At 60.9% G+C, this 230,686-nt stretch carries 160 protein-coding genes, 3 tRNA genes and 2 pseudogenes (2 of these 165 only partly in view); 76 read left to right on the forward strand and 89 right to left on the reverse strand.

Annotated features, from left to right (window positions below):
* The 6 genes from acpP to J3R75_RS11360 form a co-directional block, all read right to left on the reverse strand.
* A protein-coding gene (gene acpP, locus J3R75_RS11335) for an acyl carrier protein (RefSeq protein WP_307261638.1) crosses the window boundary here: on the reverse strand, positions 1-92 show its 5' portion. The gene continues 154 nt to the left of window position 1, outside the view; 92 of the gene's 246 nt are visible here — the first part of the coding sequence; the start codon lies at positions 90-92; the stop codon falls past the left edge of the window.
* A 169-nt stretch (positions 93-261) separates the two neighbouring features.
* Positions 262-1,008 carry a 3-oxoacyl-ACP reductase FabG gene (fabG, locus tag J3R75_RS11340; protein WP_307261639.1) on the reverse strand — a complete coding sequence of 249 codons (747 nt, stop codon included), beginning with the start codon at positions 1,006-1,008 and terminating at the stop codon, positions 262-264.
* Between the two features lie 34 nt (positions 1,009-1,042).
* Positions 1,043-1,969 (reverse strand): ACP S-malonyltransferase, encoded by a 927-nt coding sequence (locus tag J3R75_RS11345; RefSeq protein ID WP_307261640.1) that lies wholly within the window; start codon positions 1,967-1,969, stop codon positions 1,043-1,045.
* A gap of 118 nt (positions 1,970-2,087) precedes the next feature.
* Positions 2,088-3,110 carry a phosphate acyltransferase PlsX gene (gene plsX, locus J3R75_RS11350; RefSeq protein WP_307261641.1) on the reverse strand — a complete coding sequence of 341 codons (1,023 nt, stop codon included), beginning with the start codon at positions 3,108-3,110 and terminating at the stop codon, positions 2,088-2,090.
* A 129-nt stretch (positions 3,111-3,239) separates the two neighbouring features.
* The gene (rpmF, locus tag J3R75_RS11355) at positions 3,240-3,428 is read right to left on the reverse strand and encodes a 50S ribosomal protein L32 (RefSeq protein ID WP_307261642.1); all 189 of its coding nucleotides are present in this window, start codon (positions 3,426-3,428) and stop codon (positions 3,240-3,242) included.
* Positions 3,429-3,484: 56 nt separating this feature from the next.
* On the reverse strand, positions 3,485-3,976 hold the full coding sequence (locus tag J3R75_RS11360) for a YceD family protein (RefSeq protein ID WP_307261643.1): 492 nt from the start codon (positions 3,974-3,976) through the stop codon (positions 3,485-3,487).
* A gap of 625 nt (positions 3,977-4,601) precedes the next feature.
* On the opposite strand from J3R75_RS11360, the gene J3R75_RS11365 reads away from it, so the two are divergent.
* The 8 genes from J3R75_RS11365 (at position 4,602) to J3R75_RS11400 (ending at position 13,771) form a co-directional block, all read left to right on the forward strand.
* Positions 4,602-6,392, forward strand: coding sequence for a phosphoenolpyruvate carboxykinase (GTP) (locus tag J3R75_RS11365; RefSeq protein ID WP_307261644.1), 1,791 nt, complete (start codon positions 4,602-4,604; stop codon positions 6,390-6,392).
* A gap of 274 nt (positions 6,393-6,666) precedes the next feature.
* Positions 6,667-7,872, forward strand: a complete 1,206-nt coding sequence (locus J3R75_RS11370; RefSeq protein WP_307261645.1) for an NYN domain-containing protein — start codon at positions 6,667-6,669, stop codon at positions 7,870-7,872.
* 21 nt (positions 7,873-7,893) lie between these two features.
* Positions 7,894-8,412: a M15 family metallopeptidase domain-containing protein gene (locus J3R75_RS11375; RefSeq protein ID WP_307261646.1), complete on the forward strand. Its 519-nt coding sequence runs from the start codon at positions 7,894-7,896 to the stop codon at positions 8,410-8,412.
* A gap of 78 nt (positions 8,413-8,490) precedes the next feature.
* Positions 8,491-9,117, forward strand: coding sequence for a BamJ family beta-barrel-assembly machinery protein (gene bamJ, locus J3R75_RS11380; RefSeq protein ID WP_307261647.1), 627 nt, complete (start codon positions 8,491-8,493; stop codon positions 9,115-9,117).
* A gap of 113 nt (positions 9,118-9,230) precedes the next feature.
* Positions 9,231-10,112, forward strand: coding sequence for a bifunctional methylenetetrahydrofolate dehydrogenase/methenyltetrahydrofolate cyclohydrolase FolD (folD, locus tag J3R75_RS11385; protein WP_307261648.1), 882 nt, complete (start codon positions 9,231-9,233; stop codon positions 10,110-10,112).
* Positions 10,113-10,207: 95 nt separating this feature from the next.
* Positions 10,208-11,569 carry an RsmB/NOP family class I SAM-dependent RNA methyltransferase gene (locus J3R75_RS11390; protein WP_307261649.1) on the forward strand — a complete coding sequence of 454 codons (1,362 nt, stop codon included), beginning with the start codon at positions 10,208-10,210 and terminating at the stop codon, positions 11,567-11,569.
* Between the two features lie 493 nt (positions 11,570-12,062).
* Entirely contained in the window at positions 12,063-12,410 is a 348-nt protein-coding gene (locus J3R75_RS11395; protein ID WP_307261650.1) for an HTH domain-containing protein, read from the forward strand.
* Between the two features lie 2 nt (positions 12,411-12,412).
* Positions 12,413-13,771: a transposase gene (locus J3R75_RS11400; RefSeq protein WP_307261651.1), complete on the forward strand. Its 1,359-nt coding sequence runs from the start codon at positions 12,413-12,415 to the stop codon at positions 13,769-13,771.
* Positions 13,772-14,015: 244 nt separating this feature from the next.
* Here J3R75_RS11400 and J3R75_RS11405 read toward each other — a convergent pair whose 3' ends face one another.
* Entirely contained in the window at positions 14,016-15,161 is a 1,146-nt protein-coding gene (locus J3R75_RS11405; protein WP_307261652.1) for a KamA family radical SAM protein, read from the reverse strand.
* A gap of 177 nt (positions 15,162-15,338) precedes the next feature.
* On the opposite strand from J3R75_RS11405, the gene tig reads away from it, so the two are divergent.
* The 8 genes from tig to ylqF all read left to right on the forward strand — a co-directional run bounded on the left by tig (position 15,339) and on the right by ylqF (position 23,312).
* Positions 15,339-16,691, forward strand: coding sequence for a trigger factor (gene tig, locus J3R75_RS11410; RefSeq protein ID WP_307261653.1), 1,353 nt, complete (start codon positions 15,339-15,341; stop codon positions 16,689-16,691).
* Between the two features lie 150 nt (positions 16,692-16,841).
* Positions 16,842-17,456, forward strand: a complete 615-nt coding sequence (locus J3R75_RS11415; RefSeq protein WP_307261654.1) for an ATP-dependent Clp protease proteolytic subunit — start codon at positions 16,842-16,844, stop codon at positions 17,454-17,456.
* Positions 17,457-17,530: 74 nt separating this feature from the next.
* On the forward strand, positions 17,531-18,778 hold the full coding sequence (clpX, locus tag J3R75_RS11420; RefSeq protein ID WP_307261655.1) for an ATP-dependent Clp protease ATP-binding subunit ClpX: 1,248 nt from the start codon (positions 17,531-17,533) through the stop codon (positions 18,776-18,778).
* Positions 18,779-18,804: 26 nt separating this feature from the next.
* On the forward strand, positions 18,805-19,794 hold the full coding sequence (locus J3R75_RS11425) for an N-acetylmuramoyl-L-alanine amidase family protein (RefSeq protein ID WP_307261656.1): 990 nt from the start codon (positions 18,805-18,807) through the stop codon (positions 19,792-19,794).
* 79 nt (positions 19,795-19,873) lie between these two features.
* Positions 19,874-20,302: an HIT family protein gene (locus J3R75_RS11430; protein ID WP_307261657.1), complete on the forward strand. Its 429-nt coding sequence runs from the start codon at positions 19,874-19,876 to the stop codon at positions 20,300-20,302.
* A complete protein-coding gene (locus tag J3R75_RS11435) occupies positions 20,302-20,724 on the forward strand; it encodes a Minf_1886 family protein (protein WP_307261658.1) in 423 nt (140 codons plus the stop codon). The genes J3R75_RS11430 and J3R75_RS11435 overlap by 1 nt, the downstream gene beginning before the upstream one ends.
* 495 nt (positions 20,725-21,219) lie before the next feature.
* Positions 21,220-22,428 (forward strand): hypothetical protein, encoded by a 1,209-nt coding sequence (locus tag J3R75_RS11440; protein ID WP_307261659.1) that lies wholly within the window; start codon positions 21,220-21,222, stop codon positions 22,426-22,428.
* Complete coding sequence (ylqF, locus tag J3R75_RS11445) at positions 22,428-23,312, forward strand: ribosome biogenesis GTPase YlqF (protein ID WP_307261660.1); 885 nt, start codon at positions 22,428-22,430, stop codon at positions 23,310-23,312. The genes J3R75_RS11440 and ylqF overlap by 1 nt, the downstream gene beginning before the upstream one ends.
* Positions 23,313-23,611: 299 nt before the next feature.
* Here the strand turns inward: ylqF and J3R75_RS11450 are convergent, their stop codons facing one another.
* Entirely contained in the window at positions 23,612-25,375 is a 1,764-nt protein-coding gene (locus tag J3R75_RS11450; RefSeq protein WP_307261661.1) for an amino acid--tRNA ligase-related protein, read from the reverse strand.
* Between the two features lie 59 nt (positions 25,376-25,434).
* On the reverse strand, positions 25,435-27,273 hold the full coding sequence (locus tag J3R75_RS11455; protein WP_307261663.1) for a bifunctional homocysteine S-methyltransferase/methylenetetrahydrofolate reductase: 1,839 nt from the start codon (positions 27,271-27,273) through the stop codon (positions 25,435-25,437).
* A gap of 297 nt (positions 27,274-27,570) precedes the next feature.
* On the opposite strand from J3R75_RS11455, the gene J3R75_RS11460 reads away from it, so the two are divergent.
* From J3R75_RS11460 to J3R75_RS11490, 7 genes are all read left to right on the forward strand, one after another.
* Positions 27,571-27,696, forward strand: a complete 126-nt coding sequence (locus J3R75_RS11460; protein ID WP_307261665.1) for a hypothetical protein — start codon at positions 27,571-27,573, stop codon at positions 27,694-27,696.
* Between the two features lie 473 nt (positions 27,697-28,169).
* Positions 28,170-31,844 (forward strand): alpha-amylase family glycosyl hydrolase, encoded by a 3,675-nt coding sequence (locus J3R75_RS11465; protein WP_307261666.1) that lies wholly within the window; start codon positions 28,170-28,172, stop codon positions 31,842-31,844.
* 819 nt (positions 31,845-32,663) lie between these two features.
* Complete coding sequence (locus J3R75_RS11470; protein ID WP_307261668.1) at positions 32,664-34,532, forward strand: hypothetical protein; 1,869 nt, start codon at positions 32,664-32,666, stop codon at positions 34,530-34,532.
* A gap of 518 nt (positions 34,533-35,050) precedes the next feature.
* Positions 35,051-36,253 (forward strand): aldose 1-epimerase family protein, encoded by a 1,203-nt coding sequence (locus tag J3R75_RS11475; protein WP_307261669.1) that lies wholly within the window; start codon positions 35,051-35,053, stop codon positions 36,251-36,253.
* A gap of 559 nt (positions 36,254-36,812) precedes the next feature.
* Positions 36,813-38,072 carry an MFS transporter gene (locus J3R75_RS11480; RefSeq protein ID WP_307261670.1) on the forward strand — a complete coding sequence of 420 codons (1,260 nt, stop codon included), beginning with the start codon at positions 36,813-36,815 and terminating at the stop codon, positions 38,070-38,072.
* A complete protein-coding gene (locus tag J3R75_RS11485; RefSeq protein ID WP_307261672.1) occupies positions 38,069-38,875 on the forward strand; it encodes an inositol monophosphatase family protein in 807 nt (268 codons plus the stop codon). The genes J3R75_RS11480 and J3R75_RS11485 overlap by 4 nt, the downstream gene beginning before the upstream one ends.
* 21 nt (positions 38,876-38,896) lie before the next feature.
* On the forward strand, positions 38,897-40,585 hold the full coding sequence (locus J3R75_RS11490) for a DUF8769 domain-containing protein (RefSeq protein WP_307261674.1): 1,689 nt from the start codon (positions 38,897-38,899) through the stop codon (positions 40,583-40,585).
* Between the two features lie 69 nt (positions 40,586-40,654).
* Here the strand turns inward: J3R75_RS11490 and J3R75_RS11495 are convergent, their stop codons facing one another.
* The 19 genes from J3R75_RS11495 to J3R75_RS11585 all read right to left on the reverse strand — a co-directional run bounded on the left by J3R75_RS11495 (position 40,655) and on the right by J3R75_RS11585 (position 73,249).
* Positions 40,655-43,447, reverse strand: a complete 2,793-nt coding sequence (locus J3R75_RS11495; RefSeq protein ID WP_307261675.1) for a hypothetical protein — start codon at positions 43,445-43,447, stop codon at positions 40,655-40,657.
* 70 nt (positions 43,448-43,517) lie between these two features.
* Positions 43,518-45,557 carry an alpha-galactosidase gene (locus J3R75_RS11500; protein ID WP_307261677.1) on the reverse strand — a complete coding sequence of 680 codons (2,040 nt, stop codon included), beginning with the start codon at positions 45,555-45,557 and terminating at the stop codon, positions 43,518-43,520.
* A gap of 903 nt (positions 45,558-46,460) precedes the next feature.
* Positions 46,461-47,207: an ABC transporter ATP-binding protein gene (locus J3R75_RS11505; protein ID WP_307261679.1), complete on the reverse strand. Its 747-nt coding sequence runs from the start codon at positions 47,205-47,207 to the stop codon at positions 46,461-46,463.
* Positions 47,204-47,878 carry an ABC transporter permease gene (locus tag J3R75_RS11510; RefSeq protein WP_307261681.1) on the reverse strand — a complete coding sequence of 225 codons (675 nt, stop codon included), beginning with the start codon at positions 47,876-47,878 and terminating at the stop codon, positions 47,204-47,206. Before J3R75_RS11510 ends, J3R75_RS11505 begins: the two co-directional genes overlap by 4 nt.
* Before the next feature lie 41 nt (positions 47,879-47,919).
* Positions 47,920-50,670 carry a DUF6785 family protein gene (locus tag J3R75_RS11515; RefSeq protein ID WP_307261684.1) on the reverse strand — a complete coding sequence of 917 codons (2,751 nt, stop codon included), beginning with the start codon at positions 50,668-50,670 and terminating at the stop codon, positions 47,920-47,922.
* Between the two features lie 16 nt (positions 50,671-50,686).
* A complete protein-coding gene (locus tag J3R75_RS11520; RefSeq protein WP_307261686.1) occupies positions 50,687-52,693 on the reverse strand; it encodes an OPT/YSL family transporter in 2,007 nt (668 codons plus the stop codon).
* Positions 52,694-52,698: 5 nt separating this feature from the next.
* The gene (locus J3R75_RS11525; protein ID WP_307261688.1) at positions 52,699-57,726 is read right to left on the reverse strand and encodes an ABC transporter permease; all 5,028 of its coding nucleotides are present in this window, start codon (positions 57,724-57,726) and stop codon (positions 52,699-52,701) included.
* 46 nt (positions 57,727-57,772) lie between these two features.
* Positions 57,773-58,153 (reverse strand): PqqD family protein, encoded by a 381-nt coding sequence (locus J3R75_RS11530; protein WP_307261689.1) that lies wholly within the window; start codon positions 58,151-58,153, stop codon positions 57,773-57,775.
* Positions 58,154-58,172: 19 nt separating this feature from the next.
* Entirely contained in the window at positions 58,173-58,928 is a 756-nt protein-coding gene (locus tag J3R75_RS11535) for an ABC transporter ATP-binding protein (protein WP_307261691.1), read from the reverse strand.
* 488 nt (positions 58,929-59,416) lie between these two features.
* Positions 59,417-60,277 carry a nucleotidyl transferase AbiEii/AbiGii toxin family protein gene (locus J3R75_RS11540; RefSeq protein ID WP_307261692.1) on the reverse strand — a complete coding sequence of 287 codons (861 nt, stop codon included), beginning with the start codon at positions 60,275-60,277 and terminating at the stop codon, positions 59,417-59,419.
* Positions 60,274-60,909: a type IV toxin-antitoxin system AbiEi family antitoxin domain-containing protein gene (locus J3R75_RS11545; RefSeq protein ID WP_307261694.1), complete on the reverse strand. Its 636-nt coding sequence runs from the start codon at positions 60,907-60,909 to the stop codon at positions 60,274-60,276. The genes J3R75_RS11540 and J3R75_RS11545 overlap by 4 nt, the downstream gene beginning before the upstream one ends.
* Positions 60,910-61,305: 396 nt before the next feature.
* Positions 61,306-62,958, reverse strand: coding sequence for a sialidase family protein (locus J3R75_RS11550; protein ID WP_307261696.1), 1,653 nt, complete (start codon positions 62,956-62,958; stop codon positions 61,306-61,308).
* 122 nt (positions 62,959-63,080) lie between these two features.
* The gene (locus J3R75_RS11555) at positions 63,081-64,388 is read right to left on the reverse strand and encodes a hypothetical protein (protein WP_307261698.1); all 1,308 of its coding nucleotides are present in this window, start codon (positions 64,386-64,388) and stop codon (positions 63,081-63,083) included.
* Positions 64,389-64,474: 86 nt separating this feature from the next.
* Positions 64,475-65,326, reverse strand: a complete 852-nt coding sequence (locus J3R75_RS11560; RefSeq protein WP_307261700.1) for a sugar phosphate isomerase/epimerase family protein — start codon at positions 65,324-65,326, stop codon at positions 64,475-64,477.
* Positions 65,327-65,413: 87 nt separating this feature from the next.
* Positions 65,414-66,733 carry an ATP-binding protein gene (locus J3R75_RS11565; RefSeq protein WP_307261702.1) on the reverse strand — a complete coding sequence of 440 codons (1,320 nt, stop codon included), beginning with the start codon at positions 66,731-66,733 and terminating at the stop codon, positions 65,414-65,416.
* A 206-nt stretch (positions 66,734-66,939) separates the two neighbouring features.
* On the reverse strand, positions 66,940-68,391 hold the full coding sequence (locus J3R75_RS11570; protein WP_307261704.1) for a DUF6785 family protein: 1,452 nt from the start codon (positions 68,389-68,391) through the stop codon (positions 66,940-66,942).
* A gap of 31 nt (positions 68,392-68,422) precedes the next feature.
* The gene (locus tag J3R75_RS11575; protein WP_307261706.1) at positions 68,423-71,368 is read right to left on the reverse strand and encodes a CIA30 family protein; all 2,946 of its coding nucleotides are present in this window, start codon (positions 71,366-71,368) and stop codon (positions 68,423-68,425) included.
* A gap of 161 nt (positions 71,369-71,529) precedes the next feature.
* A complete protein-coding gene (locus J3R75_RS11580) occupies positions 71,530-72,216 on the reverse strand; it encodes a type II secretion system protein (protein WP_307261708.1) in 687 nt (228 codons plus the stop codon).
* A 4-nt stretch (positions 72,217-72,220) separates the two neighbouring features.
* Positions 72,221-73,249: a LacI family DNA-binding transcriptional regulator gene (locus J3R75_RS11585; protein WP_307261709.1), complete on the reverse strand. Its 1,029-nt coding sequence runs from the start codon at positions 73,247-73,249 to the stop codon at positions 72,221-72,223.
* A 306-nt stretch (positions 73,250-73,555) separates the two neighbouring features.
* Here J3R75_RS11585 and J3R75_RS11590 point away from each other — a divergent pair, with 306 nt between their 5' ends.
* Together J3R75_RS11590 and J3R75_RS11595 are read left to right on the forward strand one after the other, a co-directional pair.
* A complete protein-coding gene (locus tag J3R75_RS11590; RefSeq protein ID WP_307261711.1) occupies positions 73,556-73,867 on the forward strand; it encodes a helix-turn-helix transcriptional regulator in 312 nt (103 codons plus the stop codon).
* Positions 73,864-75,015: a type II toxin-antitoxin system HipA family toxin gene (locus tag J3R75_RS11595; RefSeq protein ID WP_307261713.1), complete on the forward strand. Its 1,152-nt coding sequence runs from the start codon at positions 73,864-73,866 to the stop codon at positions 75,013-75,015. The genes J3R75_RS11590 and J3R75_RS11595 overlap by 4 nt, the downstream gene beginning before the upstream one ends.
* Positions 75,016-75,295: 280 nt before the next feature.
* Here J3R75_RS11595 and J3R75_RS11600 read toward each other — a convergent pair.
* From J3R75_RS11600 to J3R75_RS11610, 3 genes are all read right to left on the reverse strand, one after another.
* Positions 75,296-75,372, reverse strand: a tRNA-Met gene (locus J3R75_RS11600).
* 155 nt (positions 75,373-75,527) lie between these two features.
* Complete coding sequence (locus J3R75_RS11605; RefSeq protein ID WP_307261715.1) at positions 75,528-76,817, reverse strand: nickel-dependent putative hexonate epimerase; 1,290 nt, start codon at positions 76,815-76,817, stop codon at positions 75,528-75,530.
* 298 nt (positions 76,818-77,115) lie between these two features.
* Entirely contained in the window at positions 77,116-78,306 is a 1,191-nt protein-coding gene (locus J3R75_RS11610) for a glycosyltransferase family 4 protein (protein WP_307261716.1), read from the reverse strand.
* Positions 78,307-78,481: 175 nt separating this feature from the next.
* Here J3R75_RS11610 and uvrB point away from each other — a divergent pair, with 175 nt between their 5' ends.
* The 3 genes from uvrB to J3R75_RS11625 are packed head-to-tail and all read left to right on the forward strand — an operon-like array spanning position 78,482 to position 82,183.
* Positions 78,482-80,446 (forward strand): excinuclease ABC subunit UvrB, encoded by a 1,965-nt coding sequence (gene uvrB / locus J3R75_RS11615; RefSeq protein WP_307261718.1) that lies wholly within the window; start codon positions 78,482-78,484, stop codon positions 80,444-80,446.
* A 32-nt stretch (positions 80,447-80,478) separates the two neighbouring features.
* A complete protein-coding gene (locus J3R75_RS11620) occupies positions 80,479-81,162 on the forward strand; it encodes an HD domain-containing protein (RefSeq protein WP_307261720.1) in 684 nt (227 codons plus the stop codon).
* A 52-nt stretch (positions 81,163-81,214) separates the two neighbouring features.
* Positions 81,215-82,183 (forward strand): 2-thiouracil desulfurase family protein, encoded by a 969-nt coding sequence (locus J3R75_RS11625; protein ID WP_307261722.1) that lies wholly within the window; start codon positions 81,215-81,217, stop codon positions 82,181-82,183.
* Between the two features lie 19 nt (positions 82,184-82,202).
* On the opposite strand, the gene J3R75_RS11630 is transcribed toward J3R75_RS11625, so the two are convergent.
* Positions 82,203-82,379, reverse strand: coding sequence for a hypothetical protein (locus J3R75_RS11630; RefSeq protein ID WP_307261724.1), 177 nt, complete (start codon positions 82,377-82,379; stop codon positions 82,203-82,205).
* Between the two features lie 1,113 nt (positions 82,380-83,492).
* Here J3R75_RS11630 and J3R75_RS11635 point away from each other — a divergent pair.
* Complete coding sequence (locus tag J3R75_RS11635; protein ID WP_307261725.1) at positions 83,493-84,239, forward strand: DUF1559 family PulG-like putative transporter; 747 nt, start codon at positions 83,493-83,495, stop codon at positions 84,237-84,239.
* 77 nt (positions 84,240-84,316) lie between these two features.
* Here the strand turns inward: J3R75_RS11635 and queA are convergent, their stop codons facing one another.
* Complete coding sequence (gene queA, locus J3R75_RS11640; protein WP_307261727.1) at positions 84,317-85,354, reverse strand: tRNA preQ1(34) S-adenosylmethionine ribosyltransferase-isomerase QueA; 1,038 nt, start codon at positions 85,352-85,354, stop codon at positions 84,317-84,319.
* A 48-nt stretch (positions 85,355-85,402) separates the two neighbouring features.
* On the reverse strand, positions 85,403-85,852 hold the full coding sequence (gene smpB, locus J3R75_RS11645) for an SsrA-binding protein SmpB (protein WP_307261729.1): 450 nt from the start codon (positions 85,850-85,852) through the stop codon (positions 85,403-85,405).
* A 987-nt stretch (positions 85,853-86,839) separates the two neighbouring features.
* Here smpB and J3R75_RS11650 point away from each other — a divergent pair.
* From J3R75_RS11650 to J3R75_RS11665, 4 genes are all read left to right on the forward strand, one after another.
* Entirely contained in the window at positions 86,840-88,951 is a 2,112-nt protein-coding gene (locus tag J3R75_RS11650; protein ID WP_307261730.1) for an AMP-binding protein, read from the forward strand.
* Positions 88,952-88,967: 16 nt separating this feature from the next.
* Positions 88,968-90,500 carry a S8 family peptidase gene (locus J3R75_RS11655; RefSeq protein WP_307261731.1) on the forward strand — a complete coding sequence of 511 codons (1,533 nt, stop codon included), beginning with the start codon at positions 88,968-88,970 and terminating at the stop codon, positions 90,498-90,500.
* Between the two features lie 82 nt (positions 90,501-90,582).
* Positions 90,583-92,238, forward strand: coding sequence for an IS1634 family transposase (locus J3R75_RS11660; protein ID WP_307259061.1), 1,656 nt, complete (start codon positions 90,583-90,585; stop codon positions 92,236-92,238).
* Positions 92,239-92,348: 110 nt separating this feature from the next.
* The gene (locus J3R75_RS11665; RefSeq protein ID WP_307261732.1) at positions 92,349-92,501 is read left to right on the forward strand and encodes a hypothetical protein; all 153 of its coding nucleotides are present in this window, start codon (positions 92,349-92,351) and stop codon (positions 92,499-92,501) included.
* On the opposite strand, the gene J3R75_RS11670 is transcribed toward J3R75_RS11665, so the two are convergent.
* Positions 92,498-94,972, reverse strand: a complete 2,475-nt coding sequence (locus J3R75_RS11670; RefSeq protein ID WP_307261733.1) for a glycoside hydrolase family 10-like protein — start codon at positions 94,970-94,972, stop codon at positions 92,498-92,500. The two genes, J3R75_RS11665 and J3R75_RS11670, sit on opposite strands and share 4 nt — an antisense overlap.
* Before the next feature lie 137 nt (positions 94,973-95,109).
* Entirely contained in the window at positions 95,110-96,540 is a 1,431-nt protein-coding gene (locus J3R75_RS11675; RefSeq protein WP_307261734.1) for a sigma-54 interaction domain-containing protein, read from the reverse strand.
* Positions 96,541-96,772: 232 nt separating this feature from the next.
* On the opposite strand from J3R75_RS11675, the gene trxA reads away from it, so the two are divergent.
* The 4 genes from trxA (at position 96,773) to J3R75_RS11695 (ending at position 103,690) form a co-directional block, all read left to right on the forward strand.
* Complete coding sequence (gene trxA / locus J3R75_RS11680; RefSeq protein ID WP_307261735.1) at positions 96,773-97,102, forward strand: thioredoxin; 330 nt, start codon at positions 96,773-96,775, stop codon at positions 97,100-97,102.
* 80 nt (positions 97,103-97,182) lie between these two features.
* A complete protein-coding gene (locus tag J3R75_RS11685; RefSeq protein ID WP_307261736.1) occupies positions 97,183-99,177 on the forward strand; it encodes a TolC family protein in 1,995 nt (664 codons plus the stop codon).
* Between the two features lie 98 nt (positions 99,178-99,275).
* Positions 99,276-100,598 (forward strand): efflux RND transporter periplasmic adaptor subunit, encoded by a 1,323-nt coding sequence (locus J3R75_RS11690; protein WP_307261737.1) that lies wholly within the window; start codon positions 99,276-99,278, stop codon positions 100,596-100,598.
* Positions 100,599-100,600: 2 nt separating this feature from the next.
* The gene (locus J3R75_RS11695; RefSeq protein WP_307261739.1) at positions 100,601-103,690 is read left to right on the forward strand and encodes an efflux RND transporter permease subunit; all 3,090 of its coding nucleotides are present in this window, start codon (positions 100,601-100,603) and stop codon (positions 103,688-103,690) included.
* A gap of 239 nt (positions 103,691-103,929) precedes the next feature.
* Here the strand turns inward: J3R75_RS11695 and J3R75_RS11700 are convergent, their stop codons facing one another.
* Both J3R75_RS11700 and J3R75_RS11705 read right to left on the reverse strand, forming a co-directional pair.
* On the reverse strand, positions 103,930-105,465 hold the full coding sequence (locus J3R75_RS11700; protein ID WP_307261742.1) for a DUF4159 domain-containing protein: 1,536 nt from the start codon (positions 105,463-105,465) through the stop codon (positions 103,930-103,932).
* Between the two features lie 887 nt (positions 105,466-106,352).
* Entirely contained in the window at positions 106,353-107,300 is a 948-nt protein-coding gene (locus J3R75_RS11705; protein ID WP_307261743.1) for a radical SAM protein, read from the reverse strand.
* A gap of 714 nt (positions 107,301-108,014) precedes the next feature.
* Between J3R75_RS11705 and J3R75_RS11710 the strand changes: the two genes are divergently transcribed.
* The 11 genes and pseudogenes from J3R75_RS11710 to J3R75_RS11755 all read left to right on the forward strand — a co-directional run bounded on the left by J3R75_RS11710 (position 108,015) and on the right by J3R75_RS11755 (position 123,620).
* Positions 108,015-108,872 (forward strand): Mrp/NBP35 family ATP-binding protein, encoded by an 858-nt coding sequence (locus J3R75_RS11710; RefSeq protein WP_307261745.1) that lies wholly within the window; start codon positions 108,015-108,017, stop codon positions 108,870-108,872.
* A gap of 44 nt (positions 108,873-108,916) precedes the next feature.
* On the forward strand, positions 108,917-109,330 hold the full coding sequence (locus J3R75_RS11715; protein WP_307261746.1) for a PaaI family thioesterase: 414 nt from the start codon (positions 108,917-108,919) through the stop codon (positions 109,328-109,330).
* Between the two features lie 198 nt (positions 109,331-109,528).
* A complete protein-coding gene (locus J3R75_RS11720; RefSeq protein ID WP_307261747.1) occupies positions 109,529-109,933 on the forward strand; it encodes a rhodanese-like domain-containing protein in 405 nt (134 codons plus the stop codon).
* Entirely contained in the window at positions 109,930-110,721 is a 792-nt protein-coding gene (locus tag J3R75_RS11725; RefSeq protein WP_307261749.1) for a sulfite exporter TauE/SafE family protein, read from the forward strand. Before J3R75_RS11720 ends, J3R75_RS11725 begins: the two co-directional genes overlap by 4 nt.
* A gap of 181 nt (positions 110,722-110,902) precedes the next feature.
* Positions 110,903-115,432 (forward strand): LamG-like jellyroll fold domain-containing protein, encoded by a 4,530-nt coding sequence (locus J3R75_RS11730; RefSeq protein ID WP_307261751.1) that lies wholly within the window; start codon positions 110,903-110,905, stop codon positions 115,430-115,432.
* A gap of 99 nt (positions 115,433-115,531) precedes the next feature.
* Positions 115,532-115,789: pseudogene (locus tag J3R75_RS19875) on the forward strand (FHA domain-containing protein); the annotation flags it as partial.
* A gap of 171 nt (positions 115,790-115,960) precedes the next feature.
* Positions 115,961-116,965 (forward strand): AAA family ATPase, encoded by a 1,005-nt coding sequence (locus J3R75_RS11735; RefSeq protein WP_370882397.1) that lies wholly within the window; start codon positions 115,961-115,963, stop codon positions 116,963-116,965.
* A 1,264-nt stretch (positions 116,966-118,229) separates the two neighbouring features.
* Positions 118,230-122,192 (forward strand): anti-phage defense-associated sirtuin Dsr2, encoded by a 3,963-nt coding sequence (gene dsr2, locus J3R75_RS11740; RefSeq protein ID WP_307261754.1) that lies wholly within the window; start codon positions 118,230-118,232, stop codon positions 122,190-122,192.
* 190 nt (positions 122,193-122,382) lie between these two features.
* Entirely contained in the window at positions 122,383-122,622 is a 240-nt protein-coding gene (locus J3R75_RS11745; RefSeq protein ID WP_307261756.1) for a hypothetical protein, read from the forward strand.
* 24 nt (positions 122,623-122,646) lie between these two features.
* Positions 122,647-123,000 carry an STAS-like domain-containing protein gene (locus J3R75_RS11750; RefSeq protein WP_307261758.1) on the forward strand — a complete coding sequence of 118 codons (354 nt, stop codon included), beginning with the start codon at positions 122,647-122,649 and terminating at the stop codon, positions 122,998-123,000.
* Positions 122,997-123,620, forward strand: coding sequence for a PIN domain-containing protein (locus J3R75_RS11755; RefSeq protein WP_307261760.1), 624 nt, complete (start codon positions 122,997-122,999; stop codon positions 123,618-123,620). Before J3R75_RS11750 ends, J3R75_RS11755 begins: the two co-directional genes overlap by 4 nt.
* Positions 123,621-124,416: 796 nt before the next feature.
* Here the strand turns inward: J3R75_RS11755 and J3R75_RS11760 are convergent.
* The 8 genes from J3R75_RS11760 to lgt form a co-directional block, all read right to left on the reverse strand.
* Complete coding sequence (locus tag J3R75_RS11760) at positions 124,417-127,728, reverse strand: DUF6259 domain-containing protein (protein WP_307261762.1); 3,312 nt, start codon at positions 127,726-127,728, stop codon at positions 124,417-124,419.
* Between the two features lie 404 nt (positions 127,729-128,132).
* On the reverse strand, positions 128,133-129,443 hold the full coding sequence (locus J3R75_RS11765; RefSeq protein ID WP_307261764.1) for an FAD-dependent oxidoreductase: 1,311 nt from the start codon (positions 129,441-129,443) through the stop codon (positions 128,133-128,135).
* Positions 129,444-129,609: 166 nt separating this feature from the next.
* Positions 129,610-129,686 (reverse strand) — tRNA-Asp (locus J3R75_RS11770).
* Between the two features lie 36 nt (positions 129,687-129,722).
* A tRNA-Asp gene (locus tag J3R75_RS11775) sits at positions 129,723-129,799 on the reverse strand.
* 161 nt (positions 129,800-129,960) lie between these two features.
* Positions 129,961-130,650 (reverse strand): DUF1559 family PulG-like putative transporter, encoded by a 690-nt coding sequence (locus tag J3R75_RS11780; protein WP_307261766.1) that lies wholly within the window; start codon positions 130,648-130,650, stop codon positions 129,961-129,963.
* Positions 130,651-131,208: 558 nt separating this feature from the next.
* On the reverse strand, positions 131,209-132,312 hold the full coding sequence (ispH, locus tag J3R75_RS11785; RefSeq protein WP_307261768.1) for a 4-hydroxy-3-methylbut-2-enyl diphosphate reductase: 1,104 nt from the start codon (positions 132,310-132,312) through the stop codon (positions 131,209-131,211).
* Positions 132,309-133,439, reverse strand: a complete 1,131-nt coding sequence (locus J3R75_RS11790) for an RluA family pseudouridine synthase (RefSeq protein ID WP_307261770.1) — start codon at positions 133,437-133,439, stop codon at positions 132,309-132,311. The genes ispH and J3R75_RS11790 overlap by 4 nt, the downstream gene beginning before the upstream one ends.
* Positions 133,426-134,268 carry a prolipoprotein diacylglyceryl transferase gene (gene lgt, locus J3R75_RS11795; RefSeq protein WP_307261772.1) on the reverse strand — a complete coding sequence of 281 codons (843 nt, stop codon included), beginning with the start codon at positions 134,266-134,268 and terminating at the stop codon, positions 133,426-133,428. Before lgt ends, J3R75_RS11790 begins: the two co-directional genes overlap by 14 nt.
* Before the next feature lie 356 nt (positions 134,269-134,624).
* Between lgt and J3R75_RS11800 the strand changes: the two genes are divergently transcribed.
* The 9 genes from J3R75_RS11800 (at position 134,625) to J3R75_RS11840 (ending at position 145,439) form a co-directional block, all read left to right on the forward strand.
* Positions 134,625-135,617 carry an AAA family ATPase gene (locus tag J3R75_RS11800; RefSeq protein ID WP_307261774.1) on the forward strand — a complete coding sequence of 331 codons (993 nt, stop codon included), beginning with the start codon at positions 134,625-134,627 and terminating at the stop codon, positions 135,615-135,617.
* A 72-nt stretch (positions 135,618-135,689) separates the two neighbouring features.
* Positions 135,690-136,565, forward strand: a complete 876-nt coding sequence (locus J3R75_RS11805) for a DUF58 domain-containing protein (RefSeq protein ID WP_307261776.1) — start codon at positions 135,690-135,692, stop codon at positions 136,563-136,565.
* A 51-nt stretch (positions 136,566-136,616) separates the two neighbouring features.
* Positions 136,617-138,086, forward strand: coding sequence for a peptidylprolyl isomerase (locus J3R75_RS11810; RefSeq protein ID WP_307261778.1), 1,470 nt, complete (start codon positions 136,617-136,619; stop codon positions 138,084-138,086).
* Positions 138,087-138,137: 51 nt separating this feature from the next.
* Positions 138,138-139,229, forward strand: a complete 1,092-nt coding sequence (locus tag J3R75_RS11815) for a DUF4381 family protein (protein ID WP_307261779.1) — start codon at positions 138,138-138,140, stop codon at positions 139,227-139,229.
* Between the two features lie 30 nt (positions 139,230-139,259).
* A complete protein-coding gene (locus tag J3R75_RS11820; RefSeq protein WP_307261781.1) occupies positions 139,260-140,327 on the forward strand; it encodes a VWA domain-containing protein in 1,068 nt (355 codons plus the stop codon).
* A complete protein-coding gene (locus tag J3R75_RS11825; protein ID WP_307261782.1) occupies positions 140,324-141,340 on the forward strand; it encodes a VWA domain-containing protein in 1,017 nt (338 codons plus the stop codon). The genes J3R75_RS11820 and J3R75_RS11825 overlap by 4 nt, the downstream gene beginning before the upstream one ends.
* Positions 141,337-142,623 carry a tetratricopeptide repeat protein gene (locus tag J3R75_RS11830; RefSeq protein WP_307261784.1) on the forward strand — a complete coding sequence of 429 codons (1,287 nt, stop codon included), beginning with the start codon at positions 141,337-141,339 and terminating at the stop codon, positions 142,621-142,623. The genes J3R75_RS11825 and J3R75_RS11830 overlap by 4 nt, the downstream gene beginning before the upstream one ends.
* Positions 142,624-142,685: 62 nt before the next feature.
* On the forward strand, positions 142,686-144,560 hold the full coding sequence (locus tag J3R75_RS11835; RefSeq protein ID WP_307261786.1) for a BatD family protein: 1,875 nt from the start codon (positions 142,686-142,688) through the stop codon (positions 144,558-144,560).
* Positions 144,561-144,626: 66 nt separating this feature from the next.
* Entirely contained in the window at positions 144,627-145,439 is an 813-nt protein-coding gene (locus J3R75_RS11840; protein WP_307261788.1) for a tetratricopeptide repeat protein, read from the forward strand.
* A gap of 348 nt (positions 145,440-145,787) precedes the next feature.
* Here J3R75_RS11840 and J3R75_RS11845 read toward each other — a convergent pair whose 3' ends face one another.
* Complete coding sequence (locus tag J3R75_RS11845) at positions 145,788-146,195, reverse strand: PIN domain-containing protein (protein ID WP_307261790.1); 408 nt, start codon at positions 146,193-146,195, stop codon at positions 145,788-145,790.
* Complete coding sequence (locus J3R75_RS11850) at positions 146,192-146,452, reverse strand: DUF6364 family protein (protein WP_307261792.1); 261 nt, start codon at positions 146,450-146,452, stop codon at positions 146,192-146,194. Before J3R75_RS11850 ends, J3R75_RS11845 begins: the two co-directional genes overlap by 4 nt.
* A 310-nt stretch (positions 146,453-146,762) precedes the next feature.
* Here J3R75_RS11850 and J3R75_RS11855 point away from each other — a divergent pair, with 310 nt between their 5' ends.
* From J3R75_RS11855 to J3R75_RS11865, 3 genes are all read left to right on the forward strand, one after another.
* Entirely contained in the window at positions 146,763-148,061 is a 1,299-nt protein-coding gene (locus J3R75_RS11855) for a MiaB/RimO family radical SAM methylthiotransferase (protein WP_307261793.1), read from the forward strand.
* Positions 148,062-148,124: 63 nt separating this feature from the next.
* The gene (locus J3R75_RS11860; RefSeq protein WP_307261794.1) at positions 148,125-150,302 is read left to right on the forward strand and encodes a hypothetical protein; all 2,178 of its coding nucleotides are present in this window, start codon (positions 148,125-148,127) and stop codon (positions 150,300-150,302) included.
* Between the two features lie 72 nt (positions 150,303-150,374).
* Positions 150,375-150,947, forward strand: coding sequence for a hypothetical protein (locus J3R75_RS11865; protein WP_307261796.1), 573 nt, complete (start codon positions 150,375-150,377; stop codon positions 150,945-150,947).
* 282 nt (positions 150,948-151,229) lie between these two features.
* Here J3R75_RS11865 and J3R75_RS11870 read toward each other — a convergent pair whose 3' ends face one another.
* The 16 genes from J3R75_RS11870 to J3R75_RS11945 form a co-directional block, all read right to left on the reverse strand.
* The gene (locus J3R75_RS11870) at positions 151,230-152,588 is read right to left on the reverse strand and encodes a PHP-associated domain-containing protein (protein ID WP_307261798.1); all 1,359 of its coding nucleotides are present in this window, start codon (positions 152,586-152,588) and stop codon (positions 151,230-151,232) included.
* Between the two features lie 287 nt (positions 152,589-152,875).
* The gene (locus J3R75_RS11875) at positions 152,876-153,670 is read right to left on the reverse strand and encodes an MBL fold metallo-hydrolase (protein ID WP_307261799.1); all 795 of its coding nucleotides are present in this window, start codon (positions 153,668-153,670) and stop codon (positions 152,876-152,878) included.
* A gap of 129 nt (positions 153,671-153,799) precedes the next feature.
* Entirely contained in the window at positions 153,800-154,816 is a 1,017-nt protein-coding gene (locus tag J3R75_RS11880) for a class I SAM-dependent methyltransferase (protein ID WP_307261800.1), read from the reverse strand.
* Positions 154,817-155,115: 299 nt separating this feature from the next.
* The gene (locus J3R75_RS11885; protein WP_307261802.1) at positions 155,116-158,052 is read right to left on the reverse strand and encodes an FAD-dependent oxidoreductase; all 2,937 of its coding nucleotides are present in this window, start codon (positions 158,050-158,052) and stop codon (positions 155,116-155,118) included.
* 81 nt (positions 158,053-158,133) lie between these two features.
* Positions 158,134-159,336, reverse strand: a complete 1,203-nt coding sequence (locus tag J3R75_RS11890; protein ID WP_307261804.1) for a pyridoxal phosphate-dependent aminotransferase — start codon at positions 159,334-159,336, stop codon at positions 158,134-158,136.
* Between the two features lie 137 nt (positions 159,337-159,473).
* On the reverse strand, positions 159,474-160,778 hold the full coding sequence (locus J3R75_RS11895; RefSeq protein ID WP_307261806.1) for an enolase C-terminal domain-like protein: 1,305 nt from the start codon (positions 160,776-160,778) through the stop codon (positions 159,474-159,476).
* Between the two features lie 58 nt (positions 160,779-160,836).
* The gene (locus J3R75_RS11900; RefSeq protein WP_307261808.1) at positions 160,837-161,289 is read right to left on the reverse strand and encodes an arsenate-mycothiol transferase ArsC; all 453 of its coding nucleotides are present in this window, start codon (positions 161,287-161,289) and stop codon (positions 160,837-160,839) included.
* Positions 161,290-161,439: 150 nt separating this feature from the next.
* The gene (locus tag J3R75_RS11905) at positions 161,440-162,216 is read right to left on the reverse strand and encodes a DUF1559 family PulG-like putative transporter (RefSeq protein ID WP_307261810.1); all 777 of its coding nucleotides are present in this window, start codon (positions 162,214-162,216) and stop codon (positions 161,440-161,442) included.
* A 15-nt stretch (positions 162,217-162,231) separates the two neighbouring features.
* On the reverse strand, positions 162,232-166,347 hold the full coding sequence (locus J3R75_RS11910; RefSeq protein WP_307261811.1) for an alpha-amylase family glycosyl hydrolase: 4,116 nt from the start codon (positions 166,345-166,347) through the stop codon (positions 162,232-162,234).
* 208 nt (positions 166,348-166,555) lie between these two features.
* Positions 166,556-168,223, reverse strand: coding sequence for an L-lactate permease (locus J3R75_RS11915; protein WP_307261813.1), 1,668 nt, complete (start codon positions 168,221-168,223; stop codon positions 166,556-166,558).
* A 22-nt stretch (positions 168,224-168,245) separates the two neighbouring features.
* On the reverse strand, positions 168,246-169,328 hold the full coding sequence (tsaD, locus tag J3R75_RS11920; protein WP_307261815.1) for a tRNA (adenosine(37)-N6)-threonylcarbamoyltransferase complex transferase subunit TsaD: 1,083 nt from the start codon (positions 169,326-169,328) through the stop codon (positions 168,246-168,248).
* 98 nt (positions 169,329-169,426) lie between these two features.
* Positions 169,427-170,716, reverse strand: coding sequence for an alkaline phosphatase family protein (locus J3R75_RS11925; RefSeq protein ID WP_307261817.1), 1,290 nt, complete (start codon positions 170,714-170,716; stop codon positions 169,427-169,429).
* A gap of 63 nt (positions 170,717-170,779) precedes the next feature.
* Complete coding sequence (locus J3R75_RS11930; protein ID WP_307261819.1) at positions 170,780-171,754, reverse strand: UbiA family prenyltransferase; 975 nt, start codon at positions 171,752-171,754, stop codon at positions 170,780-170,782.
* Positions 171,751-172,248, reverse strand: a complete 498-nt coding sequence (locus tag J3R75_RS11935; protein ID WP_307261821.1) for a hypothetical protein — start codon at positions 172,246-172,248, stop codon at positions 171,751-171,753. Before J3R75_RS11935 ends, J3R75_RS11930 begins: the two co-directional genes overlap by 4 nt.
* Before the next feature lie 81 nt (positions 172,249-172,329).
* A complete protein-coding gene (locus J3R75_RS11940) occupies positions 172,330-172,686 on the reverse strand; it encodes a hypothetical protein (protein ID WP_307261823.1) in 357 nt (118 codons plus the stop codon).
* Positions 172,687-172,757: 71 nt separating this feature from the next.
* Complete coding sequence (locus J3R75_RS11945) at positions 172,758-174,263, reverse strand: hypothetical protein (protein WP_307261824.1); 1,506 nt, start codon at positions 174,261-174,263, stop codon at positions 172,758-172,760.
* Positions 174,264-174,447: 184 nt separating this feature from the next.
* Here J3R75_RS11945 and J3R75_RS11950 point away from each other — a divergent pair, with 184 nt between their 5' ends.
* The 7 genes from J3R75_RS11950 (at position 174,448) to J3R75_RS11980 (ending at position 183,103) form a co-directional block, all read left to right on the forward strand.
* Positions 174,448-174,654 carry a hypothetical protein gene (locus J3R75_RS11950; protein ID WP_307261826.1) on the forward strand — a complete coding sequence of 69 codons (207 nt, stop codon included), beginning with the start codon at positions 174,448-174,450 and terminating at the stop codon, positions 174,652-174,654.
* Between the two features lie 508 nt (positions 174,655-175,162).
* A complete protein-coding gene (locus J3R75_RS11955) occupies positions 175,163-176,896 on the forward strand; it encodes a DNA translocase FtsK (protein ID WP_307261827.1) in 1,734 nt (577 codons plus the stop codon).
* Positions 176,897-177,218: 322 nt separating this feature from the next.
* Positions 177,219-177,722: an NfeD family protein gene (locus J3R75_RS11960; RefSeq protein WP_307261829.1), complete on the forward strand. Its 504-nt coding sequence runs from the start codon at positions 177,219-177,221 to the stop codon at positions 177,720-177,722.
* Positions 177,723-177,768: 46 nt separating this feature from the next.
* The gene (gene floA, locus J3R75_RS11965) at positions 177,769-178,770 is read left to right on the forward strand and encodes a flotillin-like protein FloA (RefSeq protein ID WP_307261831.1); all 1,002 of its coding nucleotides are present in this window, start codon (positions 177,769-177,771) and stop codon (positions 178,768-178,770) included.
* A gap of 66 nt (positions 178,771-178,836) precedes the next feature.
* Positions 178,837-179,448 carry a hypothetical protein gene (locus J3R75_RS11970; RefSeq protein ID WP_307261833.1) on the forward strand — a complete coding sequence of 204 codons (612 nt, stop codon included), beginning with the start codon at positions 178,837-178,839 and terminating at the stop codon, positions 179,446-179,448.
* An 80-nt stretch (positions 179,449-179,528) separates the two neighbouring features.
* Positions 179,529-180,971: an adenylosuccinate lyase gene (gene purB / locus J3R75_RS11975; RefSeq protein ID WP_307261834.1), complete on the forward strand. Its 1,443-nt coding sequence runs from the start codon at positions 179,529-179,531 to the stop codon at positions 180,969-180,971.
* Between the two features lie 1,082 nt (positions 180,972-182,053).
* On the forward strand, positions 182,054-183,103 hold the full coding sequence (locus J3R75_RS11980; RefSeq protein WP_307261836.1) for a hypothetical protein: 1,050 nt from the start codon (positions 182,054-182,056) through the stop codon (positions 183,101-183,103).
* Between the two features lie 362 nt (positions 183,104-183,465).
* On the opposite strand, the pseudogene J3R75_RS11985 reads toward J3R75_RS11980, so the two are convergent.
* Positions 183,466-184,812 (reverse strand): annotated as a pseudogene (locus J3R75_RS11985) (ISH6 family transposase).
* Between the two features lie 167 nt (positions 184,813-184,979).
* Complete coding sequence (locus J3R75_RS11990) at positions 184,980-186,326, reverse strand: IS4 family transposase (RefSeq protein WP_307261840.1); 1,347 nt, start codon at positions 186,324-186,326, stop codon at positions 184,980-184,982.
* A gap of 362 nt (positions 186,327-186,688) precedes the next feature.
* On the opposite strand from J3R75_RS11990, the gene J3R75_RS11995 reads away from it, so the two are divergent.
* Positions 186,689-187,924, forward strand: a complete 1,236-nt coding sequence (locus J3R75_RS11995) for a formylglycine-generating enzyme family protein (protein ID WP_307261841.1) — start codon at positions 186,689-186,691, stop codon at positions 187,922-187,924.
* Positions 187,925-188,207: 283 nt separating this feature from the next.
* Here the strand turns inward: J3R75_RS11995 and J3R75_RS12000 are convergent, their stop codons facing one another.
* Entirely contained in the window at positions 188,208-190,073 is a 1,866-nt protein-coding gene (locus J3R75_RS12000) for an IS1634 family transposase (RefSeq protein WP_442418872.1), read from the reverse strand.
* A gap of 203 nt (positions 190,074-190,276) precedes the next feature.
* Between J3R75_RS12000 and J3R75_RS12010 the strand changes: the two genes are divergently transcribed.
* The 4 genes from J3R75_RS12010 (at position 190,277) to J3R75_RS12025 (ending at position 201,445) form a co-directional block, all read left to right on the forward strand.
* Positions 190,277-197,758 (forward strand): PKD domain-containing protein, encoded by a 7,482-nt coding sequence (locus J3R75_RS12010; RefSeq protein ID WP_307261842.1) that lies wholly within the window; start codon positions 190,277-190,279, stop codon positions 197,756-197,758.
* A 392-nt stretch (positions 197,759-198,150) separates the two neighbouring features.
* Entirely contained in the window at positions 198,151-199,602 is a 1,452-nt protein-coding gene (locus tag J3R75_RS12015; RefSeq protein WP_307261844.1) for an NAD(P)/FAD-dependent oxidoreductase, read from the forward strand.
* Positions 199,599-200,930 carry an NAD(P)/FAD-dependent oxidoreductase gene (locus tag J3R75_RS12020; RefSeq protein ID WP_307261845.1) on the forward strand — a complete coding sequence of 444 codons (1,332 nt, stop codon included), beginning with the start codon at positions 199,599-199,601 and terminating at the stop codon, positions 200,928-200,930. The genes J3R75_RS12015 and J3R75_RS12020 overlap by 4 nt, the downstream gene beginning before the upstream one ends.
* Positions 200,927-201,445, forward strand: coding sequence for a DUF1667 domain-containing protein (locus J3R75_RS12025; protein ID WP_307261848.1), 519 nt, complete (start codon positions 200,927-200,929; stop codon positions 201,443-201,445). The genes J3R75_RS12020 and J3R75_RS12025 overlap by 4 nt, the downstream gene beginning before the upstream one ends.
* Positions 201,446-201,478: 33 nt before the next feature.
* Here J3R75_RS12025 and J3R75_RS12030 read toward each other — a convergent pair whose 3' ends face one another.
* Both J3R75_RS12030 and J3R75_RS12035 read right to left on the reverse strand, forming a co-directional pair.
* Complete coding sequence (locus J3R75_RS12030; RefSeq protein WP_307261850.1) at positions 201,479-201,703, reverse strand: hypothetical protein; 225 nt, start codon at positions 201,701-201,703, stop codon at positions 201,479-201,481.
* A gap of 305 nt (positions 201,704-202,008) precedes the next feature.
* Positions 202,009-203,325, reverse strand: coding sequence for an ATP-binding protein (locus J3R75_RS12035; RefSeq protein WP_307261852.1), 1,317 nt, complete (start codon positions 203,323-203,325; stop codon positions 202,009-202,011).
* Between the two features lie 455 nt (positions 203,326-203,780).
* On the opposite strand from J3R75_RS12035, the gene J3R75_RS12040 reads away from it, so the two are divergent.
* Positions 203,781-204,401, forward strand: coding sequence for an MT-A70 family methyltransferase (locus tag J3R75_RS12040; RefSeq protein WP_307261855.1), 621 nt, complete (start codon positions 203,781-203,783; stop codon positions 204,399-204,401).
* A 1,188-nt stretch (positions 204,402-205,589) separates the two neighbouring features.
* Here the strand turns inward: J3R75_RS12040 and J3R75_RS12045 are convergent.
* The 6 genes from J3R75_RS12045 to lysS form a co-directional block, all read right to left on the reverse strand.
* Positions 205,590-207,602 carry a DUF6785 family protein gene (locus J3R75_RS12045; protein WP_307261857.1) on the reverse strand — a complete coding sequence of 671 codons (2,013 nt, stop codon included), beginning with the start codon at positions 207,600-207,602 and terminating at the stop codon, positions 205,590-205,592.
* 115 nt (positions 207,603-207,717) lie between these two features.
* Positions 207,718-208,974, reverse strand: a complete 1,257-nt coding sequence (locus J3R75_RS12050) for a hypothetical protein (protein ID WP_307261859.1) — start codon at positions 208,972-208,974, stop codon at positions 207,718-207,720.
* Entirely contained in the window at positions 208,962-211,505 is a 2,544-nt protein-coding gene (locus J3R75_RS12055) for a transglutaminase-like domain-containing protein (RefSeq protein ID WP_307261861.1), read from the reverse strand. Before J3R75_RS12055 ends, J3R75_RS12050 begins: the two co-directional genes overlap by 13 nt.
* A gap of 18 nt (positions 211,506-211,523) precedes the next feature.
* Positions 211,524-212,759 (reverse strand): DUF58 domain-containing protein, encoded by a 1,236-nt coding sequence (locus tag J3R75_RS12060; RefSeq protein WP_307265528.1) that lies wholly within the window; start codon positions 212,757-212,759, stop codon positions 211,524-211,526.
* 108 nt (positions 212,760-212,867) lie between these two features.
* The gene (locus J3R75_RS12065) at positions 212,868-214,190 is read right to left on the reverse strand and encodes an AAA family ATPase (protein WP_307261863.1); all 1,323 of its coding nucleotides are present in this window, start codon (positions 214,188-214,190) and stop codon (positions 212,868-212,870) included.
* A gap of 72 nt (positions 214,191-214,262) precedes the next feature.
* Positions 214,263-215,771 carry a lysine--tRNA ligase gene (gene lysS / locus J3R75_RS12070; protein ID WP_307261865.1) on the reverse strand — a complete coding sequence of 503 codons (1,509 nt, stop codon included), beginning with the start codon at positions 215,769-215,771 and terminating at the stop codon, positions 214,263-214,265.
* 391 nt (positions 215,772-216,162) lie between these two features.
* Here lysS and J3R75_RS12075 point away from each other — a divergent pair, with 391 nt between their 5' ends.
* Entirely contained in the window at positions 216,163-217,479 is a 1,317-nt protein-coding gene (locus J3R75_RS12075) for an aminotransferase class I/II-fold pyridoxal phosphate-dependent enzyme (protein WP_307261866.1), read from the forward strand.
* Positions 217,480-217,505: 26 nt separating this feature from the next.
* Positions 217,506-218,186 (forward strand): uracil-DNA glycosylase, encoded by a 681-nt coding sequence (locus J3R75_RS12080; RefSeq protein WP_307261867.1) that lies wholly within the window; start codon positions 217,506-217,508, stop codon positions 218,184-218,186.
* 9 nt (positions 218,187-218,195) lie between these two features.
* Here J3R75_RS12080 and J3R75_RS12085 read toward each other — a convergent pair whose 3' ends face one another.
* Entirely contained in the window at positions 218,196-218,972 is a 777-nt protein-coding gene (locus tag J3R75_RS12085) for a CPBP family intramembrane glutamic endopeptidase (protein ID WP_307261869.1), read from the reverse strand.
* 135 nt (positions 218,973-219,107) lie between these two features.
* On the opposite strand from J3R75_RS12085, the gene J3R75_RS12090 reads away from it, so the two are divergent.
* Entirely contained in the window at positions 219,108-219,884 is a 777-nt protein-coding gene (locus J3R75_RS12090) for a M55 family metallopeptidase (protein WP_307261871.1), read from the forward strand.
* 91 nt (positions 219,885-219,975) lie between these two features.
* Here the strand turns inward: J3R75_RS12090 and J3R75_RS12095 are convergent, their stop codons facing one another.
* The 13 genes from J3R75_RS12095 to glmS form a co-directional block, all read right to left on the reverse strand.
* On the reverse strand, positions 219,976-220,662 hold the full coding sequence (locus J3R75_RS12095) for a prepilin-type N-terminal cleavage/methylation domain-containing protein (protein ID WP_307261873.1): 687 nt from the start codon (positions 220,660-220,662) through the stop codon (positions 219,976-219,978).
* A gap of 77 nt (positions 220,663-220,739) precedes the next feature.
* A complete protein-coding gene (locus tag J3R75_RS12100; RefSeq protein WP_307261875.1) occupies positions 220,740-221,495 on the reverse strand; it encodes a DUF1559 family PulG-like putative transporter in 756 nt (251 codons plus the stop codon).
* Between the two features lie 413 nt (positions 221,496-221,908).
* Positions 221,909-222,628, reverse strand: coding sequence for a DUF1559 family PulG-like putative transporter (locus J3R75_RS12105; RefSeq protein ID WP_307261877.1), 720 nt, complete (start codon positions 222,626-222,628; stop codon positions 221,909-221,911).
* A gap of 90 nt (positions 222,629-222,718) precedes the next feature.
* Positions 222,719-223,411, reverse strand: coding sequence for a DUF1559 family PulG-like putative transporter (locus J3R75_RS12110; protein ID WP_307261878.1), 693 nt, complete (start codon positions 223,409-223,411; stop codon positions 222,719-222,721).
* 71 nt (positions 223,412-223,482) lie between these two features.
* Positions 223,483-224,151, reverse strand: coding sequence for a DUF1559 family PulG-like putative transporter (locus J3R75_RS12115; protein ID WP_307261880.1), 669 nt, complete (start codon positions 224,149-224,151; stop codon positions 223,483-223,485).
* Positions 224,152-224,358: 207 nt separating this feature from the next.
* A complete protein-coding gene (dnaB, locus tag J3R75_RS12120; protein ID WP_307261882.1) occupies positions 224,359-225,777 on the reverse strand; it encodes a replicative DNA helicase in 1,419 nt (472 codons plus the stop codon).
* A 161-nt stretch (positions 225,778-225,938) separates the two neighbouring features.
* Positions 225,939-226,409 carry a 50S ribosomal protein L9 gene (rplI, locus tag J3R75_RS12125; protein WP_307261883.1) on the reverse strand — a complete coding sequence of 157 codons (471 nt, stop codon included), beginning with the start codon at positions 226,407-226,409 and terminating at the stop codon, positions 225,939-225,941.
* 25 nt (positions 226,410-226,434) lie between these two features.
* Positions 226,435-226,665 carry a 30S ribosomal protein S18 gene (gene rpsR, locus J3R75_RS12130; RefSeq protein WP_307261885.1) on the reverse strand — a complete coding sequence of 77 codons (231 nt, stop codon included), beginning with the start codon at positions 226,663-226,665 and terminating at the stop codon, positions 226,435-226,437.
* 73 nt (positions 226,666-226,738) lie between these two features.
* A complete protein-coding gene (ssb, locus tag J3R75_RS12135; RefSeq protein ID WP_307261886.1) occupies positions 226,739-227,263 on the reverse strand; it encodes a single-stranded DNA-binding protein in 525 nt (174 codons plus the stop codon).
* Positions 227,264-227,306: 43 nt separating this feature from the next.
* The gene (locus J3R75_RS12140) at positions 227,307-227,702 is read right to left on the reverse strand and encodes a 30S ribosomal protein S6 (RefSeq protein WP_307261888.1); all 396 of its coding nucleotides are present in this window, start codon (positions 227,700-227,702) and stop codon (positions 227,307-227,309) included.
* Complete coding sequence (pth, locus tag J3R75_RS12145; RefSeq protein ID WP_307261890.1) at positions 227,689-228,399, reverse strand: aminoacyl-tRNA hydrolase; 711 nt, start codon at positions 228,397-228,399, stop codon at positions 227,689-227,691. Before pth ends, J3R75_RS12140 begins: the two co-directional genes overlap by 14 nt.
* Before the next feature lie 52 nt (positions 228,400-228,451).
* Complete coding sequence (locus tag J3R75_RS12150; RefSeq protein ID WP_307261891.1) at positions 228,452-229,084, reverse strand: 50S ribosomal protein L25; 633 nt, start codon at positions 229,082-229,084, stop codon at positions 228,452-228,454.
* Between the two features lie 191 nt (positions 229,085-229,275).
* Positions 229,276-230,686 carry the 3' portion of a glutamine--fructose-6-phosphate transaminase (isomerizing) gene (gene glmS, locus J3R75_RS12155; protein WP_307261892.1) on the reverse strand. It continues 416 nt past the right edge of the window, so the window shows 1,411 of its 1,827 coding nt (coding positions 417-1,827); its start codon lies off the right edge, out of view; it ends in the stop codon at positions 229,276-229,278.

The following is a 230,686-nucleotide window of genomic DNA, read 5'->3' on the forward strand; positions in this document are numbered from 1 at the left end:
TCAATGAATTTGGCTTCGGGCTTGACATCTTCTTCACGGACGTTCAGTTGGTCGACGATGATTTTGATGACGCGTTCGCTGTTTGTTGCCATGTTGTTTTCTCCAAGACGTTATGAAGTAGTAGAAACAAGATTTTTTGACACGTTTACGCGGTAGTTTTGACGCGTGGGGTTGCCTAAAAGGGGCCTTGGCGACGGCTCATTTTGGGCAGAAAAAACGAAGCAATACTATAGCATGGAAGCGGAGAATAGCAAGGTTATTTCACATAACCAAGCCACCATCAACGCATAAGACCTGGCCGGTGATATAGTCCGCGCCCTTGCTGGCGAAGAAGGTGACGGCGGCCGCGATGTCTTCGGCTTTGCCGGTGCGGCCAAGGGGGATCTGCTTGAGCAGCGCCTCGCGCTGTTCGGGGGGCAGTTCGGCGGTCATAGCGGTATCGATGAAACCCGGGGCGATGACATTGACGGTGATGGAGCGGGAGGCGAGTTCCTTGGCCATGCTTTTGCTGAAGCCGATAATGCCGGCCTTGGCGGCGGCGTAGTTGGCCTGGCCGGCGTTGCCAGTGATGCCGATGACGGATGAGATGTTGACGATGCGCCCGTAGTGGGCCTTCATCATGGGGCGGACAACGGCTTTCACGCAGTTGTAGACGCCCTTGAGGTTTACGGCGAGGACTTGGTCCCAGTCCTCTTCACGCATGCGCAGCAGCAGGTTGTCGCGGGTGATGCCGGCGTTATTGACCAGGATGTCGACGCGGCCAAAGTCGCTGACGATCTGCTTGCAGCAGTCTTCGACGGCCTGGTAGTCGGCGACGTTGAGGGCGTAGGGTCTGGCGCAGCCGGGGCGCAGCTGGCAGAGTTCGGCGGCGACGCTTTCGGAGCCAGTGCTGGTCGTGCTGATGACGGCGATGCTGGCGCCCTTGGCGGCGAGTTGTTCGGCGACGGCCTTGCCGATGCCGCGGCTGGCGCCGGTGACGATGGCGACTTGTCCTTGCAATTCGTTCATGGGGTATCTCCGCTGCTAGAGGTTGAACTGGCGTTTAGGGTGCGAGCAGGGCGCAGGCGGCGTCGAGGCTCTTGTCACTGTTGACGCTGGCGACGGGGTAGGCGCGGTTGCTGCGGCGCAGGAAGCCGCTGAGCACGGCGCCGGGCCCGAATTCGAGTGCGAGGTCGGCGTGCTGTTGGATGAGTTGGGAGCATTCATCCCAGCGGACGCTGCCGCTGATCTGGCGGCAGAGATTGGTGCGGATAGCGTCTGGAGCGCTGACCAGGGCGCCACAGACATTTTGTGCGACCAGGCAGGACGGGGCCTGCAAGACCGTGTTGGCTAAGACCTTGGCGAAGGGCTCGCAGGCTGGTGCCATGAGGCGCGAGTGGTAGGCGCCGGCGACCTGCAGGGCGACCACGCGGTAGCCCGCCGCGGCGAGCTTTGCCATCGCCTGTTGCAGGGGGGCGACCGCGCCGCTGATGACGATCTGTCCCGGGCAGTTGTAATTGGCGACGTCGACGTCGCAGTCGGCGCAGGTCTTTTCGATGACGTCGCGTTCGCCGCCGATAATGGCGGCCATGCCGCCCTGGCTTTGCTGGCAGGCCAGGTCCATGAGGCGGCCGCGTTCGGCGACAACCTTAAGCACATCGGCGAAGGCGAAGACGCCGGCGGCGTAGAGCGCGGCGAATTCGCCGAGACTGAGGCCGGCGCAGATATCCGCCTTGACGGCGACGCGTTCCTGCAGGGCTGCGAGCGCGGCGAGAGACATGGTGAGAATGGCCGGCTGGCAGTTGGCGCAGGCAGTGAGATCGTCTGTGCTGCCCTGGAAGCAGAGTGTCGAGATGGCGCGGCCGAGGGCCTCGTCGGCCTGGTCGAAGATCGCGCGGGCGGCTTTTGACGCGTCATAGAGATCGCGGCCCATGCCTGGGGTTTGGGCGCCCTGGCCGGCGAACATGAAGGCGATGCGTTTTGGGGGCATGGGATATGCTCCTTGTGCTGGTGCCGGCGAGGTTAGCGCTGCTGCGCGAGCCGGGCGGTGGCGTGTCGCGAGCCCCTTGCCGCGTGTAGGCGTGCTTCTGGAACGATGCGGGGGGGGCTCAGGAGTTGTTGGGCATCGCTTTGATACGTTCAGCGATGGTCTCGTTGACGCGCAGGCGCACGAAATCGCCGGCGGAACGAATGCCGTTGCGGACGGCTTTGGCGTTGGAGATGCCATGGCCGATGATGCAGACACCGGCGACACCGAGCAGCGGTGCGCCGCCGACCTCGGCGTAGTCCGTCCGTTTTTTCAATTCCATGAAAGCGCCTTTGGCCATGAGGGCGCCGATTTTCCAGCGCAGTTTTTGCATGATCTGTTGTTTGACCATGTGGCCGAGGGCGACTGCGATTTGTTCGCAGCTTTTGAGCACGACGTTGCCGACGAAGCCATCGCAGATGACGACGTCGACGGCGCCGGAAAAGAGGTCATGGCCTTCGACGTTGCCGACGAAGTTGAGGTTTTTGGCCTCGCTGAGGAGCTGGAAGGCCGCCTGGGTGAGCTTGTTGCCTTTGCCTTCCTCGGTGCCATTGCAGAGCAGGCCGACGCGGGGATTCTTGTGGTGCAGAATAGTCTGGGAGTAGATGCTGCCCATGACTGCGTAGTGAAGGAGATTGAGGGGCGTGCAGTCGACGGTGGCACCGGCGTCCAGGAGCAGGAAGTGTCCTTTTTCGGTGGGGAACACCGTGGCGATGCCTGGGCGTTCGATGCCGGGTATCATGGACCACTTGAAGTAGGCTGCGGCCACGGCCGCGCCGGTGTTGCCCGCGCTGAAGACTGCCGCCGCTTTTTTCTGGCGGACGAGGTTCATGGCCACGTTGATGGACGCGTCACGCTTGCGGCGCACGGCCGACACGGGGTGTTCGCCCATATCGACGACCTGGCTAGCCGGGACGAGTTCCAGGCGTTTGTCGCCCCACTTGCCGATGCGACGCAGTTCCGTTTCGATTGGTTTGGGGTCGCCGACCAGGTGCAGGTGGTATTTGTCCCCAAAGAGATCCAGGGCTTCGCCGACGCCTTCGACGATGGCCGCCGGGGCGAAGTCCCCGCCCATAATATCCACGGCGATATGTATGGTGTTCATGTGTGGACTTGCCCCTATACGAAGCGGTCATCCCGAAGGATGACCGTTGGCGATGTGATGCTACTGATTGTGCCGCAGTGGTACGTCATGACGGTGCACAGTTGCTGTGACGTCGGCGTTGGGCGACAATCAAGCCTGTTTGTTGGCGACGGTGATGACCTGCTTGCCGTCGTAGCTGCCGCATTTTTTGCAGACGCGGTGGGGGAGGCATGCTTTGCCGCAGACGGTGCAGAGGGTCACTTGCACGCCTTCATATCTGTTTGCCGCTTTGCGGATACGAACAACGCGTTTGCTGACTTTGCTTTGTTGAACAGCCATGGTCCTTACACTCCAACTGAAAAGATGAAACGAATACAAACTATGCGAAAGAAAACTTACAGTTTCAGGTTGTCCAGCGCGCTCCAGGGGTTTGGGCCCTTGGCGGCGTTCGCCTTTTTATCCCCGCAGCGGCAGGGGGCCTGGTTGAGGTTCTGGCCGCAGCCGGGGCAGATGCCCTGGCAGGATTCGCTGCAGAGATAACGATGCGGAAAAACGACTAATATATCCTCGCGGATATCCGCAGTCAAATCCAGCACTTGGCCGATGACGTTCTTGTAGCGGTGGCAGACGTCGTCCGTGGCGACGGCGAGGTCGCCGATGCCGTCGCAGCGATCGCAGACGCAGCCAATGACGGCGTGTAGTTTGCCGGTGACGAGGACGTCCGGGCCCAGTGGCGTGAGTTTGAGCTCATAGAAGAGCGGCTGGGGGTAGGAGAAGCGCTCGTCGGCGTCAATATCGACGGCGGCAAAAGGCACGCTGCCCTTGAGGGTGACGCCTTCGCTGGGCAGATTGGTAACCTGGTATGTCAGAACGGCTGTCTCGCCCATGGCGCGGGTGCTCCGTTGGCAGAAAACTGATTGGGGCGCGGAAAAAACGCCGGGGTGCTGGCTCGCGGCAAGTGAGAAAGTGCTGCTCAGCGGGCGTTGTCCAAAACATCAATATAATTCTAAGGTGTGGAAAGGGCAATTTTCTTTGTTGCTGCAACCGGCGGGGGGGTAATCGGTCAGCCATTGATAATGGCGGCCAGGCATGCCGCCGATGTCAATCCCAGGTAAGCAAGTGAGTTCCATTGCCTCTTTGGCCCCAGTCAGCTTCGCCGACTGGGGCCAAAGAGGCCGAGGAACACGAACATGGTCGCCGTTGTACCCAGGGCGGCGCACGCTTTCAGCGTGCTTGCCCTGGGCTGGTATGTTTCGCGCTTTCAGCGCTTCTGCCGCTTCGCGGCCAGGGAAACGGGCGCGTTTGACTCAGCCAGAAGCTCTATGGCTCAATTCTCAATGGGTGACCGATTACGTGAAAATGCGGTGAATCGTTCCGGCGGAACTGGAATTTTCCTATACAAGAGATTATATTTAAGACTTCCTTGAAGGCCACATGGTAGTCCAGTGTCCGCGAGTGAATGATACTCTGCCAGGCCAATCACCCGAACCACAAAGAAGGAATAGACGTAACATGCAAATGACTGACATCAAGAATGTCGAACTGAAGTCGTGGCTGCAGAAGTGGGTGGATCTGACCACACCGGACGCCGTGGTGATTTGCGATGGTTCGCAGAAGCAGAATGACGAGCTTTGCAACCAGATGGTCAAATCTGGCACCTTCATCAAACTGAACAATCCGCCGAATTCCTATCTTTGCCGTTCGGATCCAGACGATGTGGCCCGTGTTGAAGAGCGCACCTACATCTGTTCCGAGAAGCAGGAAGATGCGGGTCCGACGAATCACTGGCGTGCTCCTGCCGACATGCGGGCTGAGTTTGACGTTCTCTTCAAGGGCTGCATGAAGGGCCGGACCTTGTATGTCATTCCCTTCAGCATGGGCCCGGTGGAGTCCCCGATCGCGAAGTTTGGCGTGGAATTGACGGACAGTGCCTACGTCGTGGTGAACATGAGCATCATGACCCGCGTGAGCGACACGATTATCGGCAAGATTGACGCCGGCGCGCCGTTTGTGAAGTGCGTGCATTCGGTGGGCATGCCGCTTGAGGACGCCAAAGCCGACCTGCCGTGGCCGAGTGCCCCGATGGAGAAGAAGTACATCACGCACTTCCCGGAGACTCGCGAGATCATTTCCTTTGGTTCTGGTTACGGCGGCAACGCGTTGCTGGGCAAGAAGTGCTTTGCGCTGCGTATCGCCTCGGTGCAGGCTCATGACGAAGGCTGGATGGCCGAGCACATGCTGATTCTGAAGTTGACCAACCCGGCTGGCAAAGTCAAGTTTGTCGGCGCGGCGTTCCCGAGTGCCTGTGGTAAGACCAACCTGGCTATGATGGAACCGACGATTCCCGGCTGGAAGGTCGAGACCATCGGTGACGACATTGCCTGGATGAAGTTTGGTGAAGACGGCCAGCTCTATGCGATCAACCCGGAAGCGGGCTTCTTTGGTGTGGCGCCTGGCACCTCGATGCACTCCAATCCCAATGCGATGCGCACCATCAACGCCGGCAATTCGATTTTCACCAACTGCGCCATCACCCTGGACGGCAAAGTCTGGTGGGAAGATCACGACGACAGTCCCAGCGAGCTGGTTGACTGGGTTCGCCGTCCCTGGACGCCTGCTTGTGGCCGCAAGGGCGCTCACCCCAACGCGCGTTTCACGTCGCCTGCTCGTCAGTGCCCGGTGATTGCGTCGGAATGGGAAGATCCCAAGGGCGTGCCGATCAGCGCGTTCCTGTTTGGTGGTCGCCGCAAGACGGTTGTGCCGCTGGTGAACGAAGCCAAGAGCTGGGAACACGGCGTGTTCATGGGCGCGACCATGGCCTCCGAGATGACCGCCGCCGCCCGTGGTGGTGCTGGCCAGCTGCGTTTCGATCCCTTCGCCATGCTGCCCTTCTGCGGCTACCACATGGGCGACTACTTCAAGCACTGGCTGAACATCGGCAACAAGCCTGGTGCGAAGCTCCCGAAGATCTTCTATGTGAACTGGTTCCGCCGCGGTGCTGACGGCCATTTCATGTGGCCGGGCTTTGGCGACAACAGCCGCGTTCTGGAGTGGATCTTCAACCGCTGCGACAACGCTGTCAGCGCGAAAGAGACCGCCATTGGCCTGCTGCCCGACCCGAAGACCTTCGACCTGAAGGGCCTCAATATGCCACAGGCTGACATTGACGAGCTTTTCGGCGTCGACGTCGAAGGCTGGAAGGCCGTTCTGCCCCAGATGGAAGAGCATTTCGCCAAGTTCGGCGATCGTCTTCCCGCGGAACTGCCCAAGCAGCTCAACGAGCTGAAGAAGCGCCTTGGCTAATCGTCTTTGGACGACGCTGAGAGTATTCCAGGCGGCTGGTCGGTTTTTGGCTGACCAGCCGCCGTCGCTTTTCCGACGGGCGGCGGCGAAACCTGACCTGCTACCGCTGACTCTGCAAAAAATAACTTGCGCTGGCGGCCACGGCACTGACCCGATAGAGCGGCGGTGACCGGCACAAAGCCCCAACGCATAACTACAGCCTACAAAAAAAACACCTCGGAACGGCAGTGGCGGCAATGCCTCCGGCGCACGGACCGGGCCTGGACAGCAAACAATGGAAAAACGAGAACAACAGATTGCCTTATTGATGGATTTTGAGAATTTGGTGATCGGGCTTGAGAACAACGAGCCGGATGTCGAACGGCCTTTTGCGATGGATGACATCATTCGTTTTCTGGAGCAGCACTACGGTCGGGTGGTGTATCGGAAGGCCTTTGCGGATTGGAGCAACTCGAAGTTTCGCAAGTACGGGCAGGATTTGATGCGGTCGGGCGTGGAGATGCAGCACGTCGTCCGCGTCGGCTACAACGCCAAGAGCACCGCGGATACTTTTCTGGTCTTGCAAGCGATGGACTGCGTCCTGCACTATCCGGCCATTGACATGTATGTGCTGGTGACGGGCGATGCGGACTTTCTGCCCTTGATCAGCCGCTTGAAGGCCACCGGCCGCAAGGTCGTCGGGCTGGGCACGGAAGGGACCATCGCCAATACCCTCATCCAAAATTGCGACGAATACATCTACTACGGCAGCGATGGCCTGCGCCTGCAGGCGAAGACCCTGTTGGACAAGACGCCCGTGATCAACGCCTTACGCAAGATCCTCGGTAGCCGCGATTGCTCACTGCCGGCCTTGACCGAGCAGCTGACGCGGCAGTTGCCGGACTTTTCGCCGGCCGCCTACGGCAATCACGACATGGAGGATTTTCTGCGCAGTATTGCGCCTTTTGTCAAGCTTGTCCCGATGGGCGATGGCCTGCGGGTGCAGTGGGTCGCCAGCCGCAAAGCGGTCGGTCGGCAGCCATCGGCGCAGGCGTTGGAGGACTATTTGCGGGCGACGCGCTGGTTTATTCTCGACAGCGCCACCCGCGACCGCGTGCTGCATGACATCTACACCGCCTTGGCGGATAAGAACGCCGTGTTTCTTGGCGAGGAACTGCGCAACGGCATGGATCCCGGACATGATATCGACGACCGGACCTGGTACGGGACGATTTTGTCCTTGCTCTACGGGTCCTGCCTTTGGGAGAATCCCGATACGGCTGACGAGGCCATGCAGCAACGGCAGCTGTGCCTGCATCGCAGCGTCCGCAATGAGGAGGACTTTCTCCTGCGCTATTATGCTAGTTTGTTCCACAAGGCCTTCACCGAGCGCCCAGAGCTCACGGCGCAGGCCATGGCCGAGTTGATGCATCCCGACGATGTCGCCGGCCATCTGGACTTTTATGAGCAGGTCCTGCAGGCGTTGAAGAGCCGCCGCTGAAACGCGCAGGAGGACTGGACCATGACCGAGCAACTCACGAGACCATGGCGGCATCTGCGCTGCAGCTGCGATCTGGACAATGTTGCGCGGCTGCATGAGCGTCTGCGGGAGGCCTTGCAGGCCGTGGCGACGGCCTATTGGGACGCCACCGGCGAAGAGCTGGTGGTGACCTCGGCCTGGCGTAGCCTGCGCCATTGTGCGGCGCTGATGGCTGGATTTAGCCGCGAGCAGCTCGAAGGCATGTACTGCCGTAATGGCTATCCGGATTACATTCGCGAGCTGGTCGCCACCCGTGAACGCCAAGGCGGCGCGCTGAGTGAAGAAGATGCCTATCGGATTTTGTGTCAGCGGCAGGAGGGTTATATTTCCCGCCACTTGACGGGCGGCGCGGTGGATATCGCCCGTCCCGGCCGCGATTTGCCTTTTTTACTGGCGCTTTTGGCGCAGCATGGTTTTCAGACGCTGGACGAAGAGGTGTTTGGGCTGTCCTGCATTCATGCGTCACATCACGATGTCCCGACTGCGATAGTGCGGGAGTAGCCCCGGAGCCATTGGCTGCCGGTTGCCTGAAGCGGCATGAACGCCGCCGGCGCAACCGGCAAAATCAGAAAGAAGATCATGAGCACAGAATTGACGACCAGCGTCCAGAAGACCAGCTACTGCCTCGGCTTGGATGTCGGCATGTCCATGAAACGCCTGCCGATCGAACTCGATACCGATGCGTTGCTGGCCGGCATGCTCGACATGCTCAAGGACACGCCGCCAAAAGTGAGCCGCGAGGAATTCAGCCAGCTGATGGAAGAGCTGCAGAAGACTCTCAAGAGCAAGCAGGAGTCCGCAGCCAAGGACGCCGGCGCCGGCAATGTCGCCGCTGGCGCTGCCTACATGGCCGAGAATGCCAAGAAGGACGGCGTGACCGTGACGGCCAGCGGCCTGCAGGTCGAGATCATCGAAGCGGGCGCTGGCGCGCAGCCGCAGGCGACGGACACTGTCCGCGTCCATTACAGTGGCAAGCTGCTCAACGGGCAGGAATTTGATTCGTCCTACAGCCGTGGCGAGCCGGCGGAGTTTCCGTTGAACCAGGTGATTGCCGGCTGGACGGAAGGCCTGCAGCTGCTGAAGGTCGGCGGTAAGGCGCGTCTGACGATTCCGCCAGAACTGGCTTATGGCGCGCAAGGCGCGGGCAATGTCATTGGCCCGAATTCGACGCTGGTGTTCGAGGTCGAACTGCTGGCGGTAGTCTAAGCGTAGCGACGGCGACTGTTTTGTGAGCGCGGGCCGGCCGGGGCATTCCGGCCGGTCCCTTTGGTGCGCCGGGTGATCTCCAACAAGAACAAGCAACGAACGAGGAATGGTGTATGACTGCAAGAATCATCGACGGCAAGCAGGTCTCGGCGGCTATCCGGGCGGAATTGCAGGCCGAGGTTGCGGCCTTGAAGGCCGCCACGGGCGTGGTGCCCGGACTCGCCGTGGTGCTGGTGGGCAGTGACCCGGCGTCGACGTCTTATGTTACCGCGAAGGAAAAGGCTTGTCACGAGGTCGGTATTTTTTCAGACGACAATCGACTGCCGGCGGAAACCAGCGAGGCGGAACTGCTCGCGCTGATTGCGCGCTTGAATAAGGACGACCGCATCCACGGCATTCTGGTGCAGTTGCCTTTGCCGAAGCACATTTCCGAGGCGAAGGTGATTATGGCGATTGACCCGGACAAGGACGTCGACGGCTTCCATCCGGTCAATGTCGGCCGGATGGTGATTGGCGAGGACGGATTTTTGCCCTGTACGCCCCACGGTGTGCTGGTGCTGCTGGAACGTTGTGGTGTGGAGCTTGACGGCGCGGAAGTCGTGGTGGTCGGTCGCAGCAACATTGTCGGCAAGCCGTTGGCGAACATGCTGATTCAGAAGGGCCGGCGTGGCAATGCGACGGTGACGGTCTGCCATACTCGCACGAGGAATTTGGCCGAGCACACCCGCCGGGCCGACGTGGTCATCGCGGCGGCCGGCCGGCCGGGGACGATCACGGCCGACATGGTGCGCGACGGCGCGGTGGTCATCGACGTCGGCGTCAACCGCGTGACGGACCCGAGCGCGGCGCGCGGCTACCGGCTGGTCGGCGATGTGGATTTCGCGGCGGTGAAGGAAAAGGCGTCGTTGATCACGCCGGTGCCCGGTGGCGTGGGGCCCATGACCATCACCATGTTGTTGCATAATACGGTCGCAGCCGCCAAACGCCGGCGCTGAGGACGAACGCGGCGCGTCGCGGTGGCGCGGCCTGACGAGAATGCTTTTTTCAGGGCGTCATATCAGCCTGTTTTTTCAAGACAGCGAGGAATTTTGTGAGTTCAGAAATACCGTCGAAACGCATTGAGGGCCATTCGCGTGCCTGTGCGACCGTGGTTGCCGAGGTCCTCGGCAAGACCCTGCTTGAGAAACGCCCTGCGGACCGCAGCCTGGCGGCGGTCATTTATCAGAACCGGCAGCTGGGTGCTCGTGACCGGCGCATCATCAGCGAGACGCTCTTTTCGGTGCTGCGTTGGTGGGGCTGGCTGCGCCATTTGGCGCCACCGGAGTTTGTGGACGCCTTGGCCGCTGGCGCGCCCGAGGTGCTGCCGCTGTCCCTGCATCGTTGGTACGGCTGCTTTGCGGCGGCGTGGTTTCTGGATGGCCGCGGTGAGTTGCCGCCTTCGGCGAGCTGGTGGCTGTACCAGGCCGGGATTCCCCGCCAGCGGATCAAGGACGCCGTCGCCGGCTCACCGGTGCGCGAGCGCCGGCGTTGCTTGAAAGGCTTTTTTGCCGATGGCGCGACCTTGCCGCCGTTTGCGGAAGAGGATCTGCTGCCGGCATGGAGCCAGGACGAGATGGCTTGCCCGCGGCCCTTGTCGGAGCTGATCGAATGGCTGCAGAAACGGCCGCCGGTATGGCTCCGGGCGCAGACGCGCGATGTGGACCGCCTCTGTGGCGAGCTCGCCAAGGCGGATATCAAGGTCGAGCGGCATGCGCTGATGAAGTCCTCGTTGTGCATCCATTTCAGCGGCGTGAATCTGCGGACCCTGCCGGCCTTTAGCGAAGGCCGTTTTGAAGTCCAGGATCTGGCGTCGCAGACGGTGGCGCAGGTCTGTGCACCGCAACCCGGCGAACAGTGGTGGGACGCCTGTGCCGGCGGCGGTGGCAAGACGTTGCATCTGGCCTGGCTGATGGGCGGCAAGGGCAGCGTCATGGCCACCGACATCCGCCTGCACAAGCTTCAGGACTTGAAGCTGCGCGCCCGCCGGGCGCAATTCCCCAATATTCGCTACAAAGAGTGGCAGGGCGTCCATGTGCCGCGCTACAGCAAGCTGTTTCATGGCGTGCTGGTGGACACTGCCTGCTCCTGCTCCGGGACCTGGCGGCGCAATCCCGATGGCCGTTGGACGACCACGGCGGCCGATGTGGCTGAACTCAACGCCCTGCAGGCGAAGCTGCTGGCCAATGCCGCCGACGCTGTGATGCCTGGCGGCACCCTGGTCTACGCGACCTGCTCCATGTTCAAACGGGAAAACCAGGACCTCGTCGGGCTATTTTTGGAGCAGCACCCGGATTTCGAACTGGTGCCTTACAGCTGCCCGCTTACCGGCGTGGCCTGCGATGGCATGCAGCAGCTATGGCCATGGGATGGCGACTGCGACGCGATGTTCATGGCGAAAATGCGCCGGAAATAGGACGCAGCTGAAGAGCTTCCTCTGTCAGCTGAAGAAGCGCAATACAGTTCCATTGCCTCTTTGCCCCCAGTCAGCTTCGCCGACTGGGGGCAAAGAGGCCGAGGAACACGGTCTTATGTGGCGCGTTACCCAGGGCGGCGCACGCCTTCAGCGTGCTTGCCCTGGGCTGGTATGTTTCGCGCTTTCAGCGCTCAAATACCACCGGGATGGTTACTTACCGATTACGTCTCGCGGCCGTGGAGTGGGCGTCTCGCCCACTCCGACAAGACGGCTCATTGTACCGTCCTCGTCATCCACGCCGACCGTACCCGGCCCGTCTCCCCCGCCGCACGAGCCGTGCGCACAGCGGCTGGAAGCCGCTGCCTGGACTTTGGACAATTTTTTTTGTTTAAAAATAAATCTAAAAATGAATTTGCATTCTACCTACTCCGTATTATGCTACCCGTAGCTTGAATGCTGGCGTGTCTGGTCACAACAAGGAAAGGCTACGGGTATGGCAAAAGAAATCAGCAGCAACGATCTCTGTAATGTCTTGGAAACAATGCTCGAATCCGGTCTTAAGGCCCTGCGCTCGGCCAAAGGTTTGGACGGTCGCCTGGAAGCAAACCGAAAGGCAGCCGGAAAAATATCTAACATGTTACTAGTTAGCGATATACTCCGAGAAGCTGGGGAGCCTCTTCACATCAACGAGATCCTTGACCGCGTGCAGAAGCGCCATGGCGTGAAGCTGCGTCGCGAGTCCATCGTGTCGGCGATGACCAAGAAGGTTCTCGACGGACACACGTTCCGGCGTACAGGACGCAACGAATTTGCACTGCTGGATCAAGAGGAGGACGAGTAACCATGGAAAACAAATCGCTGCTTGTGTGGTTGCGTGCCTTTTTGGCGACACTGAGCGTGAGCATCAAGGATGTTCGGTCACGAAAGCGATTTGTCACGATAGGCATCGGCCTTTTGGGCGCCAGTCATCCAAAAACCATAACCAGCGCCATTAACTTTCTAGATATGGTGTTCCACTGGAGCGCGTTCTATAAACTTTTCTCCCGGAGTAAATGGGACTGTGAAGGCATATTCGTGCCCATTATCCAGGAGGCCATCAGTCTCTGTCCAGTCTATAACCCCATCATTTCCGCCATCGACGATACGCTCGTGCGCAAGACCGGCAAGAAAATCCCCGGTACTGCTTACGCCCGGGACCCTATCAGCCCCCCGTTTCATGTCAATCTGGTCATTGGCCAGCGCTATCTGGAAACGACCATCATGTGCCACGGCTCTGATCCCAACTCCAGTCGAGCCGTACCCGTGGCGTTCAGACACACCCCACCGGTCAAGGCTGGAAAAGTGACAAGTCAGGAGGAGGAACAGATACTGAAGGAAGAGAAGAAAAAGCACAACATGAGTGTGCGCGGTCGCCAGCAGCTTGTTGCCCTTCGTGCGGCAATCGACGCAATACCTGGCGGTTACGACCGTGTCCTTATCCAAAGCGCCGACGGCAGTTTTGCCAACAGCTGTTTCCTGACTGATCCTCCTCACGACACCGTGATCGTCGCGCGAGCGAGGAAGGACACGGTCCTTGTCGAGCCTCTTTGCCCCGAACAACGCAAAGGCAATCGCAAGTACGGCCAACGTCTGCCTTCACCCAAGGATATTCTTGCCAGCGACAACTACGGAACGCGGACCATGGAGGTATTCAAGCACGGACGTAAACTTGCCGTGCATTACAAGTGCGTCCAAAACGTCAGGTGGCCGGGTGCGACCCACGATCAGCCCTGTAACCTCATAGTCATTAAGCCTTTCCCCTATCGTTTGACCAAGAAGGGGCGCACTCTCTATCGGCAGCCTGCCTTCCTGGTCGTAACCGGTGCCATAAACAAGATCACGATCGAACAGGCCATAAGGGCTTACTTGCTTCGCTGGGAGATCGAAGTCAGCTTTCGAGACCAGAAAGCAATACTTGGCATTGGCAAAGCCCAGGTGTGGAACAAAGATTCAGTAGCAAAAGTGCCCGCTTTCATGTCGGCTTGCTATGCCGCTTTGCTTCTGGCAAGCATACGACTCTACGATGACAAGCGAAACGAGGCATTCCCAACGCGAGAACGGTGGCGAAACGACCCGGTCACCCGTCCATCCCTGCGCGATCTGGTGCGTTTGATGCAAAGCGAGCTGGCGGAGGAAAAAAAATCAGCACCGGACGTTGCGTAGGAGTCCGTGCAAGATTGTCCAAAGTCCAGACAGCGGCTGGAAGCCGCTGCTACTCTGGGCCCGCTATGACTCCGCTGCCACAAAGGTCGGCGGAAATCAAGGTCGAATGGCTGGGCGGCGGCGGGCCGTGGGTTTCCTGCAAATTGTCCCCGGGGTTTTCCCCACCGGGGTGGTCACTGACCGATTACGTTTTGTTGAAGCACAAAACGCCAGGCAAATCGATTTGCGATGAAAATGGCATTTATCAGTTGGGGTATGGCACGATGTTGCCGTTGTAGCTGCGGAACAGGGGCGCGCCCTCGCTGTCGCAACCGGCGGCGCAGTCGGGTTCGAGGCGGATTTTGCCGCCGGCGTCGGGCAGGTCGATAGCGAAGGCGGGGAGGGCGAGGCCGCTGGTATTGCCGCGGAGCTGGTCCATGATTTCCAGGCCCTTGCGGATGCCAGTGCGGAAATGAGTCGTGCCGGCGACGGGATCGCCATGGAAGAGATAGTAGGGCTTAATCTTGATTTTCAGCAGGCCGGTGAAGAGCAGGCGGAGGGTCTCGGCGTCGTCGTTGATGCCACGGAGGAGCACGCTTTGGTTGACCAGCGGCACGCCGGCCTTGAGCAGGCGGTCTGCAGCGGTGGCGGCTTCGTTGCTCAGTTCCCATGGGTGGTTGAAGTGCGTGGCGATCCACAAGGTCTTTGGACTTTGCGCCAGCATGGCGCAGAGATCGGCGGTGATGCGTTGTGGCAGCGTTACCGGCACGCGCGTGCCGATGCGCAGGACCTCCAGCTGCGGCACGGCCGCAAAGGCGTCGAGGATGCCGCCGAGGGCGTCGTCTGACAGTGTCAGCGGGTCGCCGCCGGAGAGCAGCACTTCGCGGACTTCGCGGTGTTCGCGCAGGTAAGCGACGGCAGCGGCCAGCTCGGCGGCGCTTGGCGGCGGCAGGGCGTCATGCCAATGGCGTTTGCGCATGCAGTGCCGGCAGCGCACGGCGCAGGAGCTGCAGCAGAGGAAGAGTGCGCGGTCGCGATAGCGGTGCACGAGGCGGGGCACGGGCGAGCTTTGTTCTTCAGCCAGCGGGTCGGGGCGGGCGTCGGGAGCGTCGTGGAGTTCATCGGGATGGGGCAGGCATTGCCGCAGAATCGGATCGTCAGGCGAGGCGCTGTGCGCGAGGCTAAGATAGTAGGGCGTCGCCATGGGTGGGTAGCGGCGCAGCGCCTCAGCGCAGGAGCGTTGCCAGTGGACGGACAGGCCCAGCTGCTGGGCAAGGTCGGCGCCGGCCGCGACGGCGTGGCGCAGCTGCCACTGCCAGTCGGCCCAGTCGGTTGCCGGAACCTCGGAATAAAGGCGGGATGGATGTGTCATGAGGGCGTATTCGGGGAGGGCGGGCGGGTGCGTGGACATGGCCACGCCGCAAGCGGAGTTTTTTCGTGCAGTTCTGGATTTATGGTCATGGCGTAATATAGTATTTTTTCTTTTTTTCCGACACCCCCTAGCAGGAAATTGCCTGTTTGGCAGGGAATATGGAAGAGCCTTTAGTGGTTTACACCATCAAATGAGTGAGTTTGCCGAGGAGTAACTGTGGATAATTCTACCCTTACCTTGAATGTCACGCGTACGGAAACTGCGCCTTGCTGCTGCGAAGTCAGCGTTGAGATGCCACCGGAGCGGGTTCAGAAAATCTACGACAGTGTCGTGGCGAAATTGGGTCAACAGGTGAAACTGCCGGGCTTTCGCGCGGGGAAGATCCCGCGGACGCTGCTGCTGAACCGTTATGAGAAAGAGATCAAGGCGGAGGCTCTTGAGCAGCTGGTGAGCGCGGGTTACCGCGGCATGGCCGAGCAAGAGAAACTCGATCTGGCTTCCAGCCCCGAAGTGGTGGACATGGAAAAGTTGAGTTTTGAGCTTGGCCAGCCTTTCGCCTTCACGGTCAAGTGCGAGTACATCCCCGAGATTGCGTTGCCGGAGTACAAGGGCCTGCATTTGAGCCGCGAAGCCGTGGTGATTGGCGACGAGCAGGTCGATGAGTTCATCAGCAACTGGCTGCAGTCACGCCAATCTTTTGCGAAGGTTGAGCGCCCGGCAGAGCAGCAGGACATGCTGCAGGTCAGCTACCAGGCACAGCTGCCAGAAGGCCTGGAAGTACCTGAGAAAGCCAAGTACGTCGTTGCCGCCGAGAATACCTGGCTGGTCCTGCGCGAACCGGAGATGCTGCCGGGCGTGATGACCGCGCTGGTCGGCGTCAGCGCCGGCGACGAAAAGGACGTCACTTTGACTTTTCCGGCGGACTACCGCGAGGAATGCCTGGCCGGCAAGAGCCTGCCCTATCATTTCAGCGTCAAAGAAGTGCATGGCCGGCAGGTGCCGGAGCTGACCGACGAGCTGGCAAAGGAAGCCGGTACCGAGGGCGTCGCCGATCTGCGCGACAAGGTCAAGACCAATCTGCAGAGTCAGGAGACGCGCAACCGCGACCAGCAGCTGCGCGAGCAGCTGGTGCAAGCCCTCCTCAGCGGTCTTGATTTTCCCCTGCCGCCGACCACGCTCAAGCAGGAGAAAGAAGGCCTGCTGAAAGAGTACTACGACGAGGCCGTACGTGCTGGCAAGAAGCCCGAAGAGCTGCGCGAGATGAGCCAGGAAATGGCCACGCGGGCCGAGGGCGAAGCCGCCGCGAAGCTCCGCCGTCACTACGTTCTCGAAGCCATTGCCAAGGCTGAAAATATCACCGTTGACAACCGCGAGATCAGCTCGATGGTGAGCTACTTTGCGCGCTATGAGCAGGTCAGCCCGAAGGTCATGATCAAGCGCATGCAGGAGAACGGCCAGATTCCCGGGTTGATCGCCAGCCTGACCGAAACCAAGACCGTTGACCAGCTCGTGCAGTGGGCCGACGTCGCCGAAGTGCCCGCCGCTGACGCCGCCAAAGAGCAGGCGTGAGCACGTCGCTGCGGCGAGAGACGGACACTCTAGAGTTGGCATGAGTTGGCCCGACGCCACCGCGGCGCGGGCGACTCGGGCTTTTCGGCAGCCAGGCGCTGATCAACGCTGGCTGCCGTTGGCTGTAAGGATATGACAGGAGAAACAGGAATGACTAAGATAAGCGAATCGCCACGAAACAACCTCTACATGCCTTTCGTGCTGGAACAGACGGGGCATGGCGAGCGGCAGTACGACATCTATTCGCGGCTGCTCAAGGACCGCATTGTGCTGCTGGGCACGCCAGTGGACGACACGGTCGCCAACCTGCTGGTCGCGCAGTTCCTGTTTTTGCAGAACGAGGATCCGAAAAAAGACATTGAGCTGTACATCAACAGCCCCGGCGGCAGCGTGTCGGCCGGTCTGGCCATCTACGATACCATGCAGATGCTCAGCTGCGACGTGCGGACCTACTGCGTTGGCCAGGCCGCGAGCATGGCCGCCATTCTGCTGGCGGCCGGCGCGCCCGGCAAGCGTTTTGCGTTGCCGAACGCGCGGATCCTGGTCCACCAGCCGTCCGGCGGCTACGAAGGCACGGCGGCGGATATTGACATCCACGCGCAGGAAATCCTGCGCATTCGCACGGTCCTTTATGACATTTTGGCCAAGCACACCGGTAAGACTGCCGAACAACTGCGCAAAGACAGCGAGCGGGATTTCTTCCTCTCGGCCAACGAAGCCAAGGACTACGGCTTGGTTGATCAGGTCATGCCGTCACGCCGCTGAGCAAGCCCTGATGGGGCGACTCTTGCCGGCAACACCGGCGTAGTACTGACGAATTATGGGAAAATTTAGATTCTATGGCTAGGTCAAAAAAAACAGAACCACAGGCCTTTTGCTCATTCTGCGGCCGTGAGCGTGCTGAAGTCAAACAGTTGATCAGTGCGCCGTCGGGCGACGCCTTCATCTGCAACGACTGCGTCGAGGTGTGTCACGACGTGTTTATGGAAGCGCCCCGCGAAAAGCGCCAGCCGACCAAGTATTATGTGCCGGAGGTGATCAAGCCCAGCGAGATGAAGAAGCATCTGGACGACTACGTAGTTGGTCAGGACGCCGTCAAGCGAGTGTTGTCGGTGGCGGTTTACAATCACTACAAGCGCCTGCGTTATTTGCGTGATCACGCGGCGATGTCGCAGGATGTGGAGCTTGAGAAGAGCAACATTCTGCTGATTGGGCCGACGGGTTCGGGCAAGACCTTGATGGCGCGGACCCTGGCCAAGAAGCTCAATGTGCCATTTGCGATTGCCGATGCGACGACCCTGACCGAGGCCGGCTACGTGGGCGACGATGTCGAGAACATTCTGCTGCGGCTGATCCAGGCGGCGAACTACGAGCTGCCGAAGGCGCAGGTGGGCATCATTTACATTGACGAGATCGACAAGATTGCGAAGCGTTCCGAGAATGTGTCGATCACGCGCGACGTGTCTGGCGAAGGGGTGCAGCAGGCCCTGCTGAAGATACTAGAGGGTACGGTGTCCAATGTCCCACCCAAGGGTGGCCGCAAGCACCCGCAGGAAGAGTACATCCAGGTTGACACGACGAACATCCTGTTCATCTGCGCCGGCGCCTTTGTCGGCCTTGATCAGATTATTCAGCGGCGCATCGGCAAGCGCATGCTGGGCTTTGCCCGGAATCTGGAAAAGAATGACGTGGAGCCTAGTAGTGAGAGCAAGCAGGACATGATGAGCCGGGTTGAGCCCGAGGATCTGCTCCGCTTCGGGCTGATTCCCGAGTTTGTCGGCCGCCTGCCGGTGGTTACGGCCCTGCGCGAATTGAGCCGCGAAGATCTGATAACCATCCTGACCGAGCCTAAGAACGCCTTGGTCAAGCAGTACCAGGCGTTGTTTGCGATGGAAGATGTCGAACTGCAGATTACCACGGGTGCCATTGGCCGCATTGCCGACCTGGCAGTGCTCAAAGGCACGGGTGCGCGGGGCTTGCGGACCATCTTGGAGGGCATCATGCTCGACGTGATGTACAATCTGCCCGAAGTGCCCAAGCAGCCCAAGCTAGTCGTGGACGAGACGATGATTGACCGCCTGACTTGAGGGCAATTCCCGTTATGGAGGCGAAGATGAGGACATGTTGTCGTGGCATGCTCATCTTCGTGCTGTCAATTTTCATCCTGCCCCTGTCCGACGCCGCGACGGCGAAGAAGCCCAATATCCGCTTTGTGGAGCAGGGCGGGGTAAAATATCTTTATCTGCGGGACATTGCGGCATTTTATGGCATGCGTTACAGTCCCGGCGCTAAAGAGGCGGTGTTGAGTTCGCAGTACTCGACCATCGCCTTCACCTTTCAAAGCCGCGAGTTCACGCTCAATGGCGTGAAGGTGTACGCGGGCTTTCCCTTGCGCAAGAGCGGCGACGAGTATCTCCTGGCGTCGTTGGACCTCTCGAAGATCCTTGACCCAGTCATGCGCATTGGCACGCTGCCGCGACGACAGGTCCGGCATGTTGTCATCGACCCCGGGCACGGCGGCAAGGATGTCGGCGCCATCTGTGGTGAGCATCGCGAGAAGGACATCAATCTGCAGGTCGCGCTGCGGCTAGGGCGGAAGCTGCAGCAGCAGGGCTATAAGGTCAGCTACACGCGCAGCAAAGACGAGTTCATCACACTCGCCGAGCGGCCACAGCTGGCGGCGCGGGTCAAGGCCGACCTCTTTATCAGCCTGCATTGCAACTCGGCGGCGGCGAGCGTGTCGGGCATCGAAGTCTTTGCCGCCACGCCGCAGCAGACGCCGGCGACCGGCGCCAGCAAAGTCGAAAAAACGGCCTGTCCCGCAGATAAATACTGCAAGGAAAACGCCTATTTCAGTTTTTATACGCAAAAGAAGCTGTTGGAGAAGACCCGCGCGACGGATCGCGGCGTGCGTCGGAAACGCTTTTATGTGATTCGTGAGCTGAGTTGTCCGGGAGTGCTCGTTGAGATGGGCTTCATCAGCAACGCCGGCGAGCGGACGCGGCTGCTGCAGGTCAGTCGTCAGGAGCAGATCGCCGACGCTATAGTGGAGGCGGTGAATCTCTACCGCAATTCATCGGCGCCGCTGGTGCCGGGCAAGTAACGGCGTACGGCGGCGGCACAGGTGCGACGTCCGCAAACTGAGTCGTCTTTCTCGCGGGACAACGAAAGGAGAGCTGATCATGTCACTGGTAGACGATTGCGTATTCTGCAAGATCATCAAAGGCGAGATACCCTCCGCAAAGGTCTATGAAGACGATCTCGTGCTGGTGTTTCTGGACATCGCGCCGTTCAATTTCGGGCATAGCGTGGTTGTGCCGAAGGACCACCATCACAGCGTCACGACGCTGCCGGCGGAGTACCTGGCGCACATGATGAGCGTGGCCGCGCGGGTCGCGCCGGCGATCATGCGGGCGACCGGCGCCGAGGGCTTCAATCTCTTCCTCAACAACGGCGCGGTGGCCGGCCAGGTCGTGCCCCACGCCCATTTGCACATCCTGCCGCGTTTTGTCAACGACGGCGTCATCATTCAGGCCGCCGCCAAGAAATACGACGGCCCGGCCGCGATGCAGGCGCTGGCGACGGAAATTTCAGCCAAGGTGAAAGCGTAATGGAGAGCGACGAACATCGGGCGCGGCTGCAGCAGGTTTTGGCCAAGGACCGGCGCTTTCCGGTCGAGGCGTACCTCTTCATCGAGGAGGTGGTGAGCCGGGCGACCCAGGAACTGCGCAGCAAGGGCGAGACAGGCATCGCCAAGCATATCAGCGGCCAGGAATTGCTCATGATCGCGAAAAAGCTGCTGCTGCAGAAATACGGGCCGCTGGCCATTGACGTGCTGGAGTCGTGGAATGTCACCCGCAGTGACGATTTTGGCGATATCGTTTTCAACCTCGCCGACGTGGGCCTCCTGGGCACCAGCCCCAATGACGCCAAGAGCGATTTTGCGGACGTTTTTGATTTTACGGCGGCCTTTGTGGAGCCTTTTGTCGCCCGCGGCCCCAAGCCGCAACTGCCCCTGCTTGATGTTAATTAATGGTAATGTGCACAATCTCGTGATAGAAAGTGAAATTTGCCGCAGTGGTTTTGCATCCTTAACCTGCGCCGTAGGCGCTTAACTATGCTTAACCCCAGGCTTTAGCCTGGGGAAAAGAGCTCTCCCGCCAATTGTGCCCTGTAGGGGCACTACTGACTGCCTGACAAACACAATCTGAAGACGATTACAGATAATTATCAACCAAGACTTAGGAACTGTAGTGCCTCTACGAGGCACTGATTTCGATAGGCCACCTGACCCCAGGCTGAAGCCTGGGGTTAAGCATGGTGGTGCCCCTACGGGGCAAATTCATGCGCAAGCGATTAATAAGAAGCAAGTTGCGAGTAATTCTTTATGCACAAGAAGAGTATCGGTCACATTGTCACAAGGAATTACCGATTGGCCACAACAAGTTTCATCACAAAACTTCGCACATTAACTTATTAATTTGAATAGCCCGGGCGTAATGCCGTCGGGTTGGAAGGACATGAACTGATGACAGAAAGTACGCCAAGTACGGATTTCACCATCGAGTACCCCAGTGCGGGCTGGTCATTGCGCCATCCGGTGGATGCCGCCAATGGCCCGCGGCATCTTTGCGTGGATGGCCACGAGCTGCTCCACAGCTTTCTGGCGGCCACGGATGCGACCGCCGTTGATACGCTGGTGTTGGAAAAAAGCCGGGCCTTCCACAAAAGCGGCAGCGCGGTATTTGAGAGCGCGGGGCATTATGGTCAGCAGGTCCAGCATTCGGTCCGGCAGATCATCCGTTATGCGGGCAACTGCGGTCGGATCACGGTGGATTTGCACTGGGGACGCGGCGACAGCAAGCTCGGCGCGGCCATCTCGGTGTTGCGGCTGCCTGGCGAATGGCGGCGCATGCTGCTGTTGTTGCCCGCCGACGGCGATGCGCCGCCGGTCTGGCGCGAGCTGCAGTCCGGCAAAAGTATCACCTGGCGCGAGGTGCCGCTGTCAATGATTTTCGAAGACCGCGCTGGTCGGCGGGTGGAATACTCCACCGGCTTTGATTTGTGGCGCTGGCATTACGGGCTGGGCGTGGCGCCGACGCAGATGCAGTACTCACTGCGCGTCAGCGACGACGAGCTGCTCTGCTACCGGCAGGTCATGCCCGCCGGCGCCGGCGTGGAACCGCAGGTGCGCTATTACCGTTTTTGCTCCATGCTGGCTTGGTCGGCACCGGCATTGACGACGAGCGCGGCGGTGGCCGCTGCTGCGCCGCCCTTGCAGCCGCTGGCTTTCCTGCCGAATGGCGGCGGCGTCGACCTCCGCGGGGCGTCTGGCGAGCGCGGCGCCTATAGCATTGATTTCGGCACGGCGGCGATGGTGCCGACGGCCTACCGCCTGAGCGCGTCGGGCGAGCGCCTACCGCAGCTTTGCTGGAGCAGCAAAGCCACGGTGGCGATGGCGAAACGGGTGATCCGTCAGCTTGCCGCCGCCCACAACGGCGGCACCTTGCGGCTGCTGGGCATGACCCCCGGCCTGTGCCACGACGGCTCCCATTGCGAACGCCGGCAGCCCACCATGCACTGGGACCTCCAGGACCTGCTGAACTTTTCCGCCTGGGCTCGCCAGACCCTCGGCGACGACTGGACTTTGCAGATTCCCCAACCTTCGCCATGGAATGAACTGCCCTCGCTGGCCGCGATGGGCGCCATCTCTGGTTTCCGACAGGATCGAGGCTGATGCTAAATCAGGTTGACTTTTCGCAGTATCCACTGACGGGCTGGTATCCTGGCCACATGCTCAAGGCTGGCCGGCAGATGCAGGACGCCCTGAAGCTGGTGGACCTGGTGGTGGAGTTGATTGACGCGCGGGCGCCCCTGTCGTCGCGCAATCCCGATCTGCGGTCCATCCTCACCAACCGGCCGTTTTTGCTGCTGGCGAACAAGGCGGATTTGGCCAGTCCGGCGGCGTCGCGGGCCTGGTCGGCGTATTTTGCCCGCCAGAGCGAGCGCATACAGTTTTTTGATGCGCGCAAAACTGCGAGCGTGCGTCAGCTGACGGAGCTCTGGCGTCAGCTCGTGCAGCAGATGCGCGCGGAGCGCGGCGCGACCCGCGCCTTGACGCGGCCGGCGCGCATCATGATCAGCGGCATTCCCAATATCGGCAAGTCGACGTTGGTTAACCACCTCCTGGCCCGCAACAAGGCACAGGTCGGCCCGAAGCCCGGCGTTACCCGCCAGAACCAGTGGATCAGCATCAATAACGACGTCGAACTGCTGGACACCCCGGGCATTCTCTGGCCGCGCATCGAAAACAAACGCCACGAGCTCATGCTGGCGCTGATTGGCTCGCTCAAGGAAGAACTGATCCCGCCAACCCTGCTAGCGGAATTCCTTTGGTCGGAGCTGCGCCGTATCGCCGCCGTGGTCAAGTGGGAGCCGCTGGGGCTGACGGCCTTCCCGGAGAGCATCACCGTGTTGCTGGACGCCATCGCCGCCCGCCGCGGGCTGCTTCTTACCGGTGGCGTCCCGGACCATGATCGCGCCGCCGTGGCCTTCATTAAAGACTACCGGCAGGGCCGCCTGGGCCGCTTCACCTTCGAAATGCCCGCCGACACGGAGTAGGGCGCCAAGCGCGCAGGCTCCTTTGCGGGCTCATTTACCTAGAGGTCGTCCGAAAACGATATTTTCCTGTCGTAAGCGTGCTTGGGCCTTTCTTTAGCCATACAATTGCCGTGTCTTCAGCGAAAGCAGCAGTGAAAAGTCCGGCCCGAGCCCTCTGCCGCAAGGCGCTGAGCCGAAAAGGGATAGGTGGGGGAGCGCGAGGGGGAGGAAAGGGCCAATGGCCCTTTCCTCCCCCTCGCAAAACCCAACTATGCTTGTCGGACAGGCTCTACCTATGCTTTGTGGGCTCGCGGCGGTGTTCAGAAGGCGTTGACCTGGTCGATGTCGCTGGCGTTGGTGAGGAGCATGACGAGGCGGTCGACGCCGATGGCGACGCCGGCGCTGGGTGGCATGCCACTGCGCAGCGCATCGAGGAAGGGCTGGTCCATGGGATAGACCTCGCGGCCTTCGCGCGCGCGGAGCTTCGCACAGGCGAGGAAGCGTCGGAGCTGCTCAGCGGGATCAATCAGCTCGCTGCAGGCATTGCCCAGTTCCAGGCCGGCGGCGTACACTTCCCAGCGTTCGACGCGGTTGGGCCGACCCGGTATGGGCTGGCTCAGGCCGCTGCAGGCCAACGGGTACTCGCTCAGCACAGTCGGCCGGCCAATGCCTAACTGCGGCTCGACTTTTTCCACTAGCACGTTCTCAAAACGCCCCTCGGCGATGGTCTGATCGAGATCGACGCCGGCGTAACGCCGGAAGGCCTCGTCGACGCTGATTTCCTCCCAAGGCGCGGCCAGGTCGATGATCTGTCCGCGGAAAGGACATTGCTGAGTGCCGATGGCCGCTTGGGCGACCTGCCGGAAGAGCCTGACGCAGTCGTCCAGGACCTGCCGCCAGCCGGCGTTGGCGCGGTACCATTCGAGCATGGTGAATTCGCCGCGATGCCGCTGGCCGGATTCACCGGCGCGAAAGCAGGCACCGAGCTGGTAGATGCGCTCGTAGCCAGCGGCGAGCAGGCGTTTCATGTGCAGCTCGGGCGAGGTCCGTAGCCAGTGATTGCCCGCCGCCTCGGCGTCGATGTAGTCCTCCAGGGCCGGCGTGGGAATGCGAATCGGCGTGTGGACTTCGAGGAAGTCCGCCTGCGCAAAGAAGTCGCGGATGGACCGGAAGGCCCGCGCGCGGACCGCCAGGGAGTCGCGCCGCGCCGCCAATGCGCGCCGTTCGCTCGCCGCGGCGGCGGGATCGGGACGGTCCAGACAGCGGTCCGCGTTGGCGCGTGCGGTGGGCGCGAACGCGAACGCTGCTGCGGTGGCCTCGGGCCTTTTAGCGCGGAAGATGACCGTGTAAGGCACCTTCGCCAGTTCGGCAGCGTGCTCTTCCCAGGCCGCGCTCCAGTATGGTACGCTGTCCCGCAGGCTTTGGCCGGCGGCTGCGGGCGGCGTCGGTTCGAGAACGCGGTCGATGATCAAACCGCAGTCAACCAGGTACTGGACGATGGCGCTGATGGGCTCGGCGCGACTGCTGCCACTGCTGCCCCGGTCGCTTTCACTGACCTCGGCGGCGGGATGGAAGTAGTCTTTGACGAAGATACCGCTGTCGTCATCGATGTCCAGCCATTCACTGCCGGCAAGGGGATGGACGGTGCTGATGAGGAGGACGCCGCCGGGCTTCACCCGTGCGGCCCACGCCCGGATCGCTCGTTGCTGATCGCCGGCGAAGGCCAGGGCGTGCGTGCTGTGCACAAGATCGAAAAGTCGTGCCGGCGGCAGGGGCAGTTCTTCCAGGTCGCAGCAATGCAGCTCAAGGTGGCAGCCGAGTTTCTTGGCTAGGCCACGCGCGTGCTTGAGCTGCTGCTCGGAGCCGTCGCAGGCGACGCAGCGCGCGCCGCGTTGCGCCAGATAAAGCGAGTTCTGCGCCGCCCCGCAGCCGATTTCCAGGCAGTCCAGGCCGGCGACGCTGTCGGGAAGCACCCCGAGGGCCTTGTCGCCCGGCAGCAAAGGCCCGAAGTGAAAATCGTCGGTGGTGATGTGGGTTTCGCGCTGGTAGTGATCGGCCAGCTCATTCCAGTAAGTGATGTTCATGGGGCCTGTCTCGCGGGGGCTACGGCACGTGGGGCGCTGCCGGCAATGGCGGCGGCGTTTTATGGCGCCAGGACGGCCAGCGCGGCGCGGACATTGCCCAGGGGCGCGCTGACCTGCACGCCGGCTACGTAGGGCCTGACGGCCGCCACGGCTTCGCGGGCGATGGCGATGCCTGTGGCGAGCTGCTCTTCGCGGGTGTTGGCGGCTTCCATGCGCGTGATGATCGCGTCCGGCACGACCACGCCGGGCACTTCGTTCTTCATGAACAGCGCGTTTCGCAGGCTGGCCAGCGGCCAGATGCCCGCGATCACGGGCAGATGCAGGTCGGCAATGGCCTCCACAAAGCGCTTGAGGGCATCGGGATCAAAGACGGGCTGCGTGGTGACGAAGTCCGCGCCAGCGGCGGCCTTCTGCCTCAGTCGGTCGATCTCGCGTTGGAAATCAATGGCGTTGGGGTCGGCGCCGACGCCGATGACGGCGGCCGTTGGCGGGTCAATCTTCTGACCGCCGAAATCAAAACCGCGATTGAGGTCCTTTTGGAGCTTGGCGAGCCCGATGGAGTCGGTGTCGAAGACGCCCGAGGCGAAGCCGTAGTTGCCCAGCTTGGGCGGATCGCCGGTGATGAACAGGAAGTTGTGGATGCCGCAGCCCGCGCAGCCAAGCAGGTCGGCCTGCAAGCCGATGAAATTGCGGTCGCGGCCGCAGACATGTAGCACGGCTTCAATGCCGGCCTGCTGCTGGATGTGCAAGGCGGTGATGATGGATGACATGCGCGGCGCGGCGCGGGGGCCGTCGGGGATGTTGATGACGTCAACCCCGGCCTCTTGGCAGAGCTTGGCCTTGGCAACGATGTCGGCGGTCTGCCAGCCACGCGGCGGCGAAATTTCGACGGTGGTGACCCACTCGCCGGCGGCGAGCTTGCGACCGAAGCGCGAGCGTTCGGCTAGGGGGACTTCTTCTGCCTGGGGCGTTTCGGTGGGCGCGGCTTTGGCGATGACCTGCGCGATCTGCTGGCTCTTGCCCAGGGGTTTGACGGAGCGCGCCAGGTCGGCTATATGCTCGGGCGTCGTGCCGCAGCAGCCGCCGACGGCGCGGGCGCCGAGGGCGATGTAGCGCAATGCGTAGGTAGTCAGGTATTCCGGCGAGCACAGATAGAGCTGGCGGAAGTCCACGTGCTGCGGGGCGCCGGCATTCGGCTGGACCAGCAACGGCCGATCGCAGTACTTCACCGCGATTTCAAGGATGCTGAGCATCTTGTCCGGCCCCATGCCGCAGTTGAAGCCAATGACGGCGGGCAGCGGCCGGCCGTCGTCGGGCATGAGTAGGCGCTGCTGGACGGCCTGGTCGAGATCGCCGTCGTCTGCGACCGCATGCGACAGTATGTATGCCTGGTCGCCACCAATCAGCTGCATGACGCTGCGCGCTTCGTCGGCGGCCTCGCGATTGGGCAGGGTCTCAAAAAGCAGCAGGTCGGCGCCGCCGGCAAGCAGCCCCCGGGCCTGTTCGAGCCACATGTCGATGCGCTCGGCGCTGCTGGTGCCCGTGGTCGCAATGGGACCCAGCGAGCCGGCGACCAACGCCGTCCCCACGCGGTGCTGGTCCTCAACCGCCTGCCGCGCCAAACGCGCGGCGGCCTCGTTGATCGCCGAGCATTTGTCAGCCAAGCCAAATTTTTTCAAGGCGAGGCGCTGGGCGCCGAATGAGTTGGTGGTGAGCACGTCGGCGCCGGCGCGCAGGTAATCGCGGTAGATATCGCTGACCAACTTGGGTTCGGACAGACAGAGCTCGTCGTAACAGCGGTTGGTGAAGACATGCCGGCGATAGAGCTCGGTGCCGGTGGCGCCGTCGAAGATGACGAGCTGGTTGGTGAAAAAGCGTACTAAGTCATCTGATGTCATGACGGGTCCTCCGGAGCGTGGTGAAAAAGGCAAACGAGTAATATAAGGTGCAACGGCCCCGGAGCAAGACCGCAACCCAGGGGAAAGGAACCCAAAAGGTAATCGGTCACCCATTGATATTTGGCTTTCCTGCGGCCTTATGTTTTCAGCGCCAGAGGCGCGGCCTATGAAAGCCCAGGGCGACCTATATGACCTTTGGCAAGGCGCAACATAGGTGCGGGAATAAGTTCCATTGCCTCTTTGGCTCCAGTCAGCTTCGCCGACTGAAGCCAAAGAGGCCGAGGAACACGGACCAATATGGCGCGCTACCCAGGGCGGCGCGCGCCTTCGGCGCTGCTTGCCCTGGGCTCGTATGTTTCGCGCTTTCAGCGCTTCTGCCGCTTCGCGGCGGAAATGCACGACGAGAAAGGGCTGCTTGGTTGAAACAACAAGTGCCATGGATACCGCTAAATGAAGAGCATTGGTTTCATAGGAGAACGATTGTGTCAAGTCTCTCTTTATATCACTAAATTTCGCGCATTACCCAAGATTTCGCACCTTACCAAGGTTTTTCCCAGTTATGGGAAAAACACAAATCTTTTGTTATTGGCTCAGGAGATGATCATGGAAACGATATTTGGGCAGTCGGTGCAGGGCTGTTATCTGTTGCAGCGGCGGTGGAATTAACGCGAACGGCAGGAGCGCTTGCGGGCCGTGTGGAGTGCGGCTGACGCTTTGGCCTAGGTGCGGCAGGTACGGGAAAGGTATCCTCCAATACTTCCGTCTGCTGCTCGCAAGGTCATCGCAAATGCAATATGGTTAGAAGGTATCTTCAGTGTCCCCCAATACTTCCGTCTGGTGGTTGCAAGGTCATCCCAATTGCCCCTTACTCTCATTTACGTACAAGAGCGCTTATCATGCAAAAACAACTTCTGAAACGGACCTTGCTGGTCATTTTTGTACTGTTCGGATTGTCGGGCAAGGGGGCTACCATGCAACTGCAAAACGAGCATCTGACACTGCATTTCGACGCTCAGACGGGCATCTTGGCCGACATTACCACGGCAGCGGGAACGCGCATCACGCCCCGCCCGTCGTGCCAGTACAACATCCAGGCCAAAGACAACAGCTGGCTTTTTTCGCCCGTTGAGCTGCCGTTCAAGGTGGAAAAACACAGCCTCACGACCTTCGCCGGCGGCCAGGAGCTCACGATGGTGATGAGTTGCCCGGGGTGGCAGCTGGAGGTCTTTTGCCGGCTTTTTGCTGGCGAGAAAATCTTCTCCCGCAGGGTCGCCTGGACGCGCTTGGACGACGTCCCCGTGGACATTACAATCTTCCGTTTTGCGCTTGAGGGCCTCGTTGTTGGCCAGGCCGCCGAGTGCAGCGTCATCTATCCCAGTTACTGGCCGCCGCAGGACTTTCCGCTCGTGGGCAGTCAAACCCGCCGCTATACTACCCCCGGTCGTAATCACATCCCCGGCGCCATCCTCTACAATAGCGCCCTGCGTTGCGGCATTGGCGTGAGCATGCAGACAACGAAATCGGACTATGCCATATATACCGACACGGGCGATGGCGTGGCCAATGTCCAAACCGATTTCAATATCCGCGCCTGCATGCAAAAGGGCGATCGCCTCGACTCTGGTGAAGAGCTCGTCACACTTGTCGAAGACAGCCCATTGAATGACGCTTTGGCGTCTCTCGGCCGCGCGTGGACACTCAACGGCTTCACCTGCAGAACGCGTCCGCAGTGGACAGGCGGCGCGGTCTTGTACTCCGCATTTGTGCAGGGCACCACCGCTTCCCGCTGGGTCGACATTGGCGGCTTTGACAACTTCCGCCAGGTCGTGCTGCCGCATCTCAAGAGCATCGGCGTTGACATCCTCTGGTTCAATCCCTTCAACACCGGCCGTTATGGCGTGTACTCCTACTACGATTTTGAAGACGGCATTGGCAGCGAGGACGACTTGGCGGCCCTCTGTGCCGACGCACAAAAACTCGGTATCCGCGTCTTGATGGACCTCATTCCGCACGGTCCCAAGCCGAAACATCCCTACGGCGAAAAACTTCTCGCGGAACACCCGGAATGGTTCTCCCGGGACGCCGACGGCGCTCCAAAAATCTGGTGGGGCAGTTACGCCCTGGACTACGCATCGCCGGGCTGGCAAAACGAAATGATGACGTTGGCGACACACTTCATCAGTCGTTGCGGAATCGACGGTTGGCGCGTGGACTGCGCCCGCTACTCGCCGGACAACGAACGGCCGACTGACGGCCGCATTCCCTCCCAGTCTGGGACGGAGGGAGCCATCACCCTCATGAAACGTGTCCACCAGGCCATGGAGCAGACCAAGCCGGAAAGCATACTTCTTGGCGAGACCAGCACGGTGTCGCACTTGTCACAGATGGAATACATTTACGACACGATCATCGGCGGCTACGTCTTTCCGCAACTTTCTCGCAGCACGCCCGAAGAGTGGGTGCCGCAGCTGAAACTCTATCTCGACCGTGACGAGGCAGCCTTGCCCGTTGACTACGCGCTGGGACTCATGCGCTACTGCGAAAATCACGACAACGCCCCCGCAATCCGCCGCTATGGCAGCGGCCACCGCGATGCGCTGTTGGCGACCTGCTTCCTGCTCCCGGGCCTGCCGCTGATCAGCCAGGACGGCGATGTTGGCGCCGGCACACTCATCCGCACGCTCTCGGCTATCCGCAAACGACCCGAATTCGCTCGCGGCAAGGCCGTGTATTTGCCGACGGGCAGTTCCGATCCCGCCGTGCTTACCTTCACGCGCATAGTGCCCGAACAATTCTCCGCCGTCGCCATCAATTTCAGCGGCCAGGTCAAACAGCTTGAGCTGCAGCTCCCGCCGGAATGCCAGGACAGAACGCTGCATATGCGCGAAATTGGCAGCGACGCATTGGCAATCTGCAACGGTAAGACGATTCGCAGTGAACTGCCGCCCTACGCAACTCAGGTCTTCGCTTTTGCGGTGCCCCAACCCGCGTTGCCGCCGGCACCCGACAACAAAAAGCCCGCCGATATCCCCACGGTGGACCCGGACCTCGTCGGCCAAATCATCAGGACCGACTTTTGGACGGCACAATCCGTTGATGGCTTTCTCGTCTCCCTGGTCGACGCCACTGGTCGCAATGTGCTGCATAAGATGCACATGGTTTCGCCGGCGGAAACAGTCCGTGATGGCAAGCACGTCGATTATACGCAAAATATCACGCTGCAAAGGGTTGGCAGGGCCTCAGACGAAGTCAGCGAATACATCTTTGAGGGGGCTTGGCCCAACGGCGCCCGCCTGCGAAGCGTTTACACCACCGGGGACGGCTCGCCGGACATCAGGGTCCGTCTGGAAGTCACTCCCGCCGCCAATGGCGAACAACCGGCATTGGAACTGACCTTCGGCGATGACACCGACGAATGGTACGTCGCCGCTCTTGAAGGCGCTCTGCGCGATAGCCACTCCGTGCGTCATCCCCGTGGCGATGAAATGGCCCTCATCGAAAAAGACCTTTGGCTTCGCGTTGTCCGCATCACGCACCTGGTGCAGAAAAGCGGCATGCTCTGGCAAGCCGACGCGCAGCCACTGGACCCTCGGCACGGCCAGATCAGCGTCCGCAAAGGCGACCGCTGGACGGGCATCCGCTTCTCCCAGGAAGACCAGGCCCTGCTAGGGGATATTTTCCTGCGGGAAAATGGCTCACTAGCCCAGGGGCTGACCCTGCGGCTGCATCCCAAAGGGCACGTAATCGAATTCACCATCCGCGCCGACGATCCTCCGCAAGTCGTACCCGGTATCACCGCCGGTTTTGGCTGGGACCTGAAAAGCGACGGCTCCAGTCATCGCTTTAGCAACGACCATTTCCAGCTGCGCGTGAACCGCCACGCCGGCGGTGGCGTGGCCGCCCTCCTCGGCAAATCTGGTTCGCCGCTGCTCTTGAACGCCAGCATCTATTCCAATGACGGCTTTTTCACCCCTAGCTACGATCCGGAACACTCGCGTGAACTGCAGTGCTTCGGAACCTCAAAAAACAATATCGAAGCTGGTATGGCACTCACCAATAACGTCGAGGAGCTGGCACTGCGCTTCTCGGGCGAACTGAAACGAAACGACAGCAAGCAGGGTTTCTCGGCACTGCCAAAAGTCGCCTACGCAGTGGAGTACCGCCTGGACGACTCACCCCGAATCCGCTTCAATGCGTCGGTGACTCCCCAGCCGCGACCAGAACGCCGCGGATCGCTCGTCTGGGAATGCCCACTGGCACGCGACATTACCGACATCGACATACAAACAACCTCCGGCAGCCAGCGCTTCACTATCGCCACCCAAAAGGACGACGAGCAATTCTGGACCACCACCCGCGATGCCCTGGCCGACGTCAGGTCACTCACTTTCATCCACCGCGATGGCCAGCAACGCTGGACCATCACCAATATCGACCACCGCCAAATCGCCTCACTGAGTCTGTTCCGCGACCAACGCGGTAACACGGCCTTCCGAGTCGCATTTTTCGCCGCCGAAGTCTGCGACCAACTGACTACTCGCAGCTTCGCCTGCGACCTCGTCGTGGAATAATCATAGGAGTTTTTTATCCGCGATAGTGGACGTACGTTGGGCCTCTTTCTGGTGCAGTGGGACGCGATGTGCCCGGCCAATGCGGCGCCCTCCGGGCGCAATTTTAAGTTGCTGTCACAACCCTGGTTGCGGCGCCCTTCGGGCGCCTCACCAGGGGTTATGCATGGTCCGGCCCTCCGGGCTGAACTTGGCCGATCTGTCTGATCGACTGTTTTTTATCGCGGACGGATCGGACGGATCGGACGGATCGGACGGATCGGACGGATCCGGTTGATTGATCGGTCTGATCTGTCTGATCGGTCGGATCCGGCTGCAAAAACCTGCCGCAAAACGTGGTTCCCTGGAGTCCCAGGCGTCGGCCATCAGTCCCCTGAGTCCAATGTGTCATTCCCCATGGTCCCTAGCGTCCCCACAGTCCAATCCATGGGATCATGCCGTATGAGTCGTGAGTCCTCGCCCCAGCGCTGCCACTAATCAGTCCCACCGGTCCCGGGCGTCCCTGCGGTCCCGGCCATGGGTCGTGAGACGTGAGTCGTGAGTCCTCGCCCCAGCGCTGCCACTAATCAGTCCCGCCGGTCCCGGGCGTCCCTGCGGTCAGTCATTGTTACCAGCCATTCCTGCGGCCTTTGGCTTTCAGCGCTTCTGCCGCTTCGCGGCTAGGGATACCGGTGGCGCGGGAGTGGCTTGCTGGCAGACATTGACGGGGTAAAGTGACACAGCGAAACGACTGTGGCGATCGCCGACAGACGTGGCCCGTAACGGGAATGGTCTTGGTGCCCAAAGCCTGGTAGAGCATGGATTGTACGGAGAGTGGACAGTATGCAAAAAACTCAGCGCCGTTATTTTGGCTATCGGTCTTTTGAGCCGGAATATGAGACGATGCGGCAAATGCGTTCGATCGGCATCAAGACCTTTACCTTCATGGTGTCGAACAACACCAACTTCATGGGGGCGCCATACACAAAATATCAGCCCACGTGGATATGGGAGCGCGAATATGACTTTTCGTTGTTCGATAAGAACATCGCAGACCTCATCCATGCCGTTGGCAGCGATGCCAATCTGATTTGCTTCGTGGATCTGAACCCTCCGGCATGGTGGCTGCGGAGAGGGCCGAACAGGTTCGATACGTTTACCGAGTTCGGGAGAGTGATGTCGCTGCAAGCCTGGCGTGAAGACGTCGCGCATTATCTGCAGGCGCTACTGGGGCACGCGGTGGAACAATATCCGAATGTGATCAAGGCGTTCTGCCTTGGTGGCGGCAAGACGACCGAATGGTTCGATGATTCCAAGGGAACTGAAAGCGTATCGCGACTTGAGGCATTCAAGAAGTACATGACAAGACAGAATCTTCCCGTCCCTGATGACATCCCCGGATATTCGTTGCGGTATTCAGGTATTGATGAAAGCAATCGTCTTCTGCGTACTCCCGAAAAGAATGCCTCGGCGTTGAATTACTGGAAATTCACCTCTGCTGAGTCTGCTGATACCCTTGAGTTTCTGATTAAAAAGGCTCGGGAAGTGCTGCCGGCAGAAATCGCGTTGAGTCTCTGTTATGGCTACATTTTTGAGCTGTGGCCCAATTGTCAGGCATCATGGTCGCAACTGGAATATGAACGGCTTTTCAGCCTGCCAGAAATTGACTTTGGTCTTGAGCCCATATCCTACAGTGCTGAAGAGCGTGGCATGGGTGGTTCGCCGTTGAGCATGATACCCATGCAGACGCTGAAAGTGCGCGGGAAATATATACTCAATTCGATTGACACCACGACGTACACCAGTCGCTTCCCGGCAGCGCCCAGCAAGAAAGGCGGGAGCGTGGCAATATGCGGGCGTAAAGTCGAATGGAACAACGCGCAGGAAGTCGCCGCCGGAATAAAGCGTGAAATGGCCTACAATCTCATCAACGGCTGCTCCACTTGGTATTTCGATATGTGGGGCGGCTGGTGGAATTCTGAAACCGCAATGGACACGCTGGGAAAAGCGGCGAGGATATGGGACAGCGAAAGCCCGGTAGTCGCCGATGATGTGTTCGAGACGCTTTTGATCGTTGATCCGCAGAATATGTACTACATCAATGATGCGCACCCGAGCGCTACCATGTTCGTCAATCCAATCAGGAAGGCCCTTGCCCAGGCTGGTGCGCCATTTACTACCGCATCATGCAACGATCTGTCCCGTATGGCGCTGGACAAGTACAAGCTTTTGATATTCTGCCATCCCTTTGACTTGGATGGTGATAAGATGGCACTGCTCAAACGCGCTATATCTGGTAAAACGGTCATGTGGATTTATGGACCAGGGATCATAAAAGATGGCACGTGGTCGCCGGATAATGTCAAGACCATCTGCGGCGTGGACTTCAAAACTCCCGGTGTAACAACTGTGCGTATGAGCGACTATCATTCGATCTATGTGTATGAAAGCGACAAGCTCACGGAAAAGGATATGCGCGCAGCAATGAAAACGGCGGGTGTCCACTGTTGGTGTGAAAAATCCGTTCCAGTCTATGCGAACAGCCGGCTGCTTGCTGTTCATACCGGGGTAGCGCAGGAACTGACTATCAGGCTGCCGAAAACGTACCGCAAAATCACCGAGCTCTATTCGTTGCGAGAATTTACCAACAGTGACAGCATACACATAACAAGCGACATCTGCGATACCTTCCTGTTCCGACTGGAAGATTGATCTGAAGTGCCGCCGGGGCGGGGGATCCCGAAGGCGTGCGATGCTGTCGAGAGCAGGCGGGGGCAGTGGCGGGCAGTGGAATTTTGTCGGTGCGACTGGCGGTCGCCCCTTGCGGCGATGGTAGTTTTTTGTGGTTCGGTCAGTTTGATCGCCTATCTTTTTCGCGGACGGATCGGACGGATCGGACGGTCTGATTGCCTGTCTTTTTCGCGGACGGATCGGACGGATCGGACGGATCGGACGGATCCGTCTGTTTGATCAGTCTGATCAGTCTGATCAGTCTGATCCGTCTGATTCGTCCAATCAGTCAGTCGCTAGCCGTCGAATGCCGTTGGGTGGGGTATCTGTCTTGCAGACATTTGGGTGTGGTGCGGTGTAAAAACGTTGGTGGAGCGGGGCGCTTGAGCTGGGGTGGGTTATAGTTTGGGTTTGTCGTGGTGGCGACGCGATGGGTGTGTCTGTCGGGCAGTCGTCATATTCTGGCGTGGGTATCGGTGCGAATGGCGAAAGGACTGGCGATGAGCAAGAAACTGTCGTGGGTGCTGACGGATACGGCCAAGAGGGTCTATGTGGAAAATTGCACGCTTGGCGCGACGGCGCTGGGCATGGACAAAGACGGCGCCTGGACTATCACCAAGAGCCGCTTGCGTGGCGGGCTGTCGGATGGTGTGGACATCATCGAGGTCAACAATGGCCAGCTGAGTTTTACGATAGTGCCGACGCGGGGCATGGGCCTGTGGCGCGGCAGTTGCGGTGGTCATGCCATCGGCTGGAATTCGCCGGCGCGGGACCTGGTCAATCCGGGCTTCATCAACACGCTGGAGCAGGGCGGCCTGGGCTGGCTGAAGGGCTTCAATGAGTGCATTGTGCGCTGTGGCCTCAACTCCAATGGCGCGCCCGGCATGGACACCGTGCTGGACAACAACGGCAATCCCTCCGAGGTGATGCTGACCCTGCATGGCAATATCGCGAATATCCCGGCGAAATACGTCGAGGTGGAGGTGATACCGGGCACGCCCACCGAGCTGGTCATTACTGGCGTGGTTGAGGAGTCGCGCTGTTTCTGTCCGCAGTACCGCATGGTCTGCCGTTACTCGACCTTCGTGGGCAGCAACAAAGTCAGCATTCGCGACGAAGTCAGCAATTTTGCCGACTGCCCGACGGAATTCCAGATGCTCTACCACTGCAATTTCGGCGAGCCGTTTTTGGAGGAAGGCGCGAAGATCGTCCTGCCGGCGGCCGAAGTCGCGCCGCGTGATCCGCGTGCTCAGGAGGACATTGATACGTGGGACAGCTATCGCGGTTATGAACCCGGTTATGTGGAGCAGGGCTACTATCTCGATGTCGCCGCGGATGCCCAGGGGCGGACGCTGTCCATGCTGAAGAATCGCGCGAGCACGCTTGGCGTAGTCATTCGCTGGGACAAGTCGCAGCTGCCGAGCTTCTGCCAGTGGAAGCACACCACCGGGGCCAGCGAGGGCTATGTCACCGGCATGGAGCCGTCCATAAACATGCCCAATCTGAAGAGTTTTGAGCGCCAGAAGGGCCGCGTGCTGACGCTGCAGCCCGGCCAGACCTACGCGATCGACCTGGCGATGGAAATCGCTGGCGATGCCAAGGCCGTGGCCGCTGTCGAAGCTGAAGTCGCCGCCATCATGGCCGGTCGCAAGACCACGGTGCAGCAGCAGCCCGTGGCCAAGTGGTCGCCCTGCGCGAACTGAGGTGCGCTGCAAAAGAGTGATAGTCATTGGCACTCGGCGGTGGCGACCGTCAGGCCGCTGCCGCCGCTCTGCCATGGAGCCATTCGTGTCTTTATTTGATAATGTGCGAAATCTGGTGATAGAAAGAGAGACTTGACACAGTGTCTCTGAATCCTTTGCCTGCGCCATAGGCTACTGGGGGCCTTCCGTAATCAGTGCCTCATAGAGGCGCCACAGTTCCGATGTCTTGGATGCAAATTTTCTGTAATCGTTTTCGGGTTGAGTTTGTCAGGTATCCGGTAGTGCCCCTACGGGGCACGATTGGCAGGAGAGCATTTTTCCCCAGGCTGAAGCCTGGGGTTAAGCATGGTTGAGCGCCTACGGCGCAAATTCATGCGCAACTGTTTGATAATCGGCCTATTGTAAAAATCCTTTTCGCAAAAGAAGAGTTTCGGTTACCTTGGTACCAGGAATCACCGATTGGCAACTACCCGTTTCATCAGAAGATTTCGCATAGTACCTTTTATTCGTGTTTCTTCGTGTTCATTCGTGGTTTTTCTCTTTAATTTTGGACGCTGCCATGCCTGATGCCGAGCGCGCCGCTGCGATACGACGCAGCGAGCGGCGATTTTTTTTCGTGTACATGTCGTTGTTTGCGCCCTTTGCGGTATTGACGCCGTACATGCAGCAGCTGCTGCATTTTTATGGCTATCGCAAGGACCAGATTGGCTACATACTTGGCGCGGTGGAGCTCATGGCGGTTTTGGCGCCGCCGGTGTGGGGGCTGTTGAGCGATCGCATCAAGCGGCCGCGGGCGGTGTTGGCTTTTACAGTGCTGATGTCCTTTCCGACCTTCTGCCTGCTCAGCGGCACCAATACGACGCTTGCGGCGATCGCCGTGGCGTTGCTCTTCGGTTTTTTCAATCGCCCGTCCATACCGCTGACGGACGGCCTGACCTTTAGTCGTTTCCGCCTGAGCGGTGCTGATTATGGCCATGTGCGCATTGGCGGCACCGTTGGTTTTGTGCTCTTCAGCCTGTTTTTTGAACGCGTGCTGCGCATCAGCCGGGACCAGGACGGCAGTCGCATCATCGCCATCCTGGGTGGCGCGCTGCTGCTGCAGTTTCTGATGGTCTTCGTGGTGCCGGCGCTGCCGAAGGCCAAGGCGGCCAAGGCGGACGGTGCGCCGCCGGCGACTGGCGAGGGCGAGGACAAGGTGTCGCCGGCGCCATCGGCGCCATTTGGCGAGCTCTTGCGGCTATGTTTGAAGCGCGGTTTTATTGCCTTTGTGTTCGCGGCTTTTTTGGCGCGCTTTGCGATGATGAGCTACTACAGTTTTTTTACGCGCTATTTGAATGACGTGTACGACTTCAAGGCCGTCGGTTACATCTGGCTGCTCGGGTCGCTGTGTGAGATGCCGTTGATCTTTTGGAGTCGCCAGATCATGGCGCGTATTGGCGTGCGCAATCTTTTTGCGCTGGCGTTGCTGGGGACCGTTGTTCGCCTGCTGGGCTTCAGCTATGAAAGCAGCCTGTGGGTGGTGATTGTCATGCAGCCATTGCACGCACTGACTTTCGGCGCCTACCACTGCGCGACCGTCACCTATGTGAGCAGCATCTTCCCTGCGCACTTCCAAGGCAGCGCGCAGACCATCTATTCCGCGCTCACAGTGGGTCTTGGCGGGCTGCTCGGTAGCGCAGTGGGGGGTGTAATCCTCGAGCATCACGGCTACCAGGCCATGTACAGCTTTGCGGCCGCCGTGGCGCTTATCGGCCTGATGGTCTGCATTCTTTTGGTACCCAAACTGGACGACATGCGGCGAAAGGCCGGATCGCTATGACTACGCAACGCCAAACTAAGCACGAAACACTGGTGAAACTAGGCCGCATCGCCCGCGATGCCGGCGCCATTGTCCGGCGCTATTTCGAGCATTTGCGCGGTGACGAGGTCAGCCACAAGGGCGCGACCGACATTGTCACCGTCGCTGATCGCGAGGTCGAGCGTTATCTGCAGCAGCGCCTGCACGAGGCCTTTCCGGATGTCGCTTTTTACGGCGAAGAGGGGCATTACGCGCCGCTGGCGACCTATGAGCGCGTCTTCATTGTCGATCCCATTGACGGCACCACGAGTTTCGTGCATGGCCATCCTTTTCACGCGGTGTCGCTGGGCCTGCGTGAAGAGGGCCAGACCAGCGCGGGCGTGGTCTATCTGCCTTATTTCGACCAGCTGTATTGGGCTGGGCGCGGGCAGGGCGCCTGGAAGGACGGCCGGCGCATACGCGTGTCGGCAAATGCCGAGATGCTGCAGGCGCTGGGCGGCACTGGCTTCGGCTGCGTCCGGGCGCATGCTCAGCCTGACAACGTGCCCATGCTCCGCGAGATGATTTACCGCCTGCGGGGCTTCCGGACCTGCGGCTCGGCGGCCATCGATCTATGTTATGTGGCAGAGGGGCACTACGACGTCTATTGGGAGTACTTGCTCCAGCCCTACGATTGGGAGGCCGGCGCGCTGATCGTCGAAGAGGCGGGCGGGTGGGTGACGGGCTTTGACGGGCAGCCGCCGCGGGACGACGTCGGTCGCATCCTGGCGACCAATGGCTTATTGCATCACGAGATGATGGACATAGTGGCAAAACACAGCTAAGCAGCAAAGGACACGGCGACCATGAACAACGCACTCAAACAACGACTACAGGAACTCGACAGCATCTACGACAGCGTCGTGTGTATGCCCAAACAGCCGTGTCAGAGCCCCGGCTACCATACGAAGATTGCCGACGGCACGCCTATTCACAGCACTGTCCGCGCGCTGGATTACGCGCTGTTGCTGCTCAAGTCCGGCGATGCCGCCGCGGCCACACGCGCGGCCGACGTGATTCGCGCCGTGCTGGTGCTGCAGGAATGCGATCCCTGCCAGGCGCCATACGGCATCTGGCCGTGGTTTTATGAAGAGCCCCTGCCCAAGATGTCGCCGCCGGATTACAACTGGGCGGATTTCTGCGGCGCGCGTATCGCGGAGATGTTGATCAACCACGCGGCGGCGTTGCCGGCGGAGCTGGTCACGGCCATGCGGGCGGCGTTGTTGCGCGCGGGCATGGCGATCTTCCGTCGCAATGTCGGGCCGGGCTACACGAATATTGCCGTGATGGGCGGCGGCGTCTGCGCCATTGCCGGCGAGATACTGCAGGAGCCCTTCCTGCTGGATTATGGCTGCCGTCGCCTGGAGCATTTCATTGCGTACACCCGCGAGCAGGGCGGTTTCAATGAGTACAACAGCCCGACCTACACCATTGTGGTCGTCGATGAGGCCGAACGCATACTGCGCCTGGCGAAGACGGACGTCGTCCGCGCGCTGGCGCGTGGCATCCACGACATCGCCTGGGAGGCCATCGCGACGCATTTCCATCCGGCGACTGGCCAGTGGGCCGGTCCGCACAGCCGGGCTTACTCCGACACCATCAAGCCCGAGACGGCCTGGCGCATCGCCGCCGCCACCGGCGTTGCCGTCGGCGCGGTCACGCCGGCAGAGGCCGCCGCGCAGCTGGTCGAGATGCCGCTGCCCTGCCCGGAGAAATACCGTGGGTACTTCCAGGATGAAGATCGCCACGACTGCGTGGTGCAGCAGTACTGCCGTCGCGAGCCGGTGTCGCGTTCAACCACGGGCACGACGTGGTTTAACGGCGATGTCTGCCTCGGCAGCGTCAATCACGACAGCATGTGGGTGCAGCGTCGGCCTGTCGTCGCCTATTGGAAGAATGGCTCGGCGACTGCCGTGCTGCGCCTGCGCTTCCTCCATGACGGCAAGGACTTCGCGTCGGCTTTTGTGCGCACTGCCCAGGCCGAGGGGCGACTGCTCAGCGGCGTGACCATGCTCACCGACCAGGGCGATTACCACTGCCATCTTGATCGGCCCGCCAATGGCGTCTTCAGCGCCAGCGATTTTCGCCTGCGCTATGAGCTGCAGGCCGACGGCGCGGCTGTCGAGGAACTCCACGACGAGCGTTTCATCCTCAAGGCCGGGCCGTGGATGGCTGGCGTGCATTGCCACGCCGGGCGCTTCGATGGGCAGGACGTCGTCTGGGAAGCCGGGTGCGAAAATGGCCGCGCCTATGTCGATGCCGTGTGCTATCACGGTCCACAACGGGAGTTCAATTTCCGGCAGCTCGGCGATACGTGGCTGTTTGTCGCCATGGAGCTGCTCCACGCCGGCGAATTTCCGTCGGATCTCGGATTTGACGCACATCCGGAAGAGGCGTCGGCCGTTGCCTGGAGCGCCTGGCAGAACTACGGCCTGAATGTCGCCGTCAGTCGCCAGCCGCTGCCTCTCGGCCAGGCCATCAACACCGGTATTTAGCCCCGCATCTTCAGTAGCCCCACGGCATGCCGTGGGGTTACGAGTCGTGGAGCTGCGAGTTGTGGGTTGTCACGGGTTGATGACTTTGACTTCGAAGCGTTTGAAGGCCATGGTTGCGGGTTCTTGACCGGGAATGGGGATGACGGCTTCGAGGTCGTCTTCGCTGGTATTGACGGCGATGACGGTTTGTTTGCCATTGACGGTTTTTGCCCACCATTCGACGCGGGCGGCTTTTTTGACCTCGACGGTGCCGGCGTGGGTGGTGCCGGGGGCGAGGATCAGCGGTCGAAGATCACGGATGTCCTTGACGACAGCGCAGAGAGCGTCCCATGCGTGGGGCACGTGGGCGACGGTGTAGAACTGCTTTTGGTGTGACGCGTACCACCACCACCACAGGCCATTGACGGACTTGACCACGCCGACGAAGGCGGCGGCGCGCATCCAATCGGCGTCCGGCGCGAATTGCGCGGGATCGACGGGCTGTTTGGCCCGGAAGGCCTTGGTCTGATTCCTGTCGTAGCAATGGATGAGGAGGGTGATGGGCGAGTCGTGGAGGAGGAGTTCGCGGTGGCTGGCGATGGTGTTGACGATTTCCGCGGGTTTGGCGTAGCTCTGGGTCCAGTGGGTGTCCCAGGTGCGCCGGTACTTGTTCATGCCGTTGCCCCAGGTGGTCATCACCACGGGATGATAGGGGTCCAGCTCGCGGACCAAGTCGGCCAGACTGGTCAGCAGCGCCGGCGAGACGTACTGCTTGGCAATTTCCGGCTCGTCGTACAGGTACCAGCAGAACAGGCCGGGATGGTCGGCCAGAGCGCCGACGCGTTTGGCGAGGTGCTCGAAGTTGCCCTGGACCATGCCGTTGCCGCTGCCTACGCCGCGGTCAAAGCCGATGAAAGCCCGCAGGCCATTGGCGGCGCAGGCGTCGAGGTACTCCCGGCAGGCGACGTCGTCTTGGCTGCCCTCCCAGCGGTAGGTGTGGACGACTTCGAAGCCGGCGCCCTTGATCAGCGGCATGTCGTCCGGTAGCACCTCGTAGATGCCCAGGGGGAAGATTTTCTGGCCGTTCTGGTTGTAGTTGCCATCGGCGTCGATGACGACGGCGTCGGGCGGTTTTGGTGCGTGGAGCAGCCAGAGGACTTGGTTGGCGCGGTTACCGCTGGGGTCGGTCGCGGTGGCCTGCATGGTATTCAAGCCGCGCGGCCAGCCGGCGGGCAAGGTCAGGTTGTATTCGAAGCGGTTGTCGCCCAGGGAGCGCGGAGCGCTGACGGTGACGGCTTGGCCGTCGCCGACGGTGGCAGTGAGCTTCGGCGCCTGCGCGCTTTCGTCGCTGACGACGATGGCGACGCTGCTATCCGGTGCGATGACGCGCCAGGCGCGGCCGGTGATGATGGGCGGCAGGCAGTCTTGGCCCACTGGCACGGCGTGGGTGAAGGACCACGGCTGCACATCGGTGCAGCCCTTGGAGGTGACGCGCCAATGCCAGGTGCCGGGCGGCAGGGGGTCGCGCAGCTGCCAGCTGGCGTCGACGCCGAGCTCATAGCGGCGAGTGGCGGCGGTGGCGGGGAAGGCTTCGTCGCGGGACAGTTCGAGGATGTAGGCGCTGACGCCTGCCAGGGGCGACCAGGTGAAGAAAGGCGTGTTGGTGGCCAGGACGATGTCGGGTTCGGGGCTGATTTTGTCCACCGAGATGTCGATTTGGCGCATGCTGAAGTCGTCGAACCAGGCGCGGCCGGCGCCGCGGAGGGCGAGGAAGACGGATGCGAAGCCGGCGTCGTCGGGTGCGCGGAGGCCCTTGCATTGTTTGAGCTGCCAGTCCGTGGTGCCGAAGACATCGCAGGCGTACTGGCCAGCGGCGAGCCACTTGCCGTTGGCGTCAGACCATTCCACGATGAGACCCGCGCCGACGGAGGACATTTTGCCGGGCTTGGCCACGACATTCTCGGTTTTGACGAAGCAGGATGCATCGTAGGCCATGCCGCCGATGATGGGCACTTGTCGCGTGATATAGACCGTTTCGGTCATCGGGTCATTCACGGTCAGACAGGCGGCCTGCTCGCCGGAGTGGACGCTGTCGCGGTCGAGGGCCGCTGTCTTGCCGAACGCCCAGGTGTCCTGGCCGTCTTCGAAGCCGGCGTTGGGAAGCGTCATGGCCGTCACGCGGCGCAGTGGCGTGCGCAAGAAGCGCTGGCGTTTGGTGACGACGTCGGGTGCGAAGTCCTCGACGGCGAGTTCCACGGTGGCGGCGATGGGCTTGGCTTCGTCGCCGACTGGCGTGGACATGATATAGCGGATGTTTTTAAGCGACGTGTGGCGTTTGTCCTGGAGCGTGAAGCCAAAGGGGCCCTCGGTGCGGGTGAAGGTGTAGCGGACGTCGGGCAGGTCAAGGGCCAGCGTGCGGTGTCCGCGATCGGAGAGGACTTCCTCGTCATTGATGCTGATGGACTGGCCATCGCCGCGTAAGAAGATCGCGCCGCTGGCGGTCTTCATGCTTTCGGGGGGGATGTAAATGCCGAATTCGACGGGGCCGGTCGGCTGTGCGAGCATATCGAGGGCAATGCGCAGTGTTTTGTCGGTGAAGGCGAGGGTGAGATTGGCGTCGGCGTGCTGGTCCTGTTTGTGCCAGGTGAAGATATCGCCATCGCGGGTCATGGCGGCATTCTGGAGATTGAAGCGCTGTTGTTTCCAGCCGGGCGTGAAGGCAGCGATGCCGATGCCGCTGATGAGGGGTTTGCCGGCGTAGGACACGGCGATGTTGCCGCCGGCGCCGGTTGTGAGCTGCCAGTTGCCGATGGCGGTGCTGACGTCCTGCGCGGCGAGCAGGCCGGCGCTGAGCAACAAGGGCATGAGCATCTTTTTCAACATGGCGATCCTCCTTGGACTGGACTTGCTGGGTTGAGAGGCGTATTTGGGAAAATGGTCAGGGGTGGCTGGTTTAGCTGCGCAGCCGCTGGTAGAAGCACAGGGCGCAGGATCGGGGCTGGGGCAGTTCGAGGCGCAGACCGGCGGCGAGGTCAGCGCCACGGCGGCGGTCGCTGTGGCCGTCGGTCCACTGCAGCTCGTAGATGGCGTCGGGTGACAGTCCTTGCAGGGCGTAGGACTGTTGCGCGGCGGGGCATTCGGGGCGGCGGAAGGCCATGACCATGCCGCGATCTTCCTCCGGCAGATGGGCCTGGTAGGCGCACCAGTGACTGAGGTCTTCGGGGCGATCGCTGAGCGGGTAGTAGTCACCGTCGCGCAGGATGGGACGGACGCGTTGGGCGATGGCCAGCGCGCGCCGGTGGAAGTCCCAGTTGGTTTCTGGGCCGGGGCGGCGGTTGTCTGTGCCCCAGGGCTTGAGGGATACGCCGGTGGCGAGCATGCTCAAGACGTCGTAGTCGTCATTTTCGGGCAGCCAGCTGCAGCCGGCGTGCTGCGGTAGCCAGTCATTCAGGTAGAAGTTTTCGACTTGCGAGCCTTCGCGGCGATGATCGGGGTAGCACTGCAGGTCGCTTTGCCAGAGTGGTATACTGCGTGAGAGCAGCTCGAAGTCGAGGCGGCGGCCGCCTGAGGCGCAATTGTCGATGAGCATGTCGGGGTAGGTTTCGCGGAGGGCATCCCACAGGCGGTAGAGGCCGTCGATGTGCTTCATTTCGGCGACGCCGACGCGGTCGGGTGCGTCCATTTGCGCCCAGTAGGGCAGGGTGTTGAAATTGAAATCCTGGCGGTAGTAGTCGATGCCCTCCTCGTCAATGAAGTCTTTAAGGGTATTGAGGAGCCATTGCCAGGCGTCAGGGGCGCCGAGATTGAAGAGCAGATCGTCGTTTTTGCCGACGAGCCACTCGGGGTGTTCGCGGAGGATTGCGGCCTGTGATTTGCGGTGGACGCGTTCGGGTTCAAACCAGGCCAGGAATTTCATGCCGGCGGCGCGGGCGGCGTCGCTGACGGGTCGCAGGCCCTGCGGGTGCGGGCTGCGGTTGATGCGCCAGTTGCCGACGCGGATGGGCCAGTCGCTGGGGCCGTCGAGGTGGGTTTCGAAGTGATGGGGGCATTTGCCGTCGAAGCCGCTCCAGCCAGCGTCGATCCAGAAGACATCGTAGGGCAGTTGTTGTTCGCGGATGACGCGGATGCGGTCGAGCATATTGGTGGACTGCATGCCGCCCCAGGTCACGAAGGAAATTGGTGCGGTCAGCAGCTCGCCGCGCGAGTCCCGTGGCGAATGGACTGCGAGCATGTGCCGACGGAAGACGTTTTGGGCGGCGCGGATGCCGATGCCATCGCGGAACTGCAGGCAGAACGACGGCTGCCGCAGGCGTTCGCCAGGGAGCACCCGGAAATGCGTGTTGAGCATGGACACGGCGATGCGGCCGGTCTGGCCGTCATTCCGGAACTGCGCTTTCCAGGCGCCGCTCCAGCCCACGGCGACATTGACGCCGTGCAGGTCGTCGTAGTCCACCCCGAAGTAGGGCATGAAGGTGCTGGAAGAGCGCCCCTCGACGGCGCGCAGTTCGAGGTCGCGGCTGCCAGGGTGATTCCACAGATCGGCATGCATGGCGACGAAGTCGCGGAAGGCGCAGTCCGATCCGAGGTTGTAACGCACGCCGAGGTGTGAGCTGAGCAGTCGCTGTTCGCGCTCCATGCAGAGCAAGGGCAGGCGGTAATCCAGCATGAACAGGTCTTCGACGATGTCGCAGGGGCGATCGCCGACGCCGTGCAGGACGGGCGTATATTCGATCACCGGCCGGTCGTGGAATATCCGCACGGACAGATGCAGCTCCAGCACGCCCGGGTCGACGTCGTAGGTGACGTCCAGGCGCCGGACGCCGGCGGTGGCGGTGGTTGCGTCGTTGGTGTGGACCGTCCGTGGCAGGGTCGTCGAGTCCAGGTCGCGGCCGCCATAGCGCAGTGAGAAAAGCCGCCGGGGTAGAAACGCGGTGGCGCTGCCGTCGCCGTCGCCCCACAGACAATCGGCAACGAGGTCCTGGTAACGAGTCATGGTTGCTGCTGCTCCTTCACGTCGTGCGGCACATGGTTTGGACAGGGTGGCTAAGCGCAGGCTACAAAGCTATTGCCTGCCGCCGGAAGATCAAGCGCTGGCAAGGCGGGCGCGTGAACGAATGGGGGACCGGGGATCGGTCTGATCTTTTGTCTTTATCGCGGACGGATTGGACGGATCGGACGGATCGGACGGATCGGACGGATCGGACGGATCGGACGGATCGGGTTAGGGCGGACACATAGGTCCGCCCCTACGCGGACGGATCGGACGGATCGGACGGATCGGGTTAGGGCGGACACATAGGTCCGCCCCTACGCAGACGGATCGGTCTAATGCTCTTCACATAGCATGCGGCAATGACCGGGCACGCGGTGATGGCCGGCGAGGAGTGGATTGGTAACCATGTGCAAGATCATTCGCCGAGGTTTTCAGCGCCGAAGGTGCGACCTAAGATAGCCCAGGGCAAGCGCCCGCAGGGCGCGCCGCCCTGGGTAAGGTGCCCCAACACAAAAGAGCCCTGAAAGGGCGACCTAAAAGACCTGCGACGATAGACAGCAGTGCAAAATACAGCGGCAGTCAATGAGTTCCATTGCCTCTTTGGCTCCGGTCAGCTTTGCCGACCGGGGCCAAAGAGGCTGAGGAACACGACCTTGGTTGGCGCTTTACCCAGGGCGGCGCGCGCTTTCAGCGCTGCTTGCCCTGGGCTGCTATGTTTCGCGCTTTCAGCGCTTTTGGCCGCTTCGCGGCGATAAAATGCCGGGGAGACATAGGATGTTGAGTTGAAATAACAAACGCTAGAGAAATCGTTAAGTTAAGAGCATTGGCCGTATCTGCCTGATCGGTCTGATCTTCAGTCTTTTGCGCGGGTGGTTCAGGCGAGGGTGGTCAGGAGTGGGGTATTCAGGCGAGGGTTTTGCCGTCGATGGTGCCGATAGCGACTTCGAATTCGCCTTTGCGGGCGATGCGGTCGGCGCGGCCGTCCTTGATCCAGACCACGGTGTCGGAGGCGCTGAGCATTTTCATATCGTGGGTGGCGGTGATGACAGTGATGCCGAGTTGTTTTTTCATATCGGCGAGGAGCTGGATGATTTCTTCGCCGGTATGGAGGTCGAGGTTGCCGGTGGGTTCGTCGGCGAGGACGATGCCTGGCCGGTTGACCAGTGCGCGGGCGATGGCGATACGCTGCTGCTGGCCGCCGGAGACTTGCGCGGGCAGGTGGGTGAGGCGGTGGCCGAGGCCGACCAGGTCGAGTATTTCGGCGGCGGCGGCGCGGGCTTTCGCGGGGGATTCGCCGGCGAAGATGCGCGGGAGGGCGACATTTTCGACGGCGGTCATGGTTTGGATCAGATTAAAGGACTGGAAGATGTAGCCCATTTTATGGCAGCGAATCCACGCGAGCTGTTTTTGGTTGAGTTCCTGGAGATTGCAGCCATCGACGCTGACGCTGCCGGCGCTGGGGCGGTCAAGGCCGCCGACCATGTTGAAGAAGGTCGATTTGCCGGAGCCGGAGGGGCCGAGGATGGACAGGTATTCGCCGCGGCGGACATCGAGGCTGATGCCGCGGAGGGCGTGGACCTGTTCGGCGCCGAGCTGGTAGACCTTGGTGACGTCGTGGGTCGTGATGATGATGTCGTCGGCTGGTTTCATTCTTCGACCCTCATCGCATCGACGGGTTGTTTACGGGCGGCGATGTACGCCGGGAGAATGGCGGCCATGACGGACAGGAGCGTGCCGGTGATCAGGGACGTGGTCAACGAGCGCACGATGCTGAGCACGGGCAGGTTGGCGGCGATATAGCCGTGGTAGTTGGTCGTGGCGACGCCGATGGCGACGGCCAGGCCGATCAAGCAGCCCAGGACGGTCCCCGCGACGCCTTGCACGGACGACTCGATGAAGTAGGAGCGGACGATGAAGCCGTCCAGCGCGCCGAGGCATTTGAGGGTGCCGATTTCCTTGATGCGTTCGGTGACGCTCATAAGCATGGAGTTGATGATGCCCACCAGACAGGCCAGCAGGGACAGCACGATGAGCAGCACCATCATGCGGTCGGGCGCGTCGCCGGCATAGATGTCCACGCCGGCTTGTTGCAGGAGGACGTTCAGGACGGCGTCGTCGGCGCGAACCAGCGCGCGGACGATGTCGTTCATCACTTGCATGTAGGTGAGGAAGGCAATGGCCAGGACCACGCCGGACATGGTGATCAGCGAACGGAAGAAGCGGCGCCGGATGCCCGCCCAGCTGACCTGGAAAGAGACTGCCCAGCTCACCTGGCGTTGTTCGGGGATGACGGTGTTGGTCATGGTTTGTTCTGCGTTCATGGCTGCTGCTGCCGGTGGGCCCGGCAGGGGGCGTTGCGGGGTCAGTTGCGGTTGAGGTCGATGCCCAGGCGTTTCTGCATGATCAGCGACAGGACCATCGCCAGGGCGACGATGAAGAATTCACCGACGATGAGGCCGACGAAGAGACAGCGGACGCTGCGGTAGCCGTCCTTGTTCGAGTAGCGGGTGACGAGGGCTTTGGCCAGCCAGCCAAGGAGGACGGAAAACCAGTAGGTGCGCATGATGGGATTGACCAGCATGATCAGGCCGATGGGGTGGGGCAGCCAGAAGCGTGTCTGGCGGAAGTAGAGCAGGGCGGCCATGAGCGACGCACCGAAGAGCAACCAGAGGCGGCCGGCCCAAGTCGCGGTCGGCGGCACTTTGGAGATGTCGCCGATGCGGGTGAAGAGGCCCTTGGGGAACATGGTGAAGAACCAGTTGTGCATGGCGTCGGCGCCGGTGTCGTAGGACATCATCAAGGCGACGGTAATGGCCGTTACGGCGGCGATGGCGATGGCGATGACGATGGCGATGTGGTAGCGGACGCGGGACATCTTGAGGTCGTCACGGATTTTTAGGGCGTTGGCCATAGCCGGGGCGATGAAGGCCTTGATGTCGAGGAAAAGTACCGCGTAGTAGACCATGAGCGGCGCGAAGAGCGGCGGCGCGGTGACGCCGTGGTCGAAGCCCCAGATATGGCGGATGAGGTGGAAGGGGCTGACCCACGCCTGGAAGCCCATGATGCCGCCTTCGGCGACTGCGCGAATCAGGCCGATGGTGATGACCATGATGATCACATAGCCGAAAAGCGCATAGAAGAGATGGACGCCCATCACCCGCCACAGCAAAAACACCAGCAGCATGGACCCGCCGAGAAACAGCGCCGAGGAAATGCGCAGCTCGCGGCGCTCGTCGGCGCTGACATTTTCCAGCTTGTCGGGCTGCAGCGCGCACAGCAGCATGTGCCGGCATTTCCACAGCACCAGCGAGGCGAAGACCAGCAGGGCGCCACCGCCGATGGCAAAGCGGAAGTTGAGGGTGTACCACCATTCGCCAGGGAAGGAATTTTCGTTTTGGCCGAAGCCGAAGGCGACCAGGATGAGCAGCAGCGCCATGTAGAAGATATGGAAGAACCAGAGTGAGAAGGACACTTTCTGGGGGATGAGGAAGGCGATGCCGATGACGGTGAAGAAGATGCTTGAGCGGGCGCCGTAGAGCAGTCCTTTGAACATGCTGTTGCGGATGAATGGCGTCCAGGCCTTTTCGAGGTCCAGCGCGGTCAGGCCGGGCAGCCATTCGGTGCGGCAGAGGAGGTTCCAGCCCATGACGCCGGCGGCGATGGTGAAGCCGGCCCAGAACAGGCCGCTTTTGAAGAGCGGGGGGATGATCGTGCGTTGCTGGTCGGCGTCGCCGAGCTGGCTGTCAAAACCGGCGAGGAATTCGGGCAGTTCGGCCAGCGGGAAGATGAGTTTTTCGTGATAGGCCCACTGGCGGAAGATCAGCACATTGAAGCTCAGCAGAATCATGTAGCTCAGGGCGACGACGACGCCCCACCAGGCGAGCGGCCGCAGCCAGTGATGCCAGGGCAGATCGCCGAGAAAATAGCGGTGGAGGGACGCGTCGAAATCGCTGAAGGCGGCGAGGACGCCGTCGAGCTGGTCGCCGCTGATGGCTGGTGCCTGCGCGGGCCAGCGGTCGGCGAGGCCGCGCAGCTCGCCGGCGGAACTGGCGACGAGATTACAGAGGGTGATTTCCTGGCGCAGGCGTTCTTGTTCGCGGCTGTTGGCGAGACGCTCCTGGTCCTTGTTGGCGCGTTGTTTGCGGAGGCGGTCGATGTCGGCTTCCATGCGTCGGACATCGTCCATGGCGGCGACGCGTTTGCGTTGGTTGAGCTCGATGAGTTCTTCGTCGATATGATGCATGGTGGTGGCCAGTTCCTGGTCGATGGCGACGAGGGTGGCGAGTTGTTGCTGGAGGCCGCTGTCGTCGGCGACGGGATCGAGTTCGGCGGCGGCCACGCGGAGGGCGCCGGGCGGGTCCAGGTGGTCGGGGGCTTTTCGGGCGAGTCTGGCGGCCAGCAGGCCGTGGTTGAGGCGGGCCAGCCGGCGGAAGTAGCTGGCCGGGTCGTCCTTGAGGGTGTAGAGGGCGCCGGGGTAGGCGCGTTTGCCTTTGGGGAGGCCGCGGCGGAAGACATCGACCTTGGCGAAGGCCTTTTCGCGGTGTTCCTGGAGGGCCTGGCGCAACGCGTCGGCGTCCTGTTCGGCTTGGGCGATCCGGTCCTGGAGCTGATTGACGGCGCTGGCGTCGGGTGCGTCCTTGGCATATTCGGCGGTGAGCAGATCGCGGTCGCGGGCGACGGCGGCGAGTTTTTCGGCGTATTGTTGAGCGAGGGCCTGTCCGCCGGGTTCAGAGATGAAGAAGTTCTCGTTGAGGTATGGCTCGACGTAGCGGTTCCATTCGGTTTGGTCGGTGTTCCAGTGTCGATTGAAGACGGCGCTGATGATGGGCACGAGTTGTGCGGTGAGGCCGAAGGTGGCGATGCCGGAGGCGACGGAGCACATGGCGAAGACCAGTAGCAGTTCGGACAGCGCCAGCGGCTTGATGAAGCGGCAGAGCCGCAGCAGCGGGTTGATGACCACGGTGAGGGCGATGAGCAGCACGAAGGGAAAGAGCGGTACTTGGTTAGGCGCCGCTAGCATGTAGTGCCGGTTGTCCAGCACGACGGTCAGCGCGGCGAAGAGCGCCGTGAAGACCGTGCCGATGAGGATGGACCGTATGGTGATGTTTTTCATGGATGCCCGGCTGCGCCTAGAAAATCAGTGGCGCCATCATTTTGTTGAGGATGGTAAAGGCGACGGAGACCATGCCGATCAGGCCCATGCCGCAGGAAAAGCCCGCCAGTAGAATGGGCGTGTATTTCATCCATTGGTCGCCATAACGCCGGCGGAAGTAGAAGCGGCCGACCAGGGCGCCGATGAGTTCGAGGGCGACGCCAGACGGCGTCGACTGGCCGAGACCGCGGACCATGCCGAAGACGAGGAGCGTGGGCAGGCCCAGGCAGGACAGGACCGTGAAGGAAACGACGCCGGCGCCCAAGCCGGTGAGGACGTATTTGAGGCGTAGCGCCTCCATGAACATGGATCCGCCTTCCATGGTCGAGCTGTAGGTCAGGCAGAGGTTTTTGGCGTTGAGGTCCCACATTTTCTGCGCGTAGGGGTAGGCGGCCGAGGGCACGTCGGCCATCTTCCAGAGCAGCTGGGAGAAGACAATGGAGGCGATGATGATGATGGGCACGGTCACCAGCTGCGTCTTGATCTGGCTGACGATCTTGGTGCCGGTGAGCTCCAGCACGCGGAAGTTCACCGTCGCCACGCCGTAGTTGGGGATGGGCACCGGTGCAAACCAAATCTTCACGCCCTTGTAGCCGCTGAGGATGTAGGTGGCTTCCTTGATGTAGGGGATGCTCAGCGCCTGGCCGCAGAGCCCTTCGAGCTTCGCCGTCGCATAGGACAGCAGCGGCGTCAGCACCAGCGCGTAAGCGACGAAGAAATGCCAGGGGAAGCCCTCGATCAGCCAGCAGGACAGGCCGATCCAGAAGGCGTTGCTGAAGGCGTAGATGCCCAGAGCAATGAAGATGGAGAAGTCGCCGCGCCGCGGGTCGTTGATGAAGAGGCGCTTCCAGGCAGACTCGGGGCGTTCGCCGGGCAGGCTGCCGCTTTGCATGAGGTTGCCGCGGCGGATGCGCCAGGAACGGATCGCCGGGGTGAAGATTTTGGCGACACTCACGGTGGTGATGGCCAGGGTCAGGCCCAGCGAGAATGACAGGTAGAAGTCGACGTTATTGCTGTAGAGGGTGTTGATTACGTCCATTTGCGGGTCCCAGTGCGAGAGCACGCCGCGGTGGTACAGGACGGGATTGAGGAAGAGGGTGAAGACGACGCCGAAGGCGCCGCCGATTACGGCCCAGAAAGGCAGGACCATGCCCTGGAAAAACCACAGGAGGTTGAAACTGATGTTCATCGGCGCCGCCGGCAGAAATTTGGACACGGCGGGCGTGAAGTCCACCCAGGGAATGGGCAGGGGCTGGATGGGCTTGTCCAGGAGGGCGCCGCTGATGGCCGGGATGGCGATGTAGAAGACACCGAAGCTCAGGCCGAGGATGGACCCGAGGGAGAAACATCGCCAGCGCCAGCGTTCGCTGTTCACCTTGGTTTCGGCCAGCGCGGTGATACCGGCGGCGGCGACAGGCGCCATGGGGAAGGGCAGTTCTTCGACGTCGTTGGTGATGCGGTAGAGGACATAGCCGAAGCCATACTGGTCCAAGCGGCTGACCAGCAGACCGACGATGATCAGCATGATGGGCCCGAGCCAAGCCTTGGTGAAGAAGGTGTGGCCCTGCGCGCGGATGACGTCAGCCGACGGCGCCCACCAGGCGGGTATTTCCTGGGCGACGCCCATGGCGTTGGCGTAATCGGATTGGACGAGGTACTGGTTCCAGAGCAGGCCCTGGAAGGGCGAGGCCATGGCGAGGCCGGCCATGTAGTAGAAGATGTAAATCTCCTGCATCTTGAGCTCTTTGAAGGAGCGCCTGGCGACTTCGGCGAAGAGGATGATGGTCACCCAGCGGGCAGCGCTGTCCATATTGGCTTCCGGGCCAACGACGAGGGACAGGTACATGCTGCCGGGCATGATGAGCATGCCGAGGAAGACGGCGCCGATGACGGTCTTCCAGGTGAAGCCGTCCTCAAAGTGCTCCGGTGGCTCCATCAGCCGCCGGTACTGTTCGAGTTCCTTGTCCTGGGTGTGTCTGGCCATGGTCGTCAGTCGCCTGCCGGGGTGGGTGGGTTGTCGTGGTTGTTGGTATGGGTGGTCGCGGTCGGCGGTGCGTCGGGGTAGAGCGTGCGGCCGCGGCGGCAGAAGTCCTGGTGTTCAGCGGGGCTGAGATTGCGCCAATGGAGGAGGTAGCTGCGCATTTTCTCCAAAAATTGCATATTGGTGGCGGCCCAGTTGCTGTCTTGGCCGGAGAGCCTGGTGTTGGTCATGGTGAGGCGGTATGCCTGAACGCGGTCGTCGTAGGCGGTGGTGAAGAGCAGGTCCTGGGTGACGCCGAGGTCGAAGGGGGCGAGGGCGACCTGGTAGCGCAGAGTTAGGCGGGGGCGGCCGGCGTTGTCGAGGTCGATGCTGGCGTCTTCGCGGTGGGCGATGAGATCGCCGAAGGACGCTTCGGTGAAACGGCTGAAGTAGCTTTCGAGGTAGCCGTTGATGCCGTAGATGAGATTGGGCTGGTAGATGAAGGGGAAGACGACGGGCATGACGCGGCCGTCATGACGTGGCAGAGACCACTTGCGCTTGCCCGACGGCACCGCCGCGCGGGTGGCGACCATGGAGGGATAGAGGGTCGACAACAGCACGATGACGATGGTGAAGAGGATCACATAGACCACGCTCAGGGACGAGAAATTGAGGTTGATGTCCTGGATGAGGCCGGTGCGGGTGAGGACGATGCTGGCCAGCTGGCCGATGAGATAGCCGCCGACCGAGCCGATGACGCTGTACACGAAGGCCTCGGCCAGGAAGAACATGCCGATGTGCGTGGGGTTGAGGCCGACGGCGTTGTAGATGGCGATTTCGGCCTTGCGCTCGAAGACCGATCCGAGCATGGTGTTGAGGATGATGGTGCTGGAGATGAGCAGCGGGATGATCAGGAAGGCCAGGCCGCCGATGGACGTACGGTAGCCCTCGCCGATGAAGTAGACGCCGGCGGCGGTGCCGCGCTTGGCGTCTTCACCCAGCTGGAAAGGCTCGCGGCTGCTGATGGTGAATTTGCTGGCGTTGGTGATGGTCAGCAGCTCGTCGACGACGGGCCAGATCGGCTGGCCGTCGTGCAGTTTGGCGGAGATGCTGTAGGGCTGGCCGCCCAGGCGCTGGCAGCGGCCTTCGGGCATGATCAGCAGCGCCGAGAGATCGACGTAGAAGACGCCGCTGTCGGCGGCATCGCCGCTCTGTGCTGCCATGGCGCTGAGGTCCTGCTCGCCGGCGCTTTGCTGAACGAGGGCCTTGATGGGCAGGATGGGCCGCTGGTTGATATCCTTGAGCTGCAGGAACGCCTGGTCGTCGAGAATGCCGGCCACGCGATAGGCGTCGCCTTCGTAGAGAATGCTGTGCTGGGCGAAATTCGTGTCGTCGATGCCGAGGGCCTTTGCCAGTGCTTCCGGCACGATGACTTCGTGGACGTTGCCGTCCTGGAAGAAGCGGCCGGCGCGCAGGGGCAGGGGGCCGAGGAAGCCGTCTTCAGCCAGCGGCAGGCCGAGGATGGCATCGAGCGTGGCGTTGCTGAGGCCGGCCGAGGGGGCGGTGGCGTCGCCGGCATCGCTGGCGTTGGCGTGTCGTTGCACATCGATGCGGAAGGGGACGACGCCGTCGGCGACTTTGGTGGGCATCAGCCAGCGGCGGACGGCGAGGTCGGCGCGGCTGCTGAGGATTTCGCGGAGACTGCGGAGGGTCGCTTCGTCCATGCGGCTGTTGCCGGGCCAGTGGATCATCAGGCCGGTGTAGGGTGCCTGGCGGGCTCGGCTGATGATGGTCGGGCTGAGTTTTTTGGATATGCTGGTGAAGGCGAGCATGGTGAAGGTGACCAGGACGATGGTGGCGGTGGTCAGGGCGGTGCGGATGCGCCGGCGCTTCATGTTGTTCACGCCGATGAGCATGGCGGATTGCCCGACGGTGGAGAAACCGGCATCGCCAGTGTCAAAACCCGCGCCCGTGCGGAACAGCAGCTGCATCTCGCCCTCAAAACGACCGTGGAGGATTTTGATGACGAAGGCGCCGAGGCCGCCCATGACGAAGGCGATGAAGATCGCCTCCGGTGCCTGCGCGACCCGGAAGGCCGGGTGGATATTGCGGAAGACCAGGAAGGTCAGCACGAAGAGCGCGCAGAAAGCGGCCATTTCCTGCTCGATTTTCTTGCAGCGGAAGAGCAACTTTTCCGCAAAAAAGCAGAAGGGCAGCATTAGGGCGAGGTAGAAAACGACGGCCTTGAGCATGTCGTTGGTGACTGCCGTCATGCGTTTGTAGGCCTTGAGGTGGGCGCCGACGGCCTCGTGCAAATGGCGCAGATAGGCTGGGGAATCCGCTGCCTGCTGCGCATCGTCGGCTTTAACGAGCGCGCTGTCGCCGCGTTCGAGGAAAATGCGGGCGAGCTCGTCGGAGGTGCCGCGGAGTTTTTTCATGCGGTCGTGATTGAGCACGGACATATCCTTGGCGGCGCGGGCGAAGAAGTCCGGTCCGATTTCGTCAGGATGGCCGAAGCCGACGCCGTCGGGGTGTTTGGCGCTGGCATTGACGGCGAGGACGCGCTCGGCGGTGAGCAGTTTCAGCGTCTCGCCCTCTTCCATGAAGACCGCCGCCGAACCGCCGCTGCGGTTGAAGGTCTTGCGCGTGTAGGGCGACGAAATGCCGCTTAGGCCAAATTTCTTGGGCGTGGTATTGAGGCGGCCATTGAGGACGAGGAAGTTCGCTTCGGTGATGGGGCCGACCGCTATGGCCGCCGGGTTATCGCGGGTGTGAATGGGGAATTCGTGGCAGGCAAAGAGCGCGAGCGTCTTGTCGAGGGTATTGCGGTATATCCCTGACGACATTTTGTTTTCGGCGTCGCCGGCGTCGATGACGTGGTTGATGGTGATGAAGTCGTCGTCAAAGGCGAAGGCGTTGGTGTTGAGGGACTGCGCGGTGACGCCGTAGAGGACGGCGACGGCGCGTTCGTCGGTGAGGGCCAGATATCCGGTGAAGACATCGCCGGAGCGCAGGAGGCGGTCGCCATCTTGCGGGTCGTGCATAAGCAATATGCTGCCCGGCACTGGCAGCTGCGGCAGCACGGACGCGGAAAAGTCGTCGTACTTGAAGGACTTGACCTGCACGCCCCAGATGGGCTGCCAAGCGCGGGACTGATTGGTGGGCGTCTGCAGCAGCGACGGGTCGGTTAGCGCCGGGTCGCTGAAGAGCCGTGCGCAGAAGGCGCCGAGGAATTGCGCGGCGTCAATCCGCAGCTGCGGGTCGATGGCTTCCGGCCGGTCGGCGGTGGTAAACAGCCGGTTGTAGGAGCTGAAGACGTTGCGGACGGCGAAGGCCGGCGTGGGGCCCGCTGCCTGGAAGACGCTGACGGTCTCCGAGCTGCGCGGGAAGTAGTGGCTTTCGGGCAGGCCGCCCTGGCGGGTCATGCCGTCAACGAAAGTCATGCCGGTGGCGGCGTTGCCTGCGTCGGCGATTTCGTCGGCGATGGCGGTGGCGTGGACGCCGAAGGGCTGTTGCCAGCGGCCGGCGCAGGTCGGATCATTGGCGGACAGGCCAAGCAGGCGATTTTGCCAGCTCAGCTCCAGATTCAGGACCAGCTTGACGCTGCGCATGCCCAGGGTGCTGCGCACGGCGTTGTTGGCCGTGACCCGCGCCATTTCCTGGCGATTGAGCTCGGACCACGACCGGCGCGTGTCGACGATCTCGCGGACATAGCTGCGGAGGATGCCGACCTCCACGTCGTCGAGCTCGCTCAGCTTGGTGCGGATGCCGGCTTTGTTGAAGAGGGTGAGGACATTGACGTAGTGCTGACGCTGCGCGTCGAGCTCCCGGCTGCGCTGGCGGGCTTCCTCTGCCGGGATGCTTTTATCCCGGGTGAGTCTGAGGAGCTGTCCTTTGAGGAGATTGACTTCGCGGCGGGCGAGGTCAACGATGGGCTCTTTGACGCTGATGTTCTTGCCGGTGGTGGAGTCGACCAGGTCGCGCAGCTGGATGAGGAAGGCTTCGTCTTCGGCGCTGGGTGGATCGAGGGACAAGCGCTGGTAGTGGCCGAGGAACATCTCCTCATTGCGCAGGCTTTGGTTGACGCTGTCCAGCAGCTGCTCGACTTTGCTGCGCGGCGTCAGCAGATTCCAGGCGAGGATACGCTCGCCGAGGACATTGCGGGTGTGGGCATTCACCACGCAGAAGAGGACGCTGCGCGCCGGCGGCGCCGCCCGAAATCGCTGATAGAGCTCCAGGAGGAGGCGGAGATTGGCCTGCGTCTGGCCGCCGCCGCAGAGTTCGGGCACGATGGCGTTGCTGTCCATGGCCGCGCAGAGGACGATGACGTCGTTGCTTAGCTGCGGATCGGCGCCAGGCACAAGCGCCCAGAGATTGCGCAGCTCGCGATTCGTCCAGCGCGATGGCGCGGCCTGCACCGTCGCGGATAGCGACGGCGTGGCCGTGAAGGCGCCGCGAAGCTGTGCGGCGGCGTTCGCCGCGAGGTAATAGCGTGGGATGGCGACCTCGCCGCCGGTCATTTTGTCCACGGCGTCCTGGTAGTCGTTGGCGCCGTCTTCGAGGAAGATGAAGCCGAGTACGCCGAAACGGAGGAGGCGCCGCCAGGCGTCGCCGCAACTGAAATCGAGGACGGCGATGGCGCCGGCAAGCGGCGTGCCGGCGATGCGCGCCAGCGCGGCGCCGTCGCCGGAGCCCACATAGACTAGCGGCGCCGAGAAGTCCGCCGCGGCAAAATTGCCCGGGCGGACGACGCCGGGCTGCATGGCGTAGAGGCGCATGGCGGCACTGCCGGCCACCGTCAAGGTGGCCACGCCGGGCTCAAAACAGGGCGCCACAAAGCGCATGTCGCCGTGCTCAGTGCCGCCTTCGCGGAAGAATGTGGCGACGGCCTCTTCGCAGGCGAGATTGGCCGGCGACCCCGGCGCGCCCATGGGCAGTTCGGGCAGGGCGGCGGTGGCGGCGCTGGCGATGATCAGCAGCAGCCACAGCATGAGCCGCGCGCCTATGCGGGGGCGTTGCCGGCCGGTGCCTGCTGGGTTGTGATGTAGCGTGGGCATTCCTGATCCTTGCCGTTGGCGGCGTATGTGCATGCCGGCGCGCGCGTTAGCGCACACCGATGACGATGATATTCCTCTGCGTGAGCGATTTGAGAAAGTCCGCGATGCACAGCTCGGCTTCGCGGCGGTTGCTGCGGTACTGGCTGGCGAAGGCGTCGACGATGTCGGCGACGCAGCGCCGGCCGTCAATCTGCTTGATGACGAAAGCGCCGATGCTGTCCAGGCGGACTTTGCGCGTGCCGGCTGCGGTCTGGAAGAAGCCGAGGAAGCCGCGGCGTGGCGGCACGGGCACCTGCACGAGTACGTGGCCGTCGTCGTCTTCGCGGTAGGTCACGCCCGGCGTGATGGCGGGTATGCTGCGCAGTGCGTCCCGTCGGCTGACGGGCGCTGCGGGCTGGCTCTGTCGGCTGTCGTCATGTCGCGGCATGGCCGTGGTTTTACTCCGGTTAAAGTGCGTGGCCGTCGATGTGGCCGATGCGGATATCGAGGTCTTCGCGGCGTTCGAGGCGGTCGGCCCGGCCATCGCGAATCCACAGGATGCGGTCTGAGGCGTCGAGCATCTTCATGTCGTGGGTGGCGGCAATGACGGTGACGCCGTCCTTGTCCCGCAGCTGCCGGAGCAGCGAAATCATCTCGCGGCCGGTATCGACGTCGAGATTGGCGGTCGGTTCGTCGGCCAGGATGATCACGGGGTCGTTGGCAATGGCCCGTGCCACCGCCACGCGCTGCTGTTGGCCGCCGGAGAGCTCGTAGGGCCGGTGGAAGAGTCGCTCGCCAAGGCCGACTTTGTGCAGGATGCCGGCGGCCTTCTCCCGCGCGTCGTCCGCGCTCAGGCCGGCGAAAATCATCGGCAGTGACACATTTTCCAGTGCGGTGAGCACCGGCAGGATGTTGTAGGACTGGAAGATGTAGCCGATTTTGTGGCAGCGCATCCAGGCTAGTTCATAGGAGTCGAGCTGCGCCAGGTCGATCTCGTCCATGAAGACCATGCCTTCCGTGGGCGAGTCGATGCCGCCAATCATGTTGAACAGCGTGCTCTTGCCCGAGCCAGACGGGCCCATGATCGACAGATATTCGCCGCGGAAGATGTCCAGCGATATGCCGTCCAGCGCCTTGGTCACGGCTTCGCCGCTGCCATAATAGCGCTTGACGTCCAGTACGCGGACGACAATATCTGCGAGAGTGTCGGACTGCTCAGCCATGGCGGACCTTTATGCGCAATGTGCGACTCGGCAATGCAGCAGACGACGCCCACCGCGCCGCCGCCGCCAAAGTCAGCAATATAACGGCCTGCAACCGCCTTTCTTGGCAATCAGCCCGAAATCGTGAAAATCACCGTAATATCCCAGGGATGTCGGGGGTGTTTTTGTCTCACGCGAAGGCTGTTGGGGCTCACGCGAAGGCGCGAGGTATTTTTTCTCACGCGAAGGCGCGAAGGCGCGAAGGCGCGAGGCATTTTTTCTCACGCGAAGGCGCGAAAGTTCTGTGGCCCACGGCTTGCCGTGGGCTCTTTTTTTCTCACGCGAAGGCGCGAAGGCGCGAGGCATTTTTTCTCACGCGAAGGCGCGAAAGTTCTGTGGCCCACGGCTTGCCGTGGGCTCTTTTTTTTCTCACGCGAAGGCGCGAAAGCGCGAAATTGTAGGGGCGGACCTGCGTGTCCACCCTCTGCTGGCGTCGTGTCGAAAATAGTTTACTGATCAGTTTGTTTGAGTTTGTCCAGCTGTCGCAAAAACAATTTCCTGCTCCATAAGGCAAGCGAGGGTTGTTCGGCCACACGCACGAAACGACGGACATCTTCTACGGCTTGTTTCCAGTTCATGGAGTTGATTTTCAGTTCCAGCTCATGTAGTAGCCACGCCTTGTCAACCGCGATGGCTTGGCCTTGCCACGGGCCCATTTGATTGATAGCCGAAGTCAAGAAGACATAATTGATGCCGGTGTGATTGCCGGTGTACCAGATAAAATCGTACCAGTCCCGTCCCTTGATATACTCACGGCAGAGCAAGGCATGAAGTTTTCCAGCAAACAAGCTGGGCCTATCCTGAACCGCGACCGCTGAAACAAACGGGAAGTCCAGATATTTTAACTCATGACCACTACCCGCTGGCGGGTTGGTGTCCACCTCCAGTTTGATGCTTATTTTCGCCATCAAGCCGCTTTGGTTGGGGTGGCGCAGGTCGATCACTTTGCCGAGAGAATTGTCCTTTAGGAATGCTTTTTTAACTGTTGCATCGGCCTTGTCGCGGTCGCTGATTTCAATGTTATAGCCGTAAGCCGCCAGTTCATCGGTCAGATGTTTGATATGGTCTTGCAAGTGGAAATCAGCAGTGGCCTCTTTCAGAATAAAATCCATGTCCTCCGAAAAACGATTCAGCGCATAGAAGATACGCAGGCAGGTTCCGCCCTGGAACAACGCATGTTTGAAAAAGTCACCTCGGCCAAGAGCGGCCAGCACCACTTCCTGGGTAATCTCGCGAATGGCCTGTTGTTCTTCAACATCCGTTTTGCAGTTATAGTTCGCTAGGCGCTGTTGGATCATTTGCACGCTCATGATTTCACCCCATCAAGCCAGCCGTTCAGAAAACGCTTTACCCGGCCATTGCTGTAATTGTCCAATAACGCTTGGAGTTCTGCGGTCGTCACGCGGGCCAGTTCATCCTCGTCGATTCGCAGGCTGCCGATGGGTTCGTTAATACCCGTCCAGTGCAACTGGTGAACGTAGAGATAGTCAACCAGCGCTTTTGCGGGCGAAGCCATGAAAAAAACATTGCCGTTGTCATCGTTGTAGCGCTGAACGCCATGGAAGAACGTGTGCTGTGGAACACGCTGGTAACTGAATACACCCAGCGGCGTCGCGAATTCCTTGCTGTTGCCAAAGCTCGCGCAGGTGCATGCGTAGACCGCCTCTGGGATCCAGCCGTGGTGACTGAGGGCGGTTTCCATGCTGATGTAACTGGGGCCGTAAATCCGCTGGGCTAAACTGTAAACGCTAACCGGCTTTTTCTGGTATTCCGGGGCCAGGCAGTACAGGCCACGGCGGATATTCAAAATCTCCCCGGCAGCTATCGCCCGCTTGATCAGCCCGTGACGACTGAAGTCCGTTCCTTCAAGCAAAGCGGCTACGTCCGGTTGCGTAAATACCCCCGTTGGCGCTTTGAAAAATTGTTTTGTCAGTTTGTTCATGCCTTTGTTCTTAGCAGAAATGGTCACAAAGTGACTACTCCTGTAAAGAATACTATGGTTTTAGCAAGAAGTCAATATAATTATCGGAAATAGTCGAGATGTGACTACTTCTGCGAAATACTGCCGTGCGGTTCATGGCACATGTGTTGCTTGGCAGTCCAGTCGGGTTGACGAGACGCCCGGGGGCTTTTGCCTCACGCGAAGGCGCGAAGACGCGAATCTGTAGGGGCGGACCTATGTGTCCGCCCTTTTTTTTCTCACGCGAAGGCGCGAGGCCGCGAAGAAGACAAAGACAAGGATGAATGGCGGCTTGTCTTGCCGCTGCGCGGCAATTCACGCCGCCGTCCCGGCGGCACTTGTTGGGGCCAACCACTGCCGTGTGTTTACGGCGGTGCATTATTCAGCGGATGGCGCGGGTTGTTCGGCGACGACGACGGCGGTATCGGGCGCCTTGCCGGAGTAGACGGCCAGGTAGTGGGTGTTGCCGATGGTGGTGGCGTTGGCGTTGCCGGCGTCGAAGGTGACCGCGCTGCCCAGGGCGACGGCTGCGGACATGGGCCAGCCGAGGGGATTGGCGATGACGTCGTCGGGTTTGACGACGCGGCGGCGGAGGACGCCGCGGCCGCGTTCGTAGTAGTAGTTGCTCAGCAGGCCGGTTTTGGCGTCGAAGACCAGGCTCGGGGTTGAGGCGAGGACATCGCCGATGTTGGTCTGAGTGCGTGTCCAGGTCGCGCCGTAGTCGGTGGACAGCATTTGGAATTGTGCGCGCGTCGTGGTGGTGCCGCCTGTTTCCGTGCGGGCGATGGCGAAGATTTTGCCATCGCCGAGGTACACGGCGGCGGGCTCGGTGGGCCATTGCGCCTTGGGCAGATCGGCCTCGATGGTGGTTTGCGTCCAAGTCGCGCCATTGTCGGTGCTGACGATCTTTCCCCAGTGATGGCAGGGGCCGTCGTTGCGGTAGTCGCCCGCGAACCACAGGGCCATGAGCCCGACGGTGGGGACCGCGAAGACGTCGGTGATCTGCATGGGCATTGGGTCGAGTTTCGGGGTTGAAATGCGCTCGAAGGTGACGCCGTCGGTGCTGCGGTAGAGATCGTGGTGCCAGTCTGGGCCGATGCAGCGCACCCACAGCAGCATGGCGCCGTCGTTGTCGAGGCCCTTGCCGATGGCCACTTCGCCGTAGCGCGGGGTGTTGGCGATGACGGTCTCGGGCGTCCAGGTCTTGCCCCGGTCCGTGGAGGTGCGTGCGTAGACGGCGCGGGCGTCTTCGCCGATGCTGTGTCCCGAGCCGCGGCTGTAAACGCAGACCAGCTTGTCGCCGATGGCCTGGATCATCGGCCACGAGTTGTAGCCGCTGACGTCCTGTACGACGCGGGTCGCGGGCAGGGCCTTTAGGGGCGTGATTTTGACCATGGCCAGGCCGGTGGGGCGGGTGAACGTGTCGGCGGGATCGCCGGGCTCGCGTTGAATGCGCAGGTAGAGCGGCGCATTCGCGTCCACGGGATAGTACGATTCCAGGACGATGCTGCGGGTGTGGAACGGCGCGGCGGGCAGCGCGCTGCGCACGGGTGTGCCGACAACTTGGCGCGTCGGGTAGGGCTCGCCAGGCACCAGTTGCGAGAGAATGACCCGATAGACGTCTTCGTAGGCGGCACTGGTCTCTTTGTCCGTCGTGGTGACGACAATCTCGACTCTGACGGCCGCGCAGCCGGCGGGGAGGCTGGGCACGAGTCCGCAGACAGACTGGCCGACCGTGCCGCCCGACAAGGACCACACTGGCAGGTGCGTGGAGCCGCTCGTCATATTTACCAGCGACGGCTGGCCCGTCGCGATCGTCAGCTGATTCGCAGTCAGGTAGATCGCCGGGGCGTCCAGCTCGCAGGAGCTGCCCGGTGCCTGGCTCGGCGCTTCTGCGGCGCCCGCGCCGGCGCCGGCGAGCAGCGCTAGGTGCAGGAAGGTGATGGGCATGACGCCTTGGCCGAGGGCGCTGAGTGAACTGGCCAGGGCGCCCTTGCTGAACGCTGATCCGGCGGGGTGGGTGACGGACATGGTTGGCTCCTTGATATTGGAAGGGGAAAAGACTACATAATGCGCTTGCGTGCAGGCCGAGACTGACAGCGCTGTGACCGCGTCGGTGGGTAATTTACTACTGCGAACGGCCTCTCACGACATCATTTTTTGAGATCGCGTAGGAGGGCGTTGCCATGCTCGATGATAGCCTCAGCGACACCCGCCCGGTATTTGGAGCTACGGGCTTCGTAACCGCCCTCGTCGTAGGCATCCCGAGTTGGGTAATATGCTTCGGAGCCGTTGGCACAGCAGCAGTACAGCGTCATCGCGAAGGGCGATGCGGCCTTGACGCTGCGGCCAATCTCAGTGAAGGGCTCGCCGGGGGCGCCCGTAATGGCAATGTCGCCGAAGGCCAGCGCGCAGAGGTGGAGCGGGAGTTCGTCCGGGCCGTGCTCCAGGCGTTTGCGCGTGTAGGCCTCAGCCACGAGGGTCGTCACGCCCATGCCGGTTTCCGGAATATCGGCGTCGCGTCCCGCTTCGTGCAGGGCGATGATCGCCTCCGCCTTCCGCACCAGCTCCGCACTGACGCGGCTGGACGGCACGTTAATCGTGCGCTGCGCAAAGACGACCTTGTCGCCCGCGATCGCTGCGGTCTTGCCATAGACCTGCAAGACGGCGCCGGCAATGCTCCGGCCCATGTGCTTGGAGTGCTCGTAACCACCATTGCTGTCCCAGGTGGGGGCATTGACGTTGATGTGGTTCGTGTCGCCTTGGGCGCCGTTGAAATACACGCAATGGACATTGTCCAGAACGCGTTCAAGTGAGGTGCGGACAAAGCCCGGGAAGTCTGCGGAGAAGAGGGTGCCGCCGATCACATCGGGGTGGACCTGGAAATTCACCAGCAGTATCTCGGGAGCGTTTTCACGGGTAATGCGGACTAGCTGCACGGTTTCGTCGGGCATCCCGATGGGCGCGGCGATGTTTTGGTTACGCCGGCCTGGGTTCGTGCGCGTCGTGCCGTCTTTCATGCGGAAACGCCGGATGAAGGCAATGTCCTTCAGGGTGTTGCGGGCGATGCCGACAGTTGCCGGCTTCAGGTCTGCGACTGCAAGCGTCGCCGCGTCTGCCACCCGGCGGAAAAGCATCTCGTTGTAGAGGGGGTCCTTCTGGTACAAACTGTCGTAAACCACCGGTCCCGTATGCGTATGGGTGCAAGCCACGAACACTGCTTCGCGTGGAAGACCCGTGCGTTGGGCAACCGTGTCGCGGCAGATATCGCATTCTGCCTGGTTGATGCCGATAATGTCGAGGACGAGGGTGACGGCGGTATGTTCACCGTCACTATACGCGACGGCATTCACGTAGAGCGGATCACGGATGCCGCTCGCGCGGCGTTCGCTGTAGTAGCCTTGCATGAAGATACCGAAGGGAGGCGTGATGTCGAGTCGTGCGAAACCTGCTGAGAGCATCGTTGTTCCTTTCACTGCTTTCAATAGCGGACCTGGCCTTTTGGGCTGGTAGTGACCGATGGGCGCTCACAGTGCGCCTGGCCTTCTCACTGTGCCAGTGTGAGAAGATAGCGCCCCGTTTGCTGGGCGACGTGCAAATAAGTGGGCAGGAGGGCGTCCGGGATTGACCCGTACACGAATTCGTAGATGAAATTGCCGGGGTAGGCGCTGTCATGCAGATAGCGCATGTGCGCTTCCCAGTCGATGCCACCGAAAAATGGTGGCAGATGGAGGTCTTTGTTGTAGTAGTTGTCGTGGACATGCGTGCAGAACAAGCGCGGGCCGACCTGCTGCAGCGCCGCGAGCTGGCCATCGCCGTAGGTGCAGCGGGCGTGGCCGAAGTCCCAGCAGCAGCCGACCGCCGGATCATCGAAGCGGTCAAGCACCGCCAGCACTTCCTCGATGGTCGAGGTATAGCGCGAGCGTCCGTTGACTTGCGGGCCAAAGCCGTCCTCGAAGAGATTTTCTACGGCAATGCGAATGCCGTGCTGCTTGGCCAAGTCCACAATGGGCGCGAGGGTGTCGTAGGTGGCGTTGAGGATCTCCGCTTGGTCAAAGCGATCCGTGACCCGGTATTCGTCGGCGTGGACAACCAGGAATTGCGCGCCGAGAATCGCCGCTGCGCGCACGGCGCGCGGGGCAATCTGGGCAAAACGCCCCGCACCATCTTGCTGATAGCGGAAAAAGGGACAGTGTGATTGATGAACTACCAGTCCCTGCCGGTCGATTTCCTCGCGGCGCTGCTGGGCCACGTGTTCCCAGTCGTCACCGAGTTCGCTGAGGTAGTCTAGCTGGATGAAACCGGCATCGCGACAGAGTCGCAGTGCCTCCGCAAAAGACCGCCCCTGGGGATTCCCGCGTTGTTTCCGTACATAGCCGGGGTTGATGCCGAGTTCCATGCCGTTCCTCCACACTATTTTTTGGGAGACGATGCGATGATGGATGCGCCGCCGGAGATCATCCGTACGGGGTGTATTTCTTACCCATCAATGTTGTTGGGGTGGCAGAAAATTCGTGTAATAGGGCAGCAGATAAAGCGGAATATTGATCAAGCCGTCGTCCGCGCGTAAATTTTGCATGGAAAAACGTAACGCCACTGCCGGGCGATATTTTTCTCGGTAGACTTTCAAACTACGAGCTCGGACATTCAAACCGGACTTCGCTTCCACCGGAAGTATTTCGGCTCCCTCCTGCATGACGAAATCGACTTCCGCCATATTGCCGCTGGTCCAGTAAAACAAATTTTTCTTTCCCAGCGTCAGTAGTTGTTGTTGAACAAAGTTTTCAATCAATCGTCCCCGGTATTCGCTGAAAATGTCTGCGTTCAGCATTACGCTAGTCGCTGGGATGTCGGCTAGGCGACGCAGTAAGCCAGTGTCGGCCAGATAGAGTTTGAAACTTTTCCGATCTTCATATGCTGCCAGGGGGATGTGCGGTTTTTCGATTCGGTTCAGTTTGTTGACTAGTCCGGCTTCTTGCAGCCAACGCAGCGCATCTTCCAACTCACGTGCTCGCGCACTGGGTTTGACTTCCCCGTAGATGAACTTGGCATTCTCCCGAGCCAACTGCAAAGGAATTGATTTCCACAGCAGAAAAAGTTTTGCGATGTCCGCTGCTGGCGCATGTTTGGAAAAGTCCAACTCATAGGCGTTGAGAATATCGTCCTGTATTTTTTCCGCCGCCGCAATATCCTGGCTGGCAGCATAAGCACTCAGCACTTCAGGCATTCCGCCCAGCGTGATGTACAACCGCAAATATTTTTCAAATTGATCTGCAATAGCTTGAGTGAGCGGAACAACTTCATGCAGTGAGCGGGCATACTGGGCCAGTTGCGGGTCTGCCGCGCGAAGATATTCATCAAACGAACAGGGGTGCAATTCCAGAAAGTTGACTTTGCCGACAGGGAATCCGACTTGAGCTGACAACGTTATGCCAAGCAGGGAGCCGGCGGCAACGATGGCATATTCCGGCTTCTCCTCGCAGAAGTACTTCAAGGAATTCAGCGCGCGGGCTGATGCCTGAACTTCGTCAAAAATAATTAATGTCTTTTTGGGGGTGATCTTTGTCCGTTCCAACAGAGCGAGTTCCATGAGGATACGATTGGGATCAATGTCCTTAGCAAAGACAGACTGAAGCCGCTCATTCCGTTCAAAATTGAAATATGCCGTATTTTGAAAATGGCGTTTCCCGAACTCCTGAAGCAGCCATGTTTTGCCGCATTGTCGTACCCCGCGCAAGATCAGCGGCTTGCGCATGGCGGCATTCTTCCATGCCAGTAGTTGCGTCATCAAATTGCGTTCGATCATACAGTTCCTCCAAGTGTTCATTTGTGCTTAATGTGTCACTTGGCGCCCACAAGTCAACGAATTATCTATCGAAAACGTGATTATTTACACGTTTTTCATGGATGTTATGTTTTTTCGCCCGCAAAATCCTTGCCATGCCGGTTGCGGCGATGACGCTTCCAGCCTGAAAGCCACCGTGGCATTGCGTGATACGAGGAGATATGGGGTCATCCCATGTAGAGGACGTATGGCTTGGGGATATTGCCGGTGATGAAATAATAGATGACGCCGATCAGGCTTGGCGTCATGGCGCCGAGGATTTCACCGGCGATGATGCCGATCATGAGTGGTTTCATGCGGCTGTAGAGTTGGCTGTTGCCGTATTTGAGAACGATCAGTTTGACGATCCAGCCAAGGATGAACGAGAAGCAGAACAGGGTGATATTGGGCGAAATTCGCCGCCCGTCGGCTTGTTTTTCAGCAGCGTTTGCGGACAGTTTTCCGGAGGTGATCGGGGTGACATCAATTTGGTAGATGGCGCGGCGGCCTTCGTGGGTCGAGTCGAAGCAGACTTTGCTGCTGTGGCGGTTCCAGCGGGTATGGAGATCGCAACGCGAAGAGGTATTCATATCCGTGATGGATGTGAAGGCACCGATTTGCCGGCAGCGCCCGGAGGCCAGTTCGTAGAGAAAAAGCGGCTGCGTGGCGTTTTCCACGGGGTAGCGGTCGGTGAGCAGCCAGCGACGATCCGGCGAGTAGTTGCAATGGCCGTCGGACAAGAAGTTGTCCTCGCCAATCTTGTGCATGTCGCCAGTGATGATATCGACCAGGTAATAGCCGTAGATGCCGCGCTGTGGCGCCTCCAGCCATACCGCCAGACGGGCGTCGTCGAAAAACGAGAAATGAGAGATTTTCGCATCTTCGATGGGAATGGCCACGTCATTGCCTAGGCAGTCCATGGACAGCATTCGGGAGAAAAATCCTGTATGGCCGGCCTTGGGTCCGCCGGATGCCCAGCGGTGCAGGACCACGAAGCGCGTTCCGGCCGGCGAGTAGGTGAAGTGGTTGAACCAGGTCTTGGCTTCCGGCCCGGGGAGGACCTTGCCGACGTGGAGGGCGTCGGCAAGCGAGAAAATCAGTCGTTTGTCACCCGTGGCCAAATTGCCGAGGTAAATACCGTCTTTTTCCGGCGCCAGTTCGTCGCCGAAGGGGTCGGCGAGTTCGGCATAGCCGTAGCCGGGGCGGCTGGCGTGCACGCGTTCAAAATTGCCGGTGACGACGTCGCGGCCGTTGGGCGCGATGTCATAGGACGCGAAGCCGATGACGTCTTCGGCGCCGGTGGTCAGCGAGTGAATGACGGTGACAAAGCGTCCATCCCGGCGGTCATTGAAGACCAGGGTGTCGTTTTCCCTTCCCGGCAGCCAGCGGAGCATGCAGCCCTGCTGCCAGTTCCAGGCCCGGGTTGCGGCTATGGGGCTGAAGCGGCACTTGTCGGCGGTGTCAATGACGCCGATTTGCAGTACGTCGTCGGCGCCGGGATCGTGGTCCATGAAGGAGCTTCTCTGGGCGAGAACAAAGCGCTCGTCGGAGTTCCATGGGCATTTGTCATAGTAGCCGAAGAAATAGTGGTAATCGTCGTCCGGGGTGATCCGTTGCACGGGGAGCACGCAGTTTTCCATTGAGGTGCCATCTTCCTGACCAGCAGGGGCCTTATTGAGCTTGGGTATCCAGCGCTTTGTCCACCACCATGATGCCATTGGGGTTGACGGGGATGCCGGTCAGTCGTCGTTGGTCGCCGTGAGTGGTCGCCTGTAGCAGGCGCAATTCCCGGCCAGTGGCCAGATCAAGGACCGCGGCTTGTGCTGGCAGGGCGTCGGCGGGGCCGGTAAGCGTGATCTCGCCGCTGAAATCCGGCAATTCGCCGAGTGGTTTTGACCAGAGCACCAGCACGGCGCCGCCGGTGGCCGGATCACGGAATGGGTGCAGGATCGGCTGGCAGGCCGCCAGCGGGTAGTTCAGCTTGACGCCCGTCGGTACGCTTTGGCCTTTGGGGACGATGACGAACAGCCGCGACGGCGAGCGACGCTCTTCCAGGTTCCACTGGCCAATGCGCTCGGGGGTATCTTCCCATTCGCCCTGGGGCAGCTCGCGTTCGCCGTCAAGTACGCGCAGTTGCGCGGGTTCGATCGTGCTTTCCAGGTCGAGAAAGTAGCGGTCAACATGTTGAGTTTTGGTGTTGAGCATGGATGATCGCCAGTGCAGATCACGGGGATGATAGTCGACAAGTGGGATGTCAGTGACGGCGACCGTCGTGGTCGTGGCTTCGAGGCGTTTGTCGAACCAGTCTCTTGCCCGCCGCCAGGCTTGTGCCAACGGCGTCTGCTTGTCGCTGAGCGCCAGGGCGACGCGTTGCCAATATTCCGGCCGGCCCAGGCCGAAGCGGTCGCTGATATACTGCTGCGTGAGATCTTCCGGCGAGGCAAAATCACGTGTCAACGGTGGCTCTGAGGTGAGGGGGAGACTGTCCTGATCGGCCAGAATGAAGCTGTAGTCCGTGAGAGGCAGGTTTTCCAACACGGCCCAGTCGCCGTCTCGGCGGATGGTGGCGGTGCGGACGGCGCCGTCCATGAGGTCGACATAGACTGGTTTGGCTAGCTGTTCGGGCGTGCAGCGCACCCGTATGGTACAGCTGTCCAGAACCCCGGCGGGGCCTGGTCGCGAATCCAACCACCAGGAGATGAAGAGCTTCTCGCCGCGCACAAAGGGCAGCACGCGGGCTTTGACGGCGGTGGACGTGCCGCTGGTGGTGACTGCGAGCGACTGGATGTCGAGAGGCTGGGCGGTCGTCGTGGTCAGCACGACACGCGCGGCATGCGCAGTATTAGGCCGGAATTCCGGCGGATAGCGGCGGCATAGGGACGTCATGCCGTCGGGTGCGGCTCGCAGCGGCGTTTCGTCGCCGATTGCTTCGAGCACTTTCCCGGCGGCATCGAGCCAGATCAGCCGGGCGTCAATGGTCTCCGCATTGCTTTTCACCGTGGCTGATAGATCGACGTTCTGCCGCGGCGGTATGGGGATGGACGGGCTTTCCCAACGTGACGCAACCGCAAACGGTTTGGGGGTGTAGAGCGACTGTCTGCTTTGTTGGTGATCGTCAATGGCAACGGGCACGGCGCTTGGTTTCAGGCTGTCGTCCAAAATGGCCGCCACATTGCGGATGGCGCAGTATTTGATAGTGGGAGTGCCATCCGCCCGGAGCAGCGCTCCCGGGTGTTCCATCTCCGGCGTCGCTTTTAGTGTCTGCCAGAAACTGACCGGGATGCCCAGAGTGCGTTCGTAAAGAAAACGGCGGCCGATGTGCCGTGCTTCTTCATAATCGGAGATGCCGCTTTCGGCGCGATCAACCCCGCCTACGGCCTGTACTTCGGTTTGCCAGACGACCAGTTTCGGATTCACACTTTCGATCAGTTTTCTGAACTCGGCCAGCGCATCGGCGTGGTCGACACGCGCGCTGGCATACTCGGGGCGCCAGCGGGGCGAGTGGATGCCAATGACGTCCACCCAGTCGCCCAGGCCGGTGCTCAGCATGCCTTGCGCAAAATCCATGTCGTAGCCGACTAGGCCGCCACTGATGATGGTCAGACTGGGATCGACACTGCGGATCACTTGGGCGTAGGCGATGACCGTCTGGCCAAATTCAATGGGGTTGGGTACGGGCTTCCAGAATTTACCGATATTGGGTTCGTTGCCAATTTCCCACACCCGGAGGTCGCTGTGCAAGGCCGTTACTATTTTTTTCAGCTGCGCCAGGCGTTGCGCCAACTCGTCGCCAGTGGGCAGGTGGGTGATGGGCACGTGAGCGAGAAGCTGAAATTTGTGCCGAAGCAGCTCCGCGCGTATTTTTTTGGCATGTGGAGAGTCCACGTCCAGCGGCATGCGGGCGGCCCATTTGACGCCGGCGGCTGCGAGGCGATCAATATGCGCGGTGGTCAATTCACCTATCTGGAGATTTGCGCCGACCATGGATGGGCCGACGTCCTCCGTGCGGCGTGACGCGAGATAGCTGAAGGGCTGGTCAAAAACGAATGCCGTCTGCGGCGTTGCCGCTGTCGGGGCAGCCAGTGGCTCGGTCAGCTCCACGCGGTCCACGGCAAAGGCGTAGTCGTGGCTTGCGTCGCAGCGAATACCTACTTTGACCACCCGGGCCAGGTTCGGGTTTTCGTGCCGGAAGACGGACGGGTCCCGGGAAATATCCACCGTGAAGCGTTGCCAGTCGTTGCCTTTGATCGTCCCGAGCTCCCAGAACATCTGTCGGCCGCGCTCATCGACGGCCTTGGCGTACATCTGTCGTGTTCGCCCGCCGTCGCCGCGCAGCCAGAGGGTCAGATGCCTGTGCTGCGACCAGTCCCACACGCCGTCCGGACAGGTTTTGGTCAGCCAGTAGAAGTGGCTCTCGGCGGCTTTGTCGGTGACCAGTAGGGCCTTTTTCCCCTCGGCCGCATCATCGCTGAGGCTGAGCGTGCTTTGGCCGGTGCCGGTGATATTGCCCTCCGCAACCCAGTTCAGGCTTTGTTCGAAGTCGTCCAGGAGCAGATTGGCGTGGGCAATGCCCGCGAGTAGACAGGTGCTGAGAATGCTGCGAACAATCGTTTTCATGCTACGGCCTTTCATTGCTCGTTGGGGGTTATTTCGAGTAAGGGAGCCAGAAGGCGGTGCTGGCGCCTCCCTGATTCATGGGCGTTAGGTACCGTCTCCCGCAGGAAAAAGAACCGCGTAGGCCTTTTCCCGTCGGCGATGAGAACCCATCCACGACGATATCATTGCGTCGGCTGGGGTATCCAGTGCTTGTTGTATGGTGCTGCCCGCATGCTTTCCACATGGCCGTCGATAAACTGCGCGTTGAACGAATTCATGTGCCAATCACCCAGGTAATAAGCGGAACCGCCGGTCGCATAGGCCTTGTCGACATGGAATCTTTCCCACATATTCAAGGTTTGGCAATCAACCGCCTGTATCGTCTGGCTGGGTTTGGTAAAAGCCGAAATCAATCGCGCGTCCTTGGTATAGAGGCCCGTCGATGAGTAGAGTTTGATTTGCCCCACTGTGTTCTGGTGGCAACCGTAAGAGAACGTCATTGGGCTGGGTGTCCCTGTCGGCCGGTTGGACGTTGTCGTGAACGATTTTGAAGGACAGACATAGGCCTTGTAATCGCCGACAAACGGCGCCAACAGATCCTGGAAGCGGTAGAATTGTGATGTCTGTCCCTCGGGATGGTATTGACTGACGCATACAAAGCCGTCGTAGGTGTCGCTATACATGGTGGCCGCTGTGCCTATCTGCTTCAAATTGCTGGTGCAGGATATGGCGCGGGCCTTTTCTCTGGCCTTGCTCAGTGCTGGCAAGAGCATGGCCGCCAGAATGGCGATGATCGCGATAACCACCAGCAGTTCAATCAAGGTGAAGGCGCGCTGCGGGGACTTGGAGCTCAATGCTTTGTTCGTCATGACCCTACTCCTCTTCGTTCGCACAACAACAACCACAGGACTCGCGATAATACGTCTCAAAAGGCAAGTGGACTGCAACGGCTGGAGATTGATGATTGTGGCCCAGGCGGGCCTCCAGCAGCTTCATCATCGCTCCCGCGACCCGTTCCGAGGCAACGCCGGCGGTCGTTAGCGCGGGGTTGAAAAAAGAAGAAATCTGGTGGTTGTCTATTCCCGCGACGGCGATGTCCTCGGGTACGCTGTAGCCGCATTGGCGCAAGCCATTCATGACCCCGATCGCGGTAATGTCGTTGTGGCAGAGTATCGCTTGCGGCTTGCTCTCGTGCTGCAACAGATCGCCGATGGCGTCTCGCGCCGTTTGCATGTCCTGCGCGGGCAACAGAAATAAACGCTTGGCGCTTTCCAAACCCGCCGCTTGCATGGCCGCAAAATAACCGCGTTGGCGGATGGTGTTACGGTCTACTCCGAGATACCAGATGTTGCGAAATCCGTGCTTGCGGATGAAGTGCTCAGTCAGTTTTCGCGCCATGGCGACATAGTCGATGCAGAGGCAGTCGACACAAACGCTTGTGGCATTGCTGAAGGTGACAACCGCAATGTCCTGCTTGAGCGCGGCTTCCAGAGCCGGCCAGAAGTCCTTCTTCTCAACCACACCGGTAATTTTGCCGATGATCAACCCGTCCACTTGCCGCCCCGCCATGTCGCGGATTCGCGAACTGAGCTCGTCCTCGTCTTGATAACCACTGACCAGTAGCTGATACCCCGACGCATGCACCTGCCGGCGCAATGCCTCTATCAACTCGCTGCGAACCGGATTGCTCAACTCAGTGGCGATGAGACCGATGGTCTGAGTGCGCTTCTGTACCAGGCCCTTGGCCATCATGTTCGGTGAATAACCCAGGCGAGTCGCCGTCGCACGTATCAATACCTTGGTCTCTATGCTGATCCGCGGATGGTCGCTCAAAGCACGACTCACCGTCGTGTAGCTCTTTCCCGATTCCCGCGCTATGTCGATGATGGTTACGCGCGCCATAGGTGACTATCCTCTGTAGGGTGGCATTTGCGCAAACGTTTGCGCGGGGGGCTCCTAAAAAACGCGCAAACGTTTGCGCGAATGCCATATGATAATTTGTGGCGGTGATTTGTCAAATTTATTTTTGGGGTGGGGGAGGGATTTTTTGGCGTAATCGGTCAGTAACCACCCCGGTGGGGAAAACACTGGGGTGGTTACTGACCGATTACTTACCTTGTTTTGTAGCGGTTTACCGTTTTTTGCTTTTGTTTTATCGGACGCTATACTATCTCATAGTTAGAATAAATGACAATAAAGGACAAAAAGATGACTGATAATAATGAAATACAGTTATTGACCCCGATGGACGTGATGAAGAATATGGCGAACAAGGCACGGCAGTTGCGTCTTGCCCTGAATATGCCGCAGGTGGAGCTGGCTCGTCGGGTCGGTGTGGCGGTCGGCACAGTCAAACGTTTTGAGAATACGGGCGCGATTCAGTTTAAACACCTGTTGCAAATCGCTCTGGTGCTGGGACGGCTGGACGATTTTGAATCGGTTTTGCGTCAAGATGTTTTGCCAAAATCCCTCTTTGGTTTGAAAGAGCCTCAAAAACGCCAACGCGCGAGATCAAAATGAAACTCAACGTTTTTTTGCATGCTTACGGACGCCGTTGTCAGGTCGGGTTGCTGTATGAGGAGAACAGTCGGATTTTCTTTGAATACGCGCCGGATTTTCTCGCGAGCGGTATTGAGCTTTCCCCTTTCAAACTGCCCTTGCGTCCCGGTGTGTTTGAGGATGGCAAATATACCTTTGACGGCTTATACGGACTTTTCAATGATAGCCTGCCGGATGGCTGGGGCTGCCTGTTGTTGGATCGCAAACTTCGGAAACAAGGTATGCGGTATGATGCGATTACGCCCCTGCACCGACTTTCGCTGATCGGGCATAATCCCATGGGCGCATTGGAATATGAACCGGCGGATGCCGGTGATGACACCATATTGCCGGTGGAGCTGGATTCGCTTTCTGGTGAAGTCGAAAACATCCTTGACGGCAAAGATTCCGAAGTTCTTGATGAACTGCTCAAACTCAACGGTTCATCGGGCGGCGCGCGACCGAAGATTACGGCGTATGTGTCGCAGGACCGCAAACATATCATCCACGGCGGTGCGGTCTGTCCGTCAGGATTCACACCATGGATCATTAAATTCACCGAGAAGCGGGACGGCAATGGTTTTGGCGAACTGGAGTATCGTTATTCACTGGCCGCAAAGATGGCTGGGATTGTGATGCCGGCAACGCACCTCTTTCCGTCGCGACTTGGGAAAGGGTACTTTGGCGTCGAACGTTTCGACCGTACTCCGGAAGGGAAAGTGCACGTTCACACCGCTTGCGGATTGCTCCATGCCTCGCATCGTTACAGTTGTCTTGATTACGAAAATCTGTTAAAGCTGACAACGATTCTGGTCAAAGATCGGCCGCAGGTCGAACAGATGGTCTTGCGGATGATTTTCAACGTCAAAAGTGGAAATCGGGACGATCACAGTAAAAACTTCTCGTTCCTGCTGGACGACAAATCCCACTGGCAGCTTGCACCGGCTTATGATCTCACGCCATCCGCAGGGATCAATGGCGAGCAGACTGCGATGGTAAACGGCAAAGGCCGTGGCATTACCGACGCCGATCTTATCGTCGCGGCGCAAACCGCAGACATTGTCGCCAAGGAGCTCCGCCTCATGCTGGACCGGGTCAACGCCGCAATTGCCCATTATCGGCTATGTTGAACCAGTAAAGTTGTTAATAACACGGCATCGACATGGGTTGAACCGTCCAGCTGCCAAAGTTAATTTTTATGCGGCACCTTCATTTCCGCTACAACATGCATTGCCCCAATGTTCGAGGCTCGTTCAGAATGGATTGCCTTGAATAGTGCTTATTTCCCCCATGCCGCGCACAGGGCCTTTTCTTGCGGCGGTCAGCTTGCTTAGGGAAAGAGTCGTCCGGTGTTTTGGGCAAAAAAACAGAACGGCGGCCGTTGGAAACAACGGTCGCCGTTCGTGTTATTGGTAGCGGGGGCAGGATTTGAACCTGCGGCCTTCAGGTTATGAGCCTGACGAGCTACCGGGCTGCTCCACCCCGCATCATTGAGCATTGACAACGAGGATTAAGATACCGTAGAGGGGGGATTTTGCAAGCGCGAACTGTCAAAAAAGTTGAAGATTTTCCCGACTTGTCCGGTTTTTACGTTACGGTCATGGCTGTGGGTGGGGACCTGACGTCCTGAGTGGGTGACTTGTCAGGCCTGAAATTTTTCACGGAGGGCCCAGAGGCCGAGGGCGGGGTTGGAGATATAGAAGATTTTTTCGCCATTGGGGAGGGTATTGAAGCCGTCCTTGAGGGTATTTGGGTCGTAGCGTTGCATCATGGTGTCGAGGTCGGCGACGTCGAAGCCGGCGGCGACGAGGTCTTCTTTGGGCATATTTGGTCCTGGGCAGTAGGTGATGCGGAAGCGTCCTTCGCTGGAGCCGTGGATGAGGTGTGCGGCGGCGCCGAGGTTTTGGCGCAGGTCTTCGTTTTCGGCGACGGCTTTAAGGGTGGCGGGTGTGCCGTGGTAGCCGTATTTGCGGATGACGCGGTCATTTTGCGGGTCTTCGCCGAACTGCTTGAGTGCGGGGGCGAGGATGATGAGGTCGCCGTCGTCGGCGATCATCATGCGGGTGCGGTAGATGGCCTTGTTGCCCAGCCAGGTGCTTTTGAATTCTTCGGGGTCGAGGTAGACGACGGCTTTTTTGACGGGTTCGTCCATGAGGTCGAGATTGACTTGCTGGGAGAGTTTGACGCCCATGGCGAAAGTCTCGTCGTCATCGCCAATGAAGAGCCCGCGCATGTCCATGCGCTTGGTTTCCTGGTTTTTGGCCATGACGGTGAGGACGTAGAGGATGGGCAGGTCGCCCAGGAAGGTCTTGCAGCCGTAGTTGAAGAGTTTGCGCACGGGCGTGTCGTTGACGCCCATGATCTTCTCCATATTGCAGGACGCGCCGATGAAGTGCGATTTGTTGATCATGTCCGAACCGCCGACGCCGACCATGATGTTCTTGGTGTAGTTGGCCATGCCGACGACTTCGTGGGGGACGATTTGGCCCACGGAGAGAATGAGGTCGTAGCCCTGGAAGAGGATTTTGTTGCACTGGACCTGCACGCTGTAGTCCAGTTTGCCTTCCGACCACTCTTTGATGAGCGAGCCGGGGACTTCGCCGAGGGTGACGACGTCGTTGCGCCAGTCGTGGACGATGAAGCGGTCGAGGGGAATGTCCGCACCGAACATGGTTTTGATCTCGTGTTCAGTCATGGCGAAGTGCGTGCCCAGCGCGGGAATGATGTCCACCTGCGCCGTGGGGCTCAGCAGCTTGTAGAGCATGTTGGTGAGCGGGCCGGCATTGGAGTTCAGGCGGGTGAAATCCGGCGGGATGATGAGCACTTTCTTCAGCGGGCGGTCGATTTGCGCCAGGGCGTTGCGGAGCATGGCGAGCTTTTCGGCGTCGCTGATGGCAAGGGTGGTGCCGGCTTTATGGGCGTAGGTCGTCATGGGGCGTTCCTTGTTGTTGGGTGGGAACCACGAATAGAAATCGGTGGGAACCACGAATGGACACGAATGGACACGAATAAATGCAAATGGGCACGAATAACTCTGTGGCGGACTGGCGTCCGCCACAGGGGGGGGAAGGTTGGCAAGAGCGGGTGGGAACCACGAAGGGAAATCGGTGGGAACCACGAAGGAACACGAATGAACACGAATGGACACGAATAAATGCGAATGTTTTTTTGGCGTAATAACGTAATGTCGCGACAGGCGCTGGCAAGGCCGCCGGTAGATGATGGCCAATTCAAGATAGTGATTGGAAGAGGGCGCGCATGGTGTCGCTGTGGGTGCGCAAGGAATAGCGGGTGGCGTGGGCGCGTGCAGAGGCAGCAGCAGCGGCGCGCGCGGGAGCGTCGTCGACCCACTGCGCCAGCGCGGTGGCGATGGCGGCGGGATCGGGTGCACAGAGTGTGGCGGCGGGGCAGTCGGCGAGGACTTCGGAGTGGCCGGCGCCGGTGCAGGCCACGACGGGTTTGCCGAGGGCGAGTGCTTCGATGAGGGTGCGGCCGAAGGGTTCGGCAGTGGCCATTGCGGCCAGGACGTCGGTAGCGGCAATCCACGGGAGCGCCGGGCCGGGGGCGGTGACGAAGAGCACGACGTCGTCCAGGCCCTGGCGTGTGCAGTGTCGGCGGAGTTCCGCGAGGAGCGTTTCGCCTTGGCGGTCACGGGCGCGGCCACGAATGATCGCGCGCAGGGCTGGGCGGTTTTGCCGCAGCAAGGCGATGGCGTCAAGAAACAACCGGTGGTTCTTCCAGGCGATGAAATCGGCGGCGATGGTCACCACGATGGCGTCCGCCGGGAAAGGCGTTATTGCCGGGGGCGTGGCGGCGATGGCAGCGAGATCGAAGCCGTTGGGGATTACGCAGAGGCGCCCGGGCGGCAGCAGCGACCATTTTTGGGCGACGGCCCCGGATATGGCCACGACCTGCGGCGATAAACGGCGCGCAAGCACGCCGGCGAGGCCTGCTGGTGCTTGCAGATCGCGGTCATGGATGACAACGGCCGCGTTGCGGATGAGGCGTGGACTCAGCAGCATGGCGGCGCGCAGGCCATTGGCGTGGATGATCGTCGGAGCAAAATCCGCTACGGCCGCAGCGATGATGCTGGTGCAGGCACGACGGTCGCGGACGAATTGCCAGAGGCCGCTGGCGTTTGCCGGCCAGTGTCGCGCGCGGATGGCGTGGACAGGCAGGCCGCGCTGTTGGGCGTCGTCAAGGAGACCGCCGGGCGCGTGGTCGGCGGCGACGAGTTGCATAGCGACGCCCTGGTCATGTAGGGCCTGGATCAGCGTGCGCAGGCTTTCTTGGGCGCCGCCGTGGAAAGGCGCGCTGTCCAGGAACAAAATGCGCATAGTGCGGTCAGGCATGGCGTGTTTCGGGGTGGCCGGCTGGCGTTGCGGGGTGACGGGCAGGAGGATGGTGGCATCGTGGGGCATTGCGGATGAGCTTCCGTGCAATGACTGCGGCTGTATTATAGTATGTTCACGCCGCATGACCAGCAAAGAGAGCGGCCGGCGATTTTCCTGATGCGCAACTGACAACACGCGATAGGCCGGCAGCGGTCGTGCGACGCTCTGACGCATGAAATAATCATGGCCGTGGGAAGACATTATGCCAGACAAGCCATTTATTGTCCATTCGGAATACCAGCCGGCGGGTGACCAGCCGCAAGCGATTGACGCGTTGGCGCGCGGTATTGAGCGCGGTGACCGCTATCAGACCCTGCTGGGCGTGACGGGGTCAGGCAAGACCTTCACGCTGGCCAACATGATTGCCAAAGTACAGCGGCCGACGCTGGTGGTGTCCCACAACAAGACCCTGGCGGCGCAGCTCTACAGTGAGCTCAAGAGCTTCTTCCCCGAGAACGCCGTCGAGTACTTTGTCAGTTACTACGACTATTACCAGCCCGAGGCGTACATTCCGCAGACGGACACCTACATCGCCAAAGACAGCGCCATCAATGACGGCCTGGAGCGCCTGCGGCTGGCGGCAACGGGCGCGCTGCTTGAACGCCGGGATGTGATCGTCGTGGCCAGCGTGTCCTGCCTGTACGGCTTGGGCTCGCCGGAAGACTTTTCTGACATGCGCGCGAAGGTACTCGTCAGCCAGGATTTGTCCCGCGACGAACTGCTGCGCAAGCTGGTGGAGATCCAGTACACGCGCAACGACATCGCCCCGGAGCGCGGGCAATTTCGCGCGGCCGGCGACACCCTGGAGATTTATCCGTCGCACCGCGAGGACTTCCTGCGGGTGGAGTTTTGGGGCGACACTGTCGAGCGAGTGACGCGGCATGACCCGACCACGCGCAAGATGACCGAGGACCTGCAGGAAGCGATTATCTTTCCGGCCAAGCACTTCGTCCTGCCGCAGGAGCGCGTCAAAGCCGCCGAGGCGAGCATCCTGCAGGAATTGGACGAACAGGTCGCCAAATTCGAGCGTGAGAATCACCTGGTCGAGGCACAGCGCATCCACCAGCGCACGACCTACGATATGGAAATGCTCAAGGAAATCGGCTACTGCTCGGGTATCGAGAACTACTCGCGGCATCTCACCGGCCGCGCGCCGGGTTCACGGCCCTACACGCTGGTGGATTATTTCCCCGATGATTTCGTGACGATCATCGACGAATCGCATGCGACGCTGCCGCAGGTGCAGGCGATGGCGCGCGCTGATCGCAACCGCAAGCAGACGCTGGTGGACAACGGCTTTCGCCTGCCGTCGGCGCTGGACAATCGCCCGCTTACCTTCGAGGAGTTCTCGGACTTGCAGCACAACATCGTGTTTGTGTCGGCGACGCCGAGCGATTACGAGATGAGCCTGACCACGCCGGTGGAGCAGGTCGTGCGACCGACTGGCCTGCTCGACCCCGAGGTCGAAGTGCGCCCGCTGGCTGACCAGGTCGATGACGTCATTGAAGAAATACGCCTGCGCGCCGCCCGCAATGAGCGCGTGCTGGTGACGACGCTGACCAAGCGCATGGCCGAAGATCTATCGGATTATCTGCGCAAACTCGACGTCCGCAGCCGCTATCTGCATTCCGATCTGGACGCCATTGAGCGTGTGGATATCCTGCGCAGCCTGCGTGCTGGCGAATTCGACTGCCTGGTGGGCATCAATCTGCTGCGCGAGGGCCTGGATTTGCCTGAGGTGTCGCTGGTGGCCGTCTTGGATGCGGACAAGGAGGGCTTTCTGCGCTCGGAGCGCTCGCTGATCCAGACGGCGGGCCGCGCTGCCCGTAACGAAGGCGGCAAGGTCATTCTCTACGCCGACAAAATTACCGACAGCATGCAGCGGATGATCACGCTGACGCAGGATCGGCGCGAAAAACAAAAGGCCTACAACGCCGAAAATGGCATTACGCCCACGACGATCCGGCGCAATATCCAGACCAGCCTGCGCATTTACGAAGAAGCCGAACGGACGGTCGCCGACACGATCGGCGAGGAAGAGAGCGTCTACGACGTGCTGGAGACCATCCGCCAGCTCGAACAGGAAATGCAGGAGGCCGCCGCAACGCTGGAATTCGAGCGCGCCGCGATGCTCCGCGATCAAATCATCAAATTGAAGAAGAAATAAGCGCCGCGTAGCGCACCGTGGAAAGGACTGTAATGGCCTATCAGGATCAGGTATGGGCTGCCGGGTTGGTAGCGAAAGTCGAGGCGAAAGTACGGGAATTACTGGCGGAGAGTCCGTCCTGTCATGACTGGGATCACACCCAGCGCGTGTGGCGGACGGCGCGGCACTTGGCCGAGCTGGAATCGGCGGATATGCTACTGGTCGAGGTCGCCGCGCTGATGCACGACATTGGCCGCGTCGCCGAATTACGCGACCAGGGACGGACCTGCCATGCGCGGCTGGGCGCCGTCATGACGCCGGAGGTCCTCGCCGGCCTAGGCGTCAGCTGCCATGCCTTCATTGACGCCGTTGCCGAATGCGTGCGCAGCCATCGCTACCGCCAGCGCGATGGCGTCGGTCCGCAGAGCCTCGAGGCCAAAATCGTCTATGACGCGGATAAATTGGACAGCATGGGCGCGATCGGCATCGGCCGGTCTTTTCATTTTGCCGGCCGCGTCGGCGCACGCGTACACAATCGCGAGGAAGAGGCTCTCAATTCCGCCAGCTATAGCGTGGAGGACTCGGCCTACCGGGAATACTTGGTGAAGTTGCGCTATTTGCGCGACTGCATTCTCACGCCCAGCGGCCGGGCTCTCGCCGAACGCCGGCATCAGTTCATGGTGGATTTTTTCGACGAGATCAACCGCGAAGTGCGTGGCGAGGACCTGGCGACGTGATTGCGCCCAGCGCGGCGCGCAATCGCGAAGCCGCAGTGATTGGAGAGGCACGATGGCAAAACCACGCGTAGGCATTAGCGCTTGTCTGCTTGGGCGGAATACGCGCTATGACGGTCGCGCCAAAGGCGCGCCGGAGCTTATCGCCGCCCTGGCGCCCGACGTGGAGTGGGTGCCACTCTGCCCGGAAACCGATGCCGGCCTGGGCGTGCCGCGGCCGCCCATGGACCTCTATCGGCTGGCCGACGGCCGTATCGCCGCTATCACCCCCGAGGGGCATGACTGCACGCCGCAACTCGACGCGTGGATCGCGGCGACGCTGCCCGCGCTGCGTCGCGGTGGTCTCGATGGCGCCATACTGAAAGCCCGCAGCCCCAGCTGCGCCATCGGCACCGCGCTACTGCATGACGGGGTGCCAGGACAGAACGGCAATCCCGGGTTGGCTACTTACAGCGCCAGCGCCGGCGAGGGCGCGCCAAAATCGGTCGGCGGGACTGCCTCCGATGGCGCCTCGGCGCCTGGCGTGTTTTGCGACGGGCTATTTGCGGCGGCGCTTAAGCGCGACATCCCCGAGCTGTCCTTGGCAGAGGACGAAGACCTGCGCAGCGCGGCGCAACGGGAGCTGTTTCTGGCGCGTCTGCGCGTCCATCAGCGCCTGCGTCGCGACCGCCGTTGGCTGCTGGTGATCTTGGCGCTGTTGTTGGCGCTGCTGGCGTTTATGCTCTCCAGTCCGGCTTTATCGCGCTATTTGCCGCCCTGTCCACTGCATTATTTGAGTCATGGTCGCCTGACCTGTCCCGGCTGCGGCTTTACGCGCGGTTGGCAAGCGCTGCTTGCGGGTGACTGGCGCGGTGCCGGCGTGTATCATCCCTTCGCGTTTCGGCTGTTGCCGTTGCTGGCCCTGGTGGCGCTTGGGCATGGGCTGCTTTGCCGTTGGCAGCGCCGGCGCTGGCCGTGGTCGCAGTGGCTGTGGACAGCTTTGGGCGCCTGGCTTGCCGCCTGGCTGCTGACCTTGCGGGGCTAAAAGGGGGCGAGCTACAATGTTATCGGTCAGTGTACACCCCGGTGGGGAAAACACCGGGGACAATTTGCAGGAAACCCACGGCCAGTCGCCGTCCAGCCATTACCCATAGGTGGCTAACCAGGCAGCGGATTTCATGGGAGCAATGCTCTTCACATAGCATGCGGCAATCGCCGGCGATGAGTTGATTGGTAACCATGCACAAGATCATTCGCCGAGGTTTTGAGCACCGAAGGTGCGCCCTAAGATAGCCCAGGGCAAGCGGCGCCGAAGGCGCGCGCCGCCCTGGGCTATCTTAGTCCGCGCTTTCAGCGCTTCTGCCGCTTCGCGGCGGAAATGCACGACGAGAAAAGGCTGCTTGGTTGAAACAACAAGTGCCATGGATACCGTTAAATGCAGAGCATCGGTTTCATAGGAGCCATTGAGAACGGATGCACGTCATGCCTCGTTCTGGCATCGTGGGAAGCGGCGTGCCTCGCCAATGTGGCGCCCTCCGGGCGCAATTCCAAGTTGCTGTCACACCCCGGGTTGCGGCGCCCTCCGGGCGCCTCACCCGGGGTTATGCATGGTACGGCCCTCCGGGCCGAACTTGGCCGAACTGACGACGTGATTTGTCCGATCCGAGCCGAAAACCACCATCATTCAATGGCTATGTTTCTTCGCCGTAGGCGCTTAACCATGCCCGGGGTTATGCATGGTACGGCCCTGCGGGCCGAACTTGGCCGAACTTGGCCGAACTGACGACGTGATTTGTCCGATCCGAGCCAAAAACCACCATCATTCAATGGCTATGTTTCTTCGCCGTAGGCGCTTAACCATGCCCGGGGTTATGCATGGTACGGCCCTGCGGGCCGAACTTGGCCGAACTTGGCCGACCTGACGACGTGATTTGTCCGATCCGAGCCGAAAACCACCATCATTCAATGGCTATGTTTCTGCGCCGTAGGCGCTTAACCATGCCCGGGGTTATGCATGGTACGGCCCTCCGGGCCGAACTTGGCCGACCTGACGACGTGATTTGTCCGATCCGAGCCGAAAACCACCATCATTCAATGGCTATGTTTCTGCGCCGTAGGCGCTTAACCATGCTTAACCCCAGGCTTTAGCCTGGGGACGCGGCCTGCCAACAGGTAGTGCCTCGTAGAGGCACCACAGTTTTGGTTATCAATCACTGACCGATTACGCTACTATCGACTAATTGTTGGTCGCAGCTCTTGTCAGGCACAGATGAATGAAGTACACTTTGCAATGTTGTGGCGGTTCTTTATCTGCCCAGCCAAGAGAGAGTGCATCAACGGTGAAAGGGATTGTCATGCTGAATGTGCGCAGACGTAAATCAGGTGGCGTATCGGGGGAGTTCACCCTAATTGAGTTGCTGGTGGTGATTGCGATTATCGCTATCTTGGCGGCGATGCTGTTGCCGGCCTTGTCGAAAGCGCGCGAGAAAGCGAGGGCCATTTCTTGCGCCAGCAACGTCAAGCAGTTCGGGCTGGCGCTGGCCATGTACACGGACGAAAATGGGCACGCGCCCTACCAGTACAGCTCGGGCTGCTGGGGCCCCAACAGCAGCACATCCAAGGCATCGTCAGTGACATCGTTCTACGGACGCCTGCATCCTTTTATTGGCGATTACAAAGTGTGGAAATGCCCGTCGGCCAATTCCGTGGTGACCGGCGACTACGCGCCGCAAATCGGCGTGTACGAAATCGGCTATTTTTTCAATGGCGTCATTTTCCAGACTGCCATGCCCCAGAGTGCGGTCAAGCGGCCGTCTGAGGTGGCTTTTATGCGTGAAAACCGCCGGCTGAGCAACGAAACGGTACTGCGGCCGACTTCCGTGGCGAAGTACGCTGCCGAGGATTTTGGTGATACCTGGGGCCACTTGGAAAGTGGCAGCACGGCCGACCGTAATCACAACGACGGTGGCAATCTCGGTATGCTCGACGGCCATGTCGAATTCCGCAAAGGCATTGCGATGCGCTACAATGTCTTCGGGTTGACGCCCGATGATACCAGCAACGACCGCGTGCACAGCCTCAAGACCTATTTCGACTACTGAGTGCGGGAGCCTGAGTTACAAGCCATCGTGAAACGTACTGCCAGCCATTCGGCGTTGCGCCGGGTGGCTGGCGTTTTTTATGGCACGAGTAGCATGCAGTCGCCGTAGCTGTAGAAGCGGAAGTGCTCTTTGACGGCGAAGTCATAGGCGGCCATAACGTGCTGGTGGTCGCAGAAGGTGCAGACGAGCATCAGCAAAGTCGATTGCGGCAGGTGAAAATTGGTGAGGAGGCCGTCGGGAATGACGGGTATGCGTGGTGGGTAGAGAAAGATGTCCGTGCGGCCGGAGCCGGGTTTGACGCGGCGCGTTGTCGGGTCGGCGCAGGTCTCGAGGACGCGGACGGTGGTTGTGCCGACGCAGAAGACGCGGTTGCCCTCGTCGTGGGCGCGGTTAATGGTGTCGGCGCACTCGGGTGACAGCACGTAGGTCTCTTCGTGCATGACGTGGTCTTCGATGCGTTCGACGGCGACGGGCTTGAAGGTGCCGGCACCGACGTGCAGAGTCAGTCGCGCGATGCGCACGCCTTTTTCCTGCAGGCCATTGAGAATCTCCGGGGTGAAATGCAGCCCGGCGGTGGGCGCCGCCACGGCGCCCGGTTGCTGGGCGTAGACCGTCTGGTAGCGAATCTTGTCTTCGTCGGAGGGCTCGCGGTCGATGTAGGGTGGCAGGGGCGTCTTGCCGTCTTTGTCGAGAATAGCCAGGACGTCGTCGTGATCAAAACGAACGCAGAAGGTGCCGTCGTCATTTTTCTCTTCGACGATGAAACCGCCGCTTTCTTTGTGTTCGAGTTCGACGCGTGATCCCGGCGGCAGGCGGCGGCCGGGGCGCAGCAGGCACTGCCAGCGGGCGTTGCCGAGTTGTTCGAGGAGGAATGCCTGGACGCGGCCGCCGGTGGGCATGCGGTGGCCCCAGAGACGCGCGGGTATCACGCGGGTGTCATTGAGGACGAGGCAGTCGCCGGCCTGCAGGTAGGACGCGAAGTCGGTGAAATGCCGTGCCTGATGGGCACCGCTGCACCGGTCAATAACGAGCATGCGCGAGTCTTCCCGCCGTTGCGCGGGATGCTGGGCGATGAGCTCGGGTGGTAGATGATAATCGAAGTCGGATACGTTCATGCGTGGGACTCGTTGAGCTGAAAAGCCAGGCTGGAATGGTGCGCCGGTCTAACGACGGGCGCTGATGACGCGGCGGATCTCACGGTCGTCAGTGCGTTTCTTAATGGCTTCGCGCTTGTCGTGGACGTTCTTGCCGCGGCATAATGCCAGTTCGACCTTCACTTTGCCCTTGTCGTTGAAATACATCGACAACGGTACCAGCGTCAGGCCTTTGCTTTCCACGCTTTTCTTGAGGCGGAGGATCTCGCGTTTATGCATCAGCAGCCGGCGGGTTCGGCGCGGCTGGTGATTATTGCGGTTGCCTTGTTCGTAGGGCGCGATGTGCGCGCTCTGCAGGAGCAGCTGGCCGTCCTGCACGGCGGCATAGGCGTCGGTGAGCGACACGCCGCCGGCGCGGCAGGACTTCACTTCGGTGCCGGTCAGTTCAATGCCGGCTTCGAAATGCTCCAGCACTGCGTAGTCGTGCCGGGCTTTTTTATTCTGAATGATGTTTTTCATGGTGGCTGAAAGCAAAAAAACGGGCGCCTTGACGAAAACAAAGACAAGCTGTTACTATAATCCGCCAAAGAGGCGATAAAAGCCGCGCTGAGCGTGGAGCGGAAAAACGCCGGGGAGGATAAGGTACTGGACGGCGAAGACGTTGCATTGGGTTCCATTGCCTCTTTGGTTCCAGTCAGCTTCGCCGACTGGAACCAAAGAGGCCGAGGAATACGAGCAATATTGGCGCCTGACCCAGGGCGTCGCTTGCCCTGGGCTGGTATGTTTCGCGCTTTCAGCGCTCAAAAGCCGCCGGGACGGCGGCGGTCTCAGGATGCGGTCCCAAGAGATGAATGCTGCCGGAACGGCGGTCCGTAATCGGTCAGTAACCACCCCGGTGGGGAAAACACCGGGGACAATTTGCAGGAAACCCACGGCCCGCCGCCGCCCAGCCATCCGACCTTGATTTCCGCCGACCTTTGCGGCAGCCGGTTTCATAGGAGTGATGGATATTGAATGCTAGGCATGTCGCCGACGTCAACCCCAGGTAAGCAAGTGAGGCGTGACGTGTCAAGTCAATGTGGCGCCCTCCGGGCGCAATTCCAAGTTACTGTCACACCCCGGGTTGCGTCGCCCTTCGGGCGCCTCACCCGGGGTTACGCATGGTACGGCCCTCCGGGCCGAACTTGGCCGATCTGACGACTTGCTTTGTCCGATCCGGCCGAATGCCACCATCATTAAATGGCTATGTTTTGCGCCGTAGGCGCTTAACCATGCTTAACCCCAGGCTTTAGCCTGGGGACGCAGTCTACCAACAGGCAGTGCCTCGTAGAGGCACCACAGTTTTGGTTATCAATCACTGACTGATTACGGCGGTCCCAGGATGACAAAGCGGCGGCGGGCGGGTTGTTGTCCTCGTCTGGATATGCCGTACATTAAGGCCGTGCTGGCGATTTACGGTTTCCTCCACGAACAGGCACTGGTTCTCAGCGGCAGAAAGGCGATGCAATGAAAGTGATATGTTTTGGTGACAGTCTGACGTCCTGCGGTGGCCCCGGCGGTCGTTACAGCGACATTTTGCAGGATCGTTTTCCGGAGTTGCGCATTGTCAATCGTGGCATTGGCGGGCAGACCTTTGTTGAAGCGAAGGAGCGTCTGGCGAGCGACGTATTGGCGGAGCGTCCGGACGCCGTGTTGGTTGAGTACGGCGCCAATGACTGGTGGCGTGACGAGCGGCCGCCGGCGGTGTGGGCGGCGGATCTCGCGGAAATCATTGAACGCATCCAGGCGATTGGTGCGAAGGTGGCGGTGCTGGGCGTCTTCGGGCTGTATCGCGATCCGACGAGCGGCCAGTTGCGCGAGAAGGACTACGGCAGCGACGAGCGTTCGCGGGCGTATCGCGAGCTGGAGCGCGCCGTCGCCGAGAGCCACGGCTGTCCCTACGTGGCCAATATCCAGCAGGACATCATTGACGACCGCTGCTGTTGGGGCGATCGCAATCATCCCAATGAGCACGGCAATCGCCGGGTGGCAGACCAGATAGCGCCGGTACTGACGGCGTGGTCGGGCTACCAGGAGCGGCCCGTGCGCAAGCAGCGTCTGCGGACGACTCGGGACTTCTGGGACGAAGCAGTCGCGCTGGTGCCCGCGCAGCTTGCGGCGGTTTGCGGTGAACGCCGCCTGAGCTACGGCGAGGCCGACGCTCTTGCCGGCGAGCTCGCCGTGGGGCTGCAGCGCGCTGCGGGCAAGGCCCGCCCAATGGTGGCGGTATGCCTGCCGAATAGCATGGAGTACTTCTTGCTCTACTGGGCGCTGGTGAAGATCGGCGGTGTTATTGTGCCGATCAATCCGTGGTTGAAGGAGGATAGCCTTGATGCGATTTTAGCCACAGTCGCCCCCGATGTGCTCATTGTGCAGGGGCGCGGCGACAAGGAGATTCTGACCAGTGCCGGTAAACGGCCGGCCCTGCCGGTATTCAGCCTGGACGACGACGCGGCCTTCGGCGGCTTCGCGTCGCTGTTTGTGGCCGGTGCAAAGCCCGCTCGGGAGGACTTGCCGGAGGACTTGCCGTCGATCATCATGCACACGTCTGGCACGACGGCGGCGCCAAAGGGCGCGGTCATGCGGCATAACGATCTGATCTTCAATGTGATGACGACTATCAATGCCCAGGGCTTCCGGCGTGGCGACATCCATCTGCTGGTCAATCCCATGTTCCACTGCACGGCGCTGTACAGTTCCCTGCCGGCGGCGGCCCACCAGCAATGCCCGGTGATCATCACGGCTGAGACGCAGCCCGATGCGCTGTTGAGCCTGGTTCAACGCGAACGGATTACGACCTTCCTGACGGTTCCGGCCATCCTGCAACGCGTGGTGGCGTTGCCGAATCTGGCTCGTTACGACCTGAGCTCCTTGCGCGTGATCGGTTACGCTGGCTCCTTCATGCCGGTGAAGACCGTCCGCCGTTTGCAGGAGCTCTTCCCCGAAGTCGCGTTGCATAATTTCTTCGGTTTGACCGAGACGATTTCGGCGACGCATGTCCTGCATGGCGACGCATCGCTGGAGCGCCCCGATTCCATTGGGCGGACGCTGCCCTTTGTCACGGCGAGAATTGTGCGTGAAGACGGCAGTGACTGTGGGCCGGACGAAGTCGGCGAGCTATTGTTCGCGCGGGAGAATGTCATTGCCGGCTACTGGCGGCAGCCGGGGCGACTGGAGGAAGCGCTGGTCGAGATGGACGGCCGTCGGTGGTTCCGCACGGGCGACTTGGCCAGCAAGGATGCCGATGGCTACACTTTCATCAAAGGGCGCAAGAAGGACATGATCATTGTTGGTGGCGAGAATGTCTTTGCGGCCGAGGTCGAGGCGGCACTGATGCTGCTGGACAAGGTCAAAGAGGCGGCGGTGAAGGGCATTCCGGCTACGGGCGTGCGCGAATCGCTGGGCGAACTGATCAAGGCCTACGTGGTCGCTGAGCCGGACAGCGGTCTGACCGAGGTGGACCTGCGCCGGCATTGCCATAAGGTCCTGCCCTCCTACAAGATTCCCCACGTCATTACGTTTATCGATGCCTTACCGCGCAATCCTGCCGGTAAAGTGGTGAAAAATGAACTGACGTGAAGCAAGCGAGGACGCAATGACGACGCGGGAGCAGCAACGAATACGGGCCTTGTGGGCGCTCAGCGTCGCGATGCTCCTGGCTATTTTCTGGCTACATCGCCGCGCCGAGCGGCAGGACGCTTCGCGTGCGGATGATGCGCGCGGCGCCCAGCAGGAAGCCGCGCGCGTTGGCGTCGTCGCACCCGTCGCGCCGGGCACTATGCCGGTCCTGCGGGACGCGGGCACCGGCGTTGCCCGTAGCCGCATTGCTCGCGTTGCCGGCAATGGCAGCTATGTGCTTGTCGCCCGTGATGCGGCGGCCCTTGCGGCATTGCGCCGCGCCCTGGTAGCCGCCGGCCTGCGGGAGCTCGGCAGCATAGAGGCATTGCGGATGCTGCGCGTGGGCGGCGAAGCCGATGCCCTGGCGCGTTTACTGGCGCAGCTGCCGGATGGAATCCGCGCGGAGGAAGACCGCGTGGTGTGGTTGCCGGAGCAGAATGTCACTGGCTGGACGGGCTACGCCGGCGTGCCCTTTCGGGACAAGCTGCTGCTGGCGATGAACATCGACCGCGAACGTAGCGATCGTGGCGATGGCGTGCTCATTGCCCTGCTGGACACGCCCTTGCTGGCGCATGCCAGTCTCGACGGCGCCAACATCAGCAGTTACGACCTTTTTGAGCTCGGTGTCGACGGCGCCTATGCGGGGCACGGCACGGCCGTGGCCTCGCTGCTGATCGGTCAGACGGCCGAGCTTGCGGGCATTGCCTCGGCGGCATCGCTGATATCGCTTCCGGTGATGTCTGGCGAGGGCGTCGGCAGCGCTTTTCAGGTCGCGGAGGCGATCTTTGCGGCGGTAGCTGCCGGTGCTGAGGTCATCTCCATGAGCCTCGGGACCTACGACGACAGCGCGGCACTGCGTGCGGCCGTGGCCTACGCCAGCGAGCATGGCGTGGTGTTGATTGCGGCGACGGGCAATGACGGCCTGGCGCAAGTCACCTACCCGGCGGCTTACGAGCAGGTGGTCGCCGTGGCCGCCGTGGATGCGCGCTGGACTCACGCTGGCTTTTCCAATAGCGGCGATGCCGTGGACATTGCTGCGCCGGGCGTCGGCATCGATGTGGCGGGAAGTGATGGCGTTGGCAATGAGGCCTTTTCGGGCACTTCGGCGGCGGTGCCCTGCGTCAGTGGCGCCCTGGCTTGCGTGTTGGCGGATGAGCCCGCTTTGTCCGCGCAGGACGCCATGGCGCTGTTGTTGGCGTATAGCAACGACAATGGCGCGGCTGGCGCGGACCCGCTATATGGCGAAGGCGTGCTCGCCTACGACCGCGTCGTCGAGCGCGATCAGCCGGGTATCTATGACGCTGCTGCAGCCGGTCATGCCGCGTTGTATGCGGATGCCACGGCGGGTTTTCTGCCGATACAGATATCGGCGCAGAACCGCGGCACCGAGCCGTTGCCGCAACTGCTGCTGACCGTGGTGCTTGCTGGCCGCGAGACGGTCTTTACCCGGAAGTTTGAGGGGTTTTCAACACAATCGTGCCTAATTTTCTTTTTTTTGCTCGAAATGTAGTCTAGATACTTGACAAAAATTTGTGTTATATTATTTTCTATCTGTACTTAAGTATTGTAGGCTAGTTAAAATGGGGCAGACTATGAAATACCGGGTTCAGCAATTCAAGAAGACGCAGCACGGGAAAATCTACCATTATTCTTGGATCGGGTACAGCTACCGGACAGCGAAGGGCACGCCTACCTTCAAGCGTGTGGCCAGTTTGGCTGGGCTTCCTCCCGAAGCGGTCAAGGCCATCAGCAACTCTCTTTCGTCAAATGGCGAATCCAGTGACACCAATCTCAAGGTCGAGTTTTTGTCGGCCATTCCGCTTGGCGCGGAGGCCGTGGCGCATCACTTTGCTGATGAACTAGGCATCCTTGACGCGCTGGCTTGCCTGCCCGAACGGGATCGAAAAGTGGTTCTCGCCTTGATCCTTGATCGAGTCGTGGAGGCCTTTCCGCATTCCCGGAAGTCGCTGTTTGAAAACCTGCCAGGCAGCGGTCTGTCCCGGGTATGCGGTTTGGACGACGAGGATATCAAGCTGGAGCAGATGTATTATGCTCTGGATCATTTGTTTCCCTGCCAGGATACCATCGAACACTATCTGTTCAAACGGAATCATCCGAACCAATCGCGCATGTTCCTGTACGACATCACCAGCAGTTATTTTGAGGGCAATGCGTGCCCGCTGGAGGCTTTCGGCTACAATCGTGATCACAAGCAAGGCAAGAAGCAAATCGTCATCGGCATGCTCACCGACCAGGCTGGCTGTCCCGTAAGTGTGGAGGTCTTCGAAGGAAACACCAGCGACCAAAGCACCGTCATGGACAGAATTGACTCGATGAGGAAAAAGTTCGGGATCGAGGAAATGGTCTTCATTGGAGATCGGGGCATGCTGACGCGGGCGAGACGCAACGACCTGACTGCCAGGGAATATGAGAAAATCAAGTACATCACGGCCTTGAGTCGCGACGAGTTCACCCGCTTTGTCGAGGATGACGATCACCCGTTGCAGCTGTCTTTGTTTGACCGCACCAGGCTGGTGCAAGTGTCGCATGACGGAATCAACTATGTGCTATCCTACAACCCCGAGTTGGAGGAACGCAACTGCGCCGACCGCGATAGAATGCTCGAAAAAACGGAGGCCGTCCTCAAAGGTATTGAAGCCAGTGTGCAAAAAGGGCGTCTGCGTCAGGAAAAACTCATCGCCAAAAGGTTGTTCTCCAAGTTCGACAAATGGAAATGCGCGCGCTTCTTCGATGTCGACTATGGCGAAGGACGTTTCAGCTATCGCCGCAAGGACGAACTCATTGAGTCCTACCGCGCCATGGACGGCTTCTATGTGTTTACCACCGATATCCTGGACATAAGCGCCGAGCAGACACGGGATGAATACCGTGGACTTCAGCAAGTGGAACAGACCTTTCGAACCATGAAGACGACGGATATCTTCATGCGCCCCATTCGTCTGTGGAATCCGGAGCGGGTCAAGGCGCACATTTTTGTCTGCATGCTGGCATACATGATCATCTGGAAGGCCCGCCACAAACTGGCGGAATTCACGGAGCCGCAAGGAGACCTGCGTGTTTCATTGCAAACGGCCTGGAGCAAGCTGGGCGAGCTGCAAATAGGGAAAATCAAGTTGGGAGACGAAGTCCATGAGCAGTTGAGCCAGCCGGAGGCTCAATGCCGGCAGCTACTCAAGCTGGCCGGATTGAGCGCATCCGCCATCAGCAAAAGTTTCCTACGTGGGTAGAGCGAAATTTCGCTGAAATTTCCCCGACCCACGCAGGAAATCACGGCGAGGCCCTCAAACTTCCGTTTACCTTCACGGATGTCCAGCCGGGACAGGTCGTAAGCGATGTCGTGTCCGTGGACCTGGAGGTCATTCAGGGCGGCCAGGCGCTGATTCTCGAAAGCATCGTGAGTACCCCCGGCGTCGAGGACAGCAAGCCCGGCAATGAGACTCGGCGCTCGGTCATTGCCATGCCCGAGCCAGCGGACACCGCTGGCGATTAGCGCTTGGGCGCGGGTACGGGCCACGACGTGGCGCCGAGGCTGAGCATTGGCAGGCAGCCCAAGGCGTTACGGTCGTAATCGAAGACCATGAAGCCGCGGAGGCCAGCTTGGCGCACAACGGCGATCTGCTCGGAGAATTTGACTGCGTCGCCGGGCGTTTTCCAGCAACTCATGCCGATGCCGGGGTATAGCGGTACCTTATGCGCCCAGGCAGACTGGCGTCGGCAGAGGTTCTGGAATTCGAGATTGCTGTCACGGTAATTCATTGGGCAGACGAAATCCAGCCAGTCGCGTTCGCACCACATGGACCAGTCCTGGCCGATGTCATCACGGCACGTTGGCCAGTTGCTGAAGACCGCTGCGGAGATTTGGATATTCGGGCGGACCTTTTTAGCCTGTGCGTGGACTTGCTGGACCACCGTGTTGATGGCGTCGCGGCGGAATTGCAGCCATTGCGCGCGCAGGTCGTCATTGCTGCGCAGGTCCTGCGGCCAGTTGTCGACGACGGTGCCGATGCGTTGTTGGAAGCGCTCGCGACAGCCATCGCAGAAACAGCCATCTTGTCCGGGGTAGCGGATGTAGTCGAAGTGGATGCCGTCGAGTGTGGGGTAGTTGCGGACCAGCTCGACCATCGCGTCGATTTCCTGCTGTTGGTTGATGGGGTTTGACGGGCAGAGCCAGCGAGGATTTTCCGTGCCGTCGTAGCTCTTCTGAGTGCGTTTTTGTGCGACAAGGGCGTCGATGACTTCTTTGCTGGCGCGTGACCCGCAGTTCCAGTTGACTTTCCAGACGTGGCATTTGACGCCGTATTTAGCGCAGGCGCTGAGGCATTGGGCGACTTGGTCGCCGCTGGTGGCGACGCTCTTGTCCGGCGTGAGGACTTTACTGGGGTAGAAGCTGGTCGCGCCCCAGAGCATATTCGGCGCGATGGCGTTGAAGCCGTGGTCGGCCAGGAATTTGATGGCTTCGTCCCAAGTTTTGCCGGGCAATCCGAAGGCGCTGTGGCACCAGAAGCCGCGGAAGTCGTCAGCCTGGCTGGGCTGGATGCGGCACCACGCGGCGAGGGCGCGGTCACTGGCCTGGCTGCTCAAGGCGATGCCGTCCTGCCAGTTGCCGGCGGCGAGGGCGTCCAGGGCCTGTTGGCGGAGAGTGTTGGCGGCGGCCAAGTCGGCTTTGGCGGCGGCGTTGGCATTTGCCGGCATGGCGGCTGAGAGGGCGGCGAAATCGTGATGGCGGCCGATGACGCCGATGCGCGCGAATTCGGCGCGTGCGGCTTGTTCCCACAGTTTGGGCGCGAGGTGGCCGATGACGGCCATAAGGAATTGCCGCTTGCTGTTTTCCTGTGGGTTGTTCCAGACATGGCCGACGAAGGCGCCGTTGGGGGTGACGACCACGGCTGGCTGGCCGCTGTCGCTGCCGTCGGTGTTGCGCCAGGTTGCGATGATTTGGCCGGCGGTCATGGCCTTGACGATGTTGCTGTGGGGCGAGGTCTGTGGGGCGAAATCCGGTTGGCCGGGCAGTCGCGCCGGCGTAGCCTGGAAGCCCATGTAACCACCGGCTGCTTCGGCGCGCTGCCAGCTACTGTCTGTGATGCCGAGCAGTTCGGCGATGCCGGGAGCCAGCGAGTAGCAGGCGATGATTTTGCCGCCGCGGGCCGCATACTGCTGCAGGAGCGCCAGCGCGTCGTCGGGCATGCGCGGATTGTAGGGCAGCACGACGATGCTGGGGGTCTCCAGCATGGCGGCGTTGAGATCGAGGTCGGACAACGTAGCGCAGGCGATGTTCAGTGCGTCCACGGTGCTGCTGAAGGACGCCGCGTAGCTGCTGTAGCCCTTTGACTCGGGATTGTTAGCATGGATGTTCGATTCGGCGCGTACGACGATGATGTCTGGATTGCTGCCGACGATCGCCAGATTGGCGATGGCTGCGACGCTGTCTTGGTTGTCGCCGCGCCAGAACGAGATGCGGATGGCGTCAATGTGTTCCCAGCCGGCGGGGCTGCCTTCGATGCCGGTTTTGGCCTTGTCGATGACGACGCGGTTCCATTGGTCCGTGTACTGGGTATCGAAGCTGGTGGCGTACCAGCCATCGCCGCTGCGGAAATAGATGCGCATGCTATCGATGGGCGCGACGTCGCGGCAGAAGACATCGAACTGGATGCCGCGGGCGCTGGCCAGGTCGAGTTTGACGGCGATGTCCCAGCTGGCGCGCGAGTGCGTCGTGCCGGCCAAATTGATGGGCAGGCGTGCGTAGCCGGCGTGCCCTGCGGGGCCGGCCTGCCAGAAGACCGGCAGCGAACCCTCCATGGGCGCGAAGAGCGCGGCTAGGGCCTCGGACGACGCATCGCTGGGTAAGATGGCGCGCATATCAGCGGGCATTGCCGGCGGCGGCGGGAATGGCGCTGGCGCTTGCTGGGCGATGGCGGCGACGCAGACGCTGAACATAAGCAAGGACAGGACTTTGCTGATCATGAAGGCCTCCGATGGGTGTGTGGGACGCTGGGTTGTGGCCGGAAAGGCCAGAAACTAGGAACATCACGGGATGAACATACGGGTGAAACATAGTATATGGCACGGATTCGCGCTTGCGCCCTTCCGTTGTTGAAAACTTACAGCCCCAGCTGTTTCATGCGTCGCCAGATGGTCGTGCGGTCGACGCCGAGACGCCGGGCCAGTTTACTGCGATTGCCGCCGCATTCGGCGAGCAGCGCCTTGAAGGCTTCCGGGCTGTCAGGCATGGCGTTGCTTTTGGCGTCATCCAGGCGTGGGTGGTCGGCAGCGTTGTTGGTGGTTTTGGCGAGGCGCTGCTTATCGGGACAATAGGCGTGTCTTAGTTCGACCATGCGTAATTCCATGGGCAGATCGAAGAGCCCGATGAGCTTGTCTCGGCAAGTAACGAAGGCGTGTTCGATGGCATTTTCCAGTTCGCGGACATTGCCTGGCCAGCAGTAGTCCATCAGGCAATGCAGGGCCTCGTTGTCCACGCCGGCGATAGTGCGGCCAGTGATGCGATTGAAGTGCTCAATGAAGTGCGTTACGAGCAGGGGCAAGTCGCCCTTGCGTTCGCGCAGTGACGGCAACAGAATGGGGAAGACCCTGATGCGGTAATAGAGGTCTTCACGAAATTGACCGTCAAGTACCATCTGATGCAGATCGCGGTGGGTCGCGCAGATGACGCGAATGTCAACATGGTGCGGTTTGGAATCACCGACCCGTTCGAACGTGCGTTCTTGCAGTACGCGGAGGAGTTTGAGTTGGCTGAGGAGGCTGATGTCGCCAATTTCGTCGAGGAAGATGGTGCCGCCATTGGCAAGTTCAAAACGGCCGGGTTTGTCCTGCACTGCGCCGGTGAAAGCGCCCTTGACATGGCCGAAGAGTTCGCTCTCCAGGAGTGTTTCGGAGAGCGCTGAACAGTTGACGCGGACCAATGGCTGGTCACGCCGGGCGCTCGCGTGGTGGATGGCTTCAGCGACGCGTTCCTTGCCCGTGCCCGTTTCGCCATGCAGTAGCACGGTCGCATCGGATGCCGCAGCCAGGTGAATGCTGCGATAGACGTCCTGCATGGCGCTACTTCTGCCGGTCAGCCCAGGTGGTGGCTCGTGGAGGAGTTCTTTTTCGCCGAGGACGCTGAGTTGCTGTTCCAGGCGTTTGACCTTGCGCAAGTCCGTAAAGCACTCAACGAGGCCTTTGATAGTGCCGTGTTGGTCGCGGATGACGCCGACATTGCGGAGCACGGGCAGGAAGCTGCCGTCGGCGCTGCGGATTTCACATTCGATGCTGCGTTCATCGAGTTCGCCGCGAAGCATTGGGCACTCGTCGGGGAGTTTGCGTGGGTCGCCGCACTGATTGCAGTGGAGGATGTTGCAGGGTTTGCCGCAAACGCGGTCGTGGGTGAGGCCGGTGAGTCGTTCCATCATGCGGTTCCAAGCGCGGATGTGGCCACGTGCGTCCACGACCATAACGCCGTCGGGGATGGTTCTGAGGAGGATGTCAGCGGAAAGCCAGTCGAGGTCGGTCAGGGAGTCGGGGCATCTGTTCATGGGTGTGGGACCTGGTGTTGCAGGTGTGTTGCAGATGTTGCAGTGGATTCTGTTGCATGCAACATAGCCCGTAAAAGGACCTTTGTCACTATGCAAGCCACAAGTTTCGTTTTGGCAGCTTGTTACCAACGATCAATCGTTTTGGCATGGAAGCTGATATAGAGCGATCGTAGTTGGCACATAGCCAAGACGGGTTGCACAAAAGAATCACAACGAAAGCACGAGGTGGACAATGTCAGAGCACATCCAGGAATTGAATGACCGTAGTTTTCAGGCCGCTGTGAGTGCGGGTGTGGTATTGGTGGATTTTTGGGCGCCGTGGTGTGGTCCCTGTCGCATGCAAGGTCCGATTTTGGAGAGTGTCGCCCAGCAGCTTGGCGCGGCGGCGCGGATCTATAAAGTGAATGTTGATGAGGCGCCGCGGACGGCCACCAGCTTTGGTATTCAAGCCATTCCCACGCTGGTGTTGCTGAAGGACGGCAAGGTCGTCAAGGTGATGACCGGCGTGCAGCAGGCCGCAGTGCTGATCAAGGCGGTGGCAGACGCTTCTGGGCGGGCATGACGCGACTGCCACGCGACTGCTATTACGCGGATTCCCCCGTGGATTCCTGCAGTTGAAAGCAGAAGAAAGGACATAAAAGAATGAAGAACGGACATGAAATAAGGCAGCCGCGTTGGCGGGCATGGCGCATGGGTCTGGCCACGGCGTTGGCCATGGTTGTGGGCCTGGCTGGTGTGGCGATGGGCGCGTCGGCGACGGCGGGTTCGGCGCCATCGGTAAAGCGCGTGATAGCCATTGGTTCGGTGGCGAAGGCCTTTGCGTTGAAGGAAGCCGTTGAGCAGGATTTGCTTGCGGCGGGCCACGAGGTGATTGACAAGGGCTGTCATCGTGCCGATGATACTGTGAGCTACACGGCGATTGGCGAAGCCGTGGCCCACGAACTCTATGCCGGCCGGGCGGAATTTGGCGTGGTATTCTGTAATTTTGGCTGCAGCGCATTGACTGGTGTGAGCAAATTCAAGGGCGTCATCGCCTTTGCTTGCGAAAGCGACCAGCCGGCGGAGATGTCCCGCCGCGCCAACGGCGCCAATGTGCTTTGCTTGGGGCAGTCGACGGTGACGGTGGAAGAGGCCAAGGCCATCGTTCGCCGTTTTATCAGCACGGAATTTGTTTCTGACAGTGCGGAGGACGCCGTTAGTGTCGCTCGTCGGCAAGCCAGTGCGACGGTGAAGAACCGCGGCGAGGTGCCACGGCATGACGTCTGTGCGTTGCCCTTGGACATGATGACTCCCAATGCGTCGGTGACGACGGGGGTGGCAGGGGGGGAGACGGCAGTAATGATCGTTGGCGATGGCGAAGACGGCGCTGGTGGACTGGACTTGTCACAATGTATTGCCATGGCCTTGGCGAACAATCCGGGGCTATCCCGTGAATCGTGGCAGGTGCGGGGTGCTGAGTCTGCGCATGACGTTGTTAAAGCCGCGCGCTTGCCGCAGCTTGCGGCGCAGGCCGGCGCGAGTTTTTATCGTGAAGACCGGATGATCAGTCCCCGTCGTGAAGGCGACGCGAGTGTTTTGGCGTTTAGTGACGAGTTGGCGTCGGCGCAGCTGGTCATGCAGTTACCGTTGTACACTGGGGGTCGTTTACGCAGCAGCGTGCTGGCGGCAGAGCTGACCAGCCAGGCCATGCGCCGGCAGTTTGCGCATAGTCGTGCGGAGTTGGTCTTCAACGTATCGAGTCTCTACTACGCGATTTTGCGTCAGCGCGAGCACATTGGTTCGCTGGAGTTTGCCCGCGGCGTTCTTGAACGGCATCGGCAGGTCATGACGGACATGCTGGCGGCGCGCAAGGCCGCGCAGGTCGATGTGCTGCGCACCGAGGTGCGGCTGGCCGATCTGGAACAACAGCTGCTGCGCGAAACATATCGCCAAGACGTGCAATGCATGGCGATGGCGGCATTGTTGGGCATCGAGGGCGGCTGTGACAACTTCCACGTCAATGGCCAGCTGTCTGCGCGTAGTGATGTCGTTAGCGACGCCGATTTTTTGTTGCAGGACGCGCTGGCCAGCCGGGCTGATTACCAGGCGTTGTTGGCGCGCGTAGAGGCCCAGCGGCAACAGGTGCGTGCAGCGCGGGCGCGGCGTTATCCTGATCTGTCTTTTCGGGCGAGCTATGGCAACAGCTGGGACATGGAGGACAGCGAGGCCAACGAGGTGGGCGAGCTTGGCGTCGTAGTCAGCATGCCGTTGTTCAGTGGCGGTGGCATTTCTGCTGCGATAGCGCGTGAACAGGCCCTGCTGCTTGCGGCCGAGGAGTCGCTGCGGGAAAGTCGTTTGCGTATACAGGTCGAGTTGCAGAGCGCTCTCGCGGACATTCATTCTACCCATGCGCGTTATGACGTGACGAGTAAGTCCGTACAGCAGGCCGGTGAGTCATTGCGTATTGAGCAGGAGAAGTACAAGCAGGGGAAGGGGTCCATTACGGACGTGCTTGATGCCCAGTCGGCGCTGTTGTCGCTGCAAACGAGCTGCTATGCGGCTCTGGCAGATTGGAATACCGCCCTGGCTCGCCTCACCTTGGTGTCGGGGCGCTACGACGATGCTCCGCGTGAAGACGCGGGCGCCGCGGCTCACTAAGCGCCGGGTAGTCGCGGAGGCGCAGCTGTGGGTCATTTCTCGCGGCGCTTGCAGAAGAGAATTATTACGAGATAAAAAGAAGGAGAACGACAGTGAACATGCATCGCATAATCAATCGTGTGTGTCCGGCGCTGCTCAGTGCTGGTATGGCCGTAGTCCTAGCCGCATGTGGCCAGGCCAAGACCGAGATGACGAAGAGCAAGCCCACCGTGCGGGTGGATGTGGAAAAGGCGCGCCTGGAGATCATGGTGGAACGCCTGCAGACGACGGGTGATGTTATCGCTACCAACACCGTTGTGTTGGAATCGACCGTCGAGGGGCCCATATCGTTTTGTCCATGGCGCGAGGGCGACATCGTGGACACGGCTGGAGAGAAGCTCATTGTGATTGAGCGGCCCCTCTACCGCCAGGAATTGGCAGCGGCAGAGGCGGTGCTAGCGGTTGCGCAGGCCAAGCTGGACGACTTGTTGGCTGGCGCTCGGCCCGAGGAGATCGCCCAGGCTCGTGAGACAGTCAAGCATCTCGCGGATTGTACGGCGTTTGCCAAAGCGGATTTCGATCGCGTCCAGAATCTAGTGACCAGCGGGTCGTTGCCGGCGGAAGCCGCCGAGAAAGCCCGCGTCGATTACAGCAAATGCCACACGCAGCATGAATCGGCCAAAGAAAAGCTGGCGATGCTCGCGGCCGGGCCGACCAAGACGGAAGTGGCCATTGCCAAGGCCGCAGTCGCTGAGGCGTCGGCGCGCCGTGATATGGCCCAGGCGCAGTTGGATGAATGCAGCATTGCCGCGCCTTTTGCCGGCGTGATCACCGAGGTCTATGTGCGTCAGGGCGATTTGGCCAAGCCCCGGCAGCCCCTCCTGAAAATGATGTCGGAGGCCAGTCTGGTGGTGCGCGCGGGCCTGCCGGAAGTGAGTGTCATGGAACTGCAGCTGGGTGCGGGCGCCGATGTGTCCTTGGATGCCTATCCGGGCAAGACCTTCGCGGCGCGGGTCGCTCGCATTTATCCGCGTCTGGAAGGCAGTTCGCGGACGCGCCTGGTGGAATTAAGCCTGGACGACAAGGTGCGCCTGATTCCGCGGATGTTCGCGCGGGTGAGTCTGCGCGGGCGGCGTTTTGACAGTGCGGTGGTTGTGCCAGCGCAGGCGGTGGTCGCGACGCCTCGGGGCGAGAAGCTTGTCTTTGTTGTCAAAGATGGCAAGGCTGAACGGCGCGTCGTGCAGCTGGGCATAGAGGACAGCAAGCGGGTGCAGGTCGTTGAGGGCGTCCAAGCCGGCGAAGATGTCGTTGTGGCAGGCAATCTCAATCTGAAAGACGGTGCGGCGGTAACGCTGGGCAAGGACGTAACGGCTGCCCATGCCGCGGGCGATGCGGCGTCGGTGCCGGCTGCTGAGGCGGGCCAGAAGGACGGAGGGCAGTGAGTATGAATATCACCAAACTAGCAATAACGCGTCCAGTAGCCGTGACGGTTCTGGTCGTCGCGCTTCTGGCGACGGGGGCATTCAGCCTCACCCGGCTGGATGTGAACTATCTGCCGAATATTTCCTACCCGATGGTGAAAATCCACGTATGGTGGCGCGGGGCGACGGCCGACGACATAGAAACCAATATCGCTGATCCGATGGAGGAAGTCATTGCGACGATTGACAACCTCGATTACATCGAGTCGTCGAGCATCGAAGGCATGTACACGCTGCTCATCAACTTTTTTTACGGCGTGGATGTGGAAGTGGCGTTTCAGGACGTGGTGGCGGCCATGGGGCGGGTCAGCAAGAAATTGCCGAAAGACATTGATCCGCCGTTGGTCATCAAGGCCGACCCGTCGCAGCTGCCGGTAATCGAAGTGATGCTCACGTCCGAGAAGCACGATTTGGTGTGGTTGCGGGAATGGGCCGACAACTGGCTCAAAGACCGCCTGGCGACGGTGCCGGGATCGGCCGGCGCCGAAATCGTCGGCGGCATGGAGCGGGAAATACGGGTGCATTTGGACGCCGATCGGCTGCAGGCCTATGCACTGTCGCCAGCGCAGGTGGCCAAGGCCCTCTACGAAGAAAATCTGGAGACTTTCGCTGGCCGAGTGACGATCGAGCCGCACGAAATTATTGCGCGGACCATGGGTGAATTTGAGGATTTGGACGAGATTCGCGACGTGGTGGTGGCGCGGGATGCCCAGGGGGAGGAGATTTACCTGCGGGATGTGGCGAATGTCGAGGATTCGCATAGTGAGATGCGCGTCTACACGCATTACAATGGCCAGCCCTGTATTGAATTGAAGGTTCTGAAGCAGTATGCGGCCAATGCGGTGACAGTGGCTGACGGCGTCAAAGCGCGGCTGGACGGCTTGGTTGCCAGTGGCGACATCCCTGACGGCGTATCTTTTGGTTATGTGGAGGACGAGAGCAGTTACGTGACTGGCGCGATTAGCAGCGTGGAGAGCTCGGCCTTGCTTGCGGCCCTATTGGTCATCATTGTTGTTTATCTATTCCTCGGCCGTTGGCAGCAAGTGCTGGTGATGATGGTGGCTTTACCGGTGACCCTGTTGGCCAACTTTGCCTTGATGAAGGCGGCGGGTTTTTCCATCAACGTCTTTTCGCTGGGTGGTCTGGTGGTGGCCCTCGGGGTGATTTTGGACAATTCGATTGTGGTCTTGGAGAATGTGTCACGTCTTCGTGCCGAGGGCACGAAGGACTACGCGGAGCGTGGCACGGCTGAGGTCGCATCGGCGGTACTCACGGCGACGCTGACCTTCCTGGCGATCTTTTTGCCGTTTGTGTTTGTGCCGGGCATGGCGTCGATTCTGTTCAAAGAACTCGTGTTGGTGGTTGCCGGTGTGGTGGCCATATCGCTGGTGGTATCACTCACGCTCACGCCTTTGTTGGCAGACCGGCTGCTTCGCCGGGACAACGGTAAGGGCATATCCGGGCCGGCGCGGGTTTTTGATCATGGTATAGAGGGTTTCATCGGCATTTATCGCCACGTCTTGGATATGTGCCTCCATGCACGGTGGCTGGTCGTAATCGTGGCTTTGCTGTTGTTTGTGTTTGGCCTGGTTATGGCCAAGCGCGCGGGTAGCGAATTTTTGCCCAAGTTGGACGACGGCCGGCTGATGGTGAAACTGATGATGCCCAGCGGCACATCCATTAGCGAAGTGGACCGCATCCTCGATCGTGTTGAACAGCGCCTTGCGGGCTCGCCCGAAATTGCCAGTACGTTCCGACTTTCCGGTGGGCGGGTTTTCGGCCTTTACACGCTCGAAGTGGGCAATGAAGGCAATATCGACATACAGCTGGTGCCGCGGAGCGAACGTAGTATCAGCACGACGGACTTCATCGCCAAAATACGGCCATGGATCACGGAGATTCAGCGGGACGAACCCGGTGCGAAGATGCCGGTGAAAGCCCGGCCTATTAAGGGTCTGCGCAAAGTCGGCGAGCAGGACGTCGAAGTCTATGTCAAAGGGACGGACGGCATGCAGCTCTACGAGTTTTCCGAGGCGCTGGCTGCACGCATGCGGCAGACAGCGGGTTTGTCGGGCGTGAACATCTCCATGGATATGACCAAGCCGGAGTTTCGGATACACATTGATCGTGCTCGCGCGTCGGCCATGGGCATTTCCGTGAATCGCGTAGCGATGGTGATGCGGACTTTGGTTCAGGGCATGGTTGGGACGCAGTACCGCGATGGCGCTGAGTATTATCCCATACGGGTGATGGTGCCGGAAGTCGATATGGCGAGTAAGCGCGACTTGGAGAATCTCATCATTGACACGCGTAATGGCGAGCCGGTCTATTTGCGGGACATTGCGACCGTGCAGCGGGCTGTCGGGCCAGTGGAGATTAACCGCGAGAATCAGGTTATGCGGGTGATTGTCCGTGCGGATGCGGCTGGCGTGAGCGTTGGTGAAGCGCTTGCCCGTGCCGAGCAGGCCGCGTATGAGCTCAATCCGCCAGCGGGCTTGGAGATATCCATGGGCAGTGAGGCTCGTTTCATGGCCGAGAGTCGGCGGGTGATGGGGCTGATTTTGGGTTTTGCGAGCCTATTTGCTTACGTGATTCTGGCTATTCAGTTTGAGTCATTTCTCATGCCCTTGCTGATTATGCTCAATGTGCCATTGACCCTCACGGGTGTGTTTGTGCTTCTGGCGGCCTTTGCTGCGCCTATTGGTGTGCCGGTGCAGATTGGTGTGCTGGTCATGATGGGCGGCATTACCTCGCAGGGGGTGGTGCTGCTGGATTTGGCTGAAGAGCACCGTCGGCGCGGCATGAGCGCCATGGATGCCATTAAGCAGGCCACGCCGATGCGTATTAGGGCTATTTTCATGACCCAGCTTACCACGGTTCTGGGGTTGCTGCCCCTGGCCATGAATCTCGGCGAGGGCGGCGATATGCTCGTCAATATGGCTCTTGCCGTAATTGGCGGCCTGCTGTATTCGTTGGGGCTGACCCTGCTATTCTTGCCAGCGGCATACGTGCTGGTCAAACGGCGGGATAGTCTGGAGCCGGCTGGGGCATAAACGCGTCGCCGCTACAGTAACGGCAAGAGCTAAAGAACGGGCCCCGGGCAGATTCTACCCGGGGCCCGTTCCTTGTTGTTTGAGGCTGATTGCTGCAAGGCCATATGGGACATGGAGCTTGCGATGTCGCATCCTCATAAGGAGCTGTTAGGAACCGTCTTTTTTTGGGGGGAGGCGCTAGCCAAGCCAGGCGGCGCTGAAAGCGCGTGCCGCGTTAGGTAAAGCGCCGCTGTTGTGGCTTACTGCATGAGTGCGTAGGAGAGCACGTTCACGCCGAGGGCCAGGGCGTCTTCCTGGACGATGCCGTAGTCGTAGGGCGCCGCAGCGAGCGCCCAGCCGCTGGAAAGATCGTAGGGCGAGTAGATGACGGCCAGGCGGCCATTGACGTTGGCGCCCATAAGCACGGGTTTCATCGTACCGCTGACGTCAAGGAGCTGGGCCAGCGCCGGCCGCGGGCGGACTCGCGAAAGCCGGTGGGGATATTGGAAGATGAGGTGGTTTTCGGGCAGTGGCGCCAGGTCGGTGCCGGGGAGAATCGCGGCGAGATTGCGACGAATCGCGTCGTTGAAACTCTGGCGGCCGCAGGCGGCTTCGATGAACAGCGTGCCGCCCCGTTGCAGGTAGCTGCGGAGGTTGGTGCATTCGGCCTCGCTGAGCTCAAAGGCTTGGGTGCCGGTCAGGTACACCAGTGGATGCTCGTAGATGCGAGAGGAGCTCAGCTCAATGGCGTTCTGTGCGAATTGCACCGGCGTCTTGGTCTGCTGGTGGAAGACATTGAGGAGCATGGGCAGGCTGTTGTCGCGCGCCTGCCAGAGGCCCTGGTATTGTGCCTGGGCGACGCTGAGTTTGCCGGAGCGGCCCTGGTCCGCGTCCTGGAAGAGCAGTGCCTGGCTGAGGGGCACGCCGGCGCTGCGTTCGGCGGTGACGTAGGCCATGAGATTGGCGCCGATCTGTTGCGCGGTATCGGGTTCGTAGCCGATGATGTGCATGGCATCGGAGGACAGGCCGTCCCAAGCGGTGCTCAAGTCGTAGCGGAAGAAGAACACGGCCGTACGCGTATTGATGTCGATGCCGATTTCCGAGGGAATGCCGTTTTTGGCGCCGGTTTTGTGGGCCAGGGGGCGGTAGCGAATGTCCTTGATGTCGTAGCAGGAGCGGTAGAGTGGGTGGTCGCCGGCCAGGCGATAGGGCGGCCGTTCGGGTATGAGCTTCTGCATTTCCTGCAGGGCCGAGCGGGCGAAGTCCGGATGTCCGCAGTAGGCATTGAGGATGAGCGTGCCGCCATTGAGAAGGTAGTTTCGCAGGCGCTGGCGCTGGGTGTCGCTGAAACTGAAGGCCTTGACGCCGCTGCGGTAAAGCACGGGGATTTGGCTGGCGTCCTCTGGGATATTATTCTCGTGGAGCTCCATGGTGCTGAAGTCCACCTTCATGTTTTTGGAGAGGAACTTCAGCAGCTTGTCGGCATCTTCGGGGCTAATCGCCCAGTCATTGCGGTCGTCGTTGGCCAGTTTGGCAATGAGCACGGGCGGCCGTGGCGGATTTTTCTTTTCGGTGCGGCGGAGGGGCACGACGGGCAATGGCAGTGGCGGCAGCCCTTCCGCGCTGGAATGCTGCGCGGGCGGCTGCTGCACGCCACGCGGCTTGTACGTCTGTTCGCGGACCAGGCGGCTGGCCTCGCTGTCCAGGCCCATGTCGTCAATCAAGTCAGCGTGGACGAAAGCGGTGTTGACGATCATTGCTCCCAACAAGACGGCAGTAAACAGTTGCTTTTTCATCTTGAGGTCCTTCGGGACTACGTGGAGGCCCTTGACTTGGATTGTTGCGCACAATGGAGCACCAAATAAGTAATTATGAATGTAGCACCTGCTGCGAAAAAAAATAGCGCGTAATCGGTCAGTAACTACCCCGGCAGGGAAAACACCGGGGACAATTTGCAGGAAACCCACGGCCCGCCGCCGCCCAGCCATTACACATAGGTGGCTACCCAGGCAGCGGATTTCATAGGAGCAATGCTCTTCACATAGCAGGCGGCAATCGCCGGCGATGAGTTGATTGGTAACCATGCACAAGATCATTCGCCGAGTTTTTGAGCACCAAAGGTGCGCCCTAAGATAGCCCAGGGCAAGCGCGCGCAGGGCGCGTCGCCCTGGGTAAGGTGCCCCATCCCAAAAGAGCCCTGAAGGGGCGGCCTAAAAGACCTGTGACGAAGGGTCACAGCGCAAAATTGCCGCAGCAATCAATGAGTTCCATTGCCTCTTTGGCTTCAGTCAGCTGCGCCGACTGAAGCCAAAGAGGCTGAGGAACACGGACCAATATGGCGCGCTACCCAGGGCGGCGCGCGCCTTCGGCGCCGCTTGCCCTGGGCTGTTATGTTTCGCGCTTTCAGCGCTTCTGCCGCTTCGCGGCGGAAATGCACGACGAGAAAAGGCTGCTTGGTTGAAACAAGAAGTGCCATGGATACCGTTAAATGAAGAGCATCGGTTTCATAGGAGTCATTGGTACTAGCCGTTCCCAGGGGACGCCTGGGAACGATGGGACTAATTGGCGGCGGCGCTGGGGCGAGGACTCACGACTCACGATTCATAGGGCATGGTCCCAGCGCCGACCAGGCCTACTATTTGCGTGCGACATGAATGTCTTTTATGGATAAGCGTGGTGAGCGTCAGGATTTTGCCTGATGGACGCCCGTGTAATACCATTCGCTGTCCTTGCGTTGTTCGACGATCTGGCCGGTACGCAGGAGCTTGCCGATGTATTTTGACGCTTCGTTGCGATGGAGGCCGAATACCGCGCAAAGTTGACCAAGTGTGCAGGGCCGGCGTTGCAAGGTGACGAGGACGTCCGCTTCCGTGGCCTGGACCTGCGAGGAGTGGTCGCTACTGAATTCGGCAATGGGGTCCGCCTTGGTCTCAAAGAGCTCGGCAAGGCGCAACAGCTGTTCTTTGGGCACTGGCCGGGCAAAGTCCTCACAGGGCGGGCGCACGGCCGTGTTGAGCTGAATCTTGTCTGGCGCAATGGACGCTGCCAGCTTGGCGATTTTGCGGACATCGTCGGGGGCGGTATTGATGCCCCAGGCGAGGAAGACCTCGAGCCATATCTGGTTATTGCAGATTTGGCGCAGGTCCTGCATGCCCTTGATCAGCTCGGAGAATTGCACGCCGTCCACGGGGCGGTTCATTACGTCGAGGGACTGCTGGTCCCACGCGCTCAGTGAGAGCTTGATGACATCGGCCTTTGCGGCCTGCAGACGGACGTCGTCGTGAATCAGCTGGGTGCCGTTGGTCAGCAGGGCGACGGGAATCTTGCACTCGCGGTGCACGACGTCGATGATCTGTCCAAAGGCGCTGTTGAGTGTCGGTTCGCCGCTGCCAGCCAGACTGATAAAATCGGCCGCGGTGTCATTTTTCAGCCAGTCGGCCAGTTCCGTCAGTACCTCTTGGGCGGGGACGTACTCGGTGGCGATGGCTGTTTTGTTCGTTGTGCGGCCGAGTTGGCAGAAGATGCAGTCGAAACTGCAGGTTTTGAATGGCGTCAGGTCGATGCCCAGCGAGCGTCCGAATCGTCGCGAGGGCACCGGCCCGAACAGGTGACGGTAGCTCGTTTTGCTCATAGGGCCCTCGTCATGGTTGTGCCCGTTCTGTTGGGGTTGCCGTGCGGAGTTTGTGACTCGGCGGCGCGATGGCCCGCATGGCTACGCAGCAGCGTGGGAATACGCGTCGCTGCTAGTCTGGAGTGCCTAAGACCCCGTTGTTACCAGTGAATTAGCAGAGTACATGCCAAGTTGCCTTGAAGAGCGTGGGAGGGGGCAAATGAAAAACGGCGTTGGTGAACGTGCAAAATGCATGGGTGATAGTGGTGCAATAGTGCAAAAAGCATGAGAATAATACGCCGCTGCCAACTGACAGTCTTGCTGTATGCGTGTTAACTCGGGGGCATATCGTCGTGTCCGCGCCATTCTTTATATCTGTGTGGCCGCCGCCGCTAGGTGTTGCCAGTTGGCTCTCTGACGCCTGGAATGGTCAGTGCGTGCTTGTTTGTGTAGGCGTGTGTAGAGGCGGATCGCTGTTGATTTATATCGTTTGTCTGGTGATCTGGCTTTTTGGGGATTATGGGTGTGTAGCCTGTGTGGCGTCAGCCGAGGTGTGATGGCGGTGTGCTATCGTCAGCCGTTGGCTATGGCATACTTCATGCTGATAGTGTCAAGTCGCACGGGTGTTGACAATCCTGCCTGGATTGACGTAGAAGTAGATACAGTAATCAGTGTGGCCCAGTTGTGGCAAGCTGTGTTGCGCTTCGACCATTGAGAAAAGAAAGAGGGTTTTCCATGAGTATCAAGAAGGAATCAAGTTGTGGCGCTGGCGAGCAGAGCGCGGACAAGCAGGCCGAGCAGCAGGCGTTGGACGCGCGCATGGGGCATATTCGGCAGAAGATTCTGGTGTTGTCAGGCAAAGGCGGCGTGGGCAAGAGCACGGTAGCGGTCAATTTGGCCATGGCTTTGGCGCAGTCGGGAAAGCAAGTCGGTCTGCTGGATGTGGATTTGCACGGCCCCAGTGTGGCCAAGATACTAGGATTGGACGGCCAGCAGTTGGGCATCGCTGCCGATGGCGGCATTGAGCCCTTGGCGTACACTGCCAATCTCAAGGTGCTGTCAATAGCCTTTATGCTTGCGAGCAAGAATGACGCCGTGGTTTGGCGTGGGCCCATGAAGTACAATGTGATCCGGCAGTTTTTGAAGGACGTCGTGTGGGGATATCTGGACTATCTGATCATTGATTCACCGCCGGGGACGGGCGACGAGCCTCTGTCGGTGGCGCAGATGGTGGGCAAAGGCGCGGCGGCGGTGGTGGTGACCACGCCTCAGGATGTGGCGGTGGCTGATGTGCGCCGAAGCGTTTCTTTCTGCAAGATGTTGGATTTGCCGGTGCTGGGCATACTTGAAAACATGAGCGGTATGCTCTGTCCGCATTGCGGCAAGGTGATTGATGTTTTCAAGACCGGCGGCGGTGAAGCATTAGCCAAAGAAATGGCCGTGCCATTTTTGGGCCGCGTGCCCCTTGATCCCGCTGTCGTCATTTCCGGTGATAGCGGCTCGCCCTTTGTTGATTCCATGCCTGACGGCGCGGCTGCCCACGCTTTTGCTGCCGCTGTTGCGTGCATACTCAGTGGCTCGGAACAGAAATGATGCTCGTGGATTCCAGTTATCACGCGGATGAGCGGGCTGCGGCCATGTCTCCGCGACATGGCCATCAGGTCCATCAGCATTGTTTTGCCTGTGGCGACGCGCCGGGTGGACTCGGACTGCGGTTCACGGCGACCAACGATGGCGCCGTCGAGGCCACTTTTTCTTGCGCCGCGCGTTATCAGGGCTACGACGATATGCTCCATGGCGGGGTTATTTCGACCCTGCTTGACGCGGCGATGACGCACTGCCTGCTCGCCGCTGGCGTGGTGGCGGTGACGACAGAGCTGGTGGTTAAATTCCGCCGGCCACTGCGACCGGGTATTGACGCACGAATATCGGCCGTCATCAAAAAGAACTACAATCGCCTCTACCTCACGGCAGCCCAAGTGACGCAGGAAAATCGGGTTGTCGCCAAAGCCGATGGCAAGTTCTTTGCCGGCAGTCATGACAACGAATAGGACGCCAGAGGAGATTTGCCCCGGGTATAGCCGGGCTGTTTTCAAGGCGTTGTGGCGTAGTCACCGGCCAAGGGCGGCGGGAGTCCGCCATGGATAATTTGATCGGCAATGATCGTATCAGCGTTTTTTTTTCGCCCTCACGCGGGGACATTCGGCCAAATGTACCTAGGTCAGTAACAAGCAAGAAGGAGATTGCGCATGGACGGCTACAGTTCGGTGATGAAAGCGATGGACTTGGAGTTTTTTGGTGGTGGCAGGCACAAAATCCAGCCGGGTGCGTTTCTCGGCCAAGCCAGTGCGCTGATGCTGGACGTCCGTTCAGCGGAGGAAGTTGCGACGCTTTCGTTTGGTTTGTCCTATCACCTGCCAGTTTTGCACATCCCGATCAATGAAATCCCTGATCGCTGGTCAGAGATCCCCAAGGATAAACTGGTTGGCGTATTCTGTTCATCAGGCACTCGTTCGGCGATGGTGTATTTGTACTTGCAGGCGCATGGCCTTGAGCAGGTGAGGATCATTGAAGGCGCGTATGCTGAAATGGCTGATGAGCTTAAGCCGGGCAAACTCCTCAAACATCTTACAACAGCGAGGCGCGACGCATGAACATCGTCATTCTCTGTCTGGTTGTCATGGCCATTGCCGTGCTGATGACCATGACGGGCCGTGGCGGCGGCAATTTTTATGTTCTGGTTTTGGTGGCGGCGGGCCAGGTCATGCATCAGGCCGCGGCGTCATCGCAGTTCATTTTGATGCTTACTGCGATCGCTGGCACGATCATTTTTCAGAAGAACAAGGCGGTTGACTGGAAGCTCGCGCTGGTGATAGACCCGCCGACGGACATCATGGCCTTTGTCGGTGGCTATTTTTCCAGCTATGCAAGCAATGTGTCCCTCAAACTGGTGTTGGCGGGTTTTCTGGTCTTGGCTGGTTTTCTCATGCTCGTCAAAGTCAAGGACCGGCCGCTGCAGACGGCAAAGAAGCTGGGCTATTGGCGGCGGGAGTTTCAAGGCCAGAGTTATGTGGTGAACCTGTGGTACACCATACCCATTACCGCGTTGGCGGGGCTGGCCGCTGGTGCGGTGGGGATATCCTGCGGGTCATTCAAGGTGCCACTGATGGTGCTTCTTTGTGGCGTGCCCATGCGCATTGCGGTGGGGACGTCCTCGGCGATGGTCGCCACCACGGCCATCATGGGCTTCGCCGGCCATGCGACCCAAGGCCATTTTGTCGCATCGTCTGCGCTGCCGATAGCTCTGTGCGCCGTTGTCGGCGGCCTCATCGGTGGCAAACTTGCCATAAAGACCAATTCCGCCAAATTGAAAAAGATATTTGCCTACACGACATTGGCCGCCGCTCTCTTCATGTTCTTCAATGCTCTTTGGGGAAAATAGGCTGCGGCGGTGGCGACTTGCAACCGGTGGGTTGGCGAGTCGCCCGGCGCTGTGTTCACAATTTCCACGGCCCGCACGTGGTTTTTTGCCGGTGGTCTGACTATGGTATGCCGTCGGGGGGGGGGATTGATGATCATCACGGCTTTTCTGAAAGTGCCTGTAGATGAAAGCGAGGTGCGGCATGAGGTGGACCGGTCTGGCAATGGCGATGGTGGGCTGCGTGCTGCTGGCACAGGCACAGGCACAGGCACAGGCGGAGGCGGAGGCACAGACACAGGCACAGGCGCAAGCGCAGGCGGCAGGGGGTGACCCGGCGCTCTTGGGGCATTGGCCATTTGAGGAGGGCTACGGCATTTTCAGCGCCGACAAGGGGCCGCATGGCCGCGACGCGATGCTGCATGGCGCGTCGTGGGCTGCCGGCGGCTTCGGCAAGGCTTTGCGCTGTGATGGCGAGAACTCCTTCGCGTCGCTGCCGCCCATGCCCGAGCTGGATGGCTCGGATGAGCTGAGTTTGTCGCTGTGGGTGTATTGGGAAGGCAGCGGGCGCTATCCGAATATCTTGAGCGCGGGGTGGAATCCCGGCGGCTTCATGATTTTCGTGGCCGACGACTATTGCAGTTTCCGCATGGGCCGGCCTGGCCATCGCGCAAATGTCCCCGGCGAGGACTGGCGAGAGATTGAGGCACCGATTGTGCGCGGTTTGCCCAAAGACCGCTGGGTGCATATTGGCGTGAGCTTCAGCCGGCCGGATATCCGGACATACCTCAATGGCAAGCCCGTCGGCAGCGCCCAATGGGACTATCCCGTGGCTACCGGCGGCGATATTCTGCTGGGCCGCTGGGCCGGCAATACGACCCATCGGGGGCTGATCGACGACCTTCGCATCTACAAACGTGCGCTAAGTGGCGACGAAATGGCCGAACTGGCGGACTGGACGTCACACGCGCAGAGCGGCTACGACATCGCCGAGGACCATCCCGCCGTGCCGGAAGTTGCCCGCTGGGAGACCAGCGACGCCACATTTGTGGTTGGCGAAGACGGCCAGCTGCATTCCTGCCGCCTCAAAGCCACGGCCGTCAGTGCTGAACGGGAACTGCTCAGCGCGCCGGCGCCCTTGGGCTGTTTGGGCATGGAGGGCGGACAGATGCTCTTTGGCCGCCGGGCCAGCGTGGACGACGCGGGCCGCCTGCTCATCAGCTTCAATCGCCAGGGCGGCCATGTGCGCCTGGCGCCGCGCGTTGAAGCCGATTATGTCGTTTTGACGGTGGACGAAGTGACCGTGCCCGATGTCCGCAGCGTGTATTTCTGCCGGCTGTCAACGGTGATGGACCGCTATGTCGGCGCCATGGCCGGCCTGATATCCGATGACGACGCGGGGTTGTGCCTGCGCAGTCTGTCCCTGGGCGTCGATACGCGTTTTGCGCAGAAGCCGCCACAGCTGCAGGCGTGGACGACGGCCGAGCATGGCCTCTGCGGCCACAGCGTGGCTTTGCTCGCGGCGCCACGCGCGCGCTTGCGGCCATTGTTGCAGGGCCTGGCCGAACGCGAGGCCGTGCCGCGTTCTGCGCATGGCGGCCCTTTTGCGGCGGCTTCGCCGGCCACGCGTGGGTCGTATCTTTTTGCCGACCTGGCGGCATCGCAGACGGACGACTGGATTGAGTTGGCGCGCCGCGGCGGTTTCATGTTCATCCATCTCCACGGCTGGTGGCGCACACTCGGCCATTACGATGTCAACCGCGGTTATTATCCGGGCGGTCTGGAGGAGATGAAAGCGGTGGTGGCGAATATCCATGCGGCGGGTTTGCGGGCGGGCATTCACACCCTCACGGCCTGCATCGACCCCCGTGATTCCTGGGTGACGCCGCGGCCGTCGCCGGATTTGATAGCCAGCGCGCGCTATACACTGGCGCGGCCCTTTGGCGCCGAAGACCGCACGCTTTATGTGAACGAAAAGCCCGTGCCGGGCCATGAGTTGGTCTGGACCTATTCCAGCAATGGCAATGCCATACGCATCGGCGAGGAGATCATCCGCTACTCGGCCATAGCCCACGAGCCGCCCTACGCGTTCATGGAGTGCGAGCGGGGCGCCTTCGGCACGGCGGTCGCTGCGCATGAGGCCGGCGCAGCCGCCGATTACCTCCAGCAGCGCTATATCGCTTTCTATCCCGAGCCCGACAGCGCCTTGGCCGACGAGCTTGCCGACGCCATCGCCAACGTCTACAACAGCTGCGGCCTGGACATGCTGTACTTTGATGGCTCAGAGGGCATGCGCAGCCGTTACGGCATTGATACCATGCGTTGGAAAATATTTCAGCGCCTGCAGCCTGGCGGCGTCACCGAAGCGAGCTGCCACGGCCATAACAACTGGTGGTTCCATTCGCGGCTCGGCGCCTGGGATCATCCCGTATGGGCCATGAAGCAGTTCCATGACGACCACATCCGCATCGCCTCGCGCTACCGCCAGACCGACCTCGTCGAGCCCCAGCTGGGCTGGTGGTCGCCGCGCGGGCCGTCGACCATGGCCAGGGGGCATTTTGTGGACGAAATGGAGTACTTCGCGGCCAAGAATCTCGCCATGGACGGCCCGATGTCCATTCAAGGCGTCAATGTGTCCCGGCGCCCACCCAACGGTCGGCAGGAAGACATGTTCACCATCCTGGGCTGGTACGAACGGCTGCGCCTGGCGCGCTATTTTGACGCCGCGACGCTGGCGCGCGTCGCCGAACCCGGGCGGGATTTCCGCCTGCGCCAGGACGGCGACGGCCAGTGGCGCTTCACGCCCGTAGCGACGGCGGTCCGTCGCCTCACGGGCCTGAAGCCGCAGGGCGTGGCCTGGACGGCGGCCAATCCTCACGCCGCGCAGCCGTTGCGCGCCCGCATTGAGGCGCTGTACAGCCTGGCGCCGGCGGACGACAAGCTGGGGGCAGTGTTGATTGATTTCAGCGATGACGGCGCCAACAAGCTGAGCTGCGCGACGGGCGTGAAGCTGGCGGTCGAGGCCGTGACTGAGGACACACGCGGCGGCGCGCGCAATCTGCGGCTGCGGGCGACCAATGAGCGCGAGACGTCCCGTGGTGCCTGGGCCATGCTTGGCCGCAGCTATGGCCATCCCTATCACAGCATGGGCGCTGGCCAGGGCGTGGGCTTGTGGGTGAAGGGCGATGGCTCCGGCGCGCTGCTCAATGTGCAGCTGCGCACACCGGCGGTTTATCACGGGGCCATATCGGATCACTATGTCGATCTGGATTTCACGGGCTGGCGCTACGTCGAATTGCTGCTGCGCGAGCGTGATTCCGCGCGGCTGACCGATTACGAATGGCCCTACCGCGCCAGCGGCGGCAGTCATGCGGTGTATCGCAATCCCATCCGCACCAGCGCGCTGTCCGAAATCAACGTCTTTATCAACGAGGTGCCGACAGGCGGCACGGTCGATGTGGTGATCAGCCCCATCCTCAGCCTGCCCCTGCGGAAGAATACCCTGAGTGAGCTGTCACTGGCGGTCAATGGCTGGCAGCTGGCATTGCCCTGGGTGCTGGCAGCCGGTGACTACGTGGAAATCGGGGGCCTGGACGGCGTGGCCTATTACAACGAACGGGGCGAGCTCCAGGATCGCTTCAAGCCCGACGTGCTGCCAGCACTCGCAGCCGGTGACAATGCCATCACGCTTGCCGCCAAGGGCCTGGACGGCCTGGACACGCGCGCCGAAGTGACGGTCTTCGCCTTGGACGAGCCTTTCGGGGCAGCAGCCGACGTGATCGACTGGGCCGCGCTGGATCGCGAATACGAGCTGCCGCGCATTGTCACCGCGAAAGACAGCGCCGCCGGGAACGGCGACAGTTGGGCAATCCGCAGCCGCGCGGGCGCGGCGCGGCCGCGCTTGGAGATCGAACTTGAGGCGCTGGCGGTCGGCGATGCACGCGACGCCCACGACGCGGCGGGCGCGCTGCTGGTCGACGTCTGTTCGGCGCTGGCCGAATACCGCCCGTCAGAGCGCAACGACTACGCCAAATTCGCGTTTGACGCGGAGAATCAAGGCACGGCCAAGCCGGGCGTGACTTTCACGACGACGGCTGCAGAGAGTCCCTATTCCGAGGATGGCGCGCTGTGCTTCACGGCGACGAGTACGCGGCAGGACAATGGCGGCTGGGCCGCGATCGGCCGGCGTTTTGTGCAGCCGCTGGATTTCAGCGGCGCCAGCGCACTGTCGTTTTGGCTCCATGGCGACGGCGGCAACTACGCTTTCAAAGTGCAGCTGCGGGATGTGAATGGCGCTTGGCATGATATGGTAACCCGCGTTGATTTCACCGGCTGGCGGCTGTGCAGTTTCCCGCTGGACGACGTCAAGCTCGATCTGTGCGCAATCGCGTACATTCTGTACTATTTTAACGCGCTTGGCGGCGGGCGGACTGCGTCGTGCCTGGTGGACGACGTAAAAGTCGTGTCGGCGGCGTATTACTTGGACACGCCGGTGCTGACACTTGCCGGCCAGGACTACGCGTTTCCGGCGCGACTCGCAGCCGGCCAGCGCCTGCGCTGCCGGGACGGCCGGCATTGGCAGCTGCTGAATGCCCACGGCCAGGAAATGGCGTCTGGCGACCTGCCGGCGGCGATGCCGCCGTTGCCGCCCGGCGAGTCGATGCTGCGTCTAGCGGTGAAAAATGCCGGTGGCAAGGACTTCAAGCTCCTGCTTCGGGCAGTGAAGTTATATTGAGCGCGCGCTGGCGCCGGCCCGTGCCGGCTGGCACGGGCGTTGATTTTGGCTGCTGAATGGTGCTGACTGATTGTAATGGAGAAGGACATACGCATGGCGATGCTGCATATTCTGGAAGGCCCCGATGCCGGTAGTCACTACGAATTCGACGACGGCCGCGTGCTGGTCGGGCGTGGCGAGGAATGCCAAGTGCGCCTGAACCAGGGCAGCATCTCGCGGCAACACGCGGCCTTCAGCCAAATCAATGGCGTGTGGCATGTCGAAGACCTCAATAGCCAAAATGGCGTTTTCGTCGACGATGAGCAAGTGTCACGCGCCGCCTTGCGCGGCGATTGCGCCGTGCGCTTCGGGACGATCAATACCCGCTTCGAACTTGGCGCGGCGCCGGTCGCCGCGCCAGCCGCTGCTGAGCGAGCCGCCGCTGAGCCCCCGCCGGCCGTCGCGCAGGCCGCCGCGCCAGCCGCTGAACGAGCCGCCGCTGCTCCGCAGTCGTCGTCATCGTCGCTGAAGGCGGCGGTGTCGGCGGAGATGAGTGCCGAGGGCATCAAGGAACTCGGTCAGGCCACGCAGCAGATCCTGACGGAATTCGGCCGGGTGATCATCGGCCAGAAGCAGGTCGCTGAGGAGCTGCTGATAGCGATTGCCGGCGGCGGGCACTGTCTGATGATCGGCCTGCCGGGCCTGGCCAAGACGCTCATGGTCAGCACGCTGGCGCAGGTGCTCAATTTGCAGTTCAAGCGCGTGCAGTTCACGCCGGACCTCATGCCGTCGGACATCATCGGCACCGACGTGCTCGATATCGAAGAGGGCAGCGGCCGCAAGAGCTTCCGCTTTATCAAAGGACCGATATTCACCAATATGTTGCTGGCGGACGAAATCAACCGCACGCCGCCGAAGACCCAGGCGGCCTTGCTGGAAGCCATGCAGGAAAAACAGGTCACGGCGTCCAATCAGCAGTTCAAGCTGCCGCCGCCGTTTTTCGTCCTCGCCACTCAGAATCCGCTGGAGCAGGAAGGCACCTATCCGCTGCCGGAAGCGCAGCTGGACCGCTTCATGTTCAATATCTTGGTCGATTACCCGGATGCGGATGAAGAAGAGGCGATTGTCATGGCGACGACCAGCAGCCGGAAAGTACAGCTTCAGCAGGTCCTTGACGCAGCGGACTTGGTGCGCCTGCAGGGCATTGTCCGGGACTTGCCGGTGAGCCCCCACGTGGTCAAATACGCCACGCGGCTGGTGCGCATGACCAGGCCGAAAGACGCCGAAGCGCCGGATTTCATCCGCGAACACGTCCACTGCGGCGCCGGCCCCCGTGCCGCGCAGTGCCTCATCCTCGGCGCCAAGGCCCGGGCGATCCTGCAAGGACGCGTCAATGTCAGCTGCAGCGACGTCAAGAGCCTGGCTCTGCCCGTGCTGCGGCACCGCATCTTCACCAACTTCACGGCGGACTCCGAGGGCATCACCCCCGACGACCTGGTGCAAAAACTCGTCGCTGCCGCCCCCGAGCCATCAGCCAAAGACTACCAGGCCTGAGCCCTCTCGCGCTCCCCCACCTATCCCTTTTCGGCTCAGCGCCTTGCGGCAATCGCTTCGCGTTTGTCGCAAGGCGCTGAGCGTCAGCAGCTGATGGCTCGGACCGGGCTTTTCAGCGCTGTTTTTGCAGAAGTCATGGCTATTTTATGGCTAAAGAAAGGCGGAAAGCACGCTTAAGGCAGGTAAATATAGTTATCGGATGACCTCATGCTACTTGGATGCCCAGGACGTCATCGCCGCCTAGTACTCGGTCAGCCATGGATATTGGATGCACGACATGCCCCCGCCGACGCGGTGAGACGCGGCGCGCCTCGCCAATGTGGCGCCCTCCGGGCGCAATTTTAAGTTGTCGCCTCACCCCTGGTTGCGGCGCCCTCTGGGCGCCTCACCAGGGGTTATGCATGGTCCGGCCCTCCGGGCCGAACTTGGCCGATCTGAGGACTTGCTTTGTCTGGTTCGGGCCGAAAACCACGTCTGGTTCGGGCCGAAAACCACGTCTGGTTCGGGCCGAAAACCACGTCTGGTTCGGGCCGAAAACCACGTCTGGTTCGGGCCGAAAACCACGTCTGGTTCGGGCCGAAAACCACGTCTGGTTCGGGCCGAAAACCACGTCTGGTTCGGGCCGAAAACCACCATCATTCAATATCCATGTTTTTGCGCTGTCGGCGCTCCCAAGAGTCCAAGAGGTCCTCAAGCGGTCTCCGGCGTCCAAGGCGTCATTCTCCACAGTCCCAGAAAGTCCCCACGGTCCAATCCATGGGACCATGCCTCATGTGTCTGTGAGTCCTCGCCCCAGTGCGCGCAGTCGCCAAGTCGTCATGGTCCCAGCCGTCCTCTGAGACCGGCCATTATCAATCACTGACCGATTACGCCGCCTAGGGCGAAGACTATAACGAATACCGGTTTCGCGCCGTCCTGCGCTTCATTGAGCATCCCGAGTATGTTCGTGGCGATCCCAAACGCCGCATGACGGAATGGCGTACCAAACTCGAACGCGGCCGTTAATACCGCCGCCAAGTCAACTAGGCTCGAGAGAATCAGGGGCCCGATTGATACGCAAATCCGAGTTACCCGCTGTCAGAGCCGCCGTCTATGGACAACCCTCGTCGCGCGACTGGCAGGTCTCCTCATTTATAAAGAGCCGCTGGTCCTAATCCAATTGTGGCGCTACAGTTGTCATGGTACCCTTTCTTCAAAGAGAGACATCATATGCCATGGAAACTTTCCAATCCTCTCTTCTTGCCAAGGCCTTTTGGGGGGAACTATGAGCAACGACGTCAAGGTAAACTTACCTGATTCCATTCGTCCTTATGTGGATGAAATTGCGGAGCGTTTATGGGCTGGACGGGCCGCTGTGATGGTTGGCGCGGGTTTCAGTAAGAACGCAGGCGAGGGATTCCCTGATTGGAACCAGCTGGGCGACCAGTTTTACCAGAAAGCGCATGGGAGCAAGCCCGATGCGGAAAAACATAGGTACCTGAATGTCTTGCGGCTGGCTGAAGAAGTGCAGGCGGCCATCGGCCGACCAGCACTGGAGTATCTGCTGCGTTCCAGCATTCCCGATCTGGACGTCGAACCGTCCCAGCTCCACGTCGATTTACTGAAGTTGCCGTGGGCGGATGTGTTCACCACCAACTACGACACCTTGCTGGAACGGGCCAGCGCTAACGTATTGACTCGCCGATATGAGCCGGTGGTCAATAAAGAAGATATTCCTTATGCCATCAAGCCCAGAATAGTGAAGCTCCACGGTAGTTTTCCTTCGGAACGCCCTTTTATCATCACTGAAGAGGATTACCGGCGTTACCCCCACGACTATGCTCCTTTTGTCAATACCGTTCAGCAGGCGCTGCTGGAGAACACCTTCTGTCTGATCGGCTTTTCCGGGGACGATGCGAATTTTCAGAAATGGATCGGCTGGATTCGCGACAATCTTGGCAAAGACAAAACGCAGAAAATCTATCTGGTCGGGGTATTCGCTTTGTCGTCCGCAGGGCTGGAACTGCTTGCACAGCGCGGGATTACTGTCGTCGACCTGTCGTGTTGCGATGGAGTCGAGAAAAACGACCACAAACAGGCGTTAAGCATATTTATCAAATACCTTTGGAATAAAAACCCGAATGCTCTTGATTGGCCTGACAACTCGTCATCCATATTTCCCCCAAAAGGCGGTGATAACATTGAGGAAGTCCAGAAAATCACGGCGGCATGGCGAAAGCAACGGCAGATCTATCCTGGTTGGCTTATTCTGCCGTATAGCAATCGCGAGAAAGTATGGGTGTATACTCAGTCTTGGGTCAGTTTCCTCCCGGATACGGAAAAATCGCTTACTGGGGTGGACCTCCAATATGCCTACGAGATGATCTGGCGCCTTGAACGATGCCTGCTGCCGGTCCTCAGTAATATCCGAGAGTTATGCGAAAAACTTCTCGAAAAATACTGGCCATTTCCCTGCAAAAATATGACAGCAAATTGCCAGGTTTACCAAGGAAAAGAGGAATATCGTGATTTGCCATGGGATGACCTCCGGCAGGCTTGGCTGGCCATTGCGGTGGCAGTGCTGCGCTTTTATCGTGAGAAAGGCCTGCTCGAAAAATGGAAGGAGATGGAAGGCCGACTTAAGGGACTTGAACAGTATCTTTCGGCTGAGCAACAGGAGTTTCTGCATTACGAAGGCTTTCTCTTCAGTCTTTTTACCCTGGATCTTCCAGGAGCAAAACAGCGCCTTGACAACTGGCGGCCTAACCCGGCACAGCCATACTGGATGACCAAACGGGCAGCCGCATATGCTGAAATTGGCCAACAAAAAGATATAGATGATCAAATGCGCTCGTGGTTGGTTGAGTCCCGCAAACAAAATAATTACCACGCGGCATCTCCAAGCTTTCTGTCGTTATCTGATGAAGCATTCCAGATGCTGCTTTTGCGTTATGTCGAGGATGCCAATGATTTGATCGAGGTAAAACCCGCGAGGCATGAAGAGGAGAAACTCATCAAGGATGAGCTATTTAACGAGTGGAAGCAAGGAAAACGAAAGGCCGAGTCTGAACCAGAACGCCAAGAAAAAAGCACGATCAAGCCGCGTGATAAGTTTCAGAGTCCAGAAGAAGATTGGATGAGTCTCGACGCAAATCGTTCTGGCAGTAGAAGCTCCGATTGGAACAGGTTCCTACAAATAGTCAGGAACAATCAGCGACAATTGGAACTCCAGCAGCAAAATGCCCGATGGGATGAGCTCAAAGCCTTCCGCTGCGACCCATGGAATGAACTTAAGCTCTTCGAGTTGGCTCTGAAAAATCCGCCGGTTCAGATGGAATCGGTCACAGTGAAACGGGGATTTGATATTGGGCGAGCCATTATAAGTCGCCACAGCGGACGTATTGATCAAGAGGCATTGAGTGCCTACGCCTTTCTCCGATTCTGCGAAGAGGTCGGCTTGCCATATCGTGTAGGCATTTATGCGCTGGCGACAAAAACTGCCCAGGCATGCTTGTCACGCATCTCACGCTATTCGCCATTCTGGGCGTTGGCGACCCTTGTTCGCATTGGGGATGAGAAAGGCATTGATGACCTCTTCAGCCGCGATTTGGTATGGAAATTTACAGAGAAAGAAGCCGATTCGCTTATTTGCAACTACCTGGACGCACTCAATAAATGCCGGGAAGACATCCACGAAGGCAATGCTTTCCGGAATGACAATTTTGCCGTGCGTCTTACTCAGTTACTGCCTGAAGTCATATCGCGGCTCTGCTGCAAATGTTCAAGTGCCATGAAACAGCGGATACTTGAGTTTGTTTCTGGAATCTACGCTTCTCCTGACAAAACGAATTATCGGAAGGTTGGGAACCTGACCAAACGGCTTTTTGGTTCCATGTCTGAAAGGGAACGATACAGGCTGGTGCCGGACTTGCTGAAAATTCCATATCCGGAAAACTTGAATCCAATCGTCAAAGATGAATTTCCTAACCCCCTCCCGTTGCTCGGACTAGATGATAGGCCTCAAGGCACTTCGGTCTTGGCGATTCAGCCGGAACTGGTGACTTCGCTGTTCCAGGAAGCTGCATCGGAGCAATCAGACCGTCGCCGGTGGGCCGTATCCTCTCTGGTTACCCTGTACAAATTGCAGTTGCTCGGGGGTACCCAAAGAAGACGCCTTGCAAGAGCCATTTGGCGAGTGACTGACCATTATGGCCTGCCCGATGGCACTGATTTCTATAAATTCGCGTTTTTACCCCTTCCCCACCCCGATGGCGTTGATCCCGTCCCGCTTTTCAAGACCTACGTCAAGTCGACGCAGTTTCCGATACAGAAAAATAAGCAAGACAAGAGCGTAAGTATTACGTGGGGCAATATCCCCATCGTGCAAGAGATTATTGGCGCAAGTCAAAAAAACAACACGTTCTGGACGGCAGCTGAGGCCGCTGAAATTCTGCAGCGCCTGCTAGAATGGTGGGACGCGGACAAAGATCGCCTCAAAGAAAAACGCGATCCTTCGGGTTTCTCTTCTGTGCCTAATGAATTTCGTTCGCGGTTTCTCCGCTTGATTGAAGTGCTTGCTGAAGCCGTCGGGCCCGCGCTTAGCGCAGACTCGCCAGGCAGAATCCGCGAGTCCCTTCAGCGTCTTCTCAGGGAAATTCGTGAGTATGGCTTGCCGGGACTTACGGCTGAGGTAGCGTGCCTACATTTGTGCCCCAACCAGAGAAACGAGCTCTATGCGCGAATCAAGGACGCGTTGACCGTAAGTCAGGACGAGATTCAAAGGGACGGGCTCAATGCCATCGCCAAACTGATTTTTCCGAACCAGGCGGCTGATGCTTGTATCCTAGGCCATGCGACGTGTGCTGGGGATTCAGACCCGATATCTCTGCTCAGCCAGTTTCTCTCCTGGTCGCCCACGCCTTCGTTGTATACGGCGCTGTGGATCGTCAAGCGTATCCTGAAAGAATCGCCCAGTCATTTTGTCGACAGTCTGGAGATGGCCACCTTGAGCCGACTAAACAGACTGCTTACCGATACGGCATACGCAAACGATATCCCGGATTGTCCTTTTGAAGAGAAACTCACAGTTCGCTCTATGTCATCATTCCTGGCGGCAGAGCTTTGGTCATATTACAATACGCGGAACATCCCCCTTCCGGATGCCATTACAAAATGGCGTGACGCTTGTCTATCTCCCGATGAGTTTGCCGAAATTAGAAACCCATGGGTGGATCGCGACCGATCATGACACAGAAAACCATCCCTGTTCCTCGAATCAACGATGATCGGACTGACTTCGCCTCGCTCTTTACGCTTTGGAGCCAGGCAAACGGCTATTTTGAGGATGTGCGCTTTTATTTTTCCCGCTGCCGGTTTCTCCGGCCCAACGCGGTCGCCTTCCTTAGGCCGGCGACTGTTTGAAATGGGCCTTTCAACAAATGCATACCACCAAGCCCGGCCCGACTGGCCGCGGGTTGGGGTTGGACTTGCTCAAGTCGTTTATTCGGGTTAACAAGGGGGCCATGCAGGTTTTCAGCAACGAAGGTTTTGCCGAGATCACGGCGGACAGCGAAGTATACGATTCGTTTTCCCCGACCTTTGAGGGAACGGTTTTTCATATCAGATTAAGGTGCGACGAAAACTACTACCGCCTGGCCGGTGAGCCTCTCGCGACGTGATGCGGCCAGGGAATGGAGAACACTATGGACATACAGCTCAATAAATTGATCGGCGATCGGTGCATCACTGCTGAACAGGGCCAAAAGCTTTTGGCCGAGATTGAACCCCGCCTTCTGGCCGGGGAGAACGTCACCATTGACCTAACGGGGATTAAGACGCTCTTGTCCCTCTTTCTGAACAATGCGATCGGACCGCTGTTCAAGCATTTCGACCGGGAGCAGTTGGATCGGCTACTTTCCTATGCAAATCCGTCGGATTCACAGCGTCTGACTCTTGATCTGATCCTCAAGAACGCCGAGGCCTACCACCGCAATCCGGCAACCAAGAAGGCTGTTGACGACACGCTGGCCAGGATTCTTGAGGAGATGAACATATGAGTGTTCACTACACGATCCAGGCTGACGTGTTTGATATTGGCCAAGCCAGTCCTCGTGAATCTGATTGTTTCCTGGTGGATTCCAATGTCTTGCTTTGGATGACCTACTCGAAACTCAGAGATGTTGAGGATCCCAAGCGTGTACAAATCATGAACCGCTATGCCGACTTCGTCAATGGCACAGGAACAAGTAATAGCAAGGTCTGCTACTGTGGGTTGTCATTGGCCGAGCTAGCTCACATTATCGAAAAGACCGAGCGTGAAATTTATGTGGCGAGCGCCGGCGCCGTTGGGGCCAAGGAGTATCGTCAAAACTTTGCTGCGGAGAGAGAGCAAGTGATCAGCGAAATTGAGGCGGCGTGGGCGCAGGTGACCAGTTTGGGAGAGTTGCTGCCTGTCACTATTGATTCAGTCACGACTGCCGCCGCTTTGAACCGATTGCAGACCGAAAGGGTCGACGGCTACGACCTGTTTATTCTTGAATCCATGCGCAATCATGGCGTAGTCCAGGTCATTACCGATGATGGCGACTTCGCTACTGTCCCCGGTATTCAGGTTTTCACCGCCAACAACAACGTTATCAAGACCGCTCATGCCCAGGGCAGGTTAATATCCCGGTGATCTTCGCTTCTCATCCCTGACTCACTGGCACAAGTCGTATGCTCCGGGATGCGTGTGCCGCCGATCAATCGGCGCTTGAAGCGCTGTTGAGGAGACAACGAACTCGATGAGCCGGCAGCTATTAAGCAAAACTTAATAGTTCAAACCGGGGACAGCGGGGGCGTTCTGCGTGAAGTTGAACACTACAGCCTGCAGGCAATCATCGCCGGCGAGACGTTTTTTATCCGCAGATGGCGCAGATGAACGCAGATTTCTTTTTTTGGGGGGGGCTGGTCTTGCCGCGGCGCAGCAAGCCGCGCTGCCGTTTTTTTCTTCGCGGACGGATCGGACGGATCAGATCGGACGGATCAGACCGATCGGACCGATCAGGCAGTCGGATCCGTCGGATCGGTCCGATCAGTCCGATCCGTCCGCGACAAGACGAGAAGACGACAAGACGAGAAGACGACAAGACGAGAAGACGACAAGACGAGAAGACGAGAAGACGACAAGACGAGAAGACGACAAGACGAGAAGACGACAAGACGAGAAGACGAGAAGACCAGAAGACGAGAAGACGACAAGACGAGAAGACGACAAGACGAGAAGACGACAAGACGAGAAGACGACAAGACGAGAAGACGGAAATTTTTCACGCGCATGCGCGGATTTGCGGTAGGGGCGGACCGATATGTCCGCCCTTCGTGTTTTGCGCGGGATTTGGGGTAGGGGCGGACCGATATGTCCGCCCTTCGCGTGTTGCGCCGGATTTGTCGGGGGCGGACTGGCGTCCGCCCCCTATGTATCCGCCCCGTCTTCAGTTTTTGGTGGGGGTGATTTCGATGCCCCAGGTTTTGCCGGCGGGGAAGAGCATGGGCTGGTCGAGGAGTGCGGGAGCGAAAGGCGTACGGGTGCCGTCGTGTTCCACGCGTTGGGCCTGTGCTTTGGTGGGGTCGATGCCGAGTTCCTGCCAGTCGATGGTGAGGGCGGTGGTGGCGTCGTCGGTACTGAAGTTGGTGCAGATGAGCAGTGCGGCTTTGACGCGGCCGCTGGCCCAGAGGCGTCGGCCCTGGCTGTCGTAGTCGTAGTCGAGGATGCGGCGGACGGCCGTTTGCACGCAGGGGAGGGTATTGACGCTGTAGCGGCCGAAGAGATTCCAGTTTTCGGCCCAGGTGGGGACGTCATCGCGCAGCAGTGGCGGGCGTGAGAGCTCGCCCTGGTAGAAATAATCGATGGTGTGGTGGCGGAAATGCACCAGTGGCACGAGGTAGTCGCGCATGGCCGGGTCGTCCATAAAGGCCGGTGGGAACCATCCGGGGGTGTTGCCGTTGATGAGGTTGTGGGCCCACTTCATGCGCATGGCCCGGATATTGCCGTCGTAGGCGCTGCCATAGCGGAAGACGACACCGCTGTAGATCATGGAGTATGCCGGGACGGTATTTTCGGCTTCGATATGCCAGCAGATCATGGCGTCGAGCAGATCGACGGCGGTTTCGGAGTTGCATTCGGTGGCCAGGATGCGATCGGCGGGGATGACGGCTCGCACGCCCTGGAGAATGCGTTTGTAGCCGGCGACCCACCAGGCGCCGCCACCGAGGGGGTGGCCGTGGGTCGGGTCTTCGCAGAGCACGGGGGCGCCGGCGCCAATCTGGTCCATGTACACGCCATTGAGGCCGTAATCAACGGCCAGCGTGCGGTCGTTCTCGGTGATTTTGTCTTTCCAGGTTTGCGATCCCGGGCACATGACGGCCAGGACGACTTTTGAGCCGTCGCTTTCGGTGCTGCGGTAAGTCTCGGTGACGACGGCGCCGTCGGCGCGTTTGGTGGCGCCGGCTTTGCCGACGGCGCTGAACTGCCAGTCTTCCATGCCGCGGTCGCGGGTATCCCAGAGCCGGCCGTTCGTGTAGGGCATGGCGTAGCAGCCCATAGCTTGGATGTCCTTGACGCCTTGTGCGAAGCCCTCTTTGGCAGGCAGGTAATGCGGGTAGTCGTTGTCAAAGGGTATTTGGTGCCACTGGTACCAGTGGATGCCGCAGGGCAGGCCCATGGTTTCGCGGAATTTGCGTACTTGCGGTACGATGGTCTTGGCTTCGCCGAAGACTCGAGCCCAGATGCAGAGCTGCTTGAGCCACAGGGGGGTGGTGCGGCGGCCATCGGGGCCCATGGGTGGATACCAGCTGGCGTTTTTGCGGACCCAATCGCGGTAGAGCATGGTCGCGTCGTACCAGTCGCCACGGAAGCTCCGCCAGACCACGGTGCCGGGCGTGCTGATGGTTCGCGCGGGGTCATCCGGCCAAAAAGGCAGGCGGTGATCGTATTCCACGACGAGTTGCGAGCTGCCGCCGGGATTGCGCATACTCATCTGTTTGTTGGCGCCGGTGGGGTCATGGGCGGCGATGTACATGCCGCCGCCGCGGCCGTCGTCCCATACAGCCATGAAGCCCAGTGTCGCCCACAGCGACGGGTAAGTGCGGGCCAAGTTCATCTGTGATGAAAACGGGTCATGGGCGACGGAGCCTTCGGGGCCTGGCGTCAGTGCGTGGCTGCGGGTGCCCAGCGGCTCCAGGCTGAGGACGCCGACGCTGGCGCTCTGTGCCCGCCAGCGGTCGCTGCCGGGGATGAATTCCAGGCGCCAGGAGACGCCGGGTTGATCCGGGGCTGCGGTCAGCAGGACGCGCACTCGCAGGTCCTCGGCGCCGGCGACGCCGATGGGGCCGCGGAAGAGCAGCGCCTCAGGCGTGATACTGATGTTCTGCCAGGGCCTGGTGGAGTCCAGCGTGTGCATGGACCGATCCTGGCAGTTTTGGATGGTCAGGCGGAAGAGGGCTTGGAACTGCTCCATGAGGAGCGCACCGTCGGCTTTGTCCACCAGCGCGTCGATCGCCAGCGACTGTCCGCCATCGTGATCGACGTATCCGAAGACTATGGCGAGGTCGGCGCTTTCGCGCTCGAAGCTGCGGCGACTGACGTCATCGCGGCCGTAGCAGCGGGCGGCATTGGCTACGGACTGCCGCCAGTCTGCGGCGGCGTTTTGCCAGCGGGTGAGCTTGGGCCGCAGGGCCTTCGCCATGCCGTTGATAGCGTCGGGAACCGACTCGGCCGCGGTGCCGATTTGCAGCCAGGCGGCATTGTTGGCCTCGGTCTGATCCCAGGGGCTCCAGCTGAAATGGGTCGCAGCATGCAGGTAGATGCGCTTGCCGGCGTGGTCAACGTAGAGGCGGGTATCGCCATCGTGCACGGCGATGAAGTCCTTTTGGGCGGCCAGGGCCGCCCAGGCGTTGAAAATGGAAATAATCTTTTTGTCGGCAACTTGGCCTGTGCTGACCTTGTCCAGTGCGCCCTGGTTGCCGCCGTACCAGTCGGGTAAGGCGCCGTCATTTACATGCCAGTCGAGGAAATGCAGTTCTTTCCAGGCATGGGGCTGGGGCTGTGCGTAATGTGCTTCCACGAGGATCAGCCCGGCGTCGTTCTTGAAGAAGACCCACTGGTATTGTGCGGACGGCGCATTGGGCGGGCGGGTGCCGTCCTGCCGGCTGAAATGGGCGCGGTGGTTGACGACGGTGCAGATCGGTCCGTCGGCGATGACGGCCAGTGTCGGTGCTGGGTCCCAACTCAGCTGCCAGACGTCGCTGAAGGCTGCGTTGTCGACGCTCTTGTCGTTGTCGAAGACGCGGTCTTCCCAGCTGATGCTGTTGAGCGCGCGGCCGGATGGGAAGACGATCTGCGAGGGGAAGCCGCCCTGGCGGTCGGTGCGCATGGTGAGGGTGTATGCCGGCATGCGCATGACGACTTCGGCCTGTGGCTGGGGCGGGGCCGGTGTGGCGGGGCGGACGACGATGTCCAGCGGCAGTGCCGCGTCCTGGCTGCGCGCTACGAGCGCCGGTGACAGTCGGGCGGCGAACCAGCCGTGGTGATGCGTGCTGGGAATGTACTGGGCGTCAACGCGTTCGCCCTGCACGGAGCATTCGAGTTGCGTGCCTGGGGCGACGGCTCGGGGCGCCAGCTGCCAGACAATGCCGCTTGCGGGCGCTCCAAGAACGGTTAGCGAAAAGGTTTGATCGCCGCTCTGTGCCTGCAGTACGCTGCCGACGACTGCCAGAGCCATGAAGAACACACCATTCGTACGCATTGCGGTTGCCTTTCGTTCGATGAGTGAATTGCACTTGGTCGCCGTCGGGGAGCGGAGTTGTTTGATGAGTCGCTTGTTAATTACGTTTACAGCTATTGCACAGCGCGCTCCAAGCGTGCAGCATAGTACGTAAGAGAAACGAGTTCCATTGCCCTTTCGCCCCCAATCAGCTTCGCCGATTGGGGGCGAAAGGGCCGAGGAACATGGCCATATCGCGCTTTGCACCCAGGGCGGCGCGCGCTTTCAGCGCTGCTTGCCCTGGGCTGGTATGCTTCGCGCTTTCAGCGCTTTTGCCGCTTCGCGGCCAAGGGGATATCTCCTGGCGATATGGTATTGAGTATAAGAGTGTATGTACCGAAAAATGTAAACGTAATTTGTGAGCAGCTCCTAAGGAGTCATTCGGCCTAGTTATGGTCGGGCACGCCTTGGCGCATGAGTTCGCTCTGCACGGCGGTGATGTCCACCTCGCGCAGGACGTTGCCGCTGGCGATGGCGACGGCGGCCGCGGCGCCGGCGCCCTGGCCGATGCCCAGGCAGATGGGCATGGCGCGGAAATTTGAGTGGGCCTTGTGGGTGCCACCGATACAGCGGCCGGCCAGCAGCAGCCCATCAAGCGCCTTGGGCACGCAGCAGCCGTAGGGCACTGAATAGCGGCCTTTGGCCTTGAAATGTTTCTGCGCACCGTGCTTATCCAGACCGGCGCCTTCGATGTTGTGGATATCGAAATTGAAGGCATTGCCCGTCGAGATCCAGTCTGCGAAGAGCCGGCCTTCGACGATGTCGTCTTCATTCAGCGTGTAATTGGTGTGGAAATGCCTGGTTTCGCGGATGCCGACGACTTCGGCCGACGCCACCGGGTAGCAGTTTTCGTAGCCGGGCGCGTAGCGGCGCAGGAAATCGACGATGAGTGGCATCTGTTTGCGGCAGACGGTCTCGGCGCGTGAGAGCGACCGCGCGTCGGTGCCATCAATGCCGGTGACGTTGGTCATATTGACGCAGACCTCGCCGGGTATCCAAGTGCGGTAGAGCAGGGTGTGGCCAGCCGGTGCGGGCAGGGTCTGTCGCGCCAGGGCTTGAATCTCGCCGGCGGGCACCTGCACTTGCGTCTCGAAAGAGCCGGGGAAGATTGCGCGACTGTAGTCGACGCCGCCGACGCGGAACATCAGGGTGGCAGGCTGGCAGGCGTGGTCGCCATCGCGGCCGACGGTGAAGCCGGCGCCGGCGCGGGCGGCGACATCGCCGTCGCCGCTGGCGTCAATGACCGCCTTGGCGAGGATGGCCTCGCGGCCGGATTTGCTTTCGGTGATGACGCCGCGCAGCGCGCCCTGTTCGGCGATGACATCTGAGACTATGGTATGGTACTGGACGGTGACACCGAGTTCTTCCATGTATTCGGCCAGGACGTACTTGAGGACTTCGTGGTGGATGGTGAACAGCCAGCCGCTGCCGGCTTCCTGGGTGTTCAGCAGTTTGCGGCAGCGTTCCTGGATGGCGGCGACTTCCGGCGAGCCGGTAACGCCAACCCAGTGCGACATCATGCCGCTGGTGGCCATGCCGCCCAGCGAATTGCATTTCTCGATGAGCATGACGCGTTTATTGCCGGCTTTTGCCGCGCCAATCGCCGCGCCAATGCCGGCCGGGCCGGCGCCTGCGACCAGAATGTCGACCTCTGCTGCAACCGGTATGTCGCGGGCTTGCTCGTGAATGCTCTTCATCGTTGCTGTTCTCCGTGTACATGAGGGAGGGTGACTTCAGGCAGGTGTTGGGCCTTGTACTATAAGCACTCGCCGGGGGCAGCACAATGCCGACTGACGTGGAACGGGCCGCAAAAGAAAAAGCCCGCCGGCACAATTATGCCAGCGGGCTCGTAATCAACTGAAATGGCGGAGTTGACGGGGCTCGAACCCGCAGCCTTCGCCGTGACAGGGCGATGCTCTAACCAATTGCGCTACAACTCCGTGGGTGATGTCTTTTTGCTTTGTCGGGGTCGGAACTGGCGGAGTTGACGGGGCTCGAACCCGCAACCTTCGCCGTGACAGGGCGATGCTCTAACCAATTGCGCTACAACTCCAGTTCCATCCGTCCAAGCAGTTTTGAACAGTGCTTTAAATTATCGCCCGCATGCCATTTTGCAAGCCCGGAAACGCCGTCGCCAAAGGAAAATTTTCTAGTGGGGGGGGGAAGTGTGATGGCTGCGGTCGCGGGGTGAAACGGCCAAAGGGGGCCGTATGCTCAATCGGGGGCGATGGTGCTGGTGGGGTTGCGGCGGAGTCGGAGGTAGAAGATTTCGCGGTTGTGGGTTTCGACGTGACCGTCTCCGCAGACGGCGTTGACCATGCCGTTGTGGTCCCAGGTCAGTCGGCAGGTAAAGGGGCTTGCTGGCGCGACCTGCAAGGTCTGCCAACTCCAGTTAACGACGACGCGTCCGTCGGCGGCGAATGCGAAAGTCGATGGGGTTTTCGTATCCATCAGGCGGTAGCCACGGTAGGGCATAGTGGTGTCGTAGGCATCGCCGCAGACGGCGCGTTCCGAGAACATGTAGTTGAGGGGATTGGCGACGACTTTCACCGTGTTCTCATCGGTGCCGCTGCGGAAATTCCAGTGATCGTAGGTCGCATTGGCCGACGACGGGCAGCGGTAGCTTTTGACATCGCCGACGTAGGGCAGCATCAGGCCGGCTGGGTGGGCATTGCGCGTGCTGGCAGAGAGCGGGACAATGTAGCCGTGGGGATAATAGTCGTCGTTGTCGCCGGCGTACATGGTCATGGCCAGGCCTACTTGCTTGAGGTTGCTGGCGCAGCTGATGGCGCGGGCTTTCTCGCGGGCCTTTGACAGCGCCGGCAATAGCATGGCGGCTAAAATGGCGATGATCGCAATCACCACCAGGAGCTCAATCAGGGTGAAGTGCAGGAGTCTTTTCATTGCGTTGTTCCTGTGATTGGGGAGGAATGAGGGGAATAATGAGAGATACGGACCGCAAACAAGAGTTAGTCTACACATAAAACGCGCTGAAAACAAGAGCGGAAATGGGAAAAATGGGATCGGCACGCAATCGGTAAGTGTACACCCCGGCGCTTCGCTGGGGCAATTTGCAGGAAACCCAGGGGCAGTCGTCGCCCAGCCATTCGACCTTGATTTCCGCCGATCTTTGCGTCAGCGGAGTCATAGCAGGCCCAGAGTAGCAGCGGCTCGTGCGGCGGGAGAGACGGGTCGGGTACGGTCGGCGTGGATGGCGAGGACGGTTTAATGAGCCGTCTTGTCGGAGTGGGCGAGACGCCCACTCCACGGCCGCGAGACGCAATCGGTAAGTAACCACCCCAGTGGGGAAAACACCGGGGACAATGTGCAGGAAACCCAGGGGCAGTCGCCGCCCAGCCATCCGACCTTCTGTTTTTATCGCGGACGGATCGGACCGATCGGACCGATCGGATTACTGATCAGTCGGATCCGTCGGATCAGCCGGATCAGCCGGATCAGCCTCTAGGCGCAGGCTTGGAGTTTGCGGATGAGGGCGGCGATTTCGGAGTCGGGGCACGATGCGCCGACGAGGATGCCGATGGTGGCGGGAGGTGGTGGCAGCCAGTGGGAGCTATCGCGCCATTGTTGTTCGTTTGGCAGGTAATGGCGAACGGCGTGGCTGTCGAGGTCGTCCGGGGATTGCAGGTAGTAGGTCGTGGTGTGCTTGGCGGCGAGACGGTAGAGCTGGGTGGTATTGCTGCTGTTGATGCCACCGAGGACCAGAATGACTTCGCATGTCTGCGCACAGAGTTTTTCGGCTTCGGCTTGCCTGGCGCGAGTGGCATTGCAGAGCGTGTTGGCCATGGTGAACGCGCCGTGGTGCTTGCTGCCGGCGTTGGCGAGGATGGTGGCGATTTCTTCGGTTTCGCTGCAGAGCATGGTGGTTTGGTTGACCAGCATCCAGTCGCAGTGCGGGAGGCGGTCGGCATTGACCAGCCATGCTGGCGGATAGGCCGCGCCGGGCGTTGTCGGCGGCAGGGCGTCCAGCAGTTGATGGGCGGCGGCGGGCGACGGCACGATGGCGACAGCCGGCGCGACCTTGGCGGCGCGGGTCCAGATGCCGGTGGTTTCCTGGTGGCCGGGTTTGCCGTGAATGACAATGGCGGCGCCGGTGGTGGCGGCCTGTTCCACGGCTTGCCAGACTCGGCGGACGAATGGGCAGGTGCTGTCCACGATCTGGCCAAGGGATTGGGCGAAGGCGCGGAGGCGTTCGTCGAGTTCGCAGTCGAGGCCGAAGGCCGGGATGACGAAGATGTCGGTGGCTTTGGCGCGGGTGAAGACTGTGTCGAGGTCGTGATCGTCGAGCATTTTTACGCCCTGCTTGACGAAATAGTCGTTGACGGCGGGGTTGTGAATCATGGCGCCGAGGAGCCAGATGTCCTGCTGCTGGGCTGCGGCGACGGTATCGGCCAGCAGCTGCACGGCATGGCGCACGCCGTGGCAGAAGCCGACGCTGGCAGGGAGGGCGAGGCGGCGGCCGGAGGTGAGCTCAATGACGTTCTGCCGTTGTGCGCGCAGCTGGTCGATGAAGGGATCGCTGAAGGGATTGGACACGGTCGGGGTCATTCGTTGGCTTCGTCGTCGTTAGCCAGTGGCGGCACTGGTGGGTTGACGGGCTTGGGGCGCATGCCGATGGCGGGCAAGCCGAGGGCGCTGAGGGCTTGCTGGAAATCGTCGGGTAGGGGCGCCATGTATTGGCGCATGACACCGTTGGCGGGGTGCGGGAAAACCAGCTTCCAGGCGTGGAGCATTTGCCGTGGAGCGGGGTAGGGCATGTCTTTCGGGCAACCACCGTAGAGCGCGTCGCCGAGCACCGGGTGTTTGAGATGAGAGAAATGCACGCGGATCTGGTGGGTGCGGCCGGTGAAGATGCGTATTTCCAGCAGCGAGCAGCCGCCGGCGCTGGCCAGCACGCGGTAGCGGGTGATGGCGTGCTTGCCGTGTTCCTCGACCACGGCCATCTTCAGGCGGTGGCCCGGATGACGACCGATGTCGTTCTCAATCAGGCCGATGGGCTCGTCTGGACAGCCGATGACGATGGCTAGGTAGGTCTTCTCAGTGACATGTTCCTTGAAGGCGTCCTTGAGGGATGCTCGCGCCTGGAGATTTTTGGCGACGACAAGGACACCAGAGGTGTCTTTGTCAAGCCGGTGGACGATGCCGGGGCGCTGCGTGTCGTCGCTCATGTCCTCGAAGGCCTCTTCGTCGTGGTGGAGCAGGCCGTGGACGAGGGTGCCGGTGGTATTGCCCTGGGCTGGATGGACGACCAGGCCCGGCGGTTTGTTGAGGACGATGACCTGCTCGTCCTCCATGATAATGTCGAGAGGAATGTCCTCAGCAACGAGCGTTTTATCTTCCTCGGGTGGCCAGAAGATGATGATATGGTCGTCGGGCCAGACTTTGGTGGCGCGGCGGCAGTGTTCGCCATTGGCGAGCACGCGGTGCTCGCTGAGGCATTTTTGGTAGAAAACGCGGGAGTGCTCGGGCCAGGTCTGGGCGAGGAAGAGATCAATGCGAATGCCCTCGCGGTGTTCTTGGCCGACCATGCAGTCGTCTTGGTGAGGGATTGCGTCGCCGTCGAGAATTGTCCCGCCGTCGAGAATTGTCCCGCCGTCGAGAATTGTCCCGCCGTCGAGAATTGTCCCGCCGTCGAGTGTTGGTGTGCTGTTTTGGTCCTGGTCAGGATTTTGCATGGTTTTTGCGGCGTTGCCACCATTGGCTGACGGCGTAGGCGCCTAAGGCCGCGGGCAGCAGCCACAGGCAGGTGATTTGTGACGGCGTTAGGCCAGCGACCCGCGTGATGTAGTCGCCGCGGCCGAATTCGAGGAGGAAGCGCCCGACGCTGTAGATGATCATGTAGGCAATAAAGAGGCGGTTTCGGCAGCGGCCGGTCTTTTCTAGCCAGAGCAGCGCTGCGCAGATGGCCAGATTGCCGATGGTGGCGATGGCCTGGATGGGCAGCACCGGCGCGCAATGGCTGAGTTCGGGCGCCAAGTCCACCACGCCGAGGCGCAGTTGGATGTCCAGTACGGGATTGATGACGCCGGGTTCGACAAAGGCCGGATAATGGACGGCGCAACAGCCGTCGTAGGGCATCCCGAAACAACAGCCGTTGAGCAGGCAACCCACGCGGCCGAAGGCGTGACCCAGCGGCAGCGCCGGTGCCATTAGATCGGCGACACGGCCCAGCGGCCAGTGCCGGCGTCGCGCCAAAATGACGATGGCGATGACGGCGCCGATGAAGCCGCCGTAAAAGACCAGACCGCCTTGGTATACTTTGAACATATCCAGAGCATGGCCGGAGAACTCATGCCAGTAGCGGATGACGTAGAGCACGCGGGCGCCGATGATGCCGGCGAGCATGGCCATGAACGTGAGGTCTGCCACGTCGTCCGGCTTGAAGTCGTAACGGCGGGCACGGCGGTTCATCAGCCAGTAAGCGGCAAGAAAACCGCTGGCGACCATGATGCCGTACCAGCGTATGCTGAGAGGACCGAGGGTGAAGGCGACGGGATTGACCATAGGATGTTTTCAGAGATGACGATGTGAAGGACCTTACGTGTCTTGACAGAACGTGACAATGTAAGCCGGCGCGCCCAAAAAACCAGCGGGGGGGACATAGTGGACATAGTGGACATAGTGGACATACATACGCCTACTCCACAGTCGGGAAACGGGGTGGGCTGGGTGGACGCGGTGGCAACGTATCGCCGCAAAACTCTATGCGGCGATGGAACTGTCGGGGATTTTTTTTGTCTTTTTGGTGCGTAGATCGTGCTGGTGATTGCGTCGAGGTGCTCTTGCCAGTACATTCTGAGTTTACCTTTGCGGGTTATGTCCGGCAGATTTGGTTTTGTGATACTATTGAGGAGTTAGCCATGAGTGTTGACGTCAAGCAGATTGGCGAGCGGGTCGCCAAGGAGAGTGCGTTGTTGGCCCGGGTGCGGGCGGAGATAGGCCGGGTGATTGTGGGTCAGGAAGCTCTGGTGGACCGCTTGTTGCTGGCGCTGCTGTGCAACAACCACGTGTTGATTGAGGGCGTGCCGGGTTTGGCCAAGACCCTCACGGTGACGACATTGGCGAAATGCCTGCAGGCGACTTTCCACCGCATTCAGTTCACGCCGGATCTTCTGCCGGCGGACGTGGTTGGCACCATGATTTACAATCCCAAGACGGGCGATTTCAGCACCAAGCGCGGACCGATTTTCGCCAATGTGATTTTGGCGGACGAGATCAACCGCGCGCCGGCGAAAGTGCAGAGCGCGCTGTTGGAGGCGATGCAGGAGCGGCAGGTGACGGTAGGCGACAGCACTTTCAAGCTGGAAGATCCCTTTCTGGTGCTGGCGACCCAGAATCCGGTGGAGCAGGAAGGCACCTATCCCCTGCCGGAAGCGCAGGTTGACCGCTTTATGTTCAAGCTGAAGGTGGTTTATCCTCAGAAACAGGACGAACTCAAGATATTGCGGCGCATGGCGTCCACCGCGCCGAAGCTCAATGTTGAGAACGTGCTCAATCCGGCGGATGTGAAACGGCTACGGACCCTGGCGGACGACATCTTCATGGACGAGAAGATTGAAGAGTACATCGTGAATCTGGTGGATGCCACGCGCAACCCGGGCGATTACGGCTTGCCGGCCTTGGCCGAGCTGATCCGCTATGGCGGTTCGCCGCGGGCGACGATCTTCCTGGCGATGGCCGCGCGCGGCCAAGCGCTGCTGGAAGGGCGCGGTTACGTCACGCCGCAGGACGTGAAGTCGGTGGCCATGGATGTGCTGCGGCATCGCGTCATTATCACCTACGAAGCTGAGGCTGAAGAGAAGAGCTCGGAGGACGTGGTGCAGGAGATTCTCAACACGGTGAAAGTGCCCTGAGAGAAGCCTTGGCGCGATCGCGCCAGGTGCCCGCCGTAGTCGCCGTGTCAGAAGTCAGTGAGCAGAGCCGCCATGTTACCGAAAGAGCTAGCTAAAAAAATTCGATATATTCAGATATACACCAGCAAGACGGTGAATGACGTCCTTGCCGGTGAATATCAGAGTGCCTTCAAGGGCGCGGGCATGGAGTTTGACGAAGTGCGCGAGTACCAGCCCGGCGACGAAGTGCGCTCGATCGACTGGAATGTGACCGCGCGGCAGGGCCATCCCTACGTGAAGCGCTTTCATGAAGAGCGCGAGCTGACGGTGATGTTCGTGGTGGACTTGTCGGCATCGGGCCAGTTCGGCACCACTGGTCAGCTCAAGAACGAATTGGCTGCGGAGCTTTGTGCGCTGCTGTCCTTTTCGGCGGTGAAAAGCAACGATAAGGTCGGGATGATTCTCTTTACCGACCGCATTGAGCAGTTTATCCCGCCAGCGAAAGGCGTGTCGCATGCCCTGCGCATCATTCGCGACGTGTTGGGCTTCAAGGCTACTGGCGCGCAGACGAATATCCCCGCCGCGTTGGACTACCTCGGACGGGTCATCCGCAAACGCTGCGTGGTCTTTTTGGTGTCGGATTTCCTTGGCGATGGCTACGAGCGCTCCATGCGCGTGCTGAGCCGCCGCCACGACCTGATCGCGGTTACCGTGAGCGACCCGCGCGAACTCGCGCTGCCCGACTTGGGGTTGATCGAACTCGAGGACGCCGAAACCGGCGAGCTGGTGTTGCTTGACAGCGGCAGCCGGCGCGTGCGCGACTGCTATGCCGATCTGGGGCAGCTGCGCATGCAGAAGCTGCGGACGGGCTTCCGTTCCATGGACGTCGATCAAATCGATCTGCTCACCGGCGAGGACTATGCCAAAAAACTGGTGGGATTTTTTCGCCGGCGGGAAAAAATGCACTGAGGCGCTCGTTAGCGTGGCGTGGCCTAACAGGATATTCAGGAGGACGAAGCTATGGCTGATTTTGATTTTTCGTTACCGCCGGCCGCGCCGGTGCCGGAGCGGGGCCCATCGCGCGGGTGGCGGTTGTTGTTGCTTGTGCAGGGCGTGTGCGTGGTATTTTTGGCCTGCTGGCTGCCGTGGCGCCTGTCGCGCGGCGCGGGCGCGGCTGGTAGTGGCGCGGTGGCTGGTGGCGGTGTGGCGCTAGGTCATGACGAGCAGTCGGCGCTGGCGCAGCGCTTGGAGCGGCAGGGCCTCGCCGAGCAGGCGGCGCGTGCCTGGGAGCAGTATTTGGCGCAGACGCCGATGGACGCCGAGAAGGCCGCGAAGCTCTGGTATCGCGTCGGCACCATCCAGCAGGATGCCCGCCGCTATGACGAGGCATTGGCGAGCTACTACCGGTCTGAAAGTCTGGCGAAAGTGCCGGTATTGGAAACGGAAATCACCCGCCGCAGCCAGGAATGCCTGGAGGCGCTTGGTAACTACAGCGGCTTGCGCCGTAATCTGGAAGAACGCACCAGCGTGGATGCTGCGGCTGACCAGCCGGGCGACGAGGTGCTGGTGGAGATCGGTACGTGGCGTCTAACTCGGGCTGAAGTCGACCGTCGCCTGGAACAGATGCTTGACCAGCAGCTGGCCGGTGCCGGCGCGCAGTGGTCCGCCGAGCAACGCCGCGAGCAGAAACAGGCGGCGCTGAAGCGCATGCTGACGCCGTCCGGGCGGCAGCAGTTTCTGCAGCAATTTGTTGCCGAAGAACTGCTGTATCGCGAGGCGCGCGCGCAAGAGTTGACCGCAGATGCGGCGCTGCGCGAGGAATTACGGCAGGCCGAGCGGTCGATCATGGCCAATGCGTTGCTACGCCAGCGCCTGGCCGGCCTGAGCGTTAGCGACGCCGACGCCCGCGATTACTACGAGGCCCACCAGGCCGAGGAATTCACCACGCCGGCTGGGTTGCGCCTGGCCCATATTCAGCTGCCTGACGCCGAACGCGCGGAGGCCGCGCTGAACAGTCTCAAGGGCGGCATGGACTTCGCGAAGTTGGCCGAGGAGCTCTCCGAGGACGAGACGACGGCCGCAAAGGGCGGCGAGCTGCCTGGCTGGCTGAGTGCGGAAGGCGTTGCGCCCTGGCAGCAGCCGTTGCTGGCGGCGGCAATGGCCGCCGGTGAAAAGCAGGACGTCCTGCCGACGGCGGTGAAAAGTGATCGCGGCTGGCATGTCGTGCGCGTGCTGGAACGCCGGGCGGCCGCCGTCAGGCCCTACGACGAAGCGACTGCGCGGGAAGCACAGCAACGCGTGTTGAGCCGTCGCCGCAACGACCTGCAGAACGAGCTCTTCAAGGAGTTGGCCGAGCGCTATCGCGTGACCTGGCACCAGGGCGAACAAGCTGCGGCCGGCGGCGTTGCGCCACCCGCTAACTCGCAAACTGCGCCGGCAGCTCCCGCGCCTGTGCCTGCATCTGCGCCGGCGCCGACGAAGCAGGACTGACGCCGACGCAGCGTGGTGCATGGAAGATGATAGACTGTGAATGAAAGTGCTATGACGACAGAACGATACAGACAAGTATGGACAGCGCGAGCCCGGCGTTTTTTGCTGGGCGGGCTGCTGCTGCCCGGCCTGCTGTTGCTGGGCGCCTGCCGGAAGGCGGCGGATGCAGCCGACAACGCTGGAGCCAGCACGGCGCCGGCTGATGCGGGCATCGACCTGTTGGTTGATCGCGGCCCTTTGCGTTTCCGGGTGCATGCGGACAAGAAAGCCGTGGATTTGATTGAGACGCTGACATTGCGGGTGGAAGCCGTGGCGCCGGAGGACGTCGCCGTCGAGCTGCCCAAGCTCGGTGCGGAGTTCGGGGCCTTCATGGTGGCGGATTATCGCACGGAAACGCCGCGGCTGCAGGACGACGGCAGCATGGTCTATGCGCGGACTTACGTGTTGGACCCGCTGGTGGCTGATGTGTACGAACTGCCGCCGCTGACCGCCCGTTTCACCATGCCGGCCGAGGCCGACGGCAAGGCCGGTGCTGAGCACGAGTTGACGACCGACCCGACGAAGATCGAAGTGCGCATGCCATCGGCGGAATTTTGGCAGCAGCTGGACATTGACGACACCGCTGAGCTGTCGCCGGTGGCGCAACTGCAGCCAGCGCGGCCGTGGTGGCAATGGGCGGTGGCCTCAGTTGCGGGGCTGTTGTTGCTGGTGGTTTTGTTGGTCGTGCTGTGGCGCCGGCGTCGTCGCCGGCAGGTGGTGGTGGCGCGAGTGCCGCCGCATGTGAAAGCATTGGCGGCGTTGCAGGCGCTGGTCGCCGAGGATCTCGTCGCCAAAGGGGACATCGAGCAGTTCTACCACCGCATATCGGGGATTTTGCGCGAATACATCGAGGACCGCTTCGGGTTGCGCGCGCCCGAGCAGACCACAGAGGAATTTATGGCGGCGCTACGCATGGACGACGTAGCCTTCAGTAAGCAGCAGCGCGCGTTGCTGGAGGATTTTTTGCGGCATTGCGACATGGTCAAATTTGCCCGGCACCAGCCGGCGGCCAAGGAAATCCAGTCAACCTTCGATGCCTGCAAGCATTTCATAGTCGAGACCACGCCGGCCACGCCGGCGGCGCCGGCGGCGCGTGTCGGGTGAGCATTTAGCCGAGAGGACCTGTAGGAACTGATGATACGTTTTGAGACACCGTGGGCCTTACTGGCCCTGTTTGTGCCCCTGCTGCTGTGGCTGTGGCGGCATCGCGGCCATTGGCGGCGCGCGGCGCTGGCGTTTTCGAGCACGACGCATGCGCGGCAGGCCGCCGCGCAGTCGTGGCGTGCGCGCATCCTCTGGCTACCCGGCGCGCTGCGCACGCTTGCGTTACTGCTTTTGGCGCTGGCTTTGGCGCGGCCGCAGGCCGGTCGCGAGCAGATTCGCGATGTTAGCCAGGGCATAGCCATCACCATGGTGCTGGACCGCTCGGGCTCCATGCGGCAGGAAATGGACTTTGAAGGGCAGCTGGTCAACCGCCTGGATGTCGCCAAGGAGGTTTTTTCCCGCTTTGTCTTTGGTGACGGCAAAAAATTGCGTGGGCGCCCCTCGGATCTGATTGGCATGGTTGCTTTTGCGCGTTATGCGGACACCGTGTGTCCGCTGACGCTCACGCACAGTACGCTCCGGCCATTTCTGGACACCATTCAGCTGGTGACCACGCGCAGTGAGGACGGCACGGCCATCGGCGATGCCCTTGCCCTGGCTGCCGCGCGCCTGCAAACGGCGGAGGAGACCCTGAAGCGCCAGCTCGGCAAGGACAAGGACGTCTACAAGATCAAAAGCAAGGTGATCATTTTGCTGACGGACGGCGAGAACAATGTCGGCCGGCAGGTTGAGGAAGGGGCGGCCTTGGCCGCCAAGTGGGGCATCAAGGTGTATGCCATTGGTATCGGCGGCGGCGAGGGTTACCAGGTCGTGCAGACGCCCCTGGGGCGCTACAAAATGCCGCTGGCTGCGGCCGGCATGGACACGCGGCCCTTGGAGGCGGCCGCCGCGAAGACCGGCGGGCTCTTCCGCATGGCGAATGACGCCGAGAGCCTCCTGGCCGTCTATCGCGAGATCGACGAATTGGAACGCAGTGATGTGGAGTCCATTCGTTTTGTGGACTATCGGGAGCTGTTCACGCCGCTGGTCCTTGGCGCGTTGCTATTGCTGGCGCTGGAGTTGTTGTTGAATTGCACTTGGCTGAGGAGGATACCATGACCGTAGTCTGGCAGTCATTGGCGATGCTGCACTACTTATGGCTGCTGCCGGCCGTGCTGCTGCTGTTGCTGTACGCAGGGTATAGACGCCGGCAGGCCCTGCTGCGTTTTGCTGAATACGGCATGCTCGAACGCCTGACGGCGCAACTGAGCCTGGCGCGGCGCCGTTGGAAATACGCGTTGCTGCTGCTGGCGCTGGCCTTGCTGGTGATCGCCTTGGCGCGGCCGTCCTGGAATCCCGTGCCGCGGGACATTCGGCGTGAGGGCCGCGATGTGGTCTTTGTGCTTGATGTGTCCAAAAGCATGCTTGCCGACGACCTCAAGCCGAATCGCCTGGAGCGGGCGAAGTTGGCGATCAACGACTGCCTGGACGTCCTGGAGGGCGACCGCATTGGCCTGCTGGTTTTCGCCGGTACGGCGGTTGTGCGCTGCCCACTGACTCTCGATTACGGCTTTTTCCGCATGATGCTTAGCGACGTGGATACGGACAGCGTTTCCCGCGGCGGCACGATGATCGGGGACGCCATGCGCAAAGCCATGCGTGATATTTTCGACAATCAGGAGCGGCAGTACAAGGACTTGGTGTTGATCACCGACGGCGAAGACCAGGGCAGCTTTCCCGTCGAGGCCGCCAAGCAGCTCGGCGACATGGGCGTGCGCATACTTGCCATTGGTTTGGGCGACGAGGGCGATGGCACGCCGTTGCTGATCACCGACGAACAGGGCCGCCGCAGCTTTCTCAAGCACGACGGGCAGGTCGTGCACAGTCGTCTTGATGCCGATACTCTGCGCGAAATGGTCGCTGCGACGCCGGGTGGGCGCTATCTACCCGTCGGCACCGGCAATGTCGATCTCGGCGCCGTGTACCGGAACCTCATCGCCAACGCCGAAAAACGCGAGCTGGAATCACAGACCATCGAACGTTACGAAGAAAAATTTCAGATATTTTTAGGCGCGGCGTTGTTTTTGCTGGCCTTTGAGGGCGTGTTGAGTGAGCGGAGAAAGCGGTTATGACGCGCAGTTGGGTATATCTGAGCGTGGGGTATTTGGCGGTGCTGCTGGCGAATGTCCCGGTGGTGGTGGCCAAAGACGCCGCCGCGTGGTTGCAGGAGGGCAATGTCGCCCTGCGCTCTGGGAAGATTGACGACGCCTTGAGCGCTTACGACCAGGTCGCGATGACCGAGCCGGAGTCCCCCTATTTGCAGTTCAATCAGGCGTTGGCCCACTATGCGCAGGGCGACTACGAAAAGGCCGTGGCGCTTTTCGATAAGGCCTGGCTCAATGCCCGGCAGCTGCCGCGGCCGGACATTGCTCTCGAAGCGCGCAGTCAACTCGGCATCGGCAACTGCCACTTCCGCGACTGCCAGCGGCAGGCCGATGCGGACCTCAAGCAGGCCATGGAGGCCTGCACCAAGAGCATTCAGGCATACGATCAGGCGCTCGTGCATGAGCCGGAGCTCGCCGCTGCGGAAAACAACCGGCGGGTCGCGCGCTATGTCTTCAAACGGCTCCTGAATGAAGCCGCACAACGGGCCAAACAGGCCGCCGAACAGCAGAAACAACAGCAGGAACTCGCTAAAGAATTGTCCGAATTGGCCGACAAGCAGCAGCAGACCGCGCAACAGAGCGACGCTGCGGCCAAGCAGCCGCCGCCGCAGCGCCAGCAACAGCGCGATGACATCGCTCAACAACAAGAGCAGATCAGCAGTGACACCGACCAGCTCGCCGAAAAAATGCAGCAGGTCCGTGGTCAGAACCAGCCTAATCAAGACGCCCCGGCGCCGAAAGACCCCGTGCAGGACAGCATTGACCAGGCGCGGCAAAAACAGGCCGATGCCGAAAAGAAACTCGACCGCCAGGATCTCGCCGGCGCCGCCAAGGACCAGCAAGACGCCGCGGAAAAACTCCGCGAGGCGCAGGAGAAGCTCCGCGAAGAGCAGGAGAAGCAGGCACAGGATGGCGAAAAACAGGCCGGCGAAAAGGGCGAAAAGGGCGATGAACAGGCTGGCGCTGAGGGCGAAAAAGGCCAGGAAGGCGATGAAGGCGACGACAAGCAGGCTGGCGCTGAGGGCGAAGAAGGCCAGCAAGGTCAGGATAAGCAGCAGGGCGAGCAGCAGCAGAATGCCCAGGAGCAGGGCGGCGATGGCCAGGACCAGCAGGACGGCAAAGACGGCGAGCAGGCGGTGCGTCTGAGTGAAGATGCGCGGGACATTATTGACAACGAGCGCCGCCAGCGCCAGCAGCGCGACAGTGCCCGACAGGGCGACGCAGTCCGGCCGGTTGCTCGCGACTGGTGACGAAGGCGCAGCTGGTGACTGTTCACAATACGTGATAGCATGACTTGAATGATGGCGATACTATGAAAAATCAGAGAATCAGACGATATATGGCACTTATGCTGTTCTTGCTGACAGCGTGCGTGGTGTGTGCGCAGCAGGAGCCGGTGATTGACGTCGCTGTCGAATCCACGCTGGTCTATCGCGGCGAGCCCTTTTTGCTGCAGGTGAAAGTTTCCTCTGAGAAGGAGCCGGAGCAGCCGGTTTTCCCGCCGAGCCAGGATTTTCGGGTGGAGGTCATGGCGCCGTCGCGGAATCAAAGCACGTCGGTGCAGATCATCAATGGTCGGATGATCCGCGAGGAACGCAATGAGGTGCAGTTCAATTTCAGCTTGATACCTTTGCGGATTGGCGATCTGCGCATACCGTCTATTCCCGTGCGCATTGACGGCAAGGTCTATGCGACGCGGCCGTCGCAAATCCGCTGCCAGGAGCCGGACAAGATTGACGACATCGGCTTGGACATGCTGGTGTCAGCGACGGAATGCTACGTCGGCGAGCCCCTGATGCTCACCTGGAACTGGTATATCGGCCGCCGCGTGGGCGATTTCCGCTTCATCCTGCCCGTGCTGGAGATGGATGCATTTTGGTTTCCGGAATACAGCCCGGAAATAGACCAGCAGCGCATCCAGGAATACTTGCGCATTGACATCGGGCAGAACAAGACCCTCATCGGTCGCCAGGGTCCCGCACGCTGGCAGAACCGCCAGCTGACCCAAGTGACCTTCAGCCAGCCCATGATCCCCAAGCAGGCCGGCAGCTACACCCTGCCAGCGTCCTCCGTGGTCTTTGCCATCGAGGACGCGCGCGGCAGTAGGCAACGACGCAGTCCCATGGACGACTTTTTCGGCAGTGCGCGCATGCGCCGGGTGAGCGTGGTGTCCACCTCGCCGCGGCTCGTCGTCCGGGACTTGCCGGCGACGGGGCGGCCGGCGAATTTCAGCGGTATTGTCGGCAGCTGTTCGGCGCAGGCCAGTGCCGAGCCACGGGAGGTCAGCGTGGGCGATCCGATTATTGTCACCATGCGCCTGCGCGGCCCGGCTTACCTAGATGGCGTGCGGCTGCCGGAGCTTAGCGCGCAAGAGTCGCTCAACCGCGATTTCAAGATTTCCGATGTGAGCCCCGGCACAATAGAGAATAGCGAGAAGGTCTTTCAGTTCACGCTGCGTGCCCGCCATGCCGACGTGCGGGCTATTCCTGCGCTTGAGGTACCGTACTTTGATTCTAAGACCGGGCAGTACGCGACGGCGGCGACGCAGCCCATACCGCTGACGGTGAAAGCCGTCAGCACGGTGACGGCCATGGATGTCGAGGGCCGCGCCGCGTCGGTCATGGCCCCCGGCGGCGCGGAGTTGCGTGCGTGGAGCCAGGGCATTGCCGCCAACGTGGCGGGCCTCGACGTCCTCAAGAACCACCGCGTGGGCTATCGGCAGTGGCGGCGTTCGCCGTGGTGGCTGGTGCTCTGCGTGGTCATGCCGCTGCTTTATGGCACGCTGTCGCTGTCGCTGCAGCTCTGGCGACGGCGACATGCCGATCCGGCCTTGCTGGCCGCTAGGCAGGCCACCGGCCGCTGCCGGCGGGCGTTGAAACGCGTCGTGCTGACGGATGACGGCGCTGGCGACGCCATTCTCGCGGCTTGGCGGGACTTCTTCGGCGCCAAGTTGCGCCTGCCTGCCGATGCGTTGGTTTTTGCGGACATTCGGCCCGCGCTGCAGGCCGCCGGTCTCGATGGCGACGAGCTCGCTGGCGTTGAGCGGATTTTCACTGCTTGCGAGGCCGGCCGTTATGCCGGCCGCAGTATGGAGCCGCCTGCTGAACTGCTGGCATTAGCGTTGCGGCTGTTGCCGACGCTGGACAAGAAGCTCAACGGCCGCCGCACGGGCCGCAAGCCGGCGTGATGAAACGCGGCGCCGGCATTCCTGCCGGCGCGAATGACGGATTGACCTAGCACGATGGAGTGTGCGATGATGATAAAACGAGTTGTCATACTATGGCTTTTGTTGGTGGCGGGCCTAAGCGCGGCCACGCTGTCCCGGACGGAGCAGGAGCTGCTGTGCTTCGAAGCCGAACAGCTTTTCAGCCAGGCGCAGGAAGTCTACGCCCAGGATCGCGAGAAGGCCCGTGAGCTCTGGCAGAAGGCCGCCGCGCGCTATGAACGCGTGGTGCGGGAAGGCGACGTGGAAAATGGTTGGCTTTACTACAACCTGGCCAATACCTACTTTCGCCTGGAAGATCTCGGTCGCGCCATTGCCAACTATCGCCGCGCGCAGCGTTACATCCCGCATGACGAGAAGCTGCTTCAGAATCTCGCCTACGTCCGTACGCGCTGCCGCGATGCCGTGGCCGAGCCTGAAAGCACCCGCGTGCTCAAGACGCTCTTCTTCTGGCATTACGACATTGCGCAGACCATCCGCGAGCGGCTTTTTCTCTTCTTTCTGGGGTGCTTTTGGCTAGCGGCGCTTGTCGGCCTGTGGTATCGTCGGCCATGGTTGCGCTGGTCGCTTTGTGGCCTGGGCCTGCTGGCCGTGATCTTCGGCGCGTCCATTGCCGTCAGTGAGTACAGCGCTTGGCGCCAGCGACCGGGCGTAGTCGTGAGCAGCGAGGTCGTCGCCCGCAAGGGCAATAGCGACAGCTACGCCATGAGCTTCACCGAGCCGCTGCATGCCGGGACCGAATTCACCGTCCTCAGCGAGCGCGGCGGCTGGTACGAAGTGCGCCTGGCAGACAAACGCAGCTGCTGGCTGCCACAGGAAGCCGTAGAACTCATCCGCCGCTGACGCAGAGCGCGGGCGTTGCTTGCGGGCCGCAAGCGGCCCGCCACAGAACTGCGGCCCGCAAGAGAACGGCGGCAACCACAGGACGGCGGAAGAGCGGCGAGGAAGAGCGGGCCGCAAGCGGCCCGCCACAGAACGGCGGCCCGCCACAGGACGGCGGCCCGCCACAGAACGGCGGCAACCACAGGACGACGGAAGAGCGGCGAGGAAGAGCGGGCCGCAAGCGGCCCGCCACAGGACGGCGGGCAACCACAGGACGGCGGCCCGCCACAGGACGGCGGCAACCACAGGACGGCGGCAACCACAGGACGGCGGCCCGCAAGAGAACGACGGACACGGGCATGGCGGGGGTCACCGCAACGCCAGGAAACCGATTGGCGATAGCACGGGTGTGTTGGCTTTGAGGAAATGCTTCACATTTCTGGTGATGATGTAGTCTGCCTCGCAGCGCACCGCGCTATAGAATTGCACTGCATCTTCAAAATCGCCGATCTGCGAAGCAATTGCCTGATCAAGGATAGCCGCGTTGAGTTCCACGGGCTTGAGGACAGTGCGCAGCTCGCCCAGTTTCTGTCGCATCGTCTGGGGACTGAGGTGTTTGCGCAAGACGTAGGCGATTGTGCAGAGGGTAAGTGCTGACATTGTGCCTTCGACCCCTCCTTCCTCGCAAAGAGACAGAATTTCCTGCGAGGCTGAGAAAAAGGGTTCGCGACTGGCGATGACGTCAATGACCACGTTGGTATCAATGAAGAGCTTCATGATTTTGCACCGTGCTTAGCCGACATAACGTCACTCATGAACTCTTTTTCGTCAAAGTCGTCAGGCAGGGTGACAAGGCCCGATAGCGATTGGGTCAGTGAACCAATTTTGCTCGGCTTTTGCTCCCTGCTTTGCAGGCGAGACTTGGCTAGCACGTAGCTGGCAAACATCGCCGAGATGCTGGTGTTCTCGCGCTTTGCCTGCTCTTCCGCCAGCTTGATCACTTCCCGCGGCGCGGTGAGGGTTAGTTTGCTCATGGGCATAGTGGGCCTCCGCAATGACTGAATAACACGTGTTGACCAAAAAATAAAATACGTGCCGGCGCGGGAAAGGCAAGGGGGCTGCCGACAAAAAATCCCGCGGGGCGGGAGAGCGGCCCGCCACAGGACTGCGGGCGTTGCGGAGCTCGCGCGGCTGGTGCCGCGTGGATGGGGGCTACGGGCGTGGGTGTTTGTTGGCGGCTTTTTGTGTTTATGGGGCCTGCGGGGCTGTCGCGGGGGCTATATTATGGTTTTTGGCGCCCATTGGCGAGCGACTATTACCCAGTAGTGTTGGAGCTGTGTTTACATGCCGCGTGTGTCTTTTTATACTCTCGGTTGTCGTCTGAACCAGGCAGACACCGGCCATGTCGCTGACGACTTGCAGCGTCACGGTTACGAGTTGGTGCCGTGGGGCGAAGCGGCCGAGCTGCTGGTTGTCAATAGCTGCGCGGTGACGGGCACGGCGTCGCAGAAGACGCGGCAGGTCTTGCGGCAAGCGCGGCGGCGTTTTCCGGATGCATTTTTGGTGCTGATGGGCTGCGATGCGACGGTGGACCTCACGACTTGGTCGGCGGGGCCGGCGGTGCCGGATTTGATTGTGCCCAATCCACGGCCGGCGCCCTTGAGCGAGCTCTTGCCGGCGGGGTTGCCGCGCGCGGCGGTGAGCCGGCGGATCACGCCGGGTACGCCCGCAGACGGCTTTGTGATTCCCGGCGCCAGCGATTATTCCGAGCGCACTCGCGCCAACCTGAAAGTGCAGGACGGCTGCGATTTCTTTTGTTCCTACTGCATTGTGCCGTTCACGCGCGGACCGGCGCGGTCCCGCGCGCTGGACGACGTCCTGCGCGAAGCCGAAGAGCTGCTGGCGCGCGGTTATCGCGAACTGGTGCTTAGCGGCGTCAATATCACCACGTACTGCCATGGCGGTGTTGATCTCGCCGGGCTGCTGGAGAAACTACTGGCCTTGGGGCCGGGTTTTCGGTTGCGTCTGGGTTCGGCCGAGCCGGGGCCGGTGTTGCCGCGGGTAGTGGACGTCATGGCCTCGTCATCGCAGCTCTGCCGTTTTCTGCACTTGCCCCTGCAGTATGGCGAGGACGGCTTGTTGCGGCTGATGCGTCGGCATTACAGCGTGGCGGAATACGAAGCGCTGGTCATGCCGGCCATGGAGCGCTTGCCGGGGCTCTGCTTGGGGGCAGACGTCATCGTCGGTTTTCCCGGCGAAACGGCCGCGAGCTTTGCGACGACCAGGGCTTTTATTGAACGCATGCCTTTCAGCCTGTTGCATGTCTTTGTGTATTCGCCGCGGCAGGGCACGGATGCCGCGAAGATGCCAGGACGGCCGCGCAAAGCGCTCGCTGAAGAGCGTTCCGCTGACCTGATTGCCCTCGGCGAGGCCAAGGCCCGCGTGTTTGCGGAACAGCAGCTTGGCAAGACGCTGGAAGTATTGATTGAAGATGAGCAGCCGCAGCCTTGCGGCTGGTCGGACAATTATCTGCAGGTGACTGTCGCCGAACACGACGCGCCCATAGCGGTGAACACGCTGCAGAAGGTACTGATTACCGCCGCTGGCGACAAGCGCCAGCTGACCGGCCGCGCCGTGCCTTGAACGGCTCGCGCGGCACCGGCCAGGTTTTGACAACGATCCAGAACCTTGTTGCAGGAGACGATCATGAGCGAAACAATGGCTTTGCAGGAAAAAAATTATGTTGACGTGATGCGGCCTTGGCTGAAGGTCCTGCCGCAGTTCACGCGGCAGTCGCTCTTTAATCCGTCCCTGCGCCATTATGGCACGGGCGAGTCCGCGCATTGGCCCATCCAGAGCAACTTCAACGTCTTTGCGGCGCTGGCAGTGCTGGGCACGTCGCCGCATTTGGAAGACGAGAAACCGGCGATGGCTCGCGAGGAGATTATCCGCACCGCGTTGGATTTTCTGCGCTACGGTCTGGCGACGCACCTTAGTGGCCATGACGTGGCCAGCGACGGCAAGCAGTGGGGGCACCACTGGATCAGTGTCCTCGGGCTGGAACGCATGGCGCACGGCGTCAACGCCATTCGCGAATACCTCAGCGATGACGACCGCATGGCCCTGCGGCGGGTGCTGATCTCCGAGGCCGACTGGATTACCGACAACCATCCTGTTCGCGGCTGCATGGTCAATTCAGAAGGCCCGAATGTGCCTGAGTCCAATATTTGGAATGGCGCGGTGCTGATGCGCACGGCTGCGGCTTATCCGGACGCGCCCCGCGTGAAAGAGTACCTCACCAAGGCCACCAGCTTCATGCTCAACGGGCTTTCCCATCCTCTTGACGCCGGCTGCGAAACGATGTTCTACGGCAAGCCCGTGCGCAAGTGGCACGTCGGATTCAATTACACGCCAAATTGGTCGCTGGATCACCATGGCTACCTCAACGTGGGCTACATGGTCATCTGCCTTTCCAATCTGGCCATGCTTCATTTCTACTTCAAGGACCTCGGCCTGACGCCGCCGCCGGAACTCACCTGGCATCTGCAGGAAGTCTGGGCGATGGTCAAGAAGTGCACGTTCGCCGATGGCCGGCTGTTGCGCATCGGTGGCGACACCCGTGCCCGCTATACCTACTGTCAGAACTACGCCATTCCGTCGTGGATGCTCGCTCAGGATGTCCTTGGCGATAGCGACGCGGCGGGCTTCGAAGCCGGCTGGCTCAAGATCATGCAGCAGGAGCAGGACTACACCGGCACCGGCGGTTTCTACGGGCGGCGGCTGGACAATATCCGCCGCATCAATTACTACTATTACTCGCGTCTTGAATCCGACGCGATACTCTGCCTGTCCTATGGCGCCTACTGGCATCGGCGTTTCCAGCTGCTGGCGCTGACCACGCCCGCAGTGGTGAACATGCCGGTGTCCTGGCAGGACGAATATCACGGCGCGACCTTCGAGCGCTCCGGCAATGCTGTGCGCTCTTTCGTCTGGCATGGCGGTCAGGGCCCGACCGGCGTCATTGCGCCGGCTGACGAGAGCAGCATGGGTGAATGGCAGCTCAATCTGCACGGCGAGGTGCTCTCCACGCAGACGCCGGCCTTGAACTACGGTAACAGCGATTGGCATGAGCTCTTCCACGGCGGCTTTGTCAATGTCGGCGCGGCCGACTGGTGCGAGCGCGATCCGCTGGGCGAGGGCGAGGGCGTCTATGCCTACGCGCGGCACCAGATCGCCGTTGCGGCCCTGCCGGATCAGGAGACCATGCTCGTCCTGCAGTACGCCACCATCAGCAAGGAAATCACTTTGGATGCCATCAAGGGCTTCGGCGTCAAGGTCCCCAACGATCTTTTCAATGGCTCCAAACGCCGCTACATGACCGCGGACGGCACGTGTCTGGAACTTACGGGCAACCCCGGCTGCGCCGACGACCGCCACCTCGCCGCCGACCGCGTTTGCGTGGACGGCAAGCTCGCGGTTTTTGCGCTCTACGGCGCCGAAGGCCTGACAATACACCGGCCTGCGAAAGCCCAGATTATCCTCCACAAGCCCCACGGGCCGTGGCTGAGCTCGCTCTACGCGGACGAAATCTGCGGCAAGGTCGTGTTGGAGAATCAGCGCTATACGCCCGGGACGGTGGTGCTTGACGACGGCTTCGCGGTCGCTGTCAGCGGCGACCTCAAGGCCGAATGCGACGCCGAGCTGTCCGCTGACAGCACGGTCCGCCAAGCGACTTTCACGCGCGGCAACAAGACCTGGGGTTTTGCCGCTAACTTCGGCAGCACGACCGCCAGTGTGGCGGTGCCCGCCGGCGCCTTCGTCCTCGCCGGCAGCAGCGAACTCGCGCCCGGCGGGGCGCTGCTCTGGCAGCAGAGCCTGATTTGATGGCGCCCTATGCGGTGGCGCCGTCGAGTAGTCGCTGGCGCCGTCGGTGGCGTTTTGGCACGGAGGACTGATATGACAACACGTCGCATGATCATGTCGCTGTTGCTGGGCGCGTTGCTCGTGCTGCTGGCGGCCTGCCGCACGGTGGAGCCGCCCCAGCGCCCCGTGGCATATCTCTTTCCGTCTGTGCGGACGATGGCCGAGGTGCAGGGGCTGCAGGCGCATGACATCGCCGTCGCCGATCTCGTGGCGTTGCTTGACGAGGTCGGTTGCGGGCCGCTGCTGCGCCAGGCCGGCATGCCCGACTACGAGCTGGGGACGGTCGCTCGCGGCCTCGCCAATCGCGGCTATGCCGAACTCGACGCGCGACGATCGCCCGGGCCAATCCTCTGGCTGTCTTTCGCCGGCATGGGCGACGGCCGCATGGAAGTCACCGCCGCCTTCCGGCAACTGCCGCCGGAGTCATGCCGTGCCGGCATCGACCACCGCCAGCCACCACAGGCGACCGCGCAGGGATACGATCCGTACGGTCGTCGGCTGAATAGCCGGACGTGGTCTGCGGGCAATGCCGATCTCCGGCTGCGGCAATGGCCCGACGGCGGCCCCCATGACTATTGGGAAATGCGCTGGCTCTTCCCGCGCTAAACCCGGCTATCTTTCCTTACGCAAGGGCTTGTTTTTCCTCACGCGAAGGCGCGAAGGCGCGAAGAAGACAAAGAATGGCGGCATGTCTTGCCGCTGCGCGGCAATTCACGCCGCCGATTGTAAGACGCAAGAGGGAATTCTTCCCTCACGCAAAGGCGCGATTTTGTCGGGGTGGACCGGCGTGTCCGCTCTTGGGGCGAGGTGCATACAGGAAGCTACCTGTCTGCCAAGTCCATCTTGTCCATCTTGTCCATAGCACCGCGTGTTTCTCAGTACCTCGCTTTATTTCGCCCAGTATTTGTCGAAGAGTGCGGGGACGCGTCCCTGCAGGGGCTTGAGGGCATCGCTGGCGGCGGTGTCACCGGCGACGGCTTTGACGAGCAGGTCGCCTTCCTCGGCGCAGAGTTTGTCGTGTTGCTGTGGGTAGTAGTGGGTGAAGAGGAAGGTGGCGAAGCGTCCCAGGCGGAGATTGCCGTGGGCGCGTTGTTGTTTGGTCGCGGGGTCGACTTCGACGGCGATGCAGTTGCCCTTGCGGATATTGGCGGCGAGGTCGCTGAAGGAGAGGGATTCGGACATGATCAGCGTGTAGGCTTTGCCGAGGTTGGCCGACGCGTGGGCGTCGGTGACGCCGATGCCGGGGTAGTTCCGGCCCTGCGCACGCAATTCGTGGTAATGGAGAATGCCCAGGTCGTTACTGCCGCCATTGAGGACTTCGAAGGCGTCGAATTGGCCTTTTTGCAGGAGGTAGTCGGAGAGGGCCGCCGGGATGTACTGGCGGTGGTCGGGGCGCCAGTAGGGATGGCAGTACACCGCGATGCCACCGAGTTCGCGGATTTTGTTCCACACGACCACGCTGGCCGCTGCCGGGTGGTGGAGGGCTTCCGGCAGCTCCTTGGCGTCGATCCGGGCTTTTTCGGCGGTGACGGCCTGGTCGTACTCGGGGCGTTTTTCGGTGAACCACTCGGTGATGCCGGCGGAGGCGCCGAGGGAGAGAATGTGCACGCCATTGCCGGGGCTGTGGACCTCTTCGCCGGGGAAGCAGCGCATGTCGGTGGGCAGCTTGGCGAAGGTGCTCATGGCTTCCTGTGAGCCGGCGTAACTGCGATGGTCGGTAGCGATGGCGAAGTCGTGGCCCAGCTTGCGGCAAGTCGCGATCATGTGCGACGGCGTTTCGTCTTTGCGGCCGTCGGAAAACTTGCTGTGCATGTGCACATCGCCTTTGTAGGGCCGCAGCGCAAAGAAATCCGGTTTCAGCGAGTAGAGCTTGAAGGTGCCATGCACCACTGGCTTCTTCATGCCGTTGGTGGCATGGGGCGACACCAGGCGCAGCGTGTGCTCGGTCTCGCCGCGGAAATTCACCGTGGCGGTGAGAGTGTCGTCTTTGATCGCGAAGGGTACTTTCTCGAATTGCGCCCAACCAAGGGCACGGCCGTCGGCGCGGAGACCGTCGGCACAGACGTATTGCAGGGTCAGCTCTTCGGATTTGGGCAAGGCCGCCGCGTCGGTGAAAACCATGGTGATCGCTGTCTGCTGATCGGCGGGGACGAATTGCGGCCAGGCGTCTTTCAGCGCGGCTTGCAGGCCCAGGGCCGTAAGTAGAACAACGACAGCGTAGGTGAACACGTCATTCCGAAAACGCATGACAGACTCCCTTGAACAGAAAACAGTGTGGTGAAAGACAGCTACGGCACTCCCGCAGCGCGCTAAAGCATTACGCACGGGAGCGGCGGATTATTGGCATGTTTTTTATCCACAGATTCCGCAGATTGACGCAGAATATGGCGGCATGTCTTGCCGCGCAGCGGCAAGACATGCCGCCGAATAAAAGACGCAAAGGCAATTTTTCCTCACGCGAAGGCGCGAATTCCGTAGCCTCACGGCATCGCCGTGCGGCTGCGGTCGTGGGGGCTTCGGCCGTTATCTGGGGGTTATTTTCCGGTATCGACGCACATGCCGTCCCAGGCGAGGACGTAGCCATGTTCCGCGAGGTATGGTGCGAAGATGGCCTGGTCGGGGCAGAGTGTTCGCGCGAGGTGTGAGCAGAACATCTGGGTATCGGGTTTGAGGAGGCCGTAGTTGCGGAAAACTTTGGTCATGATCTTGAGCATGGCCAGATTGCAGTGTTCGAAGACTCGCCAGTCGTCCTTGTCACCGCAGGTGAGTTCCCAGATAATGAGGTCCAGGCGTTTGGTTTTTAGAAATCCCCAGGTGTCTTTGAGGAGCCAGGCGCCGTCGAGTGCGTAGAACAGCGTTTCCTGCTGGGCGCTTTCGATGTAGAAATGCGCGGCGAGTTCGCCGGCGCGTTCCAGGCGGTGGTTGGCTGGGAGAGCGTGGAACTGCAAGTCGCCGCAGGTGAAGACATCGCCGGGTACGAAAGGCGCCAGGTGGAGATTGTCGGGGATGGCCGGCTGTTGTTTGCTGAGGGCCTTGGCGGCAGCGGCATTGAGGTGCAGCACGAGAGGCTCGGCGGTGGGATCGCGGCGGGCGGCGATGGCCGCGATGACGGGGAAGTCGTAGTGATCGCCGTGGGGATGGCTGATAACGACGTCGCTCAATGCGGTGGGGTCAAGGCGGAATTCGTCCATGGCATCTAGAGCCATGGGGCCGCAATCCAGGAGGACGCGGCCATTGAGGCATTGTGAGCAGAAACGGCGGCCGGTGCCGACTTTGGGGCCGGGGTTGGGCCAGTCGGCGGCGCCCGTGCCGAGAAATTGGAGCTTCATGGCTGACTCCGTGCTGTTGGGTGGTGGATGAAGAAAGGGCGGCGATTGGCGGTCGGGGGACTGCGCCGCGGCAAGCGTAAAACGAAACAAAATTATACCGCGCCACGGCTGTAAATGCAACGGTGCGGTTCAGCGCGCTGTCGCCGGCGGTTGCAGGCAGAGGTTTCGGGGCGCGCCCGCGCAAGACCAGCCGCGGTCCTTGGCGACCGTCGCGAGTTCGTCGAGTTGGTCGCGATGGCCGTCGTGAAAACGGTTTGCCAGGAAGAGCCGGCCATCTTGGGTTATTGTTTTTGCACAGCGGTCGAGGAAGGCCGCGATGTGGGCGGGCTGGTGGAGGAAACGGCCGCCGGCGAGGCCGTTGCAGATGGCGATATCGAAGCGGCCTGGTAAGGAAAAGTCCTCGGCGCGACCGTAGGCGAAGGCCACTGGTAGGTCGCGGGGGAAGTTCCGCAGGGCTTTTTCGCGCTGTGGGTCGTGTGGCAGCCGTCGTGTGCTGGCCATCCACACTTCGAGGTGTTCCGCGCTGATGCCGGTGACGGCCAGGGCGGCCTGTGGCGCAAGCGCGGTCGCGTGCGTGGCGATCTCCAGGGTGTTCAGGCCGACGCCGCAGCCAATGTCGAGAAGGCGCAGGTGCGTGTGCGCTGGCCATTGCCGGAAGATCTCATCGAGGTTGGCGAGTTGCTCGGGGTAGCGGCCGGTGGTGGTGCCGTAGCGTGGCGGGTCCGCTAGCGCGCAGAAGAGCGGCAGCAGCTCGTCGGCAGTCAGGCAGAGCTTGCCAGCGAGGCCGTCCGGCAGCGCGGCCCAGTAATCCGCGATGGATGCGTAGGGCGGCGAGCCTGGCAGGCAGCCACAGCCAGCGGCGCTCTGCAGGACTGCTGGGACCCACGACGCATCGGGGAGGAAGCCTTCGGCGAGGCGGGTGACGCTGGCCAGGTATTCGTCAACGGGCAGGGTGCTTTCATAGCGGCCGCGCAGTTCGGGCGAGATCACCAGTCCGCGCGCCCACCAGGGCGGCTGCACGGATTGGCACCAGCACTGCCAGCGCTCGCCCCACAGGCGGTTGTGGCGCGCCAGCAGCGTGCTGATATCCCGCGCCGGAAAGGGCGCGTGGAAGGGGCAGAAATCTGTGTCTGTTCTGGGGGGCATGATGTGGACAGGGTGGACAGGGTGGACAGGGTGGACAAAGTGGACGGAGTGGACAGGGTGGACAGGGTGGACAGGGTGGACAGGGTGGACAGGGTGGTAGTAAGCCCGCCGCACAGCGGTATCGGGCGGACACATAGGTCCGCCCCAACCTGCGGCTTCGCGTGAGAAAAAAGCTTGCTGCACGGTGGTGCGGAGTGGGCACAACCTTTGCGCCATCCTACGGTTCAAAAAAAACTGCGGCAATCTGCGCCATCTAGATAAAAAAAGCATCTCGCACGGCGGTGCCGTGCGGCGTGTGTTTATCGTCCTTTGTTGCCGGCGCGGCATTCGGCAAGGATTTCGCGTGCGTAGCGGCGGATGAGGAGACTGTCGTCATTGAGGTATGGCCTTAGCAGCGGCATGACGTCGCTGTCGCCGAGTTTCAGGAGAGTCCTGGCGGCGCGGAGGTCAATGGCGAAGCGGAACGAGTCCCATGGTTGGTGCCATTGCACGCCCCAGAGGGGCATGGCGAAAGGTTCTTCCGGCCATTTGGCGAGGAAAGTGCGGATGCCCGTGACGGCGGCGTCGCGGTCGGAGACGCTGGCCAGGGCTTTGAGCAGGGCCAGTACGTCCGCCGAGGTCATGGTGCCGGCCACGAGCGACGCGCTGCCGCCAGCCGAGGGATGGACCAGCGGCGTCCATTCGTCCAGCAGCGCACAGAGATTGGCTGCGGCTGGCGCAGACGGCAGTTCAGCCAAGGCCAGCGCGGCAGTCAGGTAGGGCGGCGGCGCTTTGCGGCCGAAGGCCGGCGCGGTGACCCGGCGCGTGATGACATCCTGCAGGATGTTGCGTACTTCCGGGAGGTCGTGGCCACCCAGGGCAGCCGCGACGGCGGCCGGGAAGCGCGCTGCCGGGGGGCAGTCGGCGAGAAATTGTGACCAGAAGGCGCCTTCGTTGCCGCGGCAGGCGCCGAGTCGCCACATGGCGAGATTGCGTAGCTGGCGGGCGGCCTGGTCATTTTCGTCGGCGACGTTAAGCGCCGCGAGCAATTCAGGTACGGACAGATCGGCGGCTTTGGTGGCCGGTTTGGGCGCCACGCCGCGTTCGGCCAGTTCGACGCGCAGGGCGGCGACGTCCACATCGCCGATGAGCACGCCGTCCTGGAGAGCTTTGGCGGCGGCGACGCCGCAGATTTCGCCGATGACGTGCATATCGTGTTGCATACGCACCATTTGGCTGAGATCGTGGTCAACGGCGAGGGCGCGGCAGGCCACGAGCAGCCCGTCGATGTCGGCGGGCACCATGGCGCCGAAGGGAATTTGGCCGGTGGCGGCATAGTCCCAGAGCCCGCAAAGCATGACGTATCGCCATGCCCAGCGGCTTTCCTCGGCGTAATCCATGGCGTGGTTGTCGTAGTTTGAGCGGCTACTGCAGACGGCGTCGGGCCATTGCTGGCCGTCGAGGACGTCATCGAAGGTCACATTGCTGCGACCGACGATGAAGCGGCTTTCGCGGAGGCCGAGCAGCGGCGACAGCGAGCAGTAATGGCGTTCGTCCGTGAATGGCGCGTGGCGGGCGATGGCGCGGCGGCCGACAAAATGCGCGCGGGAGAATTCTTTGCTGTCGCACGGGTCAGTCCAGCTGACATCGAAGTTATGGTGGTGGACCTTGCCATTTTGCGTCCGTGACGGCGTGTAGCTGTAGGGCTGCGGGAAGTGGTCGCCGGGTCGGCCGAGGGTGGTGGCGGCGCCGGCCGCGGCGGCGACATCGCCGTCGCCGGTGCTGTCGATGGTGGCTTGGCAGGGGAAGAGATGATAGCCGTCATCGGCGGCGCTAAGCAGCGCGCAGACGCGCGCGCCGTCCTTGATGACGCCAAAGACCACGTGGCCTGTAAAGAGCGTGACCTTGCCGGTGGCGCTCAAGGCGTCCTGGAAGACATCGGCTTTTGCCATTGGGTGGAAGCCGCTCCAGGCGTCGGCGAGGTCGCCGGCGCGGCGGGCGGTCTGTTCGTCGAGGGCGTCCTGGCGGCCGCCGGTGAGGCCGTAGTAGTACGAGTGGATGCGGCCGGCGGTGCAGAGGCCGCCGGGGATGGTGCAGGGATCGAGGACGACGACGTCCGCGCCTTTTTCGGCGGCGCTGATGGCCGCGTAGATGCCGGCGGCGCCCCAGCCGGCGACGGCGACTTCCGCGCCCTCATGACAGCTTACGGGCACGGGCGGCAGGGCAATCTCGGGAAGGTCCTGGTCCATATCCGCCTGCAGCTCGGAGCTCTGGAGGGTCTCGCCGGGCAGCGAACTGCGGCGGGGCATGGGCGCTTGGGCGGGGCGCAGAGCCAGCGCGAGTTGGCTGGCGTGGGTGACTTCCTCCATGAGGTCGTCGGAAAGGGGCAGGCAGTACACCCCGTAGAGGGCCAACGCGGGCAGGCGCGTGGGTGCCTCCGCTGCGGCTGTCGGGCCGTGGTAGCTCAGCAGCGGCGCGATGTCCACCAGACTGGCGTGGGCGTAGGCGTCACCGCGGCGGCGCAGGTCGGCCACGGCGTCGGTGAGGATTTTCTGGCTGCGCTGAGCGAGGGCGCTGCGGCTCTCGCCCGTGCTGGCCGGGAGGGCGATGCTCAGCATGGCGTCCTGCGACCAGCAGGTGGGGCGCAGGGTGGCGGTGTTGCCGACGACGCCCCAGCTATCAGGCAAGGCGATGCTCTGCGGCGCATCGATAGCCACGCCGTTGATGTAGGCCACGCGTTGCACGCGGTCAAAGGCGGGCAGGGGCAGCTTGGCCATGCGGTGGCTGAAGGCCCGGCCGGGCGTCGCATCGACGACCAGCGGGGCGGCCATGAGCTGCCGGCCACTCTTGCCCACGACTTCCACGCCGCGCAGCATGCCGGAGGCCGTGCGGATTACGCGCATGGGCAGGATTTTCACAAAGGCGTCAATGCGTGCGGCGGCGACGACCTTGTCGGCGGCCAGCGCGGTGATGACGGGGTCGGCTGGCGCACCAGCGGTTGCGCCCAGCGGGGCGGCCTGCAGGGCGATGGCCTCGCCGACGACGCCGGGAATGGGCTGGTTCCGCCACTCCAGGGTGACTTCGCGCGCCAGAGTCGCTTCCGCCTCGACGATGGCGATGCGCCACGACGGCTCCCGCGCCCGCAGCGCCAGCGCGGCGGCCAGGCCGCTGAGGCCGCCGCTGAGAATGAGCGCGTCGCCATGCCAGAGTTCGGTTGCGGGCCGTTCACTGAGGTAGATTGTCGTGGGCTGTTGCATCGGTGGGCTCCTGTGGGGCGTCTATGCGCTCGTTATATGTGGCGTTGTGTCGAACGGTGTCGTGTCGTGCGGGTGCCGTGTTTATTTGGCGGCGCGGGCGCGTTTGGCGGCGGCGATGAAGCCGGGGCGGGCCTGGTCGATGAAGCGTTCATCGACGCAGAGGGCGAGGCGGAAGTAGCCGGGGTAGCCGAAGCCGCTGCCGGGGACGGCGAGGATGCGTTCTTCGGTGAGCATGGCTACGAATTCGGTGTCGGTGACATTGCCGGGTACCTTGGGGAAGAAGTAGAAGGTGCCGGCGGGGAGCGTGTAGTCGATGCCGGCGTCGCTGAGGACGCTGGCCATTTTCTGGCGGCGGCGGACGTAGGCGCTGGCGTCGGCCTGGGTGCCCAGTGCGGCCAGCATCAGGCGCTGGCCGATGCAGGGTGCGTTGACGTAGCCGAGGATGCGGTTGGTCAGGGTCAGCGCGGCCATGAGCTGCTGGACGCCGGGCATGGTCGGGTTAGTGGCAATGTAGCCCACCCGCTCGCCGGCCAACGCCAGGTTTTTGGAGAAGGAGCCGATGACCAGCGAGTACGGGTAGAGCGGCAGGATTGCCGGTACGTCTATGCCGTCGAAGGCCAGGAAGCGGTAGGGCTCGTCCGAAAGCAGGTAGATGGGCCGGCCGTATTTTGCGGTGGCGCGGTTGAGGATAGCGCTGAGCTGCTGCAGTTCGTCGGCGCTGTAGACGGCGCCGCTGGGGTTGTTGGGCGAATTGACCAGCATGACGCGGGTCTTGTCGTTGATGGCGGCTTCCAGGCCGGCCAGATCAAGGCGGAAGTCGCCTGGCGTGGACTTTACTGGTTTGAGTACGCCGCCGTAGTTGCCCGCGTAGAAGCCGTATTCGACGAAATAGGGCGCGGGGCAGACGACTTCGTCGCCGGCTTCAAGCACGGCGCGGAAGAAGGCGTTGATGCCGCCGGCGGCGCCGCAGGTGATGATGACGTGTTCGGACTGCAAGGGCATCTGCTGTTCGCGGGCGAGGTACTCGGCGAGTTTTTCGCGGACATCAGGGTAGCCGGCGTTGGGCATGTAGCCGAGACCGCCGGGCCGTTCGACTTGGCCGACCAGATCGCGCAGGCCGTTGACGATGGCTGGCGGCGGCACGAGGTCGGGATTGCCCAGGCTGAAGTCGCACACGGCGTCGGCGCCGTATTTCTTGCGCAGTTCAATAGCTGCTTCGAACATGCGGCGGATCATCGACGAGTTGGCCAGGAAGTTTTCTATCTGTGGGGTTACCATCTGCATGGGCTTGTCGTCTCCTTGTGGCTGTGCGGGTTGGCGGCCCGGTTTCACGCCGGAGCGCGGAGCGCGCGCGGAGCGCTAGTGGGCCATTGACTTGTCATCTTGAGCTTGTAGGGGAGTGTTATGTGGTTCGTCGGGGCTTATTTGGGAAAGACCAGGTCACTATAATGCTGGGAGTCATCGAGGATGCCGGCGCTGCGGTCATAAAATTCTGGTGTAAGTTCGAAGCAGCCGTTTTTGACGCTGGTCCAGGGGGCGCCAGCGGCCGGGTGGAACTGCTGCAGTTCGGCCCAGCGGCGGTAGTTCTGGTGGCCGTTGGTTTCAACGACGCCGATGGTCATGCCGGGCAGTGGCGGCAGCCGGGCGGCGACACTTTTGTTCCAGTCGACCTGGATGGGGCCGACGGTCAGGTCGGCGCAGAACATGGGCACCTTGGCCTTGGCGGCCACCTCGGCGATGCGCAGGGTCATGCTGAGGGTCTTGGCGATGGGTTTGAGGGCGATGGCGCCGTAGCCGAGGGCGATGCGCTCGGCGACATCGTGGTCGCAATGCGCGCTTTCGTCCGCCGCAATGCGTACGCCGAGGTCGCTGACATCGACTCGGTACTCTTCCGGGAAGGGTTCTTCTACGATGGCGATCTGTTCCAAGGCACCGATGGCGGCGCAGTGGTCGAGGAGGCGGCGGAGGCGGTCCTTGCTGTCATAACGGCCATTGGCATCGAAGTAGTAGGGGATTTTGCCGTTGGCGGTGTAGGGCGTGCCGCGTTTGCCGATGGCCTCGTGGATGGCCGCGATGCGCGCCATGTCCCAGCGCAGCATCTTCTCGCGGTCGCCGTCGTGGTCGGGGTCCGAGCCGATTTTGACTTTCAGGAAGAAATAGCCTTCTTCGACGTGGCGGACGACGTCGTCGATGGGAATGCCGTAGGCCATGAGGGGAATGCAGGCGACGCGGTCATGGTGCTGTGCGAGGATGGGGCGGTAGCGGGCCGGGATCATGTCGTCAAAACTGCTGATGCCATTTTCGCGGGCGTAGAGGAGCCAGGCGGCGGCATCGACGCCGACGAGGGCATTGAGGGCGAACGTCTGGCGCAGGTCGGGCTTGCCGGTGATGGCCTTGCCGTAGTCCCAAGTGGGCTTGAGGAGTGCGTCGAGCAGCTCGAAGGGCGTGCTGAAACGCATGCCTTTGGCGCGCTGGATGGCGAATTCGGTCATGGCGAACATCAGGCTGTTGCCGGCGGCTTCGGTGTGGTGGCTGAAGACATCGGCGTCCGACCACAGCACGCTTTGGGAATTGAGGCCGATGGCGCGGCGACCGCTGGCGCTTTCCAGGCCGGCGACGCTCTGCCAGATCTCCCGCATGTAGCCGCCTTTGAAACCGAAGGGCCGCTGCAGCGCTTCGCGTTCAAAATTGGCGCCGACCGTGCTGATGCTGATGTTTGTGCTCATGATCCTGTCTTTCTCGGTTGGGGAGAGGGCGCTACCAGCGGCGTTGCAGCCGTAGGTGTTAGCCAAGGCGTTCGGCGAGGGCGTCCAGGGCGGGGCGCATCAAATCGAGGCAGCGCGCGTGGCCGCCGACGTCATTTTCCTTCGGGTCGAAGATCTGGCGATCGGAGTTGATGATGCTTAGCAAGGTGCGGAGTTTGCGGGAGACGGTCGGGATTTTCTTTTCGACGGCGGCGAGCTGGTCACTGGTCATGCAGACGATGAGACTGGCGCAGTTGGCCTGTTTGGGCGTGAGTTGGCGGACGCCGAGTTGGAGTGGTTCCAAGCCGATGTTGGCCAAGGCGTCGACGGCGCCGCGGTCGACCATTTCCTGTCGGCGAGTGTGGATGCCGGCGGATTCGACGCCGACGCCGGTGACGCCGATTTCTGCGAGTCGCCGTTGGAAATAGGCTGCGGCCATGGGGCTGCGGCGGCGGTTGGTGCCGCAGACGAATAAAATGATTGTGTTTGCCATAGGTCCTTTGTACTCATTCATTGTGTGCCGCGTGGGGGTGGCTTTTTGGCAGGAGAAACGTAAGGACAACAGCGCGTCAGCCGCAGTGCTGAGCCTGTTGTCCTCGGTTGCCGCCGGTGCGGCATGGGATATCACGTTGCTGGTAGCGGCTCAGTTGCCGATATCAATATAACCGCCGCGAGTCTTGGCGTCGGTGTATTGGCCGAAGGAAATGTTCGTGCGCTTGCCTTTCCACTCTTTACGGCGGTCGACATGGCCGTCCATGCAGAGGATATTGAGCATTTCGTCGGCGTGGTTGAGGAAGCCGATGGTCTGCGAGGACCAGAAGACGGCTTCGGAGGTCGAGCCCGAACTGCCAATGGACGCGCCTTTGAATCGGTTTTTTTCTTGGTCTGACTGGCTCGGGTAGAAGCGGAGATTGGCGGCGACGGAGTCGACTTCGGTGACGACCAGGTAGCGGCTGGGCTCGGGGTAGTCGCTGATTTTGTGGTAGGTCGGCGTGTCCTTGACTTGCGGCAGGGTGAGGCAGTAAGGCACGGCGTAGCTGCGCTGCTGGGCGCTGCCGGCGTCGGCGCGGTTGGGCTCGTCCGGACAACGGAAGGGGGTGTTCTGATGCTTGGCGGCAGAGGACTTGGTGATGCCCATGTAGCTGTTGGCAAAGACGTAGTCCCAGTGGTAGTTGGCTGTATAGAGGTGGATGCCGTAGACCTTGTTGTTGTCCACCGGCGGCAGCAAATAGTCGTCAAAATCACTGACGTACATCAGGGCGGCGGTGCCGATCTGCTTGAGGTTATTTACGCAGGTGATGGCCCGGGCCTTGCTGCGGGCCTTGGAGAGCGCCGGCAGCAGCATCGCCGCGAGAATCGCGATGATCGCGATCACCACCAGCAACTCGATGAGGGTAAAGCATTTTTTCCGCAAGGTCATGAGCACATTCCTTTTCTATTTCACTGGTTCCAGAATAAGGTCGTCAAGCCATAGACGGCCCTCATTGCCATTCAGGCCGGCCTGAATGGATAATCCCGTGACATTTTCCGGCGCGGTCCATTCTACTACAAAATGCTGCCAGGCAAAAGACCCCATGGGCATTTTTACTTCGCCGTAGCGAGTGATGTTGCGGCCGTCGTCCTGTCGTAGTTGGGCGGCGAAGCGCAGGACGGCGCCCATCCAGGCGTCGGGGCCGGGGCGGATGTCTTCGCCGCGGGCCCAGCAGCTGAGGCGCCAGGTCGTGCCGGGCTTGAAGGTGTTGACGGACAGCGTCTGGGTGAACAGGCGGTATTGGCCCGAGGCGCCGACGATGGCGGCGGCGGCGGCGCCGCTGTGGACGGTATCGGCGGTGACGCTGCCGCCGGTGGGCACGCTCCAGGTGCTGGCGCGGCTTTGCAGTTGTACCAGCCGCCGGTACCAGTAGTTGAGCGAGCCATGCTCGAAGCTGGGGTCGCTGAGTAAGCCGTTACTGCTGGCATTGAGTGCGGGCAGTGCCAGCGTGGCCAGTGGCTGGGTGGTGGGGGCTGGCGTGGCGTCGCTGGGGGCGATCCAGGCGCTGGCGCGGCGCCATTGGCCGATGTGGTCATGGGCGGCGTCGCCGTCATGCCAGGCGAGGTACAGGGCCTGGCCGTGGATGAAGAGATTCTCGGGCTGGGGGCCGTCCCAGCGCATCTGCGTGTAGCGCAGGCGCGCGGCGCCGCTGTTGTCGCGCAGGACAATGGTGTCGGGCAGCGGCGCGTTGGCGATGAGTTTGGTTTCGGCCTCGCGATTTTTGCTGGCATTGCCGATGGCCACGCGTTGGCCGTCGCGGAGGAATTCGACGCTGGCGCAGTTGTTGAGCTGCTGTTGCATGGCGACGAATACCCGCTTGCCCTGCGAGGCGTTTCTGGGTCGGGCGGCCCAGGCGAAGCCGAAGCCAGTGCCGGCGCCCAGCGTGTATTCGGTGACATAATCGATGGGGAGGCGCATGAGGTCGAAGCGGCCGCGGCCGCGCATGGTGCCGCTGAAGGCCAGGTGGAGGGTGCCGTCGGGGTCGCGGGTGAAGCGGGCGAAGGTTTCCACGTCATCGAGGGCCTGGAAGCGGGTGCCTTCCTCGGCGTAGCCGGCGTCGGTGTAAAGCTGGTAGGCGCCGGAGAGCTTTTGCCACTTGCCATCGGCACTGCGGACTTCATGGCTGCTGACGATGCCGCTGTTGCTGATGAGCAGGCGCAGGGCGCCGTTGTCAAAACACCAGCCGCCGGCCATGGGCTGCAGGCGCGGGTCGCTCGTGCCGGAGGGTGCGGCCGTCGCTGGCGGGGTGGCCTGGCGTAGGGTGAAGGTGAAGCTGCGGACGGCGTTACCGATGGCGTCATCGCCGATGCCCCAGCGCATGAAGACGTGGGGCGCGTGGTCGTCGCCGACGCGGTCGAGGATGCTGGCCAGTGCGGGCTGCGCGTCGGGCGCGAAGGCCAGTTCCAGGCTGCCGTTGGCGGTACGGAAGGCCAGCCGCGCTTCGTTGGCGCTGAAACCGAAGGGATTCTGGAGGCTGTTCCACAGCACATTGCCGCCCTGGAGGTGGTGATAGATATTGCGCACGACGCCGTCGAAATGCGGGTGGCGGGTGCGGAAGCGGTCTTCCCAGACGCCGGCGGCGGCCTGTGCCAGCCAGTCGCAGGGTTCGTCTGCCGCGATGGGCAGGCGCAGCAGGAGGCCGCTGGGCTCCCTCATGCCGGCGGGTGCGCTGGCCGTGATCTGCAGGGAGCCGTCGGCGAGGCGTTTTTGCGTGACGGTCCACGTGTGGTCTTGGACGCGGTGGCGGACTTCGCCGGCGGCGTTGAGCGCGTCATTGAGCTCGTGATGTTTGCCGATGCTGTCGATCAGGCGGAGATTGAAGGGGAGCAGGCGTGGCGCGGCGGTCAGCGTTGTCGCCGGCATGGGCGGCTGTTCGAGGCTGCCCAGGCGGAGCATGGCCATGCCGAAGGGCGGTAGGCGCAGGTCGGTTTCCAACGCCTGGCCATCGGCTGATGGCCGCAGGGCGAGAACCTGGCCGCTCCACAGATCGCGGCAGCTCTTCTCCTGCTGCAGCGCTGCCGGCAGGGCCGACAGGGGCAGTGAAATGACGCCTGCGGTCTCCACGGGATTGAAATTGACCAGGGCGACGCTGGCGCGCCAGCCGCCGCGTTTTTCCCAAGCAAACGCGCCGCTGGGTTGTGCGGGCAGTTCGGCCTGGCGCAGACAGGCAAAGACACCGGCGGGTGTCGTCACCGCCAGGTAATCGACGGTGGTCGTGTCCTGTTCGTAGAGGCCATTGCGCAGGGCGAAGATTTTTTTGATGACGGGGCCGTGGCCGTCTTCGCCGTCTTGGTAGAGCATGGGCATGCCTTTGATCCAGGCGGTGACGGCGAGTGCCGCGCGCATGGGGGCAGGGCCGTACTGCAGTTCGGCGCGGAGACTGTCGTGGCTTTCGATATGGCGCAGGGAGACCAGATCCGGCACGTTGCTGTACTGCTGTTCGTGCAGCCAGCGGCGGAGATTGGTGCCGAATTGCGTGGGGTCGGTCGCGCGCATGGCTGGGAAGATCGAGTAGCACATGGCGAAATCATAAATGGCGTCGCTGACCACCCCGAAAAGGCCGCCGCCGACTTCGGCGAGGGTGCTGCCTTCGGCCTGGAGTTCGCGGACGCCTTCGCGGATGGCGCGTTGCATGGCCAGGCCGCCCTGGCTGCGGGCCATGCTGGCGCGGGCGTAGGGTATGGCTGGATTCCAATTGGGGATCTTGCTGCCGCTACAGGCGTCGATGCGGTAGCCGTCGATACCGTAGTCGCGGACGTAATGGCGGGCGACGCCCTTCATGTAGTCGACCCACGATGGCCAGTTGAAGTCGAAGCACCAGTAACCCAGGGTGGAGCCGTCTTCGTCTTGGACGAGCCATTCGGGGTGTTCGATGGCGCGGGGGTAGGTATTTGAGCCGCCGTGGGGAACGATGTCCTGCCAGACGCGCAGGTCGAGGGCTTTGGCGGCGCGGACCAGCTGGCGGTATTCGTCGCCAGTGCCGATGCCGTCCATGAATTTGTAGTAATCGCGGGGGTGATAGGGGCTGATATCTTCCACGGGCAGTATCCACAGGGCGTTGCAGCCCAGGTCGGCCATGCGTGGCAGTTGCGCGGTGCTGGGTGCAAAGCCGCCCCAATCTTTCCAGTTGCTGCCGATGCTGCCGCCGGGATGGAAGGAGTACAGGGTGACGCGGGGGACCCACGACGGCCGGTCGGGGGGGACGATCTGGCCGCGGTCGCGAAACCACTCGGGGAGGCGGCGCAGGGCTGTTTCGGCGTCGTTGTCCTGCAGCCACAGCCAGAAATCGCCCAAGTGCTGCGGCACGCCGGGCTGGACATGGCCGGAAATGCCGCTTTGCATGTTGATGTCCAGGGCGCCGGCCTGCTCGGCCACCAGCGTGTGGCCGGTATCCGCGTGAGGCACGAGTTCGTCTGCCAGCCAGACGAGCGACAGCGTCGGTGACAGCTCCACCAGCGTTGGCCAGGGACTGCGGCCATTGCCTTGGCGATAGCCCGGCGTCAGGTCCGCAGCCAGGCGGCGGCGCGGCGGAAAATCGCCCGGCTGAAAATACCATCCCGGTGCCGCAAAGGGCAGCGATGGCGTTTTGAGTGCGAAGCCGCGGATTTTGCTGGCGGCTGGGCCGTCCCAGATGATGTCTACTGCGCGCTTGAGCTGGCCCTTGGCGGGAAGGAGCTCGTAGTGGCAGATGACCCGCCAGGCGCCCAGGCGCTGCTCGGTGCGTAGGCGGTTGGGGCCGTCGTCAATCACCGCCAGCAGTTCGGGGGTGGCAGCGCCTGACGCGAGCCAGCTCTGGTCGTCCTGCTTGATATCAAAGCCGGCGCCGTCTTGGCCCCGGGCGATTTCGCGACCCTGGTACCACAGTGCCGTCCAGGCGCCGCTGCGGGTGTCAATGCCGATTGCCAGGCGCTCGTCGCCGAAGCGCCGCTCAGTCGCGGCAGGCGCCGCCGCTGGTTGGGCATGGCCTGCGGCGGCACACAGAAAACAGGCAGCCAAAAGACCCATCGTTCGTGACATCATACCCTGCAGCTCCTTTACTTGTTTTTGCCTTGCGTCGACGCAATTGTGTAAGAAAACGTACGATATAGCGGAAAACTGGGAAGACTATTTGTTTTTTTCCCGGGCGGGGGAAGTTTGCCGGAGGCGGGGGGCTGGGAACGAATGGGATGTAGGGGACGTAGGGGACGTAGGGGACGTAGGGGCTGTCGCGGGATCATCTGGAGGGGGGCTAGCTCAGGTAGAGCAGCCAGGCGGCGAGGAGGGACAGGACGCCTAGGATGATTACGGGCACGCAGTTGATCATGATGATGCGCGCTTCTTGGCCGGCGGCATTGACGGTGGCGCAGGCTGCGACCACGCCGCTCAGTCGGATCATACAGCCCAGGCCACCGCCGACATTCTGCAGCGCGGCCAGCAGCGACTCTGACATGCCCAGCAGGTGAGCCGTATCGAACTGAATGGAAATAAAGAGGATATTCGATACTGTGCAGGACCCCGACAGGAAAGTTCCGAGCATGCCGATAAAGGGCGAGCCGACAATGAAGGCGCGGCCCATGAGGTCCGACGCGCCTTTGGCGATTGTCGCCAGCATATCCGGCGCGCCGGCGCCATTGACGTCGGAAAAGATCATGACTTGCACCATGGCGACGCTGGCCGCGATGGCGATGGCGGCGCCGCGTACTTGCTTTTCGGAGCACTGAACGAGCAGCCAAAGGGTTCTGATGCGCATGCCGAAGAGCAGTGCGGCGACCAGCGCCACGGCCATGAAAGGGAGTATGCCCGGATTGTTCAGGGCTGACCAGCGGAAGGTCGTGCCAGCCACTCCGAACAGCGGCGGCAAGTCCACGCGCAATACCTGGCTCAACAGCGCTTTGCAGGGCAGCATGGGCAGGCGGGTGAGCATCAGCGTGAGCGCAATCAACGCGTAGGGCAGCCAGGCTTTCCACTCGGGCATCGGCGGTGCGGATTTTACGCTGGCGTGGGCAGGCGAGGAGTTGTCGTTCTCTGCTGTTTGTTCCTCATTCTTCGCGCTTGCGGCGTTTTCGTTGTTTGGGAAGTCCCATACTCGCCGCGGGACCATCAGGCCGAGCTTGACGCAGCCGATGACCAGCGGCAAGGCCACGACCGCGCCGATCATCGACGGCAGTTCTGGTCCGAACCACAGTGCGGCATAGCGCCAGGGAATGACGTAGGCCAGGCCCGAAAACAGGCATAGCGGCGTGATTTCCAGCAGCGACCGTCGCCAATGCCGATCGCCAGCCAGGAGCAGCATGGTGGCCACTGCGATCAGTGGCAGGAAGGTTCCCGAGAGGGCGAAGATGCCGGTCAGTTGTTCCAGCACGTCACCCGCAAAGACATCGTGGGCCATGCCGATGCGGTCGAGATTGTGTTCGAGGGTGCTGAAGCCGGTGAGCACGGGTATGCCCACTGCGCCAAAGGGCACCGGCAGGGTGTTGCAGATCAGCGCGACGACCACCGCCGTCACGGCCGGAAAACCCAGGCCGACCAGTAATGGCGCGGCTAGCGCCGGCGCCGCGCCAAAACCCGACGCACCTTCGATGAAGGCGCTGAACAGCCAGGCGATGATGATCACTTGGATGCGGCGGTCACGGGAGATGTGCGCAAAGGTACGGTTTATCGTCAGTACTGCGCGGCTGCGGTCGAGGATATTCAGCAGCAACACCGCGCCAAAAATGATCAGGATGATGTCGATGCCTTTCAGCAATCCGAACAAGGACGCCGCCATGATCCGCAGCAGCGACATCCGCCACACTGCCAGGCCAAGGACGCAGGTGCCCAGCCAGGACCAGGCCAGCGCCTTCCCCGGCGCGACCCGCCACAGCGTCATCAGCAGCAGGGGCGCCGCTATCGGTAATAATGCTAGAAAGATGTACATGTCAGCCGGTGAACAGAGAGAATTAGTTGGCGGGCATGGTAGCGTTTGGTGCGAAGGGGATAATGCCGAGGTCGTGGTCGAGGCGGGCGTTGGTGGGCATAGCGAGGCCGTCGCTGCGGCCGTGGCGGAGGTAATGCCAGGCGAGACCGGCGACCATGGCGGCGTTGTCGGTGCAGTATTTGGGTGGGGCGAGCACGAGTTTGCGGCCGATGCGGCCGGCTTCCTGACTGAGTTTTTCGCGCAGGTAGCTATTGCAGGCGACGCCGCCGCAGACGCAGATGACGGGCGTGTTGAAGTGTAGGGCGGCATCGCCGGCCTTGGTGACGAGCACGCCCATGACGGCTGCCTGGTAGCTGGCGACGACGTCGGCGAGTTCCTGATCGCTGAGACTGCGGTCTTTGACTGCGTAGAGCATGGCGGTTTTGACGCCGCTGAAGCTGAAATCGAAACGGTGTTCGGGTTTGACGGCCTTGCCGGCGGCGCCGGTGAGGCCGCGTGGGAAGTCGTAGGCGCTGGTGTTGCCGGTTTTGGCGATGCGGTCGATGACGGGTCCACCGGGGTAGCCGAGGCCGAGGATTTTGGCGGCTTTGTCGAGGGCTTCGCCGGCGGCGTCATCGAGGGTGCTGCCGACGATGCGGGCGTGACCATCGGGCTGGATGACGACGATGGCGGTGTGGCCGCCGGAGACGACCAGGGCGAGGATGGGGAAGTTGGCGGCGTCGGCGAGGAGTTCGGGCTGGCCGATGAAGGCGCCGTAGATGTGGGCGATGAAGTGGTTGATGCCGACCAGCGGGATGTCCTTGGCGGCGGCGAGGCCCTTGGCGTAGGCGTTGCCGACCAGTAGCGCCGGGATCAGCCCGGGATTGCTGGTGACGGCGACGCCCTCAATTTGGTCGATGCTGATCGCGGCCTTGGCGAGGGCCGTGTCGACCACGGGCGAGATATTGCGGAGGTGTTCGCGGGCGGCGAGTTCGGGGATGACGCCGCCATAGCCGGCGTGGAGCTGGACCTGCGAAGAGATGGTGCTGGCCAGGACGTCGTGGCCGTCGCGGACGATGGCGGCGGCCGTTTCGTCGCAACTGCTTTCAATGCCGAGTATGATCATGATGGTGCCTGTTGTTGTTGCTGGTGCTGGGCGGTGATGAAATAAGAGTCTGAGCGGAAAGGTCGTGCTGACCGGCGGGGCGGCAGCGAGGTTGCCGGCTACGACTTGTCCAGGCGTGCTTTAAGTGCTTGTGCGAGATCGAGCGTGGACTTGGCGTGGAGGAGCTCGGCCAGGCCGGTGGTGGCGGCGAACGCGGCCGGGGCGTCGCCGCGGCCGTGACTGCCGCGGGGCTTACTGGCGTCGCTGCTGCTGCGCAAGAAGGGAATGTCCCAGAAGAGCTCGCAGGGATCGAAGCCGATTTTGTTGTGGATATCGACGTGGGTGGCGTAGTCGGGCGCTTCGGCGGGGTCAGTCCACCACGGGTAGGCGAACCACGCGTCGGCTTGGGCGGTGAGGACGAGGTCGCCGGCGTTGGGGTGGTCCAGGCCGGCTTCGGCGGCGATTTGGACGCGCTCGACGCCGGGGAGCGCCGCGAGGGCGGCGCGGGCGGCGGGCAAGTCGGCGGGGGCGTCAACGAAGACATGGGCGACTTGGTGGTCGGTCATCGCGAAAGCGCGGGAGTCATAGAGATTGGGGTAGCTCATGCGGCCGACCTGCCGGCAGCAGAAAAGCCCGGCGTCGCGGAGGGCGCGGTTGGGGAAGACCGGCCGGCTGACGGCGGTGATGGCGTAGTCGCCCCAGATGAGCAGCTCGTAGCCGCAGCGGCGGGCGGTGTCGCCGAGGCGCTGCAGGCATTCGGCCAGGACGGTGATGGCGGCCGCGCTGGCCGGGTGCGCCGGGCCGAATTTCTGCAAGGCGTAGTCGAGGTGTGGCAGGTAGCTGAAGATGAGTTCGGGCGCGTGGCGCTGCATGAGTGCGGCGGTGACGTCGGCGATCCAGCGGCTGGACTGGCTGTTGGCGGTGGGGCCCCAGTAATGGCGAAGGCGGAAAGGGCGGCCCACGGCGTGCGTGAGTTCGGCGGCGAGCTCGTCGGGCCGGCTTTGACAGGCGTCGATCATGCCGCCGTGGTGTTTATGGATAGGCGCCGGCGAGAGGATGAAGTCGGCGTCTTCGCCGAGGCTCTGCTGGTAGCAGATCATGGCGACGCGGCGGCCAGCGCGGCGGGCATTGGCCCAGAGTCTGTCGCCGTCAATCATGCGGGCGGACTGATTCCAGAAATCGACGCGGCGGCTTTGGCGATTGAAGAAGCCATTGGCGACGACGCCGTGCTCGCGTGGTGCAGTCGCGCAGCGGATGGTGGCCTGGGCGCAGCAGGTGACGGCCGGGAAGACTGGGCTGAGTGGCTGGAAGGTCATGCCGGTGGCCCGGCTGAGGACGCCGTCCTGCCTGGCAAGGTCGTAGCCGAGGGCGGCGCATTGGATGACGAGTATTTTCGGCGTCGTGGGCATGGTAGGTGTGGCGGTGCTTGGCCGGGCGCCCGGTGGGCGATGCCAGTGACGCCGTGGCGCGGTTCAGCTGATGGAAATGCGGCGGCCGAGGACGGACGAGAAGACCAGGCCGGTGAGGACGATGATGGCCAGGGACTGCGCGCCTTCCGTGCCGTAGAGGGCAATCCACCCGGCCTGCCAGGGGATGAGCGCGCGGATGGACAGACCGATGGCGGCGCGCATGCGTTCCGGGCGCGTCGTGCGGTTATGTAGCGCGGCGGCGAGGCCAAAAGTGACGATGAGCGCCATGACCAGGCAAACAAAGCTCAGCCAGCTGTCGGTGGAGTAGCTGTCTCCGGGCAGGAAAGGCAGGCTGACCAGCGCGCCGATGGCGAACGACAAGGGCAGGTAGTAGACGTTGGCGTGCGGTATTTGCACCCGGTTTTCGCCGTCCGCCAGCCAGGTGACCGTGGTGATATAGATGGTTTCGGCAATGACCAGCGGGAAGAGGCCAAAGGGAAAGCCAACGCAGGCAGCGCCGAGAAGGACGTTGGCGCCACGGCAGAGGCCCATGCACAGTGAGCCGGGACCGAGTGTTTTCTTGAGGCGGACATTGTAGGCGGTGACCAGCGCGAGGATGAATAGCGCGACGAAGAAGGGCCAGCGGCCGAGCAGCAAGGCGAAGAAGAGGGCCACGGCGGCGCAGACCAGCGCGCCAAGCGCGGCGGCGGCCGGCGTGATCTGTTTGCTGGGGAGGGGCCGTTCGGGGCGATGGCGGCTGTCTTCGGTCAGATCGCACCAGTCATTCTGGATGGTGCCAAAGGCGTAGAGGAACACCGAGCTGATGGCTACGGCGATTAGGCGCCAGGGGTTGATGCCGCTGCCAAGCAGCAGGGCGGCCAGCAAAAAACCGGCGAGGGGATCGCCGAAGACAGTAAAGAGATTGGCGACGCGAACCAGCCGTGACCAGGGCAGGAGGGTCTGCTGGACAAAGAGCGCCCATGGGGTCTGCGGTGGCGCGGTGCGGCGGGGACTGCGAATGGTCGGTTGGTAGGTCATGCCTGTTGTTCTTCCTTGAGTGCTGACTCGCCGCTTTTCCACAATTCGGCGACGACACGCCAGTTAGACAACGATGTGAAGGACACAGTTTCCACACTGAGGAGCGTGAAATCCGCCAGATCGAGGCCGTGGAGTATTTTAATCAGCTCCGGGTCATTTTGAAAGCTCGAATCGACGACATTGCCGCGGCGGAAGACCACCCGGTAGGCATTTTCGGCGGGTGGCTGCAAGACGCGGATAGCCAGGGGGGCTTTGGACGGGGGAGGGCCTGCGGTGTTCGCAGGCGCGGCATCATCATGGGCGGCGGGGAGTTGCCGGCTTGCCTTGCGGTTCTTGGTCTTGCGCAGCGATGGCAGGGGGGGCGGGTCAGGGAAGGGATAGTCCACCATGCCCAAGAGGCGGCGAATGCCTTCCTCGCAGGACCACACCTTGACAAACTCGCTCTCGCGCTGGCGGAGGAGGTCAATGATGCTGATGTCGGTGGGTATCTTCATGACGGGATTCGATCGTAAACGCCGGGACAGTTGGTGATGCGGCTAAACTGCAGTCGGGGATTCGCTACGGGGCGGGCGCCGTTATTTGGCGTCGCCGGGTTTGGGCTTGGCGGCGTCGCTGGTGGGCGCCGGTGCTGGGGTGGCGGGCTTGTGTGGCGCGGGCGCGGCGGCAGGCTTTTTGGCGGAGGCTTTGGCGCTGCTGCTGAAGCCGGCGACGGGGTAGGGCGGGTCGGGGAAGATGAAGACGCCGGGTTCGCCCATGACGGTCTCGACCTGCGCTTCGAGTTCGGCGATGCGGCGGTAGGCCTCGTCGCGTTCGGCCAGGAGTCCGTCGACTTTCACGCGGGCTTCGTAGGCGGCCTTGATGGTCTCCGCGTCGGCGCGCATGACGATTTCGACAAAGCTCAGGGGTTCCGTTGAAACCGGTTTTTTAGCCATGTTGTTCTCCTTTTGGTCTTGGTGCCAGAGATGCGGTATATAAGAGGATGCGTGATGTCAAAATGGGGTTGTCAGCCGTCGCCGGTGACTTTGCGGATGAGGCGTTTGAGGATGCCGCCGGCGCTGGCTGGCGCTGTGGCGTCGTCGTTAGCGGCTGGGGCGCTGTCTTCGGGGGTGCTGAGGTGTCGCGCCATGACCCGCTGGCGGGCGGCGTCGGCGCGCTGCTGCAGAGCGTCATAAGCGGCGTCCTGGACCTCGTCGTCGTTGTCGAGGACGAGGTGCTGGAGGATTGCTTCGGGCGCGTCGGGGTGCCTGGCGATGGCAAGGCGGACGGCGCTGGCGGTATCCTGGCTGAGTTTGGCGATGATGGCGACGGGCAGTTGCCGGGATTGTGCGGCGAGTGCGCGCAGGGTGGGCAGCGGATGATCGGCGAGGCGCTTCGCGATGAGCGCGCTCATGCCGTGACAGGGGATGCCGCGGAAGGCGAGATGGTAGAGGGTGTCGTCATCGGCGTACTGCAGGATGATGGCGATGAGCTCGTCGTTCAGGTTGGGGCGGGCGGCGAGGAGCTTGAGCGCGAGCTGGTCGTGAGTTTCGGCCAGGACGGCGATGGCCGCCGGCGGCGACGCCGGGTTCTGCAGCAGGGCAAGAATGATCTCGGGATTGCCATAGCTGATGAGCTTGAGCGCGGCGTCGTGGCTGAGGCGGGGATGGCGGGCCAGTTGCATGCGCACGGCGTGTTCCGGGTCATTGGCGAGAATCTGCTGGACGATGGCCGGCAATTCTTCCTGCCGGCAGACCAGCGAGCGCACGGCGATGTCCTGGTGTCGGGCGAAGCCGAGCATTTCGTCGGCGCTGAGGTTTTTGCGGGGTATAGCCTGGAGCTGCACCTCGGGATGCGTGCTCAGACAGAGCGATTCGAGGACGGGGTCGGGGAGTTGTTTGCGGGCCAGCAGGACCAGCTGGGGGAAGAGCTCGTCGGTGTCGGCCCATTGCAATTGGATGTCGGCGCTGATGCGGGGGGCGAGGAGGGCTTTGGCCTGGACGGTGACATCGCGGTCGTCGCAGAGGGCTTTATAGATCTCGTTGTCCAACCGGGGCGATTTGAGGAGGCTGGCGCGGACGAAGGGCACCGGGTCGTCGCTGAGGATGGTCTGCACGCGTGGTGTGATGGCGCTGTTTTCGGCCAGGGTGGCGCGGACATTGGCATCGGGGTCTTCGCTGAGGATGAGCGCGGTCTGGGGGCTGATGGCCTTGCCGGTGGCGACGGCGCAGCGCACTTCGGAGCGTTCATGGCGCGCCAGCTGCTGCAGGATGGTCTTGGGGGTGCGCTGGTTTTCCGCCAAAGCCGCCAGCACTTCGATGCTACTGGTTTTGGCGAAGAGCTCTTCGAGGACGCGGCTGGGCGTGTCGAGGTAGCCCGCGAGGAAACGCTGCACGTCGTACGTAGCGTGGTCGGAAGCTAGTTCGCGGATGAGCTGCACCGGGATCGTGCCTGGCCGGAATGCCTTGAGGGCGGCCGTCGGGTCTGCAAGTATCTGTGCCAGCAGGGTCGCTTTGTTGATGGGTTCGTCCATGTCGTCGTATGTGAAATGAGGTGCAGTCGCTGCCGCCGGCAAAGGCCCGGCCGATGCTCAAGACGGCAGACATAGCAATATAACCCAGCTTTGCCGAGCGGGGGCTCGCGCGAAACAGAATAACAATGTTTTTGGCAAGCGTAGCCGCGAAGGAGCACGGGGGGCAAGGGGGAGGATGGGGGTTGTGTTTTATCGCGGACGGATCGGTTCTGCTGTCTTTTTTCGCGGACGGATCGGACCGATCGGACGGATCGGGTTGGTTGATCGTCTGATCAGTCTGATCAGTCTGATCGGTCTGATCGGTCTGATCGGTCTGATCAACAGTATTTACCTGCGTGGTTTGCCGTGGGTGGTATATTACACTTTTTCTGGTGATCAGGGTGGGCGGTAATTCGCTCGGGGGAACGATTGCGAACGCGAGGACGAGGACGTTGCAGAAGGACGACAAGCTTAGTTTTGGTGCAGTCGCGGCCAGGGAGATCGCGCTGCTTTGGCGTTTTTGTTGTGCTCAGCTGAGCCGGGCCATGCGCGGGACGCTGTGGCAGGCATGGCAGAGTCGGCGGGGGCACTACGCAGCCACGCGTGGAGATGCCAATGGTGCCGGGCAGATGCCTGGCGGCGCTACGGGCGCCCCAAGATTGCTCGGTGGTTCGCGGGGTGCCGGCGACACGAGCCGCGATGGCCATGCCAGCGGGGAAATTGTCGGAGACAACGTGGACGCCTGGAAAGCGCGTGGGGGCGCTGGCGGGACGGCGCCCGCCGGCGCAAATGCTGCTGATGGGGTGTACGCTGGCGGGACGGCGCCCGGAGGCGCAAATGGTGCTGATGGGGCGCTTAGTAATGGCGGCGCGGGGGGAGCGTCCGCTTCGTCGTCGTTGTCGGCCGACGAGCAGTCGGCGGTGATTGACAAACTGACGAATCGTTTTGCGGCGAAGCTCGATGCGCGTGAGCGTCGTCAGCAGCAGCTGCAGCGTCAGCGCGAGCACGACGAGCAGCAGCAGGCACTGATTGATCCGCGAGTGCTGCCGGCGTCGGCCGAGGGGGCGCCCGAGCAACTTGAGCTGGCCTTGGAACAACCGGCCGCAAGCGCGCCGGCAGCGCTTGTATCGCCTGTGGTCATGCCGGCAGCGCGTTTGCATGGCGAGGCTTATTTGTTGCCGCCCTTGGCTTTGCTGGTGACGGAGCAGTCGCCGGTGGCGGTTGACGAGAGTGACATTGCCGAGCAGCGGAAGTTGATCCAGGATTGTCTGGACAGCTTCAACATTGACGCCGATGTGGGCGCGGCGATCTGTGGGCCGCGGGTGACTTTGTACCAGGTGAACGTGGCGCGTGGTGTGCGCGTGGGCATGGTCAGCGCCATTGGCAAGGACTTGTGCATGGCTCTGTCGGCTCAGAGTTTGCGCATCTTGGCGCCGGTGCCGGGGCATGACTATGTGGGCATCGAGGTGCCGAATCGGCGTGCGCAAGTCATCCGCTGTGGTGGGGTACTTTTCGGTCCGGCCTGGGGACAGGCGAAAGGATTCCTGCCGGTGATCATGGGGCGGAATATCCAGGGCGAGGATGTCTTTTTGGATTTGAGCAAAGCGCCGCATCTGCTGGTAGCCGGTGCGACTGGCAGCGGCAAGTCGGTGTGCCTCAATGCGATACTGATGTCCTTGCTGTACCGCTTCAGCCCGGAAGAACTACAGCTGATCCTGGTCGACCCGAAGGTCGTGGAAATGAATGTCTATGCGAAATTGCCGCATCTGGTGGTGCCGGTGATAACGGACGTGCAGCTGGTGGTGCTGGCTCTGCGCTGGCTGATCAACGAGATGGGGCGGCGCTACCGCGTGCTGGCAAAGGTCGGCGTGCGCAATCTGGAGAGCTTCAACAGCCGAGAGCCGAGCGCCGCCGTCGTGCTGGATGACGAGGGCCAGCCCATCCCGGCGAAGATGCCCTACATTGTTCTGGTGATTGACGAACTGGCGGACATTATGCTGAGCAGCCGCGCCGACGTGGAGTCGGGCCTGGCGCGCATCGCTCAGATGTCCCGCGCCGTTGGCATACACACCATTGTGGCCACGCAGCGGCCGAGCGTCAACGTCATCACGGGCGTCATCAAGGCCAATTTTCCCACCAGGGTGGCCTTTCAGGTGTCATCGCAGGTTGATTCGCGCACGATCATCGATGGCAAGGGGGCCGAGAGTCTGCTCGGCGCTGGCGACATGCTCTTCAAACCGCCGACGGCTTCCCGCATCCAACGCCTGCAGGGCGCAATGGTCACCGACGCCGAAATCGAACGCGTGGTCGAATTCTGCGCCGCGCAGGGCGATGCCGCCGAGTCCTTCGAGGTTATCAAACAAGCCGCGCCCGATGTCCCCGGCGACGACAGCGAATTGGCCGATGCCGATGACGACGCTGGCGCTGGCGACGAAAACGAGAGTCTGGTGCGCGCCGCCATGGAGATCGTCATTCGCGACCACAAGGCGTCCATCAGCTACGTGCAGCGGCGCCTGCGCATCGGCTACAACCGCGCCGCGACCCTCATTGACACGCTGGAAAAGCGCGGCGTGATCGGCCCGCAACTCGGGTCGGCACCGCGCGAAATCCTCGTCGATTCCATGGAAGCCGCCGTGGGCGACGAGGACTATTGAGGGGGGGAAGCGCGGCCCGACGGCAATGCTGGGCTTTTTTTCTCCGCAGATTCCGCAGATTACCACAGATTATGTTTTGTTGGTGGCGCTTAGCGCAGCCATGGCTCGCTTGTTTCACCGGCAGCCCACCCCCCTGGGAGCGCCGCCGTCCCAGCGGCAATGACCCTGGGAGCGCCGCCGTCCCGGCGGCAACGTGCGTTGTGCATTCGTTATCACTGACTGACCGCATTGGCCCTGCGTATGCTTTCTCGTTGGTCTTTCTGGTTTTTCTAGTCGCGGGAGTTTATGTTAGGCCTTTTAACTTCACAATTAGGGAGTGACCATGAGTCTGGCAGTGATCATCATGTTTGCGCTAATGGGCCTGGTATTGATCGGCCTGGAGCTCATTCTGCCGGGCGGCGTTCTGGGCATCATGGGCTCTGTGGCGCTGGTGGTGGGCATTGTCGGCATCTTTGTTGAGTACGGACCACTGGCGGGGCTGGCTGGCGGATTTTTTGCCATCGTGCTGTTGTGGGTGGGCGCCAGCAGCTGGTTCAAGTATTTTCCGCGCACGGCCAGCGGCAAGCGATTTTTGGCCTTGACCGACACCAGCAATTGGACGAGTTACGACCAGGAACTGACGGCGCTGGTGGGCAAGACGGGCCGCTGCCATACGCAGCTAAGGCCTTGCGGGACGGTGATCATTGACGGCAAGCGCTACGACGTGGTCACGCGTGGCGAGCTCATTGCCGTTCAGAGCGCCGTCAAGGTGGTGGAAGTCGCGGGCAACCGCATTGTTGTCGAGGAAATTATCGAGTCAGCGGCGCCGCCGGCCGAAGCACGGTGAGGCGCGGTACAGTATCGAGTTCGTACATAACGCAAGGAGCACAATCATGTCGATCCACGTCATTCTGGGTATTTTTCTCATTGGTCTGCTGCTGATCTTCGGGTACATCTTTATCTTCTTTTTCGGGGTGTGGATACAGGCATGGGCGTCTGGCTCGCACATCAGTATTTTCAAGCTGGTGGGAATGTCGCTGCGCAAAGTGAACGCGGCGCTGATTGTGCGCGCGTATATTCAGCTGCGGCGCGCGGGTTTGGACACGATCACCACGGACGAACTCGAGGGCCATGCGATGGCCGGCGGTGACGTGCAGAATGTGGTCAATGCGCTGATTGCCGCTGACAAGGCCGGCATCCCGCTTAACTTCAAACGGGCGACGGCGATTGATCTGGCCGGTCGTGATGTTTTTGACGCCGTGCGCATGAGTGTGAATCCGCGCGTCATTGATTGTCCCGAGCCCAGCAAGGGGCGGGTGACGGTGGATGCCGTGGCCAAGGACGGTATTCAGGTCAAGGCCAAGGCGCGGGTGACCGTTCGGGCGAATTTGGAACGCTTGGTGGGTGGCGCCACGGAAGAGACAATTATCGCCCGCGTGGGTGAGGGCATCGTCACCACCATCGGCTCATCGGCATCCTACACCACCGTGCTGGAAAATCCCGACAACATCTCCCAGCGCGTACTGGATAAGGGCCTCGACAGCGGCACGGCCTTCGAGATTCTCTCCATCGATATCGCCGATGTGGACGTCGGTGACAACATCGGCTCCCGCCTGCAAGCTGACCAGGCCGAGGCCGACACCCGCGTGGCGCAGGCTCGGGCCGAAGTGCGCCGGGCGGCCGCTGTTGCCGCTGAGCAGGAAATGCGTGCGAAGGTCCAGGAAATGCAGGCGAAGGTGATTGCAGCCCAGGCCGAAGTGCCGCTGGCCATGGCCGCGGCCCTGCGCGAAGGCAAACTCGGCGTCCTCGACTACTACCGCCTGGAAAACATCAAAGCCGACACCGAAATGCGCAATAACATCATGGGCGAAAACAAGGACGGCGACAAGGCCTGATCATCGTCGCTGACAAGGCCGACGCCGGCCCCGCTTTGCGGCGCCGCGCTGGCACGGAGTACCCCTATGGAAAATCTGATATTTCTCATCATTGCCGCACTGGTGTTCATTTTCAAAATCCGCGAGGGCATGAAGAAGTACAATGAGCAGCGACCGGAACGCGATGGCAACGCGTCGTCGGAACCGCCGGTGATCATCCGCCGGAATCCACCGGCGCCGCCCGCTGCGCCGGGCCGGCCGCGGCCGACAATGCCGCCTCGGCCGGTGCCGCAGACCCTCCCGCAGCTCTTTGACGAGCTGCTAGGCGTGGAACGGCCCGCAGATGACGAACGCGAATTGCCCACGACTCGCGCGGCTGCCGCGCGACAGCCGGCACCGGTGCCGCCGCCCGTACCGGCGTCCGGCTCGGCGGTGGTGCCAGCAGAGCGTCGGCGCTATCTGGACGACGACGACAGCGGGTCGATTGTGGCGTCGGCCTCGGCGGCCATGTCCTTGACGCATGCAGACATGATGGCTCAGAACATGGCCAAGGCTTTTCCGGCGGCGATGCGGCAGGTGCGGTCCTTGCGACCGGGGGTACATGCGCCGATCCACGTCTGTGTGGGCGGCCGGTCGGGCTTGCGCCATGCGGTGATTATGGCTGAGGTATTGCAGCGGCCGCGTGCCTATGACCTGTAGGAGCGCGACGCGGGTGATTCGTCCGGGCTGGTTGTCGATACCGGCCCGTTTTTTTTGATGACAGCAGGGAATGAAGAGCGATGAGCAACACTGCCTACGAAAGTCCGTTTTCCGCGCGCTACGCTAGCGACGACATGCAGTACCTTTTTTCGGCGGAGAAGAAATTCCGCAGTTGGCGGCAGCTGTGGATTGTGCTGGCTGAAGCCGAGCACGAACTGGGTCTGCCGGTGAGTCTTGAGCAGATTGCGGAACTCAAGGCGCATCGAGACGATATCAACTACGACGTCGCGGCGGAGCGCGAGCGGGTGGTGCGCCATGACGTGATGGCGCATGTTCACGCCTACGGCGAGCAGTGTCCGCTGGCGCGGCCGATCATCCACCTCGGGGCGACGTCCTGCTACGTGGGCGACAATACCGACCTGCTGATCATGCGTGATGCGTTCAGGCTCTTGCGCGGCAAACTGCTGGTGGTCATCAGCCGCCTGGCGGCCTTCGCGGACGAATACAAGGCCCTGCCCACTCTCGGTTTCACTCACTTTCAGCCGGCGCAGCCGACCACCGTCGGCAAACGCGCTTGTCTCTGGCTTCAGGACCTGCTCTTTGATTTGGCCGACGTGGATTATTTTCTCGACGGGCTGCGCCTGCTGGGCTCAAAAGGCACCACTGGCACTCAGGCGAGCTTCCTGGAGCTCTTCGATGGCGACCACGCCAAATGCCGGCGGCTGGATGACCTGATTGCGCAGAAGCTGGGATTCCCTGGCTGTTACGCCGTGTCGGGCCAGACTTACTCGCGGAAGATCGACAGCCGGGCATTGAATGTGCTCAGCGGCATCGCCCAGAGCGCCTGCAAGTTCTCAAACGACGTGCGTTTGCTGCAGCACCTGAAGGAAGTGGAAGAACCCTTTGAGAAGAGCCAGATCGGCTCGTCGGCGATGGCCTACAAGCGCAATCCCATGCGCAGCGAGCGTATTGCGGCGCTGTCGCGTTACGTGCTGGCCGACGCACTGAACCCGGCTTTTACGGCGGCAACGCAGTGGTTCGAACGGACTTTGGACGACTCGGCAAACCGCCGCCTCAGCGTCGCCGAGGCCTTCCTGGCTGTCGATGGCATCCTCGATATCTACGCGAATGTTGCCGGCGGTCTGGTGGTGTACCCGAAAGTGATTGAAAAACGCCTGCGGCAGGAACTGCCCTTTATGGCGTCGGAAAATATCATGATGGACGCGGTCAAGGCCGGCGGCGACCGACAGGAGCTGCACGAGCGTATCCGCGAGCATTCGCAGGCCGCAGGTCGGCAGGTGAAAGTCGAGGGCGGCGACAATGATCTGCTGGCGCGGCTAAAGGCCGACCCGGCCTTCGCCACCATCAAAGACGGTCTGGACGACACGCTCGACCCGGCGCGATACGTCGGCCGCGCCCCGCAGCAAGTTGACGAATTTCTCGCTGCGGAAGTCCAGCCCGTTCTTGCTGCTGCCGGTGACGCCGGTGCGGACGCGGTCAAGACCGCCGAGCTGAAGGTGTGATGGCCAAGCAATAGTCAAGGTCGTGCTCTCTTCGTGCAAAGATGCGTGGTGTCCGGGCCAAAAATGTCGTTCACGTAGATTCATAACGACGGCCACATAAATCCTTGTGACAACGCAGCTGAAATCATCAGAATACACAAAATGCTGTTATTCTGAATTTTTTTATTCGAAAAACGACCGGTTTGCGGCTACTTTTCCCGCAGTTCTCTGAAATCAGCCCACCCGACCGATAAAGGGGGCCCCCACCAATGGTCGCGCGCGCGCGTTTGTGCGCGAGCTGGCATAGAACCTGTCCGAAAAGCATAGTTGGGTTTTGCGAGGGGGAGGAAAATACCCTTCGCTTCGCTCGGGCCGCCGCTGCGCGGCTATCAGACTATCCCTGCACCTGCGGTGCAGGTCTGCGGCCCATTGGCCCTTTCCTCCCCCTCGCGCTCCCCCACCTATCCCTTTTCGGCTCAGCGGCTGAGGGCTCGGGCCGGGCTTTTCACCGCTGTTTTCGCAGAAGTCATGGCAATTTTATGACTAACGAAAGGCCGAAAGCACGCTTACGGCAGGAAAATATCGTTTTTGGACGACCTCTGGCATCGCCACGGCGATCGGCAATCGGCTATTGTGCATGAAGCATCCGAAGCTTTGCTTAGCCGGAGCGTTGTAGAATTGTTTACTGCATAGACTATTCGCCTTCGCATGAGAAAGAAGTTTGATCATCAACCAGCAAGGGAGAGCGTGGTCGCGCGCGCGGTTGCGTGCATGGCTGGCATCGCCACGGCGATCGGCAATCGGCTATTGTGCATGCAGCATCCGAAGCTTTGCTTAGCCGGAGCGTTGTAGAATCGTTTACTGCATAGACTATTCGCCTTCGCATGAGAAAGAAGTTTGATCATCAACCAGCAAGGGAGAGCAGCGATGCGCGCGCGGTTGCGTGCATGGCTGGCATCGCCACGGCGATCGGCAATCGGCTATTGTGCATGCAGCATCCGAAGCTTTGCTTAGCCGGAGCGTTGTAGAATTGTTTACTGCATAGACTATTCGCCTTCGCATGAGAAAGAAGTTTGATCATCAACCAGCAAGGGAGAGCAGCGATGCGCGCAGATTGCACATGGTTCCGCGAGGCCAAATGGGGCGTGTTCATTCATTATCTGGCGGGGTTGCCCAGCGCGGACAATCCTGACGCGACCACGCCCGACAGCTGGAATCGACGCATTGACGGCTTCGACGTGGCGGCCCTCGCTGCGCAGCTGGCCGAAATCAAAGCCGGCTATCTGTTTATCACCATCGGGCAGAATTCGGGTTATTTCTTGTCGCCGAATGCCACCTACGACCGCATGGTCGGGCGTTCACCGAGCCGGCTGTCGCGACGCGATCTGGTTGCCGATTTGGGCACGGCGCTGTCGCCCTACGGCATACCACTCCTGGTCTATCTGCCGGCGCATGCGCCAGCCATGGACCCGCAGGCCGTAGCCGGTCTGCGGTGTACGCCAACCTGGGACGCCAGCTGCTGGCAGCTGCGGCCAGGCAGCTACACGGTCGCCGAAGGCACTGACGAACGCCTGAGCGTCTTTCAGCGCAACTGGGAGGCGGTCATCCGCGAGTGGTCGCTGCGCTGGGGACGCACTGTCCGCGGCTGGTGGTTCGATGGCTGTTACCGCGCGGAACAAATGTACCGCCATGCCGACGAGCCGAATTTTGCCAGTTTTGCGGCCGCCGCCAAGGCCGGCAATGCCGCGAGTCTGGTTGCTTTCAATCCCGGTGTGAAGGTGCCGGTGGTCTGCCACAGCGAATATGAAGACTACACCGCCGGCGAAGTCGCCAATGCCTTCCCCGTGCTTATGGACTCGCAGTGGGGACTGCCCAAGAAAGCCGACAGCTACTGGGGACAGCCCGTGCAACGCACGGTCGCCGGCGCCCAGTATCACCTGCTGACCTTCATGGGGCCGTACTGGTCGCGGGGCCTGCCGCGCTTCCCGGCCGAGCTGGTTGTCGGCTATACCAAGCATGTCAATGACTGCGAAGGCGTCATCAGCTGGGATGTGCCCACAGCCGACAATGGCGCTATACCAGAGCCATACATGACCCAATTCCGACACCTCGCTACCGCCACCCGCAAGACCGGTGGTTTTTGTTATCCGTAGATTCCGCAGATTAACGCAGATTTTTCATTGCTTTTGTCGTCTTGATTTGGCTGTTATACGCCGTCATGCTTGCTTGTTGGGCCGCTGACAAAAAGGGTCGTCTTCTCTTGTGAACGACAATGTGAAAAGTGTACAAAATTGGTATTTTGCCGGCCCCGGTATATGTGGCGTTGGAAGAAGAGGAAGTAGCGGCTTTTTCTCCTTAGAAAGCCGATAAGAAGACGTGTCAAGTGGGGCCATGGAAAAATGCCGAAAATGGGCTGCTTTCAACTTGGCGTTGACAACTCTCGACTGCCTTCGCTGATCTTCGTCTTTCTTCCCTTCTTTCTTCTGAACATTCGGTGATTACAACTGTTTATTGGTTAATGTGCGAAATCTTGTGATGAACACTTGTAGTTGCCAACCGAAATCACGACGTTTCCAATGACGTTCATTCTTTGCATCCATTCCTCTTCCCATTCACTCGCATTGGCAAAACGCTTCAGAATGAAGCCCGCCACCTTTTATGCCCCTTTGTCACTGCATCCATAGGCGATATTTTTCAAACGCCTGGCCAGCTCCCGCATGACGCGCTCCACCATGGTCGACGCCTTGTGGGAAATCAACCCCCACTTCAACCATCTTCTGACGTAGCCAAACATGGAGCGCCTGGCGTTGTCGATGTAGGTGGCCGCCGTCGAGTAGCCTTTCTCTTCAAGGTACGAGACAAATTTCAGCATTTCCTGTTCGGTATTTTCCATTCGTTCCTCAATGGCATCCTTGTCTTCCTCTGGCACCTGCTGAAAATCCCCTGTGGGAAGTTCGATGGCCATGGCAACGGCAAGCGCGTCCTGCAGGGGCTTGATTTCCTCCTTTTTTGCCCCATCTGCGTGCATCGCATGGTACAAGTCACGCTTGATATGCCACTGGCACCTTTGCTGTTCATCCACATAATCGGCAAACGAATCAGCCAGACCCGGCTCACCATCGCAGACAATGATCGAGCCATCCGGTAACGTGATGTTCTTCTCATGCCACTCCCGGTTTATCTCGCTCCAGGAGGCTCCGGTCCAAGTTCCCATTGGGAAAACCTTTCCCTGCCGTGTGATGCCGATGACTGCTTTAATGTCGCCTTGCCTGGCTTTCCCATTCACCCCTTCCCCCTTGAACTTGGTGCCATCAGCCATGATCTCAAGAGGATAGGAGCCAATCACCTTGCTTGACACCTGTATGTCATCGCAGTCGGTTTTCAGTATCCATTCGTTGGCGGTGCGGTAAGGAAGCGAAATCTTACCGTCGCGTAAAAGCTGGGCGGCACCGCGCCGGTAGCTTGTCTCGCTGATGGTTTCGACTACCAGCTTCTCCAGTTCGTTCGTCTTGGTCTGATAGCGCCTGAATTGGATCAGTTTTTGAAGAGGTGCATAAACCGCGCCACATCCGCTGCATTTTACCCGTTTGAAACGCAGGGTCAGCTCGCCGAGGCTCATGCGAATCCTGCGATCGTACCCGCCATTGAGCACAAGTTTACCGTCTCCGCATTCGTGGCATCGCGTCTGGCCGGCAAAAATCCTGCTTAGCAATACTTCCTGAATCAGACCAACAATCAGCTCCAGCAGCTCGGCGATAGCCTTGTGCTCAAAAGCATCGGCAACCTTCATGACCAACTCATCGAAGGAAAAGGTGTCCTCCGAGTTGCAAAACCTCAAAACCATGTCAATTTTTCCCTGCATCTGAATCTCCTTAGTTTGAATGAGCTTGGAATCTTTTTCAAAATAAGAATTCAGACACAGCCGTCCCATAGTCACTGAAATTACCTGTTTTTTGGGCACATGCGAGCACGAGGCCGCCTGATTTTTCAAGACACCTTCTTTGTGTGTGGAAAAGTTTAGCCAGGAGACTATACCATCCCTTCAAAATACAGCTGATATGCTTTTTCCGGACTTCCCCGGATAATATGGCGCCGCTCCCGCTTCGTGTCGCAGCACTCGATGATACTGGACAAACTGAAGTAATTCCAGAGCACGGCACGCAACAAGGTAAAGAGCCGACTGAACTGGCGCTTCCACTTGTTGTACCAAGCGACGAACCGTAGCAGGAGATAGGCAAGCAGCGCTGTCCAGACTTGCCAGCGGACGGCATTTTCGTTATATCCAAGGAAATCGGCCAGCTGCAGCGTCTGTTTGATTTCCTTGAAAAACACCTCCACACCCCAACGGCATTGATAGAGCTGGCACACGGAAAACGGCGACCACTCGAAGTTGTTGGTAATAAACGTCATCACCACCATCTTCCCCTTCACCTCGACCTCTGCCGTGACCAGCCGCAGGTCATCGGGGTAATTGTCCTTGGTCTGCACCCCTATCAGCCTGATGCGCTCATCTGACAACACCTTGCATTTCTTGCGGACATAGCGGCGCTTGCAGGGCGCTTGCTGTCCCATAACTTCAGCCGTATCTGTCTCGGGTTCTGAGGAGGCGGACGCATGTTTGACGGGATCAGACGCCTCCGGTTTCCCAGTCGCATGCTGTCCCATAACTTCATAGAGCATGTTTTCCTTGGCCCGCGTCACCCAGGAGACGCCGCGCGTGTCAAGGACCTTAAGATGCTTAAAATCAACATAGGCCTTGTCGAATACCACGACCTCTCCGGCCTTCATGTCGGCGCACAGTTCCCAGGCGCTTTTCGGGTCAGAATCCTTTGCACTTTTGACGAGGACGAAGTTCGGCAGGAACGAGCGCATGTTCAGCGCCGTGTGCATCTTGGCGGCCGCTTTCTGGCGTCGGTGCTGGGCCCAGCCCATATTAAATGCCGTCAGTTTGATGGTGGTTGAATCAACGGCGCGAATGGTTCTTGTCCGGAAGCGGTAGGGCAAACCGGGATAATTGCGGCTGGAGGTCAGGAACTCGGGGTAACGGGTTGATAGTGACTCATATACCTTCCAGAACAGCTCTTCGGCCATATCCGCATTGCGGGTCTTGTTGGCGTGAGAGAGGCCGTTCCTGCTCGGAGGCGTGCAGTTGCGTATCTGAGCAAGGGGGCCGGCATGGTTGTGGAGGCTGTCACAGATGTCGTTCAGACTTAATGAATGCGCCAGATGCGCGTAAAGCATAGCCATTACATGGCTGGTGGCGCTGAAGGCCCGTGTCTGGATTTTGTACTTTTTGGCGAGGTTGTCGATAATCCGGTCAGGTATCCAGCTTGCAATCTGCGCGAGGACTGACACAGTACTTTTTAGTGGATTCATGGTACCTCCTATGGTTGCTTACTAGGCTACCATTAAGATGCCGTGAATCCTTTTTTTTACGAAGCCACCATCAAGTTATGGGACGGCTGTGGAATTCAGATGCACTTTGCCAAATATTGACTCGTATCACAAGATTTCGCACATTACCGTTTATTGAGATGGCATTGCATTTTTTTCGCAATGTTGTATATGTAGTGAATGTTCCCATGGTATTGTTAGTGGGCTAGATGGGCATAGCAGGTTCTTGGCGGCGCAGTTCGGGTTGTTTGTTGGCACCAGTGTTATAGGGGAACGTGCTAGGAAAGAAGTCGATTTCGGAAACGACTGGCCAATCGGGAGTTGCGAGAGAGGAGGCTGCGGGTATGGGCAGGAAATTGGCGGTGTTATTGCTGGTGGTGCTGTTTGCGGGTGTGGTTGATGCGGGGGTCACGGTCAGCAATGTGACGATCAGGCAGCGTTGGCCCTGGAATGGCTTGGCGGACATCGACTACGAGGTGGCGTCCGATATTCCGGACGCCTATATCTACGTGTCGGTTAAGATCGTCGTGCAGGATCAGGAACGCACGATCGTACCGCGGACACTGAGCGGCGAGGGCGGCGTCTGGCCCGTCAAGGCGGGCAAGCATCGAATGACTTGGAATATAGCTGCGGATGAGCCGGGGCTGCATAGCTCAGCGCTGTTGGTGACCATCTCGGCTTTTGCGAGCGCGACGCTGGTGCCCTACCTGGTGATTGATCTCAGTGGTGGCGCGAGCGCCGCGCAGTATCCCGTGCATTACAGCGCCACGCCGCCGGATATCAGCGATGACACCTGTCGGACCTCGCAGCTCTGGCTGAGGTTGATCTTGCCCGGGACCTTCCAGATGGGCGAGCCACTGGAACGCTTTGCCGATAACCCCGAGGCCTTTCCCTATAATGGGCGTCACAACGTGACCTTGACCCAGCCTTTTTACATCGGTATTTTCGAATTCACGCGGGCGCAACTGCGGCAGGTGACGGGCTACTATAGCTCTGCGGCTATGTACGATAATTTGCCCGCTGAACAACTTCCGTGGGAGCTAATACGCGGCGGGGTCCTGCCCAATGTGGCTTGGCCGGCCAGCCGCGAGGTCGGCACGGACAGTCTTGTCGGCAGGCTCCGCGCCCGCACGGGTCTGTTTTTTGACCTGCCGACCGAGGCGCAGTGGGAATATGCCTGCCGTGCGGGGACGACGACTGATTTCAATAACGGCTACGATCTGCCGCCTGGCGGTGGTTGGGATAGTGAAGTGCTCTACTTGCTAGGTCGCTTCTACTTGAATTATGATGAAAGCGCCCAGGGGGATTTCAGGGTATATGCCCGAGTCGGGTCATATTTGCCCAACGCTTGGGGGCTGTATGATATGCATGGGAATGTCCGGGAGTGGTGCCTGGACTGGGAAGGGCCATTTCATGGCGACGCCACTGATCCGGTCGGCCCCGCCAGCGGCAGTCAGCGGGTGGCCCGTGGCGGTGGATGTGGTGATGATGTCGAATATTGCACATCCGCGTATCGCGGTGGATATCTCGGGGGCGTTCCCTACGGCTGCCGCGTCGTAGTCCTGCCACACTTGCCGTAGCTGTCTGGCGGGTTTGCAACGCGACCATGGTCGCGAGCCGTGAGAGGTGAGACATGCGGTGCAGCGCGAGAGCATTAGCGAAGATAGGGGGTGTGACATGACGTGGATGAAGGCGATGATAGGCGCGATTAGGGATGCGGATCTGTTGGCACGACGGCTGCGGGTGCTGTTATGTTGTTGTATATTCCTAGCCCATCTTTCTCACTTTTGCCCCCTTTTTGAGGCTGGGAAGGCACAACAAAATTTTCACATCTCCCCCTTGAGTCATGAATGAACGGGGCGTTTAGGCCTCACCAGCCGGCGACGACTCCACGACCACTTTCCGTACTGGCAGCGCGCTCACGTCTATGCCGAGAGCGCTGTAGATCATTTTCTGCCTTTCGTCGGGCTTTCCTGGGCGCCGGACGTGATATTTCCTTCCATTGCGGCAAGGAAGGTTGATGGTCGTGTAGCAATGGGTCTGCAGCAGCCTGCGGACTTCCTGGTACGTGCAGTCCACGCCAGCCAGCTTCAGGGAATACTCTATCCAACGCAATAGGTGATAGGCGAGCACGGTGATCCAGATGTGTGCATCGCACCGGTCTTCTTTCCAGTGATAAAACGGACGTAACCCCAGTTCCCCCTTGAGGAGGTGGAAGGCCGTTTCAACCCGCGTCAGCATGATGTAGATGAGCCATATTTCGTCATTTGACAGGTCTTTGCGGCTTGTCCTCAGGTGATAGCATCCATGCAGGCTGGCGTCCTCCTGGTATTTATCCTCGTCCCTGGTCCAGGATAGAAGCTGCTGGTCCTCATTGTATCTGACGGTATAAAACTTGGAGGCCCTGGTATATCGCGACGCTATTTTCCCAATGCACCTGTCCACGTTTGCCCGCCCTCCGCTGCTGTCCAAGTGCAGTTTCCCGTCCTTCTTCTCAATTCTTCCGGCCAGCTTTCGCAGCGCCTCAAGGTATCGTTCTTCCGTCTTGCTGACTATCGCGTCTTCTTTTGCCTTTCGGTCTTCGCTTCGGCAAAGCAGGACAACCTCCCCCTCGCCCCATATGCGCTTCACGAAGACCGGCTTTTTGTCGTCGCGCCCCTTGACGGTTTGGAAGGCCTCCCGCCGCTTGAAGTCCTCGGCAAAATTCTGGCGTGTCGTTCGTTTGCCATTCACCACATAGTCGTAGTTGTTCTCCAGCAGGGTCTTGAGGTTGGCTTGAGTGGCAATGCCGCCATCCAACACCACGGTCGGACGTCTTGTGTCACCAGTCTCCCTTTGCAGCGAAGACACGATGTCCAGAATGGTCTTGCTATCACTGGTGTTTCCGGGAAAGACCTTGTGCACGACAGGAAAACCCTCCGCGTTGAGGACAAGACCAACCGAAAGCAAGGGACAGTCCGTTCGCTTCTCCTTGCTGTTGGCACTTCGCTTGGCCTTGGGATTTTCCGTGCAGCCGCCCTCAAAATAGCTATTGGTCAGGTCATACAGAAAAATTGTGTTTCCCAAGTTGAACAGGTTTTCCTCGCGCGCCCGCAAGTGCCTGGTGAGCTCAACACTATGCTCAAGCAGATCATCGCCAGCTCTGTAGAAAATTTCCTTGCCGTAAAAGCCAAACGTGTCATTGAGAAGTTCGTCCATGGCCACGGTCTGCAGCCACGACGGAAGTTCGTGCTCGCTGCATGGCTCGACAAGGCGGTTGAAAACGCATGCCTGCGCGGCGTGTATGCGTCGGGCTGGCATGCCTCGCGACGCAAGGAAGTCCGACAGGCCAAGGCTTTCCCACGCCCGCTTGAGCGGCAGCAGAACGCCAATCTGCCTGGTGTCCTCGTGGCTGACCTCATCAAGAAGTACGCCGTCGGCGATGCCGCCGACCGGTACATTCCTTGTGACGCTGCTCCTGACAAGATCAAGCTTGCCTTCGGATTTCATCTTGTCAATGATCAGGTCCGACCAGGACGCCACTTCTGGCTTCATGGGCAGAAGCGACTGCTGACCGGAAACAATGGCTTCGATGTTATGGGCGATCTCGCGACGGAACACGTCGGGTATGACGCATCCCCCAAGAGACAAGAGAACCTGCTGGCGCACCTTGCCGTCAAGTCCGCGACTACCGCGGACCAACTGAAGAAGGAGAGTGCCGTTGGTGCTTGTCTTTTCGCGAAAATACATTTTGTGCCTTTGCAGTGAAGGTTTCTAGTATGTATTCGCAAATAGACTAGCAATAAGATTAAAAAGTTCAAGCTATAACAGCACATTGAAAAGGCACAACAAAAGCGCTTCCGCCCACCCCTACGCACAGCGTCAGCGGGCCGGGGGCCGGTCTCACGCAGGAAAACTTTTTTTGAATAAAATCAAGTGAGAAAGATGGGCTAGTGCCGGCGACGGTGCTTGCCGAAGCGCCGGTGTGGCTTGACGCGGACGCCGTCGAAGTTACGAGCGCGCCGACCCGGGTGGAGATGCGGGAACTCTTTTCGGCGCGGGTCGCTGCGCTGCACGAGCCGCTGAGCTATTCGTGTGCGTGGTCCGATCCGCCGGCGGCGCAGGTGCGCTTACAGATGAAGGCTCCCGGGATGACGGCAGAGTGGAGCAGCGGCGAGCAGAGTCCCGAAGGCATTTACCTCTGGGACACGAGCGAGTTGGCCGACGGCCCATATAACTTGACCTTACAGTATTTGGATGCCGCGGGTGAACCGTTGGGTGAATTGAACAGCAGTCTTCACGTTGCGGCGACGATTGCAGTTCATGGTGGCGTTCTTGCCGCCAGCGAGCAATGGGCTGCGGATAGGTTGCACGTCGTTAGCGAGCTGGTTGTGGTGTCGGCCGGGATGACCTTGCGGATTGAGCCGGGTGCCGTGGTGAAATTTGAGAGTGGCGCGGGTATCGACGTCCTTGCCGGAGGCGAGTTGATCGCACTCGGGGTGACTTTTACTCACATCGCCGATGACTTGGTTGGTGGTGACACGAATCAGGATGGCAGCGCGAGCCTGCCCGCGCTCGATGCCTATCAGTTTAGCGGTACGGGGGTCTTGACTATGGACGCCACGACGGCGATGCACTACTGGACGGAACGCGTGTCGGGAATGATTAATGGTGATGTCACCTGGCTGCCGGGACGACTCTATTGTGTTGAAAATGACCTCACGCTAAGCACCGGCAGTACCTTGACCATACCAGCCGGAACGATCGTCCGGATTTGCTCGGGCTGTTCTCTGACCGTGCTGGAAGGGGCAGAACTGCGCGCCGTGGGCAGCCGTGCCCAGCCCATTGTGTTTACATCGTGGTATGACGATAGTCATGGCGGCGATATTGACGGTCATGACTGGGCACCGCAACCTGGCGATTGGGATTATATCAAGGTGCTTGGCACGGCGACCTTCCATCATGCGCAGCTACTGTATGCGGCTCCCCGCAATGAACAGGGCATTGTGCAAGCCATGATCGGTGGCGTCGTCAATCTGGAATCCTGTCTGATCGCCCATGCGAGGGTTGATGGGTTGTGGACCTGGGGCGGGTCCATCAACGTGAGCAACAGCGTGATCAGCGATGTCGGTAACGCCTGTGCGTCCTACGCTGGCCAGCTGCAGGTCACCAATTGCGTGTTTTACGATGTGTCCCGCCTTGCCATGTATTGGGGTGGTTGGGAGGGCACGATCAGTTTTAGCAATTGCATCTTCAACAGCCCGCAGGGCGAGTGGCTTAACACTGGTGGGTACGATGGCTACATGTCAGCGTTGTCTTTTTCCCATTGTCTCTTTTGGATGGACGGGGCGTCGGTCGCCCAACCATGGATGACGGTCGGTGAGAACGGCAATATCTGGGCCGATCCGCTGTTTACGGACGCTGTTGCGGGTGATTTCAGCCTGCAGGGAGGCTCGCCGTGCATTGACGCTGGCGACGGCAACGTCGCACCCGAGAAGGACGCCTTTGATAAGCCGCGGATGGATGTGCGTAAGGTCGTTGATACGGGCGTAGCGATGGCTGACGGGGGCTGTCCGGATATCGGCATCTACGAGTTTCCTGGCATATCCAGCGGTCCGGTGGCTGATTTGCGCGTGGAGGCGATCAGTGCGGCGGAGTCGGCGATGGTGGGGGACACCTTGACAGTGAGTTACACCGTCACCAATGTCGGCAAGGTGGCGGCAGGCGGCTTGATGCGCGACTCGCTAGCGTTGGTGGGGGATGTTCAACAGGGCGGCGAAGTTGTGCTAGTTGGAGACTGCCTGCAGAATCTGAACTTGCAGCCCGGGGAGAGTTGCGTGCTGACAGCGACCATGAACGTGCCGCCGCTGCGCAGTGGGTTGTGGTATGCTGAGGTTACCGTGAACAGCCAGACGCTGATCTACGAGCGCAATATGGTCAACAACCGTGCGCAGGCGGGGGGGACAACACATGTCTTTCTGCCGGAGCTGGGTATTGATGGAGAGACCTTGGTGCTGCCGTCGCGCGGGACGCTAGCTTACTCGCTGCCGTTGGCGACTGGAACTCCCGTTGCATTGTTGGTCAGCGCACCGGCGGATGCGTCCTTGCGGCTGTATGGGGCTCTGGGGCGGATTCCGTCTGCTGATCGCCACGACGCCCAAGGGATGACCCTAGCGGATGGGCGTATACTGCTGTCCCTGCCGCCGGCAGCGATGGCCTCCAAGCAATACGTCAGTTTTGAGAACGTCGGCGCGGCGCCGGTATTGGCGCAGGTGGAAGTGCTAGCGGATCAGCTGGCCGTCTTTGAGCAGAGCACATCGCGTTTACTGAACAAGGGCGTGGCTACCGTGGTGCTAACCGCGGTGGGACCGATTACGGGCGTGTTCCTGCAAAAGGACGGGGTGTCCAGACCAGCTGATCTGAGCACGGTCAATTCGGCGCAGCTGGCCTGCGCGTTTGTGGTCGAAGGGTTGCCTGCCGGACATTACGACCTGGACGTGCGGACAGCGACGGCGAGCGTCACTTTGCCGTCGGCGATTGAGCTGTTCAGTGACGGCACCGGGCCCATTCTGCGCGCGTGGTTGGAGATGCCGAGTGCGGTCCGCGACGGCCGCCTGAGCACCGCCTATGTCTGTTATCGGAATGAAGGCGATGCGGACCTGATGATGCCGGTATTCGAAGTTATCTGCCCTCCTGATGATATAACGTTACATGTGACTTTTTATGCCGATGCTGCTGGGATGCAGCGACGTGAGTCGCTGCGCGTGGCCGGCATCAGCAATGAAGGCCTTGCCGGTGTGTTGCCACCTGGTTGCGAGGGCCGCGTGCCGATATTTTTCCGCGCCTGGGGGCACTACCGGATTGTGCTGAACGAGATACTAGCGGGCGAAGAGGCGCCGCCTAGTGGCCTGTTTAGCAGTTGGGACGACTATTTCAATGCCATGGCCACTGCGGCGACCCGCCTGAATCGCCGCGGGCGCCCTGTGTGGCAACTCGATGATATTGAGCGTTTTGAACATTGGCGTCGTCGCGGGCAGCCCGTCTCGGCTATTTCTGGACATCTGTTCCATGCCGTGAGCAAAGAGGCTCTGGCTGGTTACGTGATACGCTTTCGGGACGAAAATGGTGTTGTCGTGGCGGAGACCACCACGGCCGCCGATGGCTATTTCCAGGTGGCGGAACTCGCAGCCGATGTTGAATATACATGGTCGGCGCTGCATGCTATCCCGAAGGACGGGGTATCGCTGTTATGTCTTCCGCACGATACGAATGACGTCGTCTTGCTGGCGACACCTCTTGGGGCGGTTCGCGGCGTGGTTGCTGCCACGGGGACGGACGAGCAGTTGGAGGGCATGACCGTGCTGGCCAGTGGCGAGGGCCTACCGCAGTACCAGGCTCAGACCGACGCGTTGGGGCGCTATATCATCCCGGGTATGATCGATGGTCTTTATGACGTATCTGTGCTCTCCGCCAATACTTACGTTGGGGCATTTCGGGCGGGCGTGGCCGTGTCCAGCGAGAAGCGCTGGGTGGAGGCGTCCTTCTCCTTGAGTCAAGGCGGTCGGTTGAGCGGGCAATTGCTGGGAGCGGGCGAGCCGCTGTCCCACGCGGTGTTGCGGGCAACCAGGTTGCTTGACGCCGCCGAATTCATTGCTGCCACGGATGCCGCTGGCGAATTCTGCTTTGACGGACTGGCGGCGGGGACCTACGCCTTTGCGGTTCGCGGTGGTGTCTGGCAGTTGCCGGCGGCGGAGACCGTGACCATAGCCGTTGGTGACGACCTCCGCCACGACCTGGCGGCCTTCAAGGCGCCGATCTTTTACGCTTTGCCGGCGGGTGGTGTTGCGCCACTGACCACGAGCTTCTGCGTGAACGATCTCGATCTGTTGGAAACGGCGCAGCGTTGGTCGTGGGATTTCAACGGCGATGGCGTCGAGGACAGTACGGAGGCCACGCCGTCATACACCTACAATGACGTCGGGACCTACGATGTGAGCCTGACCGTCATCACGGCGGCTGGCGAGGAATTGCACAGCGTCGGGGTGGACATGATTATGGTGGATGAGCCCATTCCGAATGTGATCAAGGACAATGTGGTGGTGGTTGATGAGGCGTCGGAGTACGCCTATGTCGCCCATGACGCAGAGACGCTGAGCCTGCGTCCACGGGTGGACCAGCCGACGGCGGTTCTGGCGGTCGGGACGGTCGTCACCGGGGTGACGACGGATCAGACGGCGGGCTTTGTTCGCCGTGTCATTGCCGTTGACGAGATGGACGGGTTTTACGTGTTGACGACGGTCGAAGCCGGTCTTGACGAGGTATTTGAGAGCATGCGCTTGTCTATGGTACTGCGATTGACGGAGGAAGACCTGCTGGCGGCTGGTGCGACGCGTGGGGCAGGTATCAGCACAAAAGTCACCAAGGGGGTCTCGTTTGCCTTGTCGGCCGAAGTGAGCATGGACATGAGTACGGACTTTCTCCCGAACTTCGATTTTGATATGCGCAAGCGGCCGGATGGCAGTTTTTACATGCGTTGTCTCGCCGTGAGCACCTTTAAGTTGCGGGAAAATGCGTCCTGTGAGGTATCGGGTGGCATTGCGAAGGAGATATCGGAGGACGTATGGACGTGGCGCAAGAGTCGGTTAGTGGTGGTCGGTGGGGTGCCCATCTTGGTTACTCCGGAGATAGTGCTGACCTTGGGGGGCAGTGCCGGCATTGATGGCAAAATCAAGGTTGGCACGCAGCAATTTTCGGCGACGCGGACAAATCGGGCGGGCTTGCTTTACGACCACGGTTTTCAGCCGGTGCTGGAATCAAGCACGACCACGGAGAGTGATATTGGCGACATCGAGTTCGACTTGTCCGGTGAGCTGCGAGCCTTTATCCGTATCACCGCGAGTGTGTGGCTCGACGGTTTTGCCAGAATTACCGCCAATGGTGAGCCTTACGTGGCCTTGCAGTTTGATTCCGACAAATACGAAGTGCGGGCGGTCGCCGGCATTAAGGTCGGCACCGCCGCCAATCTTATCGATCTTGATCTCTTCAAAGGGGTCCTGAATTTGGACGACATCCCGGATTTTGAGCTTGGCGTGAGCAAAAAGGACGATTTTAATACAACGGTACACACGTGGAAAGGGCCTCGGCCAGACTTCGAGGTCATTGGCGCCGGCCCGCAAGTCGAGCCCATGACACCCATTTTTTTTATTAACACGTCAACCGCGGGGGACTTCGGCAGCATTGAACGCTACCACTGGGACTTTGGCGACGGCACGACCTCCAACGAAGCGAATCCGCAGCATATCTATATCATGGATGGCACTTACCGGGTGAGTCTCACCGTCTACGGCACGATGGTGAGTGTGACCAAGCCCTGCAGTAAGCTTGTGGCGGTGGGCTACAAGCCGCCCGAGGATGAGGACGAGTATAATGAGTCGGAGTGGGAAGACGAGCTAGATCATGACGATGGCGGTGGTGGTGGTGGTGGTGGTGGTGGTGGTGGTGGTGAGTATAAACAGGAGAAAAACAAGCCCCATAGAAATAAAAAGGATGATCGCCGTAGCAAGACTGTCATATCCTTTGATCCCAACGAGATGGCCGGGCCGCTTGGCTTGGGCGATCCGAACACCCAGCGGCTGGTGACGCCGGGGCAGTGGCTGGATTACATCGTCTATTTCGAGAATCTGTCGACGGCGACGGCGGCGGCTCAGGAAGTCTATGTCGCTGCGGCGCTGTCGGAATACCTTGATTGGTCCACGCTGGAACTCGGCGAAGTCTCGTTCAATCAACAGACGGAAACGGGCCTGCTGGGGCGACAAGGCGGTGCACTGACGGTGGCGCAACGCGCATCGCCGTACCAGGTGAAGATCACTTTCGCGTTGGATGCCGGCACGGGCGTCGCCCGCTGGTATCTGCGTTCATTTGATTCGTCCACGGCCGATGGCTGGCCGGCCGAGCCAACGGCGGGTTTCCTGCCTCCCAATGACGACAGCCATCGCGGTGAGGGCCATGTGTCCTACCGGGTTAAAGTGCGGGATGATGCTCCCGCCGGAGTCAGAATCACCGCTGCTGCGGAAATTATTTTTGACCAGAACCCCATGATTCCGACCGATCCGTCCTGGTGGAATACCATCGCGGTGCCCTGTCGCGTGGCACTGAGCGGTGTCGCTGGCATGGATGATCTTATGCTCGTGCCTGGAGCAGCCTACGGCCCTTTGCCGGAGCCGGCGCCACGCGATAACGAGGTCTTTGCGGGCTGGTGGACCGAGCCTGATGGCGCTGGCATCCGTATTGCGCCAGAAAGCAATGTTCCCGAGGGCGGCGCGACCTTGTATCCTCATTGGCAGCCGTGCGCTCTCGGGGTGGTTAACCGGATGTTGGCGGGAAATGCCGTGGCGTTGAGTATTAGCCCGGCGCCTCGCGTCGACCAGTGGACCTACGCGGAGCACATACCCTTGGGGATGACGCCGGCAGGGCTGACCGGGCCCAACGCGGTCTGGGAGCCATCCACGAGTACAATCAGCTGGCAGGGTACGGGTCTGGCGACGCTGAGCTACGACGTGCCCTGGGCGGACGGGGCCTACCTGTTGTCAGGCCGCGCTATATTCAATGGCGAACTCGTGGCCGTGAATGGCCCGACCGTGCTCTTGCTTGGCCAGGTCAGCGACAGCGCCGCACAGCATACCTCAGCGGGATATTTCGCCGGCGGGCACTGCGTGGTGCAGTGCCGCCTTGCCGCGCCGTCGGTGCCGTCTGCATTGCGCCTAGACGTCACCGTGCCGGACGGCTGGCGTTTTGTCCACGCCGACGGTGCAACAGCGATGGCGACAGTGGCGCCTGCGCCGGGCGATCAGGGCACTTTGAGCTGGCAGTGGCCGGAAGGAGTTGGCGACTCGTTGCTTTTCAACTACGTGTTGGCCGTGCCCTACTGGAATAAAACCGCGCAAACAATCTCGGCTACCGTGACTGCGGGCGAGAGCGGTAGCGGCGTCGCTTTGCCGGCGCTGCAACTGCAGGGACTGCATGACGTGGCGCTGGCGCAGGGATGGTCCTTGTTGTCGTTGCCCTACGTTGCCGATGCGGAGACCTTTGCCGGCTTAATTGGCAACTACGGGCTTAAGCCCTGGGCATGGAATGGCACCAGGCGTTGTTATATGCATGTGCTGGCCGCACCGGCAGCGGGACAGGGCTTCTGGATGCATAGTGATAAGGCGCTGCACCTGCTGATACCAGGAATTCAGCCCGCCGCTGCGGATGATACACCGCTCGCGCCGGGATGGCATCTTGTCGGGCCAGCCGACGAGTGGGGAGAGCCCGCACTGCCTACTTTTTACCGGAACGAGGGGATATTTGCCTTGGACAGCACGAGGGGGCTCTATCGGCGCCTCTACGGGCCGCCATTTTACTTTGGTGGCGCCTACTGGTTGTTTCTACAGTGAGAGCGTGGCGGCTTTCTGTCCGCAGACTCGTTCTCTTGATCTGTTGACTACGCAGAATCACACCTAATGCCTATGTTGGCGGGGCCCCGGCCAACGACAGCAAATGACAGGGGCAGACCGGTTGCAGGTCCTTATGTCCTTTTTGCGTTGTCTTTTGTCATTATTCTTTAATACTTTTTTTCTCCAAGCTATTGTTTTGACTGTGCGGACAGCGTATATTTGTTAGCGACGTTCACAAAAACGTCATTCTATTCGCAAACGGTTTGGCCGAGAAATAGAGAGCCAATGCGTTGATGCCCCACAGGTGTGGTGTGTCGATGGCTGTTCTCTGCATCTCGGCCAAACCGTTTTTTTGTGCCCGGAATGGACCAATTGTGTAATCAGGGGCGGCAATGTTGGATGTACTGGTGATAGGCGGCGGCGTAGTCGGCTGCGCGGTGGCTCGGGAGTTGAGTCGCTGGCGGTTGCGCGTGGCCTTGTGCGAAAAAGGGGCTGACGTCTGCGTGGGCACGACGAAGGCCAACAGTGCCATCGTGCATGCGGGGCATAGCGCGAAGCCGGGCAGTCTGATGGCTGAATACAACGTACGCGGCAACGAGCTCTACGAACAGCTCTGCGCCGATCTGGACGTGCCCTTCCGGCGCAATGGCTCGCTGACGTTGTGCCTGGCGGCCGAAGACCGCCCGAAACTCGATGAGCTTTATGCGGATGGGATGGCCAATGGCGTGCCGGATATGCGTATTATTGGGCACGATGAAGTTCTACGCATGGAGCCCAACGTCAATCCCGAGGTGGTGGCGGCGTTGCATACGCCGACGGGCGGCATTGTCTGTCCCTACGAATTGACGGTGGCGCTCGCGGAGAACGCGGCGATGAACGGCGTCGAATTCCATTGTGAGGCGGCGGTTGAAGGCCTGACCAGCATCGTCGGTGGCGGTTGGATCGTCCATACCCGCAAAGGCGATTTTCGGACGCGGACGGTGGTGAATGCCGCCGGGCTCTACGCGGACGTCATCAACAACATGGTGAGCACGACGTTGCTGCGCATTACCCCGCGTCGCGGTGAATACTGGATGGTCGACAAGGCCTACGAGGGCGCCTTCACGGCGACGCTGTTCCAGCTGCCGAGCGCCATGGGCAAGGGCATTTTGGTGACGCCGACGGTCGATGGCACGATACTTATCGGGCCAACGGCCGACGACATTGACGACAAGGACGACCTGAGCACGACCCTACCCGGTCTGGAGCAGGTCTTGAAAGTGGCGAGCCAGACCTGGCCGGGGCTGCCGCGGCGCAGCATGATCACCAGCTTTGCGGGGCTGCGGGCGCATCTGCCCAGCCACGATTTCGTGGTCGGCGAGGCGCCCGGGGCGCCGGGTTTTTACAATGCGGCGGGCATTGAATCGCCGGGGCTGACAGCGGCGCCGGCCATCGCCGAAGCGCTCTGCCGACAGATCGTCGCTGTGTTGAAACCGGCGGCGCGGGCGGACTTCCAGTCCAAACGGCCGCCGGTGCGGCGTTTTCGCAAGATGTCGGACGACGAGCGGGCTGCGGCGATTGCGCTCGACCCGGCCTTTGGCAGGATGGTCTGCCGTTGCGAGATGGTCACTGAGGCCGAAGTGCGCGACGCCATCCGACGTCCCGTTGGCGCGCGCTCGGTGGATGGCGTCAAGCGGCGGACGCGCGCGGGCATGGGCCGCTGTCAGGGCGGCTTCTGCATGCCGCGGGTGCTGGCGATACTGAGCGAGGAACTGGGGGTGTCGCCCCTGGCGGTGACGAAGGACGGCGGTGCCTCGACCATTCTTACAGCGCGTCTCGACGGCGTGAAGGAGCAGAGCAAATGACGGCGCTGACCACGATATGCGATGTGCTGGTGATTGGTGGCGGCCCCGCCGGCATGGCCGCCGCGCTGGCGGCGCGCGCAAGCGGCTGCCAGGACGTGTTGATTCTTGAGCGCGAGTCCGAGCTGGGCGGGATATTGAGGCAGTGTATCCACACGGGCTTCGGCCTGCACATTTTCAAAGAAGAACTGACCGGTCCCGAGTATGCGGCGCGCTATGTCGAGCGGGTGAAAGAGGCCGGCATTGCCTACCAGTGCGACACGATGGTGATATCGCTGAGCGCGGAACGGGTGGCGACCTGCGTGAGTCCCAGCCACGGCCTGCAGCGCATTGAAGCGCGCGCGGTGGTGCTGGCAATGGGCTGCCGGGAGCGTCCGCGCGGCGCGATTGGCATCCCCGGCACTCGCTGTGCGGGCATTCTCAGCGCCGGTACGGCGCAGCGCTTTGTCAATCTCGAAGGGCTCATGCCCGGCAAGCAGGTGGTGATTGTCGGTTCGGGCGACATCGGTCTGATTATGGCTCGGCGCATGACCTTTTCTGGCGCCAAGGTGGAAGCCGTGGTGGAACTCATGCCATATTCCAGCGGCCTGAAACGCAATGTCGTGCAGTGCCTGCATGACTACGATATCCCGCTGTTGCTGAGCCACACCGTGACGGCCATCCGTGGCAAAGAACGCGTCACGGGCGTGACGGTCAACCAGGTGGACGCCAATCTGCGGCCAATACCCGGCACGGAACGCGATTTCGCCTGCGACACGCTGCTGTTGTCCGTGGGGCTCATTCCCGAGAATGAACTGTCCCGCGCCGCCGGACTGGAGCTGGACCCGATGACGACCGGCCCCGTCGTGGACGAGCGCCTGGAATGCAGCGTGCCGGGCATCTTCGCCTGTGGCAATGTGCTGCATGTTCACGACTTGGTGGATAATGTGTCCATGGAGGCCGAACGCGCCGGCCAGCAGGCCGCGACTCACGCGGCGGCAAAACGCGGCGGCACTACCGGCACTGGTGACAATGCCGGCGGCAATTGCGCGCGCATTGCGGTGCGGGATGGCGCGGGTGTACGCGGCCTGGTGCCACGGCGCGTGAGTGCCGAGGCGCTGCGGCAGGGGGCGTTGATCCTGAGTTTCCGCCCAGATCGCGTCTATCGCAATGCCGTGTTGCTGGTTGAGGCCGATGGGGTGGTTGTGAATCGCCTGCGCAAGCGCGTAGTCGTTCCTGGCGAGATGGTCGAGCTGACCATAAAACCGGAATTTTTTCTTGAAACGTTCCCTAAGCAAGAGTTATCGGTGCGGGTTGAGGCCGAAGATGGTCGGATTGGAGCGAAGGCATGAGCACAACGCGTGAAATTACCTGTATTGGCTGTCCCATTGGCTGCGCTTTGACGGCGACCATAGTCGACGGCGTGGTCACTGACGTCACGGGCAACGAATGCGGCCGCGGTCCCGCCTACGCCCGGCAGGAATGCGTGCGCCCGGAACGCATGGTGACGGCGCTGATGTTCGTGCCCGGCGCGTCTCGGCCCCTGAGCGTGAAGACCGCCCGGCCCGTCCCGAAAGACAAGATCAAAGACTGCCTGGAAGCGATCCGACAGACGCGGCCGGCGTTGCCGGTGCGCATTGGCCAAGTCGTGCTGGTGGACGTCGCCGGGACGGGTGTGCCCGTTGTCGCGACCTGCGATCTGGCGGCGCCCGCGCGGGTAGTCATCACGCCGTTGGCACGAGTCGCCAGTGCGGCCTGCGCGGGCGCAGCTGCTGCGGCGGCGGGTACCAAGCCCCGGCGAGAGGCAAAGGGCGTCGTGACCGCAGTGGCAGACAAGCAGGACGGCCGTTGCTGCGCTCGTAAATGATGCTGCGGCAGGCCCGAGCGCCGTCCCAGGCTTTCATGCGGGCATTGTTGGCGGTGTTGGTAATCGGTCAGTAACCACCCCGGTGGGGAAAACACCGGGGACAATTTGCAGGAAACCCACGGCCAGTCGCCGCCCAGCCATTACACATGGGTGGCTAACCAGTACACATGGGTGGCTAACCAGGCAGCGGATTTCATAGGAGCAATGCTCTTCACATAGCATGCGGCAATCGCCGGCGATGAGTTGATTGGTAACCATGCACAAGATCATTCGCCGAGGTTTTGAGCACCGAAGGTGCGCCCTAAGATAGCCCAGGGCAAGCGCCCGCAGGGCGCGTCGCCCTGGGTAAGGTGCCTCATTCCAAAAGAGCCCTGAAGGGGCGGCCAAAAAGACCAGCGACGATGGGTCACAGCGCAAAATTGCCGCAGCAATCAATGAGTTCCATTGCCTCTTTGTCACCAGGCCGACCATGTCGATGTCCACAACTCCACCACCGCCCCTCTCGCACCGTCCCATGTGCCATTCGCCGCTTCTACGCACGCGAAGTGTGGAATTGCGGCCGGTCACACCACGTCCGGGCGGAAATCACCGAGCGCCCCAGCGTAGTAGAGCGGCATGAAGGTCAGCCGTTGTTCGGGGCGCCGCGCATACGTGCCGGAGTAGAGTACCACCCCTTCCGGGCAGTTGGGGTAGGTATTGAGCATCAGGTGCAGGCTGCGCAGGCTACCACCCGCGCCGGACTTGACCTCGACCGGCACGATCTTGCCGCCGCGCACCGCCAGGTAGTCCACCTCGGCATTACTGCCGCGTGCCTCCCGTGCCCAGTAGAATAGCTCGGATGCGTGGTTGGCAATCAGTTCCTGGGCAACAAACTGCTCGGCAAGCTTGCCACGGTACATGGCCAGCAAATCCTCTTCCCGCATTTCCAGGTCCACCGGCACCTGGCAGAGATTCTGCAAGAGACCAATATCCAGCAACGCGGCCTTGAAGCGCTTGTCGTTGGCGCTCGCCCCAAGCGGCAGCCCGGACGGGTTGCACGAGGCGATCTTGTGGATCACCCGCGCCTTGCAGAGCAGGTCGAAGGCGCGACGGTTGGTGGGACCGGTGTGGCTGTCATCAAGGCGGGTGTACTTGACCTGTTCACCGACCTGGCGGGCCGTGCTCAAGAGCACGCTGTCCAAACAGGCGCGGTCGACACGCGGCGTGTACTTGGCAAAGTCCTCGCGGTACGAGCCAACAATCTCGGTCTGGGCCTTGAACGACTCCACCAGCGACTGCGTGTCGCGGTACACCTTCACACTCTCGGGCATGCCGCCCACGAAGAAGTAGGTCTTCAGCTCCTTCAGCAACTGCCGTTGGATGCCCGCGTCGACCTCTGCAGGATGCCGGGCAGCCGTTTCCGCCGCCACGTCGTTGCCGATTCCGAGCAGGTATTCGCGGAAAGTCATCGGATACAGGTGCAGGTATTGCACCCGGCCGACCGGGACGGATATCTCACCCAAAGCGAACTCCAGCAGCGAACCTGCCGCGATCACGTGCAGGTCGGGCAACTGTTCGTAGAAATAGCGCAACGCCATGACGGCACGCGGACAAGCCTGAATCTCGTCCAGGAAGAGTAGCGTCTTATCGGGCACAATGCGCTTGCCGCTATCCACTTCGAGACGCTGGACGATGACCTTGGGATCAAGGTTGTCCCCGAAGTGAACGTGCAGGTCGCGGCGCTTCTCCAGGTCGATCTTGACCATCGTCGCGAACTCCGCAGCCGCCGCGTGCTCAACCAGCCAAGTCTTGCCGACCTGCCGAGCCCCACGCACGATCAGCGGCTTGCGCCGCCGCGCGGCGATCCACCTCGCGACCTGTTCCTGAGCAAAACGATACATTGAGGCCTTCTCCCAGTTCGTTGAACGGTTTTTTTAGAAAGTCAAGGGACATTCTAACGCATCATCACAGAAATGCAAGGGAAGTTGGCGCTTTTCCGGGTTGATGCCGTAATCGATCAGCCTTTGCTACCAGCCGTTCCCGCTGCCTTTTCGTCCGGCAAGATGCAACTTGTCTGAAGACGCTGAAATACCGCCGGGACGGCGGCGTGGCCAGGATGAATGCCGCCGGGAGACGGCGGCGCTCCCAGGTGTCCATAGCGCCGCCGCCAATCAGTCCTACCGCTCACAGGCGTCGCCTTGGAGCGGCCAGTATCCATGACTGACCGTATACGCCGCAAGGGCCGGGTGATGTCATGGTCGGGCTTTCATGCGGGCATTGTTGGCGGTATGGTATGGCTGCGCGTCGCAGTTCGTATGATTCCGCGGAACAACTCCAAACCGAGGAGGCCCGGGCGATGACACTCTTTGACGACTTTCTGGCTTTTGCCACCAAGCGCGAGTTCACGACCATCGTGGCCAATCCGCCCTGGGTGGTATCGGGCAAGACCGGCATTGCCGAGGACCGGGAATACAGCCGTTTGCGTTATCCCGGCGTGCGTCTGGAAGAGCTGCTGTGTCTGCCGGTGTTCACGGCCGCAGCCGAGAATGCCCATCTGTATCTCTGGGCGCCGTCGTGGCTGTTGGTCGAAGGCCTGCAGGTCATGGAACGCTGGGGTTTCCAGTATAAGACCGCGCTGTTGTGGGAGAAAGTGCGCAGTGACGGCGCCACCGACGGCAGCTGCACCGGCTACTACTTCCGCAATGCGACCGAAATCCTGCTGTTCGGCGTGCGCGGGACCCTGCGCACGCTGTCGCCTGCACGCCGACAGATCAACGTGCTGCGGGCGCCAAAACTCTCGCAGAACCGCAAGCCCGATGATGCCTACGCGCTCATTGAGCGTTGCAGCCCCGGGTCATACCTGGAACTCTTCAGCGCCGCCGCACGCGATGGCTGGGCATGCTGGTGTAACCAGGCCGACGACGGCGCCGATCAGCCCACGCGACTCCGCCGTAAACAGCTCACGCTGGAGCTGTGAGGAACGTGGGACGGTGGTTGGGGGGGGAGTGCGCCTGCAACCTGTGGCCAAAAAGCATGAGGGGGTTCCATTGCCTCTTTGGCTCCAGTCAGCTTCGCCGACTGAAGCCAAAGAGGCTGAGGAACACGGACCAATATGGCGCGCTACCCAGGGCGGCGCGCGCCTTCGGCGCCGCTTGCCCTGGGCTGGTATGTTTCGCGCTTTCAGCGCTTCTGCCGCTTCGCGGCAATGAAATGCCAGATTGGCCAAGTTCGGCCCGGAGGGCCGTGCCACGCATAATCCAGGGCGGCGCGCGCTTTCAGCGCTGCTTGCCCTGGGCTATTATAGATCGCGCCTTCAGCGCTTCTGCCGCTTCGCGGCAATGAAATGCCAGATTGGCCAAGTTCGGCCCGGAGGGCCGTGCCACGCATAATCCATGGCGGCGCGCGCTTTCAGCGCTGCTTGCCCTGGGCTATTATAGATCGCGCCTTCAGCGCTTCTGCCGCTTCGCGGCAATGAAATGCCAGATTGGCCAAGTTCGGCCCGGAGGGCCGTCTGGAGTTTGGCAAAACTCGACATTGCGCCGTAGGCGCTTAACCATGCTTAACCCCAGGCTTTAGCCTGGGGAAATGGCTCCCTCCCGGAATCAGTGCCTCGTAGAGGCACTACTTTGCCTGACTTTCGCCAAGGACTCTGAAAAATGTTCTTTTTGATCAACCGACTGCGCCAGCAGTAGCAACTGGCAGTATAGTCGGAACATCATCTTGGAACATCAAAAAAACGGCTTGCTATCAGCCATTTTCTCTCTCTCCCCATGAACGAAAACTGCAGCGATAGGCAACGTGGACGCCAAAACTGTAGTGCCTCTACGAGGCACTGTCTTTTGATGGTTGTCCCCCCAGGCTGAGGCCTGGGGTTAAGCATAGTAGTGCGCCTACGGCGCACCAAAGCCAAGCCAGTTTTTCTCCATTCCGGCTCCAAACCGACCAGAGCCGGCCGGCTTTCCCGCGCCGCAAAATGCCAAACTCCAGGCGGGCTAAAAGCCTGCAGCACGGCCGGGAAACGGGCATGCGATGCTTCGGGGAATGGTGTCATGCGATGCTTCGGGCTAAAAGCCCGCAGCACAATCGGGAAACACGCGTGGGGTGGGACGTAAGGGGCTTCGGGCTAAAAGCCCATACGTGGTGTGGCTAGATCCTGGGTTGTTGTTCAGAGCGTTTTGCCGGTGATGAAGTAGTAGATGGTGCCGACGACCATGGGTACGAATTGTGCGGCGAGGGTGCCGGCGATGAGGCCAATCATCATGGGTTTGCAGCGCTGGTACATTTTGCCGCCGCCGTATTTGGTGATCAGGAATTTGAGTAGGAAGCCGATGCCGAAGGAGAAGGACATGCGCATGCCCTGATGGCCACCGAAGAAGACGAAGATGACGGGGTGCAATGGCCACCACGGGTATTTGAGGCGTCCGAAAGCAACGGCGAAGGTAATGAGGGCGGTGACGACGAAGGCGGCGAGGTGTTTTGGGCTTGGCGACATGGCGGCGAGGCGTTCGAAGCCCGTGCGGTTGGCGGCGATTTCTTCCAAGCCCTGGGCTTTGAGTTTGATGACGGCTTCGACGGCGTTGGCGAAGGGGTAGATGGATGATGACCGTGGCCAGCCATAGAGTTGGGCGCCGCGGTCGTACTGCCAGTAAATGGTCGATGGCACGGAGATGACGATGGCCAGGACCATGACGACTAGTCCCCATTTGACGGTTTTATTGAGCTGGATTTGGTGGCCATCGGCGAGTTTCATGGCTTGGTTGAAGAAAGGCATGATGCACCATCCCGGTGCGGCCAGGAGCACGGTGGAGACCAGGAACATGATGACCAGATTCTGCGGGCCGAGGGCGCCGGCGCCGAGGAAACCCCAGAGGATGACGCAGGGGTACACGTAGGTGCCGATTTCGAAGGCGCCGGTCTCGGCGAGCACGCGGCTGACGACGGCGAAGACCATGATGGCGATGAAGGTGTAAATGACACCGATGGACCAGTGCAGGCCGACGAGATGCAGCTGGAGGATGAAGAGAATGGTGCCTGCCAGAAAGAGGCGCATGCCGACGATAGCGAAATCGGGTATGGCCTCCCGGCTGCGGATGCCGACACTACGCTTGAGGGTGTTCCAGTAGAACTGCCGGCCGGTGTAGAGGATGATCATGAGAATGGCGAAATAGCCGCCGGCAAAGATGAAGGGCTCCAGCGCCATGGACATCATTTTGCTGGAGCGCACTTCGATGCCGTAGGTGGCGAGGATGCCGGCGATGACGCAGTACAGCCAGGGCCCGAACCACATGGACAGGGACGCTTCTGACGGCAGGAAGTAGGCCAGGCCGATGACAGTCATGATCAGCTGTGGTGAGAAGAGCATGCCGCCCTTGCCGTGGATGACGGTTGGGAAGAGCTTGATGGCGGGGGTGAAGTTAAGCCAGAATTTGACCGGTATGAGCTCATTGGGGAACCAGCGACACAGGTAGTTGTTGAAGAGCAGGAGGAAGGAAAAGAGGAAGCCGATAAGGAAGAGGCGGTTGCGGAAAATGGTTGAGAGCCGGCCCTGTGCGTCAGGTAGCAGCGAAGAGGCGAACTGGACAATGGGGTAGGGCAGTTGTTCGTGGTCGCACCACTGTCGGTGGAAGACGGCGGCCAGGCCGACGACGGCGACGAGAAAGCAGAGGACCATCGGGCCCCAGAAGAGGAAGGTGCGGGTCCAGACGTCCCAGGGGATATCACGGAAGAAATTGATATGGACATCGCCTTCGCCGAGCCCGGTGACGAAGCCGTTGAGGCCGACGTCGCCATTGGGGCCGGAGACATCGCAGAGCATCTGTTTGGGGGCGAGGGCGACGATGTCGTGGCTGCGCCAACTGGGTGTGGTGCGCAGGTCGTGGTGGGGGAACATGACGGTCGGCGAGAACATCTGGCCCAGGCTCCAGCCGGGAATGCCGCAGGCGATGAGGAAGAGCGCGAGGACGGCGGCGACTTCGCGGCCGTTGAGGGCCAGGCTCGTGCGCAGGCGGCGCAGCAGCGGGTTGATGAGCAGCACGTAGACGACCAGGCCGCCGTAGGCAACCGTTGGCAGCAGGGAGGATATCATCGCCCCGGGGCGGATGACGGCGTCATTGAAGTAGCACCATGCGCTCATGATGGCGGCGCTGACGATGCCGATGATCAGGCTGCGGACTGACAATGTGACCCCCTTTTGTCCATCTTTGGAATGGGTGTTGGTTGGCTGGCTGGGCCGTGACGATAAAGCCGTGGGTGTGAAAATTGGCGACGCGGCGTTTTGGGGCGCGCGGTGTGGTTTATTCCTGATAGAAGGCATTGAGCATCATGAGCATGGCGTGGACTTGGTGCTGAACGATATCAATGCGGACGACGCTGGAATCTCGGGAGCTGGTGATGCCGCCGAAGGCTTTTGGCGGCACGCGTTCGAGGGTGGACAGGTACGGGTTGTGTTGCATGAGCGGTCCGCCGTATTGCCAGCTGATGAGATTGGCCATGATGTCCTCGCAGTTGCGACGGATGCTGGTCATGGCGCTTTGGTCGTTGAGGGCTTTGGCGCAGTGCCAGGCGGCGATGAGGCCTTCGATGGCATAGCTGGTATTGCCCTGGCGCGACGCGAGCTGGTTCTCGTGCAGGAGCCACCAGGACAGGGCGATGGCGCTATGCCGGGCGAGGTCGGCGTGGGGTTCCCAGCCGGCCTGCTGGTATTCATTGCAGGCCATGCAGCCCCACTGGTAGAAGCCCTTGCTCAATTCGCGGTCGCCGCCGGGTTGCCAGCAGTCGAGCGTGTAGCGCTTGATGAGCTTGGGCAGGGCGTCGTTGATGCGGGGGATGAGCTCGGTCTTGCCCAGATAACGCGCGGCCTTGCAGTAAGCCAGGAGGCATTCGCCGTCATAGTAGGCGCTGGCGACGGGCTCGCGGTAGCCGGAAGGGACGTCGTAGACGCGCGCCCAGGAACCGTCGGCCATCTCCATGCTGCGCAGGTAGTGCAGGTGGATGTCCAGCTGCAGACGGAAACGCTTGAGGACGTCTTCCGGGAGAAATTTTTCTTGGCCGGTAATGAAGTCGATGATACTGAGGCAGTAGAGTGCGACCATCCCGGTTGAGATGGTTTCGTCCTCGCCGTATACGGTTGCGGCTTCGCCGCTGGGCAGTGCTCGGGTTTGTTTGGCGAAGAAGTCGAGGCCGAGGATGACTGCTCGTCGGGTTGGTTCATTGAAGCGGTCACGATTAAGGCAAGCCAGTCCCCACAGGGCGCCAGCTTGGCGGACGGCGTTGTCGTCTTCGAAGACATCGCCGGTGCTGATATCGAGCGCGTAGGTGAAGTTCCCCTCGGTCTTTTGTTGATTGAGGTAGTAAGTTCTGGCGGCCTCAATGCTCTGGGTGACGATTTGTTTTGAGATTGGCGGTGGCTTCTGCAGGTCCAGCCAGGTTTGTTCGCTGCAGAATGGGCGGAGCTGTTCGATGAGGCTGGTGCTGGTTGTTGCCTGGTCATTGGCGTCGGCATTGCTGGCCAGCGTGACGGCCATGGCCAGAACGGCGATTATTTTGCGCATCGTGGTCTCCGGTTCTGTGCCGCGAGGCGGATGAACGGTTTGATTTTGAGTTGAAAGCGGGCGGTGGCGGCGAGGACCTGTTCGGCGTGTTGGGGGTCGGGTTGCCGCGGGCTGTACCAGGTTTGGGCGGCAGCGGCAGCGACGGTCAAGTAGTCTTCGCTGAGATTATCGGCGTACTGGCTGATAAAGTCCGCGCGTTCGATGAGATCGACGGTCGGGGGGTGGGGGAACTGCGCCAGCGCGAGCAGGCGGCAGAGGAGCTCCTGGCAGGAGCTGATGAGCATGGCCGGCGGCTGGGGCTGCTTTTGGAGTCGGCGCCACAGGCGGTAGCAGGTGAAGATGTGCCAGCAGCGTTGCAGTTGGCGACGGATGTTCCGGCGGGACGACCACAGCCAGTGCAGCAGCGTCAGGGCGAAGGCGATGAGGAAGTAGTCCGAGAGGGTGAGTTGTTTGCATTTGGCAAGAATACCCTGGATGGCTACGAGCAGGCGTTCCCAGCCATGGCGGACGCTCTCCTTGAGCCGTCCCAGCTGGTCTTTGGTCATGGAGGCGATCTTGGCCTTGAGCAAGGCGATGGCGGCGGCGGCGATCTGTCGCGCGTCAGGCTCGACCGTGTTGTTTTCCATGGCGGCCTTGGTGTAAATGGACTCGTAAAGCTGGTCGGCCTTTTGTGCGGAGGCGGACTTGGTTGCGCTGCCGCCGTTGTCCTGTTGGCTGCTGTTTTGTGCGCGTTTGGGCGGTTCGGGTGGGCGGAAGCTCAGTTCGGGGGGGATGGCGCCCCATTCTTCGCCGAAGGGGTCGAGGAGGGGCTTGAGCAGGCTCATGGTATTTTCCATACGCAGTTCGCCCGGGGGGACGCCGTCGTAGGTCAGCCAGCCGTATGGTTCGATGAAGATCTGTGCCCAGGCGTGGGCGTGGTATTCATAGACTTCGAAGTAATTGGAGAGCAGGTTGTACTTGCCGGGCGAGAAGCCGGTGACGAGGCGGGCGTGCAGGCCGGCGAGGCGGGCGAGGACCACCAGCGCCTGGGCGAAATGCTGGCAGTAGCCCTCGCGGCTTTCGAAGAGAAAGAAGTCGACGATTTCGTGGTCTGGCGGTATGGGTGCCGGCTCGAGGGTGTAGCGGAAGTTATTGCGCAGATAATCGCGGAGGGTGTTGGCCTTATCCATGGGCGTGACGGCGTTTTCGGTGAGGTCGAGGGCGAGCTGGCGCAGGCGGTCGGACACGAGCCGTCGCGGCAGGGCGCGGTAGTTCCAGCCGAAGTTATGGGCGGGTTCCAGCCATGGGCGCGGGTCGGGACGCAGGTCTGGCAGCGGTACGTAGGACTGCACGCGGTAGTGCCAGGGCGGCGCCATGACGTTCTTGCTCTTGAGCACGAGGCTGACGGCGTCCGGCCGGTGCAGCATGGCGGCGATGGGGTTGCTGGCGCTGTTGATGGACTGGTCGCGGTATGCGGCCTGTTGCAGGCGGTGCGCGTAGGGCAGGCGCAGCGATACGGGTTTTTCGATGGCGATGGACTGGACGACTTCGGCGCTTTGCCGCGGTTCGTAGTTGTCAGCGCCGCCGTTGCCGCTGAGGAGAATGCGCGACTGGGTCCATTTTTCGCCATTGTAAGTGTCGTATATCTGCATGACCCAGTAGAGTTTGGCGGGGGTGTAGGCGCGGAAGACCAGGTCGCTGCCGATGGTCGCGCCCTTGCCGTTGCCGTCGCGGGCGTCGAAGGAGCGCAGGTCGCTGTTTTTGAGTTCAGCGAGGGACTTCTTCTCGGTCGGGGTGGGTTTTTTGGTGCCGTCGACTTCTTCCTTGGCCTTTGGGCTGTCGCTGAGCATATGGCGGATGGGCGCGGACCAGCGGCCCCACAATTCCGGGAAAAGGAGGTCCTGTTCGGAATGGAAAGATACGGGAATGATACCGCGGCTGCGGATACGCTTATTCTGGGGGAGCTGGGTGAGGAAGATGAATGCGAGGAGGAAGACGAAGAGAAAATGGCCGAAACGATAGAACCAGTTGCCGACGTGGTTTGGCATGTGCGGGATGTGGTGTTTGTTGCCCAGGTGAGTGAGCATGAGCGTGCGGGTCTGATAAAGAATGAGAATGGCCATGCCGATGGTGGCCAGGAAGCTCGGCAGGAAGATCGGCCGGCCGGGGGTGAGGCCGCCGTAGCCCGCCATGACAATGCAGATCAGCGCCATCAGCGAGTGTTCCTGGAGGACGCCGCCGAGGAACAGCGCCGCAGTGATGATGGCGCCGGTTTCGACGAGGGCGATGTCCGCCGTGGTCTGGGGCAGGCGGAAGTAAATCCAGGCGAAAGCGAGGGCGCCGATGATCAGCTGACAGACCTGGCGCAACCAGCCGGGGAACCAGCGGAAGGGAATGCGCGAGAGCAGCAGCAGGGGCAGGCCGGCGGCAAGGATGGCCACGGTGAGCTTGACGTGGCCCTTCTGCCAAAGACCGCAGGTCATGCCGACCAAGAACATGGCCAGGTAACTGATTTGCAGAAACCAGGTCAATTCATGTTGCTTGTTTTCCATAGTGCGCTGCTTTATGCGTTAATTCGAGCTGCTGAAGGCCTGTTTGATGCCCAAGGCCGGCTGGAGAAAGGTGGGCGTGAGAATGCCGCTGGGGGCCGCCGCTGCGGCGTTGCTGTCGGCGGCGGCGCGGCGTGCGGGCTTGGACTGTTTGGCGCCGGCGGGCTCGAAGTCTTTTTTGCGGGCGGTGAACCAGCGCAGGTCCATGCCCTGTTCCTGGAGGCTTTCGAGGGTGCTGCGCAGGGGCAGGTTGTCGCTGAGGCTGAGGGCGAAGATGACAGTGTTGCGGGGCAGGGCGCGGGCCCATTCGTCGATAATGTGCTGGACTTGCTGTTTGCCGGGTTGGAGAGTGGCCAAATCGTACATGACCTCAGCCTTGACTTCGGCGGCGAGTTTGGGTGTGACGAGGAGCGGCTTGCTGCCGCCGGCGGCGAAGGCGAAAGTACAGTAGAGGTCGGAGCAGTAGTGGCAGATGCTGGCGGCCGCGCGGATAAGGTATTCGAGGTTCGACCAGTCGCCGCCGCTGACGGCAAGTTCCTGGGCGTCGAGAATGACGGCGACGGACATGACGGCGTTGCGTTCGAATTCCTTGACCATGAACTTGCCGTAGCGGGCGCTGCTGCGCCAGTGGATGTAGCGCATGCCATCGGTGTGGGTGTATTCGCGGACGCCGTAGAAATCCTGGCTGTTGCCGGCGGCGCTGAGGGGGGTGCCGGTGGCGGTATGGATGGCTTCGTTCTGGTGCAACAGCAGGTCCTGCAGCTGCTCGCTGGGGGGATAAACGACCAGCGCCGCCGGGAGTTTGAGGCGCCGCTCGCGGTAGAAGAGGCCGGCGGGATCGCCGCCACGGAGGATGATGTGGTTCAGCTTGAATTCGCCACGCTTTATCGCCAGGACTTTGCGGTCGAAGAGGCGGCTGCTCTTGGCCGCCATGGGCGGCAGGACGGCGTAGTGGCTCTTGTCGTTGGTGAAGGGCAGATTTTCGATGACAACGAGGGGCTGGCGGCGGCGCCAGCGGCTGTTTTCGATCTGCAGGGGCAGTGAGAGCATCTGGCCGACGCAGGCGTCGCTGGCGGGTGCGCGGCTGATGCGCAGGCCATGGAGGGAGAAGAGCGCGCAGCAGAAGCTGACCAGAGCCAGCGCCAGGGCAGCCCAGGCGAAGAGCAGGGCGAAGAGCGTGTGGTTGATCATGGCAACCAGCAGCCAGATCACGCCACCAATGCCGATCGCCCAGCCGCGTGGGGTTGGCCATATCATGTGCAGCACAGTGAATTCTCCTTAAAGGCCTGAAAGGGTGCCGGGGGGCCGGCCTTGGGCAGCGGCGGCGATGGTGCGCCGGGGCGTGGCCGTTGCCGGCGGCGGTGTTCAGGCATCGACGTCGTGTTGCAGGCCACGGGCATTTTCCCAGCGGGCCAGCGGCAGATTTTCGAGGATGGCTTCCAGAACGTGGGTAGCCGAGGGCCATTCCGAGCGCGCCTGGAGTTTGAGTGGCAGGCGGTGGGCGAGGACGGCGGCGGCCAGTTCGCGGACATCGCGGGGGAGGACGTGGTCGCGGCCGTTGATGGCGGCGAGGGTTTGGCTGGCCCGCATCAGCGCCAGGGACGCGCGGGGGCTGCAGCCGTAGCTGAAGGCCGGGTGTTTGCGGGTTTCGTCAACGATGGTGACGATGTAGTCGCGGACGGGTTCGGAGACGAACACCGAGCGGATGAGCGCCTGGCAGTGCAGGATGTCCGACCCTTCCGCGACATGGGAGATGGTATTGAGGGGGTTGATTTCGGCCTGGCTGGCGAGGATGTCCTTTTCGATGCCGGTTTCGGGGTAGCCCATTTGCAGGCGCATGATGAAGCGGTCGAGCTGTGCTTCGGGCAGCGGGTAGGTGCCGTGGAAATCGACGGGGTTCTGGGTGGCGATGACGAAGAAGGGCTTGCGCAGGATGTGGGCGCTGCCGTCAACGGTGACCATGGACTCGGCCATGCATTCGAGCAGGCTGGACTGCACCCGGGGCGTGCCGCGGTTGATTTCGTCGGCCAGAACGACGTTGGAAAAGATTGGGCCGGGCATGAAGACGAAGCGGCGGGTGCTTTCGTCATAGACGCTGACGCCGGTGACGTCGTTGGGAAGCATGTCGGGGGTGAACTGGATGCGTTTGAAGTCGGTGCGGATGGATTTGGCCAGGGCCTGGGCCAGCTTGGTTTTGCCGACGCCGGGGACGTCTTCGAGGAGGACGTGGCCATCGCTGATGAGGGCGATGAGCACTTTCATGATGACGTCGTCTTTGCCTTGGATGACCTGGGCCATGTTGGTTTTGATGGCCATGACCACGTCATTGACGAAGGCGAGTTTGCTGCTGCGCTGGTCCTGGCTGAGATCCAACTCGGTGTTGTCAGCGGCTTTGAGATCGGAGGCGGAATAGACCAGCAGCACTTCGTCAAGCTGGATATGGTCGAGATGCTTGAGTTGCACGGGGCTGGAGATGGGTTGGGCGTTGACGAAGGTGCCGTTGCGGCTATTCATGTCCTCCAGGGTGACCACGCCGTCCACATTCTGGATGCGGCAGTGCACGCGGGAAATGCCATTGTGGTCCAGGCGCAAGGCGACGTCGGGATTGCGGCCGATGAAGGACTCGCCCGGCGGGACGGTGAATTCGCCGGAGAGCTTGTAGCCTTCTTGGATAATGAGTTTTGGCATGGGGTGGTCCTGGTCTTCTGCTGATGGGATGGCCGCCGCCTGGTCGGCGGCGCATGGCGTTTTTGAGAACGGCTAAGCCTGCGGGCGCATTTGCGGGAAGAGGATGACATCGCGGATGGACGGCTCGCCGGTGAGGAGCATGACCAGCCGGTCGATGCCGAGGCCGAGGCCGCCGGTGGGGGGCATGCCGTGTTCGAGGGCGGTGAGGAAGTCTTCGTCAACGCGGTTGACTTCGCCTTCGATGTCGCCGCGGCCGATGAGCTGCTGGTCGAAGCGGGCGCGCTGTTCGATGGGGTCATTGAGCTCGGAGTAGCCGGGAGAGAGCTCCTGGCCGTTGATTTCGAGTTCATAGACATCGACCAGGTCGGGGTTGTCTTCGCAACGCTTGGCCAGGGGGACGAGATAGGCCGGCAGGCGGGTGACGAAGGTCGGCTGAATGAGCGTGCTTTCGATGGTCTTGTCGTAGACTTCGTGGGTGATTTCCAGCGCGTTCATGGCGTCGGGAATGGCCAGGCCGAGGGCGCGGGCTTTGTCCCGCATGGCGGAGGGGTCGAGGTCGAACCAATCCGCGCCCATTTTTTCGCGCACGAGATCGTGATAGGTGGCGATGCGCCAAGGACGGCTGAGATTGATGTCGACGCCGTCCTTGCGGGTGAAGGTGAGAGTGCCGAAGATGCTCGTGGCGACATGGCAGATCATGTCCTCAATGAGGGCCATCATGCCGCGGCAGTCGGAGTAGGCCTCGTAGAGTTCCAGGACGGTGAATTCGGGATTGTGGCGGCGGTCCATGCCCTCGTTGCGGAAGTTGCGGCCGATTTCGAAGACTTTTTCGTAGCCGCCGACGACAAGTCGCTTGAGGTACAGCTCGGTGGCGATGCGCAGGTACATGGTACAGTTCAAGGCGTTGTAGTAGGTCTTGAAAGGCCGGGCGGCGGCACCGCCGGCGAGGGGCTGCATCATGGGTGTTTCGACTTCCATGAAGCCGCGGCTGCTGAGGTAGTTGCGGATTTCCTGGACGATGCGGCTGCGCAGCTGGAAGCTGCGGCGGACCTCGTCGTTGCTGATCAGGTCGAGGTAACGCTGGCGGTAGCGCTGTTCCATGTCGGAGAGGCCGTGCCATTTTTCCGGCAGGGGGCGCAGGGCCTTGCTCAAAAGCTCGAAGGACTGCACGCGGAGGCTGGCTTCGCCCGTGCGGGTGACGAACATCTCGCCCTCGGCGCAGACGATGTCGCCGATGTCCAGGTCTTTGAATAGGTCGTAGGATTCGTCGCCGACGACATTTTTTTGGACGTAGAGCTGCATGAAGCCGTCTTGGTCCTTGATATTGGCGAAGAGGGACTTGCCCATGACGCGCTTGGCGGTGAGGCGGCCGGCGACTTTGGCGCTGAGGACGCCGCCTTCGGGCAGGGCGGCAAAGGCCGTTTTGACGCTCGGGCAGTCCTGCAGGCCGCTGACGGCGTGGCCGTAGGGGCTTTTGCCACCCTGGGCAATCTTTTCGGCTTTCTGGCGGCGGATGAGGAACATGTCTTCACGCGGGCTGTTGTCGGTCTCCTCCGGGCGAGTCATCTGATCTTCGGACATGGCTGGTTTTTCCTTGCGCAAATGGACGGGTGCGGCGCCGGCGCGGGCTCGCGTCGCGGGGTAGGTGAAAGCAATGACACAAAAGGCATAATGTAATGGCTGTCGGCCGTTACGCTAATAATCTGTTGGCAAAGAACGGTGGCCGCCGCTGGGCAGGGTGGGCAGGGTGGGCAGGGTGGACAAGGTGGACAGGGTGGACAAGGTGGACAAGGTGGACAAGGTGGACGTGGCAAGCATCCTGGGGGCGCCGGTATGGGAGTCTGGTCAGCTTTGACTGGGCTTGAAAAATCGTGAAAAAACGTTATCTTTTCCTCCCGGCCGTTGCGGAAGCTGCTGAAGGGCTTACCGCGCTGGAAGTGGCCGTAGCCCGCCCGTTTTTCTGGAGTGGAACATGAACCCATTGGCTCAAGAATTGAACCAAAAGATTGTCGCTGCGAATCCGCATGTTTTTGCGATGCTGTCCGACCTGGGCAAAGAGATATTTTTTCCGAGCAAAGGTATTTTGAGTCAGTCGGCTGAGGCGTCGAAACAGGCGAAGCGTTTCAATGCGACGATTGGCACGGCGATGTCCGATGGCCAGGCGATGTTTTTGCCGAGTTTGATGGAGCAGCTGCCGGGGATCAAGGCCAATGACGCGTTGCTGTACGCGCCGTCGCCGGGCTTGCCGGCGTTGCGTGCTTGCTGGCGTGAGAAGACGCTGCATGACAATCCGAGTCTGGTGGGCAAGGGCTTCAGTCTGCCGGTGGTGACCAACGGACTATCGCACGGCTTGTCGATTATAGCCGACATGTTCATCAATCCGGGCGACACCTTCATTTATCCTGACAAGAACTGGGACAACTACCACCTGAATTACATGGTTCGTTCGGGTGCAGTGGCCAAGCTATTCCCCTTCTTCAATGGCGGCGGCTTTAACGTCGCGGCGTTTCGGGCGGCGTTGCAAGAGCACAGCGCGGGGCAGGAGAAGGTGATTGTGCTGTTGAATTTTCCGAACAATCCCAGTGGCTATGCGCCGACGGAGGCCGAGGGCGCGGCGATAGCGGACGCGCTGGTGGAAACGGCCGAGCGCGGCGTGAATGTGGTAGCGATCATTGATGACGCCTACTACGGGCTGTTTTTTGAGGCTGATGTCATGCGTGAGTCACTGTTCACGAAACTCGCGGGGCGTCATCCGCGGCTGTTGGCGATCAAGGCCGATGCGGCGACCAAGGAAGTGTACGTGTGGGGCTTACGCGTGGGCTTCTTGAGTTTGTCGGTGGGTGGTGCTGAGGAGGGCAGCGTGCTATATGAGGCCCTGACGGCGAAGATCGGCGGGCTGATCCGCAGCGTGGTGAGCAACTGTTCGGCGCTGTCGCAGTTTTTGATTGTGCAGGCGCTACAGAATCCCCGTTTTTACGACGAGCGCGCGGCGAAGGTCGCGCTGATGCAGCGTCGGGCACTGAAGGTCAAGGCCGTGCTGGCCAACCCGCGTTATGCCGATGCCTGGGAGCCCTATCCCTTCAACAGCGGTTATTTCATGTGCCTGTGCATCAAGAAAGTCGATGCCGAAGTGCTGCGTAAGCATCTCCTGGAGAAATATGGCGTCGGGACGATATCGATTACGCCGACGGATCTGCGGGTGGCTTTCAGCTGCCTGGAAGAAGGCGACATCCAGGAAGTCTTCGACTTGATCTACCAGGCCTGGCAGGATCTGGCGGCGAAGTCCTGAGCGGGCCTAACGGAAGGCTGAGGACGATGACCGAGCTGCGTGCAGCCATACCGGCGGACTGGCGAGCGGCCTTGGCGCCGCGGGTGCCGGCAAGCCTGTGGGCGTCGCTGGGGGCCTTTCTCGACGACGAGTATGCTCGTGGCGTAGTCTACCCCCCCCGGGAGCAACTGTTCACGGCGTTGACGCTGACGTCTTTTGCCGCAGTGCGGGTGCTTTGGCTGGGGCAGGATCCCTATCACGAGGAAGGGCAGGCGTACGGCCTGGCCTTTTCCGTGCCGAACGAGATCAGCGCGCCGCCGTCTCTGCGCAATATCTTCAAAGAGTACGCCGATGATCTCGGTTTGTCGCTACCGACGACTCACCGGCTGGAGCCCTGGGCGCGGCAGGGGGTACTGTTACTCAACACGGTGCTGAGTGTGCGTGCCGGCCAGGCCGGATCGCATCAGGGGCGCGGCTGGGAACAGATCAGCGACGCGGTGATCGACGCGCTGGTGAATCGGCCTGAACCCGTGGTCTTCGTGCTGCTGGGGCGGCCGGCACAGCGCAAAAAGCAGCGTATTGACCTGAGCCGGCATGTGGTCATTGAGGCTGCGCACCCATCGCCGTTGTCGGCCTACCGGGGCTTTTTCGGCAGCAAGATCTTCAGCCGCGTGAACAGCGCTTTGGCGGGGCTTTCGCATGCTGCCATCGACTGGCGGTTGCCTTGAGCGGCGCGCTTAGCCGCCGGGTGCATAGGCGAATTTGAGCACGATCAGCAACAGCGAGATGAGATTGAAGACGCTGTGCAGCACGATGGCTTGCGCCAGGCCGCCCTCACTGTGCGCGCGCTGCAGAATGAGCCCGAGGATGAACAATGCCGGTGCGTACTGCGGCAGGCCGTGGAAAAGACTGAAGAAGAGGGCCGTCCACAAGCCGGCATGGCGTGGCGAGAAGTAGCGGACGCTGCGGAAGATCACTTGGCGGAAGAGCAGCTCTTCGCAGACGGGCGCGACGAGTACGACGCCCAGCGCGGCAATGATCCAGAAGGCCGCGCCGCAATCTTGGCGTGCGTACTGCGTCAAGGTCTGTTCTGGCATGGGCCAGCCGAAGTGCTCGCTGACGGCGATGACAGCCAAGTTGATCGCGACCAGCGCGGGATAGAGAACCAGCAGCTGGCTCAGCACGCGGCCGAGCATCGCCCTGGATAGAATAAGGCTGTCTGGCAATCCCAGAGCTGTCCACAAAGACTGGCCGCTGACCCTGGCGCGCAGGGTCAGTGCGGCGGCACCACCGGCCATGAGCTGGAAGGGCAGCAGGCCGAGCAGAAACCCTGGCAGGGGCGCGCTAATGATTGCGGGAAAGAAATGCTGCATGACGGCGACTAGCAATAGGCCCAGCATGGCAGCGCAGGCGGCCGCCATGCTCGCCAGCACGTAGGGCCGGTCGTCAGCCGATGGCGAGGCCTCTGGCGGCGCTGGCGTTGGCGATTGTTTTTCTGGAGTGGCGATGATCATGGTGTGTTGCTGTGGCGCTGTTGTTCGGACGGGCTACATTGAAACACGCGGCTGGTGGCCGGTGGTTCCGGCGCATACTATCGCCAGCAAAAGCCCGTGTGGCAACGATCAGCGTGGACATCAGGGAGAAAAAGCATGAAAGTGTACATTTTTGTGGATATGGAGGGCATTAGCGGGGTGACGGGGACGGACTTTGTCAACGCTGGCGGTCCGCATTACCAGACAGCGCGGCGCTACTACACCGAGGAGCTCAACGTCTGTGCGCGGGCATGCTTTGAAGCCGGTGCGGACGAGGTCATTGCCCGCGATGGTCACAGCAGTGGCAATCACATGCTGTGGGATCAGCTTGATCCGCGCATCCAGCTGGTGCAGGGCCAGACTGGCGCGGTGCGCATGTGGGGCCTTGATGGTTGCGATGCGCTGATTCTGCTGGGATATCACGCCATGGCCGGCACGCGCGGGGCTTTGCTCGAACACACCTATTCGTCGGCGTCCATCCAGAACATGTGGCTCAATGGCCGGCCGGTGGGCGAGCTGGGCATTGACGCCGGCGTCGCCGCCGACTTTGGCATTCCGACCATTCTGGTGACGGGCGATGATTTCGTCTGCCGCGAAGCCAGCGAGTGGATACCGGGCGTCTATACCTGCGAAGTCAAGAAGGCCTGCGGTTGCCAGGGCGCCATGCTGCTGCCACGGGCCGTCGCCCACGAGCGCTTGCGGAAAACGACCATTGAGGCCGTCAAGCATTACCAGGATATCGCGCCGTTGGTGGTCGAACACCCCGTGACCATCCGCAAGGAAGTCGTGGAACGCGGCAGTATCCCCAGCGATGTGGGGCGCAAAGACCTCCGGGTCATCAATGGCCGCACCTACGAAAAAACCGCCCCCACCGTGGAACAGGCGTTCTTTTGAACAGCGCGGTGCGGGAGCGGCCGAGGAGGAATGCTGGCCGCAAGCGGCCAGCCACAGGACGGCGGCCAGGCATGAGCCGGGGGCGGACGGATTAGTGTTCGCCCTCGCAGGACCAGGGGCAGTTGTCGCCATCGCAGACGGCTTGCAGCGGGTGGCTCCATTCGACATGGCCGTCGACATAGGCGTTGCTGCTGCCATTGTTATGCCTGAGTACTTCGTCGTTGGTCACGGCGCGAGTATAGGGCTCGTTGCCTGCCGCGCCCATTTCGTGAGCGCCGGTGAATTCCACAAAGAAGATGGCTCGGGATGGTTTTTTGACGTGGGTCTGTCGTTTTTGCCAGTGGCAGTTCGGTGCGCCGACATCATGATGAATGGCGGTGATCGCGTAGGAGCATGAAACATGGACTTCGCCGACGCCGGCATCTCCCAGCGCTTCGGTTCCCGCCAGGGGATCGCTGGAGTACTCGATGGCCGACGACGGGCAGTCGTAAACTTCTAGGTCGCCGATGTATTTGAGCAGGCCGGTGCGCCAGCTATAGCCGTCAGACCAAAGAAACTTTTCCGGAATTCGCGGTGAGATCAAGCCATTTTTGTTGTCATTGGCGTACATGATGGCGCCGAGCATGATTTGTTTCATGTTCGAGGTGCAGCTGATCTGCTGGGCCTTTTCCCGCGCTTTGCTCAAAGCCGGCAGTAGCATGGCCGCCAGGATGGCGATGATGGCGATGACGACCAGGAGCTCAATGAGGGTGAAAGACCGCTGCAAATGCCGTGCCATAGTGCTCTCCTTTAGTATCTTTGCCAACGAGTTGTGAAAGCTGGCATACTATAGCGCCGGCACGGCGAAAGCGGCCTTTATTTATTGTCCCAGTGATTTTTTTCGTGGCCGTATGCCCAGCCGGCGGGCACTGGTCCGTAGAATTCGCGCCAGTTGAGCCACTGGGCATGGCCGTCGAGGAAGACCGCGTTCATGCCGCCGTTATGGCGCGGCACGGAGCGGCGGAGGGAGTCGCCGGAGGTTTGGCTGAGGTAATAGGTGGCGCCGCCCGACCAGCCGGTAAGGAGCGATGGGCTGGTCCATTGCCAGTGGGCGGCCGAGGTGGTGGCCTCCCAGGTGGTGGGGTCGGCGTTGGCCGCCGTTTCCGCCGTAACGACCACGGCATCGGCGAAGCTCGACGTGTAGGACGGACTGGCGAAGGTGTTCAAGGCTAAATAAGCGTCTTTGGCTGTAGCCGAACCGGGCAGAGTCGTTTTGGTACAGCCGTAGCCGCGACCGTCGTTGCTGGTTTTCAAGATGTTGGCTGAGGGGCAGTACAGGACGCTTTTGTCGGACAGGTATTTGTTGCTGCCGATGAGCAGGCTGAACCAAAAGACCGAAGTTTGAGGCGGTGTCTCACCACTGCGAAGGTGGAGGCCGCAAGGGACCATGTCGTCATAATCGCCGGTGTAGAGCGTAAGTGCCAGGCCCAGCTGTTTGCAGTTTGACATGCAGGACGTTTGCCGGGCCTTCTCCCGTGCTTTGCTGAGGGCAGGTAGCAGCATGGCGGCGAGAATGGCGATGATAGCAATGACGACCAGGAGCTCAATCAAAGTGAAAGTCAGATGTTTCATGGCGCAGTCCTTCTTTGTTAATTCACAGACCCTAACTTCTCGCGAGCAAGAATTTCTAATATCTTGCCACTCAACAAGAAGAATATTGTTCTGGTTAATCGAAACAATAATAGACGTTTGTTTCAAAGACATGGACATTTGTTTCAATAACATGGGGGTCTATTGCAGGATAACGCATATTTGTTTCACTTTGTGAGTCCGTGCGCCAGGCTGTGACGGTGAAGCAGACGACTCAAAAAGAAGACGGCCCGGCGGGTGCTTCCCGTCGGGCCGTTGTGCGTGGGTGTTTGTGGAAAATGGCTTGTTGATCACTCAATCACGTGCTGACAAGCCGACTGTTTTTTACTCCGATTCCACAGGTAACGACTGGAAAAATTCGGGGCGGTGCCAAGGCTTGGCCGCATTGGGCGGCGTTATTTGTTGTCCCAGTGATTTTTTTCGTGGCCGTATGCCCAGCCGGCGGGTATTGGCCCATAGAATTCGCGCCAGTTGAGCCACTGGGCGTGGCCGTCGAGGAAGGCGGCGTTCATGCCGTTGTTATGGCGCGGTACGGCGCGGCGGCGGTAGTCTTCGGCGGTATCGGTGCTACTGAGGTAGCTGCCGGTGCCGGTGAGTGTCGTTGGGGTTATCCATTGCCAGTGGACGGCGGTGGTGGTGGGAATCCAGGTGGTGGGGTCGGTGTAGGTCTGGGTTTCGGGCGTGATGACCACCGCGTCGGCGAGGGTGGATGTGTAGGACGGGCTGGGGAAGGTGTTCAAGGCATAATACTGGGCATTGCCAAGGACCGTGAACGTGCAGCCGTAGCCGCGGCCACTATAGCTGGACTTGGAGATAGTGGCTGATGGACAGATGGCGGCTTTGGTGTCGGAGAGATAGCCGCCGCCGGTGATTAGGCTGAACCAGTAGGGCCGCGCGGTCGATGGCGACTGGTTATGGTAGCCGCAGGGGAGGCGGTCGTCGTAGTCGCCAGTGTACATCATGATCGCCAGGGACAGCTGTTTGCAGTTTGACAGACAGGACGCCTGCCGGGCCTTCTCGCGTGCTTTGCTTAGAGCTGGCAGGAGCATGGCGGCGAGAATGGCGATGATGGCGATGACGACCAGGAGCTCAATCAAGGTGAAGAAGCGTTTCATGATGTGTGTTTCCTTCTCAGTAGAACGCTGCACGTACGACATTTCTGACATCTGCCTGTCAATATGGTATGTGGTGTGCCGATCCTTGCGTCAATGTTTGCCGCCAACAGCCCACCAGCATTCGTTGCTGCTGCAGGGGATATTCACGCCTTTGTAGGAGCCGACGTGGCTGTCGCCGAAGGCGTAGTTGTCGGCGTTGCCGCCGTGCCGGTTGGCGTCGGCGGCGGCACTGCTGATGCCGCGGAAGTAGCCGGGGTCGTCAGATTCCCGGGCGATTTGGGTGCCGCCGTTGCTGACGCCATCGCCGAGCATAATGAATGACGACGGCTGGGCGATTTCGCCGAGGTTGGTGCGGTTGGTGCCGTGAGAAATGGGCCGCGGTGCATTCATGCCATTGCTCCAGTGGACGGTGCTGATGGCATAGGCACCCTTGGCGCTGAGTTCGCCATTGACGACCTCGCCGGCGAGGGGCTCGGTGGCGTAATTGATGGTCGAGCTCGGGCAGTTGAAGACCTTGAGATCGCCAACACTGCTGGCGAGCAGCGCCCGCCAGGAGTAGCCTGCGGGATAGCTGTAGCCGTAGGCGGGAACGAGCTTGCCGTCTTCGGCGTCGGCGTAGACGATCATGGCCATACCCAGCTGCTTGAGATTGCTTACGCAGGAGATTTGCCGGGCTTTTTCGCGGGCTTTGCTGAGGGCAGGTAGCAGCATGGCGGCCAGGATGGCGATGATGGCGATGACGACTAGGAGCTCGATCAGGGTGAAAAGGCCTGCTTTGCGCATGATTTTCCTCCGGTTATTTAGGCGGCCGGTGCTTCCCAGCGGCTGCTGCGGCAGACTGCTTGCGCGGTCGGTTAGTTATGGATGACGCGCATATATTTGTCGTAAGGACTCTGAATGTAATAGAAGGATTTGGTGGCTTGTGAGGTGACGTGGCCATCAATCCAGCCGACATTGCAGAGGCCGTTGTGCAGACCACGCGGGCGGCCATTCCAAGCGGCGTCGCCGGATTCGGGGTTTTCGCTGGCGTCATTGGCGGGCAGTGCGGCCATGTATGTGGAATTGTTGGTGAGCTGCTGGTCCCAGCCCGGGCTGCCGGTGGTGGGGTTGACCTTGCGGACATCGCTGAAGATGACGGATTCGCTGGGGCGGTTGAACTGGCCGAGGGCCTTGTTGCCGGCGTAAACGGCGTAGCCGTAGGTGACCGTGCCTGGTTTTTGGGCCGAAGAAGGGCAGGTGAGGGTTTTGAGATCGCCAATGTGGTCTTTGAGGGTGTAGGTGAAGATGATGCGGTGAATGCCGTCGGCGAGTTTGTAATAACGCACGGGCAGCATGTCATCGTGTTCCTGGGTGTAGATGGCCAGGGCCAGGCCGATCTGCTTACAGTTGCTGGCGCAGGAAATCTGCCTGGCTTTTTCGCGGGCTTTGCTTAGCGCCGGGAGGAGCATGGCGGCCAGAATGGCGATGATGGCGATGACGACCAGGAGCTCGATCAGCGTGAAGCGAAGTGTCTTGACCCACATGGTGTCCTCCTTGGCTATACGTTGGTTAGTAAAAGAAGCCGTAAAATGACTGCCGAGGGCCATTATAACCCCCGGCTTGAAAAAAAACAAGGCCGGCGTGAAAATCACGACGGTCGGGGCGGCGGGATGGAATGCTGGCCGCAAGCGGCCAGCCACGGGACGGCGGCCAGCCACGGGACGGCGGCACCGTTCTGAGGTGTTGGGTTACTACTGATCGGGGATATCGGCTTCGCTGATGCGCGATTTATTTTCGAAGCGGGTGAAGCGTGGGAAGAAGAGCAGCTCCTGGGTGCCGGTGGAGCCGTTACGGTTTTTAGCGATGATGAGTTCGGCGTCGAGTCCGGCGCCGTCGTCTTCTTTCTGGCTGAGTTGTTTTTCGCGTTCGCGGTGGAGGATAGCGACGACGTCGGCGTCCTGCTCGATGGCGCCGGATTCGCGCAGGTGGCTGAGTTTGGGTTTTTCGCCTTGTTCGGCCTGGCGGTTGAGCTGGGCAAGGACGACGACGGGCACGCTGAGTTCCTTAGCCATGGCCTTGAGGGCGCCGGAGATTTGCGACACTTCGTTTTCGCGGCTGGCGTTGCGGTTGGTATGGGCGCGGACGAGCTGGAGGTAGTCGATGAAGATGGCTTTGACGCCGTGTTTGTTGCTCATGCGGCGGGCCTTGGCGCGCAGTTCGAGGATGTCGATGGCGCCGGTGTCGTCGATGACGATATTGGCTTTGCGGAGCATATCGCAGGCGCGGAGGGTGTCCATCCAGCCGGAATTGGAGAGGGTCTTGTTGCGGAATTCGCTAAGGCTGACGCGAGCGGTGCTGCAGATGAGTCGCAGGACCAGTTGCTGGGCGGGCATTTCCAGGCTGAAGAAGCCGATGGGCACGGGCTTGGCGCCCATAGCGATATTGGCGGCGATATTCAGGGCCAGGGCGGTCTTGCCGATGGAGGGGCGAGCGGCGAGGACGAAGAGATCGCCGGGGCGCAGGCCGCTGATCATGCGGTCGACTTCATAGCCGGTGGAGAGGCCGAGCACGTCGGGATTGCCGTCGATGAGTTTTTCCAGGTAGGTCACGGCGTCTTCGACGAGGGGTTGGATGGTCAGCAGGTCTTTGCTTTCGTTCATGCCGCTGACTTCGAAGATGCGCTGTTCGATGCCGTCGAGGAGCTGATGGACGTCCTCATCGCAGTCATAGCAGTGGATAATGGTGTCGGTGCAGGTGCTGATGATGCGGCGCAGGACGGCGTTCTGGCGGACGATGTCGAGGTAGTGGTCGATATTGGCGGCGGTGGGGACGCTGTCCATGAGCTGGACGATGTAGGAGCGCCCGCCGACCTCTTCGAGGCGGCCGCTGCGTTCGAGGTGGTCGGCCAGAATCACCGGGTCCATGCTGGCGTTGCCTTTGTCGGCGCTTAGCGCGAGCATGGCGTCAAAGATGATCTGGTGGGCCGGGCGGTAGAAGGCGCCTTCAAATTTGAGGCTAGAGAAGGCCGCCGTCGCCGCGTCCGGCGAGATCATCATGGCGCCGAGGACGGCGATTTCAGCCTCGGGGTTGTGGGGTTTGGGGCGGTCGAGATTGAGGAGGGACACCGTCGTGGCGGGCGTCGTCGCGTGGTCGTTGCTGGGGCTGGGCATGGTCGGCTACTCTCTTGCGGAAGGATATGACGGTGGTGGCGCGCGGCGCGGCTGCGCGCGGGGGGCAATGATGACAATCTACCCCGCTATTGCGGCAAAAAAAGGCCGCGCAAGTGAATGCGCGGCCTTGACGTCACAGCAGGTCTTTGACCTGCATGAACTTAGTTGTCAGCTTTTTTTTCGTCGGCACGGACGACTTTGACGCTGACGGTCCCACGCACATCGGCGTGGAGTCGGATGGCGACGCTGTGTGAGCCGAGTTCGCGGATGGGCTCGGGCAGGACGATGTCACTGCGGTCGATGTCCATGCCCTGGGCGGCGAGGGCGTCGCTGATCTGGCTGACGCCGACGGAGCCGTAGAGCTTGTCGTTTTCGCCGGCGGCGACGGCGATGGTCAGCAGGAGCTTGCTGATCTTGTCGGCCATGGCCTTGGCGACATTGACGCGTTCTTCGTGTTCCTGCTGCAGGCGGAGCTTCTTGGCCTCAATGCGTTTGAGGGCGCCGGAGGTGATCGCTTCGGCGAGCTTGCGCGGCAGCAGGAAATTGCGGGCATAGCCCTCGCTGACGTGGACTTCGTCGCCGATGCGGCCGAGGTCCTGGACATCTTCCAAAAGGATAAGTTGTACTGACATGGTGTTGAGTTCCTTTCCGGCTTGATCAGAGAACCAGCGCCAGGATCCGGGCGCGTTTTACGGCTGCGGTCAGGAGCTGCTGGTGTTTGTAGCAGTTGCCGGTGATGCGGCGGGGCAGAATCTTGCCGCCTTCGGTCTGGTAGCGGCGAAGCAGTTCGACATCTTTGAAGTCGATGTGGAAGATTTTGTTTTCGCAGAGGCGGCAGACTTTTTGCCGGACGATTTTGCGGCGGCGTCTCGGTTTGGTGGTTTTCATGATAGACTCCTCAAGTAGCTGGGTATCGCCGGGTGGCGTTGTGCAAAAGTGCAGAAATGAATGGTCGTCGAAATCAGAAAGGCATGGTGGTGCCGGGGTCTTCGGGCAGGGGCTCGAAGGCTGGCATGCTCGCCGGCGGCTGCTGTTGCCAAGCGTTGGCGGGCGCCCTTGCTGGTGCAGGCGCACCGTAGGGTGCGGGGGCGGCCGGCGGCTGGAACGGGGTGTTTTGCTGGCTGCCGTCTTCGGCGTAGTTGGCGCCCTGTCCAGGCGCGCCCATGAGCTGAAGACGTTCGGTCGTGACGCTCAGCCGGCTGCGTTTCTTGCCGGTTTCGCGGTCGTCCCACTGATCAAAGCGCAGGCGGCCTTCGATGAAGACCGGCGAGCCTTTGCGGAGGTAGGTGCTGGCGACTTCCGCCTGGCGGCCCCAAGTCTCCACGTCAACAAAACAGACTTCCTCGCGAGTTTCGCCACGGGCATTGGCGAAGGAGCGGTTCATGGCCAGTCCCATGGTCACAACGGTCTGGCCGCCGGGGAGTTGCCGGACTTCCGGGTCACGGGTCAAATTACCGAGCAGATAGACTTTGTTGAGACTAGGCATAGCGTGGCTCCTTTAACGGTCGTGCCTTGGCGGCGGTGCTGGGTCAGCGGCCGCGGCTGGGGCGTTCGTCGCGATCGTAGCTGTCCTGGAAGCCTTCTTCACGGAAGAGGCGGTCGTGCTCATCGCGGGGCTTGAAGACATCGTCGTCCTGGCCGTCGGTATAGAGGAAAGTGGCCATGCGGAGGACGGTGGCGTTCAGGCTGTATTTTTCATGAATTTGAGCGACGGCGCTTTCGGGCAGTTCGAGGACATAGTCCCAGTAGACGCCGGCCTTGATTTTGCCGATGGGGCGGGCGAAGGCGCGTCTTTCCAGGCATTTGACGCGGGTGACATTGCCACCGATTTCTTTGAGGAAGGTCTCGACGCCTTGCGAGAAGACCTCACCATTTCCTTCGATCTTGCGGGGATCGAGGATGAATACTGCTTCATACTTTGTCAACGTCAGTTTCTCCTTGCACAATGGCATTGATGTTGTCCGCAGACCATGCGTTGCAGCGGTTCATGGCGATGTCGAGGCCTTCTTGACAGGCTAGGGCGACCATGTTGGCTGCTGCGGTGACGACTTGTGCCACCGTTGTTTTTTCTGCGGAAGTCCAGGGCGCCAGCACATAATCAATGATGTCGGTGTCCGTGGACTGCGGTCTCCCAATACCAACCCGGAGTCGCGGGATATTTTGCGACGCCAGCTCCTGAATGATCGATGCGAGGCCTTTTTGGCCGCCGCTGCTGCCGGTTTTGCGCAAGCGTAGGCGGCCGAGAGGCAGGTCAAGGCAATCGCAGACGACCAGCATATTGCTTGGGGAGACAGCGACATGCTGGGCGACCGAGCTCACCGCTTCGCCACTGCTGTTCATGAAGGTCATTGGCTTGAGCAGCAAGAGCTGCCGTGGGCCGATGTCCACCAGGAAGAGCTGGCCGTTATCAGGCTGCCATGGTGCTGGCTGGTGCCGGTGGCATGCCAGCAGCCGTTCGGCGACCAGGAAGCCGGCGTTGTGCCGGGTATCTTGGTAACGGCTGCCGGGGTTTCCCAGGCAGACCAGCAGCTGCAGCGGTGACACGGGCAGCGCAGGGGTTGGGGCGGTGAGTCCTGACATCAGGAAAATGTAAACGATAGTCAATACGTAGCGGGTAATCAAAGAGCCATGGCCCGCGCGGCGATGAAAGCCGGCGGCGGGCCGGGGGGGCAGCTTATTCGGCGTCGCTCTTCTTTGTATCGGCGGCAGGAGCGGCGGCCTCTTCGCCTTCAGCGGCGGCGGTTTCTTCGACTTCCTGGACCTTCGGTGCGCGGACGTTGAAGACGACTTGGTCGGCGGCGACATCGGTGCTGACGCCTTCGGGGAAGACCAGGTTACGCACGTGCAGGGCCTCGTCGAGATTGAGGGCGCTGACGTCGGCCTTGATGACATCCGGGATGTTCATGGGCAGTGACTTGACTTCAATTTCCATCATGACCTGTTCCAACTGGCCGCCCTGGCGGGTACCGGCCGGTTCGCCAACGCTGACGAGCGGTACGAGGGTGAACACGACCTCGTCGGTGCGCACTTCCTGGAAATCGATATGGAGGATTTTATTGCTAATGGGGTGGCGCTGGAACGTTTTGAGGACGGTGGTTTTCTTGTCGCTGCCGTTGATGACGAGTTCGACAATACCGCTGTGGTGGAGGACCTGCTCGCTGTCTTCGGCCTTGATGGTCATTGAGGTGGCGGCGGCGCCATGGCCATAGGTGACGACGGGAATGAGGTTGGCACTGCGGAGGCGGCGGGCGGGGCCCTTGCCTAAGCCATCGCGCTTCGTTGCAGTGATGCTAAGTGACTTGCTCATGGTTGCTTGTGTCCTTCTGTTTTCGTTCTCGACATGCTGCCGTATAATGAAAATGTACAAGTGAAATGATGCTGTGAAACGACAAATATAACGCCGCCTTGGCAACTCTGCCAGAAAGAGGACAGAAAATCAGCGCCGCCGGGGCTTTATGCGGGGCGTCGGCGGCGGGGGTGTTGTTTGCCGGGCTGGTTTTATTCGACGGTGACGCTTTTGGCCAGGTTACGGGGTTGGTCGATGGGGCAGCCGCGGAATTTGGCGAAGTAGTAGGCGAAGAGCTGAAGGGCGACGATGGTGGTCAGGGGGGCGACGTAGCGGGAGCTCATGGGCACGCGGATGATGTCGTCGGCGAGCTCGTCGGCCGTGTGGTCGTCGCCGCTGACGACGGCGATGACGGGGGCGTGGCGGGCGAGGCATTCGCGGATGTTGCCGATCATCTTGTCTTGCCCGGGCACGGCATTGGCCATAGCGACGACGGGGACGTTTTCTTCCAGGAGGGCGATGGAGCCGTGTTTGAGTTCGGCGGCGTGGTAGCCTTCGGCGTGGACGTAGCTGATTTCCTTGAGTTTGAGGGCGCCTTCGAGGGCGGTGGGGTAGAGGTAGCCGCGGCCGATGTAGAAGAAATTGTCGGCCTTGACATATTTGGCGGCGATGCGTTCGATGACGGGCGCTTGTTTGAGGACTTGACGGATAAGGTCGGGGATGCTGGCGATTTCCTTGAGCAGTTCAGCGCCCTGTTCGCGGCCGAGGTGGCGGTTGCGTCCGAACATGACGGCGAGCATGAGCAGCGCGGTGACCTGGCAGGTGAAGCCCTTGGTGGAGGCCACGCTGATTTCCGGGCCGGCGTGGAGGTAGACACCACGGCCGGCTTCGCGGGCGATGGTTGAGCCGACGACGTTGCAGATGGCGGCGACGGTGGCGCCCTTGTTGGTCGCTTCGCGGACGGCGGCGAGGGTATCGGCGGTTTCGCCGGACTGGCTGATGGGCAGCACGAGGGTGTCTGGGGTGATGATGGGATTGCGGTAGCGGAATTCAGCGGCCTGTTCGACCTCGGTGGGGATGCGGGCGATTTCCTCAAAGTAGTATTCGCCGACCCAGCCGGCGTGCATGCTGCTGCCGCAGCCGGCGATGACGATGCGGTTGATTTTGGCCATGTCGTGCGGGGTCATATTGAGGCCGCCGAGGCGGGTGCTGTCCAGCTGGTGATTGAGGCGGCCGCGGATGGTATTGCCAATGGCGTCGGGCTGCTCGTGGATTTCCTTGAGCATGAAATGCTCGTAGCTGCCCTTGCCGGTGGCTTCGACGTCCCAGTCGATGGTGGCTACGCGCTTTTCGATGGGGACATTGTCGAGGTTGCACATTTCGACCTTGTCGCTGCTGAGGATGGCCATTTCGCCGTCGTTGAGGTAGCTGACCTCGCGGGTGTAGGGGACGAGGGCGGTGATGTCGCTGGCGACGAGATTGCAGCCGTTGCCGAAGCCGATGACGATGGGGCTGCCATAGCGGGCGACGACGATGACCCCAGGGTCGTAGATGGACGTGATGGCCAGGCCGTAGGTGCCGGAGACTTTGCTTAGGGCCTGGGTCACCGCCTTGCAGAAATCG

The sequence above is a fragment of the Oligosphaera ethanolica genome, assembly GCF_030814695.1.
Lineage (GTDB): Bacteria > Verrucomicrobiota > Lentisphaeria > Oligosphaerales > Oligosphaeraceae > Oligosphaera > Oligosphaera ethanolica.

Excerpts from the sequence above, each read along its gene's own strand:
- fabG (WP_307261639.1), bottom strand. The coding sequence starts at position 1,008 with ATGAACGAATTGCAAGGACAAGTCGCCATCGTCACCGGCGCCAGCCGC.
- J3R75_RS11345 (WP_307261640.1), bottom strand. The coding sequence starts at position 1,969 with ATGCCCCCAAAACGCATCGCCTTCATGTTCGCCGGCCAGGGCGCCCAA.
- plsX (WP_307261641.1), bottom strand. The coding sequence starts at position 3,110 with ATGAACACCATACATATCGCCGTGGATATTATGGGCGGGGACTTCGCC.
- rpmF (WP_307261642.1), bottom strand. The coding sequence starts at position 3,428 with ATGGCTGTTCAACAAAGCAAAGTCAGCAAACGCGTTGTTCGTATCCGC.
- J3R75_RS11360 (WP_307261643.1), bottom strand. The coding sequence starts at position 3,976 with ATGGGCGAGACAGCCGTTCTGACATACCAGGTTACCAATCTGCCCAGC.
- J3R75_RS11365 (WP_307261644.1), top strand. The coding sequence starts at position 4,602 with ATGCAAATGACTGACATCAAGAATGTCGAACTGAAGTCGTGGCTGCAG.
- J3R75_RS11370 (WP_307261645.1), top strand. The coding sequence starts at position 6,667 with ATGGAAAAACGAGAACAACAGATTGCCTTATTGATGGATTTTGAGAAT.
- J3R75_RS11375 (WP_307261646.1), top strand. The coding sequence starts at position 7,894 with ATGACCGAGCAACTCACGAGACCATGGCGGCATCTGCGCTGCAGCTGC.
- bamJ (WP_307261647.1), top strand. The coding sequence starts at position 8,491 with ATGAGCACAGAATTGACGACCAGCGTCCAGAAGACCAGCTACTGCCTC.
- folD (WP_307261648.1), top strand. The coding sequence starts at position 9,231 with ATGACTGCAAGAATCATCGACGGCAAGCAGGTCTCGGCGGCTATCCGG.
- J3R75_RS11395 (WP_307261650.1), top strand. The coding sequence starts at position 12,063 with ATGGCAAAAGAAATCAGCAGCAACGATCTCTGTAATGTCTTGGAAACA.
- J3R75_RS11400 (WP_307261651.1), top strand. The coding sequence starts at position 12,413 with ATGGAAAACAAATCGCTGCTTGTGTGGTTGCGTGCCTTTTTGGCGACA.
- J3R75_RS11405 (WP_307261652.1), bottom strand. The coding sequence starts at position 15,161 with ATGTCCACGCACCCGCCCGCCCTCCCCGAATACGCCCTCATGACACAT.
- J3R75_RS11415 (WP_307261654.1), top strand. The coding sequence starts at position 16,842 with ATGACTAAGATAAGCGAATCGCCACGAAACAACCTCTACATGCCTTTC.
- clpX (WP_307261655.1), top strand. The coding sequence starts at position 17,531 with ATGGCTAGGTCAAAAAAAACAGAACCACAGGCCTTTTGCTCATTCTGC.
- J3R75_RS11425 (WP_307261656.1), top strand. The coding sequence starts at position 18,805 with ATGAGGACATGTTGTCGTGGCATGCTCATCTTCGTGCTGTCAATTTTC.
- J3R75_RS11430 (WP_307261657.1), top strand. The coding sequence starts at position 19,874 with ATGTCACTGGTAGACGATTGCGTATTCTGCAAGATCATCAAAGGCGAG.
- J3R75_RS11435 (WP_307261658.1), top strand. The coding sequence starts at position 20,302 with ATGGAGAGCGACGAACATCGGGCGCGGCTGCAGCAGGTTTTGGCCAAG.
- J3R75_RS11440 (WP_307261659.1), top strand. The coding sequence starts at position 21,220 with ATGACAGAAAGTACGCCAAGTACGGATTTCACCATCGAGTACCCCAGT.
- ylqF (WP_307261660.1), top strand. The coding sequence starts at position 22,428 with ATGCTAAATCAGGTTGACTTTTCGCAGTATCCACTGACGGGCTGGTAT.
- J3R75_RS11450 (WP_307261661.1), bottom strand. The coding sequence starts at position 25,375 with ATGAACATCACTTACTGGAATGAGCTGGCCGATCACTACCAGCGCGAA.
- J3R75_RS11455 (WP_307261663.1), bottom strand. The coding sequence starts at position 27,273 with ATGACATCAGATGACTTAGTACGCTTTTTCACCAACCAGCTCGTCATC.
- J3R75_RS11460 (WP_307261665.1), top strand. The coding sequence starts at position 27,571 with ATGGCGCGCTACCCAGGGCGGCGCGCGCCTTCGGCGCTGCTTGCCCTG.
- J3R75_RS11465 (WP_307261666.1), top strand. The coding sequence starts at position 28,170 with ATGCAAAAACAACTTCTGAAACGGACCTTGCTGGTCATTTTTGTACTG.
- J3R75_RS11470 (WP_307261668.1), top strand. The coding sequence starts at position 32,664 with ATGCAAAAAACTCAGCGCCGTTATTTTGGCTATCGGTCTTTTGAGCCG.
- J3R75_RS11475 (WP_307261669.1), top strand. The coding sequence starts at position 35,051 with ATGAGCAAGAAACTGTCGTGGGTGCTGACGGATACGGCCAAGAGGGTC.
- J3R75_RS11480 (WP_307261670.1), top strand. The coding sequence starts at position 36,813 with ATGCCTGATGCCGAGCGCGCCGCTGCGATACGACGCAGCGAGCGGCGA.
- J3R75_RS11485 (WP_307261672.1), top strand. The coding sequence starts at position 38,069 with ATGACTACGCAACGCCAAACTAAGCACGAAACACTGGTGAAACTAGGC.
- J3R75_RS11490 (WP_307261674.1), top strand. The coding sequence starts at position 38,897 with ATGAACAACGCACTCAAACAACGACTACAGGAACTCGACAGCATCTAC.
- J3R75_RS11495 (WP_307261675.1), bottom strand. The coding sequence starts at position 43,447 with ATGTTGAAAAAGATGCTCATGCCCTTGTTGCTCAGCGCCGGCCTGCTC.
- J3R75_RS11500 (WP_307261677.1), bottom strand. The coding sequence starts at position 45,557 with ATGACTCGTTACCAGGACCTCGTTGCCGATTGTCTGTGGGGCGACGGC.
- J3R75_RS11505 (WP_307261679.1), bottom strand. The coding sequence starts at position 47,207 with ATGAAACCAGCCGACGACATCATCATCACGACCCACGACGTCACCAAG.
- J3R75_RS11510 (WP_307261681.1), bottom strand. The coding sequence starts at position 47,878 with ATGAACGCAGAACAAACCATGACCAACACCGTCATCCCCGAACAACGC.
- J3R75_RS11515 (WP_307261684.1), bottom strand. The coding sequence starts at position 50,670 with ATGAAAAACATCACCATACGGTCCATCCTCATCGGCACGGTCTTCACG.
- J3R75_RS11520 (WP_307261686.1), bottom strand. The coding sequence starts at position 52,693 with ATGGCCAGACACACCCAGGACAAGGAACTCGAACAGTACCGGCGGCTG.
- J3R75_RS11525 (WP_307261688.1), bottom strand. The coding sequence starts at position 57,726 with ATGCCCACGCTACATCACAACCCAGCAGGCACCGGCCGGCAACGCCCC.
- J3R75_RS11530 (WP_307261689.1), bottom strand. The coding sequence starts at position 58,153 with ATGCCGCGACATGACGACAGCCGACAGAGCCAGCCCGCAGCGCCCGTC.
- J3R75_RS11535 (WP_307261691.1), bottom strand. The coding sequence starts at position 58,928 with ATGGCTGAGCAGTCCGACACTCTCGCAGATATTGTCGTCCGCGTACTG.
- J3R75_RS11540 (WP_307261692.1), bottom strand. The coding sequence starts at position 60,277 with ATGAGCGTGCAAATGATCCAACAGCGCCTAGCGAACTATAACTGCAAA.
- J3R75_RS11545 (WP_307261694.1), bottom strand. The coding sequence starts at position 60,909 with ATGAACAAACTGACAAAACAATTTTTCAAAGCGCCAACGGGGGTATTT.
- J3R75_RS11550 (WP_307261696.1), bottom strand. The coding sequence starts at position 62,958 with ATGTCCGTCACCCACCCCGCCGGATCAGCGTTCAGCAAGGGCGCCCTG.
- J3R75_RS11555 (WP_307261698.1), bottom strand. The coding sequence starts at position 64,388 with ATGCTCTCAGCAGGTTTCGCACGACTCGACATCACGCCTCCCTTCGGT.
- J3R75_RS11560 (WP_307261700.1), bottom strand. The coding sequence starts at position 65,326 with ATGGAACTCGGCATCAACCCCGGCTATGTACGGAAACAACGCGGGAAT.
- J3R75_RS11565 (WP_307261702.1), bottom strand. The coding sequence starts at position 66,733 with ATGATCGAACGCAATTTGATGACGCAACTACTGGCATGGAAGAATGCC.
- J3R75_RS11570 (WP_307261704.1), bottom strand. The coding sequence starts at position 68,391 with ATGGAAAACTGCGTGCTCCCCGTGCAACGGATCACCCCGGACGACGAT.
- J3R75_RS11575 (WP_307261706.1), bottom strand. The coding sequence starts at position 71,368 with ATGAAAACGATTGTTCGCAGCATTCTCAGCACCTGTCTACTCGCGGGC.
- J3R75_RS11580 (WP_307261708.1), bottom strand. The coding sequence starts at position 72,216 with ATGACGAACAAAGCATTGAGCTCCAAGTCCCCGCAGCGCGCCTTCACC.
- J3R75_RS11585 (WP_307261709.1), bottom strand. The coding sequence starts at position 73,249 with ATGGCGCGCGTAACCATCATCGACATAGCGCGGGAATCGGGAAAGAGC.
- J3R75_RS11590 (WP_307261711.1), top strand. The coding sequence starts at position 73,556 with ATGACTGATAATAATGAAATACAGTTATTGACCCCGATGGACGTGATG.
- J3R75_RS11595 (WP_307261713.1), top strand. The coding sequence starts at position 73,864 with ATGAAACTCAACGTTTTTTTGCATGCTTACGGACGCCGTTGTCAGGTC.
- J3R75_RS11605 (WP_307261715.1), bottom strand. The coding sequence starts at position 76,817 with ATGACGACCTACGCCCATAAAGCCGGCACCACCCTTGCCATCAGCGAC.
- J3R75_RS11610 (WP_307261716.1), bottom strand. The coding sequence starts at position 78,306 with ATGCCCCACGATGCCACCATCCTCCTGCCCGTCACCCCGCAACGCCAG.
- uvrB (WP_307261718.1), top strand. The coding sequence starts at position 78,482 with ATGCCAGACAAGCCATTTATTGTCCATTCGGAATACCAGCCGGCGGGT.
- J3R75_RS11620 (WP_307261720.1), top strand. The coding sequence starts at position 80,479 with ATGGCCTATCAGGATCAGGTATGGGCTGCCGGGTTGGTAGCGAAAGTC.
- J3R75_RS11625 (WP_307261722.1), top strand. The coding sequence starts at position 81,215 with ATGGCAAAACCACGCGTAGGCATTAGCGCTTGTCTGCTTGGGCGGAAT.
- J3R75_RS11630 (WP_307261724.1), bottom strand. The coding sequence starts at position 82,379 with ATGGTTACCAATCAACTCATCGCCGGCGATTGCCGCATGCTATGTGAA.
- J3R75_RS11635 (WP_307261725.1), top strand. The coding sequence starts at position 83,493 with ATGCTGAATGTGCGCAGACGTAAATCAGGTGGCGTATCGGGGGAGTTC.
- queA (WP_307261727.1), bottom strand. The coding sequence starts at position 85,354 with ATGAACGTATCCGACTTCGATTATCATCTACCACCCGAGCTCATCGCC.
- smpB (WP_307261729.1), bottom strand. The coding sequence starts at position 85,852 with ATGAAAAACATCATTCAGAATAAAAAAGCCCGGCACGACTACGCAGTG.
- J3R75_RS11650 (WP_307261730.1), top strand. The coding sequence starts at position 86,840 with ATGAAAGTGATATGTTTTGGTGACAGTCTGACGTCCTGCGGTGGCCCC.
- J3R75_RS11655 (WP_307261731.1), top strand. The coding sequence starts at position 88,968 with ATGACGACGCGGGAGCAGCAACGAATACGGGCCTTGTGGGCGCTCAGC.
- J3R75_RS11660 (WP_307259061.1), top strand. The coding sequence starts at position 90,583 with ATGAAATACCGGGTTCAGCAATTCAAGAAGACGCAGCACGGGAAAATC.
- J3R75_RS11670 (WP_307261733.1), bottom strand. The coding sequence starts at position 94,972 with ATGATCAGCAAAGTCCTGTCCTTGCTTATGTTCAGCGTCTGCGTCGCC.
- J3R75_RS11675 (WP_307261734.1), bottom strand. The coding sequence starts at position 96,540 with ATGAACAGATGCCCCGACTCCCTGACCGACCTCGACTGGCTTTCCGCT.
- trxA (WP_307261735.1), top strand. The coding sequence starts at position 96,773 with ATGTCAGAGCACATCCAGGAATTGAATGACCGTAGTTTTCAGGCCGCT.
- J3R75_RS11685 (WP_307261736.1), top strand. The coding sequence starts at position 97,183 with ATGAAGAACGGACATGAAATAAGGCAGCCGCGTTGGCGGGCATGGCGC.
- J3R75_RS11690 (WP_307261737.1), top strand. The coding sequence starts at position 99,276 with ATGCATCGCATAATCAATCGTGTGTGTCCGGCGCTGCTCAGTGCTGGT.
- J3R75_RS11695 (WP_307261739.1), top strand. The coding sequence starts at position 100,601 with ATGAATATCACCAAACTAGCAATAACGCGTCCAGTAGCCGTGACGGTT.
- J3R75_RS11700 (WP_307261742.1), bottom strand. The coding sequence starts at position 105,465 with ATGAAAAAGCAACTGTTTACTGCCGTCTTGTTGGGAGCAATGATCGTC.
- J3R75_RS11705 (WP_307261743.1), bottom strand. The coding sequence starts at position 107,300 with ATGAGCAAAACGAGCTACCGTCACCTGTTCGGGCCGGTGCCCTCGCGA.
- J3R75_RS11710 (WP_307261745.1), top strand. The coding sequence starts at position 108,015 with ATGAGTATCAAGAAGGAATCAAGTTGTGGCGCTGGCGAGCAGAGCGCG.
- J3R75_RS11715 (WP_307261746.1), top strand. The coding sequence starts at position 108,917 with ATGTCTCCGCGACATGGCCATCAGGTCCATCAGCATTGTTTTGCCTGT.
- J3R75_RS11720 (WP_307261747.1), top strand. The coding sequence starts at position 109,529 with ATGGACGGCTACAGTTCGGTGATGAAAGCGATGGACTTGGAGTTTTTT.
- J3R75_RS11725 (WP_307261749.1), top strand. The coding sequence starts at position 109,930 with ATGAACATCGTCATTCTCTGTCTGGTTGTCATGGCCATTGCCGTGCTG.
- J3R75_RS11730 (WP_307261751.1), top strand. The coding sequence starts at position 110,903 with ATGAGGTGGACCGGTCTGGCAATGGCGATGGTGGGCTGCGTGCTGCTG.
- J3R75_RS11735 (WP_370882397.1), top strand. The coding sequence starts at position 115,961 with ATGAGTGCCGAGGGCATCAAGGAACTCGGTCAGGCCACGCAGCAGATC.
- dsr2 (WP_307261754.1), top strand. The coding sequence starts at position 118,230 with ATGAGCAACGACGTCAAGGTAAACTTACCTGATTCCATTCGTCCTTAT.
- J3R75_RS11745 (WP_307261756.1), top strand. The coding sequence starts at position 122,383 with ATGCATACCACCAAGCCCGGCCCGACTGGCCGCGGGTTGGGGTTGGAC.
- J3R75_RS11750 (WP_307261758.1), top strand. The coding sequence starts at position 122,647 with ATGGACATACAGCTCAATAAATTGATCGGCGATCGGTGCATCACTGCT.
- J3R75_RS11755 (WP_307261760.1), top strand. The coding sequence starts at position 122,997 with ATGAGTGTTCACTACACGATCCAGGCTGACGTGTTTGATATTGGCCAA.
- J3R75_RS11760 (WP_307261762.1), bottom strand. The coding sequence starts at position 127,728 with ATGCGTACGAATGGTGTGTTCTTCATGGCTCTGGCAGTCGTCGGCAGC.
- J3R75_RS11765 (WP_307261764.1), bottom strand. The coding sequence starts at position 129,443 with ATGAAGAGCATTCACGAGCAAGCCCGCGACATACCGGTTGCAGCAGAG.
- J3R75_RS11780 (WP_307261766.1), bottom strand. The coding sequence starts at position 130,650 with ATGAAAAGACTCCTGCACTTCACCCTGATTGAGCTCCTGGTGGTGATT.
- ispH (WP_307261768.1), bottom strand. The coding sequence starts at position 132,312 with ATGACCCCGACCGTGTCCAATCCCTTCAGCGATCCCTTCATCGACCAG.
- J3R75_RS11790 (WP_307261770.1), bottom strand. The coding sequence starts at position 133,439 with ATGCAAAATCCTGACCAGGACCAAAACAGCACACCAACACTCGACGGC.
- lgt (WP_307261772.1), bottom strand. The coding sequence starts at position 134,268 with ATGGTCAATCCCGTCGCCTTCACCCTCGGTCCTCTCAGCATACGCTGG.
- J3R75_RS11800 (WP_307261774.1), top strand. The coding sequence starts at position 134,625 with ATGAGTGTTGACGTCAAGCAGATTGGCGAGCGGGTCGCCAAGGAGAGT.
- J3R75_RS11805 (WP_307261776.1), top strand. The coding sequence starts at position 135,690 with ATGTTACCGAAAGAGCTAGCTAAAAAAATTCGATATATTCAGATATAC.
- J3R75_RS11810 (WP_307261778.1), top strand. The coding sequence starts at position 136,617 with ATGGCTGATTTTGATTTTTCGTTACCGCCGGCCGCGCCGGTGCCGGAG.
- J3R75_RS11815 (WP_307261779.1), top strand. The coding sequence starts at position 138,138 with ATGACGACAGAACGATACAGACAAGTATGGACAGCGCGAGCCCGGCGT.
- J3R75_RS11820 (WP_307261781.1), top strand. The coding sequence starts at position 139,260 with ATGATACGTTTTGAGACACCGTGGGCCTTACTGGCCCTGTTTGTGCCC.
- J3R75_RS11825 (WP_307261782.1), top strand. The coding sequence starts at position 140,324 with ATGACCGTAGTCTGGCAGTCATTGGCGATGCTGCACTACTTATGGCTG.
- J3R75_RS11830 (WP_307261784.1), top strand. The coding sequence starts at position 141,337 with ATGACGCGCAGTTGGGTATATCTGAGCGTGGGGTATTTGGCGGTGCTG.
- J3R75_RS11835 (WP_307261786.1), top strand. The coding sequence starts at position 142,686 with ATGAAAAATCAGAGAATCAGACGATATATGGCACTTATGCTGTTCTTG.
- J3R75_RS11840 (WP_307261788.1), top strand. The coding sequence starts at position 144,627 with ATGATGATAAAACGAGTTGTCATACTATGGCTTTTGTTGGTGGCGGGC.
- J3R75_RS11845 (WP_307261790.1), bottom strand. The coding sequence starts at position 146,195 with ATGAAGCTCTTCATTGATACCAACGTGGTCATTGACGTCATCGCCAGT.
- J3R75_RS11850 (WP_307261792.1), bottom strand. The coding sequence starts at position 146,452 with ATGAGCAAACTAACCCTCACCGCGCCGCGGGAAGTGATCAAGCTGGCG.
- J3R75_RS11855 (WP_307261793.1), top strand. The coding sequence starts at position 146,763 with ATGCCGCGTGTGTCTTTTTATACTCTCGGTTGTCGTCTGAACCAGGCA.
- J3R75_RS11860 (WP_307261794.1), top strand. The coding sequence starts at position 148,125 with ATGAGCGAAACAATGGCTTTGCAGGAAAAAAATTATGTTGACGTGATG.
- J3R75_RS11865 (WP_307261796.1), top strand. The coding sequence starts at position 150,375 with ATGACAACACGTCGCATGATCATGTCGCTGTTGCTGGGCGCGTTGCTC.
- J3R75_RS11870 (WP_307261798.1), bottom strand. The coding sequence starts at position 152,588 with ATGCGTTTTCGGAATGACGTGTTCACCTACGCTGTCGTTGTTCTACTT.
- J3R75_RS11875 (WP_307261799.1), bottom strand. The coding sequence starts at position 153,670 with ATGAAGCTCCAATTTCTCGGCACGGGCGCCGCCGACTGGCCCAACCCC.
- J3R75_RS11880 (WP_307261800.1), bottom strand. The coding sequence starts at position 154,816 with ATGCCCCCCAGAACAGACACAGATTTCTGCCCCTTCCACGCGCCCTTT.
- J3R75_RS11885 (WP_307261802.1), bottom strand. The coding sequence starts at position 158,052 with ATGCAACAGCCCACGACAATCTACCTCAGTGAACGGCCCGCAACCGAA.
- J3R75_RS11890 (WP_307261804.1), bottom strand. The coding sequence starts at position 159,336 with ATGCAGATGGTAACCCCACAGATAGAAAACTTCCTGGCCAACTCGTCG.
- J3R75_RS11895 (WP_307261806.1), bottom strand. The coding sequence starts at position 160,778 with ATGAGCACAAACATCAGCATCAGCACGGTCGGCGCCAATTTTGAACGC.
- J3R75_RS11900 (WP_307261808.1), bottom strand. The coding sequence starts at position 161,289 with ATGGCAAACACAATCATTTTATTCGTCTGCGGCACCAACCGCCGCCGC.
- J3R75_RS11905 (WP_307261810.1), bottom strand. The coding sequence starts at position 162,216 with ATGACCTTGCGGAAAAAATGCTTTACCCTCATCGAGTTGCTGGTGGTG.
- J3R75_RS11910 (WP_307261811.1), bottom strand. The coding sequence starts at position 166,347 with ATGATGTCACGAACGATGGGTCTTTTGGCTGCCTGTTTTCTGTGTGCC.
- J3R75_RS11915 (WP_307261813.1), bottom strand. The coding sequence starts at position 168,223 with ATGTACATCTTTCTAGCATTATTACCGATAGCGGCGCCCCTGCTGCTG.
- tsaD (WP_307261815.1), bottom strand. The coding sequence starts at position 169,328 with ATGATCATACTCGGCATTGAAAGCAGTTGCGACGAAACGGCCGCCGCC.
- J3R75_RS11925 (WP_307261817.1), bottom strand. The coding sequence starts at position 170,716 with ATGCCCACGACGCCGAAAATACTCGTCATCCAATGCGCCGCCCTCGGC.
- J3R75_RS11930 (WP_307261819.1), bottom strand. The coding sequence starts at position 171,754 with ATGACCTACCAACCGACCATTCGCAGTCCCCGCCGCACCGCGCCACCG.
- J3R75_RS11935 (WP_307261821.1), bottom strand. The coding sequence starts at position 172,248 with ATGAAGATACCCACCGACATCAGCATCATTGACCTCCTCCGCCAGCGC.
- J3R75_RS11940 (WP_307261823.1), bottom strand. The coding sequence starts at position 172,686 with ATGGCTAAAAAACCGGTTTCAACGGAACCCCTGAGCTTTGTCGAAATC.
- J3R75_RS11945 (WP_307261824.1), bottom strand. The coding sequence starts at position 174,263 with ATGGACGAACCCATCAACAAAGCGACCCTGCTGGCACAGATACTTGCA.
- J3R75_RS11960 (WP_307261829.1), top strand. The coding sequence starts at position 177,219 with ATGAGTCTGGCAGTGATCATCATGTTTGCGCTAATGGGCCTGGTATTG.
- floA (WP_307261831.1), top strand. The coding sequence starts at position 177,769 with ATGTCGATCCACGTCATTCTGGGTATTTTTCTCATTGGTCTGCTGCTG.
- J3R75_RS11970 (WP_307261833.1), top strand. The coding sequence starts at position 178,837 with ATGGAAAATCTGATATTTCTCATCATTGCCGCACTGGTGTTCATTTTC.
- purB (WP_307261834.1), top strand. The coding sequence starts at position 179,529 with ATGAGCAACACTGCCTACGAAAGTCCGTTTTCCGCGCGCTACGCTAGC.
- J3R75_RS11980 (WP_307261836.1), top strand. The coding sequence starts at position 182,054 with ATGCGCGCAGATTGCACATGGTTCCGCGAGGCCAAATGGGGCGTGTTC.
- J3R75_RS11990 (WP_307261840.1), bottom strand. The coding sequence starts at position 186,326 with ATGAATCCACTAAAAAGTACTGTGTCAGTCCTCGCGCAGATTGCAAGC.
- J3R75_RS11995 (WP_307261841.1), top strand. The coding sequence starts at position 186,689 with ATGGGCAGGAAATTGGCGGTGTTATTGCTGGTGGTGCTGTTTGCGGGT.
- J3R75_RS12000 (WP_442418872.1), bottom strand. The coding sequence starts at position 190,073 with ATGTATTTTCGCGAAAAGACAAGCACCAACGGCACTCTCCTTCTTCAG.
- J3R75_RS12015 (WP_307261844.1), top strand. The coding sequence starts at position 198,151 with ATGTTGGATGTACTGGTGATAGGCGGCGGCGTAGTCGGCTGCGCGGTG.
- J3R75_RS12020 (WP_307261845.1), top strand. The coding sequence starts at position 199,599 with ATGACGGCGCTGACCACGATATGCGATGTGCTGGTGATTGGTGGCGGC.
- J3R75_RS12025 (WP_307261848.1), top strand. The coding sequence starts at position 200,927 with ATGAGCACAACGCGTGAAATTACCTGTATTGGCTGTCCCATTGGCTGC.
- J3R75_RS12030 (WP_307261850.1), bottom strand. The coding sequence starts at position 201,703 with ATGGTTACCAATCAACTCATCGCCGGCGATTGCCGCATGCTATGTGAA.
- J3R75_RS12035 (WP_307261852.1), bottom strand. The coding sequence starts at position 203,325 with ATGTATCGTTTTGCTCAGGAACAGGTCGCGAGGTGGATCGCCGCGCGG.
- J3R75_RS12040 (WP_307261855.1), top strand. The coding sequence starts at position 203,781 with ATGACACTCTTTGACGACTTTCTGGCTTTTGCCACCAAGCGCGAGTTC.
- J3R75_RS12050 (WP_307261859.1), bottom strand. The coding sequence starts at position 208,974 with ATGCGCAAAATAATCGCCGTTCTGGCCATGGCCGTCACGCTGGCCAGC.
- J3R75_RS12055 (WP_307261861.1), bottom strand. The coding sequence starts at position 211,505 with ATGGAAAACAAGCAACATGAATTGACCTGGTTTCTGCAAATCAGTTAC.
- J3R75_RS12060 (WP_307265528.1), bottom strand. The coding sequence starts at position 212,759 with ATGATATGGCCAACCCCACGCGGCTGGGCGATCGGCATTGGTGGCGTG.
- J3R75_RS12065 (WP_307261863.1), bottom strand. The coding sequence starts at position 214,190 with ATGCCAAAACTCATTATCCAAGAAGGCTACAAGCTCTCCGGCGAATTC.
- lysS (WP_307261865.1), bottom strand. The coding sequence starts at position 215,771 with ATGTCCGAAGATCAGATGACTCGCCCGGAGGAGACCGACAACAGCCCG.
- J3R75_RS12075 (WP_307261866.1), top strand. The coding sequence starts at position 216,163 with ATGAACCCATTGGCTCAAGAATTGAACCAAAAGATTGTCGCTGCGAAT.
- J3R75_RS12080 (WP_307261867.1), top strand. The coding sequence starts at position 217,506 with ATGACCGAGCTGCGTGCAGCCATACCGGCGGACTGGCGAGCGGCCTTG.
- J3R75_RS12085 (WP_307261869.1), bottom strand. The coding sequence starts at position 218,972 with ATGATCATCGCCACTCCAGAAAAACAATCGCCAACGCCAGCGCCGCCA.
- J3R75_RS12090 (WP_307261871.1), top strand. The coding sequence starts at position 219,108 with ATGAAAGTGTACATTTTTGTGGATATGGAGGGCATTAGCGGGGTGACG.
- J3R75_RS12095 (WP_307261873.1), bottom strand. The coding sequence starts at position 220,662 with ATGGCACGGCATTTGCAGCGGTCTTTCACCCTCATTGAGCTCCTGGTC.
- J3R75_RS12100 (WP_307261875.1), bottom strand. The coding sequence starts at position 221,495 with ATGAAACATCTGACTTTCACTTTGATTGAGCTCCTGGTCGTCATTGCT.
- J3R75_RS12105 (WP_307261877.1), bottom strand. The coding sequence starts at position 222,628 with ATGAAACGCTTCTTCACCTTGATTGAGCTCCTGGTCGTCATCGCCATC.
- J3R75_RS12110 (WP_307261878.1), bottom strand. The coding sequence starts at position 223,411 with ATGCGCAAAGCAGGCCTTTTCACCCTGATCGAGCTCCTAGTCGTCATC.
- J3R75_RS12115 (WP_307261880.1), bottom strand. The coding sequence starts at position 224,151 with ATGTGGGTCAAGACACTTCGCTTCACGCTGATCGAGCTCCTGGTCGTC.
- dnaB (WP_307261882.1), bottom strand. The coding sequence starts at position 225,777 with ATGCCCAGCCCCAGCAACGACCACGCGACGACGCCCGCCACGACGGTG.
- rplI (WP_307261883.1), bottom strand. The coding sequence starts at position 226,409 with ATGTCAGTACAACTTATCCTTTTGGAAGATGTCCAGGACCTCGGCCGC.
- rpsR (WP_307261885.1), bottom strand. The coding sequence starts at position 226,665 with ATGAAAACCACCAAACCGAGACGCCGCCGCAAAATCGTCCGGCAAAAA.
- ssb (WP_307261886.1), bottom strand. The coding sequence starts at position 227,263 with ATGCCTAGTCTCAACAAAGTCTATCTGCTCGGTAATTTGACCCGTGAC.
- J3R75_RS12150 (WP_307261891.1), bottom strand. The coding sequence starts at position 229,084 with ATGAGCAAGTCACTTAGCATCACTGCAACGAAGCGCGATGGCTTAGGC.